General features: G+C 62.6%; 201 protein-coding genes, 2 tRNA genes and 5 pseudogenes (1 of these 208 running past the window's edge). 110 read left to right on the top strand and 98 right to left on the bottom strand.

Going from position 1 to position 226,622, the window contains the following annotated elements:
• The 3 genes in view from NKJ84_RS10440 to NKJ84_RS10430 are tightly spaced (at most 53 nt apart) and all read left to right on the top strand, a layout consistent with a single transcriptional unit that may run on beyond the window.
• Positions 1 to 833, top strand: the final stretch of a protein-coding gene (locus tag NKJ84_RS10440) for a sarcosine oxidase subunit alpha (RefSeq protein WP_352506381.1). Its footprint begins 2,161 nt before the window's first position; 833 of the gene's 2,994 nt are visible here — the last part of the coding sequence; its start codon lies off the left edge, out of view; its stop codon occupies positions 831 to 833.
• Complete coding sequence (locus NKJ84_RS10435; RefSeq protein ID WP_352506380.1) at positions 826 to 1,404, top strand: sarcosine oxidase subunit gamma; 579 nt, start codon at positions 826 to 828, stop codon at positions 1,402 to 1,404. Before NKJ84_RS10440 ends, NKJ84_RS10435 begins: the two co-directional genes overlap by 8 nt.
• 53 nt (positions 1,405 to 1,457) lie before the next feature.
• Positions 1,458 to 1,682 (top strand): hypothetical protein, encoded by a 225-nt coding sequence (locus tag NKJ84_RS10430; protein ID WP_352506379.1) that lies wholly within the window; start codon positions 1,458 to 1,460, stop codon positions 1,680 to 1,682.
• Between the two features lie 101 nt (positions 1,683 to 1,783).
• Here NKJ84_RS10430 and NKJ84_RS10425 read toward each other — a convergent pair whose 3' ends face one another.
• Positions 1,784 to 2,023 carry a DUF680 domain-containing protein gene (locus NKJ84_RS10425; RefSeq protein ID WP_352506378.1) on the bottom strand — a complete coding sequence of 80 codons (240 nt, stop codon included), beginning with the start codon at positions 2,021 to 2,023 and terminating at the stop codon, positions 1,784 to 1,786.
• 177 nt (positions 2,024 to 2,200) lie between these two features.
• Positions 2,201 to 2,839 carry a TetR/AcrR family transcriptional regulator gene (locus NKJ84_RS10420; RefSeq protein WP_352506377.1) on the bottom strand — a complete coding sequence of 213 codons (639 nt, stop codon included), beginning with the start codon at positions 2,837 to 2,839 and terminating at the stop codon, positions 2,201 to 2,203.
• 191 nt (positions 2,840 to 3,030) lie between these two features.
• Here NKJ84_RS10420 and NKJ84_RS10415 point away from each other — a divergent pair, with 191 nt between their 5' ends.
• Entirely contained in the window at positions 3,031 to 3,738 is a 708-nt protein-coding gene (locus tag NKJ84_RS10415) for a hypothetical protein (RefSeq protein WP_352506376.1), read from the top strand.
• Positions 3,739 to 3,759: 21 nt separating this feature from the next.
• On the opposite strand, the gene NKJ84_RS10410 is transcribed toward NKJ84_RS10415, so the two are convergent.
• The 3 genes from NKJ84_RS10410 to NKJ84_RS10400 all read right to left on the bottom strand — a co-directional run bounded on the left by NKJ84_RS10410 (position 3,760) and on the right by NKJ84_RS10400 (position 6,457).
• The gene (locus NKJ84_RS10410; RefSeq protein WP_031211357.1) at positions 3,760 to 4,254 is read right to left on the bottom strand and encodes a MaoC family dehydratase; all 495 of its coding nucleotides are present in this window, start codon (positions 4,252 to 4,254) and stop codon (positions 3,760 to 3,762) included.
• Positions 4,255 to 4,293: 39 nt separating this feature from the next.
• On the bottom strand, positions 4,294 to 5,109 hold the full coding sequence (locus NKJ84_RS10405) for an SDR family oxidoreductase (RefSeq protein WP_352506375.1): 816 nt from the start codon (positions 5,107 to 5,109) through the stop codon (positions 4,294 to 4,296).
• 520 nt (positions 5,110 to 5,629) lie between these two features.
• A complete protein-coding gene (locus NKJ84_RS10400) occupies positions 5,630 to 6,457 on the bottom strand; it encodes a MurR/RpiR family transcriptional regulator (protein WP_254816889.1) in 828 nt (275 codons plus the stop codon).
• A 145-nt stretch (positions 6,458 to 6,602) separates the two neighbouring features.
• Here NKJ84_RS10400 and NKJ84_RS10395 point away from each other — a divergent pair, with 145 nt between their 5' ends.
• The 15 genes from NKJ84_RS10395 (at position 6,603) to NKJ84_RS10325 (ending at position 22,281) form a co-directional block, all read left to right on the top strand.
• Positions 6,603 to 7,427 (top strand): N-formylglutamate amidohydrolase, encoded by an 825-nt coding sequence (locus NKJ84_RS10395; protein ID WP_352506374.1) that lies wholly within the window; start codon positions 6,603 to 6,605, stop codon positions 7,425 to 7,427.
• A 21-nt stretch (positions 7,428 to 7,448) separates the two neighbouring features.
• Positions 7,449 to 9,011 (top strand): amino acid permease, encoded by a 1,563-nt coding sequence (locus tag NKJ84_RS10390; RefSeq protein WP_352506373.1) that lies wholly within the window; start codon positions 7,449 to 7,451, stop codon positions 9,009 to 9,011.
• A gap of 100 nt (positions 9,012 to 9,111) precedes the next feature.
• The gene (locus NKJ84_RS10385; protein WP_352506372.1) at positions 9,112 to 10,482 is read left to right on the top strand and encodes a glutamine synthetase family protein; all 1,371 of its coding nucleotides are present in this window, start codon (positions 9,112 to 9,114) and stop codon (positions 10,480 to 10,482) included.
• A 102-nt stretch (positions 10,483 to 10,584) separates the two neighbouring features.
• On the top strand, positions 10,585 to 10,989 hold the full coding sequence (locus tag NKJ84_RS10380; protein WP_352506371.1) for a helix-turn-helix domain-containing protein: 405 nt from the start codon (positions 10,585 to 10,587) through the stop codon (positions 10,987 to 10,989).
• Positions 10,973 to 11,398, top strand: coding sequence for a type II toxin-antitoxin system VapC family toxin (locus NKJ84_RS10375; protein ID WP_352506370.1), 426 nt, complete (start codon positions 10,973 to 10,975; stop codon positions 11,396 to 11,398). Before NKJ84_RS10380 ends, NKJ84_RS10375 begins: the two co-directional genes overlap by 17 nt.
• The gene (locus NKJ84_RS10370; RefSeq protein ID WP_352506369.1) at positions 11,361 to 12,797 is read left to right on the top strand and encodes an aldehyde dehydrogenase family protein; all 1,437 of its coding nucleotides are present in this window, start codon (positions 11,361 to 11,363) and stop codon (positions 12,795 to 12,797) included. Before NKJ84_RS10375 ends, NKJ84_RS10370 begins: the two co-directional genes overlap by 38 nt.
• A gap of 42 nt (positions 12,798 to 12,839) precedes the next feature.
• Positions 12,840 to 13,325 carry a DUF2569 domain-containing protein gene (locus NKJ84_RS10365; protein ID WP_352506368.1) on the top strand — a complete coding sequence of 162 codons (486 nt, stop codon included), beginning with the start codon at positions 12,840 to 12,842 and terminating at the stop codon, positions 13,323 to 13,325.
• Between the two features lie 38 nt (positions 13,326 to 13,363).
• Positions 13,364 to 14,536, top strand: a complete 1,173-nt coding sequence (locus NKJ84_RS10360; protein WP_352506367.1) for an iron-containing alcohol dehydrogenase — start codon at positions 13,364 to 13,366, stop codon at positions 14,534 to 14,536.
• Positions 14,537 to 14,778: 242 nt separating this feature from the next.
• Positions 14,779 to 15,885 carry an ABC transporter substrate-binding protein gene (locus tag NKJ84_RS10355; RefSeq protein WP_352506366.1) on the top strand — a complete coding sequence of 369 codons (1,107 nt, stop codon included), beginning with the start codon at positions 14,779 to 14,781 and terminating at the stop codon, positions 15,883 to 15,885.
• A gap of 64 nt (positions 15,886 to 15,949) precedes the next feature.
• Positions 15,950 to 16,864, top strand: coding sequence for an ABC transporter permease (locus tag NKJ84_RS10350; RefSeq protein WP_023675356.1), 915 nt, complete (start codon positions 15,950 to 15,952; stop codon positions 16,862 to 16,864).
• The gene (locus NKJ84_RS10345) at positions 16,861 to 17,652 is read left to right on the top strand and encodes an ABC transporter permease (protein WP_352478173.1); all 792 of its coding nucleotides are present in this window, start codon (positions 16,861 to 16,863) and stop codon (positions 17,650 to 17,652) included. The genes NKJ84_RS10350 and NKJ84_RS10345 overlap by 4 nt, the downstream gene beginning before the upstream one ends.
• A gap of 16 nt (positions 17,653 to 17,668) precedes the next feature.
• Positions 17,669 to 18,733, top strand: a complete 1,065-nt coding sequence (locus NKJ84_RS10340) for an ABC transporter ATP-binding protein (RefSeq protein ID WP_254816897.1) — start codon at positions 17,669 to 17,671, stop codon at positions 18,731 to 18,733.
• Positions 18,734 to 18,873: 140 nt separating this feature from the next.
• The gene (locus NKJ84_RS10335; RefSeq protein ID WP_352506365.1) at positions 18,874 to 20,424 is read left to right on the top strand and encodes a cation:proton antiporter; all 1,551 of its coding nucleotides are present in this window, start codon (positions 18,874 to 18,876) and stop codon (positions 20,422 to 20,424) included.
• An 89-nt stretch (positions 20,425 to 20,513) separates the two neighbouring features.
• Positions 20,514 to 21,428 (top strand): endonuclease/exonuclease/phosphatase family protein, encoded by a 915-nt coding sequence (locus NKJ84_RS10330; protein WP_352506364.1) that lies wholly within the window; start codon positions 20,514 to 20,516, stop codon positions 21,426 to 21,428.
• Between the two features lie 7 nt (positions 21,429 to 21,435).
• Positions 21,436 to 22,281: an EamA family transporter gene (locus NKJ84_RS10325; RefSeq protein WP_352506363.1), complete on the top strand. Its 846-nt coding sequence runs from the start codon at positions 21,436 to 21,438 to the stop codon at positions 22,279 to 22,281.
• On the opposite strand, the gene NKJ84_RS10320 is transcribed toward NKJ84_RS10325, so the two are convergent.
• From NKJ84_RS10320 to NKJ84_RS10260, 13 genes are all read right to left on the bottom strand, one after another.
• Positions 22,282 to 22,593: a Dabb family protein gene (locus tag NKJ84_RS10320; protein WP_352506362.1), complete on the bottom strand. Its 312-nt coding sequence runs from the start codon at positions 22,591 to 22,593 to the stop codon at positions 22,282 to 22,284. It abuts the gene before it with no gap.
• 10 nt (positions 22,594 to 22,603) lie between these two features.
• Entirely contained in the window at positions 22,604 to 24,232 is a 1,629-nt protein-coding gene (locus NKJ84_RS10315; protein ID WP_352506361.1) for a GMC family oxidoreductase, read from the bottom strand.
• 12 nt (positions 24,233 to 24,244) lie between these two features.
• A complete protein-coding gene (locus tag NKJ84_RS10310; RefSeq protein ID WP_352506360.1) occupies positions 24,245 to 25,006 on the bottom strand; it encodes a 3-ketoacyl-ACP reductase in 762 nt (253 codons plus the stop codon).
• Entirely contained in the window at positions 25,003 to 26,517 is a 1,515-nt protein-coding gene (locus NKJ84_RS10305; RefSeq protein ID WP_352506359.1) for a GMC oxidoreductase, read from the bottom strand. Before NKJ84_RS10305 ends, NKJ84_RS10310 begins: the two co-directional genes overlap by 4 nt.
• A 5-nt stretch (positions 26,518 to 26,522) precedes the next feature.
• Complete coding sequence (locus tag NKJ84_RS10300; RefSeq protein WP_352506358.1) at positions 26,523 to 27,638, bottom strand: ABC transporter ATP-binding protein; 1,116 nt, start codon at positions 27,636 to 27,638, stop codon at positions 26,523 to 26,525.
• 4 nt (positions 27,639 to 27,642) lie between these two features.
• On the bottom strand, positions 27,643 to 28,587 hold the full coding sequence (locus tag NKJ84_RS10295; RefSeq protein WP_254816905.1) for a carbohydrate ABC transporter permease: 945 nt from the start codon (positions 28,585 to 28,587) through the stop codon (positions 27,643 to 27,645).
• Positions 28,584 to 29,543, bottom strand: coding sequence for a carbohydrate ABC transporter permease (locus tag NKJ84_RS10290; RefSeq protein ID WP_352506357.1), 960 nt, complete (start codon positions 29,541 to 29,543; stop codon positions 28,584 to 28,586). The genes NKJ84_RS10295 and NKJ84_RS10290 overlap by 4 nt, the downstream gene beginning before the upstream one ends.
• Positions 29,544 to 29,685: 142 nt before the next feature.
• Positions 29,686 to 30,939: an ABC transporter substrate-binding protein gene (locus tag NKJ84_RS10285; RefSeq protein WP_352506356.1), complete on the bottom strand. Its 1,254-nt coding sequence runs from the start codon at positions 30,937 to 30,939 to the stop codon at positions 29,686 to 29,688.
• Positions 30,940 to 30,999: 60 nt separating this feature from the next.
• A complete protein-coding gene (locus NKJ84_RS10280) occupies positions 31,000 to 32,511 on the bottom strand; it encodes an aldehyde dehydrogenase family protein (protein WP_352506355.1) in 1,512 nt (503 codons plus the stop codon).
• A 15-nt stretch (positions 32,512 to 32,526) separates the two neighbouring features.
• Positions 32,527 to 33,303, bottom strand: a complete 777-nt coding sequence (locus NKJ84_RS10275; RefSeq protein ID WP_352506354.1) for an enoyl-CoA hydratase/isomerase family protein — start codon at positions 33,301 to 33,303, stop codon at positions 32,527 to 32,529.
• A complete protein-coding gene (locus NKJ84_RS10270) occupies positions 33,296 to 34,897 on the bottom strand; it encodes an acyl CoA:acetate/3-ketoacid CoA transferase (protein WP_352506353.1) in 1,602 nt (533 codons plus the stop codon). The genes NKJ84_RS10275 and NKJ84_RS10270 overlap by 8 nt, the downstream gene beginning before the upstream one ends.
• Positions 34,894 to 35,910: a Gfo/Idh/MocA family protein gene (locus NKJ84_RS10265; RefSeq protein WP_352506352.1), complete on the bottom strand. Its 1,017-nt coding sequence runs from the start codon at positions 35,908 to 35,910 to the stop codon at positions 34,894 to 34,896. The genes NKJ84_RS10270 and NKJ84_RS10265 overlap by 4 nt, the downstream gene beginning before the upstream one ends.
• Entirely contained in the window at positions 35,907 to 36,962 is a 1,056-nt protein-coding gene (locus NKJ84_RS10260) for a LacI family DNA-binding transcriptional regulator (RefSeq protein WP_352506351.1), read from the bottom strand. The genes NKJ84_RS10265 and NKJ84_RS10260 overlap by 4 nt, the downstream gene beginning before the upstream one ends.
• Positions 36,963 to 37,205: 243 nt before the next feature.
• Here NKJ84_RS10260 and NKJ84_RS10255 point away from each other — a divergent pair, with 243 nt between their 5' ends.
• A complete protein-coding gene (locus tag NKJ84_RS10255) occupies positions 37,206 to 38,360 on the top strand; it encodes a dihydrodipicolinate synthase family protein (protein ID WP_352506350.1) in 1,155 nt (384 codons plus the stop codon).
• Positions 38,361 to 38,522: 162 nt separating this feature from the next.
• Positions 38,523 to 39,485 carry a GDP-L-fucose synthase gene (gene fcl, locus NKJ84_RS10250; RefSeq protein ID WP_352506349.1) on the top strand — a complete coding sequence of 321 codons (963 nt, stop codon included), beginning with the start codon at positions 38,523 to 38,525 and terminating at the stop codon, positions 39,483 to 39,485.
• A 66-nt stretch (positions 39,486 to 39,551) separates the two neighbouring features.
• Here the strand turns inward: fcl and NKJ84_RS10245 are convergent.
• Positions 39,552 to 39,626 (bottom strand) — tRNA-Val (locus NKJ84_RS10245).
• Positions 39,627 to 39,730: 104 nt separating this feature from the next.
• A complete protein-coding gene (gene cpdR, locus NKJ84_RS10240) occupies positions 39,731 to 40,093 on the bottom strand; it encodes a cell cycle two-component system response regulator CpdR (protein ID WP_006199474.1) in 363 nt (120 codons plus the stop codon).
• Positions 40,094 to 40,246: 153 nt separating this feature from the next.
• On the opposite strand from cpdR, the gene NKJ84_RS10235 reads away from it, so the two are divergent.
• Together NKJ84_RS10235 and hisN are read left to right on the top strand one after the other, a co-directional pair.
• Positions 40,247 to 41,188, top strand: a complete 942-nt coding sequence (locus tag NKJ84_RS10235; RefSeq protein ID WP_254816915.1) for an N-formylglutamate amidohydrolase — start codon at positions 40,247 to 40,249, stop codon at positions 41,186 to 41,188.
• A 328-nt stretch (positions 41,189 to 41,516) separates the two neighbouring features.
• Positions 41,517 to 42,290 (top strand): histidinol-phosphatase, encoded by a 774-nt coding sequence (gene hisN, locus NKJ84_RS10230; protein WP_352506348.1) that lies wholly within the window; start codon positions 41,517 to 41,519, stop codon positions 42,288 to 42,290.
• A 147-nt stretch (positions 42,291 to 42,437) separates the two neighbouring features.
• On the opposite strand, the gene NKJ84_RS10225 is transcribed toward hisN, so the two are convergent.
• Both NKJ84_RS10225 and NKJ84_RS10220 read right to left on the bottom strand, forming a co-directional pair.
• Positions 42,438 to 42,896 carry a styrene oxide isomerase gene (locus NKJ84_RS10225; RefSeq protein ID WP_352506347.1) on the bottom strand — a complete coding sequence of 153 codons (459 nt, stop codon included), beginning with the start codon at positions 42,894 to 42,896 and terminating at the stop codon, positions 42,438 to 42,440.
• A 137-nt stretch (positions 42,897 to 43,033) separates the two neighbouring features.
• Positions 43,034 to 44,008, bottom strand: a complete 975-nt coding sequence (locus tag NKJ84_RS10220; RefSeq protein WP_352506346.1) for an alpha/beta fold hydrolase — start codon at positions 44,006 to 44,008, stop codon at positions 43,034 to 43,036.
• 469 nt (positions 44,009 to 44,477) lie between these two features.
• On the opposite strand from NKJ84_RS10220, the gene NKJ84_RS10215 reads away from it, so the two are divergent.
• Positions 44,478 to 44,942 carry an Hsp20 family protein gene (locus NKJ84_RS10215; RefSeq protein WP_352506345.1) on the top strand — a complete coding sequence of 155 codons (465 nt, stop codon included), beginning with the start codon at positions 44,478 to 44,480 and terminating at the stop codon, positions 44,940 to 44,942.
• Positions 44,943 to 45,035: 93 nt separating this feature from the next.
• Here NKJ84_RS10215 and NKJ84_RS10210 read toward each other — a convergent pair whose 3' ends face one another.
• On the bottom strand, positions 45,036 to 46,088 hold the full coding sequence (locus NKJ84_RS10210; protein ID WP_352506344.1) for a threonine aldolase family protein: 1,053 nt from the start codon (positions 46,086 to 46,088) through the stop codon (positions 45,036 to 45,038).
• Positions 46,089 to 46,564: 476 nt separating this feature from the next.
• Here NKJ84_RS10210 and gltB point away from each other — a divergent pair, with 476 nt between their 5' ends.
• Together gltB and NKJ84_RS10200 are read left to right on the top strand one after the other, a co-directional pair.
• Positions 46,565 to 51,295 carry a glutamate synthase large subunit gene (gene gltB, locus NKJ84_RS10205; protein ID WP_352506343.1) on the top strand — a complete coding sequence of 1,577 codons (4,731 nt, stop codon included), beginning with the start codon at positions 46,565 to 46,567 and terminating at the stop codon, positions 51,293 to 51,295.
• Positions 51,296 to 51,438: 143 nt separating this feature from the next.
• On the top strand, positions 51,439 to 52,893 hold the full coding sequence (locus NKJ84_RS10200; protein ID WP_352506342.1) for a glutamate synthase subunit beta: 1,455 nt from the start codon (positions 51,439 to 51,441) through the stop codon (positions 52,891 to 52,893).
• On the opposite strand, the gene NKJ84_RS10195 is transcribed toward NKJ84_RS10200, so the two are convergent.
• On the bottom strand, positions 52,882 to 54,177 hold the full coding sequence (locus NKJ84_RS10195; protein WP_352506341.1) for an SGNH/GDSL hydrolase family protein: 1,296 nt from the start codon (positions 54,175 to 54,177) through the stop codon (positions 52,882 to 52,884). The two genes, NKJ84_RS10200 and NKJ84_RS10195, sit on opposite strands and share 12 nt — an antisense overlap.
• 26 nt (positions 54,178 to 54,203) lie before the next feature.
• A complete protein-coding gene (locus tag NKJ84_RS10190; protein WP_254816924.1) occupies positions 54,204 to 55,430 on the bottom strand; it encodes a lytic murein transglycosylase in 1,227 nt (408 codons plus the stop codon).
• Between the two features lie 207 nt (positions 55,431 to 55,637).
• Between NKJ84_RS10190 and galU the strand changes: the two genes are divergently transcribed.
• Positions 55,638 to 56,543 carry a UTP--glucose-1-phosphate uridylyltransferase GalU gene (galU, locus tag NKJ84_RS10185; protein WP_352506340.1) on the top strand — a complete coding sequence of 302 codons (906 nt, stop codon included), beginning with the start codon at positions 55,638 to 55,640 and terminating at the stop codon, positions 56,541 to 56,543.
• 131 nt (positions 56,544 to 56,674) lie between these two features.
• On the opposite strand, the gene NKJ84_RS10180 is transcribed toward galU, so the two are convergent.
• Positions 56,675 to 58,432 (bottom strand): outer membrane beta-barrel protein, encoded by a 1,758-nt coding sequence (locus NKJ84_RS10180; RefSeq protein WP_352506339.1) that lies wholly within the window; start codon positions 58,430 to 58,432, stop codon positions 56,675 to 56,677.
• Between the two features lie 150 nt (positions 58,433 to 58,582).
• On the opposite strand from NKJ84_RS10180, the gene NKJ84_RS10175 reads away from it, so the two are divergent.
• Positions 58,583 to 59,584: a KpsF/GutQ family sugar-phosphate isomerase gene (locus tag NKJ84_RS10175; protein ID WP_254817072.1), complete on the top strand. Its 1,002-nt coding sequence runs from the start codon at positions 58,583 to 58,585 to the stop codon at positions 59,582 to 59,584.
• A 13-nt stretch (positions 59,585 to 59,597) separates the two neighbouring features.
• Here the strand turns inward: NKJ84_RS10175 and NKJ84_RS10170 are convergent, their stop codons facing one another.
• From NKJ84_RS10170 to NKJ84_RS10135, 8 genes are all read right to left on the bottom strand, one after another.
• Positions 59,598 to 60,062 (bottom strand): NfeD family protein, encoded by a 465-nt coding sequence (locus NKJ84_RS10170; RefSeq protein WP_352506338.1) that lies wholly within the window; start codon positions 60,060 to 60,062, stop codon positions 59,598 to 59,600.
• Between the two features lie 4 nt (positions 60,063 to 60,066).
• Positions 60,067 to 61,014: an SPFH domain-containing protein gene (locus tag NKJ84_RS10165; RefSeq protein WP_254816928.1), complete on the bottom strand. Its 948-nt coding sequence runs from the start codon at positions 61,012 to 61,014 to the stop codon at positions 60,067 to 60,069.
• Positions 61,015 to 61,145: 131 nt separating this feature from the next.
• Entirely contained in the window at positions 61,146 to 62,210 is a 1,065-nt protein-coding gene (gene hemH, locus NKJ84_RS10160; RefSeq protein WP_352506337.1) for a ferrochelatase, read from the bottom strand.
• Positions 62,211 to 62,360: 150 nt separating this feature from the next.
• The gene (locus NKJ84_RS10155) at positions 62,361 to 64,487 is read right to left on the bottom strand and encodes a 5'-nucleotidase C-terminal domain-containing protein (RefSeq protein WP_352506336.1); all 2,127 of its coding nucleotides are present in this window, start codon (positions 64,485 to 64,487) and stop codon (positions 62,361 to 62,363) included.
• Positions 64,488 to 64,777: 290 nt separating this feature from the next.
• Positions 64,778 to 65,152: an outer membrane lipoprotein Omp10 gene (gene omp10, locus NKJ84_RS10150; protein WP_254817073.1), complete on the bottom strand. Its 375-nt coding sequence runs from the start codon at positions 65,150 to 65,152 to the stop codon at positions 64,778 to 64,780.
• A gap of 187 nt (positions 65,153 to 65,339) precedes the next feature.
• The gene (locus NKJ84_RS10145; protein WP_352506335.1) at positions 65,340 to 66,785 is read right to left on the bottom strand and encodes a homospermidine synthase; all 1,446 of its coding nucleotides are present in this window, start codon (positions 66,783 to 66,785) and stop codon (positions 65,340 to 65,342) included.
• A 122-nt stretch (positions 66,786 to 66,907) separates the two neighbouring features.
• Positions 66,908 to 68,146 carry a hypothetical protein gene (locus tag NKJ84_RS10140; RefSeq protein WP_352506334.1) on the bottom strand — a complete coding sequence of 413 codons (1,239 nt, stop codon included), beginning with the start codon at positions 68,144 to 68,146 and terminating at the stop codon, positions 66,908 to 66,910.
• A gap of 158 nt (positions 68,147 to 68,304) precedes the next feature.
• Positions 68,305 to 69,354: a LacI family DNA-binding transcriptional regulator gene (locus NKJ84_RS10135; RefSeq protein ID WP_352506333.1), complete on the bottom strand. Its 1,050-nt coding sequence runs from the start codon at positions 69,352 to 69,354 to the stop codon at positions 68,305 to 68,307.
• Between the two features lie 193 nt (positions 69,355 to 69,547).
• Between NKJ84_RS10135 and NKJ84_RS10130 the strand changes: the two genes are divergently transcribed.
• Together NKJ84_RS10130 and NKJ84_RS10125 are read left to right on the top strand one after the other, a co-directional pair.
• The gene (locus NKJ84_RS10130) at positions 69,548 to 69,874 is read left to right on the top strand and encodes a MoaF-related domain-containing protein (RefSeq protein WP_352506332.1); all 327 of its coding nucleotides are present in this window, start codon (positions 69,548 to 69,550) and stop codon (positions 69,872 to 69,874) included.
• Positions 69,875 to 69,888: 14 nt separating this feature from the next.
• Positions 69,889 to 70,332 (top strand): DUF6640 family protein, encoded by a 444-nt coding sequence (locus NKJ84_RS10125; RefSeq protein ID WP_352506331.1) that lies wholly within the window; start codon positions 69,889 to 69,891, stop codon positions 70,330 to 70,332.
• 122 nt (positions 70,333 to 70,454) lie between these two features.
• Here the strand turns inward: NKJ84_RS10125 and NKJ84_RS10120 are convergent, their stop codons facing one another.
• The 6 genes from NKJ84_RS10120 to NKJ84_RS10095 all read right to left on the bottom strand — a co-directional run bounded on the left by NKJ84_RS10120 (position 70,455) and on the right by NKJ84_RS10095 (position 76,623).
• A complete protein-coding gene (locus NKJ84_RS10120; RefSeq protein WP_352506330.1) occupies positions 70,455 to 71,393 on the bottom strand; it encodes a heme-dependent oxidative N-demethylase family protein in 939 nt (312 codons plus the stop codon).
• The gene (locus NKJ84_RS10115) at positions 71,390 to 71,677 is read right to left on the bottom strand and encodes a YciI family protein (protein WP_352506329.1); all 288 of its coding nucleotides are present in this window, start codon (positions 71,675 to 71,677) and stop codon (positions 71,390 to 71,392) included. The genes NKJ84_RS10120 and NKJ84_RS10115 overlap by 4 nt, the downstream gene beginning before the upstream one ends.
• 17 nt (positions 71,678 to 71,694) lie before the next feature.
• The gene (locus NKJ84_RS10110) at positions 71,695 to 72,357 is read right to left on the bottom strand and encodes an aminotransferase class IV family protein (protein ID WP_352506328.1); all 663 of its coding nucleotides are present in this window, start codon (positions 72,355 to 72,357) and stop codon (positions 71,695 to 71,697) included.
• Positions 72,306 to 73,451, bottom strand: a complete 1,146-nt coding sequence (locus tag NKJ84_RS10105) for an aminodeoxychorismate synthase component I (RefSeq protein ID WP_352506327.1) — start codon at positions 73,449 to 73,451, stop codon at positions 72,306 to 72,308. Before NKJ84_RS10105 ends, NKJ84_RS10110 begins: the two co-directional genes overlap by 52 nt.
• Before the next feature lie 156 nt (positions 73,452 to 73,607).
• Positions 73,608 to 74,396 carry a helix-hairpin-helix domain-containing protein gene (locus NKJ84_RS10100; RefSeq protein WP_352506326.1) on the bottom strand — a complete coding sequence of 263 codons (789 nt, stop codon included), beginning with the start codon at positions 74,394 to 74,396 and terminating at the stop codon, positions 73,608 to 73,610.
• 391 nt (positions 74,397 to 74,787) lie between these two features.
• The gene (locus NKJ84_RS10095; RefSeq protein WP_352506325.1) at positions 74,788 to 76,623 is read right to left on the bottom strand and encodes a M3 family oligoendopeptidase; all 1,836 of its coding nucleotides are present in this window, start codon (positions 76,621 to 76,623) and stop codon (positions 74,788 to 74,790) included.
• Between the two features lie 152 nt (positions 76,624 to 76,775).
• Between NKJ84_RS10095 and NKJ84_RS10090 the strand changes: the two genes are divergently transcribed.
• The 3 genes from NKJ84_RS10090 to NKJ84_RS10080 all read left to right on the top strand — a co-directional run bounded on the left by NKJ84_RS10090 (position 76,776) and on the right by NKJ84_RS10080 (position 80,698).
• Positions 76,776 to 78,338 carry a sigma-54-dependent transcriptional regulator gene (locus NKJ84_RS10090; protein WP_352506324.1) on the top strand — a complete coding sequence of 521 codons (1,563 nt, stop codon included), beginning with the start codon at positions 76,776 to 76,778 and terminating at the stop codon, positions 78,336 to 78,338.
• A 356-nt stretch (positions 78,339 to 78,694) separates the two neighbouring features.
• Positions 78,695 to 80,539 carry a peptidoglycan L,D-endopeptidase MepK gene (gene mepK, locus NKJ84_RS10085; RefSeq protein WP_352506323.1) on the top strand — a complete coding sequence of 615 codons (1,845 nt, stop codon included), beginning with the start codon at positions 78,695 to 78,697 and terminating at the stop codon, positions 80,537 to 80,539.
• A gap of 85 nt (positions 80,540 to 80,624) precedes the next feature.
• Positions 80,625 to 80,698: transfer RNA gene (locus tag NKJ84_RS10080), tRNA-Gln, on the top strand.
• 51 nt (positions 80,699 to 80,749) lie between these two features.
• On the opposite strand, the gene NKJ84_RS10075 is transcribed toward NKJ84_RS10080, so the two are convergent.
• Complete coding sequence (locus NKJ84_RS10075) at positions 80,750 to 81,388, bottom strand: 2-dehydro-3-deoxy-phosphogluconate aldolase (RefSeq protein ID WP_352506322.1); 639 nt, start codon at positions 81,386 to 81,388, stop codon at positions 80,750 to 80,752.
• 170 nt (positions 81,389 to 81,558) lie between these two features.
• On the opposite strand from NKJ84_RS10075, the gene trhO reads away from it, so the two are divergent.
• Positions 81,559 to 82,476, top strand: a complete 918-nt coding sequence (gene trhO, locus NKJ84_RS10070) for an oxygen-dependent tRNA uridine(34) hydroxylase TrhO (RefSeq protein ID WP_502904016.1) — start codon at positions 81,559 to 81,561, stop codon at positions 82,474 to 82,476.
• A gap of 21 nt (positions 82,477 to 82,497) precedes the next feature.
• Here trhO and NKJ84_RS10065 read toward each other — a convergent pair whose 3' ends face one another.
• Positions 82,498 to 82,857: a YybH family protein gene (locus NKJ84_RS10065; RefSeq protein WP_352506320.1), complete on the bottom strand. Its 360-nt coding sequence runs from the start codon at positions 82,855 to 82,857 to the stop codon at positions 82,498 to 82,500.
• Between the two features lie 277 nt (positions 82,858 to 83,134).
• On the opposite strand from NKJ84_RS10065, the gene NKJ84_RS10060 reads away from it, so the two are divergent.
• Together NKJ84_RS10060 and NKJ84_RS10055 are read left to right on the top strand one after the other, a co-directional pair.
• Positions 83,135 to 83,881: a tellurite resistance TerB family protein gene (locus NKJ84_RS10060; protein WP_352506319.1), complete on the top strand. Its 747-nt coding sequence runs from the start codon at positions 83,135 to 83,137 to the stop codon at positions 83,879 to 83,881.
• Positions 83,882 to 84,102: 221 nt separating this feature from the next.
• A complete protein-coding gene (locus NKJ84_RS10055) occupies positions 84,103 to 84,858 on the top strand; it encodes an SDR family oxidoreductase (RefSeq protein WP_352478254.1) in 756 nt (251 codons plus the stop codon).
• 23 nt (positions 84,859 to 84,881) lie between these two features.
• On the opposite strand, the gene NKJ84_RS10050 is transcribed toward NKJ84_RS10055, so the two are convergent.
• Both NKJ84_RS10050 and NKJ84_RS10045 read right to left on the bottom strand, forming a co-directional pair.
• Positions 84,882 to 85,262: a YciI family protein gene (locus NKJ84_RS10050; protein ID WP_254816974.1), complete on the bottom strand. Its 381-nt coding sequence runs from the start codon at positions 85,260 to 85,262 to the stop codon at positions 84,882 to 84,884.
• A gap of 22 nt (positions 85,263 to 85,284) precedes the next feature.
• The gene (locus tag NKJ84_RS10045; protein WP_352506318.1) at positions 85,285 to 86,469 is read right to left on the bottom strand and encodes a pyridoxal phosphate-dependent aminotransferase; all 1,185 of its coding nucleotides are present in this window, start codon (positions 86,467 to 86,469) and stop codon (positions 85,285 to 85,287) included.
• An 83-nt stretch (positions 86,470 to 86,552) separates the two neighbouring features.
• On the opposite strand from NKJ84_RS10045, the gene NKJ84_RS10040 reads away from it, so the two are divergent.
• From NKJ84_RS10040 to denD, 4 genes are all read left to right on the top strand, one after another.
• On the top strand, positions 86,553 to 87,239 hold the full coding sequence (locus NKJ84_RS10040; protein WP_023720204.1) for a GNAT family N-acetyltransferase: 687 nt from the start codon (positions 86,553 to 86,555) through the stop codon (positions 87,237 to 87,239).
• A gap of 13 nt (positions 87,240 to 87,252) precedes the next feature.
• Positions 87,253 to 88,236 carry a cation diffusion facilitator family transporter gene (locus NKJ84_RS10035; protein ID WP_352506317.1) on the top strand — a complete coding sequence of 328 codons (984 nt, stop codon included), beginning with the start codon at positions 87,253 to 87,255 and terminating at the stop codon, positions 88,234 to 88,236.
• 62 nt (positions 88,237 to 88,298) lie between these two features.
• The gene (locus NKJ84_RS10030; RefSeq protein ID WP_352506316.1) at positions 88,299 to 88,505 is read left to right on the top strand and encodes a hypothetical protein; all 207 of its coding nucleotides are present in this window, start codon (positions 88,299 to 88,301) and stop codon (positions 88,503 to 88,505) included.
• Between the two features lies 1 nt (position 88,506).
• Positions 88,507 to 89,484, top strand: a complete 978-nt coding sequence (gene denD / locus NKJ84_RS10025) for a D-erythronate dehydrogenase (RefSeq protein WP_352506315.1) — start codon at positions 88,507 to 88,509, stop codon at positions 89,482 to 89,484.
• Between the two features lie 25 nt (positions 89,485 to 89,509).
• Here denD and NKJ84_RS10020 read toward each other — a convergent pair whose 3' ends face one another.
• The 4 genes from NKJ84_RS10020 to NKJ84_RS10005 form a co-directional block, all read right to left on the bottom strand.
• Complete coding sequence (locus tag NKJ84_RS10020) at positions 89,510 to 90,664, bottom strand: nickel/cobalt transporter (RefSeq protein WP_352506400.1); 1,155 nt, start codon at positions 90,662 to 90,664, stop codon at positions 89,510 to 89,512.
• Positions 90,661 to 91,329 carry a DUF1007 family protein gene (locus tag NKJ84_RS10015; protein ID WP_254816980.1) on the bottom strand — a complete coding sequence of 223 codons (669 nt, stop codon included), beginning with the start codon at positions 91,327 to 91,329 and terminating at the stop codon, positions 90,661 to 90,663. Before NKJ84_RS10015 ends, NKJ84_RS10020 begins: the two co-directional genes overlap by 4 nt.
• An 86-nt stretch (positions 91,330 to 91,415) precedes the next feature.
• Complete coding sequence (locus NKJ84_RS10010) at positions 91,416 to 92,315, bottom strand: LysR family transcriptional regulator (RefSeq protein WP_352506314.1); 900 nt, start codon at positions 92,313 to 92,315, stop codon at positions 91,416 to 91,418.
• Position 92,316: 1 nt separating this feature from the next.
• Positions 92,317 to 93,516, bottom strand: coding sequence for an amidase (locus tag NKJ84_RS10005; protein ID WP_352506313.1), 1,200 nt, complete (start codon positions 93,514 to 93,516; stop codon positions 92,317 to 92,319).
• A 564-nt stretch (positions 93,517 to 94,080) separates the two neighbouring features.
• On the opposite strand from NKJ84_RS10005, the gene odc2 reads away from it, so the two are divergent.
• Together odc2 and NKJ84_RS09995 are read left to right on the top strand one after the other, a co-directional pair.
• Positions 94,081 to 95,214: an ornithine/lysine decarboxylase gene (gene odc2 / locus NKJ84_RS10000; RefSeq protein WP_352506312.1), complete on the top strand. Its 1,134-nt coding sequence runs from the start codon at positions 94,081 to 94,083 to the stop codon at positions 95,212 to 95,214.
• A gap of 153 nt (positions 95,215 to 95,367) precedes the next feature.
• Positions 95,368 to 96,042 (top strand): GNAT family N-acetyltransferase, encoded by a 675-nt coding sequence (locus tag NKJ84_RS09995; RefSeq protein ID WP_502904019.1) that lies wholly within the window; start codon positions 95,368 to 95,370, stop codon positions 96,040 to 96,042.
• Positions 96,043 to 96,102: 60 nt separating this feature from the next.
• Here the strand turns inward: NKJ84_RS09995 and NKJ84_RS09990 are convergent, their stop codons facing one another.
• Positions 96,103 to 96,387, bottom strand: a complete 285-nt coding sequence (locus tag NKJ84_RS09990) for an SCP2 sterol-binding domain-containing protein (protein WP_254816984.1) — start codon at positions 96,385 to 96,387, stop codon at positions 96,103 to 96,105.
• 279 nt (positions 96,388 to 96,666) lie between these two features.
• Here NKJ84_RS09990 and NKJ84_RS09985 point away from each other — a divergent pair, with 279 nt between their 5' ends.
• The 3 genes from NKJ84_RS09985 (at position 96,667) to NKJ84_RS09975 (ending at position 100,416) form a co-directional block, all read left to right on the top strand.
• Positions 96,667 to 98,463 carry a chloride channel protein gene (locus NKJ84_RS09985; RefSeq protein ID WP_352506311.1) on the top strand — a complete coding sequence of 599 codons (1,797 nt, stop codon included), beginning with the start codon at positions 96,667 to 96,669 and terminating at the stop codon, positions 98,461 to 98,463.
• 150 nt (positions 98,464 to 98,613) lie between these two features.
• The gene (locus NKJ84_RS09980; protein WP_352506310.1) at positions 98,614 to 99,033 is read left to right on the top strand and encodes a DOPA 4,5-dioxygenase family protein; all 420 of its coding nucleotides are present in this window, start codon (positions 98,614 to 98,616) and stop codon (positions 99,031 to 99,033) included.
• Between the two features lie 366 nt (positions 99,034 to 99,399).
• Positions 99,400 to 100,416, top strand: a complete 1,017-nt coding sequence (locus NKJ84_RS09975; protein ID WP_502904018.1) for an aminopeptidase — start codon at positions 99,400 to 99,402, stop codon at positions 100,414 to 100,416.
• Positions 100,417 to 100,818: 402 nt separating this feature from the next.
• Here the strand turns inward: NKJ84_RS09975 and NKJ84_RS09970 are convergent, their stop codons facing one another.
• Positions 100,819 to 103,671, bottom strand: coding sequence for an ATP-binding protein (locus NKJ84_RS09970; protein ID WP_352506308.1), 2,853 nt, complete (start codon positions 103,669 to 103,671; stop codon positions 100,819 to 100,821).
• 224 nt (positions 103,672 to 103,895) lie between these two features.
• On the opposite strand from NKJ84_RS09970, the gene NKJ84_RS09965 reads away from it, so the two are divergent.
• The 7 genes from NKJ84_RS09965 to NKJ84_RS09935 all read left to right on the top strand — a co-directional run bounded on the left by NKJ84_RS09965 (position 103,896) and on the right by NKJ84_RS09935 (position 110,480).
• Entirely contained in the window at positions 103,896 to 105,257 is a 1,362-nt protein-coding gene (locus NKJ84_RS09965) for an epoxide hydrolase family protein (protein ID WP_352506307.1), read from the top strand.
• Between the two features lie 87 nt (positions 105,258 to 105,344).
• On the top strand, positions 105,345 to 105,773 hold the full coding sequence (locus NKJ84_RS09960; RefSeq protein ID WP_352506306.1) for a DUF6130 family protein: 429 nt from the start codon (positions 105,345 to 105,347) through the stop codon (positions 105,771 to 105,773).
• On the top strand, positions 105,770 to 107,104 hold the full coding sequence (locus tag NKJ84_RS09955) for an epoxide hydrolase family protein (protein WP_352506305.1): 1,335 nt from the start codon (positions 105,770 to 105,772) through the stop codon (positions 107,102 to 107,104). Before NKJ84_RS09960 ends, NKJ84_RS09955 begins: the two co-directional genes overlap by 4 nt.
• Before the next feature lie 49 nt (positions 107,105 to 107,153).
• Entirely contained in the window at positions 107,154 to 107,750 is a 597-nt protein-coding gene (locus NKJ84_RS09950; protein WP_352478279.1) for a VOC family protein, read from the top strand.
• 72 nt (positions 107,751 to 107,822) lie between these two features.
• Positions 107,823 to 108,941, top strand: coding sequence for a redoxin domain-containing protein (locus tag NKJ84_RS09945; protein WP_352506304.1), 1,119 nt, complete (start codon positions 107,823 to 107,825; stop codon positions 108,939 to 108,941).
• Positions 108,942 to 108,984: 43 nt separating this feature from the next.
• On the top strand, positions 108,985 to 110,004 hold the full coding sequence (locus NKJ84_RS09940) for an alpha/beta fold hydrolase (RefSeq protein WP_352506398.1): 1,020 nt from the start codon (positions 108,985 to 108,987) through the stop codon (positions 110,002 to 110,004).
• A gap of 56 nt (positions 110,005 to 110,060) precedes the next feature.
• The gene (locus NKJ84_RS09935) at positions 110,061 to 110,480 is read left to right on the top strand and encodes an Ohr family peroxiredoxin (protein WP_352506303.1); all 420 of its coding nucleotides are present in this window, start codon (positions 110,061 to 110,063) and stop codon (positions 110,478 to 110,480) included.
• Between the two features lie 193 nt (positions 110,481 to 110,673).
• Here the strand turns inward: NKJ84_RS09935 and NKJ84_RS09930 are convergent, their stop codons facing one another.
• From NKJ84_RS09930 to NKJ84_RS09905, 6 genes are all read right to left on the bottom strand, one after another.
• A complete protein-coding gene (locus NKJ84_RS09930; RefSeq protein ID WP_023675441.1) occupies positions 110,674 to 110,919 on the bottom strand; it encodes a MoaD/ThiS family protein in 246 nt (81 codons plus the stop codon).
• Positions 110,919 to 113,183, bottom strand: a complete 2,265-nt coding sequence (locus NKJ84_RS09925) for a xanthine dehydrogenase family protein molybdopterin-binding subunit (protein WP_352506302.1) — start codon at positions 113,181 to 113,183, stop codon at positions 110,919 to 110,921. Before NKJ84_RS09925 ends, NKJ84_RS09930 begins: the two co-directional genes overlap by 1 nt.
• Before the next feature lie 16 nt (positions 113,184 to 113,199).
• On the bottom strand, positions 113,200 to 113,676 hold the full coding sequence (locus NKJ84_RS09920) for a (2Fe-2S)-binding protein (protein ID WP_352478287.1): 477 nt from the start codon (positions 113,674 to 113,676) through the stop codon (positions 113,200 to 113,202).
• Entirely contained in the window at positions 113,676 to 114,536 is an 861-nt protein-coding gene (locus NKJ84_RS09915) for an FAD binding domain-containing protein (protein ID WP_352506301.1), read from the bottom strand. Before NKJ84_RS09915 ends, NKJ84_RS09920 begins: the two co-directional genes overlap by 1 nt.
• 137 nt (positions 114,537 to 114,673) lie before the next feature.
• On the bottom strand, positions 114,674 to 116,317 hold the full coding sequence (locus tag NKJ84_RS09910) for an MFS transporter (RefSeq protein ID WP_352506300.1): 1,644 nt from the start codon (positions 116,315 to 116,317) through the stop codon (positions 114,674 to 114,676).
• Between the two features lie 205 nt (positions 116,318 to 116,522).
• Entirely contained in the window at positions 116,523 to 117,554 is a 1,032-nt protein-coding gene (locus tag NKJ84_RS09905; protein WP_352506299.1) for a histone deacetylase family protein, read from the bottom strand.
• Between the two features lie 141 nt (positions 117,555 to 117,695).
• Here NKJ84_RS09905 and NKJ84_RS09900 point away from each other — a divergent pair, with 141 nt between their 5' ends.
• The 16 genes from NKJ84_RS09900 (at position 117,696) to amaB (ending at position 141,505) form a co-directional block, all read left to right on the top strand.
• Positions 117,696 to 119,363: an amidohydrolase gene (locus NKJ84_RS09900; protein WP_352506298.1), complete on the top strand. Its 1,668-nt coding sequence runs from the start codon at positions 117,696 to 117,698 to the stop codon at positions 119,361 to 119,363.
• 139 nt (positions 119,364 to 119,502) lie between these two features.
• A complete protein-coding gene (locus NKJ84_RS09895) occupies positions 119,503 to 120,597 on the top strand; it encodes an ABC transporter ATP-binding protein (protein WP_352506297.1) in 1,095 nt (364 codons plus the stop codon).
• Positions 120,597 to 121,517, top strand: a complete 921-nt coding sequence (locus NKJ84_RS09890; protein ID WP_352478299.1) for an ABC transporter permease — start codon at positions 120,597 to 120,599, stop codon at positions 121,515 to 121,517. The genes NKJ84_RS09895 and NKJ84_RS09890 overlap by 1 nt, the downstream gene beginning before the upstream one ends.
• Complete coding sequence (locus NKJ84_RS09885) at positions 121,510 to 122,310, top strand: ABC transporter permease (protein ID WP_352506296.1); 801 nt, start codon at positions 121,510 to 121,512, stop codon at positions 122,308 to 122,310. Before NKJ84_RS09890 ends, NKJ84_RS09885 begins: the two co-directional genes overlap by 8 nt.
• A 23-nt stretch (positions 122,311 to 122,333) precedes the next feature.
• Positions 122,334 to 123,368: an ABC transporter substrate-binding protein gene (locus NKJ84_RS09880; RefSeq protein ID WP_254816998.1), complete on the top strand. Its 1,035-nt coding sequence runs from the start codon at positions 122,334 to 122,336 to the stop codon at positions 123,366 to 123,368.
• A 64-nt stretch (positions 123,369 to 123,432) separates the two neighbouring features.
• Positions 123,433 to 124,629, top strand: coding sequence for a serine hydrolase domain-containing protein (locus NKJ84_RS09875; protein WP_352506295.1), 1,197 nt, complete (start codon positions 123,433 to 123,435; stop codon positions 124,627 to 124,629).
• 30 nt (positions 124,630 to 124,659) lie between these two features.
• Positions 124,660 to 125,841: a serine hydrolase domain-containing protein gene (locus NKJ84_RS09870; protein WP_352506294.1), complete on the top strand. Its 1,182-nt coding sequence runs from the start codon at positions 124,660 to 124,662 to the stop codon at positions 125,839 to 125,841.
• Positions 125,842 to 125,964: 123 nt separating this feature from the next.
• Positions 125,965 to 128,277 carry a Tex family protein gene (locus NKJ84_RS09865; RefSeq protein WP_352506293.1) on the top strand — a complete coding sequence of 771 codons (2,313 nt, stop codon included), beginning with the start codon at positions 125,965 to 125,967 and terminating at the stop codon, positions 128,275 to 128,277.
• A gap of 239 nt (positions 128,278 to 128,516) precedes the next feature.
• Complete coding sequence (locus tag NKJ84_RS09860) at positions 128,517 to 129,722, top strand: acyl-CoA dehydrogenase (RefSeq protein WP_352506292.1); 1,206 nt, start codon at positions 128,517 to 128,519, stop codon at positions 129,720 to 129,722.
• A 451-nt stretch (positions 129,723 to 130,173) separates the two neighbouring features.
• On the top strand, positions 130,174 to 133,545 hold the full coding sequence (locus NKJ84_RS09855; RefSeq protein WP_352506291.1) for a transglutaminase family protein: 3,372 nt from the start codon (positions 130,174 to 130,176) through the stop codon (positions 133,543 to 133,545).
• A 6-nt stretch (positions 133,546 to 133,551) separates the two neighbouring features.
• Positions 133,552 to 135,963: a circularly permuted type 2 ATP-grasp protein gene (locus NKJ84_RS09850; protein WP_352506290.1), complete on the top strand. Its 2,412-nt coding sequence runs from the start codon at positions 133,552 to 133,554 to the stop codon at positions 135,961 to 135,963.
• Between the two features lie 7 nt (positions 135,964 to 135,970).
• On the top strand, positions 135,971 to 136,855 hold the full coding sequence (locus NKJ84_RS09845) for a transglutaminase family protein (RefSeq protein ID WP_352448166.1): 885 nt from the start codon (positions 135,971 to 135,973) through the stop codon (positions 136,853 to 136,855).
• Positions 136,856 to 136,971: 116 nt separating this feature from the next.
• Positions 136,972 to 138,090: a DNA topoisomerase IB gene (locus NKJ84_RS09840; protein WP_352506289.1), complete on the top strand. Its 1,119-nt coding sequence runs from the start codon at positions 136,972 to 136,974 to the stop codon at positions 138,088 to 138,090.
• An 86-nt stretch (positions 138,091 to 138,176) separates the two neighbouring features.
• Positions 138,177 to 138,551 (top strand): YciI family protein, encoded by a 375-nt coding sequence (locus NKJ84_RS09835; RefSeq protein ID WP_254817007.1) that lies wholly within the window; start codon positions 138,177 to 138,179, stop codon positions 138,549 to 138,551.
• Positions 138,548 to 139,810 carry an RNA polymerase sigma factor gene (locus tag NKJ84_RS09830; RefSeq protein WP_254817008.1) on the top strand — a complete coding sequence of 421 codons (1,263 nt, stop codon included), beginning with the start codon at positions 138,548 to 138,550 and terminating at the stop codon, positions 139,808 to 139,810. The genes NKJ84_RS09835 and NKJ84_RS09830 overlap by 4 nt, the downstream gene beginning before the upstream one ends.
• Positions 139,811 to 139,993: 183 nt before the next feature.
• A complete protein-coding gene (gene amaB, locus NKJ84_RS09825; RefSeq protein ID WP_352506288.1) occupies positions 139,994 to 141,505 on the top strand; it encodes an L-piperidine-6-carboxylate dehydrogenase in 1,512 nt (503 codons plus the stop codon).
• Positions 141,506 to 141,564: 59 nt separating this feature from the next.
• Here amaB and NKJ84_RS09820 read toward each other — a convergent pair whose 3' ends face one another.
• The gene (locus NKJ84_RS09820; protein ID WP_352506287.1) at positions 141,565 to 142,428 is read right to left on the bottom strand and encodes a hypothetical protein; all 864 of its coding nucleotides are present in this window, start codon (positions 142,426 to 142,428) and stop codon (positions 141,565 to 141,567) included.
• Between the two features lie 711 nt (positions 142,429 to 143,139).
• On the opposite strand from NKJ84_RS09820, the gene NKJ84_RS09815 reads away from it, so the two are divergent.
• Positions 143,140 to 143,952 (top strand): nucleotidyltransferase family protein, encoded by an 813-nt coding sequence (locus tag NKJ84_RS09815; RefSeq protein ID WP_254817010.1) that lies wholly within the window; start codon positions 143,140 to 143,142, stop codon positions 143,950 to 143,952.
• The gene (locus NKJ84_RS09810; RefSeq protein ID WP_254817011.1) at positions 143,945 to 144,697 is read left to right on the top strand and encodes a metallophosphoesterase family protein; all 753 of its coding nucleotides are present in this window, start codon (positions 143,945 to 143,947) and stop codon (positions 144,695 to 144,697) included. Before NKJ84_RS09815 ends, NKJ84_RS09810 begins: the two co-directional genes overlap by 8 nt.
• A gap of 64 nt (positions 144,698 to 144,761) precedes the next feature.
• On the opposite strand, the gene NKJ84_RS09805 is transcribed toward NKJ84_RS09810, so the two are convergent.
• The 3 genes from NKJ84_RS09805 to NKJ84_RS09795 all read right to left on the bottom strand — a co-directional run bounded on the left by NKJ84_RS09805 (position 144,762) and on the right by NKJ84_RS09795 (position 147,733).
• A complete protein-coding gene (locus NKJ84_RS09805) occupies positions 144,762 to 144,926 on the bottom strand; it encodes a hypothetical protein (RefSeq protein WP_352478323.1) in 165 nt (54 codons plus the stop codon).
• A 93-nt stretch (positions 144,927 to 145,019) separates the two neighbouring features.
• On the bottom strand, positions 145,020 to 146,633 hold the full coding sequence (locus NKJ84_RS09800; protein ID WP_352506286.1) for a DHA2 family efflux MFS transporter permease subunit: 1,614 nt from the start codon (positions 146,631 to 146,633) through the stop codon (positions 145,020 to 145,022).
• Positions 146,630 to 147,733 carry an HlyD family secretion protein gene (locus tag NKJ84_RS09795; RefSeq protein ID WP_352506285.1) on the bottom strand — a complete coding sequence of 368 codons (1,104 nt, stop codon included), beginning with the start codon at positions 147,731 to 147,733 and terminating at the stop codon, positions 146,630 to 146,632. The genes NKJ84_RS09800 and NKJ84_RS09795 overlap by 4 nt, the downstream gene beginning before the upstream one ends.
• A gap of 349 nt (positions 147,734 to 148,082) precedes the next feature.
• Between NKJ84_RS09795 and NKJ84_RS09790 the strand changes: the two genes are divergently transcribed.
• Positions 148,083 to 148,514: a hypothetical protein gene (locus NKJ84_RS09790; RefSeq protein WP_254817079.1), complete on the top strand. Its 432-nt coding sequence runs from the start codon at positions 148,083 to 148,085 to the stop codon at positions 148,512 to 148,514.
• 263 nt (positions 148,515 to 148,777) lie between these two features.
• Here NKJ84_RS09790 and NKJ84_RS09785 read toward each other — a convergent pair whose 3' ends face one another.
• From NKJ84_RS09785 to NKJ84_RS09775, 3 genes are all read right to left on the bottom strand, one after another.
• Positions 148,778 to 149,968: an NADH-quinone oxidoreductase subunit D gene (locus NKJ84_RS09785; protein WP_352506284.1), complete on the bottom strand. Its 1,191-nt coding sequence runs from the start codon at positions 149,966 to 149,968 to the stop codon at positions 148,778 to 148,780.
• A 66-nt stretch (positions 149,969 to 150,034) separates the two neighbouring features.
• Positions 150,035 to 150,460: a hypothetical protein gene (locus tag NKJ84_RS09780; RefSeq protein WP_352506283.1), complete on the bottom strand. Its 426-nt coding sequence runs from the start codon at positions 150,458 to 150,460 to the stop codon at positions 150,035 to 150,037.
• A 164-nt stretch (positions 150,461 to 150,624) separates the two neighbouring features.
• On the bottom strand, positions 150,625 to 151,299 hold the full coding sequence (locus tag NKJ84_RS09775) for a DUF2161 domain-containing phosphodiesterase (RefSeq protein WP_352506282.1): 675 nt from the start codon (positions 151,297 to 151,299) through the stop codon (positions 150,625 to 150,627).
• 329 nt (positions 151,300 to 151,628) lie between these two features.
• Here NKJ84_RS09775 and NKJ84_RS09770 point away from each other — a divergent pair, with 329 nt between their 5' ends.
• From NKJ84_RS09770 to apnL, 7 genes are all read left to right on the top strand, one after another.
• On the top strand, positions 151,629 to 152,456 hold the full coding sequence (locus NKJ84_RS09770; RefSeq protein WP_352506281.1) for a phosphogluconate dehydrogenase C-terminal domain-containing protein: 828 nt from the start codon (positions 151,629 to 151,631) through the stop codon (positions 152,454 to 152,456).
• 264 nt (positions 152,457 to 152,720) lie between these two features.
• The gene (locus NKJ84_RS09765; protein WP_023675475.1) at positions 152,721 to 153,662 is read left to right on the top strand and encodes a D-ribose ABC transporter substrate-binding protein; all 942 of its coding nucleotides are present in this window, start codon (positions 152,721 to 152,723) and stop codon (positions 153,660 to 153,662) included.
• A 109-nt stretch (positions 153,663 to 153,771) separates the two neighbouring features.
• The gene (locus NKJ84_RS09760; protein WP_352506280.1) at positions 153,772 to 154,425 is read left to right on the top strand and encodes a DUF2291 family protein; all 654 of its coding nucleotides are present in this window, start codon (positions 153,772 to 153,774) and stop codon (positions 154,423 to 154,425) included.
• A complete protein-coding gene (locus tag NKJ84_RS09755; protein ID WP_352506279.1) occupies positions 154,422 to 155,966 on the top strand; it encodes a sugar ABC transporter ATP-binding protein in 1,545 nt (514 codons plus the stop codon). Before NKJ84_RS09760 ends, NKJ84_RS09755 begins: the two co-directional genes overlap by 4 nt.
• A complete protein-coding gene (locus NKJ84_RS09750; protein WP_352506278.1) occupies positions 155,963 to 157,027 on the top strand; it encodes an ABC transporter permease in 1,065 nt (354 codons plus the stop codon). The genes NKJ84_RS09755 and NKJ84_RS09750 overlap by 4 nt, the downstream gene beginning before the upstream one ends.
• A 1-nt stretch (position 157,028) precedes the next feature.
• Positions 157,029 to 158,063, top strand: coding sequence for a Gfo/Idh/MocA family protein (locus NKJ84_RS09745; protein WP_352506277.1), 1,035 nt, complete (start codon positions 157,029 to 157,031; stop codon positions 158,061 to 158,063).
• Positions 158,060 to 159,967 (top strand): D-apionate lactonase, encoded by a 1,908-nt coding sequence (gene apnL, locus NKJ84_RS09740; protein WP_352506276.1) that lies wholly within the window; start codon positions 158,060 to 158,062, stop codon positions 159,965 to 159,967. Before NKJ84_RS09745 ends, apnL begins: the two co-directional genes overlap by 4 nt.
• A gap of 77 nt (positions 159,968 to 160,044) precedes the next feature.
• Here apnL and NKJ84_RS09735 read toward each other — a convergent pair whose 3' ends face one another.
• Together NKJ84_RS09735 and NKJ84_RS09730 are read right to left on the bottom strand one after the other, a co-directional pair.
• Complete coding sequence (locus NKJ84_RS09735; protein ID WP_352506275.1) at positions 160,045 to 161,013, bottom strand: GlxA family transcriptional regulator; 969 nt, start codon at positions 161,011 to 161,013, stop codon at positions 160,045 to 160,047.
• A 311-nt stretch (positions 161,014 to 161,324) separates the two neighbouring features.
• Positions 161,325 to 162,038 (bottom strand): transcriptional regulator NanR, encoded by a 714-nt coding sequence (locus NKJ84_RS09730; RefSeq protein ID WP_023720267.1) that lies wholly within the window; start codon positions 162,036 to 162,038, stop codon positions 161,325 to 161,327.
• Positions 162,039 to 162,221: 183 nt separating this feature from the next.
• Between NKJ84_RS09730 and oiaX the strand changes: the two genes are divergently transcribed.
• Together oiaX and NKJ84_RS09720 are read left to right on the top strand one after the other, a co-directional pair.
• A complete protein-coding gene (gene oiaX / locus NKJ84_RS09725; protein ID WP_352506274.1) occupies positions 162,222 to 163,484 on the top strand; it encodes a 3-oxo-isoapionate-4-phosphate decarboxylase OiaX in 1,263 nt (420 codons plus the stop codon).
• Between the two features lie 4 nt (positions 163,485 to 163,488).
• Positions 163,489 to 164,823 (top strand): four-carbon acid sugar kinase family protein, encoded by a 1,335-nt coding sequence (locus NKJ84_RS09720; protein WP_352506273.1) that lies wholly within the window; start codon positions 163,489 to 163,491, stop codon positions 164,821 to 164,823.
• A 113-nt stretch (positions 164,824 to 164,936) separates the two neighbouring features.
• Here NKJ84_RS09720 and NKJ84_RS09715 read toward each other — a convergent pair whose 3' ends face one another.
• Entirely contained in the window at positions 164,937 to 165,440 is a 504-nt protein-coding gene (locus NKJ84_RS09715; protein ID WP_352506272.1) for a hypothetical protein, read from the bottom strand.
• Positions 165,441 to 165,719: 279 nt separating this feature from the next.
• Here NKJ84_RS09715 and NKJ84_RS09710 point away from each other — a divergent pair, with 279 nt between their 5' ends.
• From NKJ84_RS09710 to NKJ84_RS09700, 3 genes are all read left to right on the top strand, one after another.
• The gene (locus tag NKJ84_RS09710; RefSeq protein ID WP_352506271.1) at positions 165,720 to 167,237 is read left to right on the top strand and encodes a S10 family peptidase; all 1,518 of its coding nucleotides are present in this window, start codon (positions 165,720 to 165,722) and stop codon (positions 167,235 to 167,237) included.
• A 280-nt stretch (positions 167,238 to 167,517) separates the two neighbouring features.
• On the top strand, positions 167,518 to 168,828 hold the full coding sequence (locus NKJ84_RS09705; protein ID WP_352506397.1) for a sensor histidine kinase: 1,311 nt from the start codon (positions 167,518 to 167,520) through the stop codon (positions 168,826 to 168,828).
• Complete coding sequence (locus tag NKJ84_RS09700; protein ID WP_352506270.1) at positions 168,825 to 169,499, top strand: response regulator; 675 nt, start codon at positions 168,825 to 168,827, stop codon at positions 169,497 to 169,499. The genes NKJ84_RS09705 and NKJ84_RS09700 overlap by 4 nt, the downstream gene beginning before the upstream one ends.
• A 39-nt stretch (positions 169,500 to 169,538) precedes the next feature.
• On the opposite strand, the gene NKJ84_RS09695 is transcribed toward NKJ84_RS09700, so the two are convergent.
• Entirely contained in the window at positions 169,539 to 170,003 is a 465-nt protein-coding gene (locus NKJ84_RS09695; RefSeq protein WP_352506269.1) for a hypothetical protein, read from the bottom strand.
• An 848-nt stretch (positions 170,004 to 170,851) separates the two neighbouring features.
• Entirely contained in the window at positions 170,852 to 171,223 is a 372-nt protein-coding gene (locus NKJ84_RS09690) for a VOC family protein (RefSeq protein WP_352506268.1), read from the bottom strand.
• A 681-nt stretch (positions 171,224 to 171,904) separates the two neighbouring features.
• On the opposite strand from NKJ84_RS09690, the pseudogene NKJ84_RS33230 reads away from it, so the two are divergent.
• Positions 171,905 to 172,344, top strand: a pseudogene (locus NKJ84_RS33230) (DUF2267 domain-containing protein).
• Positions 172,345 to 172,483: 139 nt separating this feature from the next.
• On the opposite strand, the gene NKJ84_RS09680 reads toward NKJ84_RS33230, so the two are convergent.
• From NKJ84_RS09680 to NKJ84_RS09650, 7 genes are read right to left on the bottom strand one after another with little or no spacing between them, the layout of a single operon-like run.
• A complete protein-coding gene (locus tag NKJ84_RS09680; RefSeq protein ID WP_352506266.1) occupies positions 172,484 to 173,296 on the bottom strand; it encodes an SDR family NAD(P)-dependent oxidoreductase in 813 nt (270 codons plus the stop codon).
• On the bottom strand, positions 173,293 to 174,294 hold the full coding sequence (locus tag NKJ84_RS09675) for a sugar phosphate isomerase/epimerase family protein (protein WP_352506265.1): 1,002 nt from the start codon (positions 174,292 to 174,294) through the stop codon (positions 173,293 to 173,295). The genes NKJ84_RS09680 and NKJ84_RS09675 overlap by 4 nt, the downstream gene beginning before the upstream one ends.
• Before the next feature lie 37 nt (positions 174,295 to 174,331).
• On the bottom strand, positions 174,332 to 175,105 hold the full coding sequence (locus NKJ84_RS09670; RefSeq protein ID WP_352506264.1) for an SDR family NAD(P)-dependent oxidoreductase: 774 nt from the start codon (positions 175,103 to 175,105) through the stop codon (positions 174,332 to 174,334).
• A gap of 3 nt (positions 175,106 to 175,108) precedes the next feature.
• Entirely contained in the window at positions 175,109 to 176,206 is a 1,098-nt protein-coding gene (locus NKJ84_RS09665) for an ABC transporter ATP-binding protein (protein WP_352506263.1), read from the bottom strand.
• Positions 176,207 to 176,216: 10 nt separating this feature from the next.
• Entirely contained in the window at positions 176,217 to 177,119 is a 903-nt protein-coding gene (locus NKJ84_RS09660; RefSeq protein WP_352506262.1) for a carbohydrate ABC transporter permease, read from the bottom strand.
• Positions 177,112 to 178,050 (bottom strand): carbohydrate ABC transporter permease, encoded by a 939-nt coding sequence (locus NKJ84_RS09655; RefSeq protein ID WP_352466746.1) that lies wholly within the window; start codon positions 178,048 to 178,050, stop codon positions 177,112 to 177,114. Before NKJ84_RS09655 ends, NKJ84_RS09660 begins: the two co-directional genes overlap by 8 nt.
• 56 nt (positions 178,051 to 178,106) lie before the next feature.
• Positions 178,107 to 179,372: an ABC transporter substrate-binding protein gene (locus NKJ84_RS09650; protein WP_352506261.1), complete on the bottom strand. Its 1,266-nt coding sequence runs from the start codon at positions 179,370 to 179,372 to the stop codon at positions 178,107 to 178,109.
• A 101-nt stretch (positions 179,373 to 179,473) separates the two neighbouring features.
• Here NKJ84_RS09650 and NKJ84_RS09645 point away from each other — a divergent pair, with 101 nt between their 5' ends.
• The 6 genes from NKJ84_RS09645 (at position 179,474) to NKJ84_RS09620 (ending at position 194,215) form a co-directional block, all read left to right on the top strand.
• The gene (locus tag NKJ84_RS09645; protein ID WP_352506260.1) at positions 179,474 to 180,712 is read left to right on the top strand and encodes an ROK family transcriptional regulator; all 1,239 of its coding nucleotides are present in this window, start codon (positions 179,474 to 179,476) and stop codon (positions 180,710 to 180,712) included.
• A 259-nt stretch (positions 180,713 to 180,971) separates the two neighbouring features.
• On the top strand, positions 180,972 to 181,709 hold the full coding sequence (locus NKJ84_RS09640) for a 4'-phosphopantetheinyl transferase family protein (RefSeq protein WP_352506259.1): 738 nt from the start codon (positions 180,972 to 180,974) through the stop codon (positions 181,707 to 181,709).
• Between the two features lie 273 nt (positions 181,710 to 181,982).
• A complete protein-coding gene (locus NKJ84_RS09635) occupies positions 181,983 to 191,150 on the top strand; it encodes an SDR family NAD(P)-dependent oxidoreductase (protein ID WP_352506258.1) in 9,168 nt (3,055 codons plus the stop codon).
• Positions 191,151 to 191,208: 58 nt separating this feature from the next.
• On the top strand, positions 191,209 to 192,345 hold the full coding sequence (locus NKJ84_RS09630; RefSeq protein WP_352478377.1) for an efflux RND transporter periplasmic adaptor subunit: 1,137 nt from the start codon (positions 191,209 to 191,211) through the stop codon (positions 192,343 to 192,345).
• Positions 192,342 to 193,490, top strand: a complete 1,149-nt coding sequence (locus tag NKJ84_RS09625) for an ABC transporter permease (protein WP_352506257.1) — start codon at positions 192,342 to 192,344, stop codon at positions 193,488 to 193,490. The genes NKJ84_RS09630 and NKJ84_RS09625 overlap by 4 nt, the downstream gene beginning before the upstream one ends.
• Positions 193,490 to 194,215, top strand: coding sequence for an ABC transporter ATP-binding protein (locus NKJ84_RS09620; protein ID WP_352478380.1), 726 nt, complete (start codon positions 193,490 to 193,492; stop codon positions 194,213 to 194,215). Before NKJ84_RS09625 ends, NKJ84_RS09620 begins: the two co-directional genes overlap by 1 nt.
• A gap of 150 nt (positions 194,216 to 194,365) precedes the next feature.
• Here NKJ84_RS09620 and NKJ84_RS09615 read toward each other — a convergent pair whose 3' ends face one another.
• On the bottom strand, positions 194,366 to 195,325 hold the full coding sequence (locus NKJ84_RS09615; protein WP_352506396.1) for a DMT family transporter: 960 nt from the start codon (positions 195,323 to 195,325) through the stop codon (positions 194,366 to 194,368).
• A gap of 396 nt (positions 195,326 to 195,721) precedes the next feature.
• Between NKJ84_RS09615 and NKJ84_RS09610 the strand changes: the two genes are divergently transcribed.
• Positions 195,722 to 197,053, top strand: a complete 1,332-nt coding sequence (locus NKJ84_RS09610; RefSeq protein ID WP_352506256.1) for a PQQ-dependent sugar dehydrogenase — start codon at positions 195,722 to 195,724, stop codon at positions 197,051 to 197,053.
• 93 nt (positions 197,054 to 197,146) lie between these two features.
• Positions 197,147 to 197,325: pseudogene (locus tag NKJ84_RS09605) on the top strand (FAD-dependent oxidoreductase); the annotation flags it as partial.
• Between the two features lie 81 nt (positions 197,326 to 197,406).
• On the opposite strand, the gene NKJ84_RS09600 reads toward NKJ84_RS09605, so the two are convergent.
• Entirely contained in the window at positions 197,407 to 197,658 is a 252-nt protein-coding gene (locus tag NKJ84_RS09600) for a hypothetical protein (RefSeq protein ID WP_352506255.1), read from the bottom strand.
• Between the two features lie 582 nt (positions 197,659 to 198,240).
• Between NKJ84_RS09600 and NKJ84_RS09595 the strand changes: the two genes are divergently transcribed.
• Both NKJ84_RS09595 and NKJ84_RS09590 read left to right on the top strand, forming a co-directional pair.
• A complete protein-coding gene (locus NKJ84_RS09595; RefSeq protein WP_254817044.1) occupies positions 198,241 to 198,900 on the top strand; it encodes a L,D-transpeptidase in 660 nt (219 codons plus the stop codon).
• A 10-nt stretch (positions 198,901 to 198,910) separates the two neighbouring features.
• On the top strand, positions 198,911 to 199,423 hold the full coding sequence (locus NKJ84_RS09590) for an OmpA family protein (RefSeq protein ID WP_352478386.1): 513 nt from the start codon (positions 198,911 to 198,913) through the stop codon (positions 199,421 to 199,423).
• Here the strand turns inward: NKJ84_RS09590 and NKJ84_RS33225 are convergent.
• The 3 genes from NKJ84_RS33225 to soxR all read right to left on the bottom strand — a co-directional run bounded on the left by NKJ84_RS33225 (position 199,321) and on the right by soxR (position 201,810).
• Positions 199,321 to 199,554 (bottom strand): DUF6894 family protein, encoded by a 234-nt coding sequence (locus NKJ84_RS33225; protein ID WP_502894195.1) that lies wholly within the window; start codon positions 199,552 to 199,554, stop codon positions 199,321 to 199,323. The two genes, NKJ84_RS09590 and NKJ84_RS33225, sit on opposite strands and share 103 nt — an antisense overlap.
• Complete coding sequence (locus NKJ84_RS09585; protein WP_352506254.1) at positions 199,508 to 200,302, bottom strand: Crp/Fnr family transcriptional regulator; 795 nt, start codon at positions 200,300 to 200,302, stop codon at positions 199,508 to 199,510. The genes NKJ84_RS33225 and NKJ84_RS09585 overlap by 47 nt, the downstream gene beginning before the upstream one ends.
• A gap of 1,073 nt (positions 200,303 to 201,375) precedes the next feature.
• Positions 201,376 to 201,810 carry a redox-sensitive transcriptional activator SoxR gene (soxR, locus tag NKJ84_RS09580; RefSeq protein WP_127862987.1) on the bottom strand — a complete coding sequence of 145 codons (435 nt, stop codon included), beginning with the start codon at positions 201,808 to 201,810 and terminating at the stop codon, positions 201,376 to 201,378.
• 85 nt (positions 201,811 to 201,895) lie between these two features.
• Here soxR and NKJ84_RS09575 point away from each other — a divergent pair, with 85 nt between their 5' ends.
• From NKJ84_RS09575 to NKJ84_RS09565, 3 genes are all read left to right on the top strand, one after another.
• On the top strand, positions 201,896 to 202,618 hold the full coding sequence (locus NKJ84_RS09575; protein ID WP_352506253.1) for an SDR family NAD(P)-dependent oxidoreductase: 723 nt from the start codon (positions 201,896 to 201,898) through the stop codon (positions 202,616 to 202,618).
• Complete coding sequence (locus NKJ84_RS09570) at positions 202,615 to 203,709, top strand: S-adenosylmethionine:tRNA ribosyltransferase-isomerase (protein ID WP_352478392.1); 1,095 nt, start codon at positions 202,615 to 202,617, stop codon at positions 203,707 to 203,709. Before NKJ84_RS09575 ends, NKJ84_RS09570 begins: the two co-directional genes overlap by 4 nt.
• A gap of 198 nt (positions 203,710 to 203,907) precedes the next feature.
• Positions 203,908 to 204,108: a hypothetical protein gene (locus NKJ84_RS09565; protein ID WP_352478394.1), complete on the top strand. Its 201-nt coding sequence runs from the start codon at positions 203,908 to 203,910 to the stop codon at positions 204,106 to 204,108.
• 14 nt (positions 204,109 to 204,122) lie between these two features.
• Here NKJ84_RS09565 and NKJ84_RS09560 read toward each other — a convergent pair whose 3' ends face one another.
• The 11 genes and pseudogenes from NKJ84_RS09560 to NKJ84_RS09515 all read right to left on the bottom strand — a co-directional run bounded on the left by NKJ84_RS09560 (position 204,123) and on the right by NKJ84_RS09515 (position 214,177).
• Positions 204,123 to 204,341 (bottom strand): hypothetical protein, encoded by a 219-nt coding sequence (locus NKJ84_RS09560; RefSeq protein ID WP_352506252.1) that lies wholly within the window; start codon positions 204,339 to 204,341, stop codon positions 204,123 to 204,125.
• 486 nt (positions 204,342 to 204,827) lie between these two features.
• A pseudogene (locus tag NKJ84_RS33220) lies at positions 204,828 to 204,948 on the bottom strand (AAA family ATPase); the annotation flags it as partial.
• A gap of 178 nt (positions 204,949 to 205,126) precedes the next feature.
• Positions 205,127 to 205,318 (bottom strand): DUF6494 family protein, encoded by a 192-nt coding sequence (locus NKJ84_RS09555; protein WP_023679340.1) that lies wholly within the window; start codon positions 205,316 to 205,318, stop codon positions 205,127 to 205,129.
• 802 nt (positions 205,319 to 206,120) lie between these two features.
• Positions 206,121 to 207,263, bottom strand: coding sequence for an MFS transporter (locus NKJ84_RS09550; RefSeq protein ID WP_352506395.1), 1,143 nt, complete (start codon positions 207,261 to 207,263; stop codon positions 206,121 to 206,123).
• A gap of 722 nt (positions 207,264 to 207,985) precedes the next feature.
• On the bottom strand, positions 207,986 to 208,690 hold the full coding sequence (locus tag NKJ84_RS09545) for a GntR family transcriptional regulator (protein WP_352506251.1): 705 nt from the start codon (positions 208,688 to 208,690) through the stop codon (positions 207,986 to 207,988).
• A 102-nt stretch (positions 208,691 to 208,792) separates the two neighbouring features.
• Positions 208,793 to 209,533 (bottom strand): aspartate/glutamate racemase family protein, encoded by a 741-nt coding sequence (locus tag NKJ84_RS09540; protein WP_352506250.1) that lies wholly within the window; start codon positions 209,531 to 209,533, stop codon positions 208,793 to 208,795.
• Between the two features lie 8 nt (positions 209,534 to 209,541).
• Positions 209,542 to 210,264 (bottom strand): ABC transporter ATP-binding protein, encoded by a 723-nt coding sequence (locus tag NKJ84_RS09535; protein WP_352478401.1) that lies wholly within the window; start codon positions 210,262 to 210,264, stop codon positions 209,542 to 209,544.
• 2 nt (positions 210,265 to 210,266) lie between these two features.
• Positions 210,267 to 211,046: an ABC transporter ATP-binding protein gene (locus tag NKJ84_RS09530; RefSeq protein ID WP_352478402.1), complete on the bottom strand. Its 780-nt coding sequence runs from the start codon at positions 211,044 to 211,046 to the stop codon at positions 210,267 to 210,269.
• Positions 211,047 to 211,050: 4 nt separating this feature from the next.
• Positions 211,051 to 212,025, bottom strand: coding sequence for a branched-chain amino acid ABC transporter permease (locus tag NKJ84_RS09525; RefSeq protein WP_352506249.1), 975 nt, complete (start codon positions 212,023 to 212,025; stop codon positions 211,051 to 211,053).
• 5 nt (positions 212,026 to 212,030) lie between these two features.
• Positions 212,031 to 212,897, bottom strand: a complete 867-nt coding sequence (locus NKJ84_RS09520; RefSeq protein WP_352478406.1) for a branched-chain amino acid ABC transporter permease — start codon at positions 212,895 to 212,897, stop codon at positions 212,031 to 212,033.
• Positions 212,898 to 212,974: 77 nt separating this feature from the next.
• A complete protein-coding gene (locus tag NKJ84_RS09515; RefSeq protein ID WP_352478408.1) occupies positions 212,975 to 214,177 on the bottom strand; it encodes an ABC transporter substrate-binding protein in 1,203 nt (400 codons plus the stop codon).
• A 373-nt stretch (positions 214,178 to 214,550) separates the two neighbouring features.
• Here NKJ84_RS09515 and NKJ84_RS09510 point away from each other — a divergent pair, with 373 nt between their 5' ends.
• Positions 214,551 to 214,757, top strand: coding sequence for a hypothetical protein (locus tag NKJ84_RS09510; protein WP_352506248.1), 207 nt, complete (start codon positions 214,551 to 214,553; stop codon positions 214,755 to 214,757).
• A 614-nt stretch (positions 214,758 to 215,371) separates the two neighbouring features.
• Here the strand turns inward: NKJ84_RS09510 and NKJ84_RS09505 are convergent.
• Positions 215,372 to 215,629 (bottom strand): hypothetical protein, encoded by a 258-nt coding sequence (locus tag NKJ84_RS09505; protein ID WP_352506247.1) that lies wholly within the window; start codon positions 215,627 to 215,629, stop codon positions 215,372 to 215,374.
• Positions 215,630 to 215,745: 116 nt separating this feature from the next.
• On the opposite strand from NKJ84_RS09505, the gene NKJ84_RS09500 reads away from it, so the two are divergent.
• Positions 215,746 to 216,012 carry a hypothetical protein gene (locus tag NKJ84_RS09500; RefSeq protein ID WP_352506246.1) on the top strand — a complete coding sequence of 89 codons (267 nt, stop codon included), beginning with the start codon at positions 215,746 to 215,748 and terminating at the stop codon, positions 216,010 to 216,012.
• 65 nt (positions 216,013 to 216,077) lie between these two features.
• On the opposite strand, the pseudogene NKJ84_RS09495 reads toward NKJ84_RS09500, so the two are convergent.
• Positions 216,078 to 216,698: pseudogene (locus NKJ84_RS09495) on the bottom strand (recombinase family protein).
• Between the two features lie 20 nt (positions 216,699 to 216,718).
• Positions 216,719 to 217,417 carry a hypothetical protein gene (locus NKJ84_RS09490; protein WP_352506245.1) on the bottom strand — a complete coding sequence of 233 codons (699 nt, stop codon included), beginning with the start codon at positions 217,415 to 217,417 and terminating at the stop codon, positions 216,719 to 216,721.
• Positions 217,418 to 218,273: 856 nt separating this feature from the next.
• On the opposite strand from NKJ84_RS09490, the gene NKJ84_RS09485 reads away from it, so the two are divergent.
• The 3 genes from NKJ84_RS09485 to NKJ84_RS09475 all read left to right on the top strand — a co-directional run bounded on the left by NKJ84_RS09485 (position 218,274) and on the right by NKJ84_RS09475 (position 219,031).
• Positions 218,274 to 218,450, top strand: coding sequence for a hypothetical protein (locus NKJ84_RS09485; protein ID WP_352506244.1), 177 nt, complete (start codon positions 218,274 to 218,276; stop codon positions 218,448 to 218,450).
• 15 nt (positions 218,451 to 218,465) lie between these two features.
• A complete protein-coding gene (locus tag NKJ84_RS09480) occupies positions 218,466 to 218,696 on the top strand; it encodes a DUF982 domain-containing protein (protein ID WP_352506243.1) in 231 nt (76 codons plus the stop codon).
• An 89-nt stretch (positions 218,697 to 218,785) separates the two neighbouring features.
• A complete protein-coding gene (locus NKJ84_RS09475; RefSeq protein ID WP_352506242.1) occupies positions 218,786 to 219,031 on the top strand; it encodes a DUF982 domain-containing protein in 246 nt (81 codons plus the stop codon).
• A gap of 206 nt (positions 219,032 to 219,237) precedes the next feature.
• Here NKJ84_RS09475 and NKJ84_RS33215 read toward each other — a convergent pair whose 3' ends face one another.
• On the bottom strand, positions 219,238 to 219,417 hold the full coding sequence (locus tag NKJ84_RS33215; RefSeq protein ID WP_502904015.1) for a DUF6894 family protein: 180 nt from the start codon (positions 219,415 to 219,417) through the stop codon (positions 219,238 to 219,240).
• A 254-nt stretch (positions 219,418 to 219,671) separates the two neighbouring features.
• Here NKJ84_RS33215 and NKJ84_RS09470 point away from each other — a divergent pair, with 254 nt between their 5' ends.
• From NKJ84_RS09470 to NKJ84_RS09460, 3 genes are all read left to right on the top strand, one after another.
• Positions 219,672 to 219,932 (top strand): hypothetical protein, encoded by a 261-nt coding sequence (locus NKJ84_RS09470; RefSeq protein WP_352478416.1) that lies wholly within the window; start codon positions 219,672 to 219,674, stop codon positions 219,930 to 219,932.
• A gap of 98 nt (positions 219,933 to 220,030) precedes the next feature.
• Positions 220,031 to 220,267 (top strand): DUF982 domain-containing protein, encoded by a 237-nt coding sequence (locus tag NKJ84_RS09465; RefSeq protein WP_352506241.1) that lies wholly within the window; start codon positions 220,031 to 220,033, stop codon positions 220,265 to 220,267.
• Positions 220,268 to 220,347: 80 nt separating this feature from the next.
• Positions 220,348 to 220,527, top strand: a complete 180-nt coding sequence (locus tag NKJ84_RS09460) for a YodC family protein (protein ID WP_352478420.1) — start codon at positions 220,348 to 220,350, stop codon at positions 220,525 to 220,527.
• 517 nt (positions 220,528 to 221,044) lie between these two features.
• Here the strand turns inward: NKJ84_RS09460 and NKJ84_RS09455 are convergent.
• Positions 221,045 to 221,317, bottom strand: a complete 273-nt coding sequence (locus NKJ84_RS09455) for a hypothetical protein (protein ID WP_352478423.1) — start codon at positions 221,315 to 221,317, stop codon at positions 221,045 to 221,047.
• 82 nt (positions 221,318 to 221,399) lie between these two features.
• Between NKJ84_RS09455 and NKJ84_RS09450 the strand changes: the two genes are divergently transcribed.
• Entirely contained in the window at positions 221,400 to 221,627 is a 228-nt protein-coding gene (locus NKJ84_RS09450) for a hypothetical protein (protein WP_352506240.1), read from the top strand.
• Between the two features lie 36 nt (positions 221,628 to 221,663).
• On the opposite strand, the gene NKJ84_RS09445 is transcribed toward NKJ84_RS09450, so the two are convergent.
• The gene (locus NKJ84_RS09445; protein ID WP_352506239.1) at positions 221,664 to 222,335 is read right to left on the bottom strand and encodes a Crp/Fnr family transcriptional regulator; all 672 of its coding nucleotides are present in this window, start codon (positions 222,333 to 222,335) and stop codon (positions 221,664 to 221,666) included.
• Positions 222,336 to 222,559: 224 nt separating this feature from the next.
• Here NKJ84_RS09445 and NKJ84_RS09440 point away from each other — a divergent pair, with 224 nt between their 5' ends.
• The 3 genes and pseudogenes from NKJ84_RS09440 to NKJ84_RS33210 all read left to right on the top strand — a co-directional run.
• Positions 222,560 to 222,721 (top strand): hypothetical protein, encoded by a 162-nt coding sequence (locus NKJ84_RS09440; protein ID WP_167522729.1) that lies wholly within the window; start codon positions 222,560 to 222,562, stop codon positions 222,719 to 222,721.
• Positions 222,722 to 223,247: 526 nt separating this feature from the next.
• Positions 223,248 to 223,487 (top strand): hypothetical protein, encoded by a 240-nt coding sequence (locus tag NKJ84_RS09435; RefSeq protein WP_352506238.1) that lies wholly within the window; start codon positions 223,248 to 223,250, stop codon positions 223,485 to 223,487.
• A gap of 1,607 nt (positions 223,488 to 225,094) precedes the next feature.
• Positions 225,095 to 225,217 (top strand): annotated as a pseudogene (locus NKJ84_RS33210) (DUF4326 domain-containing protein); the annotation flags it as partial.
• Between the two features lie 296 nt (positions 225,218 to 225,513).
• Here the strand turns inward: NKJ84_RS33210 and NKJ84_RS09420 are convergent.
• A complete protein-coding gene (locus NKJ84_RS09420) occupies positions 225,514 to 226,041 on the bottom strand; it encodes an alpha/beta hydrolase (protein ID WP_502904017.1) in 528 nt (175 codons plus the stop codon).
• A 245-nt stretch (positions 226,042 to 226,286) separates the two neighbouring features.
• On the opposite strand from NKJ84_RS09420, the gene NKJ84_RS09415 reads away from it, so the two are divergent.
• A partial coding sequence (locus tag NKJ84_RS09415; protein ID WP_352506237.1) for a helix-turn-helix domain-containing protein occupies positions 226,287 to 226,622 on the top strand: 336 nt, incomplete at its 3' end.

Raw genomic sequence — 226,622 nt, 5'->3', positions numbered from 1 at the left:
GTTTCCACGTGACGACGACGACCGGCGGCGCGCCGCGGGTCATGAACCATATGGAAGACTATCTCCAGACCGAGTTCCCGCATCTCAATGTCTGGCTGACCTCGATTACCGAGCAATGGGCGGTAATTGCCGTGCAGGGACCGAAGTCTCGCGACATCATTGCGCCGCTGGTCGAGGGCATCGACATGTCGGATGAGGCGCTGCCGCATATGTCGGTGCGCGAAGGCCGGATTTGCGGCGTGCCGACCAGGCTGTTTCGCATGTCGTTCAGCGGTGAGCGCGGCTTCGAGGTCAACGTGCCGGCCGACTACGGCGAAGCGGTCTGGGAAGCGTTGTGGGCCGAGGGCCAGAAGCATGGCGCCTGTGCCTATGGCACAGAGTCTATGCATGTGCTGCGCGCCGAAAAGGGCTACATCATCGTCGGCCAGGATACCGACGGCACGGTGACGCCGAACGACGCCGGGCTCGACTGGGCGGTCGGCAAGAAGAAGACCGACTTCGTCGGCATTCGCGGCATGGCGCGGCCGGATCTGGTCGCCAAGGGCCGCAAGCAGCTTGTCGGCCTGAAGACCAGGGATCCCAAGGTGGTGCTGGAGGAGGGCGCACAGATCGTCGCGAACCCGAAGCAGGCAATCCCGATGAAGATGATTGGCCATGTCACGTCGAGCTATTGGTCGCAAAATTGCGGCCGCTCGATCGCGCTGGGGCTGGTCGCCGGCGGCCGCGATCGCACGGGCGAGACGCTCTATGTGCCGATGCCGAACGGGGTGATCGAGGTGGAGGTCACCGGCATGGTGTTCTTCGACGAGAAGGGGGAGCGCCTCAATGGCTAAGGCCGCCGTGAAAACCGGCGCCGCCGGACCCTCAGTCGAACGCCGTCCGGCTCTCGCCGGCCAGTCGCTTTCCGCCGCCGGCGTTACACTTGCCGTGCTGCCGCCGGCCGAGCGCATATCGCTGCGCGCGCCGGAAGCCTCGATTGCGGCACTTTCGAAAGCGCTCGGTGTCGTCCTGCCGCAAAGGCCGAAGACCTCGGCGGTAAAGGCCGGACGCACGGCCTTGTGGCTCGGGCCGGACGAATGGCTGGTCATCGACGAGAACGGAAAAGATCCGCTCGCCGACTGCGCCAGCATTTCCGTACTGCATTCGGCGGTCGGCATCTCGCACCGCAACGTCGCCATATCGGTTATCGGTCCGGCTGCCGCGGCGACGATCAATGCCGGCTGCCCGCAGGATCTGTCGCTCGACGCCTTTCCGGTCGGGGCGGCGTCGCGTAGCATTCTCGGCAAGGTCGAAATTGTGCTGTTGCGCACGGCGGCCGACGCGTTCCGCGTCGAATGCTGGCGTTCCTTTTCCGATTATGTCTTTACTTTTCTGTCCGAGGCAGCGCGCGACGCGGCAGCATAGGCATGTTCGCCGCGCCTGACCGTTCTGCGACAGCGAGCCGAGGGAGAATGCAAATGCCGCCGAACTCCGCGCCGAAGTCGCCGGTCAAGACGCCGGCCGTGCGCTCTTTTGAAGACGAGCAGCGCACTGGGACGGATATCGAAGAGGAACTCGAGGAAGGCCTCGAGGATACATTCCCGGCCAGCGATCCGGTGTCGATCACCGGAACGGCCATTCCCGGCGCACCGGCAAGACCCGGCAAGCGTAAAAACGTGGCGGGACAGAAGCGTAAGAAGTGATCTGCACGCCGCGATAAAGCAGGGCTGAAGCAGACAAGATCGGCGGCCGGAAATTCCTGCCGCCCTTTCGGTTCCTCACCGCGTATTGTCGCCCGACCGGCTCAGAAGCTGCTTGGCACGATCCACGGGTCGATGCCGATGCCGAGCCTCGGGCCCTTGCTGCCGGCCTTGTGGGCCGCGGCGTCCGCCTTTTCAAGCGATCCGGTCGGCGCGCAATCGAGCTTAGCACCGGTCTTGGTGTCGATGCAGGCCGCTTCTTGCTTGGCTGGCTGACTGCTGCCGGCAAATGCGGCGCCAGAGAGCGCCAGCAGGGCGGCGAGCGTGAGGACTGCCTTCTTCATCGTCGGTCTCCGGTTCAGCTATTGAATTTCTCGTACGTGTACGGAACTGCGTACAGATACGCCCTTGACTCCCGGTGTTCAAGCAAAATCGTACGCGTACGGAGAATTGCCGAACGCTCGGCGCCGCAGCGCAGAACGTTTGGAGAAGATCCTGCAGATCGGGAGGAGCGCCGCTCTTCAGCAGTTGACCGGCGTGAGCGGCGCAATCTCGTGCGCGGCGATGGCTTCGAGCATGATGTCGCCGATCCGTGTGATGAACGTCGTCTGGTCGCCGAACGGGTAGAACGGGAAGGTGATCAGCAGCGAGATGGCGCCGTGGCCGACCGCCCACAGCATGGTGGCGATGGCGCGTGGATCGCCTCTGAGCCTGCCGGCGGCAACGCAGGCTTCGACCCTCGCGATCAGCACTTTCATCGCCGGGTTGCCGCTCTCCATTTCGGCGAAGGTCTTTCCGGCTGGCGGCCTGACTTTTTCGGTCATGAAGACGGTGCGGTATTCGTTGGGATTTTCCAGCCCAAAGGCGGCGTATTCGACAAGCACCGCCTTGAGCGCCTCGATCGGGTCGTCGGCCGTATGGTTTGCGATGCGCCTGGCCAAGGTCTCGAAGGCATCCTCGGCCAGCGCGAACAGGATGTCCTGCTTGTCGGCGAAATAGGAATAGACCGACATCGGCGCATAGCCAACGCGCTTGGCGAGCTTGCGGATGGTGAGGCCGCCATAGCCTTCTTCCTGGACAAGCTTGTGCGCGGCGTCGACAAGTTCGGAACGCAGTTCGGCCTTTTGTTTTTCGCGGCGCTCCTGGACGCTTAGCTGCAACTTTCTACTGCCTTATGACCGATGGCTGGATGCAGCATATATACGCTGTACGGCGTCGGGCAAGGGTGGCACCAAGCAGAAGGTTGACTGTCGCAATACCCATGTAACCCGGCAATAAAGACGGCAACATCGGACTGTTACAGACAAAGACTAATTCGCGGCTCTGCAAGAATTTCGTTTCGAGAGGCGTTATGACCGGAACTGAGCTTTCGTCCGGCGTGCCGGACGTGGACCCGCTTTCCCATCGCGCCAGGATGGCGCTCAGGCGCGTCGTCATGGTCGCATGGCTGGCGATCGCGCTCGGCTTTGCCATGGAAGCTCTCATTCTGACCGTCAGATTTGCGGCAGGTGCCTACCCCGCGACGACGCAGGTTCTGATCGAACTGGCGCAAGGCGTGACCTGGTCGTTCTTCGTCTGCGCCGGCGTCAGCCTCGGCACGGCACTCACCAAGGTGCGAGCCTCGCTCGGCGGCTTGATCAGCGCGATTTCAGCGCCACTGGCGATGGGCATCGCCAAAGGGACGCAAAAGGTCATGGTCAGCGCGCTGGACGCGGCGGCAAAGCCGGCCATCCTGTCGCTCACGACCCTGGGTGTACTGCGGGCGATCGAATACAGGCTGCTCGGCTGGATACTGGCGTCGCTGGCATCGAAGGAAGAACCGCGTCCGCTCCATTTCGCGCTGGCAGGCGTCCTGATAGGCGCGGTATTCGGCGGCAGCACCACAGTGCTGACCATCGACACGGCCGCGGCAAATGACGCTGCTCTCGCACTGCCGCAGGCGATCGCAACCGGCCTCAACGAGATCGTGTTCCCAATCGGCTGCTCACTGGTCGTCTACATTGCGCTGCAGGTCAGCCGCCATATGAAGTATGTCGCGGCCGAAGCCAAACAGATTTAGGTTCCCCGGCTTGGATGCCAGTCAAACCGCTTCCGGTTGGCGTTCGATCAGCGTCAGCGTCAGCCAGCGCGCGGTCAGCGCCGGTTTTTTCGAGCCCTCGATCTCGATCGTCACGTCGTGCGCCGTCTGCACCCACCCCGACGGCCTGACCTTGACGTCGGCCAGCACGAAACGGGTGCGGATGCGCGAGCCGGTCTTCACCGGCGCCAGGAAGCGCAGCGAATCGAAGCCGTGATTGACGCCCATCTTGCTGTTTTCCAGCGGCGGCATGGTTTCGAAGGTCATCGCCGACAACAGCGAAAGCGACAGGAAGCCATGCGCGATGGTGCCGCCGAACGGCGTTTCGCGGCTGGCGCGTTCCGGATCGCAATGGATGAACTGATGGTCGTCGGTGGCATCGGCGAACTGGTCGATCATGCGCTGGGTGACGACCCGCCATGGCGACACGCCGACTTCCTTGCCGACGTTGGCCAGAAGCACATCGAGACTGATCGGTTCCACGCTGATGTCCTCCATCTTCACCCCCGGCATTTCACTCGCCGGATGGCGTGCGTCTCATTCCTTGAACAATGTCAGCCCGTGTTGCACCGACTGCCCGCCATCGATCGGCAGGATGGCGCCGGTGACATAGCTGCCGGCCCTGCTGCACAAATAGAGCGTTGCGCCGGCAATGTCATCCGGTGCGCCGATGCGGCCGATCGGAACATGATTGCCGACATGTCTTGCCTGGTCTTCGGTGCCGGTAGCGAAGGCCGTCATCCGGCTCCGGAAAGGGCCAGGCGCAAAGGCGTTGACCGTGATGCGGCGGGCGGCGAATTCGATCGCCAGGATGCGCGTCAGGTGGTGAACCGCGGCCTTCGAGGCCGAGTAGGAGTAGGCATCTTCGGCCAAAGGCTGCGTGCCCATCACCGATCCGAGGTTGATCACCCGGGCCGGGTCGGCATCGCTGGCGGCGGCCTCGAGCAGTGGCAGCAACTCGCGCGTCAGGTGGAAGACCGCGGTCACATTGACGCCGAACACCTTGGCCCAGGCATGGTAGGGAAAGCTTTCCAGCGGCGCCCCCCAGGAGATGCCGGCATTGTTGACCAGGATATGCAGCCGCTCGGTCCGCGCCCTGACCTCGGCCACAAGCGCCGCAATGCCGGCCTCGCTGGAGACGTCGCCGGCAAAACCTTCCGCCCTGCCGGGCGCGCCAAGGCCGTTCAACTCGCCGGCTACCCCGACGCAATCCTCGCCCTTGCGCGAGGCGATCATCACGGTGGCGCCGGCCTTGACCAGAGCGGTCGCCGCCATGCGCCCGATGCCGGTCGCGGCGCCGGTGACCAGCGCCGTCTTGCCGGCGACTGAGAACAGCTCGTCCAGATAGCTCATCGATTTCCTCCGCGCAGTTCACCGCTGTTTGACTGATGGTTCAAGGAGCGGCTTCGCCTCGACAAGGCTAGCCGAACTACGATTATCCTTGCCACGGCTAAAGTATCCGGATTGGGGCAATGGCACGGTTTGCGGCTGAAATGGTTAAGCCCGAACGGCAAGGTGGTCATTCGGCCGTGACATGGGTCGGATGAATGATGCAGCCGTCCCTCTAAGCGAGCACCTTGGCCCCAGCGGTTCATTTCGCGCGTGAAGCAAGTCGTCATTACTCCTCCGCCAAGCCGCAGGCGGGTCTTGATGACGTGGGACGGTGGCCGAGCGATAGGGCAGGACTGACATTCGTTCGTGGACTGGAGCTATGCTTTCCCGGGGGAGCTGTGGGTAAGAAACAACGCATCGTCCTGCTGGCAGCTGTTTTGGCGTCTGCCTTTGGCGTTTTGTTGCTGATCCTGATCCTGCAGATGGTCAGTTTTTTGGTTGACTAGGCACGGCCAGGAGCGTGCTTTTCCAAAAGCCTGCGCTACCGCAGGCTTTCCAGCTCGCGGATGCGTTTGGCGCCGTCGGCCTCGAGCTGCCTTGTAACGGCGCCGATCAGCGCTTCGGCAACGACGAAAAGGGCGGCGGATGAGTCCCAGGCCGAAGGCACGGCGGTGCGCCCGGCGATGACATGGCGGGCAAAGCGAGCGATCGGCGACAGCCACTGGTCGGTAAACAGCACGATCTGCACGCCGCGCTGGTTGGCGGTCTCGGCAAAGCGGACGAGGCTGTCCTGATAGCGCCTGATGTCGAAGATCACCAGCACGTCTCGCTTGCCCATGTCGATCAGCCGGTCGCGCCAGACGCTTTCCTGGCCGGCCAGATGGAAGACGTTGGGTTTGATGATAGCAAGGTGGGCCGCCATATAGCGCGCCAGCGGATCGGTGAAGCGGCCGCCGATCAGGAATGTCTTGCCGCGCCGGTCGGCAAGCTTGGCGACGATGTCGGCAAGCTGCTTGTCCGAGAGATGCCGGAATGTCTCGCGCATATTGTCGAGCGTCGCCTCCAGCATCGGCGAGACGGCGCTGGCGCCCTGCGATGGCGGATTGAGCGTGCGCGAGGCCGGCGACTGCAATTGCGCCGCCAGCTCGTCTTGCAGCGTCGACTGGAATTCCGGATAGTTCTGGAAGCCGAGCCGGGCGACGAAACGCAGGATCGTCGGCGACGACACGCCGGCGGCAGCCGAGAATTCGGCGACCGTCTTCAGCCCGATCAGCGGATAGCTGGCGATCAGTGTTTGTGCAGCGCGCCGCTCGCCGGCCGGCATGGCGCCGATGCGGTCGGAGATCAGTTCGGCAATGCTGGAAACCATGTTTTTCCCCACCCTGGCCGTGCCGTTACCGCATTATCGAAATCGCGTTTGACAAAGCCGGCCAAACTGTATGAAATCATCCGCAGGGACGCAATGAGGCAAAATACGTAACATACGATACAGCGCTCCCCGGGGACAGCAGACAATGGAGACAGCACGGCCCGCCAGCCTTGCATCGCCTGAAACCGTAAGGGTGACGAACCCCGGCGGATCGAGCCCCTTCGTGCTGACCTGCGACCACGCCTCCAATTTCCTGCCACCGGAATTCGGAACGCTCGGCCTTGCCGCCGAGGATCTTTCCCGCCACATCGCCTGGGATCCCGGCGCCTTGCCGGTGGCGCGCCGCATGGCCGAGGCACTCGATGCGACGCTGGTCGAGACCTGCATCTCGCGGCTCGTCATCGACTGCAACCGGCCGCTCGACGCGCCGGACCTGATAGTGACGGTCAGCGCCAGCGAAAAAACCGTGGTCCCGGCCAACCAGGGACTTTCGGCCGACCAGCGGGAGGCGCGCATCGCGCTGGCGTGGCGACCGTTTCACGAGCGGATCGCGACGATCATCGACGAACGCCAGGCGGCCGGGCGGGACACCAGGCTGGTCTCGATCCATTCCTTCACGCCGCTCTATAAAGGCAAAAGCCGGCCGTGGCACATCGGCATCATCCATGATGAGGATCGCCGGCTGGCGGCGCCGCTGATCGCGGCGCTGCAGCGGCTTGCCGGCGTCACCGTCGGCGTCAATGAACCCTATTCGCCGGCCGACCGGGTCTATTTCACGCTGGAACGCCATGCGCGCTCGCGCGGGCTGCTTTGCGCGATGATCGAAATCCGCAACGACGAGATCGCCGGCGCAGCCGGGCAGCGGAAATGGGCGGATCTGCTCGCGAGTATTTTTCTCAATCTGGAGCCCGAGGCGGCCAAGGCCTCCAGACCAAGCGCAGTCGGAAAGTCAGTTCAATCGGCCAGCTAAGAAACCAGAAGGGGACTAAAAATGGTAGCACCGGGTTACAGCGAAGTTGACAAGAAGGAGGACCTGAAAGTTCTCCACGGAATGGGCTATGCTCAGGAACTGTCGCGAAGCATGAGCCGCTTCTCGAATTTCGCGATCTCGTTCTCGATCATCTGCATCCTCTCAGGCGGCATCAATTCCTTCGCGCAAGCGACGTCGTCCATCGGTGGCGCCGGCGCTGGCATCGGCTGGATCGTCGGGTGCATGGTTTCGGGATTTTTCGCGCTCGCCATGGCCCAGATCGCCTCTGCATTTCCGACCGCCGGCGGCCTCTATCACTGGGCATCCATCCTAGGGAACCGGTTCACTGGCTGGCTCACCGCATGGCTCAACCTGCTCGGCCTGATCACCGTGCTCGGCGCCATCAACATCGGTACTGCTTTCTTCTTCGTCGGCACTTTCGGCGGAGCCTTCGGCATGACTGGCACGCCTGGTGAGATCGTCGGGTTTGTCGCCTTCATCACCGTGTTGCAGGCGCTGCTCAATCATTTCGGCATCAAATTGACGGCTATGTTGACGGACGCCTCCGGCTTCCTGATCCTGGCAACGACAGCCGTGCTGATCGTCGCCTGCCTGATGTTTGCTCCAGCGATCGACATCACGCGGCTGTGGACGTTCACGAACTATTCGGGCGACGCGGGCGGCGGTGTTTTCCCGCAGTCCGATTCCATGACGTATCTCTTCCTGCTCTGCCTGCTGCTGCCGGTTTACACCATCACTGGCTATGACGCGTCGGCGCATACTTCGGAAGAAACGTTGAGGGCGGCGCACTCGGTTCCGCGGGCAATCGTTTCGTCCGTAGTCTGGTCGTCGCTGATCGGCTGGGTGATGCTGTGCGCGATCGTACTGGCGATTCCGGATCTGGCGGCCGGCGCCAAGCAGGGCTGGAGCGTGTTCTTCGCCACGATGGACGCGATCTTGCCGGCGTGGCTGAAGACACTGCTCTATCTGGGCATCCTGATCGCGCAGTTCCTCTGCGGTCTGGCAACGGTCACCTCTGCCTCGCGCATGCTTTTCGCCTTCTCGCGTGACGGCGGCATGCCGGTCGGCTCGGCCTCGCTAGCCAAGGTCAGCCCGACCTGGCGCACGCCGGTCAATGCGATTTGGACGGCTGCTGTGCTCGAGATCATCTATGTCTTTCTTGCCCAGTTCATCTCGGTCGGCGGCACGAACATCTATACCATCGTCGTCAATTCGACATTGGTGTTCCTGTTTCTGTCCTTCATCATTCCGATCGTGCTCGGCATGATGGCTTTCGGAACGGAAAAATGGCCGAACCCCGGCCCATGGAACCTCGGCGCCGACCTGTTCAAGCTGTTTTGCATCCTGTCGGTCATCGGCATGGCGATCATCTTCTACATCGCCATCCAGCCGCCGAACGACAAAGTGCTCTATATCACCCTGGGCTTCATTGTGCTGACCGCGGTGCTTTGGTTCGGTTTCGAGAACCGCCGCTTCCAGGGTCCGCCCATCGGCGACCAGATCGCAAAGCGTCAGGCGGCGATCAAGGCAGCCGAAATAGCTGTCGGCGAAGCCGGCGCCTGACCCCCTCTCATGACCATGGCCGGCATTCGCGCCGGCCGTGGTTTTCGTTTCCTTTTCAAAGTGACAAGCCCGAAACGACAAGCGCTGGAGTGCCAAAGGAATGGCCGGAAATTTCTCGTTCGATCAGTTGAAGCAAGCGGTCTCCAGCGGCGAGGTCGACACGGTGCTGGCCTGCATCGTCGATATGCAGGGGCGGCTCGCGGGAAAGCGGTTCCTGGCCCGTTATTTCGTCGATTCCGCGCATGACGAGACGCATGGCTGCAACTATCTCTTGGCGGCAGACATCGATATGGAACCGGTGCCCGGCTACAAGGCGGCGAGCTGGTCGAAGGGTTATGGCGATTTCGTCATGAAGCCGGACCTTGCGACGCTGCGGCGCGTTCCGTGGCTGGAAAAGACGGCGCTGGTGATCTGCGACGTGCTCGACCACCATACCCATGACGACCTCGCGCATTCGCCGCGCGCCATGCTGAAGAAGCAGGTCAAGCGGCTGCAGGATCGCGGCTATATCGGCTATTTCGCTTCCGAGCTCGAATTCTATCTGTTCAGCGAAACCTACGATTCCGCCCGCAAGAAGCACTGGCAGGGCCTCGAGACGGCATCGCCCTATATCGGCGACTACCAGATCGGCATCACCACCAAGGAAGAAGGCGTCATGCGCCGGCTGCGCAACGAGATGGAGGCGGCCGGCATCCCGATCGAGAATTCGAAGGGCGAGTGGGGGCCAGGCCAGGAAGAGATCAATGTCCGCTACGCCGAGGCGCTCGACATGGCCGACCGCCACGTCATCCTGAAGAACGGCGCCAAGGAAATCGCCGAGTCCGAAGGCAAGGCGATCTCGTTCATGGCCAAGTACAATTACGGGCTCGCCGGCAATTCCAGCCACATCCATAATTCGTTGTGGAGCGCCGACGGCAAGACGCCGTTGTTCTGCGACAAAAATGCCGAGTGGACGCTGTCGACGCTCGGCCAGCAATGGGCGGCCGGCCAGCTCAAATATGCCAAGGAATTCACCTGGTTCCTGGCGCCCTACATCAACTCCTACAAGCGCTTCCAGGCCGGCACGTTCGCGCCGACCAAGATCACGTGGAGCGAAGACAACCGCACTGCCGGCTTCCGTCTTTGCGGCGAAGGCTCCAAGGGCATCCGCATGGAATGCCGCATCGGCGGCGCCGATTTGAACCCCTATCTGGCTTTCGCCGCGCTGATCGCGGCCGGGCTTGCCGGCATCGATGAAAAGCTTGAACTGCAGAAGCCCTTCGTCGGTGATGCCTACCAGGCCTCGCAGCTGCCTGAAATTCCAAAGACATTGCGCGACGCCACCGCGACGCTGGCGGAATCGAAAATGCTGAGGCAGGCGCTCGGCGACGATGTGCTGGAACATTACGTCCACACGGCACACTGGGAACAGTTGGAGTACGACCGCCGGATTACGGACTGGGAACTGCACAGGGGGTTCGAGCGGTATTGACGGCGTTGCGCTTTACGCAATATTGTTGCGGGTATCGCACCAGCAACACGCAGGAGGCAGCGTTTGCCCAAAGGTAGAGCCCATGTCGACAAGGCGTGGTTTATGAGTCGAATGAACGAGCGCAAGCTCACGGTACGCAGCATGGCCGGCCGCATGAACATACACTACAGCGCCTTGTCGCGGACACTGAACGGTGAGCGGCGTATGCAGGTCGACGAGATACGCAAGATCGCTGAAATTCTCGACCGGCAGGAGAGCGAGATATTGGTGCACCTCGGAAGGTCCAATCATGCGGCGAGGCCGTCGGAGCCTGATCGCCGGTCTGGTTTCAAGGAGGGGCAAGTGGATTTCGTGGACGACATGAACGGCAACAAGGAAGAGTACATCGTGCCGCCTCGGGGTGCCGATCCGTTGTTTGGATGCATGGCCGGGACGCTCACCCTGCTTCCGGACGTCGACTATACCGCGCCCGCCGATCCGGATTGGGGCAATGTCTATGACGAGTGAGGGGGTTCTGCTCGACACATGCTTCATGCTGTGGCTGTCAACGGAGCAGCCGGTCACGAGGGCTGCGGTCGAGAAGGTGACCAGCGCACGCAAAAATGGCAGCGTGATCGCCGTTTCCGTGATGTCCGCCTGGGAAATCGGCATGCTTGTAGCCAAGGGCCGGTTGCCATTCATCAAGTCACCGCTCGCATGGTTCGAACGGTTCGTGCAGACCGGGGCAGCGAGCGTCGAGGGGATCGACAGTGAGCTTTTGGTCGAGTCTTCGTTCCTGCCCGGCGTCGTTCACAACGATCCAACGGATCGGATCATCATAGCCACGGCGCGCTCGAAAAACCTCGAGATCATCACCCGCGATCGCGCAATCCTTGCCTATGGCGCGGCCGGCTTCGTCAAAACAGTGCCTTGTTGATTTGGAGACCTCTTTGGAAACCGTGAAGATAAAATCCCCCGTCGACGGTTCGATCTATGCCGAACGGCCTCTTGCCACCGACCAGGCGATCGGTGCCGCGGTCGAACGTGCCAAGGCGGCGCAGGAGAAGTGGGCTGAGACGCCGGTCGTCGAGCGCGGCAAGTACATGCTTGCCATGCTGGAAGCGCTGGTCGCCATGACCGACGAGATCGTGCCGGAGATCGCCTGGCAGATGGGCCGGCCGGTGCGCTATGGCGGCGAGTTCGGCGGCGTCAGGGAACGCGTCAGCTACATGGTCGAGATCGCCGAGGCGGCCTTGAAGCCGGTCATGGCCTCCAACCCGAAGGACGGCTTTCGGCGCTATGTGAAGAAGATGCCGCTCGGCGTCGTCATGGTGATCGCGCCGTGGAACTATCCCTATCTCACCGCCGTCAACACCATCGTCCCGGCGCTGATGGCGGGCAGCGCCGTCATCCTCAAGCATGCGGCACAGACATTGTTGGTCGGCGAACGGTTTCAGCAGGCGTTTGATAAGGCCGGCCTGCCCAAGGGCCTGTTCCAGAACCTCGTCCTGAACCACGCGCAGACTGAAAGGCTGCTCGGCTCCGGCAAGATCGACCATGTCAACTTCACCGGCTCGGTCGCCGGCGGCCGCGCCATCGAAAAGGCGGCGGCGGGCACCTTCATGACGCTCGGCCTCGAACTCGGCGGCAAGGATCCGGCCTATGTGCTGCCGGACGCAAAGATGGACCATGCCGTTGCCAATCTGGTCGACGGCGCCTTCTACAATTCCGGCCAGTGCTGCTGCGGCATCGAGCGCGTCTATGTCCACGAGAAGGTCTACGATGAATTCGTCGAGGGCTTCATCGCCGAGACTGGGAATTACGTCGTCGGCAATCCGCTCGACCAGGCGACCACCATGGGGCCGATGGCGCAGGCGCGCTTCGCCGACCTGATCCGCGAGCAGAAGGCCGAGGCGTTGCGCAAGGGCGCCAGGGCACACATCAATATGAAGGTGGCCAACGACAGGCAAGGTTCCCCCTATCTGACGCCGGAAGTGCTGACCCAGGTCGACCACCAGATGAGCGTTATGCGCGAGGAAAGCTTTGGCCCGATCGTCGGCATCATGAAGGTGCGCAACGACGAGGAAGCGATCGCGCTGATGAACGACAGCCCCTATGGGCTGACGGCCTCGATCTGGACGCGCGACATTGAGCATGCGGCGGCGATCGGCGATCGTGTCGAGACCGGCACGGTGTTCATGAACCGCTGCGACTATCTCGATCCGGCGCTGGTCTGGACCGGCGTCAAGGATACCGGCAAGGGCGCGGCATTGTCGGCCATCGGCTACGACAATCTGACCAGGCCGAAATCATACCATTTGCGCGAGGTGATCTAAGGTGCCGATCGACAAGCATGCGATCGCTGTTGAGGGGGAGTAGTGGCGGATACACAAAAATCGGCTTTGCCAGATGGTGAGGGTCCCGAGGGTATCGGCGGATGGCTTGTCCTGCCGATGCTCGGGTTGATGCTCACGCCGATACTGGGGTTGGTACAACTGCACAATACGGACTATCTCGGCTTCGACTGGCAGGCCTTCAGTTTTTCTCAAGGTGCGCTGCTCGTTGCCGAACTGGTGACAGCAGGCGTTCTAAGCCTTACAGCCCCGGTCCTGTTATTGTTCTTCATGTTCAAGCGCTGGGAGATATTCCCGGGCTGGTACATGATTTGGGCAGTCGCGATGCCGGTATATGCCATCCTCGACCCATGGGCCGCGCATCTGGTTTTTCGCGAGAGCTTTCCAACCTTGGCTGATGCGTTCGACAGAGAAACGATGCGCGGAATTTACCGCTCCGTCTGGGCCGCAGCCATCTGGATTCCGTACATGATGCGGTCAGACCGTGTGGCCAATACCTTTGTGAACTAATGACATCCGAGAGCACGAAAGCAGTCAAGAAGGTCGAAATGACAAAACTCGTTTCCAAATGGAATTACCCGACGACCGTCCGCTTCGGCGCCGGACGCATCAAGGAGCTGCCGGAGGTGCTGGCGGCGACCGGCATCAAGCGGCCGCTGTTCGTTACCGACCCGGGACTGGCCAAACTGCCGGTGGTGGCTTCGACGCTGAAAATACTGGACGATGCCAAGGTGCCGTATGGCGTGTTTTCCGAGGTCAAGCCGAACCCGGTCGATTCCAACCTGACCGCCGGCATTGCCGTGTTCAAGGGGGGCAAGCATGACGGCGTCATCGCCTTTGGCGGCGGCTCGGCGCTCGACCTCGGCAAGCTGATCGCCTTCCAGGCCGGGCAGACACGCCCGGTCTGGGATTTCGAGGATGTCGGCGACTGGTGGACGCGCGCCGATGCCGATGCGATCGCGCCGATCATCGCGGTGCCGACCACCGCCGGCACCGGCTCGGAGGTCGGTCGCGCCGGCGTCATCACCAATGAAGCGACCCATACCAAGAAGGTCATCTTCCATCCAAAGCTTTTGCCGGCGATCGTCATTGCCGATCCGGAACTGTCGGTCGGCATGCCGGGCTTCATCACCGCCGGCAGCGGCATGGATGCGCTGGCCCATTGCCTCGAAGCCTATTGCGCGCCGGGCTATCACCCGATGGCCGACGGCATCGCCGTGGAAGGCATAAGGCTGGTCTTCGAAAACCTGCCGAAAGCCTATGCCAACGGCAAGGATCTGGTCGCCCGCGCCAACATGATGAGCGCCGCCGCCATGGGAGCGGCCGCCTTCCAGAAAGGGCTTGGCGCCATCCATTCGCTGTCGCATCCCATCGGCGCGCTCTACGACACCCACCACGGCATGACCAACGCCGTGTTCATGCCCTATGTGCTGGCCTTCAACCGCGAGGCGATCGAGCCGCGCATAGCCCGGCTCGCCGCCTATTGCGGCATCAAGGGCGGCTTCGACGGTTTTGCCAAGGCGATCATCAAGCTGCGCAAGGAGCTCAAGGTGCCGCATGCGCTGCCCAGCCTGATCAAGGGGCTCGACATGGACAAGAGACGCAAGGGCCTGATCGCCGACATGGCGGTGGTCGATCCGACCGCCGGCGGCAACCCGGTCAAGCTGACCAAAAAGGCGGCGCTGACGCTGCTCGAAAACGCCATCGCCGGCACCGTCTGAGACAATTTTCGCATCGGAAATCGACTTGGGAAAAGAGGCAAAGGAAAGGGGGAAAGATGAAAGGCAAGATCGAAACTAGTTAGCCGGAAAAAGAATCGCGAAGCGATTGCTACAGCCGGTTAAAAAGAGTTTACTTTTTCATACTGCGGGGCATCGCTTTCACAAAGCTTTCATCTGGCTGTCACACGAAAACGATACCGCATCGCAGGCGTCCAACGGCGTCAGTTCAACGGAGAGAACACATGTTCAAATTCACGGGAAAACTGCTTTCCCTTTCGGCCGTCGCCCTGATGGCGACCTCTGCCATCTCGTCGGCCCAGTCCATGGATGAACTGGTCGCCGCAGCCAAGGCTGAAGGCCAGCTCACCACCATCGCGCTGCCGCATGACTGGTGCGGCTACGGCGCGGTCATCGACGGCTTCAAGGCAAAATATCCTGGGATCACCGTCAACGAGCTCAACCCCGATGCCGGCTCCGGCGACGAGGTCGAGGCGATCAAGGCCAACAAGGACAACAAGGGCCCGCAGGCGCCCGACGTTATCGACGTCGGCCTGAGCTTCGGTCCGACCGCAAAGAAGGATGGCCTGATCCAGGCTTATAAAGTATCAACCTGGGACTCGATCCCGGACAGCGCCAAAGATGCCGATGGCTTCTGGACCGGCGACTATTACGGCGTGCTTTCGTTCCTGGTGAACAAGGACCTGGTCAAGGAAGCGCCGGCAGACTGGGCCGACCTGCTGAAGCCGGAATTCGCCAATACCGTGGCGCTCGCCGGTGACCCGCGCGCTTCGAACCAGGCCATCCAGGCCGTCTATGCCGCCGGCCTTTCCGGCGGTGCGGCTGCCGGCGAAGCCGCCGGCACGGCTGGTCTCGACTTCTTCAAGAAGCTCAACGCCGCCGGCAATTTCGTGCCGGTCATCGGCAAGCCCGCGACGCTTGCCCAAGGCCAGACGCCAATCCTGGTGACCTGGGATTATAACGCGCTTGCCGGCCGCGATACGCTGAAGGGCAATCCGCCGGTCGACGTCGTCGTGCCGAAGACCGGTGTCGTCGCCGGCGTCTATGTTCAGGCGATCAGCGCCTACGCGCCGCATCCCAATGCTGCCAAGCTATGGCTGGAATATCTCTATTCCGACGAAGGCCAGATCGGCTGGCTGAAGGGCTATTGTCACCCGATCCGCTTCAACGACCTCGCCAAGAATGGCAAGCTCCCGGCTGACGTGATGGCCAAGCTGCCGCCGGCCGAGTCCTATGCAGCCGCGGTGTTCCCGACGCTCGACGAGCAGGGCAAGGCCAAGGAAGCCATCACCAAGAACTGGGATGCCGTCGTCGGCGCCAACGTCAAGTAAGACTTGAGATCAGCCGGGCGGCTTAGATCGCCGCCCGGCATACCTCCAGGACGGTAGCCGGCGCATGACCGATATCTCGTTGTCCGATCACGCTGTTGCCGGGAAGACCGCGCCTCCTGCCGACGCCCGCAGTATGAGGCTGCCGACACAATGGCTTGGCGTTGCGCCTTTCTTCATCTTCGCCATCATGTTCCTGATCCTGCCCACGCTCTATCTGATGCTGGGCGCATTCCGGAACGATGCCGGCGAATTCACTTTCGAAAACATAGCGGCCTTGGCGCAGCCGTCGATCGTTGCCGCCTACTGGATCTCAATCAAGGTCAGCCTCGCCTCGTCGCTGATCGGTGCTTTCGCGGGGCTTGCCATTGCCATCGCCATCGTGCGCGGCGGACTGCCGGAATGGATACGCTCGGCGACACTGACCTTCTCCGGCGTGGCCTCCAATTTTGCCGGCGTGCCGCTGGCCTTCGCCTTTCTCGCGACGCTCGGCCGGCTCGGGCTCGCCACGGTGCTGCTCAACGTCTTGGTCGGCTTCAACATTTATGCCCATGGTTTCAACATTCTGTCGTTCTGGGGCCTGACACTGACCTATGTCTATTTCCAGATCCCGCTGATGGTGGTGATCATCGTGCCAGCGATCGACGGGCTGAAGAAGGAATGGGGCGAAGCGGCAGCAACGCTTGGCGCGACCCAGGCGCAGTTCTGGCGTATGGTCGTCATTCCGGTGATCTGGCCAAGCTTCCTCGGCACCGTCATCCTCTTGTTCGCCAACGCCTTCGGTGCCATCGCCACCGCTTACGCTCTGACCGGCTCCTCGCTTAACATCGTCCCTATCCTGCTCTACGCGCAGATCCGCGGTGACGTGCTGCACAATGCCCATCTCGGCTATGCCATTGCCTTCGGTATGATCGTCATCACCGGGCTTGCCAATGTCTTCTACATCTGGTTCCGGACGCGCTCGGAAAGGTGGCTTAAATGAAGAGCGGACGTTTCTGGGCCTGGGTCGTCTTCGCGCTGGGCGCTGCCTACTTCTTCATTCCGCTTATCGCGACGGTGGAATTTTCCATGCGCATGCGGCGCGGCGCCTATTCCTTCGATGCGTACAAAGTCGTGTTTGGCGACCCCCGTTTCCAGGCGACCTTCGGCTATTCCGTACTCGCTGCTGTTTTCACCATCATTCTCGGCGTGCTGATCGTGGTGCCTACCGCTTATTGGATCCGCCTGCGGATGCCGCAGCTCAGGCCCGTCGTCGAGTTCATCACGCTGCTGCCGCTGGTCATTCCCGCCATCGTCATCGTCTTCGGCTACATTAGAATGTACGGGTCGAACTCACCGCTGCCGTTCCTGGGCAGCGAGACAGGAGCCAATGCCTTGCTGGTCATCGGTTATGCGACACTAGCACTGCCCTACATGTATCGCGCCGTCGACACCGGACTTCGCACGATCGACGTGCGGACACTGACCGAGGCGGCGCAGATTCTCGGCGCCGGCTGGGGCACGATCATCACCCGGGTCATCCTGCCCAATGTGCTGATCGCGGTGCTGTCGGGCGCCTTCCTGACCTTCGCCATCGTGATAGGCGAATTCACCATGGCTAGCCTGCTCAACCGGCCTGCCTTCGGACCCTATCTGCAGAACGTCGGCGCTAACCGAGCCTACGAGCCGGCGGCGCTTGCCATCATCGCCTTCGCCATCACCTGGGGCTGCATGTCGCTGATCCAGATCCTGTCGCGTTTCGCGCCGCGATCGGCGAACCGTCCGAACTGACCCGAAGGAAAAAGCCATGACCGAGCCCTTCCTCTCAATCCAGCATGTGCGAAAATCCTTCGGCCCCATCACCGTTGTGCAGGATTTCAACCTCGACGTCGAGCCGGGCGAATTCGTCTCTTTCCTTGGGCCATCGGGCTGCGGCAAGACGACGGTGCTGCGCATGGTCGCTGGTTTCGAAGAGCCGTCCGCCGGCAAGATCGTCGTGGCCGGCAAGGACATCACCCGGCTGAAGCCCAATCAGCGCAATGTCGGCATGGTGTTCCAGGCCTATGCGCTGTTTCCGAACCTCACCGTGGCGCAGAATATCGGCTTCGGGCTGAAGGTCGCCGGCATGCCAAAGGCCGATGCCGACAGGCGCATTGCCGAAATGCTCGACATCATCAAGCTGCCGCAGATGGGCGACCGCTATCCCTACCAGCTTTCCGGCGGCCAGCAGCAGCGCATCGCGCTGGCGCGGGCAATTGCGCCGAAGCCGAAGCTGTTGCTGCTCGATGAGCCGCTATCGGCGCTTGACGCGAAGGTGCGCGTGTCGCTGCGCGAGGAAATCCGCTCGATCCAGAAGAAGCTCGGCATCACCACCATCTTCGTCACCCACGACCAGGAAGAGGCGCTGTCGATCTCCGACCGCATTGCCGTCATGTATGGCGGCAAGGCCGAGCAAGTAGGCACGCCGTTCGAGATCTACAACCGGCCGGCAACCAAATTCGTTGCCAATTTCGTCGGCACGCTGAACGTGCTTGAAGGCACGGTCACAGACGCGGCTTCGGGCAAGGTGCGCGTCAATTCGCAAGAGGTTTCGCTCAAGGGCAAGCTCAACGGCTCGAAATCCGGCGACACGCTGTCGTTGGCACTGCGTCCGGAAGCGATTTCGCTGGGGCGCCACCCCGGCCGCGACTCCAGCCTTTCGGGCGAAATCGCCGAAGTGCATTTCCTCGGCTCGGTCATCCGGGTGCGCGTCGGCATCGGCGGCGCCACGGTCTCGCTCGACACGTTCAACAGCCCGGCCACGCCGCCGCCGGCCGTCGGCGAAAAGGCCGAAATTTCGTTCTCGTCGGGCGACATGCTGGTGCTGCATTAGGGGAAGAGGGAATAGTGAATAGTGAGAATGCGCTTTACGCGCCAAATTCCTCTACACGCAGCCATTCACCATTCACGAGCAGCCAAAGCCGTTGCCGTTTTTGCAGTGCCAATCGCCCGGCTTCACCGCTACGATAAGGCATGGCGCTTTTTGAACTCACCCTTGTCCTGCTTCTCATCGCGGTCGTCCTGACCGCGCTGTCGCGGCGTCTGCAGATTCCCTATCCTTCATTGTTGGCGCTGGCCGGCGCTGGCATCGCCTTCCTGCCGTTTGCCCCGACCATCGAGATCGACCCGGAGCTGGCGCTCGCTCTGTTCATCGCGCCGGTTCTGCTCGACGCGGCCTACGACACGTCGCTGCGCGATCTCAACCGCTACAAGGTTTCACTCATCCTGCTGGCGCTTGGCGCCGTCATCTTCACCACGGTGGCGGTCGCTCTGGTGGGCTGGACGATGGCAGGCCTGCCCGTCGCCGCCGCCATAGCGCTTGGCGCGATTGTGGCGCCGCCCGATGCGGTGGCAGCGGCGGCCGTGCTCGGGCAGTTCAAGGTACCGCACCGCATCACCGCCATCCTGGAAGGCGAGAGCCTTCTCAATGACGCGACGGCACTGCTGATCTACCGAATGTCGGTTTCCGCAGCCGCCGGCTCCATCCTGTTGAGCAGTGCCGTACCAATGATCCTGCTGTCGACGGTCGGCAGCCTTGCCGCAGGCTATGTGCTCGGCCGGTTGTCTCTCGCCATACTCGGCCGTATCGACGACCCGGCGAGCGGCACCGTGGTGCAATTCGCCTCAACCTTTGGCGTCTGGATCCTGGCCGACAGGATAGGGCTGTCCGCCATCATCACGATCGTCGTCTATGCCATGACGATCGCCCGTACATCGCCGCGCCGCATGCCGGCAAGGAATCGTGTCAGTTCCTACTCGGTCTGGGAGACGGCGGTGTTCGTGCTCAACGTCCTGGCCTTCGTCCTGATGGGCCTGCAAGCGCGATCGATTGTCGGTCGACTTGCCGAGCAAGGACAAAGCGAGGCGTTCGTCTTTGCCCTGGCGGTGCTGGCCATTGTCATCGTATCGCGGCTCGTCTGGGTGCTGGGCTGCGGCGCGATCCTCAGAGCGCTGGCACGTCTGGGCGACGAGGACAGGCGGAAGGACGCACCGACATTGCGCGGCGGCGTGCTCATCGGCTGGTGCGGCATGCGTGGCCTGGTGACGCTTGCGGCAGCCTTCGCCTTGCCGGCCGACTTTCCGGGCCGTGATCCGATCGTGCTCGCCGCCTTCACGGTCGTGCTCGGCACATTGGTGCTGCAAGGCGTCAGCCTGAAACCGTTGCTGCTTCTGCTCAATCTCGACCTCGACCGGACGGTCGACCGGGAGGTGGCGCAGGCGCGCGTCGCCATCATGCAGGCGGCGCTGGACGTGCTCAGCGGCAAGACATCGAGCGCGGCCGGGGCGGTGCGAGAGCAATATGCCGCCCAGCGCGCCATCGCCGAAAACCCGGAGGATGCCCAGGCGGCGACCGAGTATGACAGATTGCGTCTTTACGCCATCAAGAGCCAGCGTGATGCGCTGGAGCGTTTGCGCATCGACGGGACGATCGGCGACGAAGCCTACCACCGCCTTGAGGAAGAAATCGACTGGTCGGAACTGGCAGCATCCCCGCCCGGTCGGTTCCAGCCGCTGACCACTTAGCATCTGGCCCAAGCTCCCTCCGCCCGGCTGCACATTGCAAGGCTGTCAGCGAACGGCTACTGCCAGCAGGAAACTGAGCCGGATAAGCAATGAAGCTGGTCAGCTATAACATCCAGTACGGCTTCGGCAGCGATGGCCGCTACGACCTGGCGCGTTGTGCCAAGGTCGTGGCCGGCGCCGACATCGTCGCCTTGCAGGAGGTGGAACGGCACTGGTTGCGCAGCAACGAGGACGACCAGCCGGAACTTCTTTCGCAATTGCTGCCCGACTATCATTGGGTCTACGGGCCGGCCTTCGACATGGATGCCAGCCACCGGCGTGAAGGCCACATCGTCAACCGGCGGCGGCAATTCGGCACCATGGTTCTGTCGAAGCTTCCGATCGTCTGGTCGCGGCTGCATACGCTGCCGCTCAGGCGCACGCTGCGGCCGCTCAACACCCGCAATGCCGCACTCGAATGCATGATCCGCGCCCCTGCCGGTCCGGTGCGGGTGCTGTCGTTGCATCTGGCGCATATCGCGGCCGAGGAGCGGCTGGAGCAGATCGACTATTTGCTCGCCGAGCATCGCAGCGCGCCGTCCGAGGGCGGTCCATGGAGCGGCGCCGACGACGAGCCGGCGCGCAACTGGAGCAATGGCGAACAGGAGCCAGAAAACCCCGTAGCGGCGATCTGGTTGGGCGACTTCAACATGGAGCCGGATAGCGCCGAGTACCGGCGCATTGTCGGCAGCGCGCCCTATCATCGCGGTGCCGCCTATCTCGACGGTTTTGTCGATGCCGCCGCCGTCGCAATGGAACCGACAGCGGATTTCCACACCCATGTGAAGACTATCGATGGCAGGCTGGCAAAGCGCCGGCTCGACCATTGCTTCGTCGGCGGCATGTTTGCCGGGCGCGTGCGCTCGGTCAGCGCCGATATCGGCCAAATCGCTTCCGACCATTTTCCGCTCTGGGTCGATATCGACCTGGAGACGCCGATCGTCATCGGGACGGGCGGCGGATGAACCGCCGATGAGCCTGTTTGTCTTTTTCGCGGTGCTCGCCGCCGCATCCATGCATGCGATCTGGAACGCGCTGGTCAAGGTCCATCTCGACCGTTTCCTGTCGATCACACTGATGACGCTCGGCATGGGTGCCGCTGCGCTGGTGACGTTGCCTTTCGTCGAGGTGCCGAAGCCGGAAGTGTGGCCATACATCCTCGCCTCGGTTGTCTTCCACATGGGCTACAGGACGTTCCTGATCGGCGCCTACAAGGCCGGCGATTTCGCCCAGACCTATCCGCTGGCGCGCGGCACCGCGCCATTGCTGGCCGCTTTGGGGGGCGTTGTGGTGGTTGCCGAGATGCCGGCGCCGCTCGCCATTCTCGGCATCCTCTTGTTGTCGGCGGGCACGCTGGTGCTGTCGTTTCGCGGCGGCGCGCATCTGGAGAAATTGAACCTGCGCGCCGTCGGCTTCGCGCTGGGCACATCGATCTTCATCGCCAGCTACACGCTGTCGGACGGCAGCGGCGCGCGGCTGGCCGCCACCGCGTCGAGTTATGCCGCCTGGCTGTTCGTCTGCGATGCGCTGTGGGCGCTGGTGCTATGCGTCGTCTTTCGCGGACCACAGGCGCTGCCGGTGCTGGCGCGCGACTGGAAGCCCGGAATCTATACCGGCGTGCTCAGCGGCGGCGCCTACTGGATCGTGATGTGGGCGATGACCAAGGCGCCGATCGCCTCGGTGGCGTCGCTGCGCGAAACATCGATCCTGTTCGCCATGATGATCTCGGTGTTCGCGCTCGGCGAGAAGATGACGGCATGGCGAGGTGCCGCGGTGCTTAGCATCGTTGCCGGCGTCGTTGCGCTGAGAATGGGATAGTCACGCGATCTCCAGATCAAACACCATCAGCCCGTCGGTGCCGCCTTCGAGCGCCGCGACCAGTTTTGCGCCGGCTCGCTGATGCGCTTCATGCTCCAGATAGGCATCGCGTGCCGCAGCGTCGCGAAAGTCGATGGTGAAGCCGTGCGTGAATCCGCGGGCGAAGGGTTCCGGGCTGGTATTGGCGCTGAATTCGACCTTGCCCATGCCGTCGATCACCGCCCGCAACGCTTCGAGATCGGCATGGATTGCCGCGCGGTCGGCGTCGGCGACATCGTTGCGAAATCTGACGAAGACACAGTGCCTGATCATTCTTTGTCCCTCATGCCGCTTGGTTGGTGGAAAACACCGCCGGCGGCAGCGGCTCGCGGCCAAGGATCAGATCGGCGCCTTTTTCGCCAACCATGATCGTCGGGGCATTGGTGTTGGAGGAGGGGATGCGCGGCATCACCGAGGCGTCGCAGACGCGCAGGCCCTCGATACCGCGCAGCCTGAGATCTGGCGTTACCACGCTCATCGCATCGTGGCCCATGCGGCACGTGCCGACCGGGTGGTGGTCGGTCTTGGAACTGCGGCAGGCGTAGTCGAACAGCTCGTCGCCGCTCTGCAGGTCGGGTCCCGGCAATACCTCGCGCAGCACATAGGGCTGCAGCGCCTTCTGCCGCATGATCTCGCGCGCCAGCCTCAGCCCCTTGATCGACATATCGCGGTCATAGGGATCGGACCAATAGTTCGGATCGATCAACGGGCGGTCGGCCGGATCGGCGCTGTTCAGCCGCACCGTGCCGCGCGAGTGCGGACGCAGGAAGGCCGAGTTCAATGTCACGCCCGGATTGTTCAGCTTCTCGACGCCGGCCTCGATGCCGGAGCCGAGGCCGAGATGCAGCTGGATGTCGGGAGAGGCGGCGGTCGGATCGGCGTACCAGAAGCCGCCGGTCTCGAACAGGCTGGAAGCCACCGGGCCTTTCTTCAGGAGCAGATACTGCAGGCCGGCCCAAGCCGTCCAGTGCAGCTTGGCGTAGTTGTCGTAGGTGTGATCGCCGGTGCATTCGGCGATGACGAACAGGTCGAGATGATCCTGCAGGTTGGAGCCGACGCCGGGCAGATCGTGCACCGGTGTCACGCCGACCGCCTTCAGATGGTCGGCCGGGCCGATGCCCGACTGCATCAGAAGCTTCGGCGAGCCGATAGCGCCGGACGAGACGATCACCTCGCGCTCGGCGCGCAGGATCGTTGGCTGGCCGCCCGGCCTGTCGACGATCTCGACGCCGACGGCGCGGCCCTTGTCGACGACGATGCGTGTCACCAGAACGCCGGTCCTGACGGTGAGATTCTTTCGCTCGCGGATCGGCCGGAGGTAGGCGACAGAGGCGGAGGAGCGCTTCGCGTCCTTCTGCGTCAGCTGATAGTAACCGACGCCCTCCTGGGCTACCCCGTTGAAGTCGGGATTGAAGGGGATGCCCATCTCCTGTCCGGCACGGAAATAGGCCTCGCAGATCGGCAGCGGCGCGATCGGGTTCGACACGCCGAGCGGGCCCTGGTCGCCGTGAAAATCGTTGGCATAACGCTGATTGTTCTCGGCGCGTTTGAAATAGGGCAGCACGTCGCGATAGCCCCAGCCGGCAAGACCTTCTTCCTTCTCCCAGGCGTCGTAGTCGCGGGCGTTGCCGCGCGTGTAGATCTGCGCGTTGATCGACGAGCCGCCGCCGATCACCTTGGCCTGCGTGTATCGGAAGACACGGTCCTGCATGTGCTTTTGCGGCACCGTCGACCAGCCCCAGGCGGCGATGCCCTTGGTCATCTTGGCGAAACCGGCCGGCATGTGGATCAGCGGATGCCAGTCCTTGCCGCCGGCTTCGAGCAGCAGCACCTGATGCGACGGATCTTCGCTCAGCCGGTTGGCGAGTACGCAGCCGGCCGGGCCAGCGCCGACGATGATGTAGTCGGTCATGGCGTCACCTGTTCATAGCCTCGGCACCGACAGCGCGCCGTCGACATTGATGACCGAGCCGGTCGAAAAGCCGAACTTGCCACCGGCGAGTGCTGCCACGGCTGCACCGATATCTTCGCTCTTGCCCCAGCGCATCGCCGGCACCAGCCCGCCGTCGATCAGCCCGTCATATTTGGCGGTCACACCGGCGGTCATGTCGGTGCGGATGATGCCCGGGCGCACCTCGAACACGGCGATGTTTTCGGCGGCAAGCCGCAGTGCCAGGTTCTTCACCCACATCGAAAGCCCGGCCTTGGAGATGCAGTAATCAGCACGTTCCGGCGAGGCCATGGCGGCACTGACCGAGGTGATGGTGATGATCGATCTCGCACCATCGCTCGGCAGGCCGAGCATCGCTTTGGCGACGTGCTGGCTGAGGAACACCGTGCCGCGCAGATTGATGCCGAGCACCCGGTCGAAATTTTCCGGCTTGAGCTCGAGCAGATCGCCGCGCAGGACGGCGCCGATGCCGGCATTGTTGACCAGGCAGTCGATGCGGCCGAAGGCGCTTGTCGCGGCCTCGATCAGCGCTGCATGGCCGTCGAGGTCGGCGATGTCGCAACTGACATAGGCGAATTTCGCGCCGCGCCCGGTGATGTCGGCGGCGAGCCCGTCGGCGGCTTCGTCGGCAAGGTCGGAGACGAGGATGTCGAAGCCTGCATCGGCCAGCGCCTCGGCGCAAGCAAGGCCGATGCCGCGCGCGCCGCCGGTGACGATCGCTGCGGGGCGGCTCATGTTGCAAGCTCCGTCTTGCGGATATGATCGGCGACGCGCAGCGCCTGTGCGGCGATCGACAGCGCCGGATTGACGGCGGCCGAATTCGGCAGGAAGCCGGCATCGACGACGAACAAATTGCTGTGGTCGAAGGAGCGGCAGAACGGGTCGAGCGGCGAGGTCGCTGGATCGTTGCCCATCTTCACCGTGCCGCACTGATGCGAGGGCGTGCGCTTGTCAAACGGCCGCGACAGCACGATCGGATAGCCGCAGGCGCGGAAATTCTCGCGCATCACCTTGGTCAGTCCGTCGAGCGACTGCATGTTGGAGCGCCGCCACTGCATGACGATGTCCTTGCCGTCGACCATGATGCGGCTCTCGGGATCGGGCAGGTCCTCGCACATCAGATACCAGTCGACGGCGCGGCCAGCCATGAAATCGAGCGCGAATTTGGGCGCGCGCCTGACATTGGCCTTGAGGATGTTGCCGTCGATCTTGCCGAGGAGCTGGACATTGCCGAGCGGCTTGCCGCCCTTGCCGTCGGACAGATAATAATCGTTCAGCATCAGCGTCTTCTGGTAGACGGATTTGTTCCGGCGGCGTGGATCGATCGCCAGCATGGCGCTCGAATTGTGGTTCATGAAGTTGCGGCCGACCTGGTCGGAGCGGTTGGCCAGGCCTTTGCCACCGCCTCTGCCCTGAGGGGTGGGCGAGCGCAGCAGGATGGCGGCGGAATTGACTGCGCCGGCCGATAGGATGACCAGCTTCGGCGCGACTTTCTTCAGCGTACCGTTCTGTCGATAATGGACGGCGATGATCGTCCTCGCATCCGGCGATGCCTCGAGATATTCGACATGGGCGCCGGTCTCGAGCTTGATCTTCTGGTCGGTAAGGGCGGCGGCCAGCGGTCCCGTTTGGGCGTCGACCTTGCCGGTCCCGGTGTTGGGAAACGCGTCCCACGGCGTGCTGCCGTCTTTCAGCCAGGCTTCGATGTCGACGCCGAGCGGCAGCGATGCCGGGTGCAGGCCGAGGCTCCTGAGCTCGGCGCGGGCGCGCGCGATCGGCGGCTCGTCGGGTATCGGCCCGAAAGGGTAGGGCATCGAGTGGAATGGCTCGGTCGGGTCTTCGCCGAGTGCACCGCGCACGCGGAACAGCTGCTCGGCCCTGGAATACCAGGGTTCGAATTCCTCATAGGAAAACGGCCAGGCCGGCGAGATGCCGCCATAGTGCTCCATCTCCGAAAAGTCTTCCCTGCGGTAGCGGATCAGCACCGCGCCGTAGAATTTCGAATTGCCGCCGACATAGTAGTAATTGCCCGGGTTGAAAGGCGCTCCGCCGGCCTCGAGCCACAGCTCCTTCGGCCGATAATGGCCGTCGACGAAGATCGCGTGGGTGTCGCGTGTGTGCGGCGTTGCTGGCAGTGGTTCGCCGCGCTCCAGCATCAGGATCGAGGCGCCACCGCCGGCAAGGCCGGAGGCGATCGTGGCGCCGCCTATGCCGGAGCCGATGATGACGATGTCGGGATTTGTCATGGCCGTTAGACGATGCGTTTCTCGGTCGCCGGATCGAAGAACACCGCCTTAGTCAGGTTGAAGGCGAGCGGCGTAACCGTGCCGGGCTGGATTTTGGCATCGGCGCGCAGCCGCGCCACCACGGCCTTGCCGCCGAGATTGGTGACCGCGAACGTATCCGAGCCGGCCGGCTCGATGACCTCGATGTGACAGTCGGCGCGGGCGATGTTCGCGGCGTTGCGTTCGGCACCCTCGGGATCGGTCAGTGCTTCCGGGCGGACGCCGAAGATGATCGGTTTTCCCTGGAATGCCGACAGGCCGGCCGGCGCATTGCCCAGCGGCAGCGAGATCGGCTGGCGCGCCTCGCGCTCCATGACGACGGAGAAGCCGCTGCCGTTGCTGCCGATCGTCGCCGGGATCAGGTTCATCGCCGGCGAGCCCATGAAGTCGGCAACAAACAGGTTGACCGGATTGTTATAGATTTCGGCTGGCGTGCCGAACTGCTGCACCTCGCCGTCGCGCATCACCGCGATCTTGGTGGCCAGCGTCATCGCCTCGATCTGGTCGTGGGTGACGTAGACGATGGTGGTGCCGGTGGTGGCGTGCAGGCGCTTGATCTCGATGCGCATGTCGACACGCAGCTTGGCATCGAGATTGGACAAAGGCTCGTCGAACAGGAACAGCTTTGGATCGCGCACCAGCGCCCGGCCCATGGCGACGCGCTGGCGCTGGCCGCCGGAGAGCTGGCTTGGCTTGCGCTTCAGCAAATGGCCGATCTGCAGGACCTTCGCCACCTTGTCGATCGCCTTCTGGCGCTCGCCGGCCGGCACGCCGCGCATCTCCATACCGAAGGCAATATTCCCGGCCACCGTCATGTTCGGATAGAGCGCGTAGCTCTGGAACACCATGGCGATGTCGCGCTTGGAGGGGTGAAGATCGTTGATCGTGCGTCCGTCGACGCGGATTTCCCCTTCGGTGATGGTTTCCAGGCCGGCAATGGTGTTGAGCAGCGTGGACTTGCCGCAACCGGAAGGCCCGACCAGCACGAGGAAGCCGCCCTTTTCCAGGTCGAGGTCGATGCCTTTCAGGATCTCGACCGCTCCGAAACGCTTCTTCAGCCCGTCAATTTCCAGAAAAGCCATGCGATTATCCTTTGACGGCGCCGGCCATAAGGCCGCGCACGAAATAGCGGCCGGCGAGCACATAGACGAGGAGCGTCGGCAGCGCGGCGATCATCGCAGCCGCCATATTGACGTTGTATTCGACGACGCCGGTCGAGGTGTTGACGACGTTGTTCAGCGCCACCGTCATCGGCATCACGTCGCCTGAGCCGGCATATGCGGAGGCGAAGAGGAAGTCGTTCCAGATGTTGGTGAACTGGTAGATCACCGTCACCACGATGATCGGCAGCGAGTTGGGCAGCATGATGCGCCGGAAGATCTGGAAGAAGCTGGCGCCGTCGATCTGCGCCGCCTTCACCAGCTCGTTCGGAAACGCTTCGTAATAATTGCGGAAGAACAGGGTGGTGAAGCCGATGCCGTAGACGACGTGAACGAACACCAGGTTCACGGTTGGATTGCCGAAGCCGAAGGTGAAGCCGGTCGCGTTCTGCAGCTTGACACCGAACCGGCCGAGGCTGCCGAGGATCGTTGCCATCGGCAAGAGCACGGACTGGAACGGGATGAAGCAGGCAAACAGCATCAGCCCGAACACCAGCGTCGCCCCGCGAAAGCGCCACTTCGTCAGCACATAGCCGTTGAGCGCGCCGAGCAGGGTCGAGATAATGACCGCCGGAACCACCATCTTGATCGAGTTCCAGAAATAACCCTTCATGCCGACGCAGGTGAGACCCGAGCAGACTTCGCTCCATGCCCTTATCCAAGGGGCGAAGGTCGGCGCCTGCGGCAGCGCCAGCATGTTGCCGTTCTGGATCTCGTCCATGGTCTTGAACGAGGTCACCAGCATGACGAACAGCGGCATCAGATAGAACAGCGCAAACAGCGCCAGCAGCCCGTAGATGACGATACGGTTGACCGTCCTGGCGCTGATACCGCCTGTGCTCTGGCGAGCAGGAGTGGCTATGGCGCTCATCGCGGCTTCTCCCGAAGCTCGGAATAGAGATAGGGAACGATGATCGCGGTGATAGTCATCAGCATGATCACGGCGCTGGCCGAGCCGACGGCCATTTCGTTGCGCTTGAAGGTGTACTCATACATGAAGTTCGACGGCAGCCAGGCCGAGCCGCCCGGCCCGCCGCTGGTCAGCGCGACGACCAGATCGTAGGACTTGATGGCGAGATGCGCGAGGACGATCAAGGCGGACAGGAAGATCGGCCGCAGCAGCGGGATGACGATGCGACGGTAGAGCTGGAAGGTGGTGGCACCGTCGATCTGCGCCGCCTTCAGGATCTCGCCGTCGATGCCGCGCAGGCCGGCCAGGAACATCGCCATGATGAAGCCTGACGCCTGCCAGACACCGGCGATGACCACAGTGTAGATGACGAAGTCCTTGTTCTTGATCCAGTCGAAATGGAAGCTCGTCCAGCCCCATTGGTGCAGCGTCTGCTCGAGGCCGAGGCCGGGGTCGAGAAACCATTTCCAGGCAACGCCGGTGACGATGAAGGACAGTGCCATCGGGTAGAGATAGATCGGCCGCAACATGCCTTCGCCGCGGATCTTCTGGTCAAGCAGGATCGCCAGGAACAGGCCGAGCGCCAGGCAGATGGAAATATAGAGGAAGCCGAAAACCCCCATATTGGTGATCGAGGTGTACCAGGAGGACGGCGGATCGCTTTCGAAAGTCCAGCGCCACAGCCGCTGATAGGCGCGTGGCCCGGTGATCGCATAGGAGGGAAAGGTCTTGGAATTGGTGAAGGACAGATAGATCGTCCACAGGATGAAGCCGTAGACGAAGACGATGGTGGCGGCGAAGCTCGGCGCCAGCACGAGCTTCGGCAGCGCATCCTGCAGGCGCGAGCGCACCGAAGCGCCCGGACGGGCACCGTGCTCCGGCGTCAGCGTGATACTGGTTTCAGCAACTATGCTCATCGATCCATTCCGTATCGCGGGTCCGGAATTCTGTCGTCGCGGCCTCTGCGGCACGAAGCGTGCCGGTCAGCGCAACCGCAAAACCCCTCCGCAGGGAATCTCCCCGGCTTGCGCCGGGGAGATCGTTCACATGGGCGCGTGCTTACTTGGCGTCTTCGATCGCACTGACCAGTTGGGTCACCGCCTCGTCCGAGGTCTTGATCTGGCCGTGGACGAACTTCGAGACGACATCCTTGTAGGCGTTGGCAACCGCCGGAGGGGCGCCGTAGCCTTGCGCCAGCGAGCCGAACAGCGTGCCGCCTTCATTGGCGGCCTTCAAATCGGCCATGCCCTTCTTGCCGCATGCGTCGAAGTCGGTGTCCGGCACGTCGGTGCGGGCCGGGACCGAGCCCTTGACGACGTTGAAGGCCGACTGGAAGCTCTTCGACAGAGTTGCGGTGGCCAGAGCGATCTGGGCGGCCTTGCGGTCTTCCGGAACCTTGAACATGCCGAACATGTCGGAGTTGTAGATCACGCTGCCGTCGGTGCCCGGGAAGCGATAGCAGAGAAAGTCGGTGCCCGGGACCTTTTTGGCGGCGTTGAATTCGCCCTTGGCCCAGTCACCCATCACCTGCACCAGCGCATCACCCTTGATGACCATGGCGGTGGCGAGGTTCCAGTCACGGCCCGAGAAGTTCGGGTCGACATAGGTGACGAGCTTGGCGAGGTTGTCGAACGACTTCTTCATCGTGTCGGACTTGAGGGATTCCTCGTCGAGGTCGTTGAAGGCCTTCTTGTAGAACTCAGGCCCGCCGGTCGACAGCACGACCGAGTCGAACATGGTCGCTTCCTGCCAGTTCTGGCCGCCCAGCGCGAGCGGGATGACGCCCGCCGCCTTGGCCTTGTCGAGCAGCGCGATGAAGTCGTCGAAGGTCTTGGGCTCGGTGCCGCCGATCTTGTCCATCACCGCCTTGTTGATCCACAGCCAGTTGACCGAGTGGACGTTGACCGGAGCCGCGACCCACTTGCCGTCATAGACGGAGAATTTCTGCAGGGCGGCGGGAACGGACTTGTCCCAGCCTTCCTTTATCGCCGTCTCGGTCAGGTCGCCCATGACGCCGGCCGCGGCGTAGTCGAGCACGGTATAGCCAAGCATCTGCGAGGCGGTCGGGTAGTTGCCGGCCGCCACCATCGCCTTCAGCGCGGTCATGGCGGCGTCGCCGCCACCGCCGGCCACCGGCACGTCCTTCCAGGCAAAGCCTTCCTTGGCCAGATCTTGCTTGAGCACGTTCAGAGCGGCAGCTTCGCCGCCCGACGTCCACCAATGCAGCATCTGGACTTCCTTGACGTCCTCGGCATGGGCCGCGAACGCAACGCCCGCTGCGAGACCCGTCCCGATAAGCAGTTTGCGCAACATGTACTTCCTCCCTTGTTGAACTTACAACGACCGGCGGATGGCCACCGGGTTCTTCCCAACTCAGCCGACCCACCATCCGGTGCGCTGGCCGCGATGAAACTGGATTGTCTTTTCCTCGGTATAATCCTCGACGGCGCGCTTGCCGAGTTCGCGTCCCAGACCGGACTGCTTGTAGCCGCCGAAAGGCAGTTCGGGATAACCTTCCATGAACGTGTTCACCCAAACAGTTCCCGAACGCACATTCCGCGCCACCGACATGCAGGTATCGATGCTGGCGCTCCACACGCCCGCCGACAGACCATAGGGCGTGTTGTTGGCGATGTGCAACGCCCTTTCAATCGATTCAAAAGTCAGCACCGAGAGCACCGGACCGAACACTTCCTCGCGCGCAATGGCCATGTCTTCGGTGACGTCGCGAACGATGGTTGGATCAAGATACTGGCCGGCGCTCGCAGCAAGCTGCTTGCCGCCGCTATAGATCCGGCCGCCGCCGTTTTCCGCTGCCGTCACGTAGCCGGTGACCTTGGCCATGTGGTCGGCGGAGATCATCGCGCCGACCTTGGTGCGGTCGTCGAGCGGGTCGCCAACAGTCACCTTGGCGGTGAGGGCTTTGACGGCGCCGAGGAACTCATCGGCGATCGCCTCATGGACGATTAGCCGGCTGCCGGCATTGCAGCATTCGCCGGCGTTGAAGAAGCCGCCGAATACCGCCGCGTCGGCGGCGGCATCGAGGTCGGCATCGGGAAAGACGATCTGGCCGTTCTTGCCGCCGAGCTCCATCGAGACTTTCTTCAGCGAGTTGGCGGCAGACGCCATGGTCATCCTGCCGACCCGGGTGGAGCCGGTGAACGACACCATCTCGACCAGCGGGTGGCTGACCATCGGTGCGCCGATATCGGCGCCCAGACCGGCAAGGATGTTGACGACGCCATCCGGCAGGCCGGCCTGCATCAGGATCTCGCCGAGCACGAAAGTCGAGGCCGAGGTCATCTCGCTCGGCTTGATCACCGCCGTGCAGCCGGCGGCGAGCGCGAAGGGCAGTTTCTGGCTGACGATAAGGAACGGGAAATTCCACGGTGTGATGATGGAGACGACGCCGATCGGTTCGCGCAGCACGACGCCGAGCATGGCGTCGCCGAGATTGGCGTAGCTTTCGCCGTGAAGCGTGCGGGCAAGTGCCGCGGCATAGCGCCAGATATCGACGGCGCCGCCGATCTCGCCGCGCGCCTGGGCAATCGGCTTGCCGGATTCCAGCGCGTCGAGCCGGGCAATCTCGTCCAGCCGCGCCTCGATCAGGTCAGCAGCCTTGAGCAGGATCGCGGCGCGCTCGGCGGCCTTCATGCGCGGCCACGGGCCGGTCTCGAAGGCCCTGTGCGCGGCCTGTACCGCAGCCTCGACGTCCGCCGCGCCGGCCTGTGCATAGCGCGAGACGGTGAAGCCGTGGCCGGGGCTGCTGCGCCCCAGCGTGCGGCCGTCCCGAGCGTCCACGAACTTGCCGTCGATCAGCAGCCGGTAGCTTTTCGGCGCTGCGGCTGCCTCGGCGGGCATGGCGATGTTGAGAGGTGCGTTCATGTGAGTTTCAGGTTCCTAAGATCTTGAGAAGGCCGGTTTCTGCTTGGCGCTGAAAGCCTCGACGCCGGTCCTGAGATCGCTTGTCAGCGCGATGAAGCCGCTGGCCAGCGCTTCGGTCGCGGCAGCACTCTCCTCGCTTTCCGCAATGGCAATCATCAGCTTGGCGGCCTCGGTCGCGAGTGGCCCGCGCTCGGCGATCTTGCCGGCCCAGGCCTTGGCTTCGGCGAACGCCTTACCGGTCTCGACCACCCGGTCGACAATCCCCAGAGCAAGAGCCTCGGTAGCCAGAAACACTTCGCCGCCGAGCGCCATCCGCCGCACTGCCTGTGCGCCGAAGCGGCGCACGGCGCGCTGGGTGCCGGACCAGCCGGGAACGACGCCGATCGAGGTTTCGGGGAACCCCAGCTTCACCTGTGTTTCCGCCACGCGGAAGTCCGCAGCCGCCGCCAGTTCCAGCCCGCCGCCCAGCGCATGGCCGGCAAGCACGGCGATCGTCGGCTGCCGCAGCCGCGCCAGCCGATCAAAGACGCGATGGCCGTAGCGCACCCATTGCACCTGGAAATCGGCGGCGCTCATTTCTGCCCAAGCCTCGACATCGCCGCCGGCGCAAAAGCCCTTGCCTTCGCCGCAGATCAGCACGACGCGGACGGTCTGCGCCGCCTCGGCTTCGTCGAGCGCTGCTTCCAACCCCCGCAGCATCGGAATATCGAGCGCGTTGAATTTCTCCGGCCGGCGCAGCGTGACAATGCATATGGCGCCGTCGGTTTCAAAGGTTACCAGACGCTCAGCCATGTGCGCCTCCAAGCGACGCGCCGCCATTGAGCGACAGGCCGATCGGCCGGTCCCGGTAGAGCGCATCCGGCGTCACTTGCAGCTCGTTGGCGACGGCGAGCGGGATCTCGGCCTGCGCCAGCACATCGCGCTCGAGATCGATGCCCGGCGCCAACTCGGTCACCATCAGCCCCGCCGGCGTCAGCTTCATCACGCAACGCTCGGTGACATAGGTGATATCCTGTCCCTGCGCGACGGCACGCTTGCCCGAGAAGGAGATATGCTCGACCTCGTCGACGACTTTCTTGACCTTGCCCTCCTGGTCGATGCGGATGCCGTCACCGGCAAGCGACAGCTTGGCGCCGGCGTTGAAGAAACCGGAAAAGACGATCTTCTTCGCTCGCGCGGTGATGTCGACGAAGCCGCCGGCGCCGGCGGTGACGTGGGGCCGCGCCGAAAGCTTCGAGACGTTGACAGAGCCATGGCGGTCGATCTGCAGGAAGGACAGCAGCGAGGCGTCGAAGCCGCCGGCCTGGAAATAGATGAACTGGTGCGGAGAGGGCATGAAGGCGTCGGCATTCGACGAGCAGCCGAACTTGAAGTCGAGCAGCGGCACGCCGCCGACCGCACCCTGCTCGATGACCCAGGTGACCTTGCCGTGCTGGCCTTCCTCGATCAGGATGCGCGGCACATTGGCCGAGATGCCGAAGCCGATATTGACCGCCATGCCGTCGGCAAGCTCCATGGCGACGCGGCGGGCGATGACCTTCTGGACGTTCATCTCGGCGTTGCGGAAGCTCGACAGCGGCCGGAAAATCTCGCCGGAGATGGCCGGATCGTAGGGCGTCAGCGTCGTCTGCAACTGGTCGGGCGCCACGACGATATGATCGACCAGCACGCCGGGCACTCGTACATCGTGTGGCTTCAGCGTGCCGTTCTCGACGACGCGCTTGACCTGCGCGATGACGATGCCGCCATTGTTGCGGGCGGCCAGCGCCTGTTCAAGGCCGCCGAGATAAGCACCTTCATGCTCATAGGTGAGGTTGCCGCGCTCATCGGCGGTGGTGGCGCGGATGATCGCCACCTGCGGCACGATCGAGCGGAAATAGAGCCACTCCTCGCCATCGAACTGCTGCACCGAAACGATCGGCTCGCTGGCGGCAGCATTCATGGCGCAGCCCTGGTGGCGCGGGTCGGCGAAGGTGTCGAGCCCGACCTTGGTCAGCACGCCGGGACGCTTGGCGGCGGCTTCGCGATGCATGTCGAACAGGATGCCGGACGGCACGTTGTAAGCAGCGACCGAATTGTCGCCGATCATCTTCCAGATCTGCGGTGGTTCGGAAGATGACGGCCCGGATGGATAGGAGCCGCACAAAGTGCGCTTCAACAGGCCGGGCTTGGCTAAGTGATCGATGCCCTTGATGCCGTACATGTCACCGGCGGCGATCGGGTGCAGTGTCGTGATGTCCTTGGGATGGCCTTCGGCGTCGAAGCGCTCGCCGATCGCGGCAAGCACCGCATCCGGGCAGCCGAGGCCGCTCGACGACGACACGGAAACGACCACGCCATCCCTGATCAGGCCGGCAGCCTCAGCCGCGGAAACGAGCTTGCTCATCCAGCACTCCCGAGCTTCGGGTCGATGGCAACGGCCTTGCCGGACCTGGCCGACTGCAATGCCGCTTCGGCTGATGTCAGCGACCAGACGCCGTCTTCGCCGGTGGCGGAAGGCTGGCCCTCGCCACGGATTGCGGCGTGGAATTGGTGCAGCGAACGGGCATAGAGATCTTCGCGGTCGAAGCTCAATTCCTCCTCGCCCTGTGCCGTGCGCAGCAACACCGAGCCGACCGGCTTCTGCGTCATCACATCCCTGGCGATCAGCGAGCCTTCGCTGCCATGCACCTCGAAGCCGGTGCCGGCGAATCTGGTGGTGAAGCCCTCATGCGACTGGGCGATGACGCCCGATGCGAAACGCCAGAGGCACATGGCGCCGTCTTCCAGCCCGCCGGCGGCCATGCCGGCCGATTGCGTGAACGCCGAGATCTCGACCGGATCGTCGCCGAGCACGAAGCGCAGCGTGTCGGCATCGTGGACGGTGATATCGAGCACCACGCCGCCGCCCGCGTCCGGCCTGGTGATGCGCCAGCCCTGCAGGTTTTCCGGCAGATAGACGGAGTGGAAGACGCGCGCGGCGATCGGCCTGCCGATGCGGCCGGCAGCGATCGCTTCGCGCATCGCCCGGTGCGAGCCCGCATTGCGCAGATGGTGATTGGTGCCGAGCACGACGCCGGCGGCCCTGGCCGCTGTGACCATCTTGCGGGCGTCGGCGCTGGTCAGCGCCAGCGGCTTTTCGCAAAGCACATGCTTTCCCGCCTCGATGGCGGCGAGTGTCTGTTCGAGATGCAATTCGTTGGTGGTCGAGATGTAGACGGCGTCGATGTCAGAGCCGAGCAATTCATCAAGCGTCGAGACCGCCGCCGGAATGCGGTTTTCCCGAGCATAGGTGGTAGCCCGCTCCGGGCTGGAGCTCATCACTGCGGCGATCTCGCCGTCCGGCTGCGCGCGGATGGCGCCGATCATGAACTGTCTTGCGATCGTGCTGGCGCCGATCAGCCCCCAACTGACGGTCATGCCGCGTCTCCCATTCCTGCGCAGCCATGCTCCTTGCGATCGGGGCCGCAGCTTTCCCTGACCACGAGGTTGACGGCGCCGATATGATCCTCGGCGCGCGTGGTGCGCGATTGGATCATCTTCAGCACGACATGGGCGGCGCGCTCGCCGAGGCCGGCGGTGTTCACCGCGACGCTGGTCAGCGCCGGCATGTAGTGCTCGGCCTCGGCGACGTCGTCGAAGCCGACGACGGCAAAGTCCGCGCCGGGCTCAAGGCCGCGCTTGCGCAGCGCCAGCAAGACGCCGAAGGCGACCGCATCGTTGAAGCAAAGGGCCGCGGTCGGCGGCGCGGCCATGGCGAGCGCGGTTTCCAGGCAGGCAATGCCGCCCTTGCGGCTGGTTTCGCCCTCGAAGACCAGCCTGTCGGCTGGTGCGATGCCGAGCGCTTCACAGGCCTCGCGAAAGCCGCCCAGCCGCTCGTGATAGACGACAAGGTCGGACGAGCCGCCGAAGAAGGCCAGCCGGCGGTGGCCCTTGCCGATCAGATGGGCGGTGGCAAGATAGGCGCCGCGATGATTGTCGGGCGTGATCACCGGGATGCGGCTTTCGGGGAGGCGGCGCATGACGAAAACGACCGGAACGCCTCCGGTCTCAAGGCGGCGGAACGCGCCAGGCGTGGTGCCGCGCGCCGGCGACACGACGAGCCCGGCGACACCCTGCTCCATCAGCGATTTCAGAACCTCTTCCTGGCGCACCGGGCTCTCCGCCGTGTTGGCGATGAAAGGCACGATGCCGGCCGACTGGAAGACGCGCTCCATGCCGACCGCCATCTCGGCGAAAAAGGGATTGGTAAGATCGTTGATGACCATGCCGATGACGTTGGAATGGGCCTTGCGCAGATTGGCGGCGCCGCGGTTGTAGACATAGCCGACATCCTCGATCGCCTTGCGCACTTTGAGCGCGGTCTCAGGCCGGATCAGCCGGCTGCCTTGCAACACCAGCGATACCGTCGATTTGGACACGCCCGCCTCACGGGCGATGTCGAGTATCGTTGCCTTGGCCCGGCTGGCCATCCAGATCTGTCCTCCCGGAGGTTTCTTATGCGATTTCTATTGGAACGATCTAATCTCTGCGAGGCATTTGAGTCAATCGTGTTTTTGCGAACCCGAGAAAAGTGCGGCTCAGTGGGTGCAATCGTCTACTAAATACGGCTTCACCTGCTGCGATGCAGCAATTTGGGTTGCGCGAGGCAGGGCGGCAAAGTCTCTTGATTTATTGGAACGTTCCATTTAATAGGCGCTGGGAAGGAGAGAGCCATGGACATCACCTTGCCCGGGGAAGGCGGCGGCCGCGTCCTCTACCGGCTTATCGGCCAGCCGGTGCAGCCTGTGGCCAGCGCGCGGTTCTCGCGTATCGCCTACGCCGCGGCCCATGTCGTCGCCGACCCTTTCGCCATGACCAATCCATGGTCGAGGCCCGCGGTCGACTGGGACAAGACGATGGCGTTTCGCCATCACCTCTGGCGGCTCGGCTTCCGTGTCGCCGAAGCGATGGATACCTCGCAGCGCGGAATGGGCTTCGACTGGGTGAATGCCAGGGAATTGATCCGCCGCTCGATCGCCGAGGCGCGGAGCGTCGAGGGCGCCACTCTCGCGTCAGGCGCAGGCACCGACCATCTGACGCCGGGGGCGGCGAGCACGCTCGACGATGTCATCGCGGCCTATGAGGAGCAGTTCGGGTTCATCGAAGGGCTTGGCGGCAAGGTGATCATGATGGCCAGCCGCGCGCTTGCGGCGATCGCCAAAGGCCCCGACGATTATGCCAGCGTCTACGACCGCATCCTGTCCCAGGCATCCGGCAAGGTTATCCTGCACTGGCTGGGCGACGTGTTCGATCCGGCGCTGAAAGGCTACTGGGGCAGCAGCGATTTCGAAACTGCGCTCGAGACGGTGATCGCCATCATCGAACGCCACGCCGGCACGGTCGAGGGCATAAAGATATCGATGCTCGATGCCGGCAAGGAGATCGCGCTCAGGGACCGGCTGCCCGAGGGCGTGGTGATGTTCACCGGCGACGACTTCAATTACCCCGAGCTGATCGCCGGCAACGGCGACAGACATTCGCACGCGCTGCTCGGCATTTTCGATGCGATCGCGCCGGTCGCCAATGCAGCGCTGGCAAAGCTGGCCGACGGCGACCGCGCCGGCTACGACGCGCTGATGGCCCCGACAGTGCCGCTGTCGCGCAAAATCTTCGAGGCGCCGACCGAATATTACAAGGCCGGCATCGTCTTCATGGCATGGCTGAACGGCCACCAGGAGCATTTTTCGATGATCGGCGGCATGCAATCGGCGCGCGGCATCCGCCACTATTCCGATGTCTTTCGCCTTGCCGACCAGGCAGGGTTGCTGGCCGACCCCGCGCTTGCCATTGCCAGAATGACAAGCCTCTGCGCGGTAGCGGGCGTCTGATCGCCAGCGCTACGGCGTCCGATCCAAAGGTTGCTTCGGGTGGCTTTGCGATTTGCCTTGTCTGGGCAAATCTGTATGCGGTATGCGTCCGGCAACAGAGAAGCCGATCCGGCGCTCCGCCGGCCAACTGGCATAGCTGCCGTTCTGCATTGGGGTAAGCTGATGACCTTCGACCTTCAGGGCAAGCGCGTTTTCGTGGCCGGACATCGCGGCATGGTCGGCTCGGCCATCCTGCGCCGATTGGCCGACGAGGATTGCGAGATCCTGACCGCCTCGCGCGCCGAGCTCGATCTTCTCGACCAGGCCGGCGTGCGGCGCTGGATGGCCGACCGCAAGCCGGATGCAGTGGTGATGGCGGCGGCCAAGGTTGGCGGTATCCTGGCCAACAACAGGCTTCCGGTCGATTTTCTGCAGGACAATCTCGTCATGCAGAACAATGTCATCGACAGCGCCTTCCGCAACGAGGTGCAGAAGCTGATGTTTCTCGGTTCATCCTGCATCTATCCCAAATTCGCGGCGCAGCCGATCTCCGAGGACGCCTTGCTGACCGGGCCGCTCGAGCCCACCAACGAATGGTATGCGATCGCCAAGATCGCCGGGCTGAAACTGTGTCAGGCTTATCGGCGCCAGCACGGCGTCGACTACATCTCGGCGATGCCGACCAATCTCTACGGTCCGGGCGACAATTTCGACCTCAATTCCAGCCATGTCGTGCCCGCTCTGATGCGCAAGGCGCACGAGGCCAGGCGCGCCGGCCGCAAGAGCCTGGAGGTGTGGGGATCAGGCACGCCGATGCGTGAATTCCTGCATGTCGACGACGCCGCCGACGCGCTGGTCTGGCTGCTGAAGAATTATTCGGGCGACAGCCACATCAATGTCGGCTCTGGGGAAGACATCACCATTGCCGATCTTGCCCGCACCATCGTGTCGGTCGCCGGCGCCGATGCTGCGATAACGTTCGATGCGACGAAGCCGGACGGCACGCCGCGCAAGCTGATGGACGTGTCGCGTCTGTTCGCCACCGGCTGGCGCCCGCGCTACTCGCTGCGCAGCGGATTGGAACAGACCTATGCGTGGTTTCTGGAGCACGTCGAGACCGGTGATCTCCGCCTCGGCGCGGCCTGAGGCTGGTATAGGCCGGGAACGTCAGTCGACGAAAAATACCAACGGCCAATCGAGGGATTGTCTGGATGGTGGGCGTGACAGGGATTGAACCTGTGACCCCTGCAATGTCAATGCAGTGCTCTCCCGCTGAGCTACACGCCCATCCGAAGCCGCGCATACACCATTTTTGGTTCGGCACGTCAATAGCGGGAAAAGCGAAAGAATGGCTGGCTTGCGGCGTTGGTCAAGACGCGACAAAAAGCGCGTCAGGCGGCCTGCAGCATCTTTTCGACTTCGTTGACGAGGTCGCGCAGGTGGAACGGCTTCGATAGCACCTTGGCGTCTTTCGGCGCCTTGGAGTCAGGGTTCAGGGCGACCGCGGCGAAGCCGGTGATGAACATCACCTTGAGGTCGGGATCGATCTCGGTAGCGCGGCGGGCGAGCTCGATGCCATCCATCTCGGGCATGACGATGTCGGTCAAAAGCAGCGAAAAAGGCTCCTCGCGCAGCCGCTCATAGGCACTGGCGCCATTGTCGAAATCGCTGACCTGATAACCGGCGCGCTCCAGCGCCTTGACGAGGAACCGGCGCATGTCGTCGTCGTCTTCCGCCAGCAGAATGCGTGCCATCTTGTCCCGTCCGAATCACCCAACCGACAATGCCGTGCGGCAAGCCCGTTAACCATGCTGTATATGAGGAGGTGACGGTAAACATCAAGTGAACGTTGGGCGCACAATCCTGATTTGGCTGACGCTTCGGCGGCTGGACATGCGGGCGGCGAGGTGGCACTTTCCTATCATGATGCATTGGTATTCCCGGGTTCGTTCAAATTGAAAACGGCAGCCGAGGATTTTTCGGTCGTTCCACCCTTCGAAATCCGATCGGGCGCCGAACAGCGCGTTCCCTTCCTCTTCAACTCGCCGCATAGCGGCCGCTACTATCCGGACCGGTTCATGGCGATGGCCAAGCTGGACCGCAACGCGATCCGTCGCTCCGAGGACTGCTATGTCGAGGAATTGTTCGGCGGTGCGGTCGCGCTAGGGGCGCCGATGCTGGCGGCAAACTTCCCGCGTGCCTATCTCGACGTCAACCGGGAGCCGTGGGAACTCGACCCGCGCATGTTCGCCGAACCGGTGCCGTCATTCTGCAACATCCGCTCAGCGCGGGTGGCCGGCGGACTCGGCACCGTGCCCAAGCTTGTAGGCGAGGGGCTCGACATCTATTCCGGCCGCTTGCCGCTGGCGGAGGCCGTGGCGCGCATCGAAGCGGTCTACAAGCCCTATCACGAGACGCTGAAACGGCTCTTGACCAGAACCCATGCGCGCTTCGGCTATGCCGTGCTGATTGACTGCCACTCGATGCCGGCAAGCATAAGGGTCGGCGACAGCGGATTGCGGCCGGATTTCATCGTCGGCGACCGCTTTGGCATTTCCGCCGCGGCGGCGTTGACCGAGACCGCGATCGGCCTGCTCACCGGCATGGGCTACAGCGTCGCCCACAACAAGCCCTATGCCGGAGGCTTCATCACCGAGCACTATGGCCGCCCAGTGCGCCATCTGCATGCGCTGCAGATCGAGGTCAATCGCGGGCTCTACATGAATGAGCGGACGTTCCAGAGATCATCTGGTTTCGACGCCCTGGCGGACGATCTGGCGCGGTTTTCAGCCGAACTGATGGCGATGCCCGATCACAATTTCATGGATCTGCCGCTGGCCGCCGAATAGCCGCGGAATCGCGGCACTCGCCGCTCATGCGGCGGCATAAAAAAAGACCGCATCGTTTGCACGACACGGTCGAAGTCTAGGGAGGAAACGCCCAAGGAGGGCATGGACAGGGAACCCCTGTCCGAGAACAAACGTATTGTGCGCTGCACAATTGTCAAGGCGCGTTCCGGCTTTTTTAATTCACTGTGAAGTGGAAATTGCATTTCCACGATGATTGCGTTGCATTCGAGCAACAGTTAGCGTCCAGCGAAAGGCTCCGAACGCCCTTGTTTCGGCATAAAACCGTGGGCTAACGGGCATCTCAAACATGCTGGAGCGGGAGAATCAGTTGGACGTCAGCATCGAGTTCATGCGGCGCGTTGCGCATGCCGCCGCAGCGGAGACCTTGCCGCGCTTCCGCAATCAGGGCGCGGTCACCAACAAGGAGCGCGGCAGCTTCGACCCCGTCACCGAGGCCGACCGCGAGGCCGAGCGGGCGATCCGCGCGCTGATCAACGCGCAATACCCCGATCACGGCATCCTCGGCGAGGAGCATGGCAGCGAAAACATCTCCAGCCGGCATGTCTGGGTGATCGATCCGATCGATGGAACGCGCGCCTTCATTTCCGGCCTGCCGGTGTGGGGAACACTGGTCGGGCTGACGGTCGACGGCGATGCCGTCGCCGGCATGATGTCGCAGCCCTTCACCGGCGAGCTGTTCTACGCCAATGCCTCCGGCTCGCATTATGAAGGTCCCGGTGGCCCCCGAAGACTCGCAACGCGCAAGACGACGAATCTCGCCGAGGCGACGCTGTTCACCACCACGCCGGCGCTGTTCAAGGGAGACGCGCGCCTGCGCTACGACCTGTTCGAGCAACAGGTCCAACTCGCCCGTTACGGCACCGACTGCTATGCCTTCGCCATGGTGGCGGCGGGCAGCGTCGATATCGTTGCCGATCCCGGATTGAAACCTTACGACATCGTCGCGCTGATCCCGATCATCGAGAAGGCAGGCGGCGTTGTCACCACCTTCGAAGGCGGGCCGGCGGAAAACGGCGGCGACATCCTGGCGGCGGCGACACCGGAACTGCACGCGGCGGCGATGGCGGCGCTGCGCGGCTAGGCATCCGGTGCACCCACGCGTCTGGTTTTGCGCAAATCCGACGGAAACCGCGGTACAGTTCCAAAGTGCGTCGCGTTTGAATGGGGCGCGCTCGCATTTTTGTATGTCGTTATCGCACAACCGCTGCGCACTTTTGCGCGACATGCATTAGCTATCGGCAGGCCAAGCGTCCGAGAGACGCAGGCCCCACAAAATGAGCACGAAAGAGATGAGGCCGGTCGGCGCGGACGAATACGCCACACCTTTGATCACTGCTTCCTGAAGGGCACTTCCGTGGAAGGCTCCGGCCGCTAACGGCATAGTCTCGTTGCCGGCCGCCCAGGCGCTGGCGATCACGTAGGCGGCCAGGATCGCCAAAGCCGAATAGATCAGCAGCCAGAATGCAATCCGCGACGTCGCCGCGCCGAGATTGAGCCTAGACCATGTGAGGCCTAGCGCCAGCAAGAGAACGCCCTCCAGGGCGCTGAGCGTGTGCGCGGACAGTCCGAGCCGCGGTGCGGCGAGATACGGTATTGCAAACCCTTCGAATGACGAAAACAGCAGCAGCGCGACGCCAATCTGCAGTAGCCGATGCCCCTGACGTAACAGCGTGTTCGATGCGTTCATGGTCGTTTTTCTCCCGGCGAATGGCCTCCAACCTCTTTGGCAGCAAGCTAGCGCTCGATGCCTGAACGGGAATGAGGGGGCACGCTGCGCCGGACAAGCGACCCGTGCGGGCCTTGTCGGCGGGCGCCGCGAAGCGGTCAAACAGCGTCGCCGGTTCCGGGGATGAAGGCATCGAATGCCGCAAGCAACTGCTCGCGATAGAGGTCGGCTTCCTGGAGGATCTCATGGCGGGCGCCGTCGATCATCACTAGCGAGCCGACGCGCAGACGTCTCGCATAGGCTTCGACTGCCCTGGTCGAGACGACTTGGTCGGCGCCGGCGGCGATCATCAGCAAGGGCACCTGGATCTTGGCCATGAAATCCGGGTCGCTGACGATCAAGGATGCCTCCGTGGCCGCCTTCAGCCAGCGGATCGTCGGTCCGCCGAGCGCCAGCTGCGGATAGGTTTCGTAGATCAGCGTATTGCGTCGATAGCGCGCCGGGTCGCTGGTCAGCTTGTTCATGGCGAAGGCCACCGATTCCTTCGGCCGCGGCCCCCATGCGGCATAGAGCCGGCCGAGGCCGAGAAGGCAGAACAGCGAACAGATGCGGCGAACGGTTTTTACCGAAACCGGCAGGTCGGGCACTGTGAAGAACGGTGCGATCAGCACCATGCGGCGCACGCGGTTCGCCATTGAGGGCGCGGCAAGCAGCGCAATCACCGCGCCAGCCGAATGGGCCAGTATGTAGTAGGGCCCTCGGCAATCGGGCAGCACGATCTCTTCGAAGAACTGCTCCAGATCACCGGTATAGTCGAAGAAGCTCTGGACGTGGCCGCGCTGTCGGTCGCCGATCATCCGGTCGGAAGCGCCCTGACCGCGCCAGTCGAGGGTTGCCACGCCAAAGCCCCGGTCGGCAAGGTTGCGAATGGTCTCGAAATACTTCTCGATGCACTCGTTGCGGCCGGTCAGGACGACCACGGTGCCCTTCATGGGGCGGGCAACAGCGGCAAACAGCCCATAGCGGATCTTCTTGCCGTCGCGCGTGGTGAAGAAGCCACCGGCTGCGTTTTCCGGCAGCGGATTGTCCGGAGTTTCGTGGAAGACGGGGGTCTGGTGGAAAAGATCGGTCATACGGTGTTTGGCTGGTGTCGGTGCCGACGGGCGCAAGTCAGGCATAAACGCCCATGCGCCAAAAGCAAAGGAATTCGGGATGCCGGGGAGGTCGACAGGCAGCGAAGAAATAAGGCCGGAAGCAGCCTTGGGCGTACTTCCGGCCTCTGTCGACCCGGGAGGAAGGGACGTTGCACCCGGTTCGGCCTCGTCGTGTCGCCTTTTTCGCGACCTGTTCGTTATCTCGAGAACAGTTTTAATGCCGCCTGGCTGAACGCTCGCCGAAGCCACGGTTCATCTGCCGTTCATCGGCATCGGGACGTCGGCCGCGACCGGTCCCGTTTGGACGCGGGAAATCTTGAAATGCCGTCGTCCGCTTCCCAAATTTGTCATGCGGTCGCCAATGTCGGGGCCGCTGGCCCATCCGAAACGCTGCTACGGGTTTCGCACCGGCCATACGCAACCTTGTTGCTCAACAGGAGAACACATCATGCGTCACGTTGATTTTTCCCCGCTCTACCGTTCGACCGTCGGTTTCGACCGGTTGTTCACCATGCTCGATTCGCTTGCGCAGCCAGAAGGCCAGACGTATCCGCCTTACAACATCGAGCGCACGGGCGAGGATGCCTATCGCATCTCGATGGCTGTGGCCGGCTTCTCGGAAGATGAGATTTCGATCGAAGCTCACCGCAATGTGCTGACCGTCAAGGGTGAGCGCAAGGAGGAAGGCAATGGCGAAGGCTCCGAACTGCTCTATCGCGGTATCGCCAGCCGAGCCTTCGAGCGCCGCTTCCAGCTTGCCGATCACGTCGAGGTTGTCGGCGCCGCGCTGAAGAACGGGCTGCTCTCCGTCGACCTCAAGCGCAACATCCCCGAAGAGCTGAAGCCGCGCAAGATCGCGATCACCTCGGCTCCGGCCAAGGCCAATCCGATCGAGGCCAAGACTGCCGCCTAAGCCAGGCAGCTAAGTTCTCCGGGGACGCCAACTCCCCGGGAAGAAAGGGCGGTGCAGCAATGCGCCGCTCTTTTTGCTGGTGGGTAAGGCTTGCTATCCGGCGAGCAGGTAGCCGAAACGGTCGACCTCGTCGGGCGTGGTCGCGAAGCTGGTGACGAAGCGATAGAGCGCTTCGTCCTCGCCGATGTGGCCGTCGTAGCCGAGCGGCCTGTGCCAGTCATGGAAGGCCGCGCCTGCCGCTTGCATGCTTTCGGCCTCGGCCTTTTTCATGACCGCGAAGACCTCGTTCGCCTGCGGCAGCCAGGCCAGCCGGGCGGAAGGGGAATCTTCTATCGCCGCGGCAAGCCGTGCCGCCATCGCATTGGCGTGCCGTGCCGTATCGAGCCATAGCCCACCCCTGAAATAAGCATCGAATTGCGCGGCGATGAAGCGCGATTTCGAGAACAGCTGGGCCGCGCGCTTGCGCAAAAAGGCCAATTCCTTGGCTCGCTCGAGGTCGAACAGCACGATCGCCTCGGCGCACCAACAGCCATTCTTGGTGCCGCCGAAGGAGAGGATGTCGATACCGTGCTTCCAGGTCATTTCGGCCGGCGTCGTTTCCAGCGCGACGAGCGCATTGGCAAAGCGGGCCCCGTCCATGTGCAGCGGCAGTCCATGCTGCTTTGCGATCGCCGAAATCCTGGCGATTTCGTTCAGCGTGTAGACGGTTCCGACCTCGGTCGACTGAGTGATCGAAACGGCAACCGGCCGCCCGGAATGGACGTTTTCGGGTGCGAAACGGTCCACCGCCCGTTCCAGATTGCCGGCATCGATCTTGCCGAGCGCGCCTTCGACTGTATAAAGCCGCGAACCGCCGGTGAAATATTCCGGTGCACCGCATTCGTCCTCGATGATGTGCGATTCGCGATGGCAGAAGGAAATGCCGCCTGGCTTGTTATAGGTAGTCAGCGACAGCGAATTGGCAGCGGTGCCAGTGGCGACGAAAAACACCGCGACTTCGCATTCGAAGATTTCATTGAAGCGCTGGTAAACTGCCTTGTCGAGGACGCCGTCGCCATAGGCGGTGGAGAAGCCGTCGGCATGGGCCGAGAGGTCGGCAGCGATACGGGGATGGGCGCCTGCCCAATTGTCGGAAGCGAAAATCATGCGTCTGCCTATGCTGGGGAAATCGGTGCGAGCTTGGCCGCTTTCGCATGCCGGCCGCAAGGGGCAGACACCGAAAATCCCCTAAAGCCAGCCAAACGCATGAGCGTACATGCAGCGACGAAAGGTTACGCTGATACCGCGTTCCGCGCAATTTTCTGTCGCGAAAGCTTCAAGAATTTTGTGAATCGGTCTTGTGTGCATCCAAAATTTCTGTCATAAAAATTTAGGACAGTAGTGCTGTCTTATTTTGTCGCACAAAACTAGTCGCGTTGGCATATGATTGCGCCTCTGCGGCCATTGCCGCGAGCGACAGCTAGACAGCCTGGCTCTGGCCTGTACGAATACCATATGCGAACGATGCGGAAAGCCGCACGGTCGGCAAGAATTTCGCAAGACGTGCCGCAAGATTGAAAGGGGAGCCACGCGCTTCCCGACGGAAACCAGCGCCCGAAGGGGACGGAACGGAGGACAGGACGATGACGGACATGACGCCATCTGCGACGAAGGCCGCGCAGACGAAAGCGGCAGCCGTCAAAAATCCGTCCCTGACCAATATACGGCGAACCAACACCGGCTATACCGCGCACGGCCTCTATGATCCGCGCAACGAGCATGATGCATGCGGCGTCGGCTTCATCGTCAACATGAAGGGCGTGAAGTCGCATCAGATCGTCGAGGACGGCCTTGCCGTGCTCGAAAACCTGACGCATCGCGGCGCGGTCGGCGCCGATCCGCTGATGGGCGACGGCGCCGGCGTGCTGGTGCAACTGCCGGACCGCTTCTTCCGTGAGGAGATGGCCAAGCAGGGGGTCGAACTGCCGAAGCCCGGCCACTATGCCGTCGGCCAGGTGTTCATGCCGCGCGACCCGGAGCTGCAGGCGCATATCGAAGGCATCATCGCCGAGGTGGCGCAACTCGAGGGCCAGCCGCTGCTCGGCTTTCGCGACGTGCCGGTCGACAATTCGTCGCTGTCCAAGGCGCCCGACATCGCCGCTTCCGAGCCGGTGCACCGGCAGGTGTTCCTGGGCCGCGGCGCCGAGATCGAGAACGACGACGATTACGAGCGGCGGCTCTACATCCTGCGCAAGGTCATTTCCGGACGTATCCACGAGGAGACCAAAGGCGTCGACAACGGCTTCTATGTCGTCTCGATGTCGTCGCGGACCATCGTCTACAAGGGCATGTTCCTGGCCTATCAGGTCGGAGCCTACTACAAGGACCTCACCGACCCGCGTTTCGAGACGGCGCTGATCCTGGTCCACCAGCGCTTCTCGACCAACACGTTCCCGTCGTGGAAGCTGGCGCATCCCTACCGCATGGTCGCCCACAATGGCGAGATCAACACGTTGCGCGGCAACGTCAACTGGATGGCGGCGCGCCAAGCTTCGGTCGATTCCGAACTGTTCGGCAACGACATCTCGAAACTGTGGCCGATCTCCTACGAAGGGCAGTCGGACACCGCCTGCTTCGACAATGCGCTCGAATTCCTGACGCAGGGCGGCTATTCGCTCGCCCACGCCATGATGATGCTGATCCCGGAAGCCTGGGCCGGCAACAAGCTGATGGGTCAGGACCGCAAAGCCTTCTATGAGTATCACGCAGCCCTGATGGAGCCGTGGGACGGGCCGGCGGCGGTTGCCTTCACCGACGGCCGCCAGATCGGTGCCACGCTCGACCGCAACGGGCTGCGGCCGGCGCGCTACATCGTTACCGATGACGACCGCGTCATCATGGCCTCGGAAGCCGGCGTGCTGCCGGTGCCGGAGGAAAGGATCGTCAAGAAGTGGCGGCTGCAGCCCGGCCGCATGCTGCTGATCGACCTGGACAAGGGCCGCATCGTTTCCGACGAGGAGATCAAGTCGGAGATCGCGACCAGGCACCCCTACAAGAGCTGGCTCGCCAACACCCAGCTCATCCTCGAAGATTTGAAGCCGGTCGAGCCGCGCGCCCTGCGCAGGGACGTCAGCCTGCTCGACCGCCAGCAGGCGTTCGGCTACACCCAGGAAGATACCAAGCTGCTGATGTCGCCGATGGCGACCACCGGCCAAGAAGCAGTCGGCTCGATGGGCACCGACACGCCGATTTCGGCGATGTCGGACAGATCGAAGCTGCTCTATACCTATTTCAAGCAGAATTTCGCCCAGGTCACCAACCCGCCGATCGATCCGATCCGCGAGGAACTGGTGATGAGCCTGGTGTCCTTTATCGGGCCGCGGCCCAACATCTTCGACCTGGTCGGCAATTCGCGCCGCAAGCGGCTCGAAGTGCGCCAGCCAATCCTGACCAATGGCGATCTCGAAAAGATCCGCTCCATCGGTCACACCGAGGACCGTTTCGACACCAAGACGATCGACATCACCTATGCTTCGAATGAAGGCGCGGCCGGCATGCAGGGCGCTATAGACCGGCTATGCGAGCGCGCCGAGGCGGCGGTCGCCGGCGGCTACAACATCATCATACTGTCGGACCGTCAGCTCGGCCCGGACCGCATCGCCATTCCGGCGCTGCTGGCAACGGCGGCCGTGCATCATCATTTGATCCGCAAGGGATTGCGCACCTCGGTCGGGCTCGTCGTGGAATCCGGCGAGCCGCGCGAGGTGCATCATTTCTGCTGTCTCGCCGGCTACGGCGCCGAGGCGATCAATCCCTATCTCGCTTTCGACACGCTGCTCGACATGCACAAGCGTGGCGAATTGCCGGCGGAGGTCGATGCCTACGAGGTCGTCTCCCGCTACATCAAGTCGATCGGCAAGGGCATCCTGAAGGTGATGTCCAAGATGGGCATCTCGACCTATCAGTCCTATTGCGGCGCGCAGATCTTCGATGCCATCGGGCTGAAGTCGGAGTTCGTGCACAAGTACTTCACCGGTACGGCGACGCTGATCGAAGGCGTCGGGCTGGACGAGATCGCCGCCGAAACGGTCAGCCGCCACACCGACGGCTTCGGCAACGACCCGGTGCTGCGCAACAGCCTCGAGGTCGGCGGCGAATACATGTTCCGCATGCGCGGCGAGGCCCATATCTGGTCGCCCGATGCAGTGGCGACCTTGCAGCACGCTGTGCGCCAGGGCTCGTGGGAGACGTTCAAGGACTATTCCGCCCAGATCGACAGCGAGACGGCGCAGGCGCAGACCATTCGCGGCATGTTCAAGATCAAGCTTGCGCAAGAGACCGGGCGCAAGAAGGTCGAACTCGACGAGGTGATGCCCGCGGCCGATATCGTCAAGCGCTTCTCGACCGGGGCGATGTCCTTCGGCTCGATCTCCAGGGAAGCGCATACGACGCTGGCGCGCGCCATGAACGCCATCGGCGGCAAGTCGAATACCGGCGAGGGCGGCGAAGAGGCCGACCGCTATCTGCCACTGCCGGGCGGCGGCAAGAACCCCGAACGCTCGGCGATCAAGCAGGTCGCTTCGGGACGCTTTGGCGTCACTGCCGAATATCTGGTCAATTCCGACATGATGCAGATCAAGGTCGCGCAAGGGGCAAAGCCCGGCGAGGGCGGCCAGCTGCCGGGCCACAAGGTCGACGCAACCATAGCCAAGGTCAGGCATTCGACGCCGGGCGTCGGCCTGATCTCGCCGCCGCCGCATCATGACATCTATTCGATCGAGGATCTGGCGCAGCTCATCTACGACCTGAAGAACGTCAATCCGGCGGCCGACGTATCGGTCAAGCTGGTCTCGGAAGTCGGCGTCGGCACGGTTGCGGCCGGCGTCGCCAAGGCGCGTGCCGACCACATCACCATATCAGGCTATGACGGCGGCACCGGCGCTTCGCCGCTGACCTCGCTCAAGCATGCCGGCAGCCCGTGGGAGATGGGCCTTGCCGAGACGCACCAGACGCTGGTGCTCAACGGCCTCAGGTCGCGCGTCGCGCTGCAGGTCGATGGCGGCCTGCGCACAGGGCGTGACGTCATCATCGGCGCGCTGCTCGGCGCCGACGAGTTCGGCTTCTCGACCGCGCCACTGATCGCGGCCGGCTGCATCATGATGCGCAAGTGCCATCTCAACACCTGCCCGGTCGGCGTCGCAACGCAGGATCCGGTGCTGCGCAAGCGCTTCAAGGGCACGCCCGAGCACGTCATCAACTTCTTCTTCTATGTGGCGGAAGAGGTGCGGGCGCTGCTTGCCGAGATGGGCTACACCCATCTCGACCAGATCATCGGCGACACCGACCTTCTGGAAAAGCGCGAGCTGATCCAGCACTGGAAGGCGCGCGGACTCGACTTCAGCAAGATGTTCTACAAGCCCGATGCGCCACACGCGGCGGTGCACTGGACCGAGCGGCAGAAGCATCCGATCGACGACGTGCTCGACCGTAAGCTGATAGAACTGGCAAAGCCGGCGCTCGAAGCCAGGCAGCCGGTCAGCATCGAACTGCCGATCCGCAACGTCGACCGTTCGACGGGCGCCATGCTGTCGGGTGAAGTGGCAAAGCGCTTCAAGCACAAGGGCCTGCGCGAGGACACGATCTCGGTGAAGCTCACCGGCACGGCCGGCCAATCCTTTGGCGCCTTTCTGGCGCGCGGGATTTCGTTCGAACTGGTGGGCGCTGCCAATGACTATGTCGGCAAGGGTCTGTCGGGCGGCCGCATCGTCATCCGCCCGCCGGAGAACACGAAAATCGTTGCTGCCGAGTCCATTATTGTCGGCAATACCGTGCTCTACGGCGCAACCGAGGGCGAGGCCTATTTCTGCGGCGTTGCCGGCGAGCGTTTTGCTGTGCGCAATTCGGGTGTCGCCGCGGTCGTTGAAGGGGTCGGCGACCATGGTTGCGAATACATGACTGGCGGTATCGTCGTCGTCATCGGCCAGACCGGCCGCAACTTCGCCGCCGGCATGTCGGGCGGCGTCGCCTATGTGCTCGACGAGGCGGGCGATTTCGCCGAACGCTGCAACATGGCGATGGTCGAGCTGGAGCCGGTTCCGGAAGAGGACGACCTTATGGAAAAGCTGCTCCACCATGGCGGCGATCTCGACCATAAGGGCCGTGTCGACGTATCGGGCGATATGACCAGCCACGACGAGGAGCGGCTCTATCAGCTGATCTCCAACCACGTCCACTACACGGGCTCGGTACGAGGTCGCGAAATCCTCGACGATTGGGCGACTTTCCGGCCGAAATTCCGGAAGATCATGCCGGTCGAATACCGCCGCGCGCTGATCGAGATGGAGCGGATGCGCATGAACGTGGCGGCGGAATAGATTTGGAAATTGCCGGGAGGCCATGCGTCCTGGCAACCATCTTCATCAACAATCCTGACCTCGGACTGAAGGTTGCCACGGCTGCCTTATGAGGTTAACGGGTGCGTCGCCAGGCGTGCCTTCCGGACAGCAGGGACTGGACTATGGGCAAGGTAACAGGGTTTCTCGAGATCGACCGGCAGGTGCACAAGTACCAGCCGGCTTCCGACCGCATCCGGCATTTCCGTGAGTTCACGCTGCCGATGTCGGACAAGGAGGTCGAGAAACAGGCCGCGCGCTGCATGGATTGCGGCATTCCGTATTGCCATGGACCGACCGGCTGCCCGATCCACAACCAGATCCCCGACTGGAACGACCTCGTCTACAATGGCGACTGGGAAAACGCGATCCGCAACCTGCATTCGACCAACAATTTTCCGGAATTCACCGGCCGCATCTGCCCCGCACCTTGCGAGGAAGCTTGCACGCTGAACCTCGAGGACATTCCGGTCGCCATCAAGACGATCGAGCAGGCGATTGCCGACAAAGCCTATGAAACCGGCCATATCCGGCCCTATCCGCCGGAAAGGAAGACCGGCAGGCGTGTCGCGATCATCGGCTCGGGGCCGGCGGGAATGGCGGCTGCCCAGCAACTCGGCCGCGCCGGCCATGACGTTCACGTCTATGAGCGCGAGAGCCGGCCGGGCGGGCTGATGCGCTACGGTATCCCCGACTTTAAGATCGAGAAGCATTATATCGACCGGCGCATCGAGCAGATGCAGGGCGAAGGTGTCAGCTTCCATTGTGGCGTCAATGTCGGCGTCGACAAGCCGGTAGCCGAACTGCTCGCCGAATATGACGCGGTCCTCTATTGCGGCGGTTCCGAAACACCGCGTCCGGCCAACATCCCTGGCGACAATCTCGACGGCGTGCACGACGCAATGCCGTATCTGGTTCAGCAGAACAAGCGTATCGGCGGCGAGCCGATCCAGTCGGTGGCCTGGCCGTCGCGCCCGATCGTCGCCGGCGGCCAGCACGTCGTCGTCGTCGGCGGCGGCGACACTGCCTCCGACTGCGTCGGTACCGCCTTCCGCCAGGGCGCGGTGCGCGTCACCCAGCTCGACATCCGGCCGCAGCCGCCGGAAAAGGAGGACAAGCTGTCGGTGTGGCCCTACTGGGCGACCAAGATGCGCACGTCATCCTCGCAGGCCGAAGGCGCCGAGCGCGAATTCCAGGTGGCGACGCTTGAATTCATTGGCGAAGACGGCCAGCTGACCGGGGTAAAATGCTGCGAAGTCGACGAAAAGCGCAAGCCGATCGCGGGCACGGAATTCGTCATCCGCGCCGATCTCGCGTTCATCGCCATCGGCTTTGCCGGGCCAGCCGCTCGCGGGCCGGTCTCGGAACTCGACGGGCAGATGAAGATCGTCACCGACAGCCGCCGCTCGAAGAATGTCGAGGCCAATGACCGGGACTACAGGACCAGCGTCGAAAAGCTCTATGCGGCGGGCGACGTGCGGCGCGGCCAGTCGCTGGTCGTCTGGGCGATCCGCGAGGGCCGCCAGGCGGCGCGTGCAATCGACGAGGCGCTGATGGGATCGAGCGTGCTACCGCGCTGAGCCTGTTCCGAAACTCTCCAGAAAGAGGCGCCAGCTTTTCTGCCGGATCGCCGTCGTCGTATCGGATGCGGCCGCCGTCGCAGGCTGTGTCTTGGGCGGCCAGGAGAAATCGTCAGCGCGGCCCGGTGAGGCGTCGGGCGCCTTGCCCTCGACGATCAGCCTTTCGCCCGGCAAATTCTTGTCAGCTTTTGCCGGCGGGGCGGCGCCGAGAAGTTCCGAACCGCCGTCCAGCGCCGGATCGCTGAGCAGCATCGGCACGGTGCGATCGACAGCTATCGGCGCGGCAGCAGGTGCCGGCGCCTCGACGGGAGCGCCGGCCGGGGCAGAAGCCGTCACCACGCTTCCCGGCGCGGCCAGCCCCAGGATCTTCATCAGCGGCTTTTCGGTATAGAAGGCGAGCTTGCGCTTGCCGGCCTTCGACATGTTGATGCCGTCGTCGGAGCGCAGGCGCACCGATTGGCCGTTGATGTCCGGTCCGCTGGTGATGAAGGCGCCGTTCTCGTCGACAAACCCGTCCCAGACGTCGACGAATTCGCCGCCGTGGCTTTCGGCGGACGAGCGGAAGATATCGTTGAAGGCCAGCATGTCGGAGGTCATTTTCGAGACCCGGAAGGCCGGCATGCCAACCCACAAATACGGCACCTTGGTTGCGGCGATGGCCTTGCCGAACGCATCGGTCCGGCGCTCGTATTCCTTGGTCCAGTTCTCGGATCGCGGCTGCTCGCGCACATCGCCGACGCGCATCTGCTGCCGGTCGTTGGATCCGAGCATGACGACGACGGCTGCCGGTTTTTCGGCCGCGATCAGCGACTTGACCTGTTCTGGCCAGTTGTAGACATCGTCACGCACGAAGCCGGACGATCCGTTGGCACGGACGACGATCCTGACGCCGGTGTTTTCGGCAAAGGCGGCGTCGAGTCCCTCAGCCAGCCCAGACGCCATGAAATCGCCGACTACCAGAACGACGCGTGCATCCGGCGCCTTCTCGGTCACTGGGGTTGTCGGCTCGGCCGGCGGCGGCCGGCGAACTGACCGGGGCTTTCTCAGCTTGGGCCTGGGCTTTGTTCTCTGGAATTCTCTCTGGAATTCGGGCGGCGGCTGCTCAAACCGCTCGCTTCTGCGCGGAAACAACAGGTCGCGCAGCGACCAGCCACGACTTTCCGGCTCCTGCGCCATGGCCGAGGTATGAAAGGCACTGGCGGCGCCGACTGCCAGAACGGCGATCGCCAGAACCAGAATCGGCACGCGACGAACAATTAACCGGATGCGCGCAGCCGAAACCAATCACCCTCTCCATCCCGTAACCGGCTCTAGTTCTGCCTGAGCCATTTGAGCACTTCCTTGCTAGGATACCCGTCCTGGGTCAAGCCGGCCTTTGCCTGGAAGGCCATGATGGCGGTTTTCGATCCGTCACCGATCTTGCCGTCGAACTTGCCGTCGTAAAAGCCGTGCTCGGAAAGTCGCTTCTGAAGCTCCTGCCTTTCCTCGAAGGAGAGCTTGGTAAACGGTCGCTTCCAGTCCTGCACAAGCCCGCCATAGCCGGCGATTTCGTCGGCAAGAAGGCCCACGGCGAGCGCATATTTGTCAGCATTGTTGTAACGCTTGATGACCGAGAAATTCGTGATCATCAGGAAAGCCGGCCCGCCGCGGCCGCCGGGCAGCTTCAACGTCGCCTTGTCGGCACCGTTCTTGAACGGCTTGCCGTTGGCACGGGTGACGCCCAGCGCCTGCCATTGCGACAGCGACTTCGAGCCTCCGGGCAGCTTCTTGCCGTCCGGAAGGCTGACTTCATAGCCCCAGGTCTTGCCTGCCTGCCAGCCGTTCTTCCGCAGCAAATTGGCGGCTGTCGCCAGTGCGTCGGGAATAGAATTCCAGATGTCGCGCTTGCCGTTGCCGTCCATATCGACCGCATAGGACAGGTAGCTGGTAGGGATGAACTGGGTATGGCCCATCGCGCCGGCCCATGAGCCGCTGAGATGGCTTTCGTCGATGTCGCCGGTTTGCAGGATCTTCAGCGCCGCGATCAGCTGGGTGCGGGCAAATTTCGCTCGCTTGGGGTCCGCATAACCAAGCGTCGCCAGCGAGCGCACGACATTGCGCATGATATCATCGCGCTTGAGGGTTTCGCCGTAGTTCGATTCCATCGACCAGATGGCCAGCAGGATGTAGCGGTCGACGCCGTATCTTGCCTCGATCCTGTCCAGCCAAGGCTTCCATTTCCTTGCCATTTGCTGGCCGACGGCGACCGACTGGTCATGGACGCGGTTGTCGAAATAATCCCAGGCGGGTGCGGTGAATTCGGGCTGAGTACGAGCCTTTTCCAGCACCACCGGGTCAGCATCGTTGATGCCCTTGAATGCCTGGTCGTAGACGGAGCCGGAAACGCCGCTCGCCACGGCGGTAGCACGGAAGCTGGCGACCCATTGGCGGAAGCCGGCATCGGCAAAAGCCGGCCCGCTGGGCATGAGCAAAGCAAGCGAGAGGCTGGCGGCCGTCAGGACGCTGGTGAAGCGCCTTGCGGCGTTGCGAACGGACATCTTTTCCTCCTTCTTCATCTCAGGAAGACTATTCATCGCCGAACCCGGTTAGCATTTGGTTTACCATAGGTGCCGTGCGGGGTGAAAAGATGCGTCAATGCTTTACCAGCTGAGATTTATGACCCACCGTTCAGTAATCCTCGATTTCGGCATGAAAATGTCTCGAATCGGGATTGCCGAACAGGCATGCAAATGGATAATTGGCACATGAAGAGAGTTCGCAAGGCAGTGTTCCCGGTTGCCGGTCTCGGCACGCGCTTTCTCCCTGCTACCAAGGCCATTCCCAAGGAAATGCTGACGGTCGTCGACAGGCCGGTCATCCAGTATGTGGTCGATGAGGCGCGCGATGCCGGGATCGAGCATTTCATCTTCGTGACCGGCCGCAACAAGGCGGTCATCGAGGATCACTTCGATGTCCAGTTCGAGCTCTACGACACGCTTGCGCAGCGCGGCAAGGACGACCAGCTCGCCCGCCTGCAGCGGCTGCAGCCGGCGCCGGGGCAGACCAGCTTCACCCGCCAGCAGGTACCACTCGGCCTTGGTCACGCCGTCTGGTGCGCGCGCGAGCTTGTCGGCGACGAGCCCTTTGCGCTGCTGTTACCCGACATGATCATGCAGTCGGAAAAAAGCTGCATGAAGGATATGGTCGAGCTTTACGCCGAGACCGGCAACAACATCGTCGCCGTGCAGGAATGCGATCCGGCCGAGGCGCACAAATACGGCATTGTCGGCCGCGGCGATGACGCACATCACGGTTTCCGCATCACCGGCATGGTGGAAAAGCCGAAGACCGGCACGGCGCCGTCGAACCTCTACATCAACGGACGCTACATCCTGCAGCCTGAGATATTCAAGATACTCGAAGGCCAGGAAAAAGGCGCCGGCAACGAGATCCAGCTCACCGATGCAATGCTGAAACTGCAGAAACAACAGCCCTTCTACGGCTATCATTATCGCGGGCGCACGTTCGACTGCGGCTCGCCCGAAGGCTTCGTCGAGGCCAACGTTGCCTTCGCGCTGTGGCGCAGCGACATGAATGCAAGCATGGCCGGTGTCATTCGCACACTTCTCGACGAACTCGCGCCGTCAGAGCGCCGCGGCCTAGCCTTATAGTGTCAGCACCGGTTGCCGCGCTGGTCGGCGAAAGCGCGCCGCGTTCGATCGGCCTCATGCGACGCGCTTAGGCTCTTGTTTTATGCCAGTCGTTATCGCAAAACCGCTGCACACCTTTGCGCGACATGCATTTAGCGCTGCAACTTCACGCCAACGAAAATGCTATTGGCCGTGTAGTCGCGCCCAACCAGGTTGCTGGTCAGTTTTTCAGTCCTGGCGCGGGTGGTTAGCCCGGTGTAGCGGTTCAGCCACCACGTCAGCCCTGCCTCGGCGCTCAGCGTCAAATCATGATCGTCGGAGCCGGTATAGTCGCGCCATTCAAGGCCGAGAGCGGCATTTCCGGTCAGGTTGGCGCGGATCTGCCGCTCGCCCGTGAGGCTGCCGGAATAGAGCATGGAGCCGCTTTCGCCCGCATTCGTCGTGTTCTCGGCGGTCGTCTGTGCGGTGAGCCCGATCGTGGTGCCGCGTTCCGGCGACCATTTGAGATCGGCATTGACCGTCGCGCCCGAAATCGCCGGCAGGGCGTCGTCGTCGATGGCTTCGCGCAGCCATCCGACCGAGAACTCGCCGGTAAGCTTCTCGCGGAGATCGAGCTCGACGCCGGCCCGTGCGCCAAGCCTGGTCGAGGAGCGCTGGAAGCCGTTTGGATCGACGCGCAAATCATAAGCGCGCCGGCCGATCTCGATTTCGGTGAACGGCGTGATGGCAGGCGAGATCTCGTAACCAGTGCGCAAAATGGCCGTGTAGAGCGTCGAGTCGCGGCCCTTCTGCGACAGTGATCCGCCCGACGAAAGCTTAGCGTCGCCAAAGATGTCGTGCTCGACCGCGCCGGTCAGCGCGAAGCGCATCTTGCCGGCATCCTTCTCGACGGCGAGACTGCCGTTCACTGTCTGGCGCACCGGCTGGCCAACGGCGCCGACGACTGCGTCCGGCGCCGAGGCCGATTCGGGCACGGCCTCATAGCCCAGCTTGGCGATGGCGCGCAGATCATTGTCGAGATCGATGTTGAGTGTGCCGTCGACGTGGCCTTGCGCCTCGTGAATGTCATAGCCGGACAAGGTTTCGCGGAAGATGCCATAGCCCTCAACCGTCGCTGAATTCTCCTGCCAATCGGAGACGGCGTTGAAGCGCAGCGTCGTTTCCGACAGCAGGGCCGGCTTGCCGAGGCTGCTCGAATCGGCGTTTGTCGAAGACGTCAGGCCTTGCTCGAGCGTCGGCCGGATCACGAACGAGCCGAGCTTGATGCCGGTGGCGGCGAACGGGTCGTCCTCGTTCTTTTTGTTCTGGCCTTCGATGGCTTCGGTGCGCTCGGCGCCGGGGTCGAGCCTGAGCCTTTCGGCGGAATCGATGGTCACCGCACGGCGGTTAGCCGTATCCTGCTCGTCTATGGCGGCGGTATCGGTGTCCTTGGTCGTCGCTGCAGTCGCGGTTCTCTTGCTCGTATGGCTGTCCGTGGTCTCGGCTTCGGCGTTGGCGGCGTTGGCGGCGCGCGTCGCGCTTGGCCGCCGTCGCGGCGGCGGAGCTGGGTTGTCGGGAAATGGGTCGCCGCTGGCCGCCGGCGGATCGAAAGTGCCGCCGGTTGCGGCCGCTTCGCCCGTGCCGTCGTCAGGCAACGCCCCCTGGCTGGTCGGACGATAGGTAGGCAGCGGCGTATTGTCGTTGGGGGTTGCAGCCGCCTGGGCGGCTTGGGTTCCAGCCATGCTCGTTTGCCTGATCTTGTACTGCTGGTCGTCCAGGTTTGGCGAATCCGAAACCTCGCCGCGCAGCTCGGTTTCCTGGGCGCAAAGCAGTGTCGGACGCGACAACGCAAAGACAGTGGTTGCCAGCAGCAATGCGCGAACCGCCTTGCCCTTTCGTCCCATTTTGTTTTGAGGCTGAAACCCGGACATCGGCACCACTGCTTGCGCGGCGCACGCGCGCCATACTTACGAAACCGTAAATGGGGATGGTTAACGGAGCGTTGAGGGATGGCCCGTCAGGGTGTTCGGAGCGGCAATTCCGTTGGACAGGCGCGTGCCGAAGCGCTAATCGCATCGTCCATGGACGTGAAATCCCCAGACAGGAAGCGGCACGACGGGCAGGCCGCGATTGCCTCGGCGCTGAGAACGGTGGCGACAGAGCAGGCCGGCGTCGCGGCATTGGCCGACGCGCTCGAAAACGGGCTGGCCGAGCCGTTCGCACGGGCCGTCGACATGGTGTCGCAGATCGATGGCCGCGTCATCGTCACCGGGGTCGGCAAAAGCGGCCATATCGGCTCGAAGATTGCCGCAACGCTCGCCTCGACCGGCACGCCGGCCTTCTTCGTTCACCCTGCCGAAGCCAATCACGGCGACCTCGGCATGATCGCCAGGAACGACGCCATCATCGCCCTGTCGTGGTCGGGGGAAAGCCTCGAGCTCAAGGGCATCATCGCCTATTCGAGGCGCTTCTCGATCCCGCTGGTCGCGGTCACCGCGGGCGAAAAATCGGCGCTGGCGCGTGCGGCCGACGTGGTGCTTCTGCTGCCGCGAGCACCGGAAGCCTGCCCGCACGGCCTTGCGCCGACGACCTCGACGCTGCTGCAAATGGTGATGGGCGATGCGCTGGCCATCGCGCTGCTCGAGGCACGCGGCTTCACCCCGGACCATTTCCGCACGTTCCATCCCGGCGGCCAGCTCGGAGCCAACCTGACTCAGATCCGCGAGATCATGCATGTCGGTGACAGGCTGCCGCTGGTGTCGTCCGGCACCGGCATGCGCGAGGCAATCCTCGAATTGTCGCGCAAGGGGTTTGGCTGCGTGGCGGTGACTGCGGCGGACGGCAAGCTGATCGGCATCATCACCGATGGCGACATCAGGCGCCATATCGGCAGCGATCTCTTGGCCATGAGCGTCGATCAGGTGATGACCAGAGAGCCAAAAATGGCCGCGCCCGACACGCTGGTGGCGACGGCGCTGCAGACGATCAACGACTCGGCCATTACCAGCCTGATGGTGGTCGAAGGCAGGCGGCCGATCGGGCTCGTCCATCTGCACGACCTGCTGCGTATCGGTGCTGCCTAGTCTGGCGAGTTTTCTAGACCGCCTCGACCGTCAGTTCCAGATCGGTATCAGCGGCACCCGTCACGCGCACCTGCGTGCCGGCCGGGAGGTCGGGGCCGGAGACACGCCACAACGTGTCGCCCAGCTTGATGCGGCCGCGCCCATTCTTGATCGGCTCGGCAAGGGTCGCCGTCCGGCCGACCATCTGTGCGCCGCGGCGGTTGAGCAGAGGCTGGTCGGTCTCATCGTGGCGTCCGCCCACCAGCCGCTTGCCGACATAAGCCGAGACCAGCGACAGCACGAGGAAGGCGACGACCTGGACCTGCCAGGTCCAGAAACCGGCGTCCCAGATGAGCAGCGAGACGACGCCGATCAACAGCGCGGCAATGCCGATCCACAGCATGAAAATGCCGGGCGCGATGACCTCCATCACCAGCAGGATGAGGCCGAGGACCATCCAGCTCCACGGGCCGAGTTCGGAAACAATGCGGTCGAACATGGCCTCAGGTCTCGCTGGGACGAACCACGGGCGGGCGGGCCTGTCGTGCTGGACCGGCGGTGCCTTCGCCCTTGAAAACTTCCCTGGCGATTTCGCCAATGCCGCCAAGCGTGCCGATCAGTGAGGAAGCCTCTATCGGCATCAGCACGAGTTTACTGTTTGTCGCGGAGCCGATCCTGGTCAGCGCTTCCGTGTATTTCAGCGCGACGAAGTAGTTGAGCGCCTGCACGTCACCCTTGGAAATCGCCTCCGACACCACCTGCGTGGCGCGTGCTTCAGCCTCGGCCGATCGCTCGCGCGCCTCGGCGTCGCGGAAGGCGGCTTCCTTGCGCCCCTCGGCCTCCAGAATCTGCGACTGCTTGAGGCCCTCGGCGGCGAGGATCTGGGCGCGCTTATTGCGCTCGGCCATCATCTGGCGGCCCATCGATTCGACGAGATTGGCCGGCGGGTTGATGTCCTTGATCTCGACACGGGTGATCTTGATGCCCCAGGGATGCGCGGCCTCGTCGACGACGCGCAGCAGGCGCTCGTTGATGGCGTCGCGGTTCGACAACAGCTCGTCGAGGTCCATCGAGCCCATGACGGTGCGGATGTTGGTCATCGTCAAATTGAGGATAGCGTTCTGCAGGCCGGCGACCTGGTAGGCGGCCTGCGCCGCGTTGAGCACCTGATAGAAGGCGACGCCATCGACGGCAACAGTGGCGTTGTCGCGCGTGATGATCTCCTGCGTCGGGACGTCGAGCACCTGCTCCATCATGTTCATCTTGGCGCCGATACGATCGACGAAGGGCATGATGAGGTTGAGGCCCGGGCTCAATGTCTTGGTGTAACGGCCGAAGCGTTCGACGGTATAATTATAGCCTTGCGGAATTGTCCGGATGCCTTTGAAAAGCACCAGCACGACAAGGGCGACAAGAACAAGAAGCGCGATATCGAAACCACTGAAACCCATTTGGCTCTCCCCTCAAAGGCCGGCCATGCCGGACAGTTCCACGCGGCCGGCTTGATCAAACACTTAAGTGTGTTTCAGCAACGTTACAATCAGGTGATCATGGATTGCCGGTGAATAGACGGGTGATCTGTTCAGGCCCAGCCGGACAGCTCGCGCCGCACCATTGCCTCGATCACCGCCATGCCCTCGGTACTGTCGTTGAGGCAAGGGATGTGTGCGAACTTTTCGCCGCCGGCATGATGGAAGGTCTCGGCCGCTTCCCTGCCGATCTCGTCCAGCGTCTCGATGCAGTCGACGGAAAAGCCGGGGTTGACGATGGCGATCGATTTTACGCCTTCGCGCCCTAGTCTTTCGACCGTCTTGTCGGTGTAGGGCTGCAGCCATTCCTGCGCGCCGAAGCGCGACTGAAAGGTGGTGATCAGCTTGTTTTCATCCCAGCCGAGCTTTTCGCGCAGCAGCCGCGTCGTCTCGAGGCAATGGGCTTGGTAGGGATCGCCCTTGTCGGAATAGGGTTTCGGAATGCCGTGATAGGAAGCGATGACAATTTCCGGTTCGAAGTCGAGGTTCGCCAGATGCTTTTCGATCGAACGGGCGAGCGCCTCGATATAGGCCGGCTCGTTGTAATAGGGCGGCACGCTGCGAATGGCCGGGGCGCGGCGCATCTTCATCAGCGCGCGAAACAGCTGGTCGTTGGCAGTCGCAGTCGTCGTCGCCGAATATTGCGGATAGAGCGGGAAAGACAGGATGCGGTCGCAGCCTTGCTCGACCAGCCTCTCGGCCACGCTCGCGGTCGAAGGGTTGCCGTAGCGCATCGCCCAGTCGACAACGACATTGGGTAGGTCGCCGAGCGCGAGCCCGAGCTTCTCGGCCTGGGCGCGGGTGTAGGTGCGCAGCGGCGACTCGTTGCGCTCCCGGTTCCATATCCTGGCATAGTTGGCGCCCGACTTCTTCGGCCGGGTGGTGAGGACCACGCCGTAGAGGATCGGATACCAGATCGCCTTGTTTAGCTCGATGACGCGTGGATCGGACAGAAACTCCCGGAGGTAGCGCCACATCGGCTTGAAGCCGGTGCCGTCGGGGGTGCCGAGATTGATCAGCATGACACCGACCTTGCCGGTCCTGACCGGAGGGCGCCCTGCCGACGGCGAGGCGGCGGTCTTCTCGGCTTTGATTTCAGCAGGGTTGGCAAGCGTCATGAGGTTCTCCAACACCGCGAACCAACGGTGCCGCGGCGAAATTAGCGATGCCGCCCCGGTTTTCAAATGCTGCGTCTGGCCGCACCTTATCCCAGAAATGCAACACCCGCCCGGTCTGCCGGGCGGGTGCATTGCGTTCCTGCGGCCGGATTACTTCGACGCCGCCGGGATCGTCAAAGTTGCGCCGACCGGCAGCCGGCGTGGCTCGTAGGCTTTGTTGGCATCGGAAATCATTTTCCATTTGGTGCCGTCGCCATAGGCCTTCACCGCGAGATCCCAGTAGGTATCACCGGCGACGATTACATGGCTGCCTTCGGCCGGTGCCGGCTCAGCCGGCTTGGCGGGCTCGGCAGGTTTTGCCAGCTCGGTTGGCGCCGGTTCACTTGGGGCCGGCTGACTCGGGGCCGGCGCTGTCTCGGCGGGCTCGGCCGGAGCAGGGGTCGCCGGAGCCGGTGTGACCGGAGCCGCAGGTGCCGCCGGCTGGGCCGGCTCGGCGGGTGCGGGTGCCGCCGGCGCGGTTTCCGCCGGGACGGCCGGCGGTGTCTTGGAAATGTCGCCTGAGCCGGCCGGCATTTCGGGCATTGCCGGTTCAGCAGGCTTTACCGGCGCAGCCTCAGCAGGTTTTGGCGGTTCGGCAGGCTTGGCCGGTTCCGCGGCCGGGGCCACGGTCGCGGCGATCTCGGTGATGCGGCCGTCGAGCTTGGGCGTATAGGGCCGGTGCGTGCCGAGGTAATCGGCGACGACCTGTTCCAGCCCCGGGCCGTAATCATAGGCGTTCTTGGCCTTCTCGGCGAACACCTTATAGCCGTCGCCGCCCTGGCGGACATAGTTGTTGGTGGCGACAAGGTAATCCTTGTCCGGCTTGATCGGCGTCCAGACGCCGCCTTCCATGACCTCGACCGATTTGACGCGTCCGTTAGGCGGTGCCGATCTGTCGAACGCATATTTCAGGCCGGCAACCTGCGGGAAGCGCCCGGCGCCGTCCTCGACCTGGCTGAGGCCGCTTTCGAGGCCGGCAACCAGATCCTTGCCGGAGATATGGAAGGTCGCCAGCGTGTTCTGAAACGGCAGAACGGTGAGAATCTCACCCATAGTGACGGTGCCCTGGTCGATCGAGGCGCGCAAGCCGCCGCCATTCGAGATGACGATCTCGACACCCTGGCCCCTGACCCGGTCGAGGACGGCGTCGGAGACCAGATTGCCCATCTCGCATTCGCGGGCGCGGCAGTTTTCCCGACTGCCGTCGATCGCCTTGGTGGTCTCGGCGACTTCCTTGTTCTTCAAAGCCTCGATCGGCGCGCCGAGTTCCTTGATGCGGGCAAGCACGGCGGGGTCGGGCGTGATCGATTTGTCGAGATGGATGGGATCGCCGCTCGCCTCTTTGACAACGCCGTTGTCGTCGAACACGACCTTGAGCTCGCCGAGATATTTCGAATAGGACGCCGCCTGGACGACCGGCACTTTGTAGCCGTCCGGATTGTCGACCATCGTCGGATAAGGGCCTTCCGCCTTGGGGTCGGTGTTGGAGAGCAGCGAATGGCTGTGGCCGCCGACCACCACGTCGACGCCCGGGATCTTGGCGATCACGTCGCGCTCGCGCTTGTAGCCGATGTGGGTGACCGCGATGATTTTGTTGACGCGCTCTCCCTTCAGTTTCTCGACCTCGGCGGTGATCGACTTGACGTCGTCTTCGATGGCGATGTTCGGGCCAGGCGAGGCAAGCTCCGGCGTGTCGTTGGTGACCGCACCGACGATGCCGATCTTCTGGCCGCCGACCTCGACCACGATCGATGGCTTGACGCGGTCGCCGAGCTTGGATTGCGCATTGGCCTTCACGTTGGCGCCGAGCACCGGAAACTGGATCATGTCGAGAAACGGCGCCAGCGCCGACTCGCCATCGTCGAACTCATGGTTGCCGAGAGCCTCGGCATCGAACTTCATCTGGTTGAGGAATTCGCCTTCTGTCTTGCCCTTGTAGGTCGTGTAGAAGAGTGAGCCCTGGAAATTGTCGCCGGCGCTGAGCAGCAGCACGTTCTGGCCTTCCAGCTTCTTGCGCTCCTGCGCGATCGCTGTGACGAGGCGGGCGGCGCCGCCGACGCATTCACCCTTGGTCTCCTCCTCGGCCGAGCAGGTCGATTCGTACTTGTTGTTGCTCTCGATGCGGCTGTGCCAGTCGTTGATGTGCAGGATGTTCAGCGTGTAGTCGGCAAAGGATGCCCCTGCCGACAGGCCAAGCGCCGATGCCGACAGCGCGGCGATGGCAGCGATCTTCTTCATTCTCGTCTCCCGGATGACTCGAGTACAGCGCCGCGCGTCATTTGGGACGCGCAAAGGACGCTGTACCATTTTTATTTTGCGCATGATCCTTTCCGAAAATCGACTCCGATTTTCGGGGTCATGCGCAGACGCGTTTAACGCTCTTGTTTGACCTGGATGTAACAGCCTCTCGGGCCATGTTCACATCGCGTTTCAGTCGATGCAAGCGGAAATCGGCATCAGCTTTGCCGGCGCAAGAAAACGGCGGCTTGAAGCCGCCGCCTTGTGCAAAGTCAATTCGGAATCGAACTTCAGGTGCGCCTGGTCAGCACAAAATTCTGTCCGCTCGCGCTGGTGCAATTGAGCTGGCTGGTCGAGACCATCAAGCAGTTGAAGCTGATCGGCGTCTGGCGGATCAGCGAAGTGCCATGGATCTCGACCGAGGTGCCGCCGGTCATGGTGTAGCTGCCATCGGCAAGCTTCTGACCGGTATCGGTGGCGACGGTCGCGAAGCTGCCGCCCTTGAAGGTGGATAAGCCGGTGCCCTGCGCGTCGATCCAGGAGCCTTCGACCCCTTTGGCGGTGATCACCGGTGGCTCGCCCGGGCCGGTGGTGGTGCAGGCCGCCAACGTGACGGCAGCGGCCGCGGCAATGCCAGCCGAAAGCAGTCTTTGCGCAATCGTCATCATCAAGATCCTCTCCTCTCGCATCGGCTCGAAAATCGATCCGATTTTCGGAAAGCACGATGCGCACATTCAAAGTGCTGGAGCGTACTTTGTGCGTCCAAATGGACGCACGTCGCTCTAGGCCGCCCCTCTTCAATCGCCCGATTTCCGGGCGATTGCAAGCTGGCGGAGTGTCGAGGCAACGCTGCTATCGAACGAGGATGTTGCGGAATTGCCACGGGTCTTTGGTGTCGAGGTCCTCGGGAAACAGACCAGGCCGATTGTCGAGCGGTGTCCAGTCCGTATAATAGCTCCTGACCGGCCCCAGATAGGGGTTCTGCACGTCGAGGCAGCGCTTGTAATCCATCTCGTCGGCTTCGACAATGCCGGCCTCCGGATTTTCCAGCGCCCAGACCATGCCCGCCAGCACCGCCGACGTGACCTGCATGCCGGTGGCGTTCTGATAGGGCGCCAGCTTGCGCGCCTCGGCCAGCGACAGCTGCGAGCCGTACCAGTAGGCGTTCTTGGCGTGGCCGTAGAGCAGCACGCCGAGTTCGTCGATGCCATCGACCAATTCGTTTTCGTCGAGCACGTGATGCACGGGCTGAGCCTTGCCGGCGGCACCGAACATCTCGTGCAGCGACAGCACGGCGTCGTTGCAGGGATGATAGGCGTAATGGCAGGTCGGCCGGTACTGCACCTTGCCCTTCTTGCCATGCAAGGTGAAGAAATCGGCAATCGAAATCGCCTCATTATGCGTCACCAGGAAGCCGTATTGCGGACCGGCCGTCGGGCACCATGTGCGCACGCGCGTGTTGGCGCCGGGCTGCTCCAGAAAGATAGCGGCCTTCGAGCCGTTCTTGTGCTTATTGGCGTTCTTCGGCATCCACGCCTCGTGCGTGCCCCAACCGAGCTCGGCCGGCTGCAGGCCTTCCGAAATGAAGCCTTCGACCGACCAGGTGTTCCAGAACACGTTCATCGGCTTGGGTTTCTTGGTGCGCTGGGTGTCGCGCTCGGCGATATGGATGCCCTTGACGCCGGCCTTCTTCATCAGCTTGGCCCAGCCTTCGCGATCGTGCTGCGCGGGTTCCGCGAAGTCGAGGCCAAGATCTGTGGCGAGGTTGACCAGTGCCTGCTTGACGAACCACGAGACCATGCCGGGATTGGCGCCGCAGCATGAGATCGCCGTGGTCCCGCCCGGGTTCTTCGCGATTTCGGTACGCACCGTTTCGCGCAGCGCATAATTGGTGCGTGAGGCGTTGTCGGCCTTTTCGTCGAAATAAAAGCCGAGCCAGGGCTCGACCACCGTGTCGATATAGAGGACGCCAAGCTTGCGGCAGAGCTTCATCAACTCGAGCGAGGAAGTGTCGACCGACAGGTTGACACAGAAGCCCTGGCCGCCGCCATTGGTCAAAAGCGGCGTCAGCAGCTTCTTGTAGTTCTTCTTGGTCACTGCATCCTGCATGAAAGTGATGCCGCGCTCGTCGAGCAATTTGCGGTCGGCGTCGCGCGGGTCGATGACCGTCATGCGCGACTTGTCGAATTTGAAATGGCGCTCGATCAGCGGCAGCGTTCCCCGTCCGATCGAGCCGAAGCCGATCATCACGACAGGGCCGGTGATCTCACCGTAAACGGGCCAGTTTTCATTCGCCATTTATCGATTACTCCCTCAAAAAACGCTTCGGAACAGCGGCTTGGCCGCGGCGCGACAAACCATAGATCATTGTCACAATAAAGCGAAAAGCGGACGACCGGCTTTACGCCGCGCCATCCCGGCTACGGCTCGACCAGTCTTGCGAATTCAGGCTTGAAGAGGGCACGTGCCTCGGAGACCGGCAGTTCCAGCAGATCGTCGGCGCAGGCCTGGATGGCATGCGGTAGGGTCTGGAGCCCGAACACCAGAACCTGCTTGTCGCCCTCACGCCAGAGGCTGACCGCCAGATATTCGCCGATGAGATCGTCCATGCCGCATTCGGCTTCGTGATCGATGTCGGTCTGATCGGTCGGTTTCTTGCGCCGCTGCTTGACCAAGGAGGCGAGGGAAGGACCTGGCTTGCCATCCACCGTATCCGAGAAAATGTCCTGGAGGCCAAGCAGGACGCCGCGCCGCACATCCATGATGTAGGCGTCCGAATAGTTGGTCGGATGCGCTCCGCCGCAGAAGATGCTGCCGGATTCCCGCCAGCTTATCAGCCGCGGCGTCAGCGAGCTCACTTCGAATGTGCTGTCCGCATAGCCGCCGAGCGTGCCGTCGTTCACACCGTCAATCGGCCCGCCTTCGTTGAAACCGGCATATTGCGCCGCCACGCAGCCCAGTGCGCCGATGTTTGCGCGCCACTGCCTGTCTTGCAGCAGAGCATTCGCGGCCTCGACCGAAACGTTGCCGGACAGTTCGACGATGCGCGGCGTGGCGAATTTGGTGCGGGGGTCGACGACATAGCGGTAGGTTGCGTCCGGCCAGCCAGTCGCCTTGCCGTTATCGAGCCGAGTGTCCATCCGCAGATAGTCATAGGGGGACGTTTCCATGGTGATCGGCGTGTCATTGCCGAAGAACTTCATGAAGCTGAAATCGTAGAGATCGAGAGGGCTGCCGGGCTCGTTCCCGGTCACCTGCCGACTTGCGACCCGTTCCAATCTGAGCGGCAGCGCCCTCTTTCCGTTCCAGCTGCCTTCAAGTGTCTTGCCGTTACTGGATGAGGCCAGGCGCCACACGGCGGCGATCGGCGCGGCCTTTCCGCCATCGCAATTGTCGGCGCCGCATGCCTCCTCCTCGGCCAGTTCGAACTTGCTGCCCTTCTGCGACCTGGCTTGCAGCGGGATGTCGACGCCCTTCGAGCGGTAGAAGTAGCGGCCGGCCAGCGGGCCGTCGCCGGCCGCGGGGTCGCCGGTGAATTCGACGACGATATCGCTTTTTCCAAGCTTGCCGGCATAAGTCACCGGCTCCGCCTCGGCTGCTGTCGACAGTACCAGGATCGCGGCCACGAACGTGACCGGCCTGCCAAGATGCTGGATCATTGTTCCCCAAGCCACAAGTTACAGTTGTCTACCGCCGGCAGTCACGGTCGGCTGTCAGGCACTTATAGTCAAGTTGTGCCTCGTTCAGTGCCAGACGCTGCTCAGCGAAAAGACGCTGCGAGCGCCGCCCCTTGGTGCGGATGGCACGTCCGCCCGTTTCAGCGGATTTTTGCCCTCGGCGCGGCTGTGGAGGCTCGAACCACCAGTTCTACCGGCAGAACGACCTGGCGGGGGGCTTCATTGTCAAGAACCATTCGGGCGGCAAGCCTGCCTTTTCCGATCACGTCTTGCGCGACAGTGGTCATCGGAGGCGTGGTGCGTGCAGATTCAGCGGTGCCATCGAAGCCGACGACCGATACGTGGCCCGGCACGTCTATGCCGCGGCGAACCGCCTCGTCCAATATCGTGATTGCCTGCCAATCCGACATGGTCAGGATCGCGGTTGCTTCAGGCGCCCTGTCGAACACTACTGCTCCGGCAGACGGCTCGCCTGGTATCGTCTCGATGATCGGGACATCGTCGATCGATAAATTCGCCTCCGCCAAACCCTGTTTGAAACCGTCGAGCCTTTCGTCATCCAGCGGGAAGCCGGCCAGAAGCGGGCGCGTTGCGTGTCCGGGCATGTGGACAATCGGCGGGCCGGGAGTCCGGCGCACCGAAAGGATGGCAAAATGCCGGTGCCCCAGCCCGGTCAAATGCCGGACTGCAGCAACCGCGCCGCTCCGGCCGTCGATCTTTATCGAATTGATGTCGGGACCTGCGTCGCTTTCGAGAATGACGAAGGGCAGACGGCGTCTCTGGACCGAAACTATGAGACCAATGTCGGCGCTGTGACCAAGGATAAAGCCGTCAACCAGGGCATCGCGGATGCTGGCGAAGCGCGTGTTGTCGGTGCCGTTTACAAGGCTGAGCGTCGTTCCAGCCTCGTCGCAGGCGAGCGAAACGCCGAGCACCAGCTCGCGGCCGTATGGGCTTCTCATCACTTCGGAGATGGCATAGGCGCCAGGCGGCATGAACCCGATGGCATTGAACTTGCCGTCCCGCAGCAATCGTCCTTTCGGATCGGGGCCGCCAAACCCGAGCGCTCGCGCGGCCGCTTCGACGCGCTCGCGCAATTCAGGCCTGACCAGCTCCGGCCGGTTGAAGACGTTGGAGACAGTCCCCCGGGAAACTCCGGCAGCCTTGCCGACATCGGCTAGGGTGGGCATTGGCGATTCACTCGTTTTCCCTGAGGTAGACCATTTTTTGGAGCGCTCCAAGAATTTTATTGACTCAAGATCGAAATTGGCGGATCGTGTCTCTTGGAGCGCTCCAAGAACATTTATTCTGAGGATTTTTGCGACTAGACATTGAAGATCGTCAAATGGCGTGGCCGCAGCGGCCATGCCCAAGGAGAGGATGATGGCAGAAACCGATGTTTTTCCAGCCTCGCTCGTCGGCAAGACTTTCGACTGCGTTTTCGGCCCCTTCGTACCGCGGTTGACGTTTCTCTCGCCTCAGGAATTGCATATCCAGGCGTCGATCGGGACCACCGAAATCGATGAGGTGGTCAACGTCGGCCTGATCAGCGTGCGCCCGAATCTCGTGCTCGCGAGCTGGACGGAGCAGAGCGGCAACTTCATTGTGCAGTTGCAGGACCACGAGGAGGGGATCGTTCATAATTATGCGCGGCTGGCCGATGGGCAGCTCTTCTGTGCCCAGGGCGCCATTCAAGTCGTTCCTGCATAAGGGAGGAAAATGCGATGGAACTCGCTTACGACAGTCATCTGCTTGCTCGAATTCTGCTGAGCGTCGCGACCGTGGGCTACGGTGTGGTGACGATCAAAGCCGACTTGAACGCCACCCACGCCACCAATCCGCTCTGGACTCCCCACGCCCGGTTTCACGTCGTCTGGCAGGTGTTGAGCTACACCGGAGTGGCGCTGATTGCGCTCGGACTTATCTGGATCAAGGGGCAACTCGAAGCCGAGCGGCTCTATCTCGCGGGGGGATTGGCCGCGGCCATGTATGGAGCATTCTTCGCGGCCATGCTCTCGCGGCCGATCTACGGCGGCGTGCTGTATGACGAGAACGGCTATCTGCCGTTCCGGCCGCCGTTTGGACCGGTGGGCTGGCGGTGGGATGTCAACGTCACAGTCTTTACCGCGATGTCCGCGATCCTGCTGCTGGGCGTGGCTGCGATTTAGGGAATCCCAGGAAAAGTGTGAAACGGTTTTCCGTCCGGAATTGCGCAAGAACAAGCAAGGACAAAGAGATAGAGCGGTTCGGCGCTTCCGTGAAACGACGAACTGCTCTAGCAACTGTAGTACTAGGACAGCGCCAGCGCCCCGAGCCGCTCGACCAACCGGTCACGGTCGGCGGTCATCCCCTTGTAGTCGAGCTGTGCCTCGTCCAGCGCCAGAAGTTGTTCGGCAAAGGACGCTGCGAGCGCCGCGCGGTCGCGGTGGCGCTCCAGCACGGCGAGCGGGTCGAGATGGATGCGGATGGTGAAGAGTATGTCGCCCGAGACGGGGAGTTTTCTCAACGTCTGCCGCTCGACGCGGATAAAGGCATGGGCGTCGATGTCGCCGTCCGGGAATCGCGACGGGCGATTGCTGGCGCGATCGATGCGCTCGAGGTTGGAGAGCGGATGGTAGAGCGCGTCGCCCGCCTGGATCGACCAGTTGTAGCGCTCGACGGCTTGGCCCTGGAGGCCGTCGAACATGCGGTTGATGAGATCGGCGGGGCGTGTGCCTGGGCCGAAACCCGGTACCGGCGCGTGGATCTGCTGCAGCGGCTTGCCGAATTTTTCGGTCAGCGACCATGACGACGGGAAGCAGAGCGAGCCGGCCGCCAGGCGCCAGCCGCTCTCATCGCGGCGCATCAGGATCAAATCCTCCTGGACGAGCAACGAGGCCGCGACAAGCGGCGCATCGCTGAAAGAAGCTGCGGTGCCTGAGCCTTCGAGATTGTCGGTGCCGCCGATCACCTCGATCGCGTCGGCGGTACGCCTGTGGGTATCAGGAAAGTTCGCCGCCAGATGCGCACCGAGCAGATCGAGCACTTCGCGCTGGGCGTCGCGCGTTGCTTGCTCCTCGACAAAAACCTTGTCGGGAATTTCCGTGTAAAGCCGGCGTTTCTCGGCAAGATACGGCAGCAGATATTGGTCGACCTCGATCCAGCTTTCGAGATTGAGCGGTTTCAGCCCGATGGTGAACAGTTTCGACGAGCCGTCATAGGGTGTGTGGGTCGGTGGGCGGAAACTCATGCTTCTTTGTAGGCTTCCAGTGCGGCAGCGGCCATTCTCGCCGTGAATTCGGTGATTTCGTAGTCGGCGGCACCTGCCTTGGCGAAGGGATCGTCCGCCAGTCTGGCATCGAGCTCCTCGCGTGGACCGTGCGCGATGATGATGCCGCCGGTCCTCGGCCGCTTCGGCCCGGAGGCGACAAAGATGCCTTGCGCATAGCAGGCCTTCAGCCACTCGACATGCGCTTGCTGCAGGCGGTCGATCTCGGTCAGCGGCACCTTGTAGTTCAGCGAAACCACGAACATTGTTGTCTCCCGATGCTTCAGCCCAGCCGCGCCGGGATCAATCCGCGCAGCGAGTTGCCGACGAACAGCGCCTTGGCCGATTTCAGTTCGTTCCACGTGTAGACCGCTTCACCGGCGCGGCCTTGATCCAGCAGTTCACCGCGCAGGACGCCAGGCAGCAGGCCGCAATCGAGCCGTGGCGTGGCCAGCATGCCGTCGCCGAAATCGGCAAAGACGTTGGTGATCGTGCCCTCGCAGATTTCGCCGCGCTCATTGGCGAGCAGTACCTCGTCGGCGCGGCTGGCGAGATATTCGGCGCGGGCGCGCGTATAGGTTTGTCGGCGGCTGGTCTTGTGGCGCAGCAGCATGTCGCTCGAATCAAGCCGCACCCGTGCCAGCTGCAGGATCCAGACCTTGTCGGCGGCAATCGGCTCGTAGGGCTGCACCGAAACCGCGACTTCGCCATTGCGCGACAGGACGAGGCGGGTGCGCAACGCGATCTGTTGGTGGCCAACCGCATTCATCAGCGCTTCGCCGACCCGTTGCGGATCGCAGGCGAAGCCGAGTTCGTTTGCCGAGCCGTAGAGCCGCGCGAGATGGCGGTCTAAACGGAGGAAACCCGAGCCGGGTTCCCAGCGCATTGTTTCGATCAGTTCGAAATCGGCAGTGTTCCCGTCGCGAAACGGGCTTTCAGCAGACACTCCTGGTACTCCTCTTCGGCTGTCGAATCGAAGACGACGCCACCGCCGACATTGTAGACCGCCTCGCCATCGGCAAAGAGCGAGATGGTGCGGATCGCCACCGAAAAGCGCATCCGGCCGCCGGGCGCGATCCAGCCTATGGCGCCGCAGTAGACATCGCGCGGGCCAGCTTCCAGCTCGCGCAGGATCTCCATGGCGCGGATCTTCGGCGCGCCGGTGATCGAACCGCAGGGGAACAGCGCGGCGAAAATCTGGCGGATGGTAAGGCCGGGCAAGAGTTTCGCCCGCACGCGGCTCACCATCTGGTGGACGGTCGGGTAGCTCTCGATGCGGAAAAGCTCCGGCACATCGAGCGTGCCAACCTCGCTGATCAGTGAGATGTCGTTGCGCAGGAGATCGACAATCATCCGGTTCTCGGCCTGGTTCTTCTCGTCGTTGCGCAAGAACGCTTTCAGGCGATCGTCCTCGGCTTTTGTTGCGCCGCGCGGCGCGGTGCCCTTCATCGGATGCGTCTCGATCATGCCTTCCGCGTCGACCTCGAAGAACAGTTCGGGCGAACGCGACAAGACGATCGGATCGCCGAGCGCGACCAGCGCCCCATACTTCACCGGCTGGCGTTCAGTCAGCGCGTTGAAGGCGACCAGTGGATCGCCCGACCATTGTGCGTGGACCGGAAAGGTCAGATTGCCCTGGTAGCAGTCGCCCTTGCGGATATGGTCATGCAGGCTGGCAAAGCGTTTGGCGTAGTCATCCGAAGACCAGGCTGCCTTAGCGTCGAAGATTGGGCCGTTGCTGGCCGGCAGATCGCCTGGCGCGATCGTCTCTTCGGCTGGCGCATCGAACACGCCGAGGCAGAAAAGCGGGGCGCGGCGGCCGGCCGGCAGCAGCGGAACGAGCTTGGGTTCGAGCAGGTAACCGGCCTCATAGGAGAAATAGCCGGCCAGCCATTTGCCGCCGTCATGTGCTGCCTGCGCTGCTTCCAGGACCGGCAAAAAGTCCGCCTCGCCATGCGCTGCGATTATCTCGGCCGGCCGGTCGAAAACGAGCTGACGCGCGGTCTCGTCGTTCCGGAAAATTGCAAAGGGCAGGGGCATAAGGCTCGAATGCTGCGGTCACCAGCGATCGATCTATATGGGGGCTCGACCGTGTGCAATCGAGGGAGCGGCGTCTCAAGACGCAAAGGCGCGGGGCAAAAACAAATGCGGCGCCAGTGGGCGCCGCCTTGTTCCAAAATGCCACCTCGCGATGGGTCAGGTGTTGCTGGCTTCCCCCGCGGTCGGGAAGCGGCGCGCAAATTCCTTCTCGTCACCGGCGGCAAGCAGTTTCGCCTGCTCGATCCAGCGTTCACGTTCGATGCGGCCGTCGAAATTCAACGTCGCCTCGATCCGCTTGACATCGTCGGGCGTCCAGGCGGCGATCTGGGCATAGGTCGTGACGCCAAGCCCTTTGAGCAGCCGCTCGTTGGTGGGGCCGATGCCGATCAGGCGACGCAGATCGTTGGCTTTGCCTGCCGCGGTGGCTGTTGCCTTGCCGGTCGCGGCTTTCTTTGCAATTGGCGCAGCCTTGCTTGCCGCCGGCGCGGTCCTGGGCGCGGCGCTCGCCTTCGATACAGGCGGTTTCTGCGTTGCCGTTTTCGCGGCACTTGCGCGTGGCGCGGTGGCGGCCTTCGCCGTTGCAGATTTCTTCGGCGCCGGTTTGGCCGGTGCGGATGTCGACATCAGGGTTGACGGCGCCTGCATCGCGGCTTTGATCGCGCCGGTCCTGGCGGCTGGCGCCTTGGCTGTTGCCGCCTTCGCGGTTGGCGCCTGGGTGGTTTTCGCCTCGCCCAGCCGGCGTTCGAGATCGGCGCGGGCGCGGCCGCATGCATCCAACTCACCGGTCAGACGGTCGCTATCGGCCCGCAATCTGTCACGTTCGCTGCGCGTGCGGTCTAGATCGCCGCGCAAACTGTCGAGCTCGCCACGCAGGCGTCCCCAAATGAACCAGCCAACCAACACACCTACCAGGAACGCCAGGAGCATGTAGAAAAAAGTGCCCATTGTCTTTCTCTCTCCAGTCCCATCCGTCCGCCCTGGCCTGTAGAGCCATGACCTCGGCGAAGGACCATTCGATGGTGGTTCCGCAATTTGCAGAACAGCCGGCTTCGATCGAGCTGTCGGCGACCGGTTTGCCCCTGGCCAACAGCCATTGTCGCATCCGCCGACACGCCATGACCGGTCGGGACTTTCCGACCAGGCCCATTCGTGCCCGGCTGAGCTTGAGGGCGGACGCTATCATACAGCTTACGGGAATCTAACGGAAAACTTCCATGGAAAGTTATTTAAGAACAAATAACCAAGACAAGAATAGAACCACCGCCAATATGCATTGCAGCTAAACTGTTCTGGAAAACCCGGTCATCCGGTGTTGCGCATCACCCAGTGTTGCGCATCAATTGTCCAGTGCTTCCAGCTCGTCGATCAGTCCGCTGATCACGCCAAGCCCGATTTGCCAGAAGGCAGGGTCGGCCGCGTCGAGGCCGAACGGCGCCAGAAGCTCGGAATGATGCTTGGTGCCGCCGGCGCGCAGCATGGCAAAATATTTCTCCTGAAAACCGCGCTCGGCGTTCTGGTAGACCGCGTAGAGCGAGTTCACCAGGCAATCGCCGAATGCATAGGCATAGACGTAGAAAGGCGAGTGGATGAAATGCGGAATATAGGTCCAGAAAACCTCGTACCCCTCGCGCAGCTTGATCGCCGGCCCGAGGCTTTCCGCCTGCACTTCCAGCCAGAACTGGCCGAGCTTGTCGGAGGTCAATTCGCCGCTCTTGCGCTCGGCATGCACCTTGCGCTCGAACTCGTAGAAGGCGATCTGGCGCACGACGGTGTTGATCATGTCCTCGACCTTCTGGGCGAGCATGGCCTTGCGTTCGCGCTTGTCGGTGGTCTGCTCGAGCAGCGAGCGGAAGGTCAGCATCTCGCCGAACACCGATGCCGTTTCGGCCAGCGTCAGCGGCGTCGACGCCATCAAGGCGCCCTGGCCGCCGGCCAGCACCTGGTGCACGCCGTGGCCGAGCTCGTGCGCCAGCGTCATCACGTCGCGCGGCTTGCCCATGTAGTTGAGCAGCACATAGGGATGCGCCGAAGGCACGGTCGGATGCGCGAAGGCGCCAGGCGACTTGCCGGGTCTCACCGGTGCATCGATCCAGTTGCGGTCGAAGAAAGTTCTGGCGATCTCCGCCATGTCGGGCGAAAAGCGCTGGTAGGCGGAAAGCACGGTGTTCTTGGCCTCGTCCCAGCCGATGACCGCCTGCGGGGTCTCCGGCAGGGGCGCATTGCGGTCCCAGTGGTTCATCACCTCCATGCCGAGCCAGCGCGCCTTCATCGCATAATAGCGATGCGACAGGCGCGGATAGGCGTCGCGAACCGCGGCGGCGAGTGCATCCACCACGCTGCGTTCGACGCGGTTGGCGAGATGGCGGGAATCGGCAATATCCTCGAAGCCGCGCCAGCGGTCAGAAATCTCCTTGTCCTTGGCCAGCGTGTTGGTGACCAGCGTAAAGACGCGCAAATTCTTGCGGAAGGTCGTGGCCAGCGCCTCGGACGCCCGGCGGCGCACCTCGCCGTCGGCGTCCTGCAGGCGATTGAGCGCCGGCTCCAGCGTCAGCTCCTCGCCGTCGAAGTCGAAGCGTAAATCGGTCATCGTCTCGTCGAACAGGCGGTTCCAGGCGCCGCGCCCGGTGATCGACTTTTCGTGGAAGAGCTGCTCGATGCGGTCTTCGAGCTGATAGGGCTTGTCCTTGCGCAGATCGAGCACCCAGGGCCGGTAGTGGGCGAAGGCCGGATCGGCGGCGAGTGCGTTTTCGATCGCGCCATCGTCGATGAGGTTCAGCTCGAGCGCGAAAAACAGCAGGTGGGCGCTGGCATCGGTCATCTTTTCCTGGATGTCGCCATAGAGCTTGGCGCGCTGCGGATCCGACGTGTTGCCGGCATAGACAAGCCCGGCATAGGAGACGATGCGGCCGATCAGCTCCTCCAGCGCTTCATAGGCCTGAAGCGCCTCGCCAAGCCTGCCGGCGCTGCCACGCCCGGCCTCGGCGGCGAGCGTGCCTTTCCAACGGCTCTCGAAGGCGATGGCATCGGCGGCGGCCTTGGCGATGTCGCGCTTCAACTCGGGCGCTTCCATGCCCGAATAGAGATCGGCCAGATTCCATTCCGGCAGGTCGCCAAGCTCCGCCACGCCCTGACCGGGAGCCGCCGCCAGCTTTCGAGCAAAAACCATGCGCATTGCCGATCCTTCCAGACACAAAAATTCGAGGAAACGAGAAGCCGGTCAAATCCTAAGGAATTCGTTCACCGGGTTTTTTGAAAGCTTATTTAGAACCCTGTGCCAAGATGATCCATAGGGCGCATTCTCGGGCGGGCACGGTCGGATCAGTCATGGCAGCTTCCATACTCATAGTCGATGACGATCCCGTGCAGCGCCGGCTGCTCGAGGCGGCGGTGACGAAATTCGGCCACACCGCGATCGTCGCCGATGGCGGCGAGGCGGGTCTCGAGTTTGTCGACGGACCCAATGCGCGCGACGTGTCGGTGGTCATCCTCGACCTTATGATGCCTGGGCTCGACGGCATCGGCGTGCTGAAGGCGATGCGCGAGCGTGGCATCCACATTCCCGTCATCGTGCAGACCGCGCAGGGCGGCATCGAAACCGTCGTTTCGGCAATGCGTCACGGCGCCTTCGACTTCGTCGTCAAGCCGGCCTCGCCCGACAGGCTGCAGGCGTCGATCGGCAACGCCCTCAAGGTCGAAGCGCTCGAAGGCGAAGTGAAGCGCTCGTCACGGCAGCGCGGCGGCCATCTGACGTTCAAGGACATGATCACCCACAGTCCGGCGATGGATCGGGTGATCCGGCTCGGCCGCAAGGCGGCGGCGTCCAACATTCCGATCCTGATCGAAGGTGAATCCGGCGTCGGCAAGGAACTGGTGGCGCGCGCCATCCAGGGCAGCGGCGACCGCCGCTCGAAACCCTTCGTCACAGTCAATTGCGGCGCCATCCCCGACAATCTGGTCGAATCGATTCTGTTCGGGCACGAGAGGGGCTCGTTCACCGGCGCCACCGAAAAACATACCGGCAAGTTCGTCGAAGCGCACACCGGCACGCTGTTCCTTGACGAAATCGGCGACCTGCCGCTCGACGTGCAGGTCAAGCTGTTGCGCGCCGTACAGGACGGCGAGGTCGATCCGGTTGGCGGGCGCTCGGCCGTCAGGGTCGACATCAGGCTGATCTCGGCAACCCATCGCAACCTGCTGCAGCAGGTCAAGGACGGCAAGTTCCGCGAGGACCTGTTCTACCGGCTGAACGTCTATCCGATCTTCGTGCCGCCATTGCGCGACCGTCGCGACGACATCCCCTATCTGGTGGAGCATTTCATGGAGAAGGTGGCGCCCGCCGATCCGCGCCACCGCCTGCGAGGCATCTCGGCTGCGGCGCTTGCCATGCTGCAGGCCTATGACTGGCCGGGCAACATAAGACAGCTCGAAAACGCCGTCTTCCGGGCCTCGGTGCTCGCCGACGGCGACATGCTGACCGAAGAAGAATTCCCGCAGATCCGGGCGCAGGTCGAGGGCACCGTCAATCTCGATTCGGGTACCGCCTTGCCCAATTCAGGGGGGCCAGCTCCAGGGTGGCCAGCTTCCGGAGTGGCTTCGGGCAGCCAGGCGCGCGACAACATATCGGCCGCTGGCGGCATCGCATCCGCCGACGCCGATGCACCGGCCAAGCCTCGTTTCGGGACGCTGCGGGCGCTCGACGAGCGCGGTAATGTGCGTGCACTGGCCGACGTCGAACTCGAAATGATCAAGCTCGCCATCGATCACTACAACGGCCAGATGAGCGAAGTCGCCCGCCGTCTCGGCATCGGTCGGTCGACGCTCTACCGCAAGCTCAAGGAATACGGCATCGACCCGGAAACCGGCCGCGTCGAACGGCTCGCTTCCTGAGTCACAGGGCCAAGCCGGTTCTCATCCGGACATTCCACGCAACTGCGCCTCGAAATGATGTGTTCGCCATAGTGTTCACGTATTAAGGCGGACGGTAACAGATCGTGTTTCGAGCTGGCGCCAAAACATGATCTAAACCAGCGGTTTACCAAGATATCCGGCGCAATATTTTTGGCGGGATATCGCCACCGTGTTACCGCATTTCGGCTTCAATAAGCGATGATTAACCATTAGGATCGATATTCGGATGCACACACCACGCATCCGTTTGGTCAAATCCGGGGACAAAACGGCAGCCTGCAAGGCCTTTTGATTTGAACAGAATCGAACGACACGAAAACGGGCGGCATTATCACATGAGCGTCTGGCCGAGATGGCTGGCAGCGGTGATTGTTGCCGTCGGGTTCCTTGCAGCGGCGGCAACCGGCGCCAGCGCCGAGACACGTTCGCTGAAGCTCTATCATCTCCACACGCATGAAAAGGCGGAGATCGTCTACAAGCGCAACGGCCGCTACGACCAGGCGGGCTTGCGAAAGATCAACATCATCCTGCGCGACTGGCGTCGCAACGAGCCGACCAAGATGGATCCGCGCCTGCTGGACCTGGTCTGGGAAGCGTACCGGGAGAGCGGCGCCACCGATTACATCCAGGTCGTCTGTGGCTATCGTTCGCCGGCCACGAATTCGATGCTGCGCAGCCGCAGCAGGGGCGTCGCCGAGAAGAGCCAGCACATGCTCGGCAGGGCGATGGATTTCTACATTCCCGGTGTCCCATTGAAGAAGCTGCGTGATATCGGCCTCAGGATGCAGGGCGGCGGCGTCGGCTACTATCCCAGCTCCGGCTCGCCCTTCGTGCATATGGATGTCGGCAATGTGCGCCACTGGCCCGGCATCAGTCGCCAGGAACTGGCGCGCGTGTTCCCCAACGGCAAGACGCTGCATGTGCCGAGCGACGGCAAGCCGCTGCCTGGTTATCAACAGGCGCTCGCCTCCTACAAAGCCCGCAAGGGCGCCGGCGCGCCGGCCATTGAACTGGCCAGCGCAAGCGGCGGCAAAAAATCCCACGGGTTCCTGGCAGCCTTGTTCGGCGGTGGCGACGACGAGGCGGACGACAGCGCCGATGTGGCGATGGCCGAGCCGGCACCAAAGCCCCGTAACGTGAAGCCGGCGCCGTCCGCCAAGAGCAGCAACCTGCCTGGTATTGCCATCGTGGCGCCTCAGGATGCTAAGCGCGCCGAGATTCCGGAGGTCGCCGATGCTCCGGCGCCTGACCCGGAGAACGACACGCCGGAGACGATCATCGCGGCATTGCCGGCGCGCAGCGTCCCGCTGCCGGATTTTGCTCCGCGTCCGAAGACCGACGTCGGCGCTCAGCCGCCTGAAAACGTTCCGTTCGGCGTGGCGGATGCGGCTGGATCGACTGAACAGGCGGTGGCGACCGCGCAAGCGCCGGCAACCGTGGCGCCGGCAAGTGTTCCGTTCGGCATGGCAGACGCAGCTGCTGCTGCCGGCCCGGTGCAGGTCGCGGCAAACAACATTCCCTTGCCGAGCTGGCGGCCCGATCATTCGCTGCCGGCCGATCTGTCGCCGGCGGGTCTTGCGCCGCAGGACAAGCAAGTGTTGCTGGCGCTGGCGAGTGCGGCAGAGCGGAGCAACACTGCCACCGACGCATTCTCGGTATTGCCGTCGGCGCGGCCCGATACTTCCCAGCCGGACGAGGTCAAGGCCGTTCTGGAAAGGGTCAGCGCGACCGACGAGTACAAGGTCGCGTCGCTTTCCGAGCAAGCATCGGTGTTCGAGGAACCGGCGAACGACGACGGGCCATCGAGCGACGGGGCATCGCCGCGCGAGGCCATCGTTGCCCGCCCGGCCGGCTCCGATCCGGCTGCCGTCATCGGTGCAGGCGTGAAGACCACACGCAAGGAACCCAGGGCAACCGCCCGCGACCTGAAACCCGGCCCCAAGCCGGTGGTGGTCACCGCCGCGCCGCAGGCCGCCCGTTGGGCGCTGCACAGCGGTGAGTATGTAGCAACCGTTTCAGATGCGACAACGGCGCCGCGCTACGCCTACGACTTCGTCCGTACGGCGCCGAGCGAGGTCTATACGGTAGGCTTCCAGCCGGGCAACGAGATGGCCGACGCCAACCGGTTCACCGGCAAGGCCGTCAAGTTCATGTCGGTGGCACGCTTCAAGACCGAGTAGGCCGCGCTCGGCACCTCGCGCGGCTATCTCTACCCGGCGGCACTGGCTTCCTTCATCCCGGGATGGTAACCAGCGGTCAGCATTCTCCCGCTTCGTCTAATGGTAGGACAGCGCCCTTTGAAGGCGTGAATCGTGGTTCGAGTCCATGAGCGGGAACCAGCCGGCGAACCAGGTCGGCCAAATCGGCGGCGACTTTTGATGCAGATGATGCTAGCGCCCGAGCTTGCTTGCCGCGCGTGCCAAGGCTTCGATCTCGTCCCATTTGCCGGCCTTGACCAGATCGTCTGGCGCCACCCAGGAACCGCCGATGCAGATGACGTTGGGCAGGCTGAGATAGTCGGCGGCGTTCTTGCCGGTGATACCGCCGGTCGGGCAGAATTTCACGTCGGCAAGCGGCGAGGCGAAAGCCTTGAGCGAGGCAATGCCGCCAGACTGTTCGGCCGGGAAGAATTTCAGAAAGCGCAGGCCGGCTTCGCGCGCGGCCATGACCTCTCCCGGCGTGATGGCGCCGGGCAGCAACGGCACATCGCTGTCCTTGGCTGCCGCGAGAAGCTCGCGAGTGATGCCGGGGCTGACAATGAATTTCGAACCGGCGGCCGCCGCCTCGCCGAACTGGCGGGCGTCCAGGATGGTGCCGGCGCCGACGACGGCGTCTTCGACCTCGCCCGCCACCCGGCGGATCGCCTCCAGCGCGTCGGCGGTGCGCAGCGTGATCTCGATCGCCGCCAGGCCGCCGCGGGCCAGCGCCCGGGCCAGCGGCACCGCGTCGGCGGGATTGGCGATCTTCAGCACCGGTATGATCGGCTGGCCGTTGAGGAGCGACAGGAGCTTTTCGGTCGTGCTGGGCATTCGTCGTCTCTCCTCTGTTGATCAAGTCGACCGGTTAGCAGAAGGTGGTTTTTCTGTCCACGAAACGCGGCGTGTCGCGATGTCACGCGTGATGTTCGAAACGCACCCGCGGTCAGACCGCTCCCGGCTCTGCCTTGATCCGGCTGCCGTGAGCGTTTAGTGGCTTGGCGATGACACTGCCCAGCCAAGCCTTCCGCGTTGCCGCGCTTTACCGCTTCGCCCGGCTCGACACGTTCGAGGCGCTGCGCGCGCCGCTCGCCGCCTTCTGCTGCGCACGCGGCATCAAAGGCACGCTGCTGTTGGCGCGTGAGGGCATCAACGGCACGGTCGCCGGCAGTGAAACGGCAATCGCCGCGCTCATCGATCATCTCGAATCCATCGACGGTCTCGCCGGCCTCGAGATCAAATTCAGCAGCGCCGCGACGATGCCGTTCCACCGCATGAAGGTGCGGTTGAAGCGCGAGATCGTCACCATGGGCGTGGACAATATCGATCCGGCAGCTGCAGGCACCTATGTCGCGCCGGCCGACTGGAATGCACTGATCTCGGATACGGGTACCATCGTCATCGACACGCGCAACGCCTACGAAGTGTCGCTCGGCACCTTCAAGGGCGCTGTCGATCCCGCCACCACCAGCTTCCGCGAATTCCCGGCCTGGGTTGAGCAGCATCGGCATGAGCTCGACGGGCGCAAGGTCGCCATGTTCTGCACCGGCGGCATACGCTGCGAGAAGGCGACGGCCTATGTGAAGTCGCTCGGTTTGGAGCATGTGTTCCACCTCAAGGGCGGCATTCTGAAATATCTCGAGGATGTGCCCGCAGAACAGAGCCTCTGGCAAGGCGAATGCTTCGTCTTCGACGAGCGCGTTTCGGTATCGCACGGGCTGGTCGAAGGCGAGGCCGAACTCTGCCGCGCCTGTCGGCATCCGCTAGCCGCGGAAGACCGGCTGTCGCCGAGATATGCTACCGGCGTTTCATGCCCGCATTGCTTCGATGCCCGCTCGGACGAAGATCGCGCCCGTTACGCCGAGCGCCAGCGCCAGGTCGAGTTGGCGCAAGCACGCGGCGCCCGCCACATCGGAAGTTAGCTCACGTGAAGCAACTTCACGTCAAGCAACAGAGAAGCGATCGATGACCCACAGCCATGTCCCGTCGTTCTGCTGGCGCGCGACCTCGGTGGTGATCGTGCCGTCGGGAAGCCGGGTCGAGGTGAGCGCCAGGTCGCCATTGACGACAGCCGGACGCTGATCTCCGGATTGAAATTTTCGGCCGGTTGCGGTGATCTCCGCGAACAGCGCCCGGATGGCTTCGCGGCCGAACGTCAGCTGTCCGCCACCGCTGTCGATGACTGCATGCGGCTCGAAAAGCGCGGCCATGCCGTCAATGTCTCCGATCCATTGCCGTGAAATCAGCAGGCGCTCCAGTTCCTGGGGGTCGCGTGCCGGCTGGCGGTCTGTCTCATCGGTCATGCCAGGCTCCTTCCAAGCGACATGCCGCGACACTACCCGAAGTCGAGGGCGGTTTCGACACATCCCATGTCCCCAGCGCCGCGTGTTTTTTTGGGCGCGGCAGGAGGCTGCAGCACTTTGAGTTCCGCGTGAAATCCCAGCAGATGTCGGTGCGGGGTCATGCGTGGCAGCGGGTAAAAGGATGCACCCGTCATTGTAATGTCAAACTGCGGGACCTAGGTCTTCGACGTCCAAACCTGCCCGCGCACCTTCGGCCGGGCCAATTCTGGAGGCATAGATGTTCGATCCCAAGAAGCTCCTCGACGATCTGCTCGGCTCGCAAATTCCTGGCACCGGATCGACCGTCCGCGACAAGGCCGGGCAGGCGGTGCAGATGGCCAAGGACAATCCGCTTGCAGCCGGTGCGCTGGCCGCGGTGCTGCTCGGAACCGGCCCAGGCCGTCAGGTCAGCGGTGCGGCGGTGAAGCTTGGTGGGTTGGCTGCGATCGGCGGCCTCGCCTACAAGGCCTACCAGAACTACAAGAACGGCAACGCGCCGGCCGAGACGCAAGCTGCAGGCGAACCGGAATTGCTGCCGCCGCCGGCCGATACCGCCTTCCATCCGTCGCAAGCGCCGCAGGGCGAAGACGAATTCACGCTGACGCTGGTCAGGGCGATGATCTCGGCGGCGAAGGCCGACGGCCACGTCGATGACGAAGAGCGGCAGAAGATCGCCGGCAAGCTCAGCCTCGCCGGCGTCGGCGCCGAAGCGGAGAAATTCCTGATGTCGGAACTGGAGGCGCCGCTCGATCTGGATGTGCTGATCGCAGGGGCCAAGACCGATGCGCAAAAGCTGGAACTCTACACCGCCTCGCGTCTTGCCATCGATCCGGACACGCGGGCCGAACGCGGTTATCTCGACCTGCTTGCCGGCCGTCTCGGCCTGCCGGATGCGCTGGTCGACCATGTCGAGGCGACGGTGACGGCGGCGAAGGTGCCGGCAGCGGGCAGCACAGCCAAGCCGGTCGCAGGCTCGCGCTGGTAGCTCGAAGAGGAAGCCTTGGAACTCGGCGCCGTTGGCGTTAGCTTCTCGTTAACCGAGGAAGCGCATGATTTCAGGCAGTCGGATCGGCTTTCCTCCTCCCAGGCCCGGTTCGGATCAGGGGCGGTCGCCAACGGCCGCCCTTTTTGTGAGCACAGGCTTTGGGCCGGCTTGCCATGGTTCCCGTCATTTGCGATGCCTCATCCCTTTCAGGGAGTACAGCCATGACCGACTATAAAACCGCCATCGTCACCGGCGCCGGCACGGGCATCGGCAAGAGCGTCGCCACAGCGCTGCTCAAGGCCGGCTGGAATACGGTCTTCTGCGGTCGTCGCAAGCCAGTGCTGGAGGATGCGATCGCCGCGGCCGGGCCGACGCAGGCCAAGGCATTGGCCTTCGCCTGCGACATCAGCAAGGCCGATCAGGTCGACGATCTGTTCGAGACGGTGGCTGCGGCTTTCGGGCGCGTCGACCTGCTCTTCAACAATGCCGGCACGAGCTACAAATCGACATTGATCGACGACATCCCGGTCGAAGTGTGGAACGACATCGTCGGGGTCAATCTCACCGGCTCGTTCCTGTGTGCTCGCGCCGCGTTCGGCGCCATGCGTAGGCAGCAGCCGATGGGCGGCCGCATCATCAACAACGGCTCGGTATCGGCCTATGCGCCACGGCCGGGCTCGGTGCCCTATACGGCGACCAAGCACGCCATCACCGGGCTGACCAAGACGCTGGCGCTGGATGGCAGGCCCTTCGACATTGCTTGCGGCCAGATCGACATCGGCAACGCGCTGACCGACATGGCGCAAGCGATGACGGTCGGCGTGCCGCAAGCCAACGGCACCATTGCCGCCGAAGCGGTGATGGATGTCGAGCGCGTCGCCGATGCGGTCCTTCATATGGCCAGCCTGCCGCTCGACGCCAACGTGCTGTTCATGACCGTGATGGCGACGAAGATGCCATTTGTCGGGCGAGGCTAAATTAGTCTCGACCCGGTCCTAAATCAGGGCCGGGTGACCGGAAGCGGCACGCCGGGTAAATATAGCGAAATCGGGCGGATTTCGTAGACGGCGGTCGGATTGACGCGGCGAAGGTCGCGCGCAATGTCGATAGCGGCGTCACGGTTGGCGCAGTCGACGACATAGAGTCCCAGCAATTGTTCCTTGGTCTCGGCGAAGGGGCCGTCGATAACCATTCCGGTGCCTGGCCCGCGCAAGGTGCAGGCGTCTTGTGTCGCGCCGAGCCGGGCCGCAGGCCCAAGGGTGCCTTGACGGTAGAGCCGATCGTTGATCTGGAGAAGATCGGTCATCAGCGCCGCATCCTGCTCAGGCGTCAGCGCCGTGATCGCTTCTTCCTCGTGATAGGCAAGAATGGCATAGAACATCTGGCGTCTCCTTTCGTCGTCCTCACTTCGCCAGGAACGCCTCGATCCGCTCCAGCGCGCGCAGGATGTTCTCTTCGGAATTCGCGTAGGACAGCCTGACATAGCCTTCGCCGAGAATGCCGAAATCGGGGCCGCCGATCAGCGCCACGCCGGCATCCTCGAGCAGCGCCGAGGCGAGCTTCTTGGCCTTCCAGCCGGTCTTGGAAACATTAGGGAAGGCATAGAAGGCGCCTTTCGGCGTGATGCATGAAACGCCCGGCAAGGCATTCAACCCCTCAACCACGACCTTCCTGCGGCGGTCGAAGGCGCGCATCATCTTGTCGACGTCGTCCTGCGGGCCGTCAATGGCGGCTATGCCGGCATACTGGCTCGGCGCGTTGACGCAGGACCAGCAATTGACCGCCAGCTTGCGCACCTTGTCATAGAGATGCGCGCCCTTGTCGCCGTTCGGCCAGATCGACCAGCCCATGCGCCAGCCGGTCATCGCCCAGGTCTTCGACCAGCCGTTGAGGACGATCAGCCGATTACGGATTTCGGGGAAGGTGAGCAGCGAACAGTGCGTCTCGCCGTCATAGGTCATCACGTCGTAGATCTCGTCGGAGAGGATGGCGACGTCCGGGTGTGCTTCCAGGCCCCTGACCAGCTTCTCGATCTCGGCTCGGGGGGTGACGCCGCCGGTCGGGTTGGCAGGCGAGTTGAGGATCAGCAGCCTGGTCTTCGGCGTGATCAGCGCCAAGGTCTCCGCGGCCGAAAAGGCAAAGCCGTTCTCCTCGCGCATCGGCACCGGGATGGGGGCAGCACCGGTGAACTCGATCATCGAGCGGTAGATCGGAAAGCCGGGATCGGGATAGAGAATTTCGGCACCCGGCTCGCCAAACATCAGGATCGCCGCGAACATGGTCGGCTTGCCGCCGGGCAGGATCAACACCGCTTCCGGCGAGACTTCGACGCCAGTGGTGGCCAGCGTGCGGCGTACCACCGCTTCGCGCGTCGCCAGCAGGCCGTTGGCCGGCGTATAGCCGTGATGGCCATCGCGTAGCGCCTTGATCGCGGCCTCGACGATATGCTGCGGCGTCTTGAAGTCGGGCTGGCCGATGCCGAGATTGACAATGTCGCGGCCCTGGTGGGCAAGTGCAGTGGCACGCGCCAGCACTGCGAACGCATTTTCCTCGCCGAGGCGGTCGAAGGCCGAAATCGTGTGGAGCATTTTTCCCGTCCGTGTGGTTCTTTCAGCGAGCGTGCGTTTTTGTGAGCGTCCGCCCGCAAAAGTCAAACGGATTGGAGTTTTCGGTGTCGGAAAATCTCAAGAATTGGCAACCGCGCCCGCGGCCCGAACGCAAGTTGCTGGAGGGGCGCACTGTCAGGCTGGAGCCGCTCAACGCCGAAAAGCACGGCGACGGCCTGTTCGAGGCCTCGTCAGTGGTCGATGCCGGCGGCCGCTTCGCCTGGCTGTTCGACGACCCGCCGCAGACCCGCGCCGCCTTCCAGCCATGGCTGGACAAGGCCGAAGCCAGCGATGACCCGCTGTTCTTCACGGTCATCGACAAGGCCAGCGGCAAGGTCGCCGGGCGCCAGACGCTGATGCGCATCGATCCGGCCTATGGCGTGATCGAGATCGGCAACATCTATTGGGGACCGCTGATCTCGCGCAAGCCGGCGGCGACGGAAGCGCAGTTCCTGTTCATGAAGTACGTCTTCGACGAGCTTGGCTACCGCCGCTACGAATGGAAATGCAACAATCGCAACGAGCCGTCGAAGCGCGCGGCGGAACGTTTCGGCTTCAAGTTCGAGGGCGTTTTCCGTCAGCATCTTGTGGTCAAGGGCGAAAACCGCGATACCGCGTGGTATTCGATCATCGATAAGGAATGGCCTGATCTGCGCAGAGCCTATGAGGCGTGGCTCGATCCGGCCAATTTCGACAGCGATGGCCAGCAGAAGCGGCGGCTCGAGGATTTCCGCGCCGAGTTTGGCGCGTAGCAGGAGCTCATAGATGGCGCATACCCACGACCATGCCGCGCAGGGCCACGACCACAGTCACGGTGCCGGGCATGTGCATGGCTCGACCGACAAGAAGCGCGTGCTGATCGCGGCTTGCCTGACCGCCGGCTTCATGGTCGTCGAAGCGCTTGGCGGTCTCCTGACGGGATCGCTGGCGCTGCTGGCGGATGCCGGCCACATGCTTGCCGACTGCATTGCGCTCGGCCTTGCCTGGTATGCCTTTCATCTTGCGAGCCGACCGGGGACCGTGCGCCTCACCTACGGCTTCGGCCGGGTCAAGACACTGGTCGCCTACACCAACGGCATCGCCATCTTCGCCATTGCGCTGTGGATCGTCTATGAGGCCTGGGGGCGTTTGCTGACGCCTGAGCCCGTGCTCGGTGGGCCGATGCTGGTCGTTGCGATTGCCGGCCTTGCGGTCAACATCGGCTCTTTCTTCGTGCTGCATGGCGGCGACCGCGATAGCCTGAACATGCGCGGCGCCATCCTGCATGTGCTCGGCGACCTGCTTGGCTCGGCCGCGGCGATCATCGCGGCGCTGATAATCCTGGCGACGGGCTGGACGCCTATCGATCCGATCCTGTCCGTCCTTGTCGCGCTGCTGATCTTGTCCACGGCCTGGTCGCTGATGCGCGAGGCCGCCCACGTCCTGCTCGAAGGCGTGCCGGCAAGCCTCGACCGCGACCTGATCGCGAGGGACATCGAAGGCTCGATCAAGGGCGTGCGCGAGGTGCATCACATGCATGTCTGGTCGATCGACGGTTCCAGCAACATGGCGACATTGCATGCCTGCCTCAATGACGGCGTCGACGCGCATATGGCGGTAAGCGCGATCAAGAAGCGGCTTGCGGCGGAACATGGCATAGCCCATGCCACGGTCGAACCGGAATTCGGTCAATGTGCAGACAGACATGAGCATGATGACGAGCACGAGCATGCGCATGACACGGCACCGCACCGCGGCCATTATCACTGACTTCGGGAGTTCTGGGCATTGGCAACGATCGACATGAACTCTCGCCGCCCTGGCGCCGCGTGATGGACCGCGACACCCGCAATGCGGCGATCGGCGCCGCCTGGGTTTTGCTGCTGTTCGGCATCGCAGCCTATAATCTTCCAACAGTGATGCTGGCGGTCGGCAATATCTCGACGGTTCTTGCCGGCGTCGTCGCCGCGATCTTCATGGTGGCAATCTTCGTCGTGTTCTGGCTGCGTAGCCGCAGCCAGCGCAAAAAGGGAAAGTGACATGCGCATTCTGATTACCGGCGCGGCAGGCATGGTCGGCCGCAAACTCATCGCCAGGTTGGCCAAGGACGGGGCGCTCGGCGGCCGCAAGATCGCCGCGCTCGATCTTCACGATATCGTGCCGCCGCAAGCGCCGGTGCTCGAAGGTGTCAGCATTACCCCCCACACCGGCGACCTTGCCGCACCGGGAGCGACCGCAAATCTGGTCGCGCTGCGCCCCGACGTGATCTTTCACCTCGCCGGCGTGGTGTCGGGCGAGGCGGAGGCCAATTTCGATCTCGGCTACCGCGTCAATCTCGACGGCACAAGGGCGCTGTTCGACGCCATAAGGCTGGCGGGATTTGCGCCGCGCGTCGTCTTTACCTCGTCGATCGCTGTGTTCGGCGCACCGTTTCCCGACGTCATTCCGGACGAGTTCCACCCGACGCCGCTGACCTCCTACGGCACACAGAAGCTGATCGGCGAGGCGCTGCTTGCCGACTATACGCGCCGCGGTTTCTTCGACGGCATCGGCATCAGGCTGCCGACCATCTGCGTCAGGCCGGGAAAGCCGAACAAGGCGGCCTCGGGCTTCTTCTCCGGCATCATCCGCGAGCCGCTGAGCGGCCATGAAGCGATCCTGCCGGTACCGCGCTCCGTCGTCCACACACACGCCAGCCCGCGTTCGGCGGTGAATTTCCTGATCCATGCGGCTCAGATCGACGGCGCCGCCGTCGGGCCGCGCCGCAACCTGACGATGCCGGGCGTCGCCGTCAGCGTCGGCGAGCAGATCGAAGCGCTGGAGCGTGTCGCCGGCGCCAAGGCGGTGAAACTGATCCGCGAGGAACCCGACGAGACGATCTGGGCGATCGTCAAGGGCTGGCCGACACGCTTCGAGGCGCGGCGCTCGAAGGAGCTTGGCTTTGCCGCCGAAACGAGCTTCGACGAGATCATACGCGTCCATATCGAGGACGAGTTGGGCGGCAAGATACCTAGCTAAATCGCCCCGATCGCACGCAACTAGGTCAGGCGCCAGTCAGGCTGGCCGAAAGCAGCAGCAGGCCGAACAGGAAGACGAAGGCGGCGCCGCCAATCTCGACGAAGGAATGGATGCGGTTGCCCATGCGGCCGTCGCCGGCAAAATACACCGCCCAGTTCTTCGCGGTCACCGCAAGCGTCGCCAGAGCCGAGACGGTGATTGCGGTGCCGAGGGCCATGGCCAGCACCGACAGGATGCCGCCGAACCATAGCCCGTTCAGCAAGGCGAAGCTCAGCACGATCAGCGCGCCGGAGCAGGGGCGGATGCCGACGGCAGCGACAGCCGACCAGGCCGTGCGCCAATCGAAGCGATCGCCCGAAAGCAGCGCCGGGTCGGGCGCATGCGAGTGCCCGCAGGTCTCGCAGACCTCGCCAGCCGCATGACTGTGGTGATCGTGCGCAGCATGGGCGTGGTCGTGTGCGCCGTGGTCATGATGGTCATGCGCATGGTCGTGATCGTCATGCGCATGAAGCGCGTGGGAATGTGCCGCATGGGCATGCGCGGAATGTGAATGGCCGGCATGTGAATGGCCGGCATGGGCAGCCGAGAGGCTGTAGCCGGGGCTTGCGCCGAACAGGCGAAGGATGGCCGGGCCGGCCTTGCGCCAAAGCAGCCAGGCGCCGAACAGGGTGACGAAGACATAGCTCATGATTTCGAGGAACCATGCGGCGTCGGTCATCGATATCGCGGTGCCGCGCAACACGAAATAGGCGAGCAGCATCACCACGATCGCGGTCAGCGCCTGCAACAGGGCCGAGACGAAGGACAGCATGATGCCGCGCTTGAGCGCCACCTCATTGGCCACCATGTAGGACGAGATCACCGCCTTGCCGTGACCGGGGCCGGCGGCGTGGAAAATGCCATAGGCAAAGGACAGGCCGATGAGCAGCCACAGCCTGCTGCCATCCTGGCGCATCGCCTTCATCGCGCCGGCAAGCGCATGATAGAATTCCTGCTGGCGCAGATTGATCCACATCAGGATGTGGGCGAACGGGCCGGTGGCGGTTGGAGCCATGCCGTCATTGGTGCCGATGCCCAGCGAACTCTGGGCGTGGGCGGAGCCGAGAAAGTGCGTCATCACAAAGGCGGCGGCCAGAAGACCGAATGCCAAACGCAGGGACGGTTTCGCCACTGGATCTATCCTTCCGGCTGACAGGTCAGTTCGAGCTTGGTGGCAAAGATCTTGCTCATGTCGGTGCCTGTCGGATCGTTGAAGAAGGCCTCGGTCAGGGTCTTCTGGTTCTCGGCGATCGCCTCGTCCGGGTTGGGGCGGACAACCTTGCTGGTGCAGGCCGGCGGCAAGCCATCGACCTGCAGATTGGCATCCTCGGTGAAATCGATCGCGGTGTAGAAGGTCGGATCGTAGACGCCGATATCGATCTTGCCGCTAAGTTTGATCGGCACCTTCGGTTCGGATTCAAACAGGATGATCAGCTGGTCATTATCGAAATTGGCCATCAAATGCGGCGGCGGGGTCATTGCCACGTCCTTGCCGTCAACGGTGACGAGCTGGAAGTAGTTGAATTCGGCAAGCGAGGCATGGACGGTGTCGGCAACATCCTTCAGCTCCTTGTCGTCGAGCTTCAGGTCGGAATTCTTGTCGAACTCCATCATCACCGTGCTCGAAAACAAATCGTCAAACCGCCAGACATGGCGCAATGCCTTCACAGTTTGGTGATCCGGGCCGAGGACCACTTCGAGGCGGGCTTCGGCGAAGACGTGGGGATGCACCTCAGCCGGTCCGACGGCGGCAAACGTCGCGGTCAAGGCCGAAGCCAGCATGATGGCTTGCTGTTTCAAGTGCATTCTCGGTCGCGATTCAATCGGCTTCGGTGAATTGCCGACAGTTACCAGAAAGGGGGCGAAAATGGGACCGCAAGGCGGCTGAAAGCTCATGCGTTGTCCAGCGCCTTGAACCACTGCACCAGGAAGTCGACGAAAACGCGAACTTTCGCAGGCAGATAGCGCCGGTGCGGATAGACGGCGAAAATGCCGCCACCAGGCAGGATGCGGTCATCCAGCGCAGTCACCAGCTTGCCGCTTTCGATGTCGGGCGCGGCGATGAAATCCGGCAGGATGGAAAACCCCAAGCCCGCCACGGCCGCCGCCCTTGCCGTCATCGGGCTGTTGACCTCCATCGGGCCGGAGACCGAAACGCTCACCGTATCGCCGCTGTCGCCCTTGAAAGGCCAGTTGGTCAGCCAGCGGCCATTGGTGTCGATAATGCAGGGCACACGGGCCAGATCCTGCGGCCTGACCGGCATGCCGTGCTTGGCGATCAGCTCGGGAGACGCGCAAAGCCGCACCGAAAACGGCGCCAGGCGCCTGGCGATCAACGAGGAATTTTCCAGCCGCGAAATGCGCACCGCCAGATCGAAGCCCTCCTCGACCAGATCGACGAAACGGTCGTCGAGTTGAACGTCGAGTATGATATCGGGATGCTGCTTGGCGAAGTCGATCAGCGACTGGCCGATCGGCGCGTCGGCGAAAGTGCGCGGCGCCGATAGCTTGATCCTGCCGCGCACGTCGCCAGAGGATTCGCGCACCGCATCGGCAAGGCTGTCGACCTCGCGCACGATCTCCGAGGCGCGCCGGTAATAGGTGTGGCCCGCCTCGGTCAGCGAGAACTGCCTGGTGGTCCGATTGAGCAGCAGCGCGCCGAGTTCGTCCTCCAGTTCGCGCACATATTTCGACAGCAGCGCCTTCGAGCGGCCGATCTTGCGCGCCGCCGCCGAAAAGCCTTCGGCCTCGACCACGTCGATGAAGGCGCGCATGCGGGTCAGCGTATCCATGTCATGCGCCTCCTTGGTGGGCTGAAAGGATGCGGGCGGCCAGCGCAATCAACTGCCGGTCGCTGTTCTTCGGACCGAGCAGCGAAAGCCCGAACGGCGCCCCGCCGACCTTGCCGAGCGGCAGCGTGATCTGCGGAAAGCCGGACAGGCCGGAAAGACACAGCAATCTCAGCGCGCGCTCGCGATAGGCCTGCAAATCGTCGAATGACGCGGCCTTGAGCGGCGCGGCACCCGGCGCGGTCGGCAGCACAAGAACGCCGTCATCGCCAAGCAGGCCGGCAAGCGCGAGGCGAAACGAAACGCGACGTTCCGTTTCACGTTGTGCGGTTGCCGCGTCGATGGTCGCGCCGTGCTCGAAACGCTCCTTGACACCGGGTCCCAGCATGCGGTCGCCGCCGGCGATCCAGGCGCCGTGACTTTGCCAGGCTTCATAGCCTTGCAGCTTACGGAAGCACCAATAGAGATCGTCGGTGGAATGCGACAGCGGGCCGACGGTGCGCGGTGCGCCCAGTACGGACGCGACACTGCGGATCATCGAGCGATATTCCGCGGCCTCCAGCGTGCCGAGCACGAGGCCGTCTAGTGCATCGAGAGCGATGGGGCGCCTCAGTTCGTGGCGATGCGGATCGTCGCCGAGCAGCAGCGTGCCGACCTTTTCGTAGATGACGATGTCGCTTGCGAACCAGCCGAACGTGTCCAGCGAAGGCGCCAGCGGCATGGCGCCGTCGAGCGAGATGCGGCCATGCGTCGTCCTGAGGCCGATCAGGCCGCAGAAGCTTGCCGGCGCACGGATCGAGCCGCCGGTGTCCGATCCGGTTGCAATGTCGGCAAGCCTGCCGGCAACTGCCGCGGCAGAACCGGAGGACGAGCCGCCGGTGACGCGGTCGGGTGCTGCCGGGTTGACCGGCGACGGGAAATGCGCGTTCAGCCCAAGCAGGGAAAATGCGAGTTCGTCGGTCTGCGTCTTGCCGACGAAGCGCGCGCCCGAATCAAGCAGCGCCTGGACGGCCGGCGCGGTCGCCATGGCCGGTGAAGCGTCCCGGTACTTCTGCGGGTTGCCGCAGCCGGTGCGGTAGCCGGCGACGTCGAAGATGTCCTTGACGGCCAGCCGCAAGCCGGCAAGCGGGCCGGATTGCGCATTGGCTACAGGGATTGGATCAAGGTCGAGAAAAGCGTTCAGCGGGCCGCGAGTGCCTGTCATGCGTTCGATATCCGGAATGTGCTTGCCGCAGCATTTTTCTTCTGGTTGCCGCAGCATTGTTCGATGCCACAAATTTTACAACCTGCCATACGATTTTTATTGATTGTGAAATCTTTCGATCTTATATCGCGCTTGCCCAAAGTCGCACGTGCCTGTGGGTGTCCGCCGATCCTCGAATGGTGAGGGCAATCGGTAAGGTAACTGGAGCCAACCCCTCCAGTCGGTTTAGCGGCCAACCGCCAACCGAGGACACCTTGAAGCAACGACGGTGCGGGCCTTTCTGGTGTTCTGCCGGTCGTCCAAAGACCGGGGTTACTGAAGAGGCACACCTTCATTGCCGGCAGTGCGGACGGGTCTCCCATCCAAGCCAAGGCAGACAAAGCGAACCGAGGCCGGGCAAGGCCAAGGTTCACCGCCGCGAGACGGCGCTTCATGGTTCCGGGGTCTCCACCGGCTGGTTCCATGGATTTGACGTCCCGCCTTTGTCCACCGCGTGTTCGCGAGGCCGAGGGCCCGCGTCCGCAAGCCTTTGTGCGCGCCGAAAGGCGCTGATGGAGAGACCCGATGGCTACCCAGCGCATCCTTGACTTTCTCGCCACCCGACGTCCGAACGGCCCGTGCCTCGTCGTCGACCTCGATGTCGTGCGCGACAATTTCCGCGCCTTCGAGAAGGCGCTTCCCGATTCCAAAATCTACTATGCGGTGAAAGCAAATCCGGCGCCGGAAATCCTGCGCCTGCTTGCTGCGATGGGCTCGTCCTTCGACACCGCTTCCGTTGCCGAAGTCGAGATGGCGATGGACGCCGGTGCGCCGGCGGACCGCATCTCCTTCGGCAACACCATCAAGAAGGAGCGCGACATCCAGCGCGCCTACCAGCTCGGCATCCGGCTGTTTGCGGTGGACTGCGTCGAGGAAGTCGAGAAGATCGCACGCGCTGCTCCCGGCGCCCGTGTGTTCTGCCGCGTCCTGACCGACGGCGAGGGCGCCGAATGGCCGCTGTCGCGCAAGTTCGGCTGTGTGCCGGCGATGGCGGTCGACGTGCTGCGCCATGCCAAGGCGCTCGGCCTCGACGCCCATGGCGTGTCGTTCCATGTCGGCTCGCAGCAGACCGACCTAACTGCCTGGGATCGCGCGCTGGCCGATGCCAAGAAGGTGTTCGCGACGCTGGCCGACGAAGGCATCGTGCTGAAGATGGTCAATATGGGCGGCGGCTTCCCGACCCGCTATCTCAGGGATGTGCCGGTGGCGCAGGCCTATGGCCAGGCGATCTTCTCGGCGCTCAGGAAGCATTTCGGCAACGCCATCCCCGAGACGATCATCGAGCCGGGCCGCGGCATGGTCGGCAATGCCGGAGTGATCAAATCGGAGGTCGTGCTGATCTCGAAGAAGGCCGACAACGACAATGTGCGCTGGGTGTTCCTCGACATCGGCAAGTTCGGCGGTCTCGCCGAGACAATGGACGAGGCGATCCGCTATCCGATCGTCACCGCGCATGACGGCAGCGAGACCGCGCCTTGCGTGCTCGCCGGCCCGACCTGCGATTCGGCCGACGTGATGTACGAAAAGACGCCGTATCCGCTGCCCTTGTCGCTGACCATCGGCGACGAGGTGCTGATCGAGGGCACCGGCGCCTACACGACTACCTACGCCTCGGTCGCCTTCAACGGCTTCGAGCCTCTCCGATCCTACGTGATCTGACGGCTTCGGCTTTCAGATCACCCCGAGGTGGGCGCCTGTCGCCCGCCCGGGTTCGCCTGTGGAACAGATCTCCGCTCGTGAAGGATCGCGGAAATGGACATTGTAGATTTCGTTGTTGAAGGCGCCGCGGGAATCTCCCCCCTCGAGGGGGAGATGGCCACGAAGTGGCCAGAGGGGGTCGCCGCGCGTGAAGCGCCGACGTTCTTCGTCCACGATAGGGTGTCGCGTCAGGACGTGCCGACCCCCTCTGTCGCCTGCGGCGACATCTCCCCCTCAAGGGGGGAGATAACCGGCGCTTTTGCGATCGTCGCCGAAACTGCGGCAGATATTGCATCGCGCGAGGCTTTGCTCGATCGCGCCATGGGGCCGAAGCGCCGGAAAAAGTCGTCGGAAAAGCTGCGGCGCGGCCGCCGGCCTTCGGAGGGCCTGGCCTTTGTCGCGCGCGACGCGTCGGGCACTGTTGCCGGCACGGTACGGCTGTGGGACGTGGTACTGGGCGAAGGCGGCAAGGCAGCGTTGCTGCTCGGCCCGCTTGCGGTCGACCCGGCGCTCAAGAATGCCGGCATTGGCTCGGCGCTGATGCACCACGCGGTCGCTGAGGCCGCGCGCCTTGGCCATGCGGCGATCCTGTTGGTCGGCGACGCGCCCTACTACAAGCGCTTCGGGTTCTCGGCCGCGAAGACCGGCCCTCTGGCCATGCCGGGACCTTACGAACGGCACCGCTTGTTGGCGCTGGAACTGGTGGAAGGCGCGCTCGACGGCGCGCAAGGCACGCTGAAGGCGGCCGGGCGCAAGCTGAAGGCACAGCGGCTGCCGCTCGCTGCGTGACGGATCAGAAACAAGCCGCCCATTGCACGGCGGCTCGTTTTCATCCCGGACCGGAGTGGATCAGCCGATCAGCTGGCTGAGCGCCATGGCGACGCTCATGTCGCCTTCGACCTTTATCTTGCCGGACATGAAAGCCATGGTCGGGTTGAGATCGCCTGAGATCAGCGAGTCCAAATCGTCGAGCGACAGCTTTATGGTGCAATCGGCCGGCGCATCGGTGGTCGAGACATCGGCGCCGTCGATGACGATGACGCCGTCGCTGCCGGTGTCGAATTTCACGGAGCGATCGAACCCGGCGCTAGCCACGCGCGCGCTGATCTTGTCGGCAATCTCCTGAACGCTCATGGCGGTTCTCCTCGTCTCATTGCGTTTGTCGCACATTGGCACTTCGACCCGGGACTCTTCGATCTGGCCGAAGTCGCCGTCTTGCGCATTTCGCGATCACGGTCGCCGGCGCATATAGCTTCGGGTTGACGTTTACGTCAACGCGGCTCCCCGAGATGAAGATGGGCTTTATCGCCGCAGCATCACGCGGGCATGACACCTTGGCGGCCGGCATGTTGCCATGCGATGCCGCCGGGCGTATCAGGCACCACTCCCCCTTAGATATCGGCGAGCCGCCCGGTGCTTTCCAGAAAAGAACCGCCCAGAAACGAACCGCAAGTCTATGCCCGCCGGTTGCGCGCGGTGCTGATCAGATCTATCCCGCTGCTCGAGGCACGCGGCATTGCCGTCGTCGTTCTGGCGGCCCTGGTCGGGATGATGGCGGGTGCGCTGGTCACCGGCATGAGCGGACTGGTGCAGGTCCTGCATGGGCTTATGTTCGGCGTTCAGCCCGGCGGTCGGCTTTCGGCGATGTTTTCGCTGCAAAGGCCGGAGCAGGCGCTGATACCGGCGGCCGGCCGCATCCTGCTCGGGCTGACGGTGATCTGGCTGAGAAAGCGAAAATTCCGCACGCCGGTCGATCCGATCGAAGCCAATGCGCTTTACGGCGGCCGCATGTCGCTGACCGACACTTTCATCATCGCCGGGCAGACGATGATCTCGAGCGGCTTCGGCGCTTCGGTCGGGCTCGAGGCCGGCTATACGCAGGTGGGTTCGGGCCTGGCGTCGCGGCTGGCGCGCTTGTTCAGGATGCGCCGCAACGATGTCCGCATCCTGGTCGGCTGCGGTGCCGCCGGCGCGATCGCCGCCGCCTTCGACGCGCCGCTGACCGGCGCCTTCTACGGTTTCGAGCTGGTCATCGGCATCTACTCGGTCGCCAATGTCGCACCGGTGATGGCCGCCGCGATCTCAGCCTCGCTTACCGCCGAGGTGTTCGGCGGCGTGCCATTTCCGCTGGAGCTCGCCGGCCTGCCGCAGCTCACCGTCAGCCAGTATCTGCCGTTCATGCTGCTCGGGCTTCTGGGCGGCGGCGCTTCCATCGCCATCATGCATCTGGTGAGCATGATCGAGCGCGTCTTTGCGCGGCTGTCGATCGACGCCTCGCTGCGCCCAGCTATCGGCGGCGTGATGGTCGGGCTGCTGGGCCTGGTCACGCCACAGGTCCTGTCCAGCGGCCATGGCGCGCTGCACCGCGAATTCGCGATGAATTACGGGCTGGCCGCGGTGGCCAGCGTCTTCGTGCTGAAGCTGGCGGCGTCGGCGATCTCGCTCGGCTCCGGCTTCCGTGGCGGCCTGTTCTTTGCCTCGCTGTTCCTCGGCGCGCTGCTCGGCAAGATGTTTGCCGGCGCTATGGCATTCGTCTCGCCGGCGACCGGCATCGACCCGGCCGTCGCCGCCGTCGTCGGCATGACCTCGCTCGCCGTAGGCGTCGTCGGTGGCCCGTTGACGATGACCTTCCTGGCGCTGGAATCGACCCGTGACCTGACGCTGACCGGCGTGGTGCTGGCGTCCTCGCTCATGGCGGCGATCCTGGTGCGCGAAACTTTCGGCTATTCCTTCTCGACATGGCGTTTTCATCTGCGCGGCGAAACCATCCGCAGCGCGCATGATGTCGGCTGGATGCGCAGCCTGACTGTCGGCTCGATGATGCGCAAGGATGTCCGCACCATCGACGCCTCGACGACGCTTGCGGAATTCCGCAAGCAGGTGCCGCTCGGTGCCTCGCAGCGCGTCATCGCGGTCGACGCCGACCTGCATTATGTCGGCGTGCTGATCGTCGCCGAACTGCACAGCCATTTGTCGGATGTAGAGATGCCGGTGCTGTCCTTCGTCAAGTTCAAGGACGCGGTGCTGGTGCCGAGCATGAACGTGCAATCGGCCGCCGAGACTTTTCAGCGCGCCGGCGCCGAGGAATTGGCGGTGGTCGAGGATTTCACCGACCGCAAGGTCGTCGGGCTGCTGACCGAAGGCCATCTGATGCGGCGCTATGCCGAAGAACTCGACAAGGCGCGGCGCGATCTATCGGGCGAGGGGTAGCGCACGTGACAGGCCAAGTCTTGGTCATCGATGGTAGTGAGACGGTTGTCCCGGTTATCCCCCCTGTAAGAGGCGGCATCAACGCAGCCTCGACAAGGTCGACCTTCCATGCTTCGGGTCTGCCGGTTATCATCGAAGGAGAGCATCAAGGTGAACGAAGACGCCGCCAGTCCAAGGCCGCTTTCGGAAATTGTCAGCTATCACGCGCATATTTACTATGACGGGCGGGCCGAGCGGCAGCATGCCGAATGGCTGCGCCTTCGTATCGGCGAGCGTTTCCGCGTGCGCCTGGGCAATTGGCGCGACGAGAAAGTCGGCCCGCATCAGCAGGCCATGTACCAGGTCTCCTTCGCCACCGGGATTTTCGCTACGCTGGTTCCATGGCTGATGCTGAACCACGGCGGCCTGAGCATCCTCATCCACCCCAACACCACCAACCCCAAGCGCGACCATCTGGTCGACCCGATCTGGATAGGGCGGCCGTTGGGGGTGAAGGGCGAGGTGCTTGGCGAGGAGGATGAGGCGGAGGAGGCGCTGGAGGTGAATACGCAGCCGACGGTGGGGGTGTAGCAGGGCAATCGCATAGGCAACCAAGGTCTTCGCTCTACGAGTACCCCCACCCCTAACCCCTCCCCACAAAAGGGAGGGAAACTTCTGTTGGCGCTGACCTCGGCAAATTGCATGCCCTTTCAATGCCAAGGAGGACGTAAAGGTGCGCGGCAGCGTTCCCTCCCCCTTGTGGGGAGGGTTAGGGTGGGGTCCTCCTCGCAAGAATCTCATATGCGGTTGTCGGGGCGGGCGAAGAGTGCGGTAACTTTGGGCCGGTGTCTGCTTGACGAAGATCGGTGCTCTGTTGAGAACGGGAGCTGCATGGGCAGACAAGCAAGCGGTGGGCAAACTGTGAGGCGCGTTCTTCGAATACTGGCCGCGCTGACCATGGCGTTCGGGGTGGCCGGCTGCACAAGCATCTCCTACTACGCGCAGTCGCTGGAGGGTCATGTACGCATCATGGCGGCGCGCAAAAATATTGGAAGGCTGATCCGCGATCCTTCGACGCCCAGACCATTGCGCAGCAAGCTGACGTCGGCGAGCGCCATAAGACAATTCGCGACAGATGAACTGGCCCTGCCTGACAACAGCAGCTACCGCAGCTACGTCGACATCCACCGGGACGCTGTGACTTGGGCCGTTTTTGCCGCGCCGCAATTCTCGCTCGCGCCGAAAACATGGTGCTTTCCGGTTTTTGGCTGCGTTCCGTACCGGGGTTACTTCTCCCGGAAATCCGCGACGGACAGCGCTGTCGCGCTTCAGAGACAGGGGCTGGACGTCTACGTCACAGGCATCACCGCCTATTCCACCCTGGGCTGGTCCAGCGACCCGCTGCTCAGCACCATGCTTGGTCAGGATGACACCTATCTTGCAAGCCTTGTCTTTCATGAACTGGCGCATCAGCGCCTCTATGTGGAGGGCGATTCCGCGTTCAACGAGGCTTTCGCGGTTGCCGTCGAAACCACCGGCACAAGGAAATGGCTCCGCGCCGCCGGCGATCGGGCCGGATTGCGCCGCTACGAAGTCGCTCGCAAGCGCAACGCCGATTTTCTCAGGCTGGTGGCGAAAACGCGCGACGAGCTGGCCCGGGTCTATGGAAGTGCCCGTACCCCGCAGCAGATGGCGGCCGCCAAGGCAGCCACGATCGACACGCTGCGGATGCGCTACCGGCACATGCGCGACCGGCGCTGGGCCGGATACCGGGGATACGACCGCTGGTTTGATACGCCGATCAACAACGCCAAGCTCGCCGCGACTTCCGTCTACGGCGAACAGGTTCCGGCATTCCTTCGCTTGTTCGACCTGTGCTCCGGCGACTATCCAAGGTTCTACGCGTCTGTTCGACGGATCGCTGACAAACCGTCCCGTGGAGAAGCGCTGAAGGCGGTGAATAGCTGTGAGTGACTTGAACAGGCAGCGGGCCGAACATTCTCATCCACCTCAACACCACCAACCCCAAGCGCGACCGTCTGGTCGACCCGATCTGGATCGGGCGGCCGTTGGGGGTGAAGGGCGAGGTGCTTGGCGAGGAGGATGAGGCGGAAGAGGCGCTGGAGGTGAATACGGAGCCGACGCTGGGGGCGTAGGGAGGCGGGGTAGCCCTTCGGTATGTGAGGTTCGGCGTCGGAAATCGCGTGTGCCTGCAGTGCAGTTCAGGCTGGCATGACCGGCCGCTTTGCGCCCATTCCAGTCACTACGACAGCGCCGTTCCTTCGCCAAAAGCGGCCATCACGAAATTCACAGGCCAAGCAACTTTACTCCCAAAGCAGAGGTCATCATCAGTGAAAGAAGTTTCGTTGACGATTGCTACCTCAGCGTAGCCAGAAGGTGCTCGGCAGCCTTAACATCCGCAGTGTCCTGGCCCTCAACGAAATGCTCCACGACTGGTTGCAAGAGCTCGCGAGCGCTATCCGCCTCCCTTCGCCCGGCCATCAGCGTCGCCATGTCGGTTGCGGTTCGCAACTCCCATGCCCGTGCGCGCTGACTTCGGCTCAACTCCAGTGCCTGCATGAGGTAGGCGGCAGCTTCATCACGGTTGCGCTCCGACTGGAGAAGGAGGCTTCCCTTCATCCGGAGCAACTCCGGGAGGTACAATTGATCGCCGTTCTGTTCGACTTGACCAAGCGACTCGTCGATCAACGCAATGGCTTCATCAACCTGACCGGTCGCGGACAGTCCCCTAACTAGCGAGAGATTGAGCGGCGTCGTGAGCAATTCATAAGGCGCCGCGTGGAGCTTCTGAAGAGATGTCTGCAGGCCCTCGACGCCGCTTTTTGCATCGCCGTGACGGATCGCGACTTCGCTTTTGAAGCCCCGACCGACCAGCAGGTAAGGAGTCATGGAATGGGATTCCGCGCGGGCGATGAGCATATCTATGTACGCCTCGGCGCTCTTCAGGTCGCCGGTCCAAAGGAAGACCGATATCGCCCAGATCAACGCGATCGCCAACGTTAGAGAATGATCCATGGCGGCAGCCTCTTCGACGGCCTGTCGGGCGTGTGCCATGGCTTGATCCGGATGGCCTTGTAGCCAAAGGTTCCTCGCCAGGATGGCCCTGGCCAGGATTTTGCCTTCGAACCCCAGATAGATCGTCGTGGTCCGCTGGGAGCGCGGCCCACGGTCGAGCGCCGCCTCCAGCTCTGCGCGGGCCTGCGCGAGGTCGCCTCGCAGGTGGAGCGAGATGCCCAGAATCGAGTGTGCCAGCGCGCTGGCGACCGAGTCGTCCAAGGTCGCGGCTGTGGCTGAACAACGCCTTGCAAACTCAAGGGCGGTTGCGAAATTGCCCGTCCGCAGATGGAACATGTTGAGCGGACCCAACAGACGCACCCGGTCCAGCGGATCGCCGCGCTCCTCGGCGATCGCCAGGCTCCTCTCCAGAGCTACGCGCGCCCTGTCGCGTCCTCCCCGCATGAACATGAAGGACACGCCGAGGGCTGCCTGAAGATGCATCTCGTCAAGTCCGCCGCGGGCGGCATCGTCGAAAGCGAATATTGCTCTTTCAGACCAGCGATGACACTCCGGCAACAAGGACATTGCCAGGAAAACCGGCGCGACAGCGGTGGCGAGTCCGAGGCCGATGTCGGCGTTTCCGCTGTCGCCGAAGCACCATTCCAAGGCAGCCCGGACATTGTTGATGGCGGCGAAGTGAGGCGCCCGCTCCTCACCGGTCGCCAGGCTTGGCCACTCGATCCCGGTCTGCTCCAGCCATCTCCGATAGTAGGCGGCGTGGCGCACTGCCAGATCGGCAGCCTCGGCGTCATCGATCGGGATGTCGAGAACGTAGGCGCGCGTCGTATCGAGGAGCCTGTAGCGCATCATTGCTCCGACCGGACGCGTCGCCACGATCGATTTGGCGACAAGACTGTCCATGGCGCCAAGGACGGTCGATCGGTCGAGGGTCGCGCTCGTCACCACCTCCAGTGCAGCATCGAGCGTGAAATGACCGACGAATACAGCGAGCCTGCGAAGCACCACGCGCTCAAGGTCGGTCAGGAGCCCCAAGCTCCAGTCTAGTGTCGCCTGCAGGGTTTGCTGACGCGGCGGCGCGGTCCGCGAACCGAGCCACAGCAGTGTCAGGCGTTGATCAAGAAGCGCGGCGGTCTGTTGCAGCCCATAGGATTCGACGCGCCTGGCCGCCAGTTCGATGGAGAGCGCCACGCCGTCGAGCTTTCGACAGATGCTTGCGATGAGCAGGGCTTCCGCATCGCTGACGTCCAAACGAGCGCCGCCTGCCACCGCTCGTTCGACGAACAGTTGGGTGGCCGGGAAGGTCTGGACAATGGCCGCCGTTAGTCCAGGTTCGTCGGGCGGATAGGCAAGCGCATCCAATCGATAGATATGCTCGCCCTCAACCCGAAGCACCTCGCGGCTCGTTGCCAGAATGTGGACCTGTGACGTCGCATCGACGATGCTTGCTGCCAAAGGCGCCACCGCATCCAAGAGATGCTCACAGGTATCGAGGATCAAGAGAATCCGCTTGTTGCGCAAGTAAGCGATTAGGTTGGGCGTGGCATCTTCTGTTTGAACGGACAGCCCAAGCATCGAGGCGACGGCTGTCGTCACCAGACCGGGATCACCGATCATTCCCAGATCGACGAACAGAACTGCCCCATAAAATGCGTCGATCAGATGATGCCCGACTGCGATCGCGACGGTGGTTTTACCGACACCGCCGGCGCCAACGATGGTGACGAACCGCGAAGCATTCAGCTGCGCCGACAGCTTGAGAACGTCCTCATCCCGCCCGACCATTCTGCTCAAGCGGTTTGGAAGATTCGCATGCGGAAACCCAGCGGCGATGAATGGGGCTTCGTCGTGTGTGCTTGATCGCGAGACCGGTGCAACGAAGCAATAGCCGCGCCCCGGAAGCGTCGCGATGTAACGCGCGCCATCCTTTCCATCGCCCAGCGCCTTGCGCAGCCCGGTCATGTGGAACCGCAGGCTGCCTTCCTCGACAACCACATCGGGCCAGACCCGCGACATCAGATCCTTCTTGCTGACGACTTCATTCGGCGCGGAAGTCAGGACGATGAGAATTTCAAGGGCGCGCGAGCCCAGCTCTACGGGAGCGCCCTCTCTTGTCAGGAGCCTTTCACCCGCAGCCAAGCAGAAAGGGCCAAACGACAATCTGTCTTTGGCCTGACTTGCCGTTATCGTCATGGCGTCTCTTCTTTTGGGAGCCGCCTGCACCCAGCGCCTCAGTTTAAGTCAAGGAACGCTCCCGCACCATAGGGAGTCTCCACTGTCTGGCCCCTCCTATCTGCTCAAAAAAGCGGCTGGCGGGCAGCGACTAACAAGAGCTCACGACGCATAACGGGCTAATCCCATCTCCCGGGGGTACGTCAAGCAGTGCAGATCGCATCCATCAACCCCAGGAGAGTCCCATGGACACGACCAGAACCTCCGAAACAATCGACCAGGATCGCCGGCGACTCTTGGGCACTGCCGCGGTCGGCATCGCCGCCGCAGGCGCCGCGAGCCTGCTCCCGTCACAAAAGGCCGCCGCATCAACCAGCGATGGCATCCGCCCTTTCACCGTTAGCTTCCCGCAGGAGGAGCTCACCGAGCTTCGCCGGCGCATCGTCGCTACGCGCTGGCCCGAGCGCGAGCTCGTCTCCGACGAGGCCTCCCGGCGGATCTGGTCGACCCCTGCGACGGTAGGGCCAACGCAGGGCGTGCAACTCGCCACGATGCAGAAGCTCATGCAGTATTGGGGAACGGAATATGATTGGAGCAAATGCGAGGCGCGGTTGAAGGCGCTGCCGAATTTCGTCACCGAGATCGACGGCCTGGACATCCACTTCATCCACGTGAAATCCAAACATCGGGGCGCACTGCCTGTCATCATCACGCATGGCTGGCCCGGTTCGGTCATCGAACTCCTAAAGATCATCGATCCGTTCACCAATCCCACTGCGCACGGCGGTACCGCGGCCGACGCGTTCGACGTGGTGATCCCGTCGATGCCGGGCTACGGCTTTTCCGGCAAGCCCACCGAAACCGGTTGGGATCCGGGGCGCATCGCGCGGGCGTGGATCGTGCTGATGAGACGCCTCGGCTACGACCGCTACGTCGCGCAGGGCGGCGATTGGGGAGCACTCATCACGGAACAGATGGCCCTGATCGCACCTCCCGAGCTGGTCGCCATCCACACGAATATGCCGGGGACCATTCCGCCGGAGATCGTGAAGGCGCTAGCCTCCGGCGGTCCGCCCCCCGCTGATCTTGGCCCCGACGAGAAGCGTGCCTACGAGCAGGTAGCGTTCTTCTACAAAAACGGCCTGGGCTACGCCAACGAGATGGCTCTTCGTCCGCAAACTCTCTACGGGATCGTCGATTCACCGGCCGGCCTGGCGGCGTGGATCCTCGATCACGATGCGGATAGTTATGCGCTGATCGCCCGTTCCTTCGATGGAGAGCCGGAGGGCCTTACCCGCGACGACATCCTCGACAACATCACGTTCTACTGGCTGACGAACACGGCGATCTCGTCGGCGCGTCTCTATTGGGAACATACGCAAACGGCGAAGGCCGGCTTCTTCGACGCCAAGGGCATCACAATTCCCGTCGGTGCGACTGCGAACCCCAGCGAAATCTACACCGCACCGAAGAGTTGGACCGAACGCGCGTTCCCGAAGCTTCTGCACTATGGCCGCACGGACAAGGGCTGCCATTTCGCCGCCTGGGAGCAGCCGAAGAGTTTCACCGATGAGGTGCGCGCAACATTCAAGACGTTGCAGACATGACGTGTTGGCGGGGGATGGCGCGCCGGACGCGCGTCATCTTCCGCCCAGCGATAGCTGCGTAGCGAACCTCCGAAGGGAGCGACTGCAATGAACCCCCTCATCAAGACGCTCGCCGCACTCGCGGCTTGCACCGTGCTCGCCACGGGCGCGTTTGCCCAGAGCACGGTCGTTCCCATCGACAACGAGCCCGCACCCAAGCTGATCGTGGAGCCGCCGCTTCCGGGTCCGCTGGTCGGCGGCGTCGTGTTCATCCCGTACCGGGTGGAGAACTTGCGCATCCTGCCTGTGGGCGGGGCGGCCGCGCGCAACGTGTCTCCGCGGGTCGGGCATCTGCACGTCACTGTCGACGACCTGCCTTGGGCGTGGGCGGACTACGGTCAGAGCAACACCATCATCTTGGTGGGCATGCCAAGCGGCCAGCACATGGTGCTGATCGAGGTGGTGGATCCAGAAGGCAAAGTCTTCACCAAACAAACGGTGACGTTCCACACTCCGGACAAGACGGTGCAGCCATGAGGCTCGACCAACTGGCGGCCGTGCTGGCATTCGGGCTTTGCATCCTTTCCGCGCCCGCCTCCGCCAACCCGGTTGAGGATCGCTCGATCCGGCCCTTCAAAGTCTATGTGCCGCAAGCGCCGCTCGATGATCTTCGCAGTCGCATTGCGCAGACACGGTGGCCCGACCGGGAGACGGTCGATGACCAGTCGCAGGGCATACAGCTCGCGAAGATCAGGCCGCTCGTCGAGTATTGGGGCACGGCCTACGACTGGCGGACAGCGGAAGCGAAGCTGAATTCCCTGCCCCAGTTCATGACCACGATCGACGGCGTGGAAATCCACTTCATTCACGTTCGCTCGAAACATCCCAATGCCCTGCCGCTGATCATGACGCATGGCTGGCCCGGCTCGGTGCTCGAACTGCTCAAGACCGTCGGCCCGCTCACCGATCCCACGGCGCATGGCGGTAGCCCGGAAGACGCGTTCGACCTCGTACTGCCGTCGTTGCCGGGTTTCGGCTTCTCCGGCAAACCCACAGATACTGGCTGGGGTACAGACCGCATTGCACGAGCCTGGGCAGAGCTGATGAAGCGCCTTGGCTACACAGATTACGTCGCCCAGGGCGGCGACTGGGGCTCTCCCGTTTCGAATGCAATGGGACGTCTGGCCCCGGCAGGCCTGCTCGGCATTCATGTCAACCTGCCGGCTGTCGTACCGCCAGAGATTGCCGCGGTGCTCGCCGCCGGCGGACCGGCGCCGTCGGGGCTCACGGACAAGGAGCGCGCGGCGTTCGATGCGCTCAGCATGGCCGCCAAGATGGGGAACAGATCCTACGCCACGATGATGGGCACCCGGCCCCAGACGATCGGTTACGCCATCAATGACTCCCCCGCAGGGCTCGCCGCTTGGATGCTCGGACATCCGGGCTTTTCGGGCTGGACCTACGACAAAAGCGACCCTGAAAAGTCGCCTGACGAAGTGCTGGACGATATCACGCTGTACTGGCTGACGAACACCGCCACCTCGTCCGGGCGAATTTACTGGGAGTACGGCGGCGGGCGCAGTCCCGTTTTTGCCGGCGCTGAAAAGACCAGCGAAGTCTCGCTGCCGGTGGCCATCACGGTCTTTCCGGGCGAAGGCTATCGGGCCCCCGAGACCTGGGCCCGGCGCGCCTACCCCAACCTGATCTACTTCCATGAGGTCGACAAAGGCGGCCACTTCGCCGCGTGGGAGCAGCCGGAGCTCTTTTCTGCCGAGTTGCGCGCCGCGTTCAGGCCGCTGCGGCAAACCAAACAACCACCTCACTCGAAAGGAACGACAAATGTCTCAAACCATGAAAACGCCCCATGACGAAAAGCGCGAAACTGCGACCGGGACCCTCAAAAAGCAGGCGCTCGACATGAAGCTCGAGGTCGTGGTCATCCCCGTCTCGGACGTCGATCGCGCCAAGAGCTTTTATAGCGGCCTGGGCTGGCGGCTCGACGGCGATTTCGTCGTCGGCGATACGTTCCGGGGTGTGCAGTTCACACCTCCGGGCTCGCCTGCCTCGATCCACTTCGGCACGGGGATCACGACGGCGGCGCCCGGCTCGGCAAGCGGACTTTATCTTGTCGTGTCGGACATCGAGGCGGCGCGCGTCGAGCTCATTGGCCACGGCGCCGAGGTCAGCGAGGCGTTTCACCGCACAGGTCCCGGCAGGCCGGCGGTCAAGGGGCGCGATCCCGAGCGGCGCAGCTACTCCTCGTTCGCGACGTTCAAGGACCCGGACGGCAACGAATGGCTGCTGCAGGAAATCACCACCCGCTTTCCCGGCCGGATCGACTCCAATGTCACGACCTACGCTTCCGGAGCGGATCTTGCTGCCGCGCTGCGACGCGCGTCGGAGGCCCACGGCGAGCACGAGAAGCGCAACGGCGGCCAGCGCGATGAGAACTGGCCGGACTGGTACGCGGAATACATGGTGGCTGAGCAGGCCGGCAAAGAGCTTCCGCTTTGAAGGATTCAGCGCGCAGCGCGCCGCCGAATCGTCCGCGCGGCGATATCGATCGAAACTGAAAAGGCGTCGTCGATGAAAGCAACCAAGCTGCTCGTCGCGGTGGCGCTCGCACTGGCGATCGGGGCTCCGATTGCCAGTTTTCTGGGAGACGCGAATGTGGCTCAGCCGATAGCCTCCGCACCGATGAGGGTTCCGTTTCTTCACGGACTTTCCTCCCTCCAGTTTGAGGGTCAATCCGAGCTTGCTTCGCTTGGCGTGGCGAACGAGTGGATAAATTCGCCGCCGCTGGCGGCGTCGGCTTTGCATGGCAAGGTCGTCCTCATCGATTTCTGGACCTACACCTGCATCAACTGGCTGCGCACGCTTCCCTACGTTCAGACCTGGGACGAGAAATACCGGAAGCATGGTTTGGTGGTGATCGGAATCCACGCGCCGGAGTTCGCGTTCGAAAAAGACCTGAACAACGTGCACCGGGCGGTGAAAGACCTGGGGATCGATTACCCGATCGCCGTCGACAATGACCATCTCATATGGCGGGCTTTCAGCAACCAGTACTGGCCGGCACTCTATTTCGTCGATTCGCGAGGACGCGTCCGGTATCACCACTTTGGCGAGGGCTCATACCAACAGTCGGAAATGGTCATCCAGGAATTGCTGACTGAGGCTGGCGCCGGCGGATTCGACCGTGAGCCTGTGTCGGTGGATGCCCGCGGCATCGAAGCCGCGGCCAATTGGGAGACCCTCAAGTCTCTGGAAAATTATCTCGGCTACGAACGCACCCAGAATTTTGCCTCCGGCGATGAAGCGGTCTTGGACGCGCCGCACATCTACGACGTGCCGGCGCGACTACGCCTGAATGAGTGGGGGCTGTCTGGCAGTTGGACGGTAAGGAAAGAAACCGCCGTACTGAACAAGTCCGATGGCCGCATCGCGTACCGTTTTCACGCGCGCGACCTTCATCTGGTCATGGGTCCGGCAGCGCCGGGAACGTCTGTGAGATTTCGCGTGCTGATCGACGGACAGCCGCCAGGCACGGCTCACGGCATCGACGTCAATGAAAAGGGCGAAGGCGCAGTGACAGAGCAGCGCCTGTACCAACTGATCCGACAATCGAAACCCATCATCGATCGGCAGTTCGAGATCGAGTTTCTCGACTCAGGCGTGGAGGTCTTTGCATTCACGTTCGGCTGATCGCCCGCGCAAGGATAGAGGTTCCCAAATGCATTCACTCAATATCCCGGATGAGATCGACCAAGATCGCCGTCGGTTCTTTGGCGCCGCCGCGATGGCTGTCGCCGCCACTCAGTTCGGCCTGATCGGCCCGGCACAAGCGCAACAGACGACTGGCGAGCCTGCGGCGTCCTTTGGGCCCTTGAAGCGGATCGAGGCCGGCGTGCTGAGCGTCGGCTATGCGGAACTTGGACCGACCGACGGCCCGCCCGTCATCCTGCTACATGGCTGGCCGTATGACATCCACACCTATGCCGATGTCGCTCCCCTGCTTGCCGCAAAGGGGTACCGCGTGATTGTGCCCTACCTGCGCGGATACGGCACGACCCGATTCCTGTCGGATGACACGATGCGCAACGGTCAGCAGTCTGCGATTGCCGCGGACATTGTCGCCCTGATGGACGCGCTGGGCATCGAAAAGGCGACGATTGGCGGCTGCGACTGGGGCGCCCGCACCGCGAACATCATTGCCGCACTATGGCCTGAACGCTGCAAGGCGATGGTCTCGGTGAGCGGCTACCTCATCGGCAACCAGCAAGCCGGCAAGCTGCCGCTGCCACCCAAGGCCGAGCTGCAATGGTGGTATCAATATTACTTCGCCACCGATCGCGGCCGCGCCGGCTACGAGAAATACACACGGGATTTCGCCAGGCTGATCTGGCAACTCGCGTCGCCGCAGTGGAATTTCGACGATGCCACATTCGAGCGCAGCGCCGCAGCCTTCGACAATCCCGATCACGTGGCCATTGTGATCCACAATTATCGCTGGCGGCTCGGACTCGCCGCCGGCGAGCAGCAATACGACGGGTTCGAGGAGCGACTCGCGCAGGCACCGGTCATCGGCGTGCCGACGATCACCCTCGAAGGTGACGCCAATGGCGCGCCGCATCCGGACGCCAGCGTGTACGCCACGATGTTCCCGGCCAGATACGCGCATCGGGTCGTCACCGGCGGCATCGGGCACAACCTGCCCCAGGAAGCGCCGCAGGCCTTTGCCGATGCAGTTGTCGAAGCCGACGCCTGATGGAGTTCGCGGCAACCGCCCAAGCGGCGGTTACCGCTACCAGCAAAAGAATGCCAATGAGCCACATCGCAAGGGTTGTCTATACGGCCAGGACCGCAACCACGGGCAGCCGCGAAAATGGCGCCTCGCGCAGTTCCGACGGCCTTCTGGACATCTGGCTATCGACGCCTGGATCGGCGCGCATCGGCACCAATCCGGAGCAGTTGCTCGCGGCCGGCTGGTCGGCCAGCTTCGCAAGCGCAATCGCATCTGCGGCCCACGAACGAAAAATCGCGCTGCCTGCAGGGATGAGCATCGAGGCCGAGGTGAATCTGAACTACGAAGAAAACGGCCACTTTCTTAGCGTCCAACTGGATATTGCCGTGCCGAGTCTGGAGCGCGATATGGTACAAATTCTGGTGGATGAAGCGCACGAGATTTGTCCTTACTCCAAAGCGACACGGGGCAATATCGATGTCATAATGAGGATCGTCTGATTTGACCTCCATCGCTCTTCGGCGTTGAAGCTTTTGGCACCTCGCTCCCAGTCTGTTCGGGGTCAGATCATGATCATGCCCACTCGACGTGAATGTCCGCTTTCGATATCCGCGGGCTCGAAGCTGCCGGTCCGTTGTCGGCCCCATCAACGACGTTTGAGACCTTGATGCTAGGCAATGCCGACGACCTCACCTACCCCCCAGCCAACCGCGGCAACAAAAAAATCTCCGCCCCTTCCGGCAGTTCCTTCGACCAGGTGTCGCGATAGATCGTCCCGTCGATGGCGACGGCGATGCCGCGATCGATGTATGGCTCGAGGCCGGGATACTGTTCGGCCAGTTTCCTGAACAGCTCCCGAATATCCTTGGCCTCGATTTCGACCTTGCTCTTGCCTCCGGCGATCGCGCCGAGCGACCCCCAGAGCGTTACTTCGACCATCAGCCTCCCCGTTCAGCCTCGAGCGCCGCCAGGATGCGCGGCGGCGACATCGGGATATGCGTCATCCGCACGCCCGCGGCGTTCGACACCGCATTGGCGATCGCCGCCAGCGGCGGCACGATCGAGGTCTCGCCGACGCCGCGCACCCCGTAAGGATGGTTAGGATTGGGGATCTCGAGGATCTGCGTGTCGATCATCGGCAGGTCCGAGCAGACCGGGATGCGGTAATCCAGGAAGCCAGGGTTCTGCAGCCGCCCGTCCTTGCCGTAGATATACTCCTCGTTGAGCGCCCAGCCGATGCCTTGCGCGGCACCGCCCTGGTACTGTCCCTCGACATAGGTCGGATGCACCGCCTTGCCGGCGTCCTGAACGACGGTGTAGCGCAGCACCCTGGTCGAGCCTGTCTCGGGATCCACCTCGATATCGCAGATATGGGTGGCGAAGGAGACGCCGGCGCCGTCGGCGACGAGCTCGCTATGGCCTGCGATGGGTCCGCCCGTCTTTCCGGAAGCGGCCGCGATCTCCTTCATCGACAGCGGCGAGAGGTTGCCGTGCGTCGCGCCCTTGGCAATCGCATGACCCTCTTCCCAGACCACGTCGTCGACGGGTATGTCCCACATCTGCGCGGCGCGTTCTCGCAGGATCTTGATGGCGTTGCGAGCGGCGGAGATCGTCGCCATCGAAGACGAGAAGGTGCCGCGGCTGCCGTCCGTCATATCGTTGTAGCCGAGGCTGGAGGTATCAGTGACCACCGTCTTGATCTGCTCATAGGGGATACCGAGCTCCTCCGCCGCCACCAGCGACAGCGACGCGCGGGAACCACCCACATCGACCGTGCCGACGGCAAGCGAGACCGAGCCATCCATGCCGATGTTGAGGTCGGTGCAGGTCTGGCCACCGAAGTTGAACCAGAAGCCGCAGGCCATGCCGCGGCCCTGGTTCTTGCCGAGCGGCGCCTTCATGTGCGGATGGTTCTTCGCCGCCTCCAGCGTCGGGCCGATGCCGATCGGCCCATATACCGGGCCGTAGGACGATCTGGTGCCTTCCTGCGCCGCGTTCCTGATCCGAAACTCGACCGGGTCCATGCCGATCTCCTTGGCCAGCTCGTCGACCGCGCTTTCCACCGCAAACGCTGCCATCGGCGCCGACGGCGCGCGATAGGCCGCGGTCTTGGGCCGGTTGACCAGCACTTCGTAACCGACCGTCTTGACGTTCTCGAGCTTGTAGCAGGCAAAGGCGGTCATGGCGCCGATCTCGGCCCACATGCCGGCATAGGGGCCGCAGGAATAGCGCAGCGTCGCCTCGGCCGCGGTGATCGTGCCGTCCTTGCGGGCGCCGATCCGAACATCGATCGAGGTGGCGCTGGTCGGGCCGGAGGCGCGGAACACCTCGTCGCGCCTCATGACCAGCTTGACCGGCCGCCCGGCCTTGCGTGACAGCGCCAGGGCCACCGGCTCGGCCCAGACATGGGTCTTGCCGCCGAAACCGCCGCCGATCTCCGACGAGGTGACGCGCAGCTTCGAGGCTTCCATGCCAAGCAGCTGGGCACAGTGCTGGCGGTAGACAAAATGGCCCTGCGTGCAGACCCAGAGGTCGGCGGTGCCGTCGGAGCTGACATTGGCCACGCAGGCATGCGGCTCGATATAACCCTGGTGCGTCTGCTCGGTCTTGAAGGAGCGTTCGACGACGAAATCGGCCTGGCCGAAGCCTTCATGGATGTCGCCATGGCCATACTGGGTGCGCTTGGTGACGTTTGAAGGCTTGACGGGCTTTTCCTCGAGGCCCTCGGTGAAGATGGCGTCGTTGATCAGGGGTGCGGAGTGCTTCATCGCCTCGTCGACGTCGGTGACATGCGGCAGCACCTCGTAGTCGACCTCGATCAGCTTCAGTGCCTGCCTCGCCGTGCGGGCATCGACCGCAGCGACCGCGGCCACGGCATGGCCGTCATAGAGCGCTTTCTTGCGCGCCATGCAGTTGTCGAGGATGTCGTACATGGCGGCATCGCCGTCGGTCAGGTCGGGCAGGTCGGCCGCGGTGATCACCGCCTTGACGCCGGGAAGCATCTGCGCCTTCGACGTGTCGATCTTCCTGATCATGGCATGCGCATGAGGGCTTCTGAGAACGCGCCCGACCAGTTGCCCGGCCATGTTGAAGTCGGCGCCATAGCGTGCGCGGCCCGTCACCTTGTCGACGCCATCGGGACGAATGGGACGCGTGCCGACAGAGGTGAAATTGCGTCCGGAGTAACGCGGATCGAAATTCATCGTCATGCTCCCTTCATCACGCTTGTTTCATTACGATGGCGGCGTCCTGGACGGCACGCACGATCTTGTCATAGCCGGTGCAGCGGCAGAGGTTCCCGGCGAGGCCGAAGCGGATCTCCTCCTCGGTCGGATCGGGGTTCTTGGCCAAAAGGTCCTTGGCCGCCATGAGGAAGCCCGGCGTGCAGACGCCGCATTGAAGTGCGGCGTGCTCCAGGAATTTCTGCTGCAGCGGATGCAGCCTGTCGCCATGCGCCATGCCCTCGATGGTCTCGAGGTGCCGGCCCTCGGCCTCAGCGCCGAGCACCAGACATGAGCATACCAGCCGGTCGTCGAGGATGATGCTGCAGGCCCCGCAGTCGCCGGTGCCGCAGCCTTCCTTGGCGCCCGTCAGCCCCAGGCGATCGCGCAGGACATCAAGCAGCGTCTCGTCCGGCTGGCAAAGGAACTCGACATTGTCGCCGTTGATTGTCGTTGATACTGCTACACCGGCCATCACTTGCCTCCTGCACGTGTATAGGCGGTCGTGGCGGCCCGCTTGGCCAGCACACCCGCAACTTTCCGTCTGAATTCGATAGTGCCTCGCTTGTCGTCGATCGGACGGCAGGCGCCCGAGCAGACCTTGGCGAGCCTCTCCAGCGTGGCTTCGTCCAGCTTGGAGCCGATGAGAACCTCGGCGGCCTCCTCGACCAGAACCACCGTCGGCGCCACGGCGCCCAGCGCCACGCGGGCCGATTTGACGACACCCGCCTCATCGAGCGTCAGGTTCACGCCGGCGCTGACCACCGCGATGTCCATCTCGGTGCGCGGAATGAAACGCAGATAGGCATCGCCCGAACGCGGCAGACGTTTGTCGAGCAGGATTGCCTCGATGATCTCGCCCTTGGCCAGCGACGTCTTGCCCGGCCCAGTCGGCACCGCTTCCACGGCAATCGTGCGCCTGGTTCCCGGGCCGACGACCACCGCCTTGGCGCCAGCGGCCACCAGTGCCGGCACGCTGTCGGCGGCCGGCGAGGCGTTGCAGAGATTGCCGACGATGGTGCAGCGTCCCTGCACCTGCTTGGAGCCGATCAGCTTGGCTGCTTCGACGACGCCAGGCCATGCCTTCTGCAGGGCCGTGTTCTCGCCCAGCACGGCGCAGGGGACCGCCGCGCCGATGCTGAAGCCCTCGGCTGTTTCCCTGATCTCGCCAAGCCCGTCGATCGCCTTGATGTCGACGATCAGGTCGGGTTCGATAAAGCCGCCCTTCATTCTCACCAGGAGGTCGCTGCCTCCGGCGAGGATGGCGGCCGTGCCGGCCGAACTGGCCAACAGGCCGGCGGCGTCTTCAATTGAAAGCGGACGTATGTAACGCATCGTCTCCCCTTACTCGTCATAGTCACATCAACTGATATAACCGTCTCTCGACAATGGCCATCCTGTTCGTGCATTCGCGGATTGGGCCAGGCGCCGCAATTTCATTTTGCTCGTCCAACTGGACGCACCGCCAGCCACTAATGCTCGATCGGCCCCTTCGGCATGACCAGCGCCGTGCCAGCCGTCGTCGGGCGCTCGATCATGCGGCGGACGCGCGGTGGCTCGTTGCCGCTGTGCAGCGCCCTTATACGCTCGCCGATGACGGCGTCCGCGTAGGTGGCGCGCCTGTTGTGGCGGATATATTCGACCCAGGTCGGCGTGTGGTAGTGCTCGATCCATATCGACGGATTTTCGAGATCGCGCGCCAATGTCCAGTTGCGGGCGCCGTCACGGCGGCGGATGCGGCCGCGCTCGGCCATGGTGGCGAGGAATTCCGGCACGTCCTCGTTACGGATGACATATTCGATCATGATGGCGATTGGACCGCTGCGCGGCTTGAGATCAAGCGCCAGATGCGGCTCCTGGAAGCGGTTGAGCGGATCGAGGTTGAGCACAGCCTGCTGCGGCAGCGGCAGGAGCAGGCCGATGGCACCGCCCGCCAGCATGGCGACGCTGGCCGCCATCAGGGCGACTTCGGCGCCATGCGCGTCGGCGACGACGCCCCAGACCCAGCTGCCGAGCGCGATGCCGCCGAAGGTCGCGGTCTGGTAGACCGAAAGCACGCGGCCGACCACCCAGCGTGGCGTCGACATCTGTACGGTGACGTTGAAGTGCGACAGCGCCGTCACCCAGCAGGCGCCGCCGACCAGCAGGCCGAGCGACGTCTGCCAGGCATGATCGCTGACGGCGGCGTTGAAGGCGCAGACGGCGAAACCGGCGAATGCCGTGCGCACCATGGTTTCGCTGGACAGCAGCTGCCGTAGCCTGACGCTGATCAGCGCGCCGCCGACGGCGCCGATGCCGAAGGCACCGAGCATGATGCCGTAGATCAGGGCATCACCCTTGACGACGTCACGCGCGACCAGCGGCAGCAATGCCAGGACCGCGCCGGCGCTGAAGCCGAAAGCGGAGCTCCTGACCAGCACCTTACCGATATTAGGCGACATGGCGACGTAGCGCAGGCCGGCGCCCATTGCGGCGCCCAGCGTCTCGCGCGGCAAGGTCGATGCCGGCAGTTCCGGCTTCCAGCGGGCCAGCACGACGATGAGGCCGACATAGCTCAGCGTGTTGACGGCGAAGGCCGCGGCGGCACCTGCCGCGGCAACGATGATACCACCGATCGCCGGGCCGACGCTGCGCGTCAGGTTGAAGCCCATCGAGTTGAGCGCGATTGCCGCCGGCACCTTGGTGCGAGGCACCATGTCGCCGACCGAAGCCTGCCAGGACGGACTGTTGAGCGCGGTGCCGCTGTCGATCAGGAAGGTGAAGGCGAGCAGCGTCCACGGCGTCATCAGGTCGAGATAGGTGAAGACGGTCAGAAGAGCCGAGACGACCAGCATGAAGATCTGCGCGATCAGCATGATTTTGCGCCGGTTGAAGCTGTCGGCGATAGCGCCGGCCAGCAGCGCAAACAGCATGATCGGCAAGGTGGTCGAGGCCTGGACCAATGCCACCTGGTAGGACGAGGTGGCGATCGTCGTCATCATCCAGGCGGCGCCGACGCCCTGGATGAGGCCGCCGAAATTGGAAACCAGGCTGGCGGACCACACCGCCCGGAAGATGCCGTGCCGGAATGGCGCCAGCGCCGAGGCGCTTTCGTTTTCCGGTGTGTCGTCCCTCATAAATGCTTTCCCGGGGCTCAAATGCGTTTGTTCTTCCGATGAATTCGGCCCCTCAAAGCCATGGATTCAAAAAATAGAACATCATTTCGCAAAGGGCGAACGCATTCTGGAAAAACATCATGGTCCAACAACACGATAGCGCCGGCCCGCCGTGGCGCTCGCCGCGCCGAGTGCGCCATATGAGTTGCGGGCACCGGCAGCGCCTCTAGCGGTCCTCGAAACCGGTCAGCACGCCGACGGCGTTGATGCCGATCTCCTCGACGGCGTAGCCGCCTTCCATGACGAACAGCGTCGGCAAGCCGAGCCTGGCGATGCGGCGGCCGATCCTGGGATAGTCGCCCGTTTTCAGCTTGAACTGGCTGATCGGGTCCTTCTCGAAGGTGTCGACGCCGAGCGAAACCACGACGACGTCAGGAGCATAAGCCAAAAGCCTCGTGCAGGCGTCCTCAAGTGAGGCGTTCCACACCTCCCAGCCGGTGCCGAAGGGCATCGGATAATTGTCGTTGAAGCCTTCGCCGTCGCCCTCGCCGCGCTCGTCGGCATGGCCGAGGAAGAAGGGATATTCGGTCATCGGATCGCCATGCAGGTTCAGCACCTGCACGTCGCCGCGGCGGTAGAAGATCTCCTGGGTGCCGTTGCCGTGGTGATAATCGACGTCGAGGATCGACACGCGCCCGGCGCCATGGTCGCAATACCATTGCGCGGCGACGGCGGCGTTGTTGATGAAGCAATAGCCGCCCATGAAGGCTGCGCCGGCATGGTGCCCCGGCGGTCGGCAGAGCGCGAAGGCCGAACGGTCACCGGCCTTGACCAACGCGGCGGCTGTCAGCGCGACGTCATAGGACGACTTGATCGCGTCCCATGTACCTTTGACGAACGTCGCGCCGCCATCGAAGGAGTAGAAGCCGAGCAGCGCATCGATGCCTTTCGGTCGCACGTCGCCGCGCAGGCCGCGCGTCGGCCAGGTGAAGGGAATGGCCGAACCGCTGCGGCCCGATGCTTCCCAGAGCGGCCAGACGGTCGGCAGGAAATCGATGTAGTCGCTGTCATGCACCTTCCTGGCGGCGGCGAGGTCGTGGATTTCCGGCGGCAGGATCGGACCGAGTTTTTCGCTCTCCACCCGCGCCCTGATGAACTCGGCGCGCGAAGGCTTTTCAAATGCGGGCACGATGGCGCCGGCGATCAATTCGACATTGCCGGAATGGCCGGCATGGAGAGGCGAAAAAACAGTCTTCATGAACTTGTTCCGTGGTGAGACGCGGCGACCCTAACCGTCCTGCATGGCCCTCCACAAGGCGCTGGGCCAACCGGCCATGGCTTGCTGGCCCGGCAGCCGGTCGTCTAGCCTGTCGGCAGCGCAACCGAACCGCGGGTAATCATGAGTTCAAATGCCGACCTGATCGTCACCAATGCCCGTGTGCTGACCATGGACGAAGGCAATCCGACGGCCGAGGCGGTGGCGATAAAGGACGGCAACATCCTGGCGGTCGGCGATCGCCGGACGGTCGAGGCGCTGAAAGGGCCGGCCACGAAGGTCATGGATGCGCAAGGCGGGTCGGTGGTGCCGGGCTTCATCGAAGCGCATATGCATCTTTTCGGCGGCGCGGCCGAACTCGACAATCTGCACCTTCAGGGCGTGCATGGCTTCGATGCGCTGAGCGAAGCGATCCGTGCCTACGCGGCGGCACGACCGTACGCCAAACTGCTGCTTGGGGCCGGCGTCGACTACACCATCCTTTCCACGAAAGAGCCGGTCACCCGCCACCATCTCGACCGCATCATCCCCGATCGGCCGTTCGCGATGTCGGCTTCCGATCACCACACGATGTGGGCCAATACCAAGGCGCTGGAGCTGGCCGGCATCCTGCACGGCAGGCAACTCGGGCCCGGCAACGAGATCGTCATGGGCGCCGACGGCCTTGCGGCCGGCGAATTGCGCGAGGGCGAGGCGTTCGGGCCGATCCTCGAGCTTTCCGGGCAAAACCGCGTGCGGCTCGGCCTTGCGACAGGCGGCGAGCCCGACCCTTATCCTTCCGCCGCAGAAGTCGCGGCCGATCGCGACCTGATGCATCGCGGGCTGGAATGGTGCGCCCGCCACGGCATCACCTCGATCCACAACATGGACGGCAACCTCTACCAGCTCGAGCTACTTGCCGGTTTGGAGCAGGAAGGGCGGCTGCTCTGCCGCACCAAGATACCTTTTCATTTCAAGAACTTCATGACGCTCGACAGGCTGGAAAAAGCGTCGAGGATGGCCTCCGCCTACCGATCGGAATGGCTGTCGTCCGGCATGGTCAAGATGTTTTATGACGGCGTGCTGGAAGGCTGGACCGCGGTCATGGTCGATGACTATGCCGACCGGCCGGGCTGGCGCGGTGAGACGCTGTTCACGCCGGAGCATTTCGCCGAGGTGGCGCCGGAGGCCGACCGACGCGGCCTGCAGATCGCCGTGCATTCGATAGGCGACGGCGCGGTGCGCGCGGTCCTCGACGGTTACGAGGCGGCGCGGCGGAAGAACGGCAGGCGCGACAGCCGGCACCGCGTCGAGCACATCGAGGTTATCACCGGCGCCGACGTGCCACGCTTCGCCGAACTCGGCGTCATCGCCTCGATGCAGCCGCCGCACCCGCCCGGCGCCATGGACTTCCCGCTGGAACCGACGCTTTCGCGTATCGGCCGCGAAAGATGGCCGCTCAGCTATGCCTGGCGGACGCTGAAGCAGGCGGGCGCGCATGTCGTTTTCGCTTCCGACTGGCCGGTGTCGCGGGTCGACCCGATCCTGGGCATTCAGGCGGCGATGCTGCGCAAACCGTGGGCAGAAGGCGACCCCGACCAGAGCTTCTCGCTGATCGAGGCGCTTGCCGGCTACACGGTCGAAGGCGCCTATGCCGAATTCATGGAGCACCGTAAGGGCCGGCTGAAACCAGGCTATCTGGCCGATCTGGTGGTGCTGTCGGCCGATATCGAGGCAACTGAACCGGCTTCCTTGCACAAGGTGCATCCGGTCAGCACCATCTGCGGCGGCAAGATCACTTATCAGGTTTGATGATGGCGCTGACTGGGGCACGGAGCTTGCGTTTTGAACCGAGGCCCAGATGCATGGTTGCCAAGCCGACCGGCATATGCTGACAATCGAATGGGAACTGGATCCGCCATCAAGAGCGGACATGAAAATGGGGTAATGCGTGCCGGATCAACCGGGTAAGAGTGCAATCGAGGTCCGCGGCGTCCGCAAGGTGTTCGGTATCGGGGACGCACAAGTCGCCGCCCTCGACACGGTTTCGGTGTCGATCCGCGAGAACGAGTTCTTCACGCTGCTGGGGCCGTCGGGCTGCGGAAAGACGACGCTGCTGCGGCTGATCGCTGGCTTCGACTTCCCCAGCGAAGGCGAAATCCTGCTGCACGGCCAGGACATCGCGCCGCTGCCGCCGTTCAAGCGGCCGGTCAACACCGTCTTCCAGTCCTATGCGCTGTTCCCGCACATGACGGTGGCCGAGAATATCGGCTTCGGCCTTGAGATGCTGGGCAAGCCGAAGGCCGAAATCAAGGCGCGCGTCGCCGAGATGCTGAAGCTGGTCAAGATGGAGGCGCTGAGCGCCCGCCGCACCAGCCAGATCTCCGGCGGCCAGCAGCAGCGCGTGGCACTGGCGCGCGCGCTGGCGCCGCAGCCAAAAGTGCTGTTGCTCGACGAGCCATTGTCGGCGCTCGACTACAAGCTGCGCAAGGAAATGCAGATCGAACTGAAACGGCTGCAGCACCAGACCGGCATCACCTTCATCTTCGTCACCCACGACCAGGAAGAAGCGCTGACCATGTCGGACCGCATCGCGGTGATGTCAGCCGGCAAGATCCTGCAAGTCGGCACGCCCTGGGACATCTATGACAAGCCAGCCGAGCGCTTCGTCGCCGACTTCATCGGCGAAACCAATTTCCTGACCGCGGCCATCACCGGCATCGGCAACGGCAAGGCGCGCGCGACACTCAAATCCGGCGCGACGATCGACGCGACGGTGGCCGAGGGCTTCCAGCCGAAGGCGAATGCCACCCTGGTGGTCAGGCCGGAACACGCAAAGCTGACCGGCGGCAAGGGCGATCTTTCCGGAACCGTCGAAAACATCGTCTATTTCGGTACCGATACGCATATTCATGTCCAACTGGACAGCGGCGAAGCCTTCACCGTGCGCCAGCAGAACACGCGCAGCGCAGGCTGCGGTTTCGAGCGAGGCGACAAGGTCGGTGTCTCGATCGGCAACGACGCCGCGCAAGTGCTGAGGGATTGATGGCGAGCGCGGAAGAAGTCGCCAAGGCGGCCGAACGGCGCGATATCCGCGACCGCTGGCTGCTGTCGGCGCCGGCCCTGTTGATCATCTTCCTGGCAGCGACCGGCCCATTGCTGATCGTGCTGGTCTATTCGTTCCTGACACCCGGTCCTTATGGCGACGTGAAGTGGCAATTCTCGCCGGAGGCGTGGATCTCGGTGTTCATGGAACGCGACATCTTCGACGACACGCTGTCGCTCGCCGCTGCCCATGTCACCATCTTTTGGCGCTCTATCAAGCTTGCCATCGTGACCACACTCGCCACGTTGGTGCTTGGTTTTCCTACCGCCTATTTCATGGCAACGCGCAGCGAGAAGACGCGCGATCTCTGGCTTTTCCTGATCACCATTCCGTTCTGGACCAACCTGCTGATCCGTACCTTCGCCGTGCTGCAGATCATCCGCAACGAGGGTTTGATCAACACGGTGCTGCTCAAGCTCGGCATTATCTCCGCGCCGATCCAGATACTCTTCACCGACACGGCGATCCTTATCGGCATGGCCTATGTCTATCTGCCGCTGATGGTGCTGCCGATCTATGCCAGCATGGAGAAGCTCGATTTCCGGCTGGTCGAAGCCGGCTACGATCTTTATGCGACGCGCTTCCAGGTGCTCAGGCGCATCATTTTCCCGCTGGTCAAGCCCGGCGTCGTCGCTGGCTCGATCCTCGTCTTCATCCCGGCGCTGGGCGCCTATGTCACGCCGAGCCTATTGGGCGGCGGCAAGAACATGATGCTTTCCAACCTGATTGAATTGCAGTTCGGGCAAGGCCGCAACTGGCCGCTCGGCTCGGCGCTGTCGATCGCTGTGATGGTCATCGTCATGGTGGCGCTGCTTGCCTATGTGCGCAATGCCGGACAATCGGAGATGCGTCATGGCTAGCAGCTTCTCCATCAAGCATCAGTCCGGCTTCACCGCGATCGCCGCCACCTGCTTCGTCGTGCTTTATCTGCCGATCGTCGTGCTCGTCGTCTATGCCTTCAACGCCGCGACCTCGACGTCGGAATGGGGCGGCTTTTCGCTCAAATGGTTCCAGTCGGCGTGGCAGAACACGCAAGTCATAGACGCCACCTTGCGCTCCTTTGAGATCGGCGCCACGGCGGCGATCCTGGCCACCGTCTTCGCCACCATGGCGGCGCTCGCTACCACGCGCACGCCGCCCTATCCCGGCCTGACCTTCAAATATGCCGCCATCAACCAGCCTTTGATGGTGCCCGAGATCGTCACTGGCGTGGCGTTGCTGATCTTTTTTTCGCGCATAAAGATATTCACCGGCTATTCGGGGCTCGGCTATCTGATCGCCGCGCATACGGCGTTTTGCATTCCCTTTGCCTATCTGCCGATCCGGGCGCGGCTGGAGAACATGGACCTGACGCTGGAGCGCGCCGCCGCCGATCTCTACGCGACGCCGTGGCAGACGTTCAGGCGCATCACGTTGCCGCTGCTGTGGCCCGGCATTCTGGCGGGACTGATGTTGGCCTTCGTCATCTCGCTCGACGATGTTGTCATCACCGAGTTCGTGAAATCGGGCGGCCAGGACACGCTGCCGACCTACATGCTTGGCCAGATACGTCGAGGGATAACGCCGGAGATCAACGCGATATCGACCGTGTTCCTGCTCTTGTCGGTCGCCATCGTGACGTTGTTTTTCTTCATCAGCAGGAAACGGGACTAGACATGAAAATGGGAGCTAAGACCATGAACTGGAAGACCACGGCGACCGCCATCGGGCTGGCGCTGCTCGCCTCGACGAGCCTTGCTCGCGCCGACGGTGAGCTCAACATCTACAATTGGGGCAACTACACCAGCCCCGATGTGATCAAAAAGTTCGAGCAGAAATACAACGTCAAGGTGACCATCACCGATTACGATTCGAACGATACGGCGCTGGCCAAAGTTCGCCAGGGCGGCACCGGCTTCGACATCGCGGTGCCTTCGCAAACCTTCGTGCCGATCTGGATCAAGGAAGGCCTCGTGCAGGAGACCGATCCCGGCAAGATGGAGAACTTCAAGAACGTGGCGCCAGAATGGGCCAATCCCGATTTCGATCCCGGCCGCAAATATTCCGTGCCGTGGGCCTGGGGCACGGTGGGCATCGTGGTGAACACCGATGTCTACAAGGGGCCGTCGGACAGTTGGGGCATCATCTTCAACACACCAGACGAATTGAAGGGCAAGGTCAACGTCGTGCCGGAAATGAACGACGTCATGTTCGCGGCGACCAAATATGTCGGCGGCGCGCAATGCGCCAGCGACAAGGAAACGCTGAAGAAGGTGCGTGACACGCTGGTTGCTGCCAAGCCGAACTGGATCGCGATGGAATACAATACCATCGAGAAAATGGGCGCCGGCGATTTCAAGGCAACCAGCGACTGGAACGGCTCAGCCCTGCGCCAGCGGCTGGCGAATCCCAAGATCCACTATTTCTATCCCAAGGAAGGTTTTGGCCTCTGGAGCGACAATGTCATGGTCCTGAAGGACGCAAAGAATGTCGAGAACGCCAAGCTGTTCCAGAACTTCATCATGGATCCGGAAAACGCCGCCGGCCTGTCCGCCTTCCACCGCTACGCCAACGGCATTGCCGGTTCCGACAAGTACATGCCAGCCGATATGAAGGATGCGCCGGAAGTCATCATCCCGGAAGACGTCAAGGCGCATGGCGAGCTGCAAAAATTGTGTTCAGAGGAAGTGCAGGCCATCTACAGCAAGATCTGGACCGAACTGCAGAAGTAATCCACATCCGGACGAAACCCGGCGGCAATTGCCGCCGGGCCTTTTCCCGGCGATCGGACTGCCTATGATTTCTTATCGCAACAGCGAACCGGCGCCGCCGATCATGCAGGGTTCGCCGCCGCGGATGGTGCCGCCGAAGCTCGAATGGGACCGGCCGCCATGGAACCGCTGGGCGTTCCAGCATATTCGCGAAATCCTGCCGACCGTCGAGGTCTGGCGCGGCAATGGCCATCGCCACAGGCTGGAGCGAGCCGAGGTCGATCTCGACGTGCTGCCGGTGGGCGACAGCATGGGGCAGCCGACGACGCTGGCTGGACTGCTTGACGAGACTTACACCGACGGCTTCCTGGTGCTGAAGCGCGGCAAGGTCGCCTATGAGCGCTACTTCAACGGCATGACCGAGCGCACGCTGCATCTGTCCCAGTCGATGGCGAAGTCGGTCACCGCATCGGTGTTCGGCATACTGGTCGGACGCGGACTGATCGATCCGGGTTTGCCGGTGACCACCTATCTGCCGGAGCTGGAAGCGACCGGCTGGGAGGGCGCCAGCGTGCAGCATGTGCTCGACATGACGAGCGGGGTGCGCTTTTCCGAGGAATACACCGACCCCTATTCCGACATCGGCCAGGTCGATGTCGCCACCGGCTGGAAGCCGGTGCCGCCGGACTGCGATCCGGAATTGCGCTGGCCATCGCATATGTTCGAACTGATCCTGGGGCTCAAGGAAAAGAGCCGGCCGCACGGCGCTGCCTTCGAATACCGCTCGATCGAGACCGACGTGCTTGCCTTCATCATGGAACGGGTGAGCGGCAAACGGCTGGCGCAGCTGGTTTCGGAAGAGCTCTGGCAAAAGCTCGGCGCGGATGAAAGTGCCTGCTTCACCGTAGACAGCGCCGGCTATGCGGTTGCCGATGGCGGCTTCAACGCCACGCTGCGCGATTATGGCCGCTTCGGCCAGCTGATCCTCGGCAATGGTGGCGGCATCGTGCCGGCCGACTGGATCGAGGCGACGCGCAATGGCAGGCATGGGCCGGATTTCAGTCCCAGCCTGCCGGAAGGCAGCTATCGCAACCAGTTCTGGATCGAGGATCCGCGCTCGCGGGCGCTGATGTGCCGTGGCGTGTTCGGACAGCTGATCCACATCGACTGGGATACGAAAATGGTCGTGGTCAAGCTTTCGAGCTATCCGGATTTCACCAACGTCGCCTATTCTGTGGCGACGCTGCAAGCGGTGCACGCCATCGCCGCAGCGCTCGCCTGAAACTCGGCCAAAAGATCCTGAAGGAACGCTATGACCGGCAAGACCGCGTTTGAGACCAGGTATGGCTTTGCCCGAAACCAAGTGCTGCTCGGCAATTGGCGGGAAAGCCCGTTCAGCCGGTGGTCGTTCCAGAATGTCGGCGAGCTGGTGCCGAGCGCTGCCGTGACGGCAAGGCCGGGCAGCAGCGAGGCGCCGGCGCAGGATTTCGGCGGGCTACTTGGCGAAAAGGTCGCCCTTGCAGGCGGCGCGGAGACTGTCGCGGCGTTTCTCGCGCGCTCCGATACCGACGCGCTGACGATCATGAAAGCCGGCAAATTCGTCGGCGACTGGTTCGCACCGCATATGGAGTTCGGTTCACGCCACATCGTCTTTTCGATCAGCAAGTCGCTGACCGCCATTGTTGCCGGCATATTGGAAGGCGAGGGGATTTTCGATCCGCAGGCTCCGGTAAGCCGCTACCTGCCCGAAGCCCCCGGCTCGGCCTATGGCGATGCACGTGTGCGGCACGTGCTCGACATGAGTGTCAGCCTCGATTTCGAAGAGGCCTATCTCGATCCGGACAGCGCCTTCGCCCGCTATCGCCGTGCAATGCTGTGGAATCCAGGCGGGGGCACCGAGGGCCTGGCCACTTTCCTCACGACGCTGCAGAGCCTGACCGAGCCGCATGGCCGGACGTTCCGCTACCTTTCGCCCAATTCCGACCTGCTCGGCATCCTGCTCGAACGCGCGTCTGGCCAGCGTTTCGCCGATCTGATGCGCGAGAAATTATGGGAGCCGCTCGGCGCCGTCGGCGACGCCTCGGTGACAGTCGACATGGAAGGCACGGCGCGTACCGCCGGCGGCATTTCGGTGACACCGCGCGACCTTGCGCGCGTCGGCGAGATGATGCGGCAAGGTGGCGTGGCCAATGGCCGCCGCGTCGTGCCGGAAGCCTGGATGCGCGACACGACCGAAACCGGCGGTGACGCCGAGGCATGGCGGCGCGGCACGATGGCGTCCCTGTTTCCGCGTGGCCGCTATCGCAACAAATGGTACCAGACGGGCGCGGCAAGCGGCGCCTTCTGCGGCATCGGCATTCACGGCCAGTGGCTTTACGTCAATCCGATGGCTGAAATTGTCATCGCAAAGATGTCGTCGCAGCCGGTACCGGTCGACGATCCGCTCGATCTGGATTTGATTTCTTTCTTCGAGGCGCTGAGCCGGATGGTCTGATCCGATCTGTACCGCTCATGCAGCTTTCCTGTGGACCTTTCAGCGGGTTGAAAACGCTGCGGTTGGCGCAGCGGGCGTCTCCGCCTATGGTCGCTGCTCTTTTCGACCAACGACAGGTAGGACATGGCATCCGACATCAAGCGCATCGCAATCATCATAGCCGCCGAAATCGGCGCGCGGCCCGAACAGGCTGCGGCGGCGATCGGTTTGCTGGACGACGGCGCGACAGTGCCCTTCGTGGCGCGCTACCGCAAGGAGGTCACCGGCGGCCTCGACGACACGCAGCTGCGCGATCTTGCCGAGCGGCTCGCCTATCTGCGCGAACTCGACGCGCGCCGCGACACCATCCTTGGTTCGATCCGCGAGCAGGGCAAGCTAACCGAGGGGCTTGAAGCGAAAATCGCTGCTGCCGTGACCAAGGCGGAACTCGAAGATATCTACCTGCCTTACAAGCCGAAGCGCCGGACCAAGGCCGAGATCGCGCGCGAGCGTGGGCTGGGCCCGCTGGCGGAAGCTATTCTCGCCGACCGTGCGGCCACGCCCGCCGAGCTGGCGCTGGCCTACATCAGCGAAGGCGTGGCAGACGCCAAGGCAGCGCTCGAGGGTGCGCGCGACATCCTGTCCGAGCAGTTCGCCGAGAATGCCGACCTGGTCGGCAGATTGCGGACTTATATGAAGGAACGCGCATTCCTGCGGTCGCGCGTCGTCGACGGCAAGCAGGAGGCCGGCGCCAAATTTTCGGACTATTTCGACCATGTAGAGCGCTGGGCCAACGTGCCGAGCCATCGCGCGCTGGCCATGCTGCGCGGCCGCAACGAGGAGGTTCTGTCGCTCGACATCGAGGTCGATGCCGACGATGCCTCGCCGGTGAAGCCGGTCGAGCGGATGATTGCCGATGCTTATGCCATCGGCCGCCAGTTGCCGGGAGACCGCTGGCTGATGGAAGTAGCCAGCTGGACCTGGCGCATAAAGCTGTCGCTGCACCTGACGCTCGATCTGATGCGGGACTTGCGTGAACGGGCCGAGGAAGAAGCGATCCATGTCTTCGCCCGCAATCTCAAGGATTTGCTGCTTGCCGCCCCTGCCGGCTCACGGCCGACGATGGGCCTCGATCCGGGCATTCGCACCGGCGTCAAGGTGGCGGTGGTGGACGGCACCGGCAAGCTGCTGGCGACGACGACGGTCTATCCGTTCCCGCCGAAGAATGATGTCCGCGGCACGCAGGCCGAACTGGCCAAGCTCATCCGGCTGCATAAAGTCGAGCTGATCTCGATCGGCAACGGCACCGGCAGCCGCGAGACTGAAAGGCTGGTGGCCGACATGCTGGCTGACATGCCTGCCGGGTCCGGGCCGAAGCCGCTCAAGGTGATCGTCAGCGAAGCCGGTGCCTCGGTCTATTCCGCCTCGGCAACGGCGGCGGCGGAATTTCCCGGCCTCGACGTGTCGCTGCGCGGGGCGGTGTCGATCGCCCGGCGCCTGCAGGATCCGCTCGCCGAACTGGTCAAGATCGAGCCGAAGTCGATCGGCGTCGGCCAGTATCAGCACGACGTCGATCAGTACCGCCTCGGCCGCTCGCTGGAAGCGGTGGTCGAGGATGCGGTCAACGCCGTCGGCGTCGACCTCAACACGGCGTCAGCGCCGCTTCTGGCGCGGGTTTCGGGTCTCGGCGCATCGCTGGCCGAGGCGATCGTTGCGCACCGGGACGCGACCGGCCCGTTCGCAAACCGCCGCGAGCTGTTGAAGGTCTCCCGCCTTGGACCCCGCGCGTTCGAGCAATGCGCCGGCTTCCTGCGCATTCCCGACGGCAGCGAGCCGCTCGATGCCTCCGCCGTGCATCCGGAAGCCTATGGCGTGGCCAAGAAGATCGTTGCGGCCTGCGGGCGCGACGTTCGCTCTCTGATGGGCGACAGCGCCGCACTCAAGGCGCTCGATCCGCGCGTCTTCGTCGATGAGCGCTTCGGCCTGCCGACGGTGCGCGACATCCTGGCGGAGCTGGAAAAGCCCGGCCGCGATCCGCGCCCCGGCTTCAAGACCGCGACCTTTGCCGATGGCATCGACGACATCAAGGATCTGAAGCCCGGCATGCAGCTTGAAGGCACCGTCACCAATGTCGCGGCCTTCGGTGCCTTCGTCGATATCGGCGTGCACCAGGACGGATTGGTGCACGTCTCGCAACTGGCTGATCGGTTCATCAAGGACGCGCATGAGGTGGTCAAGGCCGGCGACGTGGTCAAGGTGCGTGTCGTCGACGTCGATATCAAGCGCAAGCGCATCGGCCTGTCGATGCGCAAGGATGGCGACGGTGGCGCACCGAAGCCACGCGACAATGGCAGCAGGCCGGTGCCGCGCGCGCCGGCGCCCCAACGCCAGTCGGAGCGGCCGGCGCAGCAGGGCGCGTTCGGCGCCGCGTTGGCCGATGCGTTGAAGCGGAAATAATTCGCGAGCCGGGCTGTGGCAGGTCAGACGGCGGCGCTCGACATTGATGATCCATCACCAATGCTCATAGATCGGCGAAGCTATTTCGTTTGATTTTTTCAGGACGGGAGCCGATAAGCCGCGCGTTTCAAGATTTCTGTTTCGATGCATGTCGTTATCTCCAGGCTGCCGAACACCCCTCGGGTCAGGCCCGCGGGCAAGCTTTGGGCGACATGCATGAGTTTGGGAGACCGAGAGCCATGGCCACCGACAAGAACGCATTCGTCTGGGATGATCCTTTCCTGATCGAGGACCAGCTTTCGGAGGACGAGCGCATGGTGCGCGATGGCGCCGCGGCGTTTGCCGCCGACAAGCTCGCTCCGAAGATCGAGGAAGCCTACCTTGAGGAAAAGACCGACGCCGGGATCTTTCGCGAAATGGGCGAGGCGGGTCTGCTCGGCATTACCATCCCCGAGGAATATGGCGGGCTCGGCGCCAACTACGTCACCTACGGGCTGGTCGCGCGGGAAGTGGAGCGGATCGATTCCGGCTATCGCTCGATGATGAGCGTGCAGTCGTCGCTGGTGATGTATCCGATCCATGCCTATGGCTCGGAAGAACAGCGCAGGAAATACCTGCCGAAGCTGGCGTCGGGCGAATGGATCGGCTGCTTTGGCTTGACCGAACCTGATGCCGGTTCCGACCCGGGCGGCATGAAGACGCGGGCCGAGAAGACCGCGAACGGCTACAGGATCTTCGGCTCGAAAATGTGGATTTCCAACGCGCCGATCGCCGACGTGTTCGTCGTCTGGGCAAAGTTGTCCGACGAAAGTGGGGGCGCGCATGACAACCAGATTCGCGGCTTTGTCCTTGAAAAGGGCATGAACGGGCTGTCGGCACCGAAGATCGGCGGCAAGCTGTCGCTTCGCGCGTCGATCACCGGCGAAGTGGTGATGGAAGGCGTCGAGATCGGCGAGGACGCGCTGCTGCCCAATGTCTCGGGCTTAAAGGGGCCGTTCGGCTGCCTCAACCGGGCGCGCTACGGCATCTCCTGGGGTGCCATGGGCGCGGCGGAGGATTGCTGGCACCGCGCCCGCCAGTATGGCCTCGACCGCAAACAGTTCGGCAAGCCGCTGGCCGGCACGCAGCTTTTCCAGAAGAAGCTCGCCGACATGCAGACCGAAATCGCGCTCGGCCTGCAGGGCAGCCTGCGCGTCGGGCGGTTGATGGATGAAGGCAAGATGGCGCCGGAGATGATCTCGCTCGTCAAGCGCAACAATTGCGGCAAGGCGCTCGACATCGCCCGCCAGGCCCGCGACATGCATGGCGGCAACGGCATCCAGATCGGCTACCACGTCATGCGCCACGCCCAGAACCTGGAAACCGTCAACACCTATGAGGGCACGCATGACGTGCATGCGCTGATCCTCGGACGGGCGCAGACCGGGCTGCAGGCGTTCTTTTAGCATTGGCAGGTGTCCTCCGCTTCCAGGGCGCCACTGCCTGGCATCTCCCCCCGCAAGGCGGGAGATCGGCATTTTTCGTCGACGGTGCCACATTTTGTTCTTGCTTTGTGCCGGCAGCTATGCTATTAATTTCGCTATGGTGCCAATCGGCGCCGACGACCCGCCCACCGAGGCGGGTTTTTCTTTCAGCTTCTTTTCGACCAAGCATCGCGTGTGCTGCCGATCATCGATATCGGCGGGACCGCGCCCGGTGCTGACCCGCCGGACTTCGGCTCTGCAGCGTTGCAACGTCTTGCCGCCACACTGCGGAATCCCAAGGTCGGCGCTCCGTTTCGTGAAGCTATGAAAGCTGCTTAATTTAGGTGCAGCGCAACATCTCTGCTTGGAGAATGCTCAGCATTCGTGTCAGGGTTCAGCGAACTCCTTTTGAAACACCGACCTCAGGGGCACCATGGCAATTCTGGCAGCCGTCTATCACCTGACCCACTACAAATACGACAGGCCGGTCGTCTTGGGCCCGCAAGTCATAAGGTTGCAGCCTGCGCCGCATTCCCGCACGAAAGTGCTCAGCCATTCGCTGAAGGTCGGGCCGGCAAATCACTTCGTCAATTTGCAGCAGGACCCCTACGGCAATTTCCTTGCCCGCTTCGTCTTCCCCGAGCCGGTGACGGAACTGAAGATCGAGGTCGATCTCGTTGCCGACATGACGGTCTACAATCCGTTCGATTTCTTCGTCGAGCCCTCGGCCGAGACGTTTCCGTTCGAATACCCCGAAGAGATCAGGGACGATCTGACCATCTACCGGACGCCGGAACCGGCGGGGCCGCTGTTGGGGGCATTCCTCAAAACCCTCGACCGCGGCCCGACCAACACCGTCAATTTTGTCGTCGACCTCAATGCGCGGCTGCAGCGCGAGATCGCCTATATCGTGCGCATGGAAACCGGCGTCTTCTCGCCCGAGGAAACGCTGGCCGCCGGCAAGGGGTCGTGCCGGGATTCCAGCTGGCTCCTGGTGCAGATACTGAGGAACCTCGGCATCGCTGCGCGCTTCGTTTCCGGCTACCTGATCCAGCTGAAGCCCGACCTCGTCGCGCTTGACGGGCCGCCCGGCACCGCCGTCGACTTCACCGATCTCCATGCCTGGTGCGAGGTGTATCTGCCGGGCGCCGGTTGGATCGGCTTCGACCCGACCTCCGGCCTGCTCACCGGCGAAAGCCATGTGCCGCTCGCGGCAACGCCGCATTTCCGCAATGCCGCGCCGATCTCCGGCATGGCGAGCTTCGCCAATGTCGAGTTCGGCTTCGACATGCGGGTCGACCGCATCGCCGAGCATCCGCGCATTACCAAGCCGTTCTCCGACGAGAGCTGGCAGGCGCTGGACGCGCTGGGGGTCGAGGTCGATGCCGCGCTCCAGGCCGGCGACGTGCGGCTGACCATGGGCGGCGAGCCGACCTTCGTCTCGATCGACGATTTCGAGGCTGCAGAGTGGAACACCGCCGCCGTCGGGCCAACCAAACGCGAAAAGGCCGATGCGCTGATCCGCCGGCTGCGCGAGCGCTTCGCGCCGGGCGGCTTCCTGCATTACGGGCAAGGCAAGTGGTACCCCGGCGAAAGCCTGCCGCGCTGGACCTTCTCGCTCTACTGGCGCACCGACGGCGAGCCGGTGTGGAGCGACCCGTCGTTGATCGCGCATGAAAAGAGCGAGGCGGATGTCGGACCGATGCAGGCCGAGAGCCTGCTGACCGCGATTGCCGACGAACTCGGCATCGACAAGACGATGGTCAGCGAAGCCTATGAGGATCCCGCCGAATGGCTGCTCAAGGAGGGCAAGCTGCCTGACAACGTCGATCCTTCCAATTCGAAGCTGGAGGACCCGGAGGAGCGCAGCCGCATGGCGCGGGTGTTCGAACGCGGGCTGACCAAGCCGTCGGGCTATGTGCTGCCTGTCCAGCGCTGGAACAGCCAGGCGTCCGGACCGCGCTGGCGCTCGGAGAAGTGGAAGACGCGGCGCGGCAGGCTGTTCCTGGTGCCGGGAGATTCACCGGTAGGTTACCGCCTGCCGCTCGGCACGCTGCCTTACGTGCCGCCGGCGCAGTTCCCCTACATCGTGCCGGTCGACCCATCGCTGCCGCGCGGACCGTTGCCGGCGCGTGAGGCGATCTTGCCCGGTTCTGCTTCTTCGCCTGCGTCGGCCGAACTTGAAGGCGCCGACGAGATGGCGCGACGCCAGCAGGCCGTTTCCTTCACGGCCGTTACCGGCCAGCAGGACCGCGTCGAACAGGAGATCACCGAGATCGGCGGCGCCGTGCGCACGGCACTTTCGGTCGAGCCGCGCGACGGACGGCTTTGTGTGTTCATGCCGCCGGTCGAGGCGCTGGAGGACTATCTCGAACTGGTCGCGGCGGCGGAGAACGCGGCAAAGGCTATTGGCCTGCCTGTGCATATCGAGGGTTACGGCCCGCCGCACGATCCGCGCCTCAACGTTATCCGTGTGGCACCTGATCCAGGCGTCATCGAGGTCAATATCCACCCCGCCGCGAATTGGCAGGACTGCGTGGCGACGACCACGGCGATCTACGAGGAGGCGCGGCAGACGCGGCTTGGCGCCGACAAGTTCATGATCGACGGCCGCCATACCGGCACCGGCGGCGGCAACCACGTCGTCGTCGGCGGTGCAACGCCCAATGACAGTCCGTTCCTGCGCCGCCCCGACCTGTTGAAAAGCCTGGTGCTGCAGTGGCAGCGGCATCCGTCGCTGTCCTATCTGTTCTCCGGCCTGTTCATCGGTCCGACCAGCCAGGCGCCGCGCTTCGACGAGGCACGCCACGATTCGCTCTACGAACTCGAAATCGCGATGGCGCAGGTGCCGCATCCGGACAAGGGCGCGGCACCCCTGCCGTGGCTGGTCGACCGGCTGTTCCGCAACCTTCTGACCGACGTGACCGGCAATACCCATCGCTCGGAAATCTGCATCGACAAGCTGTTTTCGCCGGACGGGCCGACCGGCCGGCTCGGGCTGGTCGAATTCCGCGGCTTCGAGATGCCGCCCAACGCGCGCATGAGCCTGGCGCAGCAATTGCTGGTGCGCGCCATCATCGCTCGGGCCTGGAAGAACCCGCTCGACGGCCGCTTCGTGCGCTGGGGCACCTCGCTGCACGACCGTTTCATGCTGCCGCATTATGTCTGGGCTGACTTTCTCGATGTGCTGGACGACCTCAAGCTGAACGGCTTTGCATTCCGTCCGGAATGGTTCGACGCCCAGCTCGAATTCCGCTTCCCGTTCTGCGGCGAGGTCCAGCATGCCGGTATCAAGCTGGAGCTCAGGCAGGCGCTGGAGCCGTGGCATGTCATGGGCGAGCAAGGCGCCATCGGCGGCACCGTGCGCTTTGTCGATTCCTCCGTCGAGCGGCTGCAGGTGAAGACCGAGGGGCTCAACCCGGAGCGTCACGCGGTCGTCTGCAACGGCCGCCTGGTGCCGATGAAGGTGACCGACAACCGCGAGATCGCGGTGGCCGGCGTGCGCTTCAAGGCCTGGCAGCCGGCGTCGGGCCTGCATCCGGCGCTGCCGGTCAACACGCCGCTGGTCTTCGACATCTATGACCGCTGGTCGGGCCGCGCGGTCGGCGGCTGCGTCTACCACGTCGCGCATCCCGGCGGGCGCAGCTACGACACGTTCCCCGTCAACGGCAACGAAGCGGAGGCGCGGCGGCTCGCCCGCTTCGAGCCGCGTGGCCATACGCCGTCCAGCTATGTGCTGCGCAACGAAGAAGCCTCTGAAGATTTCCCGATGACCCTTGACCTTCGGCGACCGCAAAGACTCTGATCAGCCATGGCGAAGGGGAATCACAAAAGGCTGCGCAGCAAGCCGCAGACCCACAGTCTGCTGGAGCACTACCAGCCGATCGACGGCGTCGTCGACGAGATGGTCGATGCGTCGGGCAATCCGCGGCCGGCCTGGCGGCACTTCATCGAGGCGCTGGAGGACCTGGGGCCGGAAAAGCTTGCCCAGCGCTTCGCCCGCGCCGACCAGTACCTGCGCGATGCCGGCGTCTACTACCGCGTCTACGACAAGGCCGGCGCCAACGAGCGGGAATGGCCGCTGGCGCATGTGCCGCTGCTGATCGAGGAGCAGGAATGGGCTGCCATCAGCGCCGGCCTGGTCCAGCGTGCCGATCTGTTCGAGGAGACCATCGCCGACATTTACGGGCCGAACCGGCTGGTCGAGAAAGGCATTCTGCCGGCCGGATTAATCGCGGCCAGCCCGGAGTATCTGCGGCCGGTCGTCGGCACCAGGCCGGCCAGCGGCCATTTCCTGCATTTCTGCGCCTTCGAGCTCGGCCGTGGCCCGGATGGCCGCTGGTGGGTGCTTGGCGACCGCACACAGGCGCCATCGGGCGCCGGCTTTGCACTGGAAAACCGCGTCGCCACCACCAGGGCGCTGTCCGACATCTACGGCGAAATGCATGTGCACCGCCTGGCCGGCTTCTTCCGCCGTTTTCGCGATGCGCTGATCGGCATGGCCAAGCAAGCCGGTGGCCGTGTCGCCATCCTGACGCCGGGACCGCTGAACGAAACCTATTACGAACATGCCTATATCGCCCGCTATCTCGGCATCATGCTGCTCGAGGGCGAGGACCTGACCGTCTCGGGCGGCAGGCTGATGGTGCGCACGGTTTCGGGGCTGATGCCGGTGAGCGTCTTGTGGCGGCGGCTCGACGCCGCCTTCGCAGATCCGCTCGAACTGCGGCCGGACTCGCAGATCGGCACGCCGGGGCTGGTCGAAGCGGTCCGGCAGGGGGCGGTTTCGGCCGTCAACGCGCTGGGCTCCGGCCTGATGGAGACACGCGCGCTGCTCGCCTTCCTGCCGAAGATTTCGCGCGCCCTGCGCAATGAGGAGCTGCTGCTGCCGACCGTCGCGACGTGGTGGTGCGGGCAGGAGGCGGAGCGCGAGCATGTGCTCGCCAATATCGATAGCATGGTGATCGGCCCGGCGCTGTCGACGCGGCTTGCCTTCGAGGATGACGGCTCGACCAAGCTAGGGTCAGCGCTGTCGGTCGAGGAGCGGACCGAACTCGTCGCCCGGATCGAACGGGACGGCGGCGACTTCGTCGGCCAGGAAGCGGTGACGCTGTCGACCACCCCGGTCTATGTCGGCGGCTGGCTGGAGCCGCGGCCGGCAAGCCTGCGCGTCTATCTGGCGCGGACGCCCGAAGGCTGGACCGTGATGCCGGGCGGTTTTGCCCGTGTCGGCTTTTCGCTCGACCCGACGGCCATCGCCATGCAGCGCGGCGGCCAGGCGGCGGATGTCTGGGTGGTCAGCGACAGGCCGGTGGAGCGCGAGACGCTGCTGCCGCAGGAGCACGACAGCTTTACCCGAACCTTGCCAGGCAGCCTGCCCAGCCGCGCGGCGGAAAACCTGACATGGCTTGGGCGCTATATCGAGCGGTCGGAAGACACGGTGCGCATCCTGCGCGCCTACCATGTGCGGCTGGCCGAGACATCCGATCCCGAGATGCCGCTGCTCGCCGATATCAGGGACCATCTCGCGCCGTTCGGCATCGATGTCGAGACGGCAATCCCATTGGGGCTCATCAGCACCCTGGACAGCGCCGTCTACAGTGCCGGACAGATCCGAGACCGTTTCTCGCCGGATGGCTGGCTGGCATTGAAGGATCTGTCGAAAACCATCCATCAATTTGCCGCCACGGTGGCGCCGGGCGATGACGCGACAAGGGCAATGACGGTGATCCTGCGCAAGCTGGCCGGGTTTTCCGGCCTGCTGCACGAGAACATGTACCGCTTTGCCGGCTGGCGTTTCCTCGAAATCGGCCGCAGGCTCGAACGCGGCATCCAGATCGCCCGCACGCTCGCCCGGCTGACCAGAGCCCAGGCGCCTGAAGGCGCACTCGACATGATGCTGGAGATCGGCGACAGCGTCATGACGCACCGTCGGCAATATCCGGTGCAGGCGGGGCGGCGCACGGTGGTCGACCTTCTGGCGCTCGATCCGCTCAACCCGCGCTCGATCCTTTTCCAGCTCGAACGGCTGAAGGCCGAAATCGCGCTGCTGCCCTCCGTCGGCGCTGAAGGCCATATGTCGCCGGCGGCCAAGGAAATTCTGCAGCTCAACACGTCGATCGCCATCAAGGAGCCCTCGGACATGACGGCCGAGGCCCTCGGCGATCTCGCCAATGAAATCGGCGGGCTCTACAACAGCCTCGCCAAAGCCTATTTCGGGTAGAGACAGCATGCTCTACGACATCAGGCTTCATCTGCGTTACGACTATGATGCGGCGGCCGGCGGCGGCCGCCATCAGGTGCGCGTGCTGCCGCCGACCATCCCTGGCGTGCAGCGCGTCATCGCCGCATCACTGTCTTTTGTGCCGGCGCCCAGCGAACGTTCCGACTTTTCCGACTTTTTCGGCAACAGTGTCACCTCGATCGCCTTTCGTGACGCGCATGATGCGCTCGACATCAGGATGAGCGCGCGTGTTTCAGTGTCGCGGCCCGAACCCGGGCTCGACGTATCGCCGGACATACGCCGGCTGAGGGAAGAACTCGGCGCAGTGCACTCGCTGGCGCCGGCTTCGCCGCATCACTTTCTGGCCGCCAGCGATCATGCCGGCATCGACGCGGCAATCACTGCCTATGCGAAAGGCAGTGCCGGCAGTTCGACAGTCGGCACGGCCATGGCTCTGTGCAACCGCATTCACCGCGATTTCACCTATGACGGCGAGGCGACCACCGTGCAGACGCGGGCCAGCGACGCCTTTGGCCTGAAGCGCGGCGTCTGCCAGGATTTTTCCCACATCATGATCGCCGGCCTGCGCGGCCTCGGCATTCCCGCGGGCTATGTCAGCGGGTTCCTGCGCACCATACCGCCGCGCGGGAAGCCGCGGCTCGAAGGCGCCGACGCCATGCATGCCTGGGTCAAGGTATGGTGCGGACGCGATGCCGGCTGGCAGGAATTCGATCCGACCAATGGCATGCGGGCAAGCAACGACCATATCACGGTCGGCTACGGCCGCGACTACTCCGATGTGGCGCCGATCGTCGGCGTGTTGAAAACCACGGGCGGGCAGGTCGGCGAACAGGCGGTCGACGTCATACCGGTCGTGCTCGAAAAGGCGTGACGACGCACGTCGTCATTGCACGCGACGTCGCTAGGCTGTCCTGAGACCAAGAAATCAAGAGGCGTGGAACCGGCAGCCGGCAAGCGGCTTATCTACGGAAATTCCGTGGAGAGGACATGCTGGACAAATCCGAGTCGTCGTCTGGCCGATCGGCTGTGAGGAAAGCTGCACCAAAGAACGGGGTGCCGCAGAACGGGGCGCTGGAGAATGGCGCGCAAGCCTCGGCCGTTCGGGCCTCGCTCAATTATGTCACCGACACTGAACCCGGTATTCGCCGGCTGCGTTCGGACAAGGGGTTCTCGTACAAAGGACCCGACGGGCGGATTGTCGACGGGGAGGCGCTGGCACGCATCAAGGCGCTCGCCATTCCACCGGCCTGGACGGATGTCTGGATCTCGCCAGACCCCGATGGTCATATCCAGGCGACCGGTCGGGACCAGCGCGGACGCAAACAATACCGCTATCACCCGCACTGGGCGGAGGAGCGTGACGGCGTCAAATATTCGAGCCTGGTCGCCTTCGCCGAGAGCCTGCCCGACCTGCGGCGGCAGATCGACGTCGATTTGCGCCGTCACGGCCTGCCGCTGGAACGCGTCGTTGCGGCTATCGTCTGGCTGCTCGACAACACGATGATCCGTGTCGGCAATGCCGCCTACGCGCGCGACAACAAGAGTTTTGGGTTGACCACGCTGCGGGACCGCCATGTCGACATCAAGGGCTCGAGCCTGCGCTTCGCCTTCATCGGCAAATCCGGCAAGGAATGGAGATTGAAGCTTGTCGATCGCCGGATTGCCAAGGTCGTGCGCGGAGCGCAGGACTTGCCGGGGCAGAAGTTGTTCCAGTATCTCGACGAGGACGGAAACAGGCATCCGGTGCGCTCAGACGACGTCAACCGCTATATCAGGGAAAACGCCGGAGCGGAGTTCAGCTCCAAGCACTTCAGAACCTGGGGCGGCACCATTCATGCCGCGTCGCTGTTTGCGCAAACCGAACGTCCCGAAAGCCAGGCGCAGCAAAAGCGGGTGATGAACAATGTCATCGACAAGGTTGCCGAGCGGCTCGGCAACACACGCGCGGTTTGTCGCCAATGCTACATCCATCCGGAAGTGTTCCGCGCCTGGTCCGAAGGACGGCTGCTTGACGAAATGGCGGATGCCAACAAAGGCAAGCGCTCGGTCGCCGGGCTCGACGACGAGGAGGCCTTGGTCTTGAGATGGCTGAGGGCGAGGGAATGACGCCAGACCGGCGACGTATTTTTTTGTCGACGCCATGTCGGCATCGGTCCTAGTGTTTCGTCCTTTGACAGAGAAAAGGACGAACCATGCTCTACGCGATCCTCTGCTATGCCTCTGAAGACGTCGTCTGCTCCTGGAGCAAGGAGCAGGACGATGCCGTCATGGAAAAACTTCTGGGTGTGCAGGAAAAATATGCCCAGGCGGGCCGCCTTGGCCCGGTGGCGCGGCTCTTGCCGACGACCGCGGCGACGACACTGAGGAAGGTCAAGGGCGAATCGATCGTCATCGACGGCCCGTTTGCCGAAACCAAGGAACAGTTCCTCGGCTTCTACACGCTCGAATGCGCCGACCTCGATGAGGCCGTCGACTTCGCGCGTGAGCTTTCCGAGGTCAACCCGAGCGGCGGCTCCTATGAAATCCGGCCGGTCTCGCTCTTCAATCCCGCCAAGGTTTCCGCATGACCGAACTCGCCTGGATCAGCACGGCAATCAGCACCGCTCGCCCGCAGGTGATGGGGGCATTGCTGCGCTACTTCCGCGACCTCGATGCCGCGGAGGAAGCATTCCAGGACGCCTGCCTGAGGGCACTGAACAACTGGCCGAAAAACGGCCCGCCGCGCGATCCGGCAGCCTGGCTGATCTTCGTCGGCCGCAACAGCGGCATCGATGCGGTGCGCAAGCGCGCCAAGCAGGCGCCGCTGCCGGAGGAGGACCAGATCTCCGACCTGGAAGATGCCGAGAGCGACGTCGCCGAGCGGCTGGACGGGGCGCATTACCGTGACGATATTTTGCGGCTGCTGTTCATCTGCTGCCATCCAGACCTGCCGGCCACACAGCAGATCGCCGTGGCGTTGCGCATCGTCTCCGGCCTGACGGTCAAGCAGATCGCCCGCGCCTTCCTCGTCGGTGAGAGCGCGATGGAGCAGCGTATCACGCGCGCCAAGGCGCGTATCGCCGACGCCGGGGTGCCGTTCGAGACGCCGGGAGCGGTCGAGCGCTCCGAACGGCTCGCCGCCGTCGCTGCCATGGTCTACCTGATCTTCAACGAAGGCTATTCCAGCAACAGCGGCGAGGCATCGGCGCGTGCGCCGCTTTGCGAAGAGGCGATCCGGCTGGCCCGGCTGCTGCTCAGGCTGTTCCAGACCGAGCCGGAGATCATGGGGCTGACGGCGCTGTTGCTGCTGCAACATGCACGCGCGCCTGCCCGCTTCGACGAGAACGGCGAGATCGTACTGCTCGAAGACCAGGACCGCAGCCTGTGGAGCCGCAAGATGATCGATGAAGGCCTGGCGCTGGTCGATAAGGCGTTGCGCCATCGCAAGCCCGGTCCGTACCAGGTGCAAGCGGCGATCGCCGCACTGCATGCGCGGGCGGAAAAGCCCGAGGATACGGACTGGAACGAGATCGACCTGCTCTACGGCCTGCTCGAGCAGATGCAGCCGTCGCCGGTGGTGACGCTCAACCGCGCCGTCGCGGTCTCCAAGGTGCGTGGACCGGAAGCCGCACTCGCCATGATCGAGCCGCTGGAGGGGCGGCTTTCCGGCTATTTCCATTTCTTCGGCCTCAAGGGCGGACTGCTGATGCAGCTTGACCGCGGCGAGGAGGCGCGCGTCGCTTTCGACCGCGCCATCGCGCTTGCCAATACCGCCGCCGAGGCCGCGCATATCCGCATGCATATCGACCGGCTGATGAAAGAAGGCGCCAAGCAAACGGCGCATTGATCCGACGCCTTCGCCTGGTTCAACGGTCTGACCTTTGCTTAGACCATGCCGGGGTGGCGATTTTTCCCTGAAACGAGTAATGCCACGCCATGACAGCGCCTGGTGTGCCAACCGGCAGGGGGCGGGTATGGCGCCAGGCTTGGACCGACGCCATATGAGCGACGGGATCTGAAAGGGATGAAAATGACGATTGCGAAGGAAACGGCCGGGCTTCTGGCGAAACTGGGCGTTGCCGAAGGCGCGCTCACGGGCGGCGACCTCATCGTCCGCAGCCCGGTGACCGGCGAGCAGATCGCCGCGCTGAAGACCATCTCGCCGGCCGATGCGGCGACGACCATCGACAATGCCTACAAAGCTTTCCTGGCGTGGCGGCAGGTGCCAGCTCCCAAGCGTGGAGAACTGGTACGGCTGCTCGGCGAGGAATTGCGCACACACAAGGCCGAGCTTGGCCGGTTGGTATCGATCGAAGTCGGCAAGATCCCATCCGAGGGTCTTGGCGAAGTGCAGGAGATGATCGACATCTGCGATTTCGCCGTCGGTCTTTCCCGGCAACTGTACGGCCTGACCATCGCCACCGAGCGTCCCGGCCATCGTATGATGGAAACCTGGCATCCGCTCGGCGTCGTCGGGGTCATCTCGGCCTTCAACTTTCCGGTCGCGGTATGGTCGTGGAACGCAGCACTTGCGCTGGTCTGCGGCGACGCGGTGGTGTGGAAGCCGTCCGAGAAGACACCGCTGACGGCGCTCGCCTGCGAAGCGATCTTCAAGCGTGCAGCAGAGCGTTTCGGCGATGCGCCGAAGGGGCTGGCGCCGGTTCTGATCGGCGATCGCGCCGTCGGCGAGATCCTGGTCGATCATCCCAAGGTGCCGCTGGTCTCGGCGACCGGCTCGACGCGCATGGGCAGGGACGTCGGACCACGGCTGGCGAAGCGCTTTGCCCGTGCCGTGCTGGAGCTCGGCGGCAACAATGCCGGCATCGTCTGCCCGACGGCCGATCTCGACATGGCGCTCCGCGCCATCGCCTTCGGCGCCATGGGCACGGCCGGCCAGCGCTGCACGACGCTCAGGCGCCTGTTCGTGCATGAGAGCGTCTACGACCAGCTCGTTCCGCGCCTGAAGAAGGCCTATGAAAGCGTCTCGGTCGGCAATCCGCTGGAGACAAGCGCTCTGGTCGGCCCGCTGATCGATAAGGCTGCCTACAAGAATATGCAGAAGGCGCTGGAGGAGGCGGCTTCGCATGGCGGTAAGATAACCGGCGGAATGCGGGTCGAGAACGGCCATCCCGAGGCCTACTATGTGCGTCCGGCGCTGGTCGAAATGCCGCGGCAGGTTTCGCCAGTGACGGAGGAGACCTTCGCGCCCATCCTCTACGTGATGAAATATTCGGACTTCGACGCCGTGCTAGAAGAACACAATGCGGTGGGAGCGGGGCTGTCATCGTCGATCTTTACCCGCGACCTGCAGGAATCCGAGCGCTTTCTTAGCGTCGACGGATCGGACTGCGGCATCGCCAACGTCAATATAGGCACGTCAGGGGCCGAGATCGGCGGCGCCTTCGGTGGCGAGAAGGAAACCGGCGGCGGCCGCGAGAGCGGCTCCGATGCCTGGAAGGCCTATATGCGGCGCGCTACCAATACGGTGAACTATTCCAAGGCGCTGCCGCTTGCGCAGGGCGTGTCGTTCGACATCGATTGAAATGCCAGACCTCCGTCGCGGCGGCGCCAAGGCCGCCACGACGGCGTTCGGCTGGCGGTTCAGCTGGCGTCGGGAGTTACAACACAATTGTCGAAGGCTGAATCGATGATGGCGAGCTTGACCGCCTGGGCGGTCATGTATTCCTGATAAAACTCGCTCGACACCCACATGACCGAATGACCGCGCTGGCCCAGCCAGCCGATGCTGCCAAGTTCCTCCGCATCGCGCAATTTGCGTGAAAGGTGGGTCCGGGAAAGCTTGAGCCAGTTCGCGAAATCTCCGATTGAGACGACACCGGTCGGAATTCGGTCCAGGTCGGCATGATCGGGATCGACGCCGGACATCAGCCGATCCATCACGATGCCGCCATTGTCGAGCCAGGTGAACAAGGAAAAAGTCTGTCTTGGCTCGCGCACGGCATGCGACGAAAGCAGGCCGTCGGCCACCAGCGGCTGCAGTTTGGCGAGCACGTCCGGTTGTGCGACGAATGCAGCCAGTCGAGATCCACCGTCCAGGCTGTCCAGCGTTTTCAGATGAGCCATGACCCAGCCGGCAACCGTCTCCAGAGTGCCCGCGACCGGCTCAAAGGGGCGGATGCGCCCGTATTTAATCGGCAGATGCCGGATGAAACCGTAATGCAGCATCTCCTTCAGGAAGGCATCGGCGGTGTTGCGGCTGGCCACCGAATGCCGGCGGATTCCGTCCATGAACCGTGCGGACGTAAGTCCCTTGCGATGGTCGTCCGGCTCTCGATCGAAATACAAGGCAAGGCCGATATGGGCCATCAGCCAGCGTTGTTGCGTGGCGAACACCGAAGCCAGCCGCGGGTTCGCTTCATAGGTCTGGAGCAGCGCCCGCGACTGAGCCTGGACGTGCCGACGCAATGCCGGATGGCTGGCAATGTCTTCAGAAACCAGCGCCATCCCGCCGAGCCCAACCAAATTTGCAACTGGAAATACCGGTCACAATTTCAGCCTTCGCGGACCGTGTCCAGAGCCGGCACATCAGGATACGAGCTGAATCCCGCCGGCTAGCAATTACGCGACTTGGTCGCCGAGGATGCGATCTCGCGAGGCGCTGATCTTGCCGCGCGAGACTAGCCTGCTTGAACCCATAATGGTGGCTTCGCCTGGCCAGCCCGCATTCCCCGACGGCGAGGCGGAACCAACACCAGTTTTGCTCGTTGAAGAACGCTGATTGGACTGAGACAGTGAGGAATTACAAAATGGAGAATGGGCTTTTCGCCACGCCGCCTGCAGCGTTCCGAAAAACAGAGTCGGTTTGGCTACGGGCGCTCAAGTGGCTGTTAAGCCGGGTGCGCAGCGCCTCCGACAGCTCCGGAACCATGTTGAAGCCAATCCTTGCTGGACCGGAGGATGGCGGGGTCCACTCCGCCTCGACGCGTTTGAGCCGATCTCGACGCGTTTGAGGCCGATCGCGCTGCGATTTTGACTCCAAAAATAGCCGCTCACATATTTTTTCTTTTTATGGCCGCCGCCGCAACCTCGCCCATAGCCGCTTCGAAGGCCGGCCACGGCGGCGTGTCGGCCTGATGCAGCAGGCGGGAACCATCGGGCATGCTTGGCTATTAGATACAGGCGGCTGCTGGTCTGCCGAGCCAGGAGCCATTGCTTATGATCATCGATCCCCCACCGAAAAGCGCCATCCCGGCATCAGTTCCGTCGGTCGATCCAAAAGCCGCCCCGACGCCTCGCAATGCCGAAGCGGAGGTCTTTTATATCGAAGCGATCCGCGAGCTTGTCGCGACCGGCATCCCCTTTCTCGTCGCCGGCACCTATGCCGTAAGCGCCTATACCGGGATCACCCGCCCGACCAAGGATCTGGACATTTTCTGCAAGGCTGGCGACTGCGCGCGCATCCTCGCCCATTTCAAGCAGATCGGCTACGCCGTCGTGGTTGAGGACGACCGGTGGCTCGGCAAAGTGTTCAAGGGCACGCATTTTTTCGACGTCATCTTCACCTCGATGAACGGCACAATGCCTGTCGACGACCAGTGGCTGGAGCATGCTCGCCAGGCCGAATTACTGGGCAGCCAGGTGCGGATCATCGGCCCAACCGAGCTTATCTGGTCCAAATGCTTCATCCAGGATCGCGGCCGCCACGATGGGGCCGACGTCGCGCATACCATCCTCAAGGCGCACGACCAGATCGACTGGCAAAGGCTGCTTTCCTACATGGAAGTCCATTGGGAAGTTCTGCTGATGCATCTCTTGAACTTCCGATGGATCTATCCGACGGAGCGCGACCGGGTGCCCGCGTGGCTGCTCGACGAACTGCTTGACCGGCTGGCCAAGCAGCGCGAATTGCCGCCTTCCCGGATGCGGATCTGCCGCGGGCGCATGCTTTCACGAACCGACTATGAGATCGACGTCAAGCAATGGGGCTTTGCCGACGTCGGCGGTGAAGGAGAATATAGCGATGGCTGACGAGCTCGAATCTGCTTCGGCAAAGGCGGAAAATGGCGGCACTCTCAAGGTCGCCGCCATCGGCGATCTGCATGTCGGCAAGGAGGACCAGGCCTCGTACCGCGACCTTTTCGGCGAAATGTCGCGCGAAGCCCAGGTTCTCGTGCTGACGGGCGACCTTACCAATCTCGGCAAGCCTAGGGAGGCCGAAATCCTTGCCGAGGAACTGCGTGCCTGCACGATCCCGGTCGTCGCCGTGCTTGGCAACCACGACTATGAGTCAGGCGCCGTCGAGCAGGTCACCGATATTCTGCGCCAGGCGGGCGTTCACCTCCTCGATGGCGAGGCGACGGAGATTCACGAGGTCGGGTTCGTGGGGGTCAAGGGTTTCGTTGGCGGTTTTGGGTCGCGCATGCTCGGCTCCTTCGGCGAGCCGGCCATCAAGTCGATGGTGGCGGAAAGCGTGAACGAAGCGATGCGGCTTGAAAACGCTATGCGGCAGGTCCGCGCCAAACGCACGCTTGTCGTTCTGCACTACGCGCCTGTCGTCGAGACGGTCGAAGGCGAGCCGCTGGAGATCTTCCCGTTTCTCGGTTCGTCACGTCTGGCCGAGACGATAGACCGGTTCCAGGTCAGCGCGGTTGTGCATGGTCATGCGCATCGCGGCGCTTACGAGGGCCGCACGCCGGGCGGGGCGTCGGTCTATAACGTTGCCATGCATGTCGCCAAGCCGACCGGCCGCCCCTACGCCATGCTCGAAATCTGACAGGCGGCGCCACTGGCGCAGGCAATCGCAGTACACACTGCAGAACGATCACGGCAATTGCCGGCTAAAAAGCCGTCCGCTTCGGTGGAATGTCGTTTTCATCCGGGTTGGGAACGGGGTCCTCGTCGGGGAGCCTGTCGGGGTCCGGCTCACGCACGGGCTTGGGATCGGGAATAGGAGGCGGTGGCACCGGCGTCGGTGTCGGCTCGGGTGTGGGGATAGTGGCCATCGTAATCATCTCCTCTTGGCGCAGAACAACGCAACAGGTCGGCTGGTTCCCGGCTTGCCCGTTTTTGGAAAACCACACCGTCGCACTTGCCGGTCAGCCCATTTCGGGATTCGGCTGGCTGCCACCCGACTTGCTTGACCGCAGCAGCAGCGCCAGCGGAACCAGCAGGGCGGTTGCCACCGCGCAGTAGCGGAAGACATCGACATAGGCGAGCAGCGTGGCCTGGCGGGCGATCAACTGACCAAGCCAGCCGATCGCATGCTGCTTCGCCTCGACCATCGGCGAACCCTGGGCGACGAAATGCTCAGTCGCCTGCCGAAGCGCCTGCTGATAGGCGGGCGACGATTGCGCGGTGTGGCCGACCAGATTCGATTGATGGATCTGGGAGCTTTGCGAAATGACGGTGTTGGACAGCGAGACGCCGATGCTGCCGCCGATATTGCGTGCAACGTTGATCAGCGCCGACGCCTGGTTGGTCTTCTGCGGGGGCAGGCCGACATAGGCCGCGGTTGAAATGGGAATGAACAGGAACGGCAGCCCGACCATCAGGAAAACACGGGCAAAGGCAAAGAAGCGGAAGCTGGCGTCCGGAGTAAGCGAGGTCATGTGCCAAAGGGCCACTGCGACCACCGACATGCCCATCATGATCAGATATTTGGGCTGCACGATGCTGCCTACAAATCCGGACACCGGCATCAAGATCAGCATGGCGATGCCGCCCGGCATCATCGAAAGGCCCGAGAGCGTCGCGGTGTAGGCAAATGTCGTCTGCTGCAGCTGCGGCACGATCTGGGTGGTGCTGAACAGGATAGCACCGACTGCCATCATGACCAGGAACGCCGTGCCGAACTGGCGCGTGAACAATAGGTGCATGTCGACGACCGGATCGCTGCGACTGATTTCCCATGGGATAAGCAGCAGGAACGCGATCGCGGAAATCACTGCGAAAGTGGTGATGAAATTCGAGGCGAACCAATCGTAGCGCTGGCCCCGGTCGAGAAAGATCTCCAGGCACCCCAAGGCTATCGCCACCAGGACGAAACCGACCCCATCGATCTTCAGGCCGCCTTTCAGCCGTTCCTTGCGTTCGCGTTCGAGTACGTCCGGTTCGACCAAGAGCCACTGCACCAGCGCCAGCGACAGGATGCCGAACGGCACGTTGATGAAGAAGATCCAGTGCCAGGAGAAATGGTCCGTCAGCCAGCCGCCGATCGTCGGCCCGACCGTCGGTGCGACGATGACCGCAATGCCGTAAAGCGCGAAGGCCTGCGAGCGCTTTTCTGGCGGGAACGTATCGGCAAGGATCGATTGCTCGCTTGGCGCCATGCCGCCGCCGCCGAGTCCCTGAAGGACCCTGAACAGGATGAGCAGTTCCAGGTTGGGCGCCAGTCCGCACAGCAGCGACGCGACGGTGAAGGTCGCAACGCAGAGCATGTAGTAGCGCTTGCGGCCGATGACGTTTGCCAGCCAGCCGCTGACCGGGATGATCACCGAGTTGGCAACGAGATAGGTGGTAATCACCCAGGTGCTTTCGTCCATTCCGGCCGCCAGGCTGCCGGCGATATTGCGCAGGGCGACATTGGCGATCGAGGTGTCCAGCACCAGCATGAAAGTGGCGATGGAGACGACGACGGCGATAAGCCAGGGATTGTGCGTCCCGGCGGCGGATCGGCTTTCGCCCTGATTTCTGGCGGTTTCGCCGTTCATCGCACCTTGACCGTCGGCACCACCGACAGGCCGGGACCGAGAAGCACATCCGGCGGCTTGTCGAAGACGATCTTGACCGGCACGCGCTGCACCACCTTGACGTAATTGCCGGTGGCATTTTCAGCCGGCAGGAGGCTGAAGGCGGTGCCGCTGCCGGCCTGGATGCTGTCGACGCGGCCATGGAAGGACTTGTCCGGGTAGGCGTCGATGTCGATGTCGACCGGCTGTCCCTGCCGCATCAGATCGAGCTGCGTCTCCTTGAAGTTGGCCTTCACCCAGACCTCGTCGGGAACGAACATCATCAATACCTGGCCGGGTTGGGCGTAGGTGCCGTTCGCGGCGGAAATGCTCGTTGCGCGCCCGGCTGCGGGTGCTGTGATAGTCGTGCGCGACAGCGTCGTGCGAGCTTGCTCCTGGCTGGCCTTGGCCTGCTCGAGCTGCGCCTCGGCGCTCCTGGCCTGTGCCTGCAAGACCGAAACCTGGCTTTTTGCCGAGGCGACATTGGCCTCGGCGCTGTCCAGCGCGGCCTGGTCCTGACGCAACGTCGATGCCGCCTGCTGCGCCTGCTGCTGCGTTGCCGTGCCCCTGGCCAGGAGTTCGCGGTTGCGTTGATCCTCGGCCTTGGCGAAATCCAGCGCCGCCTTGGCCTGGGCAACCTGCCTCTGGGCAGCGTTCACCTTTGCGTTTTGAGCCTCGACCTGGGCGGTGACATTGACGATTGCGGCCTCGGCCGCAGCGACGCCGGCATCGGCCTGCTTCAGGTTTGCCTGATAGTCGCTGTCATCGATACGCAGGAGGACATCGCCGGCCTGTACATGCTGATTGTCGGTAACCGCCAGCTCGGTAACGCGGCCGGCTATTTGCGCGCCGATCGTCACCGTGCGCGCGTCTATGAAGGCGTCGTCGGTCGATTCGTACTGGCGAGCGTTCAGCCACCAGATCGCGATGCCTGCCGCGACGAGCAACAGCGCAAGTGCTATCGCTGCGGCCGCATAGGGATGGCGCCTGGGAAAGCCGAGCAGACCGGCCTTTCGTTGCGAGGCATTCCCGTCGGGCTGTTCCTGCCGGGGCTCTGCCGATCGCCCACGAGATTCTCGCACCCGGGCCGGTTGCTCCCGAGTTTCATTTACAGGCTCGACGTCTTGTTCGACGCTTTGAGGCTTCGTGTCCAACGGAATTGCTTTCAAGACTGATATTGCAGCCGCCGAAGCGGACGCAAAGCCAAACGGCAAGCTTCCGCAAAAGTTCCTGTCCGGAACGGGGTGGTCGGGTTAACGGGTCGACATCGAACCCACCGAGCGGTGCCGGCGCGTTCGAACTAGAGCGCCGTTTCACCGGGCAGGTGATTCATATGCTTCATGTTGCGGCGGTCCGGCCTTGTCAGCGCTCCACGGCGCGATAATTGCTCATAAAGGCGTGGGCAAATTCACCTGTCGACAGGAGCCGACCATGAAACATCAAACACTCGACCAACTGCAAGCCGTCGCGGAAGTTGAGTCCTTCGCGGCGTATCCGGCGATGACTCGAAACCAACGGATTGAACGTTGGGCGGAACTTCTCGAACAAAACCCGACGCGATGCCTTGGGGCGCTTCCAGGCACCGAATATATGAACAGGGAAGCGCGCGACAGATCGCGTGGTGCTGGAACGCCGCTCACCGTCGCCTTCGAGGATCCGGTTCTGCGTGCCATGGGGCTGAAGGACGATACCTACGGTGAGGCAAAGCGCTTCTTCGAACTGAGCGATCGGCAGTTGCACCAAATCGTTTGCCATTGCCATGTCGGTGCTACGATGCAAGCGCGATGGGCCGCTGCCAGGGTGCGCGGGATAGTCCGCGGCAACAGATTTGTTGCCTGGTTGAAGGGATTGATCGCGCATTGACGCGGTACGAGGAACGGCGGAACACGCGTTCTTTCCGCGCCGTGGAGAGCGCTTCCGAACTTGGAAGGGCACGTGCCACGTCGGGCCGCGCAGATTGTGAAAGTCCTCGACGCTTGGCTGCGCCTTGTCGCGGCCATGCGTCCGTTTTGATGCGAGAATTTGAGTTGGCCCGCCGCAAGTGAGAGCCGTCGTCCGACCGGCGTCCGAGCGCAGTCGAGGCAGGTGCGATCTGGCTAGGATGGACCCGCGACCCTTTGACGTGGCTAACGATCGATTTCTCCGAACACGATGTCGAGCGAGCCGATGATCGCGGCGACATCGGCGATCATATGGCCTCGGGACAGGAAATCCATCGCCTGCAGGTGGGCGAACGAAGGTGCGCGGATCTTGCATCGGTAGGGAACATTGCCTCCGTCCGAAACGAGGTAGACGCCGAACTCGCCCTTCGGCGCCTCGACGGCGGCGTAGACTTCACCGCTCGGCACGCGAATGCCTTCGGTGTAGAGTTTGAAATGGTGGATCGTCGCTTCCATCGAGCGCTTCATCGTGGCACGCGGCGGCGGCGTGATCTTGTGGTTCGGGATCGCGACCGGTCCCTGGCCTTCGGGTGAGCGCAACTTTTCCAGGCATTGCCGCATGATCCGGACCGACTGGCGCATTTCCTCCATGCGTACAAGATAGCGGTCGTAGCAGTCGCCATGCTTGCCGACCGGAATATCGAAATCCATCTCCGAATAGCATTCGTATGGCTGCGCCTTGCGCAGATCCCAGGATGCCCCCGATCCGCGCACCATCACGCCGGAAAAGCCCCAGGCCCAGGCATCATCGAGGCCGATCACGCCGACATCGACATTGCGCTGCTTGAAGATGCGGTTCTCGGTCAACAGCTCTTCGAGATTGTCGCAGACCTTGAGGAAGGGATCGCAGAACCTCCAGATGTCGTCGAGGAGTTCCGGCGGCAGATCCTGATGCACGCCGCCGACCCTGAAATAATTCGCGTGCATGCGGGCGCCGGACGCGCGCTCATAAAAGACCATCAGCTTCTCGCGCTCGGCGAAACCCCAGAGCGGCGGCGTCAGCGCGCCGATGTCCATGGCTTGCGTGGTGACGTTGAGGAGGTGCGATAGCAGCCGGCCTATTTCGCAGAAAAGCACGCGAATGAGCTGTCCGCGTTTCGGAACCGATATTTCGAGGAGCTTCTCGGCGGCGAGACAGAATGCATGCTCCTGGTTCATCGGCGCGACGTAGTCGAGCCGGTCGAAATAGGGCAAGGCCTGCAGGTAGTTCTTGTACTCGATGAGCTTTTCGGTGCCGCGATGCAGCAGGCCGATATGGGGATCGGCGCGTTCCACGATCTCGCCGTCGAGTTCGAGCACCAGCCGCAGGACGCCGTGAGCGGAGGGATGTTGTGGCCCGAAATTGATGGTGAAGTTGCGAACTGCAGCCTCGACCATGACAGTCCTCCGCGATCAGGCGGGCTTTGGTTCCGTGCCGGAGCCGGCTTGTCCGCTTTCAGCCGCTCACGTCGTCGTCTGGATGATCAGCGTCAGCGTGCCGTCGCCGTCGATATTGGCCGCCACGACCTGCGTGGAATTAAGCCCATTCGCCGCCAGTGCCGATGCCGCCTGCGGCGATGCGTCGATCGAACTTTGCAGGATGCGCAAATCCTCGGCGCTGGTCTGGGTGACGACGGCCTCCGCCTGTGCCTTGATGTCAGGAGGCAGATCCTCCATCGCCACGATTGTCACTGCGGTGAAATTCTGGGCGGAGAACGCATCCTCCGGTGTAGCCTGGTCGGGAGTGGTCCCTTGGGGCGTGGCTTGCTCTGGCAAGGTTTGCGGCGCCGTCGGCGGCACAGGGGCAAGCTCTGGTCCCACGGATTGCGCATAGACCGGCGAGGCAAGGGCCAGTGCCGAAAGTGTGGCAATTGTCGTCGATAGGCGCATGGCCGTTCCTTCCGTTTGCTCAGCGGACGATCAATTCGGTGACGACAAAACCATCGTGTCGAAATATGGTTCCGTGACTGAGGTGCTGTCTTGTACTGAGTGCTGTCTGGCCGAAAGCCGTGATTGTCGCGGAGAGCAGGGCGCGAAATCCGGCGTTGCCTGTCTCAGGCAGCGGCGTGGCTGCGATCGGGCTGCGGCCAGCGCTGCAAGGCTTCACGGCCCTGAGCGGCCAGTTCGTAGATCCCGCGATCGGTGCGCGCGAACCAGCGATACACGTTGTGCAGCAGAATCTTGGGTGCGTTCGGCAGGTTGGGCTTCAAGTCACGCGGCCGTTTTGGGCCGTCGGCGAGTGCTGCGGCGCATGCCAGTGCCTGCTGGCGATAAGCGGTCATGATCGGCGCACGTGAGCCGCCGCCGGCGACAGGATCGCCCTGCCGACGCCGATGTTCGTCGATTAGTTTCGAGCGGCGCCGGGGATCCCGACGCGGGGCCAATGCCGTCGGGCTGAGCAGCACCTGAACCTCGCCGTTCGGTCGCACGCCAAGCAGGCCAAAGCCGAGCCGACGGCAGAGATTGCGGTATCTCACATCGCTCTCGCGGCCCTTGCCACGGGCCGACATGCATGCCGCGAGCCAGACCTCGTCGCTCGCCGCCATACGGTCGACGCCCTGGAGGATGAGCTCGAGATTGAACTTCAGCTTCAGCTCGCAGATGACGACGATCGGTGGAGAGTCGGCACTCAGCGCCAGCAGGTCGCAGCCGCCGATCTCGCCCTTGACCATAAATCCCGGGCCTTCGAGGAAGGCCTTGACCGGGCTGTAGAGTGACGTTTCGAGCATGGGCCTTTGTTGGCTGCGAATCATCCCGCCGATCGGCGGGTCAGCGCGATGATCGCTCTTTGCCGTTGAACAGAGGTAAACGACGGGCAAACAAATGGTCAGAGCAGTGCCGCGGCCGCTTGCGAATTTGATATGCTGGTATAATGTGTACCTGAGGTAGCATGCTCCGCGTAGCTGCGCTGGACATCCGGGCGCCCGAGACACGTCCAGGCATCGTCATTTGAGCGACGGCTCCCCGCGTTTTTACCCGCCAGCCGGCGGCAATGTGCATACAAGTCAATGAGATGACGATCGGTAGGGCCGTCGTTGGAATTCAGGAGTAACGACATATGACAACGATTGCGCTGTTTGGTGCAGGCGGCAAAATGGGTTACCGTCTGGCAACCAATTTTCGCGGATCTTCGTATACGATACGCCATGTCGAGGTCAGCGACGCCGGCCGCGAGCGGCTGAAGTCGGGCCTCGGCATCGATGCCGTCAGCGCCGATGAGGCGCTTGATGGCGCCGATGTGGTGATCCTGGCGGTGCCGGACACGCACATCGGCAAGGTCGCGGCGAGTATCGAGAGCAAGCTTGCGTCAGGCACGATGGTCGTCGTGCTCGACGCCGCGGCACCTTTCGCCGGGCATTTGCCGAAGCGGCCGGATCTGACGTATTTCGTCACCCACCCCTGCCATCCGCCGATCTTCAACGACGAGACCGACATGGCGGCCAAGAAGGACTATTTCGGCGGCGTCAAGGCCAAGCAGCATATGGTCAGCGCCTTGATGCAGGGACCGGAGGAGGATTTCGCCAAGGGTGAGGCGATCGCAAAGATCATCTGGGCGCCGGTCATGCGCTCCCATCGCGTCACTGTCGATCAGATGGCCCTGCTCGAGCCCGGCCTTTCGGAAACGGTATGCGCTTCGCTGCTCGTCGTCATGAAAGAGGCGGTCGATGAGGTGGTGGCGCGCGGGGTCGACAAGCAGGCGGCGCTCGACTTCCTGCTTGGTCATATGAACGTGCTTGGCGCCGTCATCTTCGGCGAGACCAAAGGCGTGTTCTCCGACGCCTGCAACAAGGCGATAGAGTTCGGCAAGCCGGTTCTGATGCGCGACGACTGGAAACGGGTGTTCGAGCCGGAGGAGATTGCCGCGAGCATTCAGCGCATCACTTGAGGGCAGCGACGCGTTTTCGGAACATGTCACCTGAAATTGTCATTGACTCATTATACCAGTTGCCTTAGCTGTTCGATGGATCGGACCGTCAAGCTTCGCAGCAGGCTCAGGGGCCAGATGAGTGGAGGGTAGTGGGAAGCGATCCGTCGAAGTGAAGCCGGCAGAGGCTTGTGAATCTGACGCGACCCGCCACCTACGGCCGGCTGGCGAAATCGAATGCATATAGCCTTGGGACAAGGCGCGGATTTTCAACGGGAGGAATACATGAAACTGACACGCAGAATGACGCTTGCGGCTTTCGCCGGCATGCTGGCGCTTGGCACCGCCGCACCCGCCTATGCGGCGGATTTGATCGCCATCATCACGCCCTCGCATGACAATCCGTTCTTCAAGGCGGAAGCTGTCGGCGCGGAGGCCAAGGCCAAGGAACTCGGCTACGAGGCGTTGGTGCTCGTCCATGACGACGACGCCAACAAGCAGTCCGAATTGATCGATACGGCGATCGGCCGCGGCGCCAAGGCGATCATCCTCGACAATGCCGGCGCCGACGCCACAGTCGCTGCGGTGCAGAAGGCCAAGGACGCAGGCGTTCCTTCCTTCCTGATCGATCGCGAGATCAATGCCACCGGCGTTGCCGTCGCGCAGATCGTCTCCAACAATTATCAGGGCGCCCAGCTCGGCGCGCAGGAATTCGTCAAGCTGATGGGCGAGAAGGGTAATTTCGTCGAGCTCGTCGGCAAAGAATCCGACACCAATGCCGGCATCCGCTCCAAGGGTTACCACGACGTCATCGACGACTATCCGGACCTGAAGATGGTGGCGCAGCAATCGGCCAACTGGAGCCAGACCGAGGCCTATTCAAAGATGGAATCGATCCTCCAGGCCAATCCCGATATTAAGGGCGTGATCTCCGGCAACGACACGATGGCGATGGGCGCCTATGCGGCACTTGCCGCTGCCGGTCGCAAGGACGTCATCGTCGTCGGCTTCGACGGGTCGAACGACGTGCGCGACTCGATAACTTCCGGCGGCATCAAGGCGACGGTCCTGCAGCCGGCCTTCGCGCAGGCACAGATGGCGGTCGAGCAGGCCAACGACTTCATCAAGAACAAGAAGTCTCCGGCCGAGGAAAAGCAATTGATGGATTGCGTCCTGGTCAATGGCGACAATGCCGCCAAGCTGGAGACATTCGCGCTCACCAACTGAGCCGGCGTAACATCAAGCGCAAGGGACGAGCTCCGGTTCGTCCCTTGCTTCCATTTCGCCCTTGCTTCCATTTCTGGGTGCTCCTGACCGCCATGCCGAACGAGCCGACATGTTCAACACGCTGACCCGGCCAATCCTTGTCGTGTCGTTCCTTGCAGCTATAGTCAGCCTGACCGCCTGCAAGATCCTGCCGACGCCGTCAGCGGAAAACGGCGGCACTGGCTCGGCCTTCAATCCCGACAAGATGGTCGAGGACATTTGGGCGACGAAAGCGATACCCTATCTGCAGCAGAAGGCCGGCCCGTTTGCCGAGGTTCATGCTTTGGCGAAGACCGATCCCGCCGCTGCCGGCGCCAAGTACGGCAATCCGAAAAAGCAGGCGAACTCGCCGTGGACCTTCGCCGTCCGGCTCGAGGGCAAGGTCGTTGCAGCCAATACACAGTCACGCGCGTCGACAATGGACGTCGATGCCGACGGCGACGGCAAGGCGGATGCGCGAGTGCAGATCGGACCCGCCACTCGCGGTACAGCGCTGCGCGACAGCCTTGACTTCATTCAATTCAACGATTTCACCAACCAGATCGACTTCGCCCAGTTCGGCAAGGCCTTCAACGCCTACGCCGACAAGACCGTGCTTTCCAAGCTGCCGCGCGAGGCACTCGAGGGCCGAAGCGTCAAGATCCTCGGCGCCTATACGCCAGGCAGCGGCCAGGACCTGCCGCTGGTGACGCCGGCGGAGGCAGAGATCGGGCCGAAGCCATGACCGGCGATCAAGACGTCATCCTGAAGCTGGAGGATGTCTCGAAAGTCTATTCGGGCACCGTCGCGGTCAAACGTGCGAATTTTGAGGTGCGCAAGGGTGCGGTCAACGTGCTGGTCGGCGAAAACGGGGCCGGCAAATCGACGCTGATGAAGATCATCGCCGGCGTCGAGCGGCCGACGCTCGGGCGCATTCTGCTGGACGGCGAGGAGGTCTCCTTCTCGTCATCCGGGGACGCGGTAAATCGCGGAATCGGCATGGTGTTCCAGGAGTTGAACCTGTTCGGCAACCTGACCGTCGCCGAAAACATTTTCGCCACCCGCGAGATCACCAACCGCTTCCGCAAGATCGACCGCAAAGAGCAGGAGCGCCGCGCGGCGGAGTTCCTGGAACGGCTGGAAGCCGGCATCCGGCCGGACATGCTGGTCGAGGATCTGCGCATCGGCCAGCAGCAGCTGGTCGAGATCGCCAAGGCGGTTTCGCTCGATGCGCGCATCCTGATCATGGACGAGCCGACCTCGGCGCTCAGCGCGGCGGAAGTCGAGATCCTGTTCAAGGTGATTGCCGACCTCAAGGCGGGCGGCGTGGCAATCGTCTACATCTCGCATCGGCTCGAGGAATTGATCCGCATCGGCGACACCATCACGGTGCTGCGCGACGGGCGCATCACCGGCCAGGCGAAGATGAAAGACGTCGACACCCAGTGGGTCGTGCGGCAGATGATCGGCTCGGACGCCAAGGACTTCGCCAAGGCCGACGGCCATGTGCCGGGCGACGAGATATTCCGCGCCGAGGACATTTGCCTACCGCGCGTCACCGGCGGGCTTGCGGTCGACCACGTCTCGCTGTCGCTGCGCGCTGGCGAGATCCTCGGCATCTACGGCCTGATGGGCGCCGGACGCAGCGAGCTGTTCGATTGCATCATGGGCCGCCACGGCCATTCGACCGGCGCGATATTCATTGCCGGCAAAAAGGTGCACGAGCGCGACACGACACGGCGCATCCGGCGCGGGCTGGCGCTGATCCCCGAAGACCGCCAACGCGAAGGGCTGGTGTCGATCCTCTCCGTCGCCAGCAATCTGACTCTGGCCAGCCTGTCGCGGTTCGTGCGCCTGTTCCACATTCGTGGTGCCGCCGAACGACAGGCGGTGACCCAGACGATACGCGAACTGGCCATCAAGGTCGCCGATCCGACGCAGGAAGTCTCGTCGCTGTCGGGCGGCAACCAGCAGAAGGTGGTGATCGGCAAGGCGCTGCTCACCGGACCGAAGGTGCTGCTGATGGACGAGCCGAGTCGCGGCATCGACGTCGGCGCCAAGGCCGACGTTTTCCGCACCATGCGCAAGCTGTCGCGCGACGGTCTGGGGATCCTGTTTGCCACCTCCGATCTCGACGAAGTGATGGCGTTGTCCGACCGTATCGCGGTGATGAGCAATGGAAAATTGACCGGTATCTTCGATCGCGCGGAGGCGACTGAGGCCGCGCTCGTCGCTGCCTCGGCCCTCGGCCACGGCCCGGTCCCGCACGGAGAGCAAGGCGCATGACTGACATTCCAGCCAAGGCGGTGGTCAACTCCATTTCGAGCGGCTCGGTCCTGCTGACGCTGATGAAGGCGAGGACGTTCATCGCGCTGATCGCCGTGCTGTTATTCTTCTCGATAGCTGCCCCTAATTTCCTATCGGCCGCCAATCTTATCCTGATGTCGAAGCACGTGGCGTTGAACGCATTCCTCGCAATGGGCATGACCTTCGTCATCATCACCGGCGGCATCGACCTGTCGGTCGGCTCGATCGTCGGCCTGTGCGGCATGGTGGCCGGCTATCTCGTGCTGAACGGCGTCGACCTGCAGGTCGGCTACACCATCTATTTCAACGTCTTCGAGATCGCGCTGATCACGCTTGCCGTCGGCATATTGATCGGCGCCGTCAACGGCTTGCTGATCACCAGGCTTAACGTTGCGCCATTCATAGCCACGCTCGGCGTGCTCTATGTCGCACGCGGCCTGGCACTGCTGTCGTCCGACGGGCGCACCTTCCCCAATCTCGTCGGCAAGCCGGAGCTCGGCACCACGGGGTTCGGCTTCCTCGGCGCCGGCCGGCTGCTTGGCTTGCCGGTTTCGATATGGATATTGGTCGTCGTCGCACTGGGGGCGGCCTATCTCGCCAGATACACTCCGCTCGGCCGCCATATCTTCGCCGTTGGCGGCAATGAGCGGGCGGCGCGGATTTCGGGCGTCCGCGTCAACATGGTGAAGATGTTCGTCTACATGTTTTCCGGGTTCTGCGCGGCGATCGTCGGGCTGATCATCTCGTCCGAACTGATGGCCTCGCATCCGGCGACCGGAGAGAGCTTCGAACTCAACGCCATTGCCGCGGCAGTGCTCGGTGGCACCTCGATGTCGGGCGGACGCGGCGCCATCGGCGGCACCATTGTCGGCGCCTTCGTAATCGGCATCCTTTCGGACGGGCTGGTGATGATGGGGGTGAGCTCGTTCTGGCAAATGGTAATCAAGGGCCTCGTCATCATCGTAGCCGTTGTCGTCGACCAAGCCCAGCGCCGGCTGCAGAGCCGTGTCACGCTGATGCAGATGGCAAAGGCCGGCTGACATGGCGGAGCTGCGTGGCGCGCTGATCGGCTGCGGCTTCTTTGCCGTCAACCAGATGCATGCCTGGCGCGACATAGAGAGCGCTTCGATTGCCGCCATCTGCGACCGCGATCCGGACCGGTTAAGGGTGGTCGGCGACCAGTTCGGCATCGCGCGGCGCTATACCGACGCTGCTGCGCTGTTTGCCGGCGAAAGGTTGGATTTCGTCGACATCGCTACCACCGTACCAAGCCACAGAACGCTGGTGGAGATGGCGGCGCAGTATGGCGTTCCGGTAATCTGCCAAAAGCCGTTCGCGCCGTCGCTTGCCGACGCCAAGGCCATGGTGAAAGCCTGCGCCGACGCCGGCGTGCCGTTGATGGTGCATGAGAATTTTCGCTGGCAGTCGCCGATCCAGGCGGTGCGTGCGGTGCTCGACAGCGGCGAAATCGGCACCCCCTTCTTCGGACGGATCTCGTTCCGATCGGCTTATGACGTGTTTTCCGGCCAGCCCTATCTGGCGACCGGAAGGCGCTTCATTATTGAGGATCTAGGCATTCATATCCTCGACATCGCCCGCTTTCTGCTGGGCGACGTCTCGACGGTCACCGCGCGAACGGCGCGCGTCAATCCCGGCATAACCGGCGAGGACGTTGCGACGATGCTGATGGACCACACGGGCGGCGCCACTTCCGTGGTCGACTGCAGCTACGCCAGCAAGCTCGCGACAGAGCCGTTCCCCGAGACGCTGATCGAGATCGACGGCAAGGATGGCACGATCCGGCTGGCGCAGGGCTACCGCCTCACCGTCACCGGCAGGAGCGGGACGGTCGGTAGCGACGTCTCGCCGCCGCTGCTGGCCTGGGCATCGCGGCCGTGGCACAACATCCAGGAAAGCGTCGTCGCCATTCAAAAACATTGGGTCGATTGCCTGACCAACGGAACCGAGCCCGCGACCTCCGGCGCGGACAACCTTAAAACATTAGCGCTGGTCGAGGCAGCGTACGCCGGCGCCGCAAGCCGGGAGCCGGTGCAACTCGACGCCTTGCTGAAATGACAGCCAACGCCTTCCTCCTCTACGGCACAGGTGCCGTTGAAGCCGAACCGGTCAGGCTGCAAGCCGGCGCGCTGACGGCGGACTTCGTCAACGGCAATCTGCGCACCATTCGGCATGGCGGCACCGAAGTTCTGCGCGCTATCGCCTACATCGTCAGGGATCGCGACTGGGGCACCTACGAGCCGAGGCTGGCCGATCTTGCCATCGAACAAAATGCCGAGGCTTTTTCCGTCAGCTATTCGGCAAATTGCCGGGCACCGGACGGCAGCCGGCTCGACTTCCGCGCCACCATCAAGGGCTCCGCCGATGGTAAATTGGTCTTCGACGTGAGCGCTCTTCCCGACAGCGATTTCGAAACCAATCGCTGCGGCTTCTGCATCCTGCATCCGATTGCCGGCTTGGCCGGCAGCCCGGTCACGGTCGAGCATACCGATGGCAGCGTGGTCGCGACCAGGCTTCCAGAGCTGATCGATCCCTGGCAGCCTTTCAAGGATCTGCGGGCGATCACCCATGAGGTCCGGCCGGGCGTCACCGCTGAATGCCGGATGGAAGGCGACATTTTCGAGATGGAGGACCAGCGCAACTGGTCGGATGCCTCCTACAAGACCTATGTCCGGCCGCTCGCGCTGCCATGGTCATACATGCTGCCTGCCGGCGAGACCTTCCGCCAGACCATCAGCTTGCGGATGGAGGGTGGCGGGAAAGTGCCGGCTGCCGCGGCAAGCGCCGAACCGATTCGTGTCACGCTCGGCCAAGCCGGACCGGCGCTGCCGGATATCGCCGTGATCATCTATCCGGATGAGGTCGAGGCGGCGCTGGGCAAGCTGCCGATGCTGTCCGAGCTTGGCCCGCAGCAATTGATGTTCCACTATGACCCGACGCGCGGCCACGAGCTCGATGCCTTGCGATCCTACGCCCGGCTCGCCGCCGCCTATCCGGTCCGGACAACGCTCGAATGTGTCATTGCCGGCGACGGCGATCTCGACGCCGAGCTTTCAGGCGTCGCCGACAGGGTGCGGCAGGCCGGGCTCAAGCTTTCGGCCATTGCCGTTTCGCCCTCGGTCGACCGGCAGTCGACGCCACCGGGCAGCGCGTGGCCGCACTGCCCGCTGCTCGAGGACGTCTATGCCGCGACGCGGCGCGCCTTTCCCGACAGCCGCCTCGGCGGCGGCATGTTCAGCTATTTCACCGAACTCAATCGCAAGCGCGTGCCGGCCGATCCGCTCGATTTCGTCACGCATTGCACCTGCCCGATCGTGCACGCCGCCGACGATCTCAGCGTCATGCAATCGTTGGAGGCGCTGCCTTCCATCACAGCCTCGGTGAGGGCGATCTTCGGGCCAAAACCCTATCGGATCGGGCCGTCGACCATTGCCATGCGCCAGAACCCCTATGGCGGTGCGACCAAGGCCAATCCCGACAGTCAGCGCATTGCCATGGCCGACCGCGACCCTCGCCATACCGGGCTGTTCGGAGCCGCATGGACGATCGGCTATGCCGCACGTGTTGCGCCGGCTGGCCTCGAAATACTGACGCTCTGCAGCTTCACCGGACCATTCGGCGTGCTGGCCTCGTCGGGCGAACCTGTCGAAGACGGTACACCCCGGCCGATTTTCCACGCGGTGAAAGGACTTTGCGATCTGGCCGGCCATGCGCATGTGGCGGCGACAACGACCGATGAGAGGCGGGTGCTGGCACTTGCCGGCCGCTCCCAGACAGGCAAGATCATCATCTGGCTGGCGAACCTTACCCCGGTCGATGTTCCGGTCGACGTTTCCGGGCTCGGCTCCGATCAGGGCCCTCTCAAGATTTGGAATGGACGACTGTCACGCCAGATTCCGCGCGATACGTCGGGCCGAGACCATCTTGTGATGACACCCTACGCAATCGTCCGGATCGGCTGAAGTCATTTGCCGAGGCTCATGGGTAGCCGCACTTGCGTAGCGGTTGCGTGTAGCCGCAGCACTCCGCTGCCGAGTTGTCACCGGATTTGCTTTCGAAACTCGCCCGGTGCCATTCCAGTTGTCTTGGAAAAAAGACGGCTGAACGAGGCGACGTCCTGATAACCCACCCGATAGCAAATTTCTGAAACGCTCAGTTTCGTTTCCTCAAGCATGGACCTTGCCAACTCCAGCCGCCTTTCCTGGATCCATTTTCCCGGCGTTGTCTGGAGTTCGTCGAAAAACCTGCGAGACAGGGTTCGCGAAGACATGCCCAATTCGGTTGCCAGAAATTTCAGATCGATTTCCGACATCTTGTCTTTCGAGAGCTCACGCAACTTGTCCTCGAATGGGCTGGCTCCGTTCGAAATTCCATCGAGGGAAAATTCGTAGGGACTCTGGAATGTGCGCGGCGGCGGGAGAACCAGAAGTTTTCGAATGATCCGCTCTTCCTTCGAGAAGCCCAGATCGATCAGCAAAGCCCTGGCGAGTTCGAGTCCGGAAAACCCGCCTCCGCATGTGTAGAGGCGGTCCTGGCGAATGAGGAGCCGGGAAGCGTCCCATCGCACTTGCGGAAACCGGCGGCTTGCCTCGGCTCTCAGCCACCAGGATATCGTCGCGCGTTTACCGTCCAATAATCCCGAATTGGCGAGCAGATAACACGCGCCGCAATGTGCTGCGATGATTGCGTCCTGCTGCTGCGCGAGCGCGATCAGCGGTTTTGAATGTTCACTCTCCTCGTCGAGCGAGCGCAGAAGCTCCGGAATCTCGACACCCGGCATGGCAATGAGAATCAGGACATCCATTTTCCGGGATGGTTGAGCCTTTGTCGGGAAAGAAATTCCGGTGCTTGATGCCGACGGCGCGCTCCTTGAAACGAACTCACAGGAGAGAACCTGCGAACGGCAGACGTCATTCACAAGCTGAAACATTTCCACGAGCGTCGAGACGACGGCCGAATAGAAATTCGACGGCAGCCAGATCACAACGTGGAGGCTCCTGACAGCCATTGCGGTACTCCAGTGTCGTTCTCGTGGATGGCAAGCCTAGCATAGTCTTTGCAAGAATTGCCAATTCCAGAACAAGCGCGCGGGCTCCAGGAGGGCCTATGCGGGCTTGCTGATGAAGGCGGGGCCGCGGAAATCCATGGCTGCGAAGATGCAAATGCTGAAATCGTTGAATGAAAACACGCGGCAAATACATCGGATTCAGAGGGCAACAGAAAACTGCGTCGGTCCGGGCTCAGGCTGATCTGTGGTCAGTCAGTAGGCCGAGAGCAAGGTGCCGGCCGCTACGCCGGTCCGGACCTTGCTCCTGATTTTCAGCTGCCGGAGTTCATCACGTAAAGCGCACGCGAGCGTTCGAGGTGCTTGATCATCGCCTTCTCGGCGCCATCCGCATCCTTGGCTTCGATGCGTCCGATGATCTCTTCGTGCTCGGTCAGCGTGAACTTTTCCTTGCCGGTCCAGATCAGCATTTCGGTGTGGTATTCCTTTAGCCAGCCAAGCATTGCCTCGCTGACGGCGACATAGATCGGGTTGCCGGATATTGCCGAGATCTGGGTGTGGAATTTCATGTCGGCGGATATGAAGGCTTCCGAGTCGCCACGATGGCTGCGCTGCTCTGCAACCGTTGCGCGCAACCGCTGCACGTCCTCGGCGGTTGCCTTCTCCGCGGCCTCCCTGACCATGCCGCGCTCGAAGAAGATACGCGCGTTCTTGAGGTGCTCCAGCGTGTCCTTCGACGACGACAGGATGATCTTGGCGGCGCCGTCGACCTGTTTGATGATCGACTTGGCGGTCAGCTGCAGCACTTTCGCCCGTTCGCCATGCGAGATCGCGACGAGGCCCATATTGCTCAATGCCTGCATTGCCTCGCGGATCGCCGGCCTGCCGACCTCGAAGCGCTCCATCAATTCGCGCTCCGATGGCATGTCGTCACCCGGCAGCAATTCGCCGCTGGTGATCAGGCGCTTCAGTCTCAAGAATACTTCGTCGGAAAGCTTGCGCCGGACGATCGGCTCCGAACGGTTCATCGTCGCGAATCACTCCTTTGACCTGCCCCTATCTAGCATTTCCGGCGCGAATTCCGGAACGCCTGCTGCCGGCTCGCCCGGCTCTGCCCAGCCGGATAGGGCTTGCAAAGCTTATGTACTCATTATACCAGATTTCAAGGGCCAAGGAACCTTTTTCGAACCACCCCGGCAGGCCGCGCGAATATGATTGTTCTCACCTATCGCATCGAAACGCCCGGCAATATCGAGGCGCTGGCGGCCAAGATCGCAAGCGACCAGTCGACTGGAACCTTCGTCGCGCTGGCCGGCGAGACCGAAGAGCTCAAGGCCAGGGTCGCGGCGCGAGTCCTGGCGATACGGCATCTGCCCGATGCGGATCGGCCGTCTCTTCCCGAAACCGGTCCCGAAGCGCGCAATGGCCCGGTCAAGCGCGCCGACGTCGACATCGCGTTTCCGCTAGACGCCATCGGCACCGATTTGTCGGCGTTGATGACCATCGCCATCGGCGGCACATTTTCGATCAAGGGCCTGTCCGGTATCCGGATCGTCGACATGAGGCTACCCGAGGAGTACCGGGGCGCGCATCCGGGCCCGCAATTCGGCGTCACGGGCAGCCGCAGGCTGACCGGTGTCGCGGATCGTCCGATCATCGGGACCATCGTCAAGCCGGCGCTGGGGCTCCGCCCGCCCGAGACGGCCGCAATGGTGCAAGAGCTGATTGCCGCCGGCGTCGATTTCATCAAGGACGACGAGAAGCTGATGAGCCCGGCCTATTCACCGCTGTCGGAGCGGGTGAGGGCAATCATGCCGCTGATCCTCGACCACGAGCAGAAGACCGGCAAGAAGGTCATGTATGCCTTCGGCATCTCACATGCCGATCCCGACGAGATGATGCGAAACCACGACCTGGTGGCAAAGGCCGGCGGCAATTGCGCCGTGGTCAACATCAATTCGATCGGTTTCGGCGGCATGGCTTACCTTCGAAAACGCTCCAGCCTTGTGCTCCATGCCCACCGCAATGGCTGGGACATTCTCACCCGTCATCCCGGTCTCGGCATGGATTTCAAGGTCTGGCAGCAGTTCTGGCGCCTGCTTGGCGTCGACCAGTTCCAGATCAACGGCATCGCCTCGAAATACTGGGAACCCGACTGGTCCTTCGTCGAATCCTTCAAGGCGGTGACCACGCCGATCTTTTCGCCGGCCGATTGCGCATTGCCGGTCGCCGGTTCCGGCCAGTGGGGCGGGCAGGCGCCTGAAACCTTCCAGCGAACCGGCCGGACGGTCGATCTTCTCTATCTGTGCGGCGGTGGCATCGTCAGCCACCCGGACGGGCCGGGCGCCGGCGTGCGCGCCGTGCAGCAGGCCTGGCAGGCGGCGGTCCAGGATATTCCGTTGGCGGATTATGCCTTGAGCCATGTCGAGCTGGCGCGGTCGATCGAGAAGTTCGGCGGCGGCGAGGCGGCCTGACGCCATGCAAAACCTGCTTCTGAGTTACTATGGCGACGACCTGACCGGCTCGACCGACGTTATGGAAGCGCTCGAGCTCGGCGGCGTGCCGACCGTCCTGTTCATGCGCCAGCCGGACGCGGCGTTGCTTTCGCAATTTGCGCATTGCCGCGCCCTTGGACTGGCCGGCACCAGCCGCAGCGAGACGCCGCAGTGGATGGACACGCATCTGCGAGATGCCTTCGCCTGGCTGAAGACCGTCAACGCCGAGATCTGCCACTACAAGGTCTGCTCGACCTTCGATTCCAGCCCGGCGATTGGCAGCATCGGCCGGGCGATCGAGATCGGCCGCTCGGTTTTCCGGCAAGACGGCGTGCCGCTGGTGGTCGGCGCGCCGCAGCTGAAGCGCTACACCGCCTTCGGTCATCTGTTCGCGGCCTATCGCGAAAAATATTTCCGTATCGACCGCCATCCCGTGATGAGCCGCCATCCGATCACGCCGATGGACGAATCCGACCTGCTGATCCATCTGTCGCGCCAGACAGACCTTAACTCCGGCCTGATCGACCAGGCGACGCTGCAGTCTGCGTCGCGGTCGGAAGCATTCGACCGGCTTGTGGAGGATGGCACAGGTATCGTGCTTGTCGATGTCGACAGCCTGGAAACCCAGGCGCTTGCCGGCAAGGAGATTTGGCGCGCTCACAAGCCGGGCGGTTATTTCGTCGTCGGCTCTTCGGGCATCGAATATGCCTTGCTGGTCGAATGGACATCGAACCGAATCGTGGATGCCAAACCCGCCTTTTCGCCGCCGGGCGCTGCCGACAGGATCGCCGTGGTCTCGGGGAGCTGCTCGCCGACGACGGAACGACAGATCCGGTATGCCCTGGCCGAAGGCTTCGACGGGATCGAGCTCGACCCGGTCGAACTGGTTTCTGAGGCTTCGAACGACGCTATTGCGCGCGCGGTCGCAACCGGCCGCTCCAGCCTACGGGCCGGGCGGAGCGTCATCCTCTACACCGCGCTCGGACCTGCGGCCGAGCGCGGTGCTGAAATCGATCTCAGGGAGGGCGCCCGCCATAAGCTCGGCCGCGGCCTTGGCGAGCTTCTCCGCGAACTGACGCTTCAAGAGAACCTGCCGCGCGTGGTCATCGCCGGCGGCGACACGTCGAGCCATGCACTTGGCCAGATGGGCGTCGACGCGCTGACGGTGCGAATGCCGCTGCCGGCATCGCCGGGCTCGCCGCTTTGTGTGGCGCATTCGCGCGTAAAGGCGATCGACGGGCTGGAAATTGCCCTCAAGGGCGGGCAGGTCGGAACCGACCGCTATTTCTCCGCTATTCGCGATGGGGTCGGCGGTTGAGAGCGGGGAATATCTGTTCAAATCGGTGATGCTCGATCGAGATCGGGGATAGTCATTAGCCGGCAAACCAGAAACCCCAGACGTTTAGGTCGGCGGCAATGCCACTCATCCCGCTATCTGGTACGGCCCATCGCCTTGCCTGGACGATATTGACGGGCATAGGCGACACAGGCGTCGACCGTGCTGACACAGAGCGCATCGCGGTTGTTCGGCAGGTTGTTGTCGCCGGCGTAGGCAACCTCCGCAACACGGCCGTCAACCATTCGAATTTGCGTGTTGCAATAGCCGCCGGGGGCGACGTTGACGGAACCTCCGAGCGCCGGGACCGGGCCAATGGCCACGGTCGGAACCACAATGTTGAGATTGCCGCGTTGAACGACGCGCTGATAGGTCCAGATCTGGCCGGATTTGCCGACATCGGCAGTGGCGGTCGGAAAGCCGGCGCACATTCGAACGTCCGCCTCGCTAAGGCCGACCATCTCCTTGCGGGCTGCCGCCGCCGTGGCGTCTTCCCTCGCGGTGCTCGAGGTGTCGTCGGGCATGACGCAGGAAGACAGGATGGCGGCGCCTGCCGATAGAAGGAGAAGGGCAAGCTTTCGGGTGTGGAATGATGTCATACCGACTTCGGATTGCACGGGAGCCCCGAATGCCAACCTAGGAAGTGGGCCAATCGAGTCAACCGGCAGAAAATTCACGAAGTCGTTTGGTAGGTCATTCCGCCGCGCGCATCCGCTGCAAGAGGTTGAGGCTGCCGCCGTGACCCTCGCGCCCTATCTTCCGCCTGGGCATCGGATTTCCCAAACCGACCCCTTCTTGTCAGACGTACTGGCGCACGGTGCTGTGACTTTGGTTCGGCCGACGGTGTGCTAGTTTCTGCCGATTGCTCCGGAGACGTCATGCCTATCAAGCTGCAAGAAATCGCCCTCGCTCTTCTGCTGTTGGTTGCCGGAACTGGGGTCGGTCACGCGGAGACGGCCCAGCGGCCGCCGCCCACCGGCGGGGTTCTCTCGCTCCTGCCACCGCCGCAGACTTCCGATCATTCGATCGTCATTGCCGGACGCACGCTCGATTACGAGGCCAGGGCCGGCACGCTGTCATTACCGTCCGGCAAAGGCGATATCACCGCCGAGATTTTCTATGTCGCCTATGCTCTGCACGCCGGGAAAGAAACGGGACCGGATCCGCGTCGCCCGATCACCTTCGTTTTCAATGGCGGTCCGGGAGCAGCTTCCGCCTATCTTCATTTGGGCGCGCTCGGTCCGCGGGTTCTGGCGACAGCGGCCGATGGAAGTTTCCTGCCGCCGCCGCAGAGGCTGTTCGACAACCCCAACACTTGGCTCGACATGACCGACCTGGTCTTTGTGGACCCTGTCGGAACCGGTTACAGCCGTGAAGCGCCCGGCACGGAAGCACACAGCTTCTGGGGCGTCAGCCAGGACGCCGCGTCGATAGGCGCGTTTATCCGGCTCTATCTGGCGCAGACCAGCCGTACGGCATCGCCTGTCTTCCTGGCTGGTGAAAGCTATGGCGGCTTTCGAGCAGCATTGCTCGCCAGGAAGCTTCAGGAAGACATCGGCATCAGCCCGAGTGGCGTCGTGCTGATCTCGCCGGCGCTCGAATTCACGCTGGTGCGTCCGGACGAGTTCCAGCCGCTCCACTGGGCGCTGGAACTGCCGTCGCTGGCGGCAGTGCGCCTGCACAGCGAAGGCGTTTCCGGTCCGGCCCTGCAGGAGCGGCTGGCGGAAGTCGAACGCTATGCGCTCGGCGATTATCTGGCCGCGCTGGCAGGTGGGCTGGAGCAGGGTGGACGCCTGGCGAGCCAGCGTGTCGCCGCAATCACCGGTCTGCCGCTCGATCTCGTCCAGCGGCACTTTGCACGCATTCCCATAGGGCTGTTCGCCAAGGAGTTTGCACGGGCAAAGGGCAATGTTCTCAGCGCCTATGACGGCAACATCGCAACGGCGGATTTGGCGCCGGAGAGCTTGGGAGTCGAGGGTCCCGATCCGGTGCTCGACCGAAGCGTGCCGGCGCTTACCTCCGCTTTCGTCGGCTATGTGCGTGATGAATTGAACTTCCGTACGGATATCAGCTATCGGCTGCTCAACCGCGAAGTCAGCGGCAATTGGGATTATGGAACGAGCCCGACGCGTCAGGGCTATGCGGGTGTCATGGACGACCTTCAGCAGGCGCGCACGCTGAACCCCAGCCTCGGCGTGCTGATCGTCAACGGCTATAGCGACCTGGTGACGCCGTACTTGGGCTCGCGCTACCTGCTTGGTCAAATTCCTTCGCTTGCCGGTGCAAAGCCCATTCGCAGCGAGGTGCTGGAAGGCGGGCACATGATGTATCTGAGGCCGGACGGGCGGGCGGCGCTGAAGCAGGCTGCGTCCGAGCTTTACCGAACGACGCAATGAGACGATTTGCGCAAAAAAGCGCCGGATGCGCTGTTCGCCCTCTCATCAGGCCCTAGTTCCATCGCGATTGATCGGTTACACACCTAGGATGGCGTCTTTTAGCGACGTTCGACAGCGGATTAGCCGGCTCTCCAGAATCGCGCCACTGGCGCGGCGTGCTGCCGAGCGGGCCATTCGGAATACCAGGCCGCACAGGCTGACAAGCCTCGTTGACCGCTGGAATGCGCTGTCGCTGGCCACGCAGTTCCTGCTCGCGGGTGGTCTATTCTCCCTGTCGGCCATGGTGGTGGTGGGGATTTCAGTCACGAACCACATAGAAACCGTGGTCACGCAGAATTCGGCTTCCGCTACGGCTCTTTACGTGGACAGCGTTATTGCACCGCTGCTTCCGGATATGCGCAAGAGCGAAGTCCTCGACGAGAGCGTAGCCCATGCGCTCGATGAAACGCTGGGACAAGGGGCACTCGGCACAAGGCTCGAATCCTTCAAGCTCTGGCGTCGCGACGGAACCATCCTGTATTCGACCGACAAGACATTGATCGGCAAGCGCTTTGAACCCAGCGACAATCTCCGGGCGGCATTCGCCGGCCAAATGGTTTCGGAGTTCGACAGGCTCGACGATCCGGACAGCGAGGCCGAAAGAGCCAGCGGCTTGCATCTCCTCGAGATCTACAATCCGGTGCTGCAGCCATGGTCGGGGGAAGTGGTGGCCGTTTCGGAATTCTACGAAGTCGCCACTGATTTTGAAAGAAACCTGCATCAGGCACTCATTCGAACCTGGCTGGACGTTGCCGCGGTCACAGCGGCCTTCTTTCTCGGGCTGTCGGCGATCGTGTTCCGTGGCAGCCGCACGATCAGTTCGCAGAGCCGCTCGTTGAAGCAGCGCATTGCCGAGCTTTCCGATCTGCTCGCTCAAAACAGATTTTTGAGGCTGCGGGTGCAGCGCGCTTCGCAGCGTGCCACCGCACTCAACGAACGCTATCTCAGGCGCATCGGCGCGGACTTGCACGATGGCCCCGCGCAACTGGTTGCTCTTGCGGCGCTGGGGATCGATAGCCCGGTCATTGCCGATCCTGCTACGTCGCAATCGAAGCGTGCGCAGGAATTGCGGGCCATCAAAGCACATCTGGACGATGCCATGCGCGAGATCAGGAGCATCAGCAAGGGCCTTGTCCTGCCGCATATAGAGCATGCCGAACTGGGTGAAATTCTCCAGATTGCCGTACAGGCGCACGAAGAACGAACCGGCGTCAAAGTGAGACTATCGATGACCGGCGGCCATACACCGCTGTCGCCGGCGGCCAGGATCTGTATCTTCCGCTTCGTCCAGGAGACGCTGAACAATGGATTCCGTCATGCCGGAGGTGAAGGTCAGTCGGTCGAGAAACATTTCGACGGCGAACGCGTTTGTATCGAAGTGTCCGACGCCGGCCCCGGCTTTGATCCACAAATCGTGCGTCCCGAGGGGCTGGGGCTCGTTGGGCTGCGCGAGCGGGTGGAAAGCCTCGGGGGCCAGTTTACCGTGACGTCCTCACAAAGTGGCACGATCGTGAAAATGGCTCTCAACATCGTTGAAATGGGGCAGACATGACAGCAGCCATCAGGCTCGCCATCGTTGACGACCACCCGCTGTTCAGGGAAGGCGTTGTGCGCACGCTCGATCAGATCGGCGGGTTCGAGATCGTCGGCGAAGGAAGCAGCAGGGATGATGCCTTGCGGATAGTCGAAGACCGGCGGCCCGACATTCTGCTGATGGACATCTCGGTGCCTGGGGGTGGTCTTGCCGTGATCGAACCGGCCCTGGAACGGCATTCGGCACTGAAAATCGTGATGCTGACCGTTTCGGAAGAAAACCAGCATGTGATGGCCGCGTTGCAGAGCGGGGCGAGAGGCTATGTTCTGAAAGGGGTCGGGTCGAGGACGTTGGCTGCGATCCTGCGCACGGTAGCCTCGGGCGAACGATATGTTTGTCCACAATTGTCGGCGCGCCTGCTGGCCGATCTGTCGGCTCAATCAAAAGAGCCAGCGAAAGTTGACGGACTTGCCGAACTCACCAGCCGCGAAAGGGAGATCCTGACGCTGGTTGCCGCGGGCCTGAGCAACAAACGGATCGGGCTTCGGCTGAACCTGCATGAGAAAACGATAAAGCACCACATGACGCGAATCCTGGCCAAGCTCAACGTCAGCAACAGGACCGAAGCCGCAATGACTTTACGCGATGCGACTGAGCGCCGGCATTCGCCTGTTCGCGATCATGCTTGAGCCGAAACAGCCTCACGGGGCGGCTGTGTGATCTGGCCGTCAGTTGATCATTTCAAGCAACCTGTCCCGATCGGAACGCGTCGCCAGGCGCCGAATGATGGTACGGCCCTTGGCATCGCGCATTTCATATTGGCCGCTATCAACGCGCTCGCTGAGGCCGTTCGAATGCACCACGCCAATGCTCGGCCCACTCACCTCGATCCGGTCTCCCGTGGTTGCATTGATAAAGAGTTTTGGCCTGCTGCCCGGGGTTACCGCGGCGGCGGGATCAGGGAGATTGTCGTCCTGCGACTTTGCTTTGCCCTTGCCGGCTCCGGCATTCGAGTTTGAATTGCCGGAGTTTCCACCCGGATTGCCGGAATTGCCGCCCCCATTCCCATTTCCGTTCCCGCCATTGCCGTTGCCGTTCCCGCCGCCTTTGGCCCAGGCAGCCAGCGGGCCGAGCGGCTGCGATAGTCCGTCGAACACGACGCGATAGGGGCTCACGACGAGAACGAAGGTCAAAACGACTACAGAAATGCCGACATGACGTCCTCGCGAAGATCCGGCCCTTCGTCTCCGGGTCGTCATCAATGAACTTGCCAGTCGCATGGCGGAAATCCCCTTAATCATACGGACCTTTCGTGCTGCCTCCTGTTCGAATTCGTGCGAATGCTTAAAACAATGGTTTGTATCGGTAAGGTCAAGACCCACCAGTCCCACGAGGGTAACTGGTGGGTCTCGCTGGCGCAGGAAGGGACTATTTACTGCGCAAGTCTTTTGCCTTCGCTTCGTTGCGTCTCTCGGCGGGGGCGCCGAGTTCTCACCGTCAGCCAACAATAAATCCAATGGCTGCGATCCCGAAACACAGGCCAAATAACGGAAAAAGCAGCCAACGCGCCTGGTGAACGCTCGAATCCATAGCGGCCTCCTGTAACAGTCGGCATCGCAACGGGGCTCTTCTGAACTCGGTTCCTGAAACTCTCGCGTTTCGGGCTTTTGCGATAGCAGCCTCGGACCAAAGTTCGGCTGTGCAGGCCCTTGGTCGACAGGCCTACAGACTGAAGTCCCTATGCAAGGAGCCGCCTGCATTCGGCGACCTTTGTGTCCACCAGGCGGCGCGATCCACCGGTCCCTTCGAATGCTTTACCTTCCTGGCTCTATGGCGAAGCGACATTGGTCCACTGCATGTCATTGAAACGTCACCAGTAGAGACCCATATGCGGATTGCGTCGGATGTCTCCTCCCATTGCGTCCGGCGCGTTCCCCTCTGGAGGTTACAGACCTTCACGCTTGGCCGGGCTCAACAGTCCGGCCTTTTCTTTTGGTCATCGCTGTCTGGGTCGAGCATCGTTCTGCCGCAGCGCGCCGCCTCAGCTGCGAGGTGGAATTTGCTGGACAGACCATGTGTTGCCGTCGGGATCCTCAAAGAAGACAAATCTGCCCCAGGGAAAATCCTTGATATCGCTGACCTCGATGCCTTGGGCGGCCAGGTGCCGGTGTGCCTCATCGATGTCGGGCACAACCAGCTGCAGACCCCGTATGGATCCCGGGGTGCTGTCGACGATGCCTTTGCCCATGGCAATCGAACAGGCCGAACCGGGCGGCGTCAATTGCACGAAACGTATCTCGTCGCTTACCGTGTGATCATGATCGAGGTGAAAGCCGACCTTCCCAACATAAAAGGCGATGGCATTGTCGACGTCCGATACGGGGACCGGGACCAGTTCCAGCTTCCAATCCATGACAACCCTTTCGCAGCTTTCGCCAAGTGGTGCCGAACACCGTGGGCGACATCCCGCCATCTTCCCAATGCCATTGTCGGCGCGGGCCGCTCAATCGGTCAAGAGATATCCGGCAAAAGCCGGGTTCGGGCAACGTGAGGACTGGTCTCATTGCTGACGGCGTTCGGAACCGATAAGCGCAAGCTCAGTGTGAGCGAAGGCGTTCTCGTGCTTTCCGCCACGCCCGAACCGGGCAGGGTGGCCGGTTCGGCCGAGTTTGCCGCGCGCTATGCAGCGCGCTTCGGACCGATCGGCAATTATGCCGTGAACGCCCACGATTCGGCCTGTCTTCTTCTTGCCGCGATCAAAGACGCCAGCACTGTATCCAAGGGACATCCGAGCCGGTGCAACGTTCTAGCGGCAGTGCGCGATATCCGTTTCAAGGGAATCGCCTATCGCGAGACCGTACGGTGGAATGAAAGGCGACAATCTGGCCGCGGTGACTGCACTCAATGTGGTGGCAAACGGCCACTTCCGACAGATCGCCGAAATCCGGCAGATGCAGAGTGTCGAGCAGACCAACCTCCGACAGGCTCTCCGACCGAACCGCTTTCCGCCGCTTTGCCAGGCGATTTTCACAGGACCGCGAAACAATTATCTCCGGTCGCCGTTTCGCCCGCAGAACCTTTCGAGGAGGCGACGATGAGCGCGACCGGCTTGGACGTTTTTGACAAAACGCTGCAGATAACAAACATCTGGCTAGACGAGATCATGGTGGATCTTGGTCCGGATCGACACGTCGCCTGGCATACGTTGGGCGCCGTTCTGCGAACCCTTCGGCACAGGCTGCAGGTCGGACTGGCAGCCAAATTGGGAGCGGAACTGCCGCTGCTCGTGCGGGGCGCCTACTATGATCGCTATCGGCCCGCCGACATGCCCGACAAGACACGCTCGCTCGAGGAGTTCCTGCAACACATCGCCGATGAATTGAAATCGACCCGTGCTGTCGATCCCGAGGATGCGGCACGCTCGGTGCTGCGTGTGCTTGCACGGCATATCGACCTTGGCCAGTCGGCAAAGGTGCGGGATGCGCTGCCAAAGGAATCCAGGTCCTCTGGCCTGAAAGCGTGGGCGTCAAATAGCGGCGATCCTGCTCGTGCGGACGCGCGACGGACCGAAGCTTCGAACGTAAGCGCGGGTGGGTCTGGTCGACCCCGGTGACGCTATGTGCCGCGCTCGATGGCAAGGCTTAGCTGGGCAGCCGATGTGGGCTGTCGCGGCCTAACCTGGAAAGATCGTGAAACCGCCATCGACGCGGATTACCTGCCCGTTGATAAAGCGCGCGCGCGGACCGGCGAGGAAGGCCACCGCTTCGGCGATCTCTTCAGGCTCCGCATACCGGTTCAGCGATTTCTTGCTTGAGTCCATACGCTGCGGATCGACCACGCGGCTCGCCTGGAAGCGTGCCGTTTTGGTGGCGCCAGGGCTCACCGCATTGACGCGCACGCCATCGTCGATCAATTCCTTGGCGAGGCAGCGCGTATAATGGACGACAGCCGCCTTGAGCGTCGAGTAGACCACCTCGGGCGAGCATCCGATATGCGCTGCCGCCGAGGCGATGTTGATCACCGAGCCCGAGCCGCGCTTGACCATGGGCGGAACAAAGGCCTGGCAGACCAGCATCGTGCCTATGAGGTTGTTCTCGGTCAGAACCTTGATGTCTTCGTAGTCGATATCGAGTGCGTTGTTGGGATTGGGCTTTACGCCCTTGGCGCCGATGTCGCCGCCGGCGCAGTTGACCAGAATGTGCACGTCGCCGAGATCGGCCTCGATCTTCCTCTTCATCTCGGCGACAGCTTGTTTGTCGCCTATATTGCCGGTGACCGCGGTCACCCGCGTCCCATGCTTCTCCAAGCCCCGGGCAGAGTCGCCGAGATCCGCGAATTCGCCATATTGAGATGGCCGGGTCCAATCGAGGTCGTGGACCGCGACGTTTGCGCCAAGTCCGGCCAAGCGGTCGGCCATCACGCGGCCGAGGCCGCGTCCCGAGCCGGTGACGAAGGCAGTCAGGCCGCTGAGTTCTCGAGCAGTCATGCTGATTTCTCCATTGCAATGAAATCGAACTTCTTCATGTTGGCGGCGCTGCGCCGGATCATGTCGAGCTCGTACGAAACGAGCGCGCCGTCATCGTCCCGTTCCCATGGCGTGCGGTAGTCGGCGTCGTCCGCAAGGCGGTTCACGCGCGCAGCACTCAGGCACGCGGCGAACTCGCGGGCGGTCTTCGGCGCATATCCGTTCCACCAGTCGTCGGTGAGCCAGCGAACGTGACGGGCCTCCAGCGCGCCTGGCTCAAGCACCGCCGTCAGCGTGTCGTGGTGCTCGCCAAGGATGGCTGCCAGTTCGGCGAATGGCACGGCGCCGTCGCCGATCGCGCAGCGGACCAGACGGTAGCCCTCATCCGTGAACTGAATGCGATAATCCTTGAGGTGAACATGGCGGACATGGGGCGCGATCCGGCGCGTGAAGGCAAGCGGCGCCTCGCCGACAGGAAAGGTGTTGCCGGTGTCGTAGGTGATGCCGACACCCGGCCCGCCGAGTTCGCAGAACGCAACCAGTTCGTCGCTGCCGAAGTCCTGATGGTTCTCGATGCCGAGCATCCAGCCCTCGGCCGCCGCACGCGGTCCCCATTCCGTCAAGGCAGCGCGAATCGTGGCGTTGAACTCACTCCATTTCGGTCCCCACGCATTGCGGTCGCCGCACAGGACAGGCGTCAGTGCGATACGGATCGTCGTCGCCTCGAGCAGCCGCGCAGCCCGAAAGGCGTTGTCCAGCGGACCTGCCACCAGCAGTCCGCCGCTCACCACCGGGACGATGTCCAGCGCGGCAAGACGCCTGCGCAGGGCGACGATTTCGGCGTCAGTCAAGTCGGTCAACCAGGGTTCGTAGATCTCGAGCGTGCGTGCGCCTAGTTCCTGCGCCAGCGTAATGAAGCCTTCCAGCCCCACGCCGTCCGGATTGTGCCGTGGCGTGCCGCGGCCCTGCAGTCCGAGATGATAGGTCAGTCCGTAGGGGTTGAGGCCGAGACGAAGCATCAGCTTGGCGGTTCCAATGGAGAGCGGAGAAGCGTCACTAGCGCAGACCAGCATCGACGGTAATGGACTGTTTGGTGATCATGCGGCTGTCGTCGGCTGCCAGGAAGAGCACTGTGCGTGCAATCTCCTCGCCCAGCAGGACGCGGCGGATCAATTGCCGCTGCACCGTCTGGTCGACTGCCTCCTGCGTCTTGAACCACAGCTCGCGCTGCCGCTCGGTCATGACGGCGCCGGGTTCGACCGCATTGACGCGGATGTTATCCGGTCCGAACGAGCGCGCCAAAGCACGCGTCAGCGCCACCACAGCCCCCTTGGCGGTGGCATAGGCCACCATCTGGTCCGCTCCGAAACGCCAGGCGATGGAAGAGAAGTTTATGATCGAGCCGAAGCCGAGTTCCTTCATATGCGGATGCACAGCCTGCGCGGCGAAGAAGTGATGCCTCAGATTGACGTCGAAGCTGCGGTCCCAATAGTCGGCCGTTACCGCGTCGATGGGATGGCGTTGATCATTGGCGGCGTTATTCACCAGGGCGGCGACCGGACCAAGCCGCGCGCGCACGCCTTCTACCGACGCCTTTAGCGCATCGACGTCGGTCACATCGCAATGGAGATATAAGGGAGCCTGCCCGGCGGCACCAGCGAGCTCGCTCACCAACGCCTCCGCTGGCTCGTCTTGCACGTCGAGAAAGGCTACCCGGGCGCCATTCGAGGCGAAGGCACGGACCATATCGGCGCCGATGCCGGAGGCGCCGCCGGAGATCAGCACGACCCGATCGGTCAAGCTCGGATAAGTCGCGAATTGTACGGACATCGATTACAGAAGCGCCTTGGTTGTTGGATCGAACAGACAGGCGCGCGACATATCGATGCCCAGCGTTATCGTCTCGCCCATGACTGGAGCGTCGTCCGGCTCGAAACGGCCGGTGATCTCCAGGTCACCCAGCCTGAGCACGGCAAGCGTCTCGGCCCCGGTCGGCTCGACCAGTTCGACCGGCGCCTGCATGGACGCCACAGCAGGTTTGCGCGACTTCAGATCGGTCGTGAAACGGTAGATGTGTTCCGGCCGGATACCGAGCACGACGTCCTTTGGCGCACCGGCGGACATCGGCGCGGCAAGGGCAAGGCTGGCATCGCTGCCGTCAGCGGCGCGTACCGAGATGCTGGTCGAGCCGGTAAGCCGGGCGGGGATGAAATTCATCGCCGGCGATCCCATGAAACCGGCAACGAACATGTTGGTCGGCCGGTCGTAGATCCGCTTCGGCGTGTCGAACTGCTGGACCGAGCCCTGGTTCATCACCGCAATGCGGGATGCAAGCGTCATCGCCTCGACCTGATCATGGGTGACGTACACCGTGGTCTTGCCAACGCGATGGTGAAGCTTCTTGATTTCGGTACGCATATCGACGCGCAGCTTGGCGTCCAGGTTGGACAGGGGCTCGTCGAACAGAAACAGCTTTGGGTCGCGTACGAGGGCGCGCCCCATCGCGACGCGCTGCCGCTGCCCGCCCGAGAGCTGGCCGGGCTTGCGTTTAAGCAACTGTTCGATCTGCAGGAGCGCGGCAACCCGTTGGACAGCTTCCGCCTGCGCCGCTTTTGGCACGCCGCGGCTTTCCATGCCGAAGGTGATGTTCTGGCGCACTGTCATGGTGGGATAGAGGGCGTATGACTGGAACACCATCGCAATGTCGCGGTCCTTGGGTTGCACGGAGTTCACCAGCCGGTCGCCGATCCATATCTCGCCCGACGTGACGGTTTCGAGGCCGGCGATCATGGCGAGCAAGGTTGACTTGCCGCAACCCGACGGGCCGACAAGGGCGACGAATTCTCCGGTCTTAGCCTCGAGATTGATGCCGGCAAGAATCTCGAGCGAGCCGTAGCTCTTGTGAAGGTTGCGGATCATCAACGCGGACATGGGCGACGCCTCATCTGATGGCGCCCTGGGTGAGGCCGCGCACGAAGTATTTTCCACCGAACAGATAGATCAGCAGCGGTGGCAACGCGCCGATCAGCACGGCTGCGCTCATCACATCGTAAGCACGCGCGGTCGTGCCGCCGGCCGTGAGCGCGACCAGTGCCGCGGTAATGGGCTGCTGCTGGCCTGATGTGAAGACGACGCCGAACAAATACTCGTTCCAGATGCCGGTGAACTGCCAGATGACGGTGACAATCAGAATGGGCGGCGACAGGGGCAGGATGATCTTGCGGAAGATCCGCCAGAAGCCGGCGCCGTCGATGCGTGCCGCCTTGATCAGGTCGTCCGGTATGCTGACGTAGAAATTGCGGCAGAACAGGGTGGTGAACGAGATGCCCTGGACGACGTGGATAAGCACCAGCCCATATGTCGAATTGGTCAGGCCGAGCTTGCCGAGCAGGAACGCCCACGGCATCAGCGAAATCTGGCCGGGCATGAATACGCCAAGCAGCATCAGATTGAAGATCAGTTCGGAACCCCTGAAGCGCCATTTGGAGAGGATGTAGCCGTTCATGGCGCCGAGAATGGTCGAGATGATGGTGGCGGGGATCGTCATCGCCAGCGAGTTGAAGAAATTGCGCTTCATGCCCTCGCAGGTACCGCTGACGCAGTAGGATCCCCAGGCCTGCGCCCACGCATCGAACCGGAAGCTGCGCGGTACGGAGATGAGGCCGTTGCGGGCAATCTCCGACTGCTCGCGCAATGAGTTGAAGATCACCACCAGCAATGGCACAAGATAGACGACCGCGAAAAGCGTCAGCACGGCATAGACAAGGAAGCGGCTCCAGAAATGCCGGCGCGTGGCAGCGGCTTCCTCCGGATCAAAACGGGCATTAGGGGCAACTTCAGCCATTGCGGCCCTCCGCCCGCCGGCGCCAGACGATCCACAAGGAGTACGGCACCAGCACTACCGCGACCGCCGCGAGCATCATCATCGCCGCGGCGGCACCCTCGCCGATTTGGCCGCGCTGGAACATCAGGTCGTAGACATAGATGGCGGGGAAGGTCGTGGACACGCCTGGCCCGCCCCGCGTCAGCGCCGCCACCAGGTCGAAGGTCTTGATGGCGAATTGTATCTGAATGACCGCCACCGCCAGGAATATCGGAGCGATGGTTGGCAGGATGACCCTCCGATAGGTCCGGAAAACCGACGCGCCGTCGATTTGCGCGGCTTTGACGAGATCCGGATCGACCGACCGCAGACCAGCCAGGAAAAGTGCCATTGCGAAGCCGGACGACTGCCAGATACCGGTTATGATCACCGCATAGATCGCGGTGTTGCGGTTGGCCGTCAGGGCGAAGCTGAAGTCGGTCCAGCCAAGCCCTCGAACGAAGGCCTGGATACCGTCGACAGGGTTATACAGCCAGCTCCACACCGTACCGGTGACGATGAAGGACACCGCCAACGGGTACAGAAAGATGGTGCGCCAAACCGCCTCGCCGCGGACGCGCTGGTCGATCGCGATCGCGAGCAGCAGGCCAACCGCCATCGAGCCTACGATATAGAAGCCGCTGAACAGGAAGAGATTCGTATAGGCGATGTTCCAGCGCCGGTTTGCCCAAAGCGAAGCGTAGTTGTCCAGGCCAACGAACCCATAGGTCGGCAACAGCGACGAATTGGACAGGGAGATGTAGAGCGTCCAGAGTGTGAAGACGAAAACATAGATGAAACTCGCCGCTATCGATGGCGCCAGCACCAGAATGGGCACCATCGTGCCCAGGCGCTCGCGCCACGGACGGGCCGCGGCAGCTGCGGCTGGTACAATCAGATCATGGGTGGACATCGGGCTGCTCCGGCGAGGTCTGGCCAGGCGCTTCGCCCCGGCCATCATCGGCAGCGTCACTCCTGCGCTTCGGCCGCATCCGCCATCGCATTGGCCGCGTCCTGCGCACTCATATCCGGCGTTGCTACAAACTCCGTGATGCTATCCATTATTGCGCCGCGGACCTTTTGCGGAACCGTCATGTTGTGCGCCATTGAACGCACGAGCGTGCCGGCGGCGATCGAGGCTTGCAGATCCTTTTGCGAGAGTTGCTGGCAGGGATTGAAGCCGTTCGAAAGATCGACGTCGAGGCGGGCCGGGATGGACCCTTTGGTCTGATTGAAAATGGTCTGAAATTCGGGCGACAGGATGATGCTGGCAAGCAGCTTCTGTCCCTCGATGTAGTCCGGGTCCTTTTGCTTGAAGAACACGACCGAGTCCGAATTCAAGATGAAGCCGGGCTTGCCCCAATCGGTCGGCGCCTGTGCGCAGACATAGTCGGTGCCCTCCTTGAAGCCGCCGGCCGTCAGCAGGCCGATCGTCCAGTCGCCCATGATGTGGAAGGCGGCCTCGCCGCGGCCGACGAGATGCGACATGGTATCCCAGTCACGCCCGTTCATGCCGGGGTCCATGTACTTCGAGGTCATGGTGCGAAACTGCTCGAAGGCCTTGACCATGCCGTCGCTACGCATGGCATCGACGTCGCCCTCGACGAAAGCTTTCCTGTAGAGATCGAGGTCCTGACCGTACACGACCACTTCGAAGACCGTCGAGTCGGTCCAGTCGGCGGTCGAGTGCGAAATGCAGATCTTGCCGCTGGCCACGATCTTGTCGCAGGCGGCGTTGAATTCCGCCCATGTCTTCGGCATCTCGGTGACGCCCGCGTCCTTCATGACCTTCGGCGATGCCCACAGCCAGTTGATGCGGTGGATGTTCATCGGCGCTGCCACCCAATTCCCGGTCGGCTTCATCACCGGCAGCAATTCGGGAGCGACGACCTTCTCCCAATTTTCCGCCTTCGCCAGGTCGTCGAGATTGGCTGTCATGCCCGTCTCGTTCCATTCGGCGATCTCGGGGCCTTTGAGTTGCACAGCGGGAGGTGCGTTGCCGGCGATCACATCGGCACGCAGTTTGGCCAGGGTATTGGCCGTATGGCCTGCGATGGAGGTCTGCTGCCAGGTGCCACCCTTGGCGGTAAACATCTCGCCGAGCTTGGCGATAGCCTGGGCGTCCGATCCGGTGGCCCATTGATGCAAGAGGTTGGTCTTCGGCTCCGCGAGCGCTGTTCCGGTAATCAAGGTGAAGGCGGTAGCGGCCGCAAAGGCCGTCCTCAGGTATTTCATCGTTTCACTCCCATATGTGATGCACGGTTCGTTTCGACCGCTTGTGGCCTGCGATTTGAGGTCGTGGCCGGCGAGATGCAGTAATCTCCGTTCTTTCCAAGATGACATATTTGAGCTATCAGTCAACATGCTTTGTGCTCATCATGAACAAACCTTCGCTTAGAAATTGGCTGATCGACAGGCCGTCCGCGTCGCCGGAGAGCCTGATCGTCCGATGCTTGCGCGAGCGCGGCGTGCTTTCCGCGTCGCAAATTACCCGCATTACCGGTTTGGCGCGGTCGACGGTTTCAACCGCGCTCAACGGCTTGAGAAAGTCAGGGATGGTGATCGAATCCTCGGCCCATCGTGACGCGGCCAGGGGCATTGGCAGGCCGGCCACGGCATTGACGCTCAATCCCGCTGCGGGCACCTGCGTCGGCATCCACCTGGGCCTCGACGAGATGCGGTGCGTCGTCGCCGACGTCTCGCATTCTTTCGTTGCCGAACAAACTATCCCCATGGGTCTGGACTACCAGCCGCAACAGGCGGCCCAGCTCGCCAAGTCAGTAATTGCCCGATGCTACGAAGAGAACGGTCTGCCGATGGCGGGGCTCCTGGGGGTTGGGGTCTCCGTCTCGGGCCCAGTCAGCCGCGAAGGAGTGGTGCTGCGCGCGAGTATTGTTCCGACCTGGGCCGGGGTCAACATCCGCGATGTGTTCGGGCCGGTCCTCGAACAGCCGATCTTCGCCGACAATGAGAGCAACTGCTCGGCCATTGCCGAGCTGATGTGGGGTGCGGCCGTCGGCCACGACGATTTCGTGCTGTTCAAGGTCGATCTGGGCGTCGGCGGGGCCATTGTCCAGCACGGCCGGCTGGTGAGCGGCATCGCCGGCGGCGCCGGCGAATTCGGGCACATCAGCATCGATCCCGGCGGCGACCTTTGCCGGTGCGGCAATCGCGGATGCCTGGAGCTCTATGCCAGCTTTGCCCGGCCGCTCGAGCAGATTTCGCGCATCGTGCGGCGGCCGGTCACGATGGACGATGTGATCATGATGGCCGAGCAGGGCGACGTGAGGGCGCTGCGGATGATCGAGGACACCGCAGAGTTCGCCGGCCGTGGCCTTGGCCTGATCGGTTCGGTGCTCAATCCGCCGCTCATCATAATCGGCGGCCGCATGGCCTTGGCGGGCGACATTCTCCTGGCGCCACTGATCGCGTCATATGAACGCCATACGCTCATCAAGTCCCGCGATGTGGCGCCTGCGCTGCGCACGCGGATAATCGTTGGCAAGCACACGGAGAACGACGCACTGCTCGGCGCGGTCGGCCTCGTGCTGCGCCACAACAGCCGGCTTCAATGACCTGACTCCGCTTCGGGTGGTACTCTGAGGCTCGTTGTTCCAAATCGGTGCGCACCCGCATCGCAGCCAAGTCCCTCCGGCCTTTGGACTGGTTCACTCTGGCGCGTTAGAGCGTGGCCGATGATGAGCGTGCCGAGAGGTGTCACAAGAATCGCGTAGGTTTATGGTGTTAACGGGCAAAGCTTGGGGAGCAGTCGTCAATGCCGTATTGCTGCAGCAGGCCGAGCCCTACCTCTCGCCCGGCCGGGAAAACTGTAAGATGAAGCAAAGCGGAGTTGTCTTGCCGCACGGCGGTGGGCGGGTGGTGCCGGCTCTCGGGATCGACGTCCATGTGTGGCGGGTTGCTCTCGATGCTCCCCTTTCGCAGTCGGACATGGCCGTGCTCAATCCAGCCGAATTGACCAGGGGCGGACGGTTTGTTTTCGAGCAGGATCAGCGGCGCCATCTGGCAGCTCATGCCGGCTTACGCCGGGTGCTGTCCATGTACACCGGCCGAGCGCCGGGAGAACTCGATCTGCGGGAGACCCCACAGGGAAAGCCGTTCCTTGCGGACGGGCGCCTCGCCTTCAACCTTTCGCATTCGGGGGATCTTGCCCTTGTGGCCGTGGCTGCCGCCGGGCAAGTCGGCGTCGATGTCGAGCGCGTCGCCCCGCGGAGCGGCGAGATGTCCATGGCCCGTTCTCTGTTCGCGCCCGGCGAGATCGCACAACTTGAGTCACTGGCGCCAGAGGCCCGCCGCCTCATGTTCTGCCGGCTTTGGACTTGTCGCGAAGCCGTGCTCAAGGCTGCCGGCGTCGGCCTCTCCGGGGTGGGACTCGAGATTGGGATGGACGGGAGCGGCGAGGCCTATATCCTCTCGCCGCCACTGGAATTGGTTGAACCCCTCAGGCTCATTGAGTTCCGCCCAAGCGCGCACCACGTGGCCGCCGTCGCCTGGAGTGCACGCAGTCCTCAGGTCGTCGCACGCCGCTTCGATTTCGACTTGGGATTGCGTTGACGCTCCGGAACGGGCCTCGGGGACGCCTGTTTTTGGCGACGAGGATCGAGCGGACGGGTTTCTCTTCAAAAGCAGCCACATCGGCCTAAAAACTAATCAAATTGGCCTAAAAAGTAATCAAATCGGCTTAAAAGACACATTTTGCGATAAAAATGCTAACCTGGCGAGTTTTGCTCTTGGAGCTTCCGTTAGGACATGCACTTAAATACGCCGTGACTGTAAGTGCGCCGTGGGTTGGGCAACCCACGGTGTATACTAGGCGGGGGTCTGGGCATGAACATTCATCGTGGGGGCGATGCCCCTCAGCAGGTCATTGAGTCAACACAGCCAATCGCAGTTATCGGAATTGGTTGCCGGTTTCCTGGAGGAATCCAGGACGCGGACTCGTACTGGAACTTTCTCTTGGAGAAGAACTGCGGCATCGTCGATATCCCGGCGGATCGATGGAATGTCGATGCATTCTATGATCCGGAGCCCGATGCCCGGGGAAAGATGCGGACGCGCTGGGGTGGGTTTCTTGCCAGCGACGTTTTCGGCTTCGACCCGAGTTTCTTCGACATGTCGCCCCGCGAGGTGACAACGATGGACCCGCAGCAGCGCCTGGCGTTGCAAGTGGCCTTCGAGGCCGTCCAGGATTCGGAGCGCACATTGGCCGACCTGCGCCGCGGGCGCACCGGCGTGTTCATCGGAATCTCGACCAACGATTTCGCGCAGAACCTGCGCCGCGGACGTGTCGGTGGTGGGGATATTTTTGCCGGCACCGGTTCGGCGTTCTCGATCGCGGCCAACCGAATATCCCACCGTTTCGATCTGAAAGGGCCGAGTATCGCCGTCGACACGGCATGCTCGTCGGCGCTCGTTGCCATCGACCAAGCGGTGCGCCACCTGAGCACCGGCACCTGTGAGACGGCGCTCGCCGGCGGCGTCAACTGCATGCTCGATCCAGGCCCGTTTATCGCATTCTCCAGCGCCAACATGCTTTCGCCGACCGGCGGTATCTACACCTTCGACGAAAGGGCGGACGGGTTCGTGCGCGGCGAAGGCTGCGGTTTCGTTTTGCTGAAGCTTCTCGACCGGGCAATTGCCGACGGCGACCGGATCTATGGCGTGATCCGTCATTCGATGGTCAATCAGGACGGGTATACGCCGACCCTGACCTCGCCGAGCGGGGAAGCACAGCAAGCGATGCTGGAGGCGCTGGTGGAAGGCGCCGCCATCGATCCGGCCGATGTCGACTATGTCGAGGCCCATGGAACCGGCACGCCGGTCGGCGATCCAATCGAGGCGGCTGCTATCGGCCGCGTATTCGGTGTGAATTCACGCCCAAAACCGGCCTATGTCGGATCGTTCAAGCCCAATCTCGGCCACCTCGAATCGGCGTCCGGTATTGCGGGTTTCATCAAGACGGTGCTGACGGCGGGAAAGGGCATCGTGCTGCCGAACCGGAATTTCGAGCGCCCGAATCCGAGCATTCCGTTCGACGCGCTCAACATCGCTGTGGCAACGAAGCCGACGCCGATCGACCACCACGGCCGGCCGATCCTGGCCGTCGTCAACTCCTTCGGCTTTGGCGGTACCAATGCCTCCATCGCCGTGGAAGGATGGCGGGGGTTGTCCGCCAGCGCCAACCGTGCGCCAAGGCCGGTGATAGCCGGCCATCCGATAGCCGTCCCGATCTCGGCCGGCAGCACGGCCGGACTGGAACTGTGGGCCGGCCGTCTAGCCGATGCGCTGGAGCAGGGAGGCTCCCTTGCGGAGACCCCGGTCGAAGACATCACCGCCCATTTGAGCAGCGCGCGCGATAACTTCGCCCAACGGGCTGCGCTCATCGTCGAGCCGGAGCGTGCCGCGCTCCAGACCCAACTGCGCGCATTGGCTAAGGGAGCCATCGAGCAAAGCGCGGAAGGGCCAACCATCATCACCGGCAGGGCATCCAACCGTCGGCTCGCCATCGCCTTCTCGGGCCAGGGCGGCCAGTGGTGGGCCATGGCGCGCCGCCTGTTGAAGGAAGACCGTGCGTTTCGCCGAACCGCCGAGATGTTCGACGAAGTGCTGCGTCCGATGGTCGGCTGGTCGACCGTCGAGGAGATGCTGCGGGACGAGAAAAAGACCCGCATCAACGATGCCGACGTTACCCAGGCATCCATCTTCACCACGCAGATATCCCTCTACGAGCGCTGGACAAAGGCCGGCGTGCGGCCTGAGCTTCTGATCGGCCACAGCTTCGGCGAGGTCGCGGCCACCTACGTTTCAGGTATCATCGATATCGAGACGGCGGCTCGCATCATTGCCAAACGCGGCCTCATCCCGCTGAAGAGCGAGCGGCGCGGTGCAATGGCCACGATAGGGCTGACGGTCCATCAACTCGAACCTTTGCTGCCCGGTGACGAAAGCGTTGTCATTGCCGCCTACAACGGCCCGATCGCGCAAACGATTTCCGGCATGGAGGACGCGGTGCTTGGCGTGCTGGCCAAGGTCGCGGAAGCCTATCCCGATGCGACGGCCCGCCGGATGACCATGGATTTCGGATGGCACAGCGCGCATCTGGAAGACTGCAAGGAATGGTTCCTCGGCGAACTGGGTCCGGTCGCCTGGAAAGAAGGCCGTCTGCCGATCATCTCGACGGTCACCGGCATATTCGAGACGAAGTTCGACGCCGACTACTGGTGGGCCAATTTGCGCCAACCCGTCAGCTTTACCAAGGCCTTGGATTTCACCCTCGATTTCGGCATCAATACTTTCCTGGAAATAGGTCCGCACCGCACGCTGACGCCGCTCATCCGAGGCATCTCGCAGGAGCGCGGGGTAGACGCCGCCGCGGTGAACTCGCTCGATCGCAAAACTGACGATTTCTGGACGCTGGCGCGGGCCGAGGGCAGCCTTCATGTTGCCGGCGTCGAATTCGACCGGCCGAAATCGTTGAGTGGCCACGTGGCCGTTCCCAAGTTACCCTGGAACAACCAGCGCCTGCTGAATACATCCGAGGAAACCAAGAACTTCCTGTTCGAGGCACCCCGGCACGCACTGCTTGGATGGCGCGACTTCACTGCGGCGCCGTCCTGGACGAACGAAATCACGCTCAGAGGCTTCAAATTCCTGGCTGACCATCGGGTCAGCGGCGATTGCCTCTTCCCGGCCGTCGGTTACATCGAAATCATGGGGGCCGCACTGCGCGACCATTTCGGCTCTGAGTCCGTGGAACTGCGTGATTTCAAACTGTACGAAGCGCTTTCCATCGCGGAGGACGACGTCGTACTGTTTACGACGACGTTCGATCCGGTCGGTAGCAGGCTGCGCATCGCCACGTTCCATCGAGGTTCGGAGGATGGCTGGAGGACGCGTGCCGAAGCTTATGGCTTCAGCCACAAATATGAACTTGCACCAGCTCCTGCCGACCTGCTGCTGGATCGCCCGAACCTAGTCGAAAAGACGGAATTCTACCGTCTCGCCGAACGGCACGGGCTTGAATACGGTCCCTATTTCCAGTCGGTGAACGCACTCGACATTGTCGGCGACCGCCTGGTTGCCAAGCTGTCAAGCAAGGATCCCAACTTGGCGAAGCAGTATTTCGCCTTCCCCGGATTGCTGGACGCGGTGCTCCAGGCCGGCATCGGCCTGGCTTCACATCGAGACGGCGTGTGGGTTCCAGGTGAATCGCTGCCGCCGGCTAATGAAGACAAGGCCCAGTATCAGTTGCGCCTGCCGACCGGCGCCCGCAAGATCCTGCTGGGCGCTCCTTTGACGCCCGAGGTGATCGTCGACATCCAGCCGGGTCTCGACCCGTACTCGATGCGGTTCAGCGTGTTCTCGCCGGAAGGGCAGCCGCTCATCGTTCTCGACAACCTTCAGACCAAGGCGCTGGGCAAGGTCAGGAGCAGCAGGGCCAAGCAAGGTGCCGGCTCGGGCTCCAGTGTTTTCGAGGAGCATTTCGAGAAGCAGGAAGCCAAACCGGCAGCGCCCTCATTGCATTGCGCCCACTGGTTGGTGGTGGGTGATGGAACGCAGCGCCTCGAAGCGACATTGGCTGAGCTGGTTAGCCGCGGAGCGACGGTCGAGGTCGCAAACCCCGCGCCGTTCCTGAACCTCGATGCGGATGAAGCGCTCGCCACGATCCGGGCATTCATGACCAAATCGGGTGGGACAGGTGGCATCCTGTTCAGCGCCGCCACCCCCGAAAAACTCGACGACAAAGCAGGCGGGGACGAGCTTCTCGCCAGGATCACGCCTATCGTGCACCAATTGATCACGCTTGGAAAAGTCATCGACCGGCTGCACAGTTCGTCCGAACAGCGGCCCGAACTGGTTGTCGTCACGTCCGGCAGCCGGCTTGTGCAAGGTGACCAGCCGATGAGCCTTTCAGGCCTGAGTGAGAGCGCCTTAATCGGCATTGCTCGCACAATGGCAAACGAGTTCAAAGGTTTGGGCATCCGCCTTATCGATGCGGATCCCACATCGCTGCAGTCGGGGGTGAGCATTTCGGGCGCCGTGCTGGAGGAAACCGCAGAGACGGAATTCATCCTGCGTGGCGCCGAACGCTATGTCCCGCGGCTGGAGCAACTGGCTTTGCACGAAGTGGCGCCGTTGCGGCGGACGCTGGAGACCGCGCGGGATTCTTCCAACTTCGCCGTCACCATGACGGGGCCTGGCACCATCGACAACATCGTACTACGCGAAATCGCCGATCCCGAATTGGCGCCAGACGAGGTCATGGTCGAGGTCGCCGCGGTCGGATTGAACTTCCGCGACATCATGGCGGCCACCAGCATCTTGCCGGACGAGTTGGAGAATGACGAGGCATACTGGCGCAATCTCGGGCTGGAGTTCGCCGGCACCGTCCGCAGGGTCGGCGAACGGGTGACCAATCTCAAGCCCGGCGATCGCATCATGGGTATGGGCAAGGGCTACCTCAGACGCTTCGCCAAGCTCCGGGCGGATCTCGCCATGCGCGTACCCGATGGTATTGATCTGATCCAGGCCGCGACCCTCCCGACAGCCTTCCTTACCGCTCACTACGCTCTCAAACATATCGGCCGATTGGCACAGGACGAAACCGCGCTGATCCATCTGGCTTCGGGTGGTGTCGGGCTCGCCGCCATCCAGGTCGCGCATGATGTGGGGGCTCGAGTCTTCGGCACTGCAGGCAGCGACACAAAACGCGCCTTCCTGAAGACATGGGGCGTGGATGAGGTCATGAACTCGCGCGCTCTCGATTTCGCCGACGAGGTGCGTTCCCTTACGCGTGGCCGCGGCGTCGACGTGGTGCTGAACGCGCTGTCTGGCAACGGCATCGACAAGAGTCTGGAGTGCCTGGCGCCCTTCGGCAGGATGGTCGAAATCGGCAAGCGCGATCTCGCCGACGACAAGCCGATCGGGCTTCGCTCGCTTTATCGCAACAACGCCTATTCGGTCATCGATCTCTCGACGCTCCCCGTCGAGAAGGAGAGCCTCTTCAGGCAATTGCTGGTGGAGGTGGAGGCTAAGGTTGCCGCCGGCGTCTATAAGCCGCTGGAGGCGACCCGCTTCCCGGCATCGCGCGCGGCAGAAGCCATGCGCATGCTTTCGCGAGCGCTGCACATCGGTAAGGTGATCGTCACTTTCGACGAACCTTCCGTGGACATCGAACTTGACCTCGGCGCACAGTTCGCCGTCTCCGCTCAGGCTTCCTACCTCGTCACTGGTGGGCTCAAGGGATTTGGCGTTGCGATCGCCGAGTGGCTCAGTCAGAAAGGCGCGGGAACCATCATCCTTGCCAATCGAAGCGGTGTTCCAGATGCCGAAGCGGCTGTGGCCATCGAGATCATGGAGCAACGTGGCACGCGCATCGTTCGCGCCGCTCTGGACGTGACCGATGCTACTGCCGTCGGCAGGCTGATCGGCGAATATGCTGGGGGTGACGCTCCTCTGCGCGGCATCGTGCACGGCGCCGCGGTCATCGAGGACGCTTTCGTCTCGCAGCTCGATGCAGGCAAGATCGACCGCGTGCTGAGGCCGAAGATAGCCGGCGGGTGGAACTTGCATGTCGCCGTTGTCGAACACGATATTCCGCTGGATTTCTTCGTGAATTTCTCGTCGATCGCGCAGGTTATCGGTTCGTCTGGGCAGGCCAACTACACAGCGGCCAACTCTGTTTTGGACGCAATCGCCACGTACCGCAGGGGTCGCAACCTGGCCGGCTCGTCCACCGCCTGGGGCATGATCGCCGGCAGTGGATTCGTTGCCAGGTCGGAAGCAATGACCAACTATCTCGATAGCGTAGGCATCAAGCCGGTTCAGGATTCTGAAGCGGCGGCGGCCCTGTCCTATCTTGTGCGCGCCAGATCGGAGAATCTCGGCTTTGCCAATATCGACTGGGCTGCGATCGCACGCACGAACCCCGGCGCAGCGACGAATCCGAGGATTTCGCCGCTGCTTGGAGACAGAACCGGAGGGCGGTCTCGCATTCAGGCCGAGCTTGCAGCCGCGCCGCGCGAGGCGTGGGACGACCTGCTCGCCGACATGATCCGGCGCGAAGTGGCGAAAGTCCTCAAGGTCGAGGCAAGCGCCTTGGCGGATGACCGCAAGCTCAGTGAGCTCGGTCTCGACTCCCTCTCATCGTTCGAACTGAAAAACCGCGTCGAGGCTCAGGTCGAAGTCGACATCCCTGTCGCCAAGTTCCTGCAAGCGCCGACGATCGCGGGACTGTCGCGCCTCGTTGCTTCCGCTTTTGAGGCGAAACTGAAGGCGTCCGCCTTGCAGGTCCTGGCCGCACAAGCGAGTTCCGATGGCGTTGCAGCGCAGGAAGCCTTCCGGCCTCTTGGCCGCCAGGTCAATGCGATGATGCTGGATGGACTGCCGATGTCGTCGGCGGTCGCAAAGGCGGACAATCAGATCCTGGTCGAGACGAGTATTGAGCCTGGCGTGTCGCTGGCCGCGCTTGCGACAAGATTGGCGCGACTGGTCGAGCGACACGACGCGCTCCGGATGACCGGTGCGATATCGGCGTCCGGCGCCGGGGAGATCGGCTTCGAGGCTCAACCGATTGTTGAAGTGCTTTCGCCGGGCGGTCGTTTGGGCGATGTGGCGCTGCCTGGTCCGCTATGGCGGATCGGCGCGTGGCAGCGGCAGGATGGCGGTCACGATCTACAAATCCGGGCTCATCGCGCGGCTGCCGACACGTTGTCGGTTCATCTTTTGCTTGCGCAGCTTGTGCAAGACGAAGCAGAAGCGGTCGAAGCAGGGCCTAGTTTTACCGACTACGCGCGCGCAGCTCATCCGATGCCCGGATCGAGCGAGTATCGTCGCGACCTCGCCTATTGGAAGGAGATACTTCACCACGCGCCTGCGATCGCACCGATCCCCGGCCGCAGTCGTGCCGCGTCTCCCGTCGGTATGGGAACCAACAGGGGCCGTATCGGGTTGCTGGAGATCACGCTTCCAGCAGCAGCATTCGCGTCGGGATCGGAGTTGCCGGCCGCGCGCTTTCTGGCCGCCTATGCCAAGGCCTTGGCAAGCCGCCTCTCGCTCCAATCAATCGTCGTCGACCGCTGGTATAGCGAGCGCGGGCAGGGAGCACCAAGCGGATTGATAGGCCCCTTGGATGGGTCCTATCCGATTGTCCTGCGAGCCATGAATGAACTCGGTTACGATCTGCTGAGGAAGGTCGAGCGTGCCGACGCAAACGGCCACGCGCATCGGTCAATGGATACGTCGTCTCTGGAACTGGCGCTCGAAGAAGATCTGCGCATTCGCCATGTTTCGCTGCGCCAATTCGGCTTCGCTTTTCTCGACCGTAGCCAAGTTACGGCGCTCGCCGCCTTGGACCATCCTCTCGATGCGATCCCCGCATCCGCGCACGAGATACAATTGTCCGCAGCGACCAGCGAAGCCGGCGTTGTCTGCCGGCTGACCGTGGATCTCGACGTTGTCGAAGAAGCAGCAGCGCGGTTGCTACTCGATCAGTTTCTCGACGAGCTTTCCTCCGAGCTCGAAACGTCAGGCCGCCTGGTGCCCATCGCAATGGGCTGGAGTCTGCGCGAGTGGTCCGGTCAGCCGAGTGGAGGCCAGGATGTCGAGCGCTCACCGCTCAACGGCGTGCCCAACGTCGAAAGAGAGATAGCAGTAACTAGCACGCAATTGGGATTACTGCGTTTCCAGGAACATCCAGACGCGACTTCGCATGCGCGTGCCGCATTCATTGTAAGCAAGGAGTTCAAGATCCGGCCGCAAATGGACGCCGATCGTCTCAGACGGGCGATCGAAACGGTCATGGCGCGACACGAGGTGATGCGTACCCGGTTCTTCCGCAAGGGGGCTAGATACGGCGCGTATCTGGAAAGGACCCCGACCGATTTCTTCAGGGTCGAGCAAGTCGCCGACGAATCCGAAGCGTTAGAGCGCGCAACCGAACTCGCGCAGGAAGGCATAGATATCCAGGCGCCGATGTTCCGTGTCACCGTCATCCGGTTCGGCTCCGAGAGCGACCTTATCGTCGCCAAGGCACATCATCTCGTTGTTGACGGCTATTCCCTCGGCCTCATCGTCGAGGAAACAGTCAAGGCTTATCTCGGCCTGCCTCTTGATCCGGTGGAAATGAGTATCGACCGATTCATCCGGGATTTCGACCATGTCGGAAAGCCTGGTTCGTTCGAACGGCGCGACGCATTCCTGCGCAAGGTATTCGCCGAGCCCTTGCCGCAAATTCCCAATCTCGGGCGCAAGGCGAAAGGCCGCCGGACGAATGTCAACCTGATCGATTGCAGCCTTAGCGAGGACGTGACGCTCTCGATAGCCAGCGACCAGCAGGATGCGCTGCGCAAGCGTGCCAGGGCAGCCGGCACGACGGAAACGGCCATGATCATCGCGGCCTTTGCGCAGACCATCGGGTCGCGCGGCGGCGTGGACGATATGGTGATGCAGGTTCCAGCAGCGTTGCGCCACGACCGGCGGCTGGAGAACTATGTCAATTTCGTCGCCTCGGACGTCCCTGTGCGTGCGCGGCTGTCTCGGTTCGAGACAATCGAAGCGTTAGCCGGTTCGCTCGGAGAAGGGATCGAAGAGGCTATCCAGTTCGCGCCCTTCATGGATTCGAACTACTTCGGAGACGTGCATGACGAAGTCGTGGCCAAGGGCTCCTATACCTCCCTCTTCGTCGCCGGCACCCAAACAGTCGACAGATGGACACGCGCCACGCAGTCGGCCCCCCTTCAAAGGGCCCATGCCGGTGGCGAACTTGATCTCGGCATGTTCAAAGTGACGCCCCTGCCTGACATGCGACGAGAAAAACCACGTACCAGCGAGATGGATCTGCGTACCTTTCCGACCGCGAACGGTCTTGGTCTGACCTTGATATTCGACCAATTGGGCTATGACCGTGCAGAAGCAGAAGATATCCTGAGGGAAGTCATCGAACGACTGTTGGCTGGGCAACCGGCGGTCGATGCAGCCGAGCAGGCGGCGATATAGTGATGCGTCGATTCAGGGGTCAGCGGGGCCGGTGGAAGCCGGTGCAGGTAAAAGGCACGTGATTCGCTTCATCTTAATCTTGTTTGCCGTTCTGGCGGCAGTCGGGCTCTTTTCTGGTTGGTATATCTGGCCTGCTCAGGTGGAGTCCTATGTCGCCCAGCGAAGGCTGATCGCGCGTGAAATCGCCGGACCCGGCCTCCTTGGTGCAACCAACCAGGTCGTCGTGACGGCAAGGATCCAGGCATTCCTGGCCGACGTTCGCGTCGACCGGAATGACGAGGTAAAGACCGGCGATATCCTCGCCACGCTAAACGCGACTGAAATCGAGTATCAGCTTGCCGCAGCGGTCGCCAACGACCGGGCCGCGGCGGAGAGCGTGCGCGAGGCCGAATTGGAGCGTGACCGGCTGGTTATCGCCGCCCGTACTGCAAAGGCAGATCTGGATCGCAGGAAGAGCCTGCTCGCCAGCAAATCGATTTCTCAGGCCGAGTTCGACCTCTTCGAAGGCACCCAGAAGCAAGCCGAGGCCGCATTGGCGCGAGCGACCGCTAGCATCGAGCGCGCAAAGGCCCAGGCCGCGGCCGCCTCCGCCGAGGTCGAGCAGATACGGAGCCGTTTCGGCGAAACCTCGATACGCTCGCCTGTCAATGGGGTGGTGGTTTCCCGCAGCCGCACGGTGGGAGACCTGCTTTCTCCGGGCGTCGAACTGATGCAGATCGTCGACCCGACGTCATTGCTGGTCATGGCGCGCTTCGACGAATCCGCGATGGGGTCGCTTCGGCCGGGGCAAGTAGCCAAAGTCACCTTCTCATCGGATCCGCAACGGCCCTACGCTGCTTCCATTGCGCGGATCGGCCGGCAGGTCGATCAAGAGACGCGCGAGTTCACGGTCGATCTTAAATTGCGCGAGGTGCCGGCGAACTGGGCTGTGGGTCAGCGTGCAAGCGTCACCATCCAAGCGGAATCGCCGTCACCGGGCATCGCGGTGCCACAGCGATTCCTGGCGAGAAACCAGGGACGGGTGGGTCTTTGGATTGCACATGACGGGCGGGCCTATTGGGCTCCTGTTTCGCTGGGCTACTCCAGCGGCACCGATATCGAGATCACGCGCGGCCTAAAGGTCGGTGATGTCGTGCTCAGTCCGACAGGCCGCTTCCAGTACCAAGCGGTTAACCTCCAGGCATTGAGCAGGTGAATCTCGCGGTCAAAGATATCAGGCATAACCTGCTGAGGTTCATCCTGACCGTTTTCGGCGTCGGCCTGCTGATGGCGGCGACGATCGGCATGCTGGGCATGTATCGCGGCATCGTCTACGAAGCCTTGATCGTGATCGACGGCATTGGTGCCGACCTCTGGGTCGTCGAAGGGGGAAAGTCCGGACCGTTCGCCGAATCCTCCGCCGTACCGGCCAATCTCGATCGCCGCGTGGCCGGTGTGGCCGGTGTGGCGGCAACGCGCCGGTTCATCCAATACAACCAGCAGTTCGAAATTGACGGGCTTCCGCTGCGAATGTCCGTCACTGGTGTGGACTATCCAAGCGACAGTGGCAGCTGGATACCGTTGATCGCCGGCCGGTACTTCCAATCAAATCGCTACGAGGCCATAGCCGACAAGACTTTAGGCCTGGTTGTGGGTGACGAGATCCGGCTTGGACGAGATAGCTATACGATTGTCGGCGTGTCGTCCGGGCAGGTCGACATGGGTGGCGACGGATTGTTGTTCGTCACCATCCCGGACGCGCAGGTCATCAACCGACTGCTGCCCAGCGAGGCGATCCTCCTCAACCGTGCGGCCAAGGGCAAGACGCGCATGGGTCTCGGCGACGAGACCGGAAGTGTCGCTGCGGTCATCGTCGAAACTCTCCCGGGCGCTGACAAGGAGGTCGTGCGTGACTCGATCAAACGCTGGGGCGACGTCGAGGTCCTCACGCAGCAGGACCAGGAAACGCTTCTACTGGACGGCCGCCTCGGCAAGCTCCGCGTCCAGATCCTGGCTTTCACGACGATGACGCTGCTGATCTGCTGCGCCGTCATAGCACTGACCATCTATACGATGACAATCGAGAAGGTCGCGCAGATAGCACTTCTGAAGCTGATCGGCGCCCGTGACCGGGTGATCATCGGCATGATTGCGCAGCAGGCGGGGCTGATCGGCTTTTGCAGCCTCGTTCTGGCCATAGCCATCTCGTTTACGATCTATCCGAGATTTCCGAGAACTGTGCTGATGACCGAATCCGATCTTGGCGTGTTGTCGTTCGTGCTGATGGCACTCAGCCTTGCGGCCAGCTGGTTTGCGATTCGTCGCGCGCTCGCGGTCCGTGCCCAGGAAGTGTTGGCCTGATGTCGAAGCGCCGCCTCGCCACGCTGGAGGTTCGGAATGCCAGCAAGGTCTACGAGAGCGGCGGCTCGCCGGTCACCGCGTTGGCGGCAGGTTCGCTGACCTTGAGCCCCGGCAGTGTTACCGGCATCGTCGGGCCCAGCGGCTCCGGCAAGACGACGCTGCTGATGATCGCCGGTCTGCTGGAGACACCGACCACGGGAGAGGTCCTGTTCGACGGCAAGGTGATTTCGCGTCCCGGTGCGAAGCTCAACGAGCTACGAGCCTTCAGGCGGACCCATCTTGGGTTTGTGTTCCAGAAAGCGAACCTGATCCCCTTTCTCACGGCCGCCGAAAACATTGCCATCGCCATGCAGGTCAACGATGTCGGTCGCCAGCAGGCGCAGGCGCGAGCCAGCCGGCTTCTCGCCGCGTTGGGCATCGAACATCGCGGCTCCAATTATCCTTCCCAACTTTCCGGCGGCGAACAGCAGCGCGTTTCAATCGCCAGGGCCTTGGCAAACGATCCCACCGTTATTCTAGCCGACGAACCTACCGCCGCACTGGATGGTACACGGGCGGAGATGGTGATGAAGGTTTTTAGGCATCTGGCGGACAGCCGCAATGTCGCGATCTGCGTTGTGACCCACGATACGCGCTGGAAGACTTATTTCGATTCGATGCTCGAGCTCGAGGATGGGCGGGCACGAGAGCCGTCTCCCTTTGGCATGATGGCTGAACGGCATTGATCACCGCTCGACGCGGCCATGGCGGTATTTCCGCAGAGAAGATGTTATCGCGATCCAACACGCGCCGCCTTCAATGTCATGGGCCGCACCGGCCGAAAAGACTGTCAAAGACTTACGAGTTACTGGCCGAAGCGGCGGTGCTGAGGTTCACTACGCGACACGCACCGTGCGCTGCCTCGGCTTGATCGCGGTGGCGAGCAGCAGGCCGGCGATGATGAGGGCGGCGCCGGCGAGATCGTAGTCGTGCAAGCTTTCGCCGAGGAACAGATAAGCGAGAACGGCGACGAAGGCGGTCTGCAGATAGAGCAGCATGCTGGCGCGCCCGGCGCCAAGCGTCTCGACGCTACGGTTGTAGAGATAGTACATCAGGGCGCCGCCCGGGCCAGCAACATAGGCGAGGGCCAGCAGGCCGTTCGCATGCAGCGCCGAACGATCCCCGGAAAACAGTTCCCAGAGATAAAGGGGCAGTGCGGCCAGCGCGCCGGCTCCCAGCAGCAGGACCACCATCGGCAGAAGCTCGATAGCGAATTTGGCGCGACGCAGCAGCACGGTGTAAAGGCCCCAGCAAAAGGCGCTGCCGACGATCCACAACTCGCCGGGATTGAATTGCAGCTGCATCAGCGCGGCAAGGTCGCCGCGCGCCACGATCACCACCATCCCGGCCAGAGCGACCAGCGCTCCAAGCGCTTTCCAGACACCGAGGGGCTCGCCGAGCACGAAGCGGGCAAGCACCATCGTCATGATCGGCGACAGCGCCATGATGATGCCGGCGGTTGTCGCGTTGGTGTAGTTGAGGCCCGTGTAGATCATGCCCTGACACAAGGTTAGCCCGATGGCGCCGATGACCAGCACCTCGATCACCCGGGATTGGATCAGCACGAGCATCGCCCCGTGATGACGATGGACGATAGGCAGCAGGATCGCGCAGGCAAGCGTCAGCCGCCAGAAGCAGAGTGCCCAAGGCGGCATCTCGGGGGCAACCCACTTGGCGGCGATATAGACGCCGGCCGACAGGAGCCAGCAGAGCGTCGCGAGAGAATAGGCGAGCGGGAGTGATGCGTCGGGTCTCGCCTTCGCTACACTTGGATGTGCTATCGGCAGCGATTGGATATCCGTCTCCTCCCACCGCAGACTTTAGCAGATTTGCAGCGCCTTGCTAAGCAGCGACAACAGCTGTTTCACCAGCCAGTGCAATCGGTGGGTCATTGTGGGTCCCGCCGTTCACGGTCTCGTTCCATTCCAACGCATGTTGGCCCATGAGCAACTCGATACCGAAAAGCGCAAGCCGTATCGATTTCGCGCGATACGAATGTGAGATTCATATCGCGCGACAGATATTCGGGCGGTTGCCACAATCTCCTCGCGCCATATTTCTACCGAGAGCAGATCTGTCGCGAATTCCTGGCCCTCGGATCACGCGCCGCTGTTTCGAAGCAATTGGAAGAATAAGCCACTGATTTCCGTTTACACAAAGAGCACGACGCAAATCCATGCGGAGGACTTCCGATGCATGCCGGCTTCCGAGGAAGCGTACTCGTAGCGGTGTTGGGAGCCGTCATGGCGAGCTGCGCTGGCATTCCGGCGCAAAAAGCCGAGGCAATAATCGGCTATGGCCCCAACCCCACTTTACCGAAACCAAGACCGACGCTGATCCCGACTGTTAACATCGCCGAGGCGAAAGGCTGGCAGAAAGGAGGTATGCCGACCCCGGCGAAGGGGCTGGCAGTGAACGCCTTCTCTACCGGCCTCGACCATCCGCGCTGGCTGCATGTGCTTCCGAACGGCGACGTGCTGGTTGCTGAGACCAATGCCCCTGCCAAGCATGACGAAGGCTTCAGTCTTAGAAAGGTCTTCATGGACCTGGCTATGAAGCGGGCCGGCGCCGCAACCAAAAGCGCCAACCGCATCACGCTCCTGCGCGACACTGATGGCGACGGCATTGCGGATGTGCGAACGACGTTCGCGGAAGGCCTCAATTCGCCGTTCGGCATGACGCTGTCCAAAGGCAAGCTCTTTGTCGCGAATACCGACGCACTCGTCGCTTTCCCCTACTCCAACGGCCAGACCCGAGTCAGCACGTCGCCGGAAAAGATCATCGACTTGCCGGCCGGGGACCTCAACCATCATTGGACCAAGGACGTGATCGCAAGTCCGGATGGACGCAAGCTCTATGTCACCGTTGGTTCCAACAGCAACGTTGGAGAAAACGGCATAGCCGCGGAGAAGAACCGCGCCGCTGTCCTTGAAGTGGATCGGTCGAGCCGTCGTACTCGGGTCTTCGCCTCGGGCCTGCGCAACCCGAACGGGCTCTCCTGGAATCCTGAAACTGGCGAGCTTTGGGTCGCCGTGAACGAGCGTGACGAGATCGGCGACGACCTCGTGCCGGATTACATGACCTCGGTTCGTGACGGCGCCTTCTATGGCTGGCCCTACAGCTACTACGGACAGAACGTCGACGAACGCGCCAAGCCGCAGCGCCCCGATCTCGTGGCGACGGCGGTCAAGCCCGACTACGCCCTGGGCTCTCATACCGCCTCGCTGGGACTGACCTTCTCCAAAGGCGCCCGGCTCGGTCCGGCCTACGGCAACGGCGCCTTCGTCGGCCAGCACGGCTCGTGGAATAGAAGCGTGCATAGCGGCTACAAGGTGATCTTCGTGCCGTTCCGTGGTGGCAAACCGAGCGGCCCTCCGAAAGATGTGCTCACTGGCTTCATCGGGCGTAATGGCGAGGCGATGGGCCGTCCGGTCGGCGTAGCTATCGATCAGACTGGCGCACTGCTCGTCGCCGACGACGTCGGTAATGTCATCTGGCGGGTCCGCCGGGCGAATGGCCGTTGAGCGCAGGTGCCTTTCTGATTCCGACCTCAGCCTTCGGCTACAGCGCCACGCCCGATATGACTTCATTCGGCTGCGACTCGATGCAAATGCCAGTTGACGACACCGCGCCTGCCGCATGTCGGCCGCTACGGCGAGGTCTATTTTGCGCATGGCTATTCGGGCAAGGGGTGATCCTGTCGACGCTGCCGTTCCCCGGCGGCACGGCGCTGAGCGGCCCGCTCCACGTGCTCGGCATGCTTTGGTACGCACTGCGCGACCGCATCAAACATTGAGCGCAGGCAGTGGCAACTTCTGTCCCGCAGGATCAAGCCTGCGTAGCCTGGACGCCGATAGACTTGCCTGCTTTTCCGCAGCTAATAGATAGATATGATTGCAGGATTAACCATTTCATAGCCCAGGCGCGGCTCCGATTTGTCTTTCGAAATCCCGCTGGAGACAGTTCCGGTTGAACTGCGATCCAGCTTTGTTTCCCTGGTTTTCTTGATCGTGCTGCGCGACAGGTCGGCGCAGGCCGACGCTGTGTTGACCAGCCTCTTTTTCTCGTGCGCAACGGCGGCGGTGGATACGGCAATCACCATTGCCGCACAAATAATCGCCAATCTCATTGATTCCCCCTTAGAGCACCGCAAACGTGTGGTCGACTGCCTTGAGACGCCGGCGAAGAGATTACTCGCGCCTGGCCGATCCATGCGGCTTCCGACTGCCCAAGAATGTGACTACATTAGCTGCAGCGCAAGTAACCATTTCGGACTAGGCAACGGGTTCACCCTTCGACGGAAAGCGGCTGAGCTGCCGGCGAAAAAGCAGGCGTTTTAGCCGTTTCCGCCGCCGGGCGCCTTCTGAGAGCGATGCAGTCGATCGCGACGGAATGCGGCTATGCAGGAGGCTGGCAGAATAGCGCGACCGCTCTGCTTCGAGCGCAACGCTCGCCGGCCAGAGGCTCGGAATCACCAAAGTCGACGACGGGATTTGGCTCGTCTCCGTCATGCACATTCGTGCTCAAGGCTAACTCGGCGCAGCTTCGTTGCGGCACCGGCGGGCGCGTACAGCGGAGTGCTGGAATGGCATCTGTTCACCGCCCGCCAGTCCGCTTCCGGCGGACTGCAGCAACGCGGCATTTTCCACTTTGAGGCGAAGTAATTCTCAACTATGGTTGAGCTAGGCTTTTGGCATGGGGGATATTGCCGATGGTTTTGTCACGCAGGGGTGTCGTGCTCGGCGGCCTGGCGCTGGTCGCGGTGGGTGCAACCAGCAATATTGCTCAAGCCGCGGCGGCAAAATCCTTTTTCGCGGGTACCGCCAGCGACAACAATTTTGTCTATCGCAAGACCAACTTCGCCAAGATCGACAAGAGATGGCATCGCCAGATCGTCAAGTATTTCAGCAGCGAGCCGGTCGGCACCGTCGTGGTCGATACCCGCCACCATTTCCTCTACGTCATCATGGAAAACAAGACCGCCATCCGCTACGGCGTCGGCGTCGGTAAGGACGGCTTCAAATGGTACGGCCGCGCGACGATCGACCGCCGCGCGCTGTGGCCGGATTGGGTCCCGCCCCCCGAAATGCGTAAGCGCAGGCCGGAACTACCGCCCATGATCGCAGGCGGCGCGTCCAACAATCCGCTCGGGCCGCGCGCGCTCTATCTGCACCGCGACGGCGCTGACACCGGCTACCGCCTGCATGGCACGCTTGAGCCATGGAGCATCGGCACCGACGCTTCCAGCGGCTGCATCCGCATGTTCCCGGAAGACATCATCGACCTCTACCAGCGCTGCCCGATCGGCACCGCGGTGCAGGTCCTGCCGCACATCGCCGACCAGGCGCCCGCTTCCACCACTGTCGAATGATTGGCGCCTCATGAACCGTATGATTGAAAACACGCGCCGGCTGCTCGCTGCCGGCCTGCTGATGCTGGTCGCATCCTGCTCGACCAGCAACACGCTCGCCCCTTCCACGCCTGACATTACCAACACCGAGGTTGCCGGCTTCCAGAACGTGCAGCCGGGTAGCGAGGAGGATTTTATCCTCAATGTCGGCCGCCGCACCTATTTCACGCAAGGTTCGGCCGCGCTCGATTCTGTCGCCAAGGCCACCCTCGACACCCAGATCGCCTGGTTAACAAAGCATCCGCGCTGGCTGCTCAAGCTGCAGGGTTTCGCCGACGATCCCGGCGCAAGTGAAATGGCGCTGTCGCAGCAGCGCGCCGATGCGGTGATGGACTACCTCGCCGCCGGCGGCATAGACCGCAACCGCATGTGGGCCAAGGGCTACGGCAAGGACAGGCTCGTCCGCGACTGCCCGGACACCGCCTGCAGGTCGCAGAACCGCCGCGTTGTGTCTAATTTGCGCGATGAGAGGGACGAGTCGTAGAGGCTGTCCATGCGGGTTCGGAAGACGAGATCGTGCGCGGTGGCGAGCGCATGCTCGCGCAGATCCTCCACGTTTGCCAGTTCGTCACCTTCGTGATCGGGTATCAGCCGACCGCGGTAACGAATGTTCATGAAGTAACGCAAGTCCGCCACTCATCTCTCTCTCGCTTGATCGGGAACTGGAATACGTTGGAGTATTCCCTCTCGGCGAGCCGTAGGACTGGCCGGCGATCTGTTCCAGCTTCGCTCGATCCCTCATCCCGACGCGACCACGCGTGGCCCTGATCGCACCGGCGCCCTCCAGCATCTGCACTGCAAGTGTCACGCCCGGACGACGCGCGCCCAGCATAATGCTCATGAATTCGTGGGTGATGGGCATGTCGTCCTGCTCTAGCCGGTCGTGCGTCATGAGAAGCCAGCGCGCGAGCCGCTCCTCGACGGAGTAGCCGGCGTTGGCATAGGCCGTCTGACTGACCTGCACGATGAAGGTATGCACGAAACGCAGAAGGAGCGCGCGCAGCGCGGGGCTATGGTCCATAGCGGCCTGTAGCTCGCCCGCCCCAATGCGGAATGCTTCGCCTGCGACCTGGACCAGGCAGGTGTGCGGCGAACGGTCCACGCCGAGCACGATGGGGGCACCCACCAGGCCCTCCGATCCCACCATGCCGACCTCGAACCGTCCTTCCCCGGTGTCGGCGACGATTGAGGCAACCCCATATTCGGGGAAGGTGACATGGGTGATCCTTTGATCGGCTCTGAACAGATGTTCGCGCAGTCCAAACGACACCGCCTCCAGGTGCGGCTGCACCAGGACAAAGTCGTCAGGCGACAACGAAGCCAGCAGACGGTTGCGAAGGATCGATTGCTGAAGCTGAGCCATGCCCACAGCCTCCGTTTTGGAGCAAGAGCACGAGCACACCTCAGCCATTTCTCAGCCGCTTGCGCCCTAACGATCAGCAAGCGATCGTATCCTCCTCAGATCCTTGCGAAGCAATGGTGAACCCATTTTTCAGCGTCAGATCGGAGCTTAGGTACAGATTCGTACCGACATGTCTAAATGCAGACTTGCTTTCCACGGTTCTGGTCTAGAAATGCGTACCAAATCGCTCCTGGTAGTGGTCTTTCCCCAAGACTGATTTCGGCAGTTTGGGCACCAGTAGCCACGTGTCAGCAAGTTCGCTCGCGCGGCCTCGGTGGCAAGCATAACGAAAGGAACCAAGCTGCCAGGGCCAGGTTCGAAGCCGGTTCCTGAAGAGGTCAATCCATGTCGCGCGCGTGTCGCGTGGATTTGCGAGTGTCGCAGGAAATCCTTGCAAATCACCGGTGGCTGCTTGCAACATGGCGCGAAACACAATCGGCCAGCTTTAAGGGCTAGCCGATTGTCAAGTTTACTTGAGAAATTCTTGGTAGCGGGAGACCGCTACATCGCAAGACCCACTATCGAAGAGGCGTTCTTTTGCTATCGTCGGCAAGCGGCCTGACAGCAAATCGAGATCGAGCAACCACGAACTCGAAATTGCGAGTCGGGACGATGATGGATGGGACGAACTGCGCCGAAAAAGCTGAGAAATTCGGATACTTAACGTAAAGCCTTGGGTCATGGGTCATGCGGTACCGAATGCAGTACCGTTCGGGCGATCAACCAACGATTGGAAAGGTTCCCCAACCGCCGATCAATCCGATCAGCCTGTGCCAACGCGCAACGGCTCCAATACTCAAACGTTTCGGGCGGGACTGAAGAGGTTGATGACTGCCGCACCCGGAGCGGTTCGACGTATTTCCTTATTTCGCTTGGCCCGCTGAAATGCAGCCGCGTTTTTAGAAGGAACGACCGTCTGACAGGACGACGCAAGCACTTGATGGCAAGGCCGTCGAGTGGATGGAGAAAGTCAGCGACGAACAATATCCCGCTGAACGTTACAGGGCAGCAGCGTCTCGCACTTGCCTGCCAACTCACCCCAGCCAATACCTCGGCCCCGGCCCCTTGCGTCCTGCCATATCGGCAGGGTTCGCAAGGCTACACCGGTCGATCGACAGACAGCCGCAACCGATGCACTCGGTAAGCCCGGACCTCAGGCGCTGCAACTCGGCGATGCGCTGGTCGATGCGCTTAGTCCACTGGCCCGACAACCGCGACCAATCCCGACGCGACGGCACGCGATCGGCTGGCAACTTGGCGAGCTCGGCGCCGATCTCCTCAAGCGTCAGCCCAATTCGCTGCGCGAAGACGATGAAGGCGATCCGGCGCAGCACGGATCGCGGATAGCGTCTGTGTCCCGAGCCGGCCCGCTCGGACGCGATCAGCCCGCGCTCCTCGTAGAAGCGCAGGGCCGATGAGGCGACGCCGCTGCGCCGCGACACGTCGGTGATGGTCAGCATGGAATCCATGCATGAACGAAAGCACGATTCCCGCTTGACTTCAAGTTAACTTGAACTTGTAGCAAGGGCCATAAAGCTTGAAGGAGCACCGGCAATGCAGTCGAATATTGATCTTCAAGGACTTCGCGTGGCGGTCACGGGCGGCACCTCCGGGCTCGGAATGGCGCTTGTGCGGCAGCTGACCGTGCAGGGTGCGTGCGTGGCCTTCGTCGCTCGCACCGCCGCGAATGTCGAACGCATCGCTGACGAGACGGGCGCGCACGGCATTGTCGGCGACGTCGGCAAGAAGGAGGACACCTACTCGATCGCACTACAGGTCACTGCCAGCCTCGGCGGGCTCGACGTCCTGATCAACAATGCCTCGAGCCTCGGCCCTGTCCCTCTGGCGCTCCTCGCCGATACTGAGTGCGAGGAGCTGGAAGTGGCGCTCGCGGTCAACCTGGTCGGCGCGTTCCGGCTGACGAAGGCCCTGTTCGGTGCGCTTGCCGCGTCCGCACGCGAGGGCCGTGGCGCGATGGTGATCAACATCTCCAGCGACGCGGCGGTGAACGCCTATCCCGGCTGGGGCGCGTATGGGGCGAGCAAGGCCGCTCTTGCCCATCTGACGGCGATTTGGGAGGAGGAGGCGAAAGCCGACGGCATACGGCTCCTCGCACCCGACCCTGGCGACATGGACACCCCGCTGCACGCGCTAGCGCTTCCTGACGCCGATCCGTCTACATTGAAACGCCCCGAACTGGCTGCTGCCGAGATCATCGAAAAGATGATCGACGCGTTACAGGTCCGCGCTACGCTTCACGCCGGGGCATGCGCATGATTGCCGCCGATCGTTCCGATCGGCGCGCAGCCAGGCTGTTGGTCGTCGAGGCGGACGGCACGATGCGCGACCTGCCGCGCGCTGGAATCGCGACGCTATTCGGTCCCGGCGATCAGGTCGTCGCCAATGACGCCGCGACCTTGCCTGCCAGCTTGCACGGCACGCATGTCCCAAGCGGTGAGGCGATCGAGATCCGCCTGGCGGGCTGGCTGTCACTTCCCGATCCAACCCGTTTCGTGGCGATTGCCTTCGGCTCGGGCGATCACCGCACGCGCACGGAAGACCGGCTGCCTCCACCTCCGCTGTCACCAGGCGATCGCCTCCGGCTCGGCTCGCTTGACGCCGTCGTCGAGCGCCTTCTCGACCATCCACGCCTTCTCGAGTTGCACTTCCCAGGCAACCGCGCAGCGGTGCTTGCAGGACTGGCGCAGCACGGCCGGCCGATCCAATACGCGCATGTTCCCCAGCCGTTGGCACTGTGGGATGTTTGGACGAAGATTGCCGCCGGGCCGGTCGCGTTCGAGGCGCCGTCGGCAGGCTTCGCGCTCGACTGGCGCACGCTCCAAGCCTGGCGTCGGCACGACGTTGGCTTTGCAACACTCACGCATGCTGCGGGCGTGTCTTCCACCGGCGATCCCGCGCTCGACTCGCGCCTTCCCTTCGACGAGCCATACCGCATCCCTGGGCGCACCGCGGCGCAGGTCGCGCGGGCGAAGCTGCGCGGCAGCCGCATCATTGCGATCGGCACAAGCGTAGTGCGCGCACTTGAAGCAGCCGCCAATCCCGGCGGCAATGTGCGTGCCGGAAATGGCATTGCGACAGGGCGCATCGCGCGGGGCACGCGGCTTCGCGTGGTCGATGCGATTCTCACAGGCGTCCACCAGCCCGGCGAAAGCCATTTCGAGCTCCTGCGCGCCTTTGCCGATGATGCTCTGCTCGCTAAGGCCTCCGCAGCCTTCACCGCGTATCGATACCGCGCGCATGAATTCGGCGATTCCATGCTGCTCAATCGCCAACCGCTGCTTCTATCGCGCGAACGGAACCGTGCCGAGGTGCTCGAGACGAAGCCTCTACTCGAGGCGTGGCTATGATGTCGGCAGGTTCGGTGGCATTCCGGGCCGCACCGCGAACGTCAGCTTCGGAGAAGTGGAACAGACCCAAGGTTGATTGACGATTCTCCCCAGGTCCACCCGGTTCCGAACCGGCACAACGCGCCAATTGCCGACCTTTCCGGCGAGTGTACCACTACCCACTGCCGCCCCGAGCATCCCCGACACCGAGCCGTCGGCATGACGTCGACCGATCGCTCCGCCGCGGCCTGGATCGACCAATCGCTGGCCCACGTCGCTGAAGCCATCGGCCGCATGGACGACGATCGGTTCCTGGCCGAGCACCAGTCCGCCCACGATGAACCGCGCTCGCCGTCTGTGGACATGGTTGCCGCGGTGCTTGAGTGGTGGCGCCGGTGGCCGGTGGGGCGCGACGAATGAAGCGCCGGCCCAGTTCAACCTGGGCGACGCCGTTCAAAGCTGGGGGGATCGATCTTCACCAAGCGGTCTGCGGCCTCGACCGCAGCTCGTATCCTGCTGCGCAGCGCGAGATTCTTGGCCAGCATTTCTTCAGTGCGTTGAAGCGCGAGCTCGGTCCGATGGATGCGCTGCCTGGCAATGGCAACTTCCGATGTCAAAATATCGGCCGCTATCCCGTGGCCGTGGGGTTCCATAGTGTCCATCAGTTTCTAATACATGGGGGGCGATATCGTTCCCTGATATCGGGCGAGCGGGGTGCCGCCGTTCCTCTATCAGTGATGAGCGCTGCCAATATGGTCCGGCCGTCTTTGCAGCCGCGACAGGCGCGATGGGCCGAATAACCAACGCGCTCCCTGTCAAAACAGCGCCAGAAACAAGGCGCCCCCCTCGATCCATCCTGATGCGGCCCGATGAAGTGCGGGATATCAAATCAGCCGCCGACTATGCTGGCCGCGATGACAGGACCATTCGTCGTTGGGCAACGCGATATGGGATCGGGCGCCAGAGTGGACGAGGTGCGCCCCATCGAAATTAGCCTGCCAGCCTTGGAAATGGTTGCACGGCAAATTGGAGGCGCTGGAGACGCTGCGCGCCGGCGACAGATCAAATCGATGCTGCGGCCGCGCTCGAGTTTCAAACGGGCAACCGGCGTTGGAGACGGTCGCCCGGCCGCTTCACGTAACGGCGCGGCGGGCGAACGCCGCCGCGTCAACCCAGGAATAGCACATCGCCGTTCCGATCAAGTTCCTCCGCGACGACACGTCGGCCCGGTTCCTCGACAACCGCATATCCTCGTCGGGCGCCTCCATAGATTCGTTGAACCAACGACTGGAAAGGATCGGTGTTTCGCGTTCCGTTAGAGTCGCAAGAGCGTGGGGTGAGCGGTACTACATCCACCCGGCCAGACGCCATTCCAACCGCTGATCCGTCTCGACGCTTTCGGCCGCCTCGGCCGTCTCGCTAGGTCGCTTCGCCCGGCTTATGGAAGTTCGATCTCGCCGTCCACCACGTGGTTAAGGCCGGTGCCTTCCGCCGTCAGCGTCATGCGGACCTTCAGCTTCTTGCCGCCGATTTGCCCTTCGCGCACCGTCTCCTCGATCTTGCGCTGAGAGGTGACGCCGACTTCCTTCAGGAACTTGCGGATCGACATGTTGACGGCGTCTTCGCTCATGGCGGAACTCCTCTGTATCCGGAAGGGATTGTAAGGGAAGGCAAGGGATCAAGGAAGCAGGACGGTGACGCACGGTTTTATAGAAATAGACCTGGAGCCGGGTGGAGACGTCGGGTCCTTAAACTTGATCGGCCCCTGGCAGGAGGAGTGGAACCGATCGACGTCTTGCGCAGAAGGAGCACTATGACGGCTATCTCGGCCTTGCTCTGACCGATCAGGAAAAGAGTGATCTGATCGAGTACCTCAATCGATCTGATCAGCACTCGGCGCTTCTTTGGGTTCGATTGGGAGGAAAGATCATTAAAGAAGATCGTGGTGAGGTAATTGCGGGTCGGCACAACAGGCCAAGCGCTGTCTCGCCGGAAACTTCTTAAGGTGTCGATGACCGGCGCGGGCGATTGCAGGTGCAGGTGGGCTTGCTTCCTGCATGACAGGTCAGCCTGCGGCGCGGCGCCGAAACAACCCCAAAGCCTGTGGCGCTTTATTAGGATGTTCCAAACAAAGGTCGCCGCTGCGCCGGGTGCTCCCATTTCCTGAAGCCGAATGCATCCGAGATTATCGCGGGTGAAATCAGCCCCGATGGTTGGTGCCGCTTCTACAAAGCACGGCCTGCCTGATCGGCAGAGCCCAGCGGAGACTTTCGTTGTCTGCTGCGCTGGCGGGTGATGGTCTGCAGGCATCGGGTCGAGGATGTCGGGTCACATTAGGCATTCGACAAGTCCGGAGTCAGAGCCGAAGTGATCAACGACCTTTCCAATATTTGCCTTCCCGATTGACCCCTCCCGGTCAAGCAACTCAAATATCAGCGTTCCTCTGGCGGCTTGACGTTCTGGAACTGCATCAGCAGCAGCAGATCATAAATGATTTTGAGTGCGCCGCAGATCAGGAGGGGCCATGCCCGGAACGAGGCAGCGAACAGAACGCCCGCCAGGGCGGGACTGGCTGCGGCAGCCAAACTGCGCGGTACCGATGTGAAGCTCGCGGCGGCTGCCCGCTCCGCCTCCGTGACGACCGCCATGACGTAAGATGAGCGCGTCGGGACGTCCATCTGCGAAAGCGCGGCACGGATCAGCAGCAGGGCGAGCGCCAGAGGGAGCGTCGGCGCAAGCGCCGCCAGCATCAGGGCGATGCTGGACGGAATGTGTGTGAACACCATCGTTTTGATGAGTCCGATGTGCCGCGACAGCCAGGCGGCAACGGGGAATGAGAACGCCGAAAGGATGCCGGACCAGAAGAAGAAAAAGCCCGCTTCCGAAAGCGACAGGTCGAATTTTTCGAAAAGCCACAGGGCAAGCAGCGACTGGACGAGGAAGCCGCCGGCAAAGGCATCAAGGCTAAAAAGGGCCGCAAGCGTGAAAACGATATTCCGCGAGGGGCCAAGCGCGGACGTGCTGCCGGAGTCCGACGTTGGACGGCGCTGCGGGATCTGCGCGTAAAGGAGACCGCCGAGCAGGCCCAGCAACGCATAGAGCACGAACATCGCCTTGATGCCGGTGAGTTGATCGAGGCCGGCTGGAGCCAGAAGATCAGGTGTCGCCGAAGCGAGCGCGCCAACCGCGGCTGCGAGCGCACCCACAAGGCTGTAGCGCGCGAACATCTTGGTCCGCGCGGCGTCGGTGACTTCGCGTGTGAGCACGGCATGCTCTAAGGGCACGAATACGCTGACGCTGCCGGCCGACGGGTTGATGGTGCCTGCGAAGGCGATCACCAAAAGCAGCGCGTAGTCGTGGACGACAGCAAAGGCCACACCCGTGGCGACCATCAGACTGGCGGCGGTAAGCAGGAGTTGGCGGTGATCGTGTCGGGCACCAAGGAGTCCGACGGCGATGGTCAAGAGCGCTGAACCGAGCAGCGATGCGGTTGCAATGATGCCGACCTGCAGAGGCGCGAAGCCTAATGCGAGGAGATAGACCGGCAACAGAACGGCCACGAAGCCGTCGCCCATGTCCCGCAGGGCTCGGGCCGCAAAAAGAAAAGTCGCCGGGCGGATCTGCTGCACTGATCTAGCCTGACCTCGTCACCTGCATTGGCGTCACCGGCTTTGGCAGCGTCGCTCGACAGGGCCGGAAAGATCATGACGGAGTCGCATTAGACATTCCAGCAAGGCGAATATCGGATTCAATCCTCGGGCTACCGCCCAACAATGCTGAATCATATCGTGTCAACGGCTTGCAACGACCGAAGACGCAACTGGCGCATATTGCACTTGGCTGTCAAGGTCGGGAATGAGGGTCAGAACCTGCCCGTGATCTTGCATTCAGGGAAGGTCCGAGAAGGGTCGGATCGCGAAGTTCCCTGCATTGAACGTCCCAAGATGGCGATAGTGCCGTTTCGGAACCCGGTGGACCGGGAGCAGGATCGCCAATCAACCGGGGATCATGTTGCAACCAAGTTCGAATGTCGCGTTGCTGGCAAGTAGAAATGTCGCATTGGGACGTTTCAGGGGTAGGCGCCAGGTCAGGATTGCGGGGTGACGTGCATCCTGGCTTCGCCGTGAGCGCCCAATCGGGGGCGATCAAGTATGGCACTTCGGCTTAACTACCTTTGAGAGCGGCCACTTACGCGCGAGCTTCGTTGGCCGGTGTCGGTTGCGGGTGATCCGATATTCGTCCAGCATCGCGACGACATCTGCAATGCGAAGCTTGGCGAAGAGTTTGACAGCGCAGATCAGCGCAAGATGTCCGACAGGCTCTCGGGCTTCTTCTCGCCAAGTGACAGATCAAGGCCCGACAGAAGTTCGACGAGATGGCTTCGCATCAGGTCGGACGCGTTTTGTGCGTCGTGCTTTTCGATGGCATCGACGAGGGCGTGATGGGCGTGGCTTTCGCAGGTGGTGTCGCGGCGGCGCCAGTAGAGCGCGATGATCAGCGACGACCGCGACAGCAGGTCTTTGACGAAAGCGGTCAGGATAGAATGGCCGGCGATTTCGGCTATGCCGACATGGAATTTTGCCGACAGCATGATGGCGTCGCTGTCGCGGCCGGCATGCAGGGCCTCGTGCTCTTTTTCGAGATGAAGCCGCAGTTGCGCGATCTCGGCCGGCTTTGCCACTTCGGCGGCAAGCGCCGCGACCTTGGGCTCGATCAGCGCCCGCGCCTCGAAGACCTCGCGCGCTTCCTGCTTGGTCGGCTGGGCGACGAACGCGCCGCGGTTCGGCTCGAGCCGAGCCAAGCGGTCATGCGACAGCGCCTGCAGCGCCGCGCGTATCACCGCGCGGCTCACCGAATAGATCGAGGCGAGTTCGTCCTCGGGTAGTTTTGTGCCCGGTGCGAGGCGGTGGCTGACGATGGCGTCGCGCAGGCCGGCATAGACCGGAAACCAGCGCATCGTCGGCTTATCGCCATCCCGTGGCTTTGGCCCAAGCAGGTCCATCGTCTCATTGTCCCGGCGGCCGGATCGCATAGCGGCACGAACACCGCGTTTCCGGCCGCACATCGAACATCCTGTGTGGGAATGTCAACAATTTTGCACGCATCAGGATAGACGGCCGGAGGGCGAAAAGGGCGCAAAGATTCCGGCGAAGGATTTTTCGAGTGGAACCTGGTAGCCGCCGCGCTTTGAGGTCGACAGGCCAAGGCCGACGAGGCTCTCGCAGAGTTTTACTGCGCAGGCGACGCCGTCGAGCACGGGAAGGCTATGTTCGCGGCTGAGCGCGGCGGCGAGGTCGGCCATGCCGGCGCATCCCAGCACAATCGCTTCGGCCCGGTCGTCGCGGATGGCGCGCTCGATCTCCTCCGAAATTCGATGGCGGGCGTTGGAGCCGGGCACTTCGAGCTCCAGAACGGGAACGTCGCTTGCCCGCACCCTGGCGCAGCGGCTGGCGAGGCCGTAGCGCACCAGATTGTGCTCGATCGCCGGCACCGAACGCGACAGCGTCGTCACCACGCTGAACTTGCCGGCAATCAGGCTCGCCATGTGAAACGCCGCTTCGCCGATGCCGACCACCGGCATCTCGCCGACGCAGCGTACTGCGTCGAGGCCGGTGTCGTCGAAGCAGGCGATGACGCAGGCGCTCGCCGCCGGATGTCTCTGGATCTCGCCGATCATTCCCGGGATGGCGAAGACCTCGTCGAAATAGCCTTCGACGCTCGGCGGCCCGTCCTTCGGATTGACGGCGATGATCCTGGTGCCGGCCGAAGCCGCGCGGCGCGCCGCCTCGCCGATCTTTTCGGTCATGGACGCGGTGGTGTTGGGATTGACGACGAGTACGTCCATTTGCGCTTTCATATTTCGCCGCCGAGATAGAGTTTCTTGACCCGGTCGTCGCCAAGCAGCTCAGCCGAATGTCCGGCCAGCGCGATCTTTCCGGTCGTCAGTGCGTAGGCGCGCTGCGAGATGCGCAGCGCCATGCGCGAATTCTGCTCGACCAAGAGAACACTGACCTTTTCGTCGCGATTGATCGCCACGATGGAGCGGGCGATGTCCTGAACGAGCTTCGGCGCGACGCCGAGCGAGGGTTCATCGAGCAGCAGAAGCTTCGGTTTGGCCATCAGCGCCCGCCCGATCACCAGCATCTGCTGTTCGCCGCCGCTCATCGTACCCGCCGTCTGGGAATAGCGTTCCTTCAGGCGCGGGAAGCGCCCGAGCACCATGTCCAGCGTCCTTGCGATTTCGGCCTTGTCGATGCGGGTGAAGGCGCCCATCATCAGATTGTCGCGCACCGTCATGTAGGAAAAGACGCGCCGACCCTCCGGCACCATGGCGATGCCCATCCTGACCAGCTCGTCAGGGCGCGTTCCGTCGATGCGGTGGCCCTGGAAATGAATCTCGCCGCTGCGGACCTTCTTCAGGCCGGTGATGGCGCGCAGGATCGAAGATTTGCCCGCGCCGTTCGCGCCGATTAGCGCGACGGTCTCGCCCTCGTTGACGTTGAGCGACACACCCTTCAGTGCATAGACATGGTCGTAGTAGAGTTCGACGTCGGAGACTTTCAGCAGTTCGCTCATGGCTAAAATCCGATCGTCTCATCTTCGGCGCCGAGGTAGGCCTCGATGACCTTTTCGTTCTCCTGGATTTCCTTCGGCGTTCCCTCGGCGATTTTCACACCGAAGTTCAGGACGACGATTCGGTCGGAAATGTTCATGACGGCGGGCATATCGTGCTCGACCAGCAGGACAGTCACGCCGCGCTTCCGCACGCCGCGCACCATCTCCACCGCGCGCACGGTTTCGTCATGGTTCATGCCAGCGAAGGGCTCGTCGAGCAGAAGGACGGTCGGGTTCGTGGCGAGCCCGATGGCAATCCCGAGCGCGCGCAGATGGCCGTGCGGCAGCGTGCTGGCGATCTCATGCCGTTGCGCGCCGAGACCGAGGAAGTCGATGATCTCGTCGGCCGAGCGGCCGAATTCATCTTCGTCGCGCCGTGCGGTATTCGTGCCGAGATAGAAGCCGGCAAGGCTGGCATTGGAACGCAGGTGATGCGCGATTATGACATTGTCGCGCACCGTCATGCCCTTGAAGATCGTCGTCTCCTGGAACGTGCGCACGACGCCCTTCCGGGCGACGATATGCGGCGCCAGGCCTGAAATCCGCTCTCCCCGGAACAGCACTTCGCCCGAGGTCGGATTGAGAAAAGAGGAAATCAGCTTGAACAGCGTCGATTTGCCGGCGCCGTTGGGGCCGATGACGGAAAGGATCTCGCGTTCGCGGACCGCGAAGGAAACATTGTTGACCGCGACCAGCCCGCCGAAGCGTTTGGTCACTGCCTTGATCTGGAGAAGGTCAGTCATGGTCCTAGCCCTGCTTCTTGCCGAACAGCCGGAGGCTGAGCAGGCCGTTGGGAAGGAACAGCATCAGCGCGATCAGCACCGACGAGAAGATCAGCAACTGGAACTCGCCGGTCTCGAACAGGAAATCCCAGCCGAAATAGAGCACGAAGGTGCCGATCATCGGCCCGAAGACGTAGCTGAGCCCGCCGAGGAAGCAGTTCAGCATGAAGTTCACCGAGTCGGTGACGGTGAAGCTGGACGGATAGATCGACTGAGAGATGGCGACGAACATCGCGCCGCCGAGACCGCCGAGGAACGAGGAGATGGCGTAGGCGATGACGCGCAGATAGGCGATATTGACGCCGATCGAGGAGGCCAGTTCCTCGTTCTGCTGCAACGACTGGCAGAGTTTGCCGATGCGCGAATGGACTAGGCGGTAGAGCGCTGCAAAGCACAGCACCATCAGCACAACCGACACCAGATAGAAGGCGGGACGCGGATTGGCGAGCGTCGCGAAATCCGGAAGGATGGTCAGCCCGAATATCGAGATGCCGCCGGGGAGCGGAATGCTGACCATGCCCTTGGCTCCGTTGGTGATCGGCAGTGCCAGTGCGAGCAGCCGCGCCACTTCGGTCAAAACCAGCGTGACCATGGCGAAATAGACGCCGCGAAGCCTGAGGATGGGCAGCCCGATCAGCACGCTTGCAGCGGCGCAGAATAGCCCAGCCAGCGGCAGTGTCAGCCAGAACGACACACCATACTGGACGACAAGGATGGCCGAAACATAGCCGCCCATAAGCGCGAAGGCACCCTGGCCGATATTGATGCGGCCGATGTAGAAAGTCACCCACACCCCGGCGCTGGCGATGCTGAGCAGCGCGACCGAAGTCAGCGTGTAGTAGAGGTCGAGCCGACCCGTCGCCTCGATCAGCCAGGGCACGCCGATGAGTACGACCAGCAGGAAGACAGCGACGCCGAGGATGTTGCGTGTACGCTTCATGTCGATCACCCCCACGGCTTGCCCATGAGCCCGTTCGGGCGGATGCTCAGGAACACCATCAGCGCGGCGAAGATGACGAGATAAGTGACGTCGCCATATTGGCGTAGCACCGTCAGGCCGACCGATTCCATCATGCCGAGGATGAAGCCGCCGGCGATCGCTCCGCTGACCACGCCGGCGCCGCCGATCATCACCATCAAGAACGCCTTGATCGAGATCGGCCCGCCGATGCCCGAATTGACGCCGGTGATGGCGACCAGCAGCCCGCCGACTATGCCGGCAAGCATCGCGCCGAGCGCAAAGCCGATCATCGAATAGCGGTCGACCTCGACGCCCATAAGCTGTGCCGCGACCCGGTCCTGCGCCAGCGCCCGCATGGCGCGTCCCGGCTTGCTGTACTGCATGAAAAGCACGAAGGAGGCGATGAACAGTATGGCGAGTGCGCCGACCAGCAGCCGGTCGTAAGGCATTATGAGGCTGTCGGAGACGAAGACGCCGTTGACGATCTTCGGCACGCCGCGCTGCTTTTCGCCGAACAGGAGGAGGATCACGGCGTCGAGGAAGAATGCGACCGCCGCCGCGAGAAGCATCGTACTTTCCTCCCGCACGCTTCGCCTAATCACCGTTCTGAAAAGGAATTTCTCGACCAGCGCTCCAATGACCAGCAGCGTGATCCCGGACGCGACGAGCGCGACGACGAAAGGCATGCCGAGCTGGCCATAGACGGTGTAGGTGATGAAGCCACCGAGAACGTACATCTGCCCATGGGCAAAGTTTAGCACGTTCATCAGAGCGAAGATCAGGGTCAGACCGAGCGCGATCAAGGCGTATTGCGCACCAAGATAAAGCCCGTTGGCGATGACTTGTTCCATCAGGATGGTTCCCGTCCATTCAGAGGCTCAAGGCGAATGCACGAGCCTCTGCGGCAATCCGCTTCAGTGCAATTGCGTCAATCGACTTGAGCGACGAAGAGCGTCTCGAACTTGCCGTCGCGGTATTCCGTGACCACCATCGGGACCGAAAGCTGGCGCTTCTGGCCAAACGACGTCATTCCGACATAGGTCAGCTTGGCATCGCCCTTCAGATAGGGATTGGGCGCCGAGAAAGTGTCGATCGTCTTCTTGAACTCCTCGACATTGTCGATCGCGGCCGGGTTCGCCTTCAGCGTCTCGATGATGTATTCGAGCGCGTAGACCTTGGTGTTGGACTCGTCATTGTATTCGCCAAACATTTTCGTATAGCGGTCGACGAACTCCTTCATCATGTCGGATGCGATTTCGGGCGTCGATGCGCCGCCGACTGAGATGAAACCGTTGGCCAACTCGCCCGCGCCCTCTTCCAGCACCTTGGCATCCTGCGCCGTTTCGGTGGAGATCAGACCTTCGTAGCCGAGCTCGCGCGCGGCGCGGATCAGCAGCGGAGCATTGCCGGGCGCGACACCCGAAAGCACCAGCAGGTCCGGTTTTTGCAAAACGATCGGCGTCAGTACCGGCGTGAAATCGCGGGTATCGTTTTGGTAGACGTCCGTGGCAGCTACAACCTCAAGCCCGAGCGCCTTTGCCGCGGCAACACCGCCATCCCGTTGACTCAGCGGATCGGATTCGTTGGCGGCGACAAAGGCGACTTTTTTCACGCCCCTGTTTTCCATGAGATATTTGTAGATCGCCGGAGCTGACTGGTAGTTGGCGATCATGCCGAGCACGGCGTTGGACGCCGGCGGGGTGTAGAGTTCCTTCGGGAATGCGTAAGGAAAATAGATGATGCCCTTGGATTCTGCCACGGGACGCACCGCCGCCGCGCCGTCGTCGACATTCGGACCGACGACATAGTGGATGCCCTCCTGGGCCATCTTCTCCATGCCGGCGATCGCCCGCTTCGGGTCCTTCTGATCGTCGAAGGTGACGATTTTGATGTCATAGGTCTCGTCACCAATCTTCACCCCGCCGGTTTCGTTGATCCAGGCGGCGCGCGTCTGCATCGAGCGGACGTTGGATGTGCCCCACGCAGCGGCCGCGCCACTCGTCACGCCGACAAAGCCGATCTTGAGTTCCTTGTTGGCGGCTTGCACTGTGATTGTGCCGCCGGCCATGATTGCCAGCGCAGAGACGGCGCCGAGTGCGGCGAATGTGATTATTGAACGTCTGTTGATCATTGTTCTTTCCCCTTTGGAGGCCGCGCATTGTTGCGACAGAACTCGACCGATACGCGGACTTTTGTGAGTCAAGGCTCAAATCAATTATCTGTCAACAAAACTTTTACAGATTGTTGACAATCTTGTGCGGTCGTAGAGGAAGGACGTAGGACCGGCACGGCTTCGTGTCGGCGATGGTGCGGCATCCACAAAATAGGAATATAATCCGCATCCCATCAAGGCACATAGACTTCGTCCCGCCCGAAAATTGTCGGCTTGCTTCCCGTCCCTCGCGACTGCGGGGTGGTCGTTTAATCGATTGACTCGCGTAATGCACCGGCAGTTAATCTCCCCGCCAGGGCAAAAAGACGGGCTATGAAACTGGGAGCAAACGATGACTGTCCAAAAAGAAGACTATCGAACCAACAGAGCCGACTACGCCACAGCTGCGATGCATAGCCGAGCGACCGCTGAGGGCGATCGTGATGATTTGGTGGCGAGGAAAAAGTCCCTGTGGGTAACAGATCGGCGATCTGCAAAATTGGCTGCAAACCCGTCAGAAAGCTCGCCAGAACCCAAGGCAAAAGCGCGCGGTAAGTGAATCGTGCCAGCCACTTTCTTACCGCCGCGTACTTTGTTCGCATGGTTCAAGTACATTAGATTTGTCTAATGTACTAACCAGTCAGTCGAGCATTCCCGAACGCTCGCTGGTCAGGCCAAGCGGCCCCCTAACCCAAGCCGCTGGGCCGCCCCCTAAGGAAGTGCGTGTATCCCTGAGGCGGTCGTCGGTGACCCGCCTCCGTACCGCGGCCGGGATCGCAACCACGTCATCGACCCAACGCCCCGCATCGGTACCGCTCAAACGAATGGCAATTTTCTGTCCAGATGCGTTTAGTATCCATTCTCGGGAGACCCACGCGTGGTCGCGTGGGAGACAAGTGACTCCCCTTTAAAGGCATCGAGATGCTACCAGTGCTGAAAAGTCAGTTCCTTAGACCTAAAGATCGGGCGATTTGCCAGCGGGTTGTCGACCAGATAACCGCCGACGCTAAATGGTACAGCACTTCGATAGACGGTCAGATTCTGGTCTCGACCACGCTGAATCTCTTTCAATCAGGGGTCGTAAACGAAACGAATTTGCTGGCACATGTTCGCGCGCGGCGCCACGACTTCACTAAACTGACAGCCTAGCTCCACCCGGGCGGAAACAGCGCGCTAAGCTGCAGCATACACGTTTCCGCAACGAGAAAAGGCGGCAGATCGAGGTGCCAGCCCTGTTCTGGCTGAGTATCTTGTAGACACCAGCTTGACGCGCTTCAGAACAATGGTCTCGCCGTGCGGATGTTCGTCGAGGTCATCGATTCCGACCCCATGCTCAGCGATCCGGTCAAGAAGCCGGAGACCGGACCGGATGACCGTCGCCCTGGCAGCGCCTTCCACCGGCGCAGCGATCTGCTGTTCGATATAATCCATCTCTGGCTTCGCCATGAGGTCGAGAATGTGTGGGAACATCTTGCTATACACGCGTGGTCGATAGCGGCTCTTTGTGCCGAGAACGCGGTTGGAGCGCCTGGATCCTCGGCGACGTGATGGTGCATGAGGCCCGACAGAACGGCGTCAACGGTCAGGTCGAATGTTTCCTGATCCCGGTTCCGGCGCTTGTTCGTCCTGAGCCCGACATGGGCCTCGCAGTTCAGGAGCAGCCCGATCGCTTCCTGGACGATAGCCTTGGTGTTCTCCGATGCGGCGAACCGATAGGCATTGAAGGGACTGTCGCGCTCTTCCTCTCCGTCATCGAGTTCGGTCACGATAGGGGTAGTCTGATCCATCTGCAAAATTTCTGGTCTTCAAAATAGCCACCCCGCATACGCGGTCGCATGAACGGCGATAAGCAGGCAAGGTGTCGCGGGAGCGCTCCTCGCTATGCCGCCCTGTCCCGCTTTGCCAGCTTCGCCACGGTCGCCCGAGAGCAGCCCATTACGTCGACAATCTGATTCCAGCTTGCGCCCGTCTTCAGCATCGCCGAGGCAGCGGCGTTCCGCTTCGCGTCCTCCTGCCGGCCCCGCATACGCCCGTCGGCCTTGGCCTTCTCGATCCCTTGGACCTGCCTCCTTCTTCGGTCGGTGTAGTCCTTGCGGGCAATGGCTGCGAGCATGTCCAGCATCATACTATTGATCGCCTCGGCCATGCGCCGGGAGAACTCGTCGCCTCCATCACTGACAGCCTGCCAGGATGTCGGCAGGTCCAGCGCCACGACGCGCACCTGCTTCGCCTTCAGGTCGGCTCTCAGCTTCTCCCAATCGGCCTCGTTCAACTGGGAAAGACGATCAACTTGCTCCACCAAGAGCACGTCTTGGGGATGACAATCGCGCATGAGCCGATCCAGCTCAGGACGCTTCAAGGTTGCCCCACTCTCGTTCTCTTCATACCAGGCGGCCACCGCCAGACCGCGCTCTTTTGCGAATCGTTCAAGGTCTTCCCTTGCCCGTCCTGCGTCTTATTCCTTGGTTGATGCGCGGAGATAGGCCCTGATGAAAGACATGTTCGGAAACCCTCTTCAGTTCAGTTAAGATGGTTTCCGGTTTGGCTGGTACCGCTGGAGCATACCATACGAGACCGGGCGCCTCGGTGGGTCACTTGGTGAAGGAATAGGGCGTCAGGAACGGCTGACCGTACTGACCGGGCCAAGACCCCAAGAACTTGACGGAATAGCCTTTGAGGAACCCCGGTGTAATGGGGCGCGTCTCGAAGTTCAGCCATGTTTTGGGAGACGGACGCCATGACCGCGAACGATTGCCGAAACGTTGCCCAATACCCGGTCACCCCAAGCTCCATGCCTTTGACAAACCTGAAGCTGAACTGATCTCCCACATTCTTCCGGCCCTTCGACATGGTGTAATCCGCCCCGAGGATGTCCAGAAATGCTTGGGGCAGCCGGCCTTGAAATCGTTCATAGTTTGAATGCCATCGCGCAAACACGCCACCAGCCGGGCCGACAATCTCCCCAGTAACCCAGTGGTGAAGGGCAAACCCATGCGAGCGGCGAAGGTAGTCATTACGGAGGACATGATCGGCCCGTTCGCCGCCAGCACTCCTCCGCCCTTCAACGTAGCGGCCGTCCTCCTTCGGTCTGCCCAGTTCGGCGATTAGGCTGGGATAGTTTCGGTACACAGATTTGATCGACCGCTTGACGTCGTCATGCTGTTCAGCCGTCGTCGGGTTGGGCAGGAAGCGGCTTGCGAACGCCGCGACATCGTCCATCTCGCGTGTGCCTTCAGTGACACTGCTTGCAGGTAGTCACTTCCCCGCCCTTCGGTCGCCACTTTCCATCGAACAGCCCCCTTGGCGGTACGTGGTCGATGTCGACGCCGCGAGCCGATCCGGCACAATAGATGCAGAACGGCTGCTTGCTCCGTAACTTCTGGCTCAGACTCACCATGTTGGGGTCCAACTCTCCGACACAACATGTTACGGCCTCGCTGGCGGAAAGCGAAGGGCGCATGGGGGAGTCTCGCGCGAGCCAGTTATCCGATCCCCCGCTCAGAAATTTCTACCAAACATTCCGACCTCCTTCACACGAAGTCGTATGTTGATTTTTTACCACTGTGGATCATCAATGATCGCTTGGGTTTAGCTTGAGGGGGCTCCCAGGATGGGCGATCGATCGAACTCTCCACCCGCCGCAGCTACCACGAAGGACCTTGTGCAGAAAGTGATCCTGCAAGCCTCTCGCGGTGAAATCATATCGGTAAAGGAGACCATCGCAGAGATTCGCCGAGACGTTCCGCATCTGCTGGTTACTGACGATGAGCTGGTCTACCTTATAGTCACTGCGGCCCCGGCCTTCGGACTGTCAGTCGCGTTCGACCTCCACGAATAGTCCTCCCGGCAGCCCATTGGTTCGACCTCAGGTGTACGTCGGGACGACCGATCCGGGGTTGTGGGACCAAAGGCGGATCGAGGCGCGCTCTATAGGGTCGAGAGGGCAGGGGGGCCTCGCGCGAGCCAGTAATCCGATCCCCTGCTGAGAAATTTCTGCCAAACATTCCGCCCATCATTCAAAGGAACAAATCCGCTCGCGGTGCAGTTCGGTCCTTTTAAGCATGCAGGCCCGAACATGGCTGAAATCAATAAAGCCAAACAGAAGGTTATTGCCGAAGTTGTGCGGCGGTGGATCACTTCAGAGGTAATCCGCAATCACCTTCGCAACCTGCTAAATCTGCCTGTAGAACGGGAGCTGCCGGCTGAGCAAAAGCATTTGCTGCAGGAACTTGATAGGGCCGACAAAGAGTGACTGTATGGCACTCCATTGGTTCTCCCCTCCGGTCCCGTCAAGACCGAGCGTCCCGGGACCCTTCGCAACGTCAACAACGCCGAGACAGCCGGCGAGGAGCTGCTGAAGTGGACGAAGCGTGGCCCTTGCTGGGACCTCGCGGTGAGCGTTTGCATGGCCGTGATATTCGACGAGATGGAAGCTGAGGAGGCCCGTAAGGCATTCCTGGCTGCCGCTAAGGAGGAGGGTAGGCTTTTTCCTGATTAGCAGGTCGCATCGCTTTTCGCGCGAGCCAAATTCGATCACCGGCCCAGACATCTCTACCAAACATTCCCACCCCCTCTAATTATCCCTCAATGGCAACACATTGGTTCGTCCCTCCGGTGTTCGTGAAGACTGAAACCGGCGACAGGCATGGCTGCAACAATGCGAGGGCAGCCCTTGAGCAACTCAAGAGGTGGACCCGCAGAGGACCCCGCTGGCACAAGGCGGTGAACCTTTGCCTGTCAGATCTAGAGAGCGATCCGATTGACCCTCAGGTGGTACGAAAGGCCTTTGAGGCTGCCGCCAAGGAAGCCAAGGTGTATCTCTCACCAGAGTAGGAACCCTCCACTCGTGTTCATCGAACCGGTTCGCCATCCGGTCCAGCAGCTTACGGGATGCCGCAATTACGCGGCGGGTTTCATCAAGGGAGAGCCGAAGGTCATCGATGTCTGCGCGCGCGCGACGCTCATACAACCGAGAACTCGCTATTTGTAAGCGAGAGCTGTCTATTAAATGATACCAATTTGAAACCATCTTTGCAGAGCTAGCGCGCCCGCATCTCAAACTTGATCATAGCCTCTAAGAACGTCTCGTTGGACTCGTCGCGAACGGTCATCACAAATTCTCGAGAGGGACCATCCGGCAGCTTATCCTTGGTAATCTCGACCAAGGCTTTCACCGCCTCTTGCTTTGCAGCTTCGAGGTCCGGGAGATCGGTACCCACAACGTCAAGGAAGACTTTCCAGTGTCGGTGAAGTCGAAGAAATAGCGCGGCATCCCTATAAACACAGTAACGCGAGAATGGTTCACGCTTGCGTTGCGATTGGCTGTGCAGCGGGCGCTGGCCGCTCTAATGTGCGCAACGTTAACGAGCGTGACCTGACGTCCAATGATGTCCGCGACATTTGGTTAAAAACGTACCCGCCAAGACTCATCGCCCCGATCGGCTTAGAGTTACTTCCGAAAGGAAGCGCTCTCATGCTGCCATTGCCCCACGCCGTCGATCCAAAAGTAGTTGCCGAGATCAACAATCTTCTAGACCAGTACGCCGGGGCGGTACCGGTGCCCGTTCACAAGCTCGCCGCGGTTGTCCGGCTGCGCCTCAGAAGCCATCTTTCCATCGCGACTATTGAGGCGCTGATCGTGGACGAAGCCGAGTGTCGCCACCTGCCCATGCTGTTCGAACTGCCGGCAACACATGCGGCTGTAGTTTCATCTGCTCTGGGCCGTGCGATTTGAAGTTTAGGCGCTCTGCCCGTCTGGCAACGAAAGCGGACCTCTGGCTCGCGAAGCGGTATGCCCACGGCCTTCGATGATGAGCGCAGAGCGGCCCCCTCATGGCAACCCATTGGTTCTCCCCTCCGGTGTACGTCAAGACCGACCGACCTGGGGTCACCTACGGCTGCAACAATGTCGAGGGTGCCGCCGAGGAACTCATGAAGTGGACCGAGAGGGGACCGAAGTGGAATCTGGCGGTGCAAGCCTGCAGCGACGCCTTTGAGGGCCGGGTCTCGCCCAACGATGTCCGTAAAGCCTTCGAGGAAGCTGCCGAGGAGGAGGGGGTGCTACGCTAAATCTAGCTAGGTCTCCATTCCGCTTTCCACCGCGTCCCACGTCTGATTACTGGTCGTTCTCAAACATTGGGAGAGAATTTATGTCTGATTTCAAAGTTGGCGATGTGGTGGAGCTAAAGTCTGGCGGTCCTAACATGACGATCAACGAGGCGCAGAGTGCCGGCGGGTTTATGTGTCAATGGTTCAACAACGACGGCGGGGCGTACAAGCTTGAGACCGTCAGGATTAAAGGTGAAATGCTCAAAGCCGTGCCGAAGTAGTCGCCGCGCCTTCCTGACAGGGGGTCCCACGTTGCCTTTGATTGTTACGAACGGAGCATTGCTTGATGGCGCTGATCTTGGAGAACGTTACCAAAGCCCAGAACCTCATGAGCAAGATCGGCCCACCCATCTGCCGATGTGGGCTTATCACGGCAGCAACTTCGCGGGCATGTGCCTAGAGTTCGATACTGCTGACCTCATGATCAGTGACTTCCATGCAGAGAAACTGCGCCCGGTGACCTATGCGCGCGCAACGCTCTGCCATCGCTCACGCTCGCCGACATGGGGGCGCAGCATCTCGAAGAGGCGGTGATTGCTCGCATCACGCGCAAGCGCGGTGAATGGGCTCACGAGAAGGAATGGCGCTTCGTTACTGGCCAAGCCGGGCCTAAGCACTTTCTCGACGATGCGCTTCGTCGCGTGTGCCTGGGTCCCCGTGTCAAACCTGAACACGTCGCGCGGGTATGCGAGGTGATGGACCGGCGACCGGTGGAGGGGGGAAATCAGGGGTTTTGAACTAGCGTTTCGCAGCATTAAGCCAGCTAGGCCGCTGGGCGAATGCGAGCGGGTCGGCATCGGCAAGTTCGATCCCGTGGAGGACCTGTTCGCGGAAGCGGAACTGAAGCAGTTTCTGACGGTGCCATTCGAGGCACTTCTTGAGGAATGCCGCCGAACCGCTTCGAGGCCGAACATGGAGGCAATGGCCGGGATTGATCTCGCCGGCAGCAACAGAAACGCCATTTACTTCTGGACGACCTATAAGCTCCGGAGCGGCCGTGAGGTCTTTCACAAGCGTTACTTCGACCGACGATTGCGCCTTGTCCTCGGGAAGGACTAAGTGGGGCCCAGAAGACGGGATCGGGAGCATTGCCGTGGAAGGTTTGGACGAAGACACTCGGAAACGGCGGGAGACGCTGACTGCAGTTCAGTATGGCGGGATTTATCCCCCTCACGAAGCGTTCTACATCCAGTCGATCATCTACGCCGAGCCGGCTTTCGCCCTAATGGCCGAGCGTGGCACAGGACGCTATGTCGGGAGCGCCTTTATCACCTTGAACCGGGAGATGCGGGAACGCTTCACTTGCGGCCGAGGAGTATGAAACGTGCGGTGCCCCCCGCCGCAGCGACAGCCTTCGCTATTCCTTCTTGTCGACCAGCGCCCGTAGTGCCGAGACGTCATGCAGCAATAACCTGCCGCCGCGCTTTTCGATCAGGCCTCTCTTGGCGAGGTCGCTCATTTCGCGCGAGACCGCTTCCCTGTGCGTGCTCATCGTTGCCGCCAGCTCGGAATGCGTCGGTGCCGGGCTTATGGACACCTCGCCGTCCACGAGTGCGGCTTTCTCCGCCCGATGCAGGATCTCGACGATCAGCCGTTTTCGCACGACCAGAGTGCTGTATTCGAATACCCGCTCGGTCATGCGCCGGAGCTGGGCAGACAGATGCTCAAGCAGCACCCAGGCAAAAGTCGGGTGGGTCATCACGATATCCCGGAACGCTGTGCCGGACAGCCGTGCAGCGCGGGTTGCCTCCAGCGCGACTACGCTGGCGGAGCGTGCAATCCCGTCAATGCCTCCGAGCTCCCCGAAAATGTCACCCCGTTCGACATCGCGATACGCTATCTCCCTGCCGTCCGCTGAAACCAGTGTCACGCGAGCACGTCCTTCCAGCAGGAAGAAGACATCGCGACCAGTGTCGCCGTGGGAAATGATTAGCTCGTTGTGTCGATAGCTGCGCTCGTGCCACCGTTTGGTCAGCGCGGCGAGGTCGGCATCGCAAAGTCTTGAGATGAAGGCCAGAGAGCCTGTCACAACGGTCTCTTGTTCAATCAAGTGTACTTCACCTTACTCCCTATCCAAGGAAATTTGATGGCCGCAGGCCCCGCATTCCGGGATGCAAACTGGGAGCGGATTTCGCCAATGTTTTCCCCGGTGTGGGAATTCCCACAGCCGAGCCTGGTTCGACTGTCATATCCTTGTTGCAACGTCAGGCCCGCCGGCTCGTGTGCAAGCCGGCGAAGGGAAAGGGAACAGTCATGAAATTCTTGGCTCCCGTCACAAAACTTGCTGCGGGGTTTCGCAAATTCGTCGCGCCGCGCTACCGCCCGGAGCTTTATTACATGCGTGGCCCGGGGCCAGCCACCGCCCGCCGTATGGGCACGCCGCGGCAAAACCAATCCATCGACCACTACGCCTAATTTGCCTCGCGGACGGCTGACGCTCTCGCCCGGAGTGCCGTTCGCGCCGTTCCGTACCGGTCAATTCAGATCAATGAAGGGAGGATCTGATCATGGTTATAATTCATGCTGCCGCCATTGGTCCATTTCGCAGGTGGTTACGCCTCCGCGCCGAGCGAAAAGCTCTCTTGTCGGCAACGGACCAGTTGAGCCGTTTACCCGATGACGTCCTTGGCGACATCGGCATCTCACGTGACGAAATCATGTGCGATTTGCGAAGCCGCGCCATCCGTCATGCGGAGGCAGGCGCGGCCGGCACGACGATCGAGCGCACCAGGATCGCTTCGGCCTCGATCCCGAAACGGTTGGCCGCCGGCAGTGGCTACGCCTCGGCCGAGATCCCCTTTGGCTGGTCCACGAGCGCGCGATCGAGCCTTACATCGAGGTTTCGACAAGCAGCGGCGCGCGGACGGGACCTTCGAACGGCACTACACCTGCGACTCCAAGGACTGGATGTTGACCGACGGGAGCTGGGGAGGATCTCAAAATGATCATGTCAGTTGTTAAGTCCCTCGCGCCTGTGACGCTCGGCACCGTGCTGATCGCAATCAGTCCGGCTTCATTGTCGGCTTCTGACGCTCAGGACCTCGCGTTCGCTCACGCTGACATGCCAATCAAACAGCTGAAAGACGTCTATTTGGATTGCGAGCGGGAGGCCGCCGGTGCGCTGGGGACGGACGATGTGATGTACTGTTCGATGCGCGAGTTCCGACTAGGCGCGCGATAGCAGTTTGCGCATAATCAACGATGCATGGCCTTCTGCACCGTGCGACGCGGCCCTGCGATCGACCACTTCGAACCATGTTTGGACCGCGCACTTCGCCGATCAGCGCAGTAACCAACCCGCGGAGTTCCGCGAGCGACAGCCTTCAAACGAATCAGTCGGTGGTAGCGTCACGCATAGGGTGAATCACGAACGCGCTCGCCTGCAAACCCCTTCGCCCGGAAATCTGCCCCGGTTACGCGGTTCGCCAGCAGACTGAGAAGGAGCGGCTTCAGCCGATCGCCGATGCTATTTGTTATCTTTGTGCCGAATGGCAGCTTTGCGCCCCGATTTCGGCCGTTCGACTATATCGTTCGAACTCCCGAAAGCTGTCGTGGCTCCGGCCCTCTCAAACCCTCCACCGCCGTTGTCGCGCATGTGCCGCGTGCCACCTGCCGTGCTTTCAGCGAGCCGACCTTACCTCCAGTCTGGAACCTAGCAGTCGCCCAACTGGTTCAACCTTCCGCCACGGCCGGGCAGGGGAGGGCGTGCAAAACGGTAGGCGCGACCTAAGAAACGGTCGCGGTTCGAGTCGGTAGAGGGATACCGCCAATACAGTGCTGTGACCGAGTTCGTTTTTGCTCACGGGGCCTCTTAATCAGCGCAAATAAGTCCGACTCCGGACTCCGCAACCAGTTTCAGCATAAATCACTAATAGTCGCGATCTGATCAAAGCCCCGCCGGAAAAAAACGGCAAGGCCTTTCCACGGCAGGTTTGGCGAAGCGCGGAAGGCACTCGGCCGCCCACGTAACCGGCATGCACGGTGAAGACGAGAAGGACGCTCTTCCAAGCGCGGAGTTCGAATCCTCCCTCACCGAAAACGGCTTATTCGCGGCACATCAGCTTTCTGACCCGTATCGAGGGCGTCGACCTTTCCAATTCGGCGGGTCTGTCCCAGTGGCAGCTCAACATGGCTTGCGGAGACGCCCGGACCGAGTTGCCTTCTGGCCTGACGAGGCCTGAAGATTGGCCCTGTCAATTCCAGCAGGAATAGTTGTCGGCAAGCGAACCGCGGCAATGCTGCGCCCGACAGGATGAAACTGAGAACCCCTATGTCATCGTTTGCGCTATATAACTTTTGCGACAGCCGGGGGCGGATGAATGGAATCGGGCGTATTTCTCCACTACCCACGCGGTCCGAGGCGGCAGAAATGAGGCCGAGCAGACCGTCCGCTGCTAGGGTACCCAGCACGCGAGCGGACATGTGAGACCTCGGTGCGAAGGTCCGGGATCAGGCCCATTGCGGACGTACGTGTTGGTTCGCCTGTTGGCGCCGAAGCGCCTTATCGTTCAGTCTCGCGGCACACATAGATCAAATGAACCGTATCGTGATCGATCAATGTGCTCGACACCAGTTGCAGCGGAGGCCTTGCTTGCCCCTGCCGAGCACGAACGGCCTCACGTGCAGGTGATATTCCTCGATCAGGCCGGACTGGAGGGCATGGTATCGAAGCGCATCGGCAGCGCCTGGCTGAACTGGATACGGATGTCCAGCGGGATGACGCCCAGGAACTCGCGGCGCTCCTCGACGGCCATCTCGCGCAGATCGTGACCGTTGACCGTTGAGGTGCAGGCGCTGCTCGCCGGCCTTCTGCGCGTCGGCGCCGATCCCGATATTGAGGCGCTGGAGCGAACATGCCAGTTCGTCGCCGAGAACGCCGACGAGCTGCGCAACAAGAACCTCGCCTGCTGGCGCCTTGGAGTGAAAGAAACGAACCCCCTCCCTCGCTCTTGGCCCGTAGTTCCAAGCAGGCACTTGCTGGCGGACCTATTGAACCAAAAGACCTAGCAACGAACTGAAATCGACAGGGTCCCTTCATAGCGGAATTAGTCGCGCTAGGGGCCCGTAAGTCACCGTGTCGGGCCTTGGCGCACAATGGCATGTGGATAGCTAAGTTTGACCCGCGGCAAGCGTCGCTGGATGGTCACGAGAGGGCGCCAGCGCACACTAGGCGCGCTGCCACCGCTATCGAGACATCGCCGTCACAGCTACCGCACCGATTTTGCAGCGTCGATGATCACGTCTGCGACCGAACGAGGTTTGGTCAACATGATCAAGTGATTGCCCTCGAGCTCGGTGATATGCGCTTTGATGGCCTTGGCCATCGACTCTTCGAACGCCGGCGGGATCGCACCGTCAGCCTTCGCAACCACGAACCAACTGGGCTTGGTCTCGGACGCCGCCCGGGTCAGCCGTTCGTCGAAGAGACGGGCCGCCGATGGCTGCTGCGTCGCCGCGAGAACCGCAACCTCCTCGGGCGTCGCGTCCTGAGCGAAATACTTGCCCAGCCCCTCCTGGGGTACGGTCAGGAAGTCGCCGCTGTCCTTCTGCAGGGTCGACGTCCAAGGCGCCGGCGGACTTCCCGCCGTAGCGCTGGTGACTGACTGGCCCTTCGGCAGGGCGAAGGCGGCAACGTAGACCAAGGCTTTGACCTTGTCCGCCGTTCCGCCCTCGGTGATCACCATTCCGCCCCAGGAGTGGCCAACGAGGATCACATCTCCCGGCGCGGCTTCGATGGCCCGTTCAGTGGCAGCGACGTCGTCTGCAAGCGAGGTCAGTGGGTTCTGGACGGCAACGACGCGAAGTCCGGCGCTCTGCAGCTGGAAATGACCTTGCTCCAGCTGGAGCCGTCTGGGGGCGCTACCACATATGCATGATTTACTAGTTATTTCAGTAACTTATTCTGAGCGGCCCGAGACATAGGTGACGATTTGTACCGGACACATAGGTAACACTTTTCGGTTTTTGCCGGGAGGTGTTGATGCCGTGGAGAGAGTGTTCGGTGATGGAGGAACGTCTTCGCTTTGTGGCTCGCCTGCTCGACGGAGAAGGCATGAGCGCGGTGTGCCGGGAGTTCGGGATCTCGCGCAAGACCGGCTACAAGATCTTCAACCGCTACAGGCAAGAGGGGTTGGAGGCGCTTTGCGACCGCTCGCGGCGGCCGGTACGCTATGCCAACCAACTGCCCGAGCAGATCGAGCGGCTGATCGTCGAGAGCAAGCGCGACAAGCCGCACTGGGGCGCCAGGAAGATCAGGGAGCTGCTGATCAGGAAGCTCGCCGGCGATGTGCGCATCCCGGCCAAGAGCACGGTGCAT

The organism is Mesorhizobium sp. M0048 (assembly GCF_040323405.1).
Classification (GTDB): Bacteria; Pseudomonadota; Alphaproteobacteria; order Rhizobiales; family Rhizobiaceae; genus Mesorhizobium.
This window is presented reverse-complemented; position numbering and strand designations above follow the sequence as displayed.

What these genes read in the sequence shown, in the direction of transcription:
- NKJ84_RS10045 (WP_352506318.1), bottom strand. Translation starts at nt 86,469, where the DNA reads ATGCTCCACACGATTTCGGCCTTCGACCGCCTCGGCGAGGAAAATGCG.
- NKJ84_RS10255 (WP_352506350.1), top strand. Translation starts at nt 37,206, where the DNA reads ATGGACATCACCTTGCCCGGGGAAGGCGGCGGCCGCGTCCTCTACCGG.
- NKJ84_RS09965 (WP_352506307.1), top strand. Translation starts at nt 103,896, where the DNA reads ATGGACACGACCAGAACCTCCGAAACAATCGACCAGGATCGCCGGCGA.
- NKJ84_RS09680 (WP_352506266.1), bottom strand. Translation starts at nt 173,296, where the DNA reads ATGACTGCTCGAGAACTCAGCGGCCTGACTGCCTTCGTCACCGGCTCG.
- NKJ84_RS09510 (WP_352506248.1), top strand. Translation starts at nt 214,551, where the DNA reads ATGACTGTCCAAAAAGAAGACTATCGAACCAACAGAGCCGACTACGCC.
- denD (WP_352506315.1), top strand. Translation starts at nt 88,507, where the DNA reads ATGCGCATTCTGATTACCGGCGCGGCAGGCATGGTCGGCCGCAAACTC.
- NKJ84_RS09770 (WP_352506281.1), top strand. Translation starts at nt 151,629, where the DNA reads ATGACAACGATTGCGCTGTTTGGTGCAGGCGGCAAAATGGGTTACCGT.
- NKJ84_RS10260 (WP_352506351.1), bottom strand. Translation starts at nt 36,962, where the DNA reads ATGGCCAGCCGGGCCAAGGCAACGATACTCGACATCGCCCGTGAGGCG.
- NKJ84_RS09435 (WP_352506238.1), top strand. Translation starts at nt 223,248, where the DNA reads ATGATCATGTCAGTTGTTAAGTCCCTCGCGCCTGTGACGCTCGGCACC.
- NKJ84_RS10280 (WP_352506355.1), bottom strand. Translation starts at nt 32,511, where the DNA reads ATGAACGCACCTCTCAACATCGCCATGCCCGCCGAGGCAGCCGCAGCG.
- NKJ84_RS10165 (WP_254816928.1), bottom strand. Translation starts at nt 61,014, where the DNA reads ATGGGTTTCAGTGGTTTCGATATCGCGCTTCTTGTTCTTGTCGCCCTT.
- NKJ84_RS10055 (WP_352478254.1), top strand. Translation starts at nt 84,103, where the DNA reads ATGACCGACTATAAAACCGCCATCGTCACCGGCGCCGGCACGGGCATC.
- NKJ84_RS10320 (WP_352506362.1), bottom strand. Translation starts at nt 22,593, where the DNA reads ATGATCAGGCACTGTGTCTTCGTCAGATTTCGCAACGATGTCGCCGAC.
- NKJ84_RS10370 (WP_352506369.1), top strand. Translation starts at nt 11,361, where the DNA reads ATGGCGCGGCCGGCTTCGTCAAAACAGTGCCTTGTTGATTTGGAGACC.
- NKJ84_RS09520 (WP_352478406.1), bottom strand. Translation starts at nt 212,897, where the DNA reads ATGGAACAAGTCATCGCCAACGGGCTTTATCTTGGTGCGCAATACGCC.
- NKJ84_RS10435 (WP_352506380.1), top strand. Translation starts at nt 826, where the DNA reads ATGGCTAAGGCCGCCGTGAAAACCGGCGCCGCCGGACCCTCAGTCGAA.
- NKJ84_RS10075 (WP_352506322.1), bottom strand. Translation starts at nt 81,388, where the DNA reads ATGCCCAGCACGACCGAAAAGCTCCTGTCGCTCCTCAACGGCCAGCCG.
- NKJ84_RS09785 (WP_352506284.1), bottom strand. Translation starts at nt 149,968, where the DNA reads ATGGTCGAGGCTGCAGTTCGCAACTTCACCATCAATTTCGGGCCACAA.
- NKJ84_RS10315 (WP_352506361.1), bottom strand. Translation starts at nt 24,232, where the DNA reads ATGACCGACTACATCATCGTCGGCGCTGGCCCGGCCGGCTGCGTACTC.
- NKJ84_RS09925 (WP_352506302.1), bottom strand. Translation starts at nt 113,183, where the DNA reads ATGAATTTCGATCCGCGTTACTCCGGACGCAATTTCACCTCTGTCGGC.
- NKJ84_RS10225 (WP_352506347.1), bottom strand. Translation starts at nt 42,896, where the DNA reads ATGAACGCATCGAACACGCTGTTACGTCAGGGGCATCGGCTACTGCAG.
- NKJ84_RS09955 (WP_352506305.1), top strand. Translation starts at nt 105,770, where the DNA reads ATGAGGCTCGACCAACTGGCGGCCGTGCTGGCATTCGGGCTTTGCATC.
- NKJ84_RS09530 (WP_352478402.1), bottom strand. Translation starts at nt 211,046, where the DNA reads ATGACTGACCTTCTCCAGATCAAGGCAGTGACCAAACGCTTCGGCGGG.
- NKJ84_RS10095 (WP_352506325.1), bottom strand. Translation starts at nt 76,623, where the DNA reads ATGCGCATGGTTTTTGCTCGAAAGCTGGCGGCGGCTCCCGGTCAGGGC.
- NKJ84_RS09590 (WP_352478386.1), top strand. Translation starts at nt 198,911, where the DNA reads ATGAACCGTATGATTGAAAACACGCGCCGGCTGCTCGCTGCCGGCCTG.
- NKJ84_RS10105 (WP_352506327.1), bottom strand. Translation starts at nt 73,451, where the DNA reads ATGCCCCTGCCCTTTGCAATTTTCCGGAACGACGAGACCGCGCGTCAG.
- NKJ84_RS10220 (WP_352506346.1), bottom strand. Translation starts at nt 44,008, where the DNA reads ATGACCGATCTTTTCCACCAGACCCCCGTCTTCCACGAAACTCCGGAC.
- trhO (WP_502904016.1), top strand. Translation starts at nt 81,559, where the DNA reads ATGACACTGCCCAGCCAAGCCTTCCGCGTTGCCGCGCTTTACCGCTTC.
- NKJ84_RS09860 (WP_352506292.1), top strand. Translation starts at nt 128,517, where the DNA reads ATGGCCACCGACAAGAACGCATTCGTCTGGGATGATCCTTTCCTGATC.
- NKJ84_RS09865 (WP_352506293.1), top strand. Translation starts at nt 125,965, where the DNA reads ATGGCATCCGACATCAAGCGCATCGCAATCATCATAGCCGCCGAAATC.
- NKJ84_RS09500 (WP_352506246.1), top strand. Translation starts at nt 215,746, where the DNA reads ATGGTGCATGAGGCCCGACAGAACGGCGTCAACGGTCAGGTCGAATGT.
- NKJ84_RS09810 (WP_254817011.1), top strand. Translation starts at nt 143,945, where the DNA reads ATGGCTGACGAGCTCGAATCTGCTTCGGCAAAGGCGGAAAATGGCGGC.
- NKJ84_RS10275 (WP_352506354.1), bottom strand. Translation starts at nt 33,303, where the DNA reads ATGGCTGAGCGTCTGGTAACCTTTGAAACCGACGGCGCCATATGCATT.
- NKJ84_RS10035 (WP_352506317.1), top strand. Translation starts at nt 87,253, where the DNA reads ATGGCGCATACCCACGACCATGCCGCGCAGGGCCACGACCACAGTCAC.
- NKJ84_RS09640 (WP_352506259.1), top strand. Translation starts at nt 180,972, where the DNA reads ATGAAGCAAAGCGGAGTTGTCTTGCCGCACGGCGGTGGGCGGGTGGTG.
- NKJ84_RS10145 (WP_352506335.1), bottom strand. Translation starts at nt 66,785, where the DNA reads ATGGCGAATGAAAACTGGCCCGTTTACGGTGAGATCACCGGCCCTGTC.
- NKJ84_RS09975 (WP_502904018.1), top strand. Translation starts at nt 99,400, where the DNA reads ATGGCGTTCGGGGTGGCCGGCTGCACAAGCATCTCCTACTACGCGCAG.
- NKJ84_RS10355 (WP_352506366.1), top strand. Translation starts at nt 14,779, where the DNA reads ATGTTCAAATTCACGGGAAAACTGCTTTCCCTTTCGGCCGTCGCCCTG.
- NKJ84_RS09610 (WP_352506256.1), top strand. Translation starts at nt 195,722, where the DNA reads ATGCATGCCGGCTTCCGAGGAAGCGTACTCGTAGCGGTGTTGGGAGCC.
- NKJ84_RS10180 (WP_352506339.1), bottom strand. Translation starts at nt 58,432, where the DNA reads ATGTCCGGGTTTCAGCCTCAAAACAAAATGGGACGAAAGGGCAAGGCG.
- NKJ84_RS09545 (WP_352506251.1), bottom strand. Translation starts at nt 208,690, where the DNA reads ATGGACCTGCTTGGGCCAAAGCCACGGGATGGCGATAAGCCGACGATG.
- NKJ84_RS09565 (WP_352478394.1), top strand. Translation starts at nt 203,908, where the DNA reads ATGACGTCGACCGATCGCTCCGCCGCGGCCTGGATCGACCAATCGCTG.
- NKJ84_RS09855 (WP_352506291.1), top strand. Translation starts at nt 130,174, where the DNA reads ATGGCAATTCTGGCAGCCGTCTATCACCTGACCCACTACAAATACGAC.
- NKJ84_RS09595 (WP_254817044.1), top strand. Translation starts at nt 198,241, where the DNA reads ATGGTTTTGTCACGCAGGGGTGTCGTGCTCGGCGGCCTGGCGCTGGTC.
- NKJ84_RS10190 (WP_254816924.1), bottom strand. Translation starts at nt 55,430, where the DNA reads ATGTCCGTTCGCAACGCCGCAAGGCGCTTCACCAGCGTCCTGACGGCC.
- NKJ84_RS09650 (WP_352506261.1), bottom strand. Translation starts at nt 179,372, where the DNA reads ATGAAATACCTGAGGACGGCCTTTGCGGCCGCTACCGCCTTCACCTTG.
- cpdR (WP_006199474.1), bottom strand. Translation starts at nt 40,093, where the DNA reads ATGGCACGCATTCTGCTGGCGGAAGACGACGACGACATGCGCCGGTTC.
- galU (WP_352506340.1), top strand. Translation starts at nt 55,638, where the DNA reads ATGAAGAGAGTTCGCAAGGCAGTGTTCCCGGTTGCCGGTCTCGGCACG.
- NKJ84_RS10170 (WP_352506338.1), bottom strand. Translation starts at nt 60,062, where the DNA reads ATGTTCGACCGCATTGTTTCCGAACTCGGCCCGTGGAGCTGGATGGTC.
- NKJ84_RS09845 (WP_352448166.1), top strand. Translation starts at nt 135,971, where the DNA reads ATGCTCTACGACATCAGGCTTCATCTGCGTTACGACTATGATGCGGCG.
- NKJ84_RS33225 (WP_502894195.1), bottom strand. Translation starts at nt 199,554, where the DNA reads ATGAACATTCGTTACCGCGGTCGGCTGATACCCGATCACGAAGGTGAC.
- NKJ84_RS09875 (WP_352506295.1), top strand. Translation starts at nt 123,433, where the DNA reads ATGATTTCTTATCGCAACAGCGAACCGGCGCCGCCGATCATGCAGGGT.
- NKJ84_RS09690 (WP_352506268.1), bottom strand. Translation starts at nt 171,223, where the DNA reads ATGGATTGGAAGCTGGAACTGGTCCCGGTCCCCGTATCGGACGTCGAC.
- NKJ84_RS10410 (WP_031211357.1), bottom strand. Translation starts at nt 4,254, where the DNA reads ATGGAGGACATCAGCGTGGAACCGATCAGTCTCGATGTGCTTCTGGCC.
- NKJ84_RS09760 (WP_352506280.1), top strand. Translation starts at nt 153,772, where the DNA reads ATGTTCAACACGCTGACCCGGCCAATCCTTGTCGTGTCGTTCCTTGCA.
- NKJ84_RS09805 (WP_352478323.1), bottom strand. Translation starts at nt 144,926, where the DNA reads ATGGCCACTATCCCCACACCCGAGCCGACACCGACGCCGGTGCCACCG.
- NKJ84_RS09675 (WP_352506265.1), bottom strand. Translation starts at nt 174,294, where the DNA reads ATGCTTCGTCTCGGCCTCAACCCCTACGGACTGACCTATCATCTCGGA.
- NKJ84_RS10120 (WP_352506330.1), bottom strand. Translation starts at nt 71,393, where the DNA reads ATGAGTTTCCGCCCACCGACCCACACACCCTATGACGGCTCGTCGAAA.
- NKJ84_RS09440 (WP_167522729.1), top strand. Translation starts at nt 222,560, where the DNA reads ATGAAATTCTTGGCTCCCGTCACAAAACTTGCTGCGGGGTTTCGCAAA.
- NKJ84_RS10015 (WP_254816980.1), bottom strand. Translation starts at nt 91,329, where the DNA reads ATGCACTTGAAACAGCAAGCCATCATGCTGGCTTCGGCCTTGACCGCG.
- NKJ84_RS09665 (WP_352506263.1), bottom strand. Translation starts at nt 176,206, where the DNA reads ATGTCCGCGTTGATGATCCGCAACCTTCACAAGAGCTACGGCTCGCTC.
- NKJ84_RS09890 (WP_352478299.1), top strand. Translation starts at nt 120,597, where the DNA reads ATGGCGAGCGCGGAAGAAGTCGCCAAGGCGGCCGAACGGCGCGATATC.
- NKJ84_RS09950 (WP_352478279.1), top strand. Translation starts at nt 107,154, where the DNA reads ATGAAGCTCGAGGTCGTGGTCATCCCCGTCTCGGACGTCGATCGCGCC.
- NKJ84_RS09525 (WP_352506249.1), bottom strand. Translation starts at nt 212,025, where the DNA reads ATGAAGCGTACACGCAACATCCTCGGCGTCGCTGTCTTCCTGCTGGTC.
- NKJ84_RS09465 (WP_352506241.1), top strand. Translation starts at nt 220,031, where the DNA reads ATGGCAACCCATTGGTTCTCCCCTCCGGTGTACGTCAAGACCGACCGA.
- NKJ84_RS09900 (WP_352506298.1), top strand. Translation starts at nt 117,696, where the DNA reads ATGAGTTCAAATGCCGACCTGATCGTCACCAATGCCCGTGTGCTGACC.
- NKJ84_RS10270 (WP_352506353.1), bottom strand. Translation starts at nt 34,897, where the DNA reads ATGAGCAAGCTCGTTTCCGCGGCTGAGGCTGCCGGCCTGATCAGGGAT.
- NKJ84_RS09915 (WP_352506301.1), bottom strand. Translation starts at nt 114,536, where the DNA reads ATGCGTTACATACGTCCGCTTTCAATTGAAGACGCCGCCGGCCTGTTG.
- NKJ84_RS10295 (WP_254816905.1), bottom strand. Translation starts at nt 28,587, where the DNA reads ATGAGCGCCATAGCCACTCCTGCTCGCCAGAGCACAGGCGGTATCAGC.
- NKJ84_RS10135 (WP_352506333.1), bottom strand. Translation starts at nt 69,354, where the DNA reads ATGCCCACCCTAGCCGATGTCGGCAAGGCTGCCGGAGTTTCCCGGGGG.
- NKJ84_RS09840 (WP_352506289.1), top strand. Translation starts at nt 136,972, where the DNA reads ATGCTGGACAAATCCGAGTCGTCGTCTGGCCGATCGGCTGTGAGGAAA.
- hemH (WP_352506337.1), bottom strand. Translation starts at nt 62,210, where the DNA reads ATGACGCTTGCCAACCCTGCTGAAATCAAAGCCGAGAAGACCGCCGCC.
- NKJ84_RS10065 (WP_352506320.1), bottom strand. Translation starts at nt 82,857, where the DNA reads ATGACCGATGAGACAGACCGCCAGCCGGCACGCGACCCCCAGGAACTG.
- NKJ84_RS09765 (WP_023675475.1), top strand. Translation starts at nt 152,721, where the DNA reads ATGAAACTGACACGCAGAATGACGCTTGCGGCTTTCGCCGGCATGCTG.
- NKJ84_RS10305 (WP_352506359.1), bottom strand. Translation starts at nt 26,517, where the DNA reads ATGACAAATCCCGACATCGTCATCATCGGCTCCGGCATAGGCGGCGCC.
- NKJ84_RS10030 (WP_352506316.1), top strand. Translation starts at nt 88,299, where the DNA reads ATGGACCGCGACACCCGCAATGCGGCGATCGGCGCCGCCTGGGTTTTG.
- odc2 (WP_352506312.1), top strand. Translation starts at nt 94,081, where the DNA reads ATGGCTACCCAGCGCATCCTTGACTTTCTCGCCACCCGACGTCCGAAC.
- NKJ84_RS09870 (WP_352506294.1), top strand. Translation starts at nt 124,660, where the DNA reads ATGACCGGCAAGACCGCGTTTGAGACCAGGTATGGCTTTGCCCGAAAC.
- mepK (WP_352506323.1), top strand. Translation starts at nt 78,695, where the DNA reads ATGAGCGTCTGGCCGAGATGGCTGGCAGCGGTGATTGTTGCCGTCGGG.
- NKJ84_RS09880 (WP_254816998.1), top strand. Translation starts at nt 122,334, where the DNA reads ATGAACTGGAAGACCACGGCGACCGCCATCGGGCTGGCGCTGCTCGCC.
- amaB (WP_352506288.1), top strand. Translation starts at nt 139,994, where the DNA reads ATGACGATTGCGAAGGAAACGGCCGGGCTTCTGGCGAAACTGGGCGTT.
- NKJ84_RS10405 (WP_352506375.1), bottom strand. Translation starts at nt 5,109, where the DNA reads ATGAGCTATCTGGACGAGCTGTTCTCAGTCGCCGGCAAGACGGCGCTG.
- NKJ84_RS09655 (WP_352466746.1), bottom strand. Translation starts at nt 178,050, where the DNA reads ATGTCCACCCATGATCTGATTGTACCAGCCGCAGCTGCCGCGGCCCGT.
- NKJ84_RS10130 (WP_352506332.1), top strand. Translation starts at nt 69,548, where the DNA reads ATGGCAGAAACCGATGTTTTTCCAGCCTCGCTCGTCGGCAAGACTTTC.
- NKJ84_RS10350 (WP_023675356.1), top strand. Translation starts at nt 15,950, where the DNA reads ATGACCGATATCTCGTTGTCCGATCACGCTGTTGCCGGGAAGACCGCG.
- NKJ84_RS10200 (WP_352506342.1), top strand. Translation starts at nt 51,439, where the DNA reads ATGGGCAAGGTAACAGGGTTTCTCGAGATCGACCGGCAGGTGCACAAG.
- NKJ84_RS10330 (WP_352506364.1), top strand. Translation starts at nt 20,514, where the DNA reads ATGAAGCTGGTCAGCTATAACATCCAGTACGGCTTCGGCAGCGATGGC.
- omp10 (WP_254817073.1), bottom strand. Translation starts at nt 65,152, where the DNA reads ATGACGATTGCGCAAAGACTGCTTTCGGCTGGCATTGCCGCGGCCGCT.
- NKJ84_RS09715 (WP_352506272.1), bottom strand. Translation starts at nt 165,440, where the DNA reads ATGACATCATTCCACACCCGAAAGCTTGCCCTTCTCCTTCTATCGGCA.
- NKJ84_RS10125 (WP_352506331.1), top strand. Translation starts at nt 69,889, where the DNA reads ATGGAACTCGCTTACGACAGTCATCTGCTTGCTCGAATTCTGCTGAGC.
- NKJ84_RS09905 (WP_352506299.1), bottom strand. Translation starts at nt 117,554, where the DNA reads ATGAAGACTGTTTTTTCGCCTCTCCATGCCGGCCATTCCGGCAATGTC.
- NKJ84_RS10210 (WP_352506344.1), bottom strand. Translation starts at nt 46,088, where the DNA reads ATGATTTTCGCTTCCGACAATTGGGCAGGCGCCCATCCCCGTATCGCT.
- NKJ84_RS09835 (WP_254817007.1), top strand. Translation starts at nt 138,177, where the DNA reads ATGCTCTACGCGATCCTCTGCTATGCCTCTGAAGACGTCGTCTGCTCC.
- NKJ84_RS09645 (WP_352506260.1), top strand. Translation starts at nt 179,474, where the DNA reads ATGACATATTTGAGCTATCAGTCAACATGCTTTGTGCTCATCATGAAC.
- NKJ84_RS09550 (WP_352506395.1), bottom strand. Translation starts at nt 207,263, where the DNA reads ATGGGCGACGGCTTCGTGGCCGTTCTGTTGCCGGTCTATCTCCTCGCA.
- NKJ84_RS09750 (WP_352506278.1), top strand. Translation starts at nt 155,963, where the DNA reads ATGACTGACATTCCAGCCAAGGCGGTGGTCAACTCCATTTCGAGCGGC.
- NKJ84_RS10310 (WP_352506360.1), bottom strand. Translation starts at nt 25,006, where the DNA reads ATGAGCCGCCCCGCAGCGATCGTCACCGGCGGCGCGCGCGGCATCGGC.
- NKJ84_RS09540 (WP_352506250.1), bottom strand. Translation starts at nt 209,533, where the DNA reads ATGGACGTACTCGTCGTCAATCCCAACACCACCGCGTCCATGACCGAA.
- apnL (WP_352506276.1), top strand. Translation starts at nt 158,060, where the DNA reads ATGACAGCCAACGCCTTCCTCCTCTACGGCACAGGTGCCGTTGAAGCC.
- NKJ84_RS09560 (WP_352506252.1), bottom strand. Translation starts at nt 204,341, where the DNA reads ATGGAACCCCACGGCCACGGGATAGCGGCCGATATTTTGACATCGGAA.
- NKJ84_RS10395 (WP_352506374.1), top strand. Translation starts at nt 6,603, where the DNA reads ATGGAGACAGCACGGCCCGCCAGCCTTGCATCGCCTGAAACCGTAAGG.
- NKJ84_RS09670 (WP_352506264.1), bottom strand. Translation starts at nt 175,105, where the DNA reads ATGTCCGTACAATTCGCGACTTATCCGAGCTTGACCGATCGGGTCGTG.
- NKJ84_RS10425 (WP_352506378.1), bottom strand. Translation starts at nt 2,023, where the DNA reads ATGAAGAAGGCAGTCCTCACGCTCGCCGCCCTGCTGGCGCTCTCTGGC.
- NKJ84_RS09745 (WP_352506277.1), top strand. Translation starts at nt 157,029, where the DNA reads ATGGCGGAGCTGCGTGGCGCGCTGATCGGCTGCGGCTTCTTTGCCGTC.
- NKJ84_RS10265 (WP_352506352.1), bottom strand. Translation starts at nt 35,910, where the DNA reads ATGACCGTCAGTTGGGGGCTGATCGGCGCCAGCACGATCGCAAGACAG.
- NKJ84_RS09815 (WP_254817010.1), top strand. Translation starts at nt 143,140, where the DNA reads ATGATCATCGATCCCCCACCGAAAAGCGCCATCCCGGCATCAGTTCCG.
- NKJ84_RS10375 (WP_352506370.1), top strand. Translation starts at nt 10,973, where the DNA reads ATGTCTATGACGAGTGAGGGGGTTCTGCTCGACACATGCTTCATGCTG.
- NKJ84_RS09660 (WP_352506262.1), bottom strand. Translation starts at nt 177,119, where the DNA reads ATGGCTGAAGTTGCCCCTAATGCCCGTTTTGATCCGGAGGAAGCCGCT.
- NKJ84_RS09730 (WP_023720267.1), bottom strand. Translation starts at nt 162,038, where the DNA reads ATGAACCGTTCGGAGCCGATCGTCCGGCGCAAGCTTTCCGACGAAGTA.
- NKJ84_RS09555 (WP_023679340.1), bottom strand. Translation starts at nt 205,318, where the DNA reads ATGAGCGAAGACGCCGTCAACATGTCGATCCGCAAGTTCCTGAAGGAA.
- NKJ84_RS09620 (WP_352478380.1), top strand. Translation starts at nt 193,490, where the DNA reads ATGTCGAAGCGCCGCCTCGCCACGCTGGAGGTTCGGAATGCCAGCAAG.
- NKJ84_RS09830 (WP_254817008.1), top strand. Translation starts at nt 138,548, where the DNA reads ATGACCGAACTCGCCTGGATCAGCACGGCAATCAGCACCGCTCGCCCG.
- NKJ84_RS09960 (WP_352506306.1), top strand. Translation starts at nt 105,345, where the DNA reads ATGAACCCCCTCATCAAGACGCTCGCCGCACTCGCGGCTTGCACCGTG.
- NKJ84_RS09755 (WP_352506279.1), top strand. Translation starts at nt 154,422, where the DNA reads ATGACCGGCGATCAAGACGTCATCCTGAAGCTGGAGGATGTCTCGAAA.
- NKJ84_RS09720 (WP_352506273.1), top strand. Translation starts at nt 163,489, where the DNA reads ATGCAAAACCTGCTTCTGAGTTACTATGGCGACGACCTGACCGGCTCG.
- NKJ84_RS10345 (WP_352478173.1), top strand. Translation starts at nt 16,861, where the DNA reads ATGAAGAGCGGACGTTTCTGGGCCTGGGTCGTCTTCGCGCTGGGCGCT.
- NKJ84_RS09460 (WP_352478420.1), top strand. Translation starts at nt 220,348, where the DNA reads ATGTCTGATTTCAAAGTTGGCGATGTGGTGGAGCTAAAGTCTGGCGGT.
- NKJ84_RS10400 (WP_254816889.1), bottom strand. Translation starts at nt 6,457, where the DNA reads ATGGTTTCCAGCATTGCCGAACTGATCTCCGACCGCATCGGCGCCATG.
- soxR (WP_127862987.1), bottom strand. Translation starts at nt 201,810, where the DNA reads ATGGATTCCATGCTGACCATCACCGACGTGTCGCGGCGCAGCGGCGTC.
- NKJ84_RS09505 (WP_352506247.1), bottom strand. Translation starts at nt 215,629, where the DNA reads ATGGATTATATCGAACAGCAGATCGCTGCGCCGGTGGAAGGCGCTGCC.
- NKJ84_RS09515 (WP_352478408.1), bottom strand. Translation starts at nt 214,177, where the DNA reads ATGATCAACAGACGTTCAATAATCACATTCGCCGCACTCGGCGCCGTC.
- NKJ84_RS09930 (WP_023675441.1), bottom strand. Translation starts at nt 110,919, where the DNA reads ATGGTCGAAGTAACGCTCTGGGGGTCGCTCGGCGCGATCGCCGGAGGC.
- NKJ84_RS09710 (WP_352506271.1), top strand. Translation starts at nt 165,720, where the DNA reads ATGCCTATCAAGCTGCAAGAAATCGCCCTCGCTCTTCTGCTGTTGGTT.
- NKJ84_RS09970 (WP_352506308.1), bottom strand. Translation starts at nt 103,671, where the DNA reads ATGACGATAACGGCAAGTCAGGCCAAAGACAGATTGTCGTTTGGCCCT.
- NKJ84_RS09780 (WP_352506283.1), bottom strand. Translation starts at nt 150,460, where the DNA reads ATGCGCCTATCGACGACAATTGCCACACTTTCGGCACTGGCCCTTGCC.
- NKJ84_RS09735 (WP_352506275.1), bottom strand. Translation starts at nt 161,013, where the DNA reads ATGGCTGTCAGGAGCCTCCACGTTGTGATCTGGCTGCCGTCGAATTTC.
- NKJ84_RS09485 (WP_352506244.1), top strand. Translation starts at nt 218,274, where the DNA reads ATGGCTGAAATCAATAAAGCCAAACAGAAGGTTATTGCCGAAGTTGTG.
- NKJ84_RS09635 (WP_352506258.1), top strand. Translation starts at nt 181,983, where the DNA reads ATGAACATTCATCGTGGGGGCGATGCCCCTCAGCAGGTCATTGAGTCA.
- NKJ84_RS09910 (WP_352506300.1), bottom strand. Translation starts at nt 116,317, where the DNA reads ATGAGGGACGACACACCGGAAAACGAAAGCGCCTCGGCGCTGGCGCCA.
- NKJ84_RS09820 (WP_352506287.1), bottom strand. Translation starts at nt 142,428, where the DNA reads ATGGCGCTGGTTTCTGAAGACATTGCCAGCCATCCGGCATTGCGTCGG.
- NKJ84_RS10415 (WP_352506376.1), top strand. Translation starts at nt 3,031, where the DNA reads ATGACCGGAACTGAGCTTTCGTCCGGCGTGCCGGACGTGGACCCGCTT.
- NKJ84_RS09775 (WP_352506282.1), bottom strand. Translation starts at nt 151,299, where the DNA reads ATGCTCGAAACGTCACTCTACAGCCCGGTCAAGGCCTTCCTCGAAGGC.
- NKJ84_RS09575 (WP_352506253.1), top strand. Translation starts at nt 201,896, where the DNA reads ATGCAGTCGAATATTGATCTTCAAGGACTTCGCGTGGCGGTCACGGGC.
- NKJ84_RS10290 (WP_352506357.1), bottom strand. Translation starts at nt 29,543, where the DNA reads ATGAGCATAGTTGCTGAAACCAGTATCACGCTGACGCCGGAGCACGGT.
- NKJ84_RS10060 (WP_352506319.1), top strand. Translation starts at nt 83,135, where the DNA reads ATGTTCGATCCCAAGAAGCTCCTCGACGATCTGCTCGGCTCGCAAATT.
- NKJ84_RS09475 (WP_352506242.1), top strand. Translation starts at nt 218,786, where the DNA reads ATGGCAACACATTGGTTCGTCCCTCCGGTGTTCGTGAAGACTGAAACC.
- NKJ84_RS10325 (WP_352506363.1), top strand. Translation starts at nt 21,436, where the DNA reads ATGAGCCTGTTTGTCTTTTTCGCGGTGCTCGCCGCCGCATCCATGCAT.
- NKJ84_RS09850 (WP_352506290.1), top strand. Translation starts at nt 133,552, where the DNA reads ATGGCGAAGGGGAATCACAAAAGGCTGCGCAGCAAGCCGCAGACCCAC.
- NKJ84_RS09490 (WP_352506245.1), bottom strand. Translation starts at nt 217,417, where the DNA reads ATGGACGATGTCGCGGCGTTCGCAAGCCGCTTCCTGCCCAACCCGACG.
- NKJ84_RS09585 (WP_352506254.1), bottom strand. Translation starts at nt 200,302, where the DNA reads ATGGCTCAGCTTCAGCAATCGATCCTTCGCAACCGTCTGCTGGCTTCG.
- NKJ84_RS10215 (WP_352506345.1), top strand. Translation starts at nt 44,478, where the DNA reads ATGCGTCACGTTGATTTTTCCCCGCTCTACCGTTCGACCGTCGGTTTC.
- NKJ84_RS10300 (WP_352506358.1), bottom strand. Translation starts at nt 27,638, where the DNA reads ATGGCTTTTCTGGAAATTGACGGGCTGAAGAAGCGTTTCGGAGCGGTC.
- NKJ84_RS09885 (WP_352506296.1), top strand. Translation starts at nt 121,510, where the DNA reads ATGGCTAGCAGCTTCTCCATCAAGCATCAGTCCGGCTTCACCGCGATC.
- NKJ84_RS10005 (WP_352506313.1), bottom strand. Translation starts at nt 93,516, where the DNA reads ATGACAGGCACTCGCGGCCCGCTGAACGCTTTTCTCGACCTTGATCCA.
- NKJ84_RS09995 (WP_502904019.1), top strand. Translation starts at nt 95,368, where the DNA reads ATGGCCACGAAGTGGCCAGAGGGGGTCGCCGCGCGTGAAGCGCCGACG.
- NKJ84_RS10050 (WP_254816974.1), bottom strand. Translation starts at nt 85,262, where the DNA reads ATGTTCTATGCCATTCTTGCCTATCACGAGGAAGAAGCGATCACGGCG.
- gltB (WP_352506343.1), top strand. Translation starts at nt 46,565, where the DNA reads ATGACGGACATGACGCCATCTGCGACGAAGGCCGCGCAGACGAAAGCG.
- NKJ84_RS09800 (WP_352506286.1), bottom strand. Translation starts at nt 146,633, where the DNA reads ATGAACGGCGAAACCGCCAGAAATCAGGGCGAAAGCCGATCCGCCGCC.
- NKJ84_RS09700 (WP_352506270.1), top strand. Translation starts at nt 168,825, where the DNA reads ATGACAGCAGCCATCAGGCTCGCCATCGTTGACGACCACCCGCTGTTC.
- NKJ84_RS10010 (WP_352506314.1), bottom strand. Translation starts at nt 92,315, where the DNA reads ATGGATACGCTGACCCGCATGCGCGCCTTCATCGACGTGGTCGAGGCC.
- NKJ84_RS09945 (WP_352506304.1), top strand. Translation starts at nt 107,823, where the DNA reads ATGAAAGCAACCAAGCTGCTCGTCGCGGTGGCGCTCGCACTGGCGATC.
- NKJ84_RS09535 (WP_352478401.1), bottom strand. Translation starts at nt 210,264, where the DNA reads ATGAGCGAACTGCTGAAAGTCTCCGACGTCGAACTCTACTACGACCAT.
- oiaX (WP_352506274.1), top strand. Translation starts at nt 162,222, where the DNA reads ATGATTGTTCTCACCTATCGCATCGAAACGCCCGGCAATATCGAGGCG.
- NKJ84_RS09705 (WP_352506397.1), top strand. Translation starts at nt 167,518, where the DNA reads ATGGTGGTGGTGGGGATTTCAGTCACGAACCACATAGAAACCGTGGTC.
- NKJ84_RS10140 (WP_352506334.1), bottom strand. Translation starts at nt 68,146, where the DNA reads ATGATCCAGCATCTTGGCAGGCCGGTCACGTTCGTGGCCGCGATCCTG.
- NKJ84_RS09570 (WP_352478392.1), top strand. Translation starts at nt 202,615, where the DNA reads ATGATTGCCGCCGATCGTTCCGATCGGCGCGCAGCCAGGCTGTTGGTC.
- NKJ84_RS10360 (WP_352506367.1), top strand. Translation starts at nt 13,364, where the DNA reads ATGACAAAACTCGTTTCCAAATGGAATTACCCGACGACCGTCCGCTTC.
- NKJ84_RS10340 (WP_254816897.1), top strand. Translation starts at nt 17,669, where the DNA reads ATGACCGAGCCCTTCCTCTCAATCCAGCATGTGCGAAAATCCTTCGGC.
- NKJ84_RS09600 (WP_352506255.1), bottom strand. Translation starts at nt 197,658, where the DNA reads ATGAGATTGGCGATTATTTGTGCGGCAATGGTGATTGCCGTATCCACC.
- NKJ84_RS09990 (WP_254816984.1), bottom strand. Translation starts at nt 96,387, where the DNA reads ATGAGCGTTCAGGAGATTGCCGACAAGATCAGCGCGCGCGTGGCTAGC.
- NKJ84_RS10390 (WP_352506373.1), top strand. Translation starts at nt 7,449, where the DNA reads ATGGTAGCACCGGGTTACAGCGAAGTTGACAAGAAGGAGGACCTGAAA.
- NKJ84_RS10430 (WP_352506379.1), top strand. Translation starts at nt 1,458, where the DNA reads ATGCCGCCGAACTCCGCGCCGAAGTCGCCGGTCAAGACGCCGGCCGTG.
- NKJ84_RS10155 (WP_352506336.1), bottom strand. Translation starts at nt 64,487, where the DNA reads ATGAAGAAGATCGCTGCCATCGCCGCGCTGTCGGCATCGGCGCTTGGC.
- NKJ84_RS10285 (WP_352506356.1), bottom strand. Translation starts at nt 30,939, where the DNA reads ATGTTGCGCAAACTGCTTATCGGGACGGGTCTCGCAGCGGGCGTTGCG.
- NKJ84_RS10380 (WP_352506371.1), top strand. Translation starts at nt 10,585, where the DNA reads ATGAGTCGAATGAACGAGCGCAAGCTCACGGTACGCAGCATGGCCGGC.
- NKJ84_RS10100 (WP_352506326.1), bottom strand. Translation starts at nt 74,396, where the DNA reads ATGGGCACTTTTTTCTACATGCTCCTGGCGTTCCTGGTAGGTGTGTTG.
- fcl (WP_352506349.1), top strand. Translation starts at nt 38,523, where the DNA reads ATGACCTTCGACCTTCAGGGCAAGCGCGTTTTCGTGGCCGGACATCGC.
- NKJ84_RS10385 (WP_352506372.1), top strand. Translation starts at nt 9,112, where the DNA reads ATGGCCGGAAATTTCTCGTTCGATCAGTTGAAGCAAGCGGTCTCCAGC.
- NKJ84_RS09920 (WP_352478287.1), bottom strand. Translation starts at nt 113,676, where the DNA reads ATGGCCGGTGTAGCAGTATCAACGACAATCAACGGCGACAATGTCGAG.
- NKJ84_RS09790 (WP_254817079.1), top strand. Translation starts at nt 148,083, where the DNA reads ATGAAACATCAAACACTCGACCAACTGCAAGCCGTCGCGGAAGTTGAG.
- NKJ84_RS10090 (WP_352506324.1), top strand. Translation starts at nt 76,776, where the DNA reads ATGGCAGCTTCCATACTCATAGTCGATGACGATCCCGTGCAGCGCCGG.
- NKJ84_RS10335 (WP_352506365.1), top strand. Translation starts at nt 18,874, where the DNA reads ATGGCGCTTTTTGAACTCACCCTTGTCCTGCTTCTCATCGCGGTCGTC.
- NKJ84_RS09935 (WP_352506303.1), top strand. Translation starts at nt 110,061, where the DNA reads ATGAGCCACATCGCAAGGGTTGTCTATACGGCCAGGACCGCAACCACG.
- NKJ84_RS10175 (WP_254817072.1), top strand. Translation starts at nt 58,583, where the DNA reads ATGGACGTGAAATCCCCAGACAGGAAGCGGCACGACGGGCAGGCCGCG.
- NKJ84_RS09470 (WP_352478416.1), top strand. Translation starts at nt 219,672, where the DNA reads ATGCTGCCATTGCCCCACGCCGTCGATCCAAAAGTAGTTGCCGAGATC.
- NKJ84_RS10115 (WP_352506329.1), bottom strand. Translation starts at nt 71,677, where the DNA reads ATGTTCGTGGTTTCGCTGAACTACAAGGTGCCGCTGACCGAGATCGAC.